The organism is Deinococcus koreensis (genome assembly GCF_002901445.1).
In the GTDB taxonomy this organism is placed as follows: Bacteria; Deinococcota; Deinococci; order Deinococcales; family Deinococcaceae; genus Deinococcus; species Deinococcus koreensis.
This window is the reverse complement of record NZ_PPPD01000002.1, coordinates 229,706-453,153: the sequence shown is the minus strand read 5'-3', so window position 1 is coordinate 453,153 and position 223,448 is coordinate 229,706. Positions and strand designations below refer to the sequence as shown.

The 223,448-nt window shown below is 67.8% G+C and carries 183 protein-coding genes and 1 riboswitch (1 of these 184 cut by a window edge); of the genes, 96 read left to right on the top strand and 87 right to left on the bottom strand.

Translation table 11 applies throughout. From position 1 onward, the window contains the following. Positions 1–418: 418 nt before the first annotated feature. A complete protein-coding gene (locus CVO96_RS21715) occupies positions 419–658 on the bottom strand; it encodes a helix-turn-helix domain-containing protein (RefSeq protein WP_103313897.1) in 240 nt (79 codons plus the stop codon). 149 nt (positions 659–807) lie between these two features. On the opposite strand from CVO96_RS21715, the gene CVO96_RS18425 reads away from it, so the two are divergent. The 3 genes from CVO96_RS18425 to CVO96_RS18415 all read left to right on the top strand — a co-directional run bounded on the left by CVO96_RS18425 (position 808) and on the right by CVO96_RS18415 (position 3,686). Continuing rightward, positions 808–1,398 carry a hypothetical protein gene (locus tag CVO96_RS18425; protein WP_103313896.1) on the top strand — a complete coding sequence of 197 codons (591 nt, stop codon included), beginning with the start codon at positions 808–810 and terminating at the stop codon, positions 1,396–1,398. A gap of 145 nt (positions 1,399–1,543) precedes the next feature. Beyond that, on the top strand, positions 1,544–2,071 hold the full coding sequence (locus tag CVO96_RS18420) for a CIA30 family protein (RefSeq protein ID WP_103313895.1): 528 nt from the start codon (positions 1,544–1,546) through the stop codon (positions 2,069–2,071). Positions 2,072–2,516: 445 nt separating this feature from the next. Continuing rightward, positions 2,517–3,686 carry a GGDEF domain-containing protein gene (locus CVO96_RS18415; protein ID WP_133161854.1) on the top strand — a complete coding sequence of 390 codons (1,170 nt, stop codon included), beginning with the start codon at positions 2,517–2,519 and terminating at the stop codon, positions 3,684–3,686. A gap of 91 nt (positions 3,687–3,777) precedes the next feature. On the opposite strand, the gene CVO96_RS18410 is transcribed toward CVO96_RS18415, so the two are convergent. The 5 genes from CVO96_RS18410 to CVO96_RS18390 all read right to left on the bottom strand — a co-directional run bounded on the left by CVO96_RS18410 (position 3,778) and on the right by CVO96_RS18390 (position 11,422). Further along, positions 3,778–4,509 carry an ABC transporter ATP-binding protein gene (locus tag CVO96_RS18410; RefSeq protein WP_103313893.1) on the bottom strand — a complete coding sequence of 244 codons (732 nt, stop codon included), beginning with the start codon at positions 4,507–4,509 and terminating at the stop codon, positions 3,778–3,780. Next, a complete protein-coding gene (locus CVO96_RS18405) occupies positions 4,506–6,317 on the bottom strand; it encodes a branched-chain amino acid ABC transporter ATP-binding protein/permease (protein WP_103313892.1) in 1,812 nt (603 codons plus the stop codon). Before CVO96_RS18405 ends, CVO96_RS18410 begins: the two co-directional genes overlap by 4 nt. After that, positions 6,314–7,363 carry a branched-chain amino acid ABC transporter permease gene (locus tag CVO96_RS18400; protein WP_103313891.1) on the bottom strand — a complete coding sequence of 350 codons (1,050 nt, stop codon included), beginning with the start codon at positions 7,361–7,363 and terminating at the stop codon, positions 6,314–6,316. Before CVO96_RS18400 ends, CVO96_RS18405 begins: the two co-directional genes overlap by 4 nt. Before the next feature lie 179 nt (positions 7,364–7,542). Continuing rightward, positions 7,543–8,961 carry a S8 family serine peptidase gene (locus tag CVO96_RS18395; RefSeq protein ID WP_103313890.1) on the bottom strand — a complete coding sequence of 473 codons (1,419 nt, stop codon included), beginning with the start codon at positions 8,959–8,961 and terminating at the stop codon, positions 7,543–7,545. Between the two features lie 55 nt (positions 8,962–9,016). Next, a complete protein-coding gene (locus CVO96_RS18390; RefSeq protein ID WP_103313889.1) occupies positions 9,017–11,422 on the bottom strand; it encodes a tetratricopeptide repeat protein in 2,406 nt (801 codons plus the stop codon). Between the two features lie 162 nt (positions 11,423–11,584). Here CVO96_RS18390 and CVO96_RS18385 point away from each other — a divergent pair, with 162 nt between their 5' ends. The 4 genes from CVO96_RS18385 to CVO96_RS18370 all read left to right on the top strand — a co-directional run bounded on the left by CVO96_RS18385 (position 11,585) and on the right by CVO96_RS18370 (position 15,183). After that, positions 11,585–13,126, top strand: a complete 1,542-nt coding sequence (locus CVO96_RS18385; protein WP_133161853.1) for a cysteine peptidase family C39 domain-containing protein — start codon at positions 11,585–11,587, stop codon at positions 13,124–13,126. 95 nt (positions 13,127–13,221) lie between these two features. Then, entirely contained in the window at positions 13,222–14,178 is a 957-nt protein-coding gene (locus CVO96_RS18380; RefSeq protein ID WP_103313887.1) for an Ig-like domain-containing domain, read from the top strand. A gap of 289 nt (positions 14,179–14,467) precedes the next feature. Next, positions 14,468–14,767: a type II toxin-antitoxin system HigB family toxin gene (locus CVO96_RS18375; RefSeq protein WP_103313886.1), complete on the top strand. Its 300-nt coding sequence runs from the start codon at positions 14,468–14,470 to the stop codon at positions 14,765–14,767. Next, positions 14,764–15,183: a helix-turn-helix domain-containing protein gene (locus CVO96_RS18370; RefSeq protein WP_103313885.1), complete on the top strand. Its 420-nt coding sequence runs from the start codon at positions 14,764–14,766 to the stop codon at positions 15,181–15,183. Before CVO96_RS18375 ends, CVO96_RS18370 begins: the two co-directional genes overlap by 4 nt. A gap of 141 nt (positions 15,184–15,324) precedes the next feature. On the opposite strand, the gene CVO96_RS18365 is transcribed toward CVO96_RS18370, so the two are convergent. Continuing rightward, positions 15,325–16,986, bottom strand: a complete 1,662-nt coding sequence (locus CVO96_RS18365) for a long-chain-fatty-acid--CoA ligase (protein ID WP_103313884.1) — start codon at positions 16,984–16,986, stop codon at positions 15,325–15,327. A gap of 248 nt (positions 16,987–17,234) precedes the next feature. Between CVO96_RS18365 and CVO96_RS18360 the strand changes: the two genes are divergently transcribed. The 16 genes from CVO96_RS18360 to CVO96_RS18295 all read left to right on the top strand — a co-directional run bounded on the left by CVO96_RS18360 (position 17,235) and on the right by CVO96_RS18295 (position 34,911). Then, on the top strand, positions 17,235–17,621 hold the full coding sequence (locus CVO96_RS18360) for an HU family DNA-binding protein (RefSeq protein ID WP_103313883.1): 387 nt from the start codon (positions 17,235–17,237) through the stop codon (positions 17,619–17,621). A 166-nt stretch (positions 17,622–17,787) separates the two neighbouring features. Then, complete coding sequence (locus tag CVO96_RS18355) at positions 17,788–19,446, top strand: polysaccharide biosynthesis tyrosine autokinase (RefSeq protein ID WP_103313882.1); 1,659 nt, start codon at positions 17,788–17,790, stop codon at positions 19,444–19,446. Continuing rightward, the gene (rfbB, locus tag CVO96_RS18350; RefSeq protein WP_103313881.1) at positions 19,443–20,468 is read left to right on the top strand and encodes a dTDP-glucose 4,6-dehydratase; all 1,026 of its coding nucleotides are present in this window, start codon (positions 19,443–19,445) and stop codon (positions 20,466–20,468) included. The genes CVO96_RS18355 and rfbB overlap by 4 nt, the downstream gene beginning before the upstream one ends. Then, a complete protein-coding gene (gene rfbA / locus CVO96_RS18345) occupies positions 20,465–21,367 on the top strand; it encodes a glucose-1-phosphate thymidylyltransferase RfbA (RefSeq protein ID WP_103313880.1) in 903 nt (300 codons plus the stop codon). Before rfbB ends, rfbA begins: the two co-directional genes overlap by 4 nt. Continuing rightward, positions 21,364–21,915 (top strand): dTDP-4-dehydrorhamnose 3,5-epimerase family protein, encoded by a 552-nt coding sequence (locus tag CVO96_RS18340; RefSeq protein ID WP_103313879.1) that lies wholly within the window; start codon positions 21,364–21,366, stop codon positions 21,913–21,915. The genes rfbA and CVO96_RS18340 overlap by 4 nt, the downstream gene beginning before the upstream one ends. Before the next feature lie 81 nt (positions 21,916–21,996). Continuing rightward, positions 21,997–23,118, top strand: a complete 1,122-nt coding sequence (locus tag CVO96_RS20830) for a hypothetical protein (protein WP_133161852.1) — start codon at positions 21,997–21,999, stop codon at positions 23,116–23,118. 346 nt (positions 23,119–23,464) lie between these two features. After that, complete coding sequence (locus CVO96_RS18335) at positions 23,465–24,361, top strand: O-antigen ligase family protein (protein ID WP_165795428.1); 897 nt, start codon at positions 23,465–23,467, stop codon at positions 24,359–24,361. Further along, entirely contained in the window at positions 24,339–25,271 is a 933-nt protein-coding gene (locus CVO96_RS20660; RefSeq protein WP_112778692.1) for a glycosyltransferase family protein, read from the top strand. Before CVO96_RS18335 ends, CVO96_RS20660 begins: the two co-directional genes overlap by 23 nt. Positions 25,272–25,274: 3 nt before the next feature. Continuing rightward, the gene (locus CVO96_RS18330; protein ID WP_103313934.1) at positions 25,275–26,291 is read left to right on the top strand and encodes a glycosyltransferase; all 1,017 of its coding nucleotides are present in this window, start codon (positions 25,275–25,277) and stop codon (positions 26,289–26,291) included. Continuing rightward, positions 26,284–27,303, top strand: coding sequence for a polysaccharide biosynthesis protein (locus CVO96_RS18325; RefSeq protein ID WP_279327021.1), 1,020 nt, complete (start codon positions 26,284–26,286; stop codon positions 27,301–27,303). Before CVO96_RS18330 ends, CVO96_RS18325 begins: the two co-directional genes overlap by 8 nt. Next, positions 27,288–28,403 carry a polysaccharide biosynthesis C-terminal domain-containing protein gene (locus tag CVO96_RS18320; RefSeq protein WP_243398501.1) on the top strand — a complete coding sequence of 372 codons (1,116 nt, stop codon included), beginning with the start codon at positions 27,288–27,290 and terminating at the stop codon, positions 28,401–28,403. Before CVO96_RS18325 ends, CVO96_RS18320 begins: the two co-directional genes overlap by 16 nt. Further along, positions 28,400–29,551, top strand: a complete 1,152-nt coding sequence (wecB, locus tag CVO96_RS18315; protein WP_103313875.1) for a non-hydrolyzing UDP-N-acetylglucosamine 2-epimerase — start codon at positions 28,400–28,402, stop codon at positions 29,549–29,551. Before CVO96_RS18320 ends, wecB begins: the two co-directional genes overlap by 4 nt. Then, the gene (locus tag CVO96_RS18310; RefSeq protein WP_103313874.1) at positions 29,551–30,771 is read left to right on the top strand and encodes a glycosyltransferase family 4 protein; all 1,221 of its coding nucleotides are present in this window, start codon (positions 29,551–29,553) and stop codon (positions 30,769–30,771) included. The genes wecB and CVO96_RS18310 overlap by 1 nt, the downstream gene beginning before the upstream one ends. Further along, entirely contained in the window at positions 30,768–32,342 is a 1,575-nt protein-coding gene (locus CVO96_RS18305) for a hybrid nucleoside-diphosphate sugar epimerase/sugar transferase (protein ID WP_103313873.1), read from the top strand. The genes CVO96_RS18310 and CVO96_RS18305 overlap by 4 nt, the downstream gene beginning before the upstream one ends. Continuing rightward, positions 32,339–34,177: a polysaccharide biosynthesis protein gene (locus tag CVO96_RS18300; RefSeq protein ID WP_103313872.1), complete on the top strand. Its 1,839-nt coding sequence runs from the start codon at positions 32,339–32,341 to the stop codon at positions 34,175–34,177. The genes CVO96_RS18305 and CVO96_RS18300 overlap by 4 nt, the downstream gene beginning before the upstream one ends. Further along, the gene (locus tag CVO96_RS18295) at positions 34,174–34,911 is read left to right on the top strand and encodes an SDR family oxidoreductase (protein ID WP_103313871.1); all 738 of its coding nucleotides are present in this window, start codon (positions 34,174–34,176) and stop codon (positions 34,909–34,911) included. Before CVO96_RS18300 ends, CVO96_RS18295 begins: the two co-directional genes overlap by 4 nt. Here CVO96_RS18295 and CVO96_RS20825 read toward each other — a convergent pair. The 11 genes from CVO96_RS20825 to CVO96_RS18245 form a co-directional block, all read right to left on the bottom strand. Continuing rightward, positions 34,883–35,737 (bottom strand): hypothetical protein, encoded by an 855-nt coding sequence (locus CVO96_RS20825; protein ID WP_133161851.1) that lies wholly within the window; start codon positions 35,735–35,737, stop codon positions 34,883–34,885. The two genes, CVO96_RS18295 and CVO96_RS20825, sit on opposite strands and share 29 nt — an antisense overlap. After that, positions 35,734–37,254 carry an O-antigen ligase family protein gene (locus tag CVO96_RS18290; RefSeq protein ID WP_133161850.1) on the bottom strand — a complete coding sequence of 507 codons (1,521 nt, stop codon included), beginning with the start codon at positions 37,252–37,254 and terminating at the stop codon, positions 35,734–35,736. Before CVO96_RS18290 ends, CVO96_RS20825 begins: the two co-directional genes overlap by 4 nt. A 46-nt stretch (positions 37,255–37,300) precedes the next feature. Next, positions 37,301–40,732: an efflux RND transporter permease subunit gene (locus CVO96_RS18285; protein WP_103313870.1), complete on the bottom strand. Its 3,432-nt coding sequence runs from the start codon at positions 40,730–40,732 to the stop codon at positions 37,301–37,303. After that, the gene (locus tag CVO96_RS18280; RefSeq protein ID WP_103313869.1) at positions 40,729–42,042 is read right to left on the bottom strand and encodes an efflux RND transporter periplasmic adaptor subunit; all 1,314 of its coding nucleotides are present in this window, start codon (positions 42,040–42,042) and stop codon (positions 40,729–40,731) included. Before CVO96_RS18280 ends, CVO96_RS18285 begins: the two co-directional genes overlap by 4 nt. Beyond that, entirely contained in the window at positions 42,039–43,103 is a 1,065-nt protein-coding gene (locus CVO96_RS18275) for a TolC family protein (protein ID WP_341476189.1), read from the bottom strand. The genes CVO96_RS18280 and CVO96_RS18275 overlap by 4 nt, the downstream gene beginning before the upstream one ends. Beyond that, positions 43,100–44,593, bottom strand: a complete 1,494-nt coding sequence (locus CVO96_RS18270) for a TolC family protein (protein WP_103313868.1) — start codon at positions 44,591–44,593, stop codon at positions 43,100–43,102. The genes CVO96_RS18275 and CVO96_RS18270 overlap by 4 nt, the downstream gene beginning before the upstream one ends. A gap of 110 nt (positions 44,594–44,703) precedes the next feature. Beyond that, positions 44,704–45,297, bottom strand: coding sequence for a TetR/AcrR family transcriptional regulator (locus CVO96_RS18265; RefSeq protein ID WP_103313867.1), 594 nt, complete (start codon positions 45,295–45,297; stop codon positions 44,704–44,706). 300 nt (positions 45,298–45,597) lie between these two features. Next, a protein-coding gene (locus CVO96_RS18260; RefSeq protein WP_243398507.1) for an IS630 family transposase occupies positions 45,598–46,621 on the bottom strand; the annotation gives its coding sequence in 2 pieces (ribosomal slippage) (positions 45,598–46,146 and positions 46,148–46,621; 1,023 coding nt in all). Between the two features lie 144 nt (positions 46,622–46,765). After that, complete coding sequence (locus CVO96_RS18255) at positions 46,766–47,587, bottom strand: glycosyltransferase family 2 protein (RefSeq protein WP_165795427.1); 822 nt, start codon at positions 47,585–47,587, stop codon at positions 46,766–46,768. 180 nt (positions 47,588–47,767) lie between these two features. Then, the gene (locus CVO96_RS18250; protein WP_133161849.1) at positions 47,768–48,022 is read right to left on the bottom strand and encodes a hypothetical protein; all 255 of its coding nucleotides are present in this window, start codon (positions 48,020–48,022) and stop codon (positions 47,768–47,770) included. A gap of 67 nt (positions 48,023–48,089) precedes the next feature. Next, positions 48,090–48,980 carry a bacteriorhodopsin-like gene (locus CVO96_RS18245; protein ID WP_243398500.1) on the bottom strand — a complete coding sequence of 297 codons (891 nt, stop codon included), beginning with the start codon at positions 48,978–48,980 and terminating at the stop codon, positions 48,090–48,092. 394 nt (positions 48,981–49,374) lie between these two features. Between CVO96_RS18245 and CVO96_RS18240 the strand changes: the two genes are divergently transcribed. Further along, positions 49,375–50,505, top strand: a complete 1,131-nt coding sequence (locus CVO96_RS18240; protein WP_103313863.1) for a PQQ-dependent sugar dehydrogenase — start codon at positions 49,375–49,377, stop codon at positions 50,503–50,505. Positions 50,506–50,515: 10 nt separating this feature from the next. Here CVO96_RS18240 and CVO96_RS18235 read toward each other — a convergent pair whose 3' ends face one another. Continuing rightward, the gene (locus tag CVO96_RS18235; RefSeq protein WP_133161848.1) at positions 50,516–53,716 is read right to left on the bottom strand and encodes an alpha-mannosidase; all 3,201 of its coding nucleotides are present in this window, start codon (positions 53,714–53,716) and stop codon (positions 50,516–50,518) included. A gap of 635 nt (positions 53,717–54,351) precedes the next feature. Here CVO96_RS18235 and CVO96_RS18230 point away from each other — a divergent pair. Beyond that, positions 54,352–57,810 (top strand): EAL domain-containing protein, encoded by a 3,459-nt coding sequence (locus tag CVO96_RS18230; RefSeq protein ID WP_103313861.1) that lies wholly within the window; start codon positions 54,352–54,354, stop codon positions 57,808–57,810. 252 nt (positions 57,811–58,062) lie between these two features. After that, complete coding sequence (locus tag CVO96_RS18225) at positions 58,063–58,368, top strand: hypothetical protein (protein ID WP_103313860.1); 306 nt, start codon at positions 58,063–58,065, stop codon at positions 58,366–58,368. 146 nt (positions 58,369–58,514) lie between these two features. On the opposite strand, the gene CVO96_RS18220 is transcribed toward CVO96_RS18225, so the two are convergent. From CVO96_RS18220 to CVO96_RS18175, 11 genes are all read right to left on the bottom strand, one after another. Next, positions 58,515–60,020, bottom strand: coding sequence for a DHA2 family efflux MFS transporter permease subunit (locus CVO96_RS18220; RefSeq protein ID WP_103313859.1), 1,506 nt, complete (start codon positions 60,018–60,020; stop codon positions 58,515–58,517). A gap of 39 nt (positions 60,021–60,059) precedes the next feature. After that, complete coding sequence (locus CVO96_RS18215; RefSeq protein ID WP_103313858.1) at positions 60,060–61,229, bottom strand: haloalkane dehalogenase; 1,170 nt, start codon at positions 61,227–61,229, stop codon at positions 60,060–60,062. A gap of 139 nt (positions 61,230–61,368) precedes the next feature. Continuing rightward, positions 61,369–62,034, bottom strand: a complete 666-nt coding sequence (locus CVO96_RS18210; RefSeq protein WP_103313857.1) for an SNARE-associated domain-containing protein — start codon at positions 62,032–62,034, stop codon at positions 61,369–61,371. Continuing rightward, on the bottom strand, positions 62,031–63,302 hold the full coding sequence (locus CVO96_RS18205; RefSeq protein ID WP_103313856.1) for a cytochrome P450 family protein: 1,272 nt from the start codon (positions 63,300–63,302) through the stop codon (positions 62,031–62,033). The genes CVO96_RS18210 and CVO96_RS18205 overlap by 4 nt, the downstream gene beginning before the upstream one ends. Beyond that, positions 63,299–63,913 carry a TetR/AcrR family transcriptional regulator gene (locus CVO96_RS18200; RefSeq protein ID WP_103313855.1) on the bottom strand — a complete coding sequence of 205 codons (615 nt, stop codon included), beginning with the start codon at positions 63,911–63,913 and terminating at the stop codon, positions 63,299–63,301. Before CVO96_RS18200 ends, CVO96_RS18205 begins: the two co-directional genes overlap by 4 nt. 437 nt (positions 63,914–64,350) lie before the next feature. Beyond that, positions 64,351–65,154, bottom strand: coding sequence for a copper resistance D family protein (locus tag CVO96_RS18195; protein WP_243398499.1), 804 nt, complete (start codon positions 65,152–65,154; stop codon positions 64,351–64,353). Positions 65,155–65,208: 54 nt separating this feature from the next. Further along, positions 65,209–65,607: a copper resistance CopC family protein gene (locus CVO96_RS18190; protein WP_103313854.1), complete on the bottom strand. Its 399-nt coding sequence runs from the start codon at positions 65,605–65,607 to the stop codon at positions 65,209–65,211. Positions 65,608–65,666: 59 nt separating this feature from the next. Further along, entirely contained in the window at positions 65,667–66,119 is a 453-nt protein-coding gene (locus CVO96_RS18185) for a DUF1775 domain-containing protein (RefSeq protein ID WP_103313853.1), read from the bottom strand. A gap of 117 nt (positions 66,120–66,236) precedes the next feature. Then, positions 66,237–66,635 (bottom strand): hypothetical protein, encoded by a 399-nt coding sequence (locus CVO96_RS20820; protein WP_133161847.1) that lies wholly within the window; start codon positions 66,633–66,635, stop codon positions 66,237–66,239. Positions 66,636–66,699: 64 nt separating this feature from the next. Beyond that, positions 66,700–67,362 (bottom strand): nucleoside/nucleotide kinase family protein, encoded by a 663-nt coding sequence (locus tag CVO96_RS18180; RefSeq protein ID WP_103313852.1) that lies wholly within the window; start codon positions 67,360–67,362, stop codon positions 66,700–66,702. Between the two features lie 64 nt (positions 67,363–67,426). Continuing rightward, complete coding sequence (locus tag CVO96_RS18175; protein WP_103313851.1) at positions 67,427–68,584, bottom strand: ABC transporter permease; 1,158 nt, start codon at positions 68,582–68,584, stop codon at positions 67,427–67,429. A gap of 70 nt (positions 68,585–68,654) precedes the next feature. On the opposite strand from CVO96_RS18175, the gene CVO96_RS18170 reads away from it, so the two are divergent. Next, positions 68,655–69,194, top strand: a complete 540-nt coding sequence (locus CVO96_RS18170) for a glycosyl-4,4'-diaponeurosporenoate acyltransferase CrtO family protein (RefSeq protein ID WP_103313850.1) — start codon at positions 68,655–68,657, stop codon at positions 69,192–69,194. Here the strand turns inward: CVO96_RS18170 and CVO96_RS18165 are convergent. The 7 genes from CVO96_RS18165 to CVO96_RS18135 all read right to left on the bottom strand — a co-directional run bounded on the left by CVO96_RS18165 (position 69,191) and on the right by CVO96_RS18135 (position 77,332). Then, positions 69,191–70,489, bottom strand: coding sequence for a glycosyltransferase (locus tag CVO96_RS18165; protein ID WP_103313849.1), 1,299 nt, complete (start codon positions 70,487–70,489; stop codon positions 69,191–69,193). The two genes, CVO96_RS18170 and CVO96_RS18165, sit on opposite strands and share 4 nt — an antisense overlap. Positions 70,490–70,620: 131 nt before the next feature. Next, entirely contained in the window at positions 70,621–71,754 is a 1,134-nt protein-coding gene (locus CVO96_RS18160) for an FAD-dependent oxidoreductase (RefSeq protein ID WP_103313848.1), read from the bottom strand. 4 nt (positions 71,755–71,758) lie between these two features. Beyond that, positions 71,759–72,508 carry a class I SAM-dependent methyltransferase gene (locus tag CVO96_RS18155; protein ID WP_103313847.1) on the bottom strand — a complete coding sequence of 250 codons (750 nt, stop codon included), beginning with the start codon at positions 72,506–72,508 and terminating at the stop codon, positions 71,759–71,761. A 13-nt stretch (positions 72,509–72,521) separates the two neighbouring features. After that, positions 72,522–73,658, bottom strand: coding sequence for a type III polyketide synthase (locus tag CVO96_RS18150; RefSeq protein WP_103313846.1), 1,137 nt, complete (start codon positions 73,656–73,658; stop codon positions 72,522–72,524). 110 nt (positions 73,659–73,768) lie between these two features. After that, the gene (locus tag CVO96_RS18145; protein ID WP_103313845.1) at positions 73,769–74,926 is read right to left on the bottom strand and encodes an acyl-CoA dehydrogenase family protein; all 1,158 of its coding nucleotides are present in this window, start codon (positions 74,924–74,926) and stop codon (positions 73,769–73,771) included. A gap of 19 nt (positions 74,927–74,945) precedes the next feature. Further along, positions 74,946–76,205, bottom strand: coding sequence for an MFS transporter (locus CVO96_RS18140; protein ID WP_103313844.1), 1,260 nt, complete (start codon positions 76,203–76,205; stop codon positions 74,946–74,948). Between the two features lie 95 nt (positions 76,206–76,300). Continuing rightward, the gene (locus tag CVO96_RS18135) at positions 76,301–77,332 is read right to left on the bottom strand and encodes a LacI family DNA-binding transcriptional regulator (protein WP_103313843.1); all 1,032 of its coding nucleotides are present in this window, start codon (positions 77,330–77,332) and stop codon (positions 76,301–76,303) included. Between the two features lie 252 nt (positions 77,333–77,584). Here CVO96_RS18135 and CVO96_RS18130 point away from each other — a divergent pair, with 252 nt between their 5' ends. The 10 genes from CVO96_RS18130 (at position 77,585) to CVO96_RS18085 (ending at position 87,806) form a co-directional block, all read left to right on the top strand. After that, complete coding sequence (locus CVO96_RS18130) at positions 77,585–78,925, top strand: ABC transporter substrate-binding protein (protein ID WP_103313842.1); 1,341 nt, start codon at positions 77,585–77,587, stop codon at positions 78,923–78,925. 93 nt (positions 78,926–79,018) lie between these two features. Then, positions 79,019–79,945: a carbohydrate ABC transporter permease gene (locus tag CVO96_RS18125; RefSeq protein WP_103313930.1), complete on the top strand. Its 927-nt coding sequence runs from the start codon at positions 79,019–79,021 to the stop codon at positions 79,943–79,945. 1 nt (position 79,946) lies between these two features. Then, complete coding sequence (locus CVO96_RS18120; protein ID WP_103313841.1) at positions 79,947–80,822, top strand: carbohydrate ABC transporter permease; 876 nt, start codon at positions 79,947–79,949, stop codon at positions 80,820–80,822. 74 nt (positions 80,823–80,896) lie between these two features. Further along, positions 80,897–82,429 (top strand): mannitol dehydrogenase family protein, encoded by a 1,533-nt coding sequence (locus CVO96_RS18115; protein WP_103313840.1) that lies wholly within the window; start codon positions 80,897–80,899, stop codon positions 82,427–82,429. 95 nt (positions 82,430–82,524) lie between these two features. Then, positions 82,525–83,292: an SDR family NAD(P)-dependent oxidoreductase gene (locus CVO96_RS18110; RefSeq protein WP_103313839.1), complete on the top strand. Its 768-nt coding sequence runs from the start codon at positions 82,525–82,527 to the stop codon at positions 83,290–83,292. Positions 83,293–83,326: 34 nt separating this feature from the next. Continuing rightward, on the top strand, positions 83,327–84,400 hold the full coding sequence (locus CVO96_RS18105) for an NAD(P)-dependent alcohol dehydrogenase (RefSeq protein WP_103313838.1): 1,074 nt from the start codon (positions 83,327–83,329) through the stop codon (positions 84,398–84,400). After that, complete coding sequence (locus tag CVO96_RS18100; protein WP_103313837.1) at positions 84,390–85,916, top strand: FGGY-family carbohydrate kinase; 1,527 nt, start codon at positions 84,390–84,392, stop codon at positions 85,914–85,916. Before CVO96_RS18105 ends, CVO96_RS18100 begins: the two co-directional genes overlap by 11 nt. 46 nt (positions 85,917–85,962) lie before the next feature. Further along, complete coding sequence (locus CVO96_RS18095) at positions 85,963–86,757, top strand: thymidylate synthase (protein WP_103313836.1); 795 nt, start codon at positions 85,963–85,965, stop codon at positions 86,755–86,757. Continuing rightward, entirely contained in the window at positions 86,754–87,242 is a 489-nt protein-coding gene (locus CVO96_RS18090; RefSeq protein ID WP_103313835.1) for a dihydrofolate reductase, read from the top strand. The genes CVO96_RS18095 and CVO96_RS18090 overlap by 4 nt, the downstream gene beginning before the upstream one ends. Positions 87,243–87,575: 333 nt before the next feature. Then, entirely contained in the window at positions 87,576–87,806 is a 231-nt protein-coding gene (locus tag CVO96_RS18085; protein WP_133161846.1) for a hypothetical protein, read from the top strand. 533 nt (positions 87,807–88,339) lie between these two features. Here CVO96_RS18085 and CVO96_RS18080 read toward each other — a convergent pair. Together CVO96_RS18080 and CVO96_RS18075 are read right to left on the bottom strand one after the other, a co-directional pair. Further along, complete coding sequence (locus CVO96_RS18080; RefSeq protein ID WP_103313833.1) at positions 88,340–89,287, bottom strand: hypothetical protein; 948 nt, start codon at positions 89,285–89,287, stop codon at positions 88,340–88,342. A 294-nt stretch (positions 89,288–89,581) separates the two neighbouring features. Continuing rightward, the gene (locus CVO96_RS18075) at positions 89,582–91,114 is read right to left on the bottom strand and encodes an HD-GYP domain-containing protein (protein WP_165795426.1); all 1,533 of its coding nucleotides are present in this window, start codon (positions 91,112–91,114) and stop codon (positions 89,582–89,584) included. A gap of 642 nt (positions 91,115–91,756) precedes the next feature. Between CVO96_RS18075 and CVO96_RS21160 the strand changes: the two genes are divergently transcribed. The 12 genes from CVO96_RS21160 to CVO96_RS18020 all read left to right on the top strand — a co-directional run bounded on the left by CVO96_RS21160 (position 91,757) and on the right by CVO96_RS18020 (position 99,775). Then, positions 91,757–91,933, top strand: coding sequence for a hypothetical protein (locus tag CVO96_RS21160; protein ID WP_165795425.1), 177 nt, complete (start codon positions 91,757–91,759; stop codon positions 91,931–91,933). Between the two features lie 407 nt (positions 91,934–92,340). Beyond that, positions 92,341–93,027 (top strand): urease subunit beta, encoded by a 687-nt coding sequence (locus tag CVO96_RS18070; protein ID WP_103313831.1) that lies wholly within the window; start codon positions 92,341–92,343, stop codon positions 93,025–93,027. 49 nt (positions 93,028–93,076) lie between these two features. Further along, positions 93,077–94,798 carry an urease subunit alpha gene (ureC, locus tag CVO96_RS18065; RefSeq protein ID WP_103313830.1) on the top strand — a complete coding sequence of 574 codons (1,722 nt, stop codon included), beginning with the start codon at positions 93,077–93,079 and terminating at the stop codon, positions 94,796–94,798. Positions 94,799–94,857: 59 nt separating this feature from the next. Next, positions 94,858–95,304, top strand: coding sequence for a hypothetical protein (locus CVO96_RS18060; protein WP_103313829.1), 447 nt, complete (start codon positions 94,858–94,860; stop codon positions 95,302–95,304). Next, complete coding sequence (locus CVO96_RS18055) at positions 95,301–95,504, top strand: hypothetical protein (RefSeq protein ID WP_103313828.1); 204 nt, start codon at positions 95,301–95,303, stop codon at positions 95,502–95,504. Before CVO96_RS18060 ends, CVO96_RS18055 begins: the two co-directional genes overlap by 4 nt. 6 nt (positions 95,505–95,510) lie before the next feature. Then, positions 95,511–96,008, top strand: coding sequence for a hydrogenase maturation nickel metallochaperone HypA/HybF (locus CVO96_RS18050; protein ID WP_103313827.1), 498 nt, complete (start codon positions 95,511–95,513; stop codon positions 96,006–96,008). Positions 96,009–96,026: 18 nt separating this feature from the next. Next, positions 96,027–96,692 carry a hydrogenase nickel incorporation protein HypB gene (hypB, locus tag CVO96_RS18045; RefSeq protein ID WP_103313826.1) on the top strand — a complete coding sequence of 222 codons (666 nt, stop codon included), beginning with the start codon at positions 96,027–96,029 and terminating at the stop codon, positions 96,690–96,692. Beyond that, positions 96,693–96,896 (top strand): DUF433 domain-containing protein, encoded by a 204-nt coding sequence (locus CVO96_RS18040; RefSeq protein WP_103313825.1) that lies wholly within the window; start codon positions 96,693–96,695, stop codon positions 96,894–96,896. It abuts the gene before it with no gap. A gap of 154 nt (positions 96,897–97,050) precedes the next feature. Then, the gene (gene ureE / locus CVO96_RS18035; protein WP_103313824.1) at positions 97,051–97,509 is read left to right on the top strand and encodes an urease accessory protein UreE; all 459 of its coding nucleotides are present in this window, start codon (positions 97,051–97,053) and stop codon (positions 97,507–97,509) included. Further along, positions 97,506–98,189, top strand: coding sequence for an urease accessory protein UreF (locus CVO96_RS18030; protein WP_103313823.1), 684 nt, complete (start codon positions 97,506–97,508; stop codon positions 98,187–98,189). The genes ureE and CVO96_RS18030 overlap by 4 nt, the downstream gene beginning before the upstream one ends. 120 nt (positions 98,190–98,309) lie before the next feature. Beyond that, positions 98,310–98,978: an urease accessory protein UreG gene (gene ureG / locus CVO96_RS18025; protein ID WP_165795424.1), complete on the top strand. Its 669-nt coding sequence runs from the start codon at positions 98,310–98,312 to the stop codon at positions 98,976–98,978. A gap of 47 nt (positions 98,979–99,025) precedes the next feature. Then, positions 99,026–99,775 (top strand): urease accessory protein UreD, encoded by a 750-nt coding sequence (locus tag CVO96_RS18020; RefSeq protein WP_243398498.1) that lies wholly within the window; start codon positions 99,026–99,028, stop codon positions 99,773–99,775. On the opposite strand, the gene CVO96_RS18015 is transcribed toward CVO96_RS18020, so the two are convergent. The 8 genes from CVO96_RS18015 to CVO96_RS17980 all read right to left on the bottom strand — a co-directional run bounded on the left by CVO96_RS18015 (position 99,734) and on the right by CVO96_RS17980 (position 105,709). Beyond that, positions 99,734–100,450: an alpha/beta hydrolase gene (locus CVO96_RS18015; RefSeq protein ID WP_103313821.1), complete on the bottom strand. Its 717-nt coding sequence runs from the start codon at positions 100,448–100,450 to the stop codon at positions 99,734–99,736. The genes CVO96_RS18020 and CVO96_RS18015 overlap by 42 nt on opposite strands. Continuing rightward, a complete protein-coding gene (locus CVO96_RS18010) occupies positions 100,447–101,319 on the bottom strand; it encodes a VOC family protein (RefSeq protein ID WP_103313820.1) in 873 nt (290 codons plus the stop codon). Before CVO96_RS18010 ends, CVO96_RS18015 begins: the two co-directional genes overlap by 4 nt. A 21-nt stretch (positions 101,320–101,340) precedes the next feature. Beyond that, entirely contained in the window at positions 101,341–101,781 is a 441-nt protein-coding gene (locus CVO96_RS18005; protein WP_103313819.1) for a DoxX family protein, read from the bottom strand. Between the two features lie 61 nt (positions 101,782–101,842). Then, complete coding sequence (locus tag CVO96_RS18000; RefSeq protein WP_103313818.1) at positions 101,843–102,295, bottom strand: MarR family winged helix-turn-helix transcriptional regulator; 453 nt, start codon at positions 102,293–102,295, stop codon at positions 101,843–101,845. Positions 102,296–102,436: 141 nt separating this feature from the next. Next, the gene (locus tag CVO96_RS17995; RefSeq protein ID WP_165795423.1) at positions 102,437–103,063 is read right to left on the bottom strand and encodes a TetR/AcrR family transcriptional regulator; all 627 of its coding nucleotides are present in this window, start codon (positions 103,061–103,063) and stop codon (positions 102,437–102,439) included. Then, positions 103,056–103,547 carry an SRPBCC family protein gene (locus CVO96_RS17990; RefSeq protein ID WP_103313816.1) on the bottom strand — a complete coding sequence of 164 codons (492 nt, stop codon included), beginning with the start codon at positions 103,545–103,547 and terminating at the stop codon, positions 103,056–103,058. The genes CVO96_RS17995 and CVO96_RS17990 overlap by 8 nt, the downstream gene beginning before the upstream one ends. A gap of 7 nt (positions 103,548–103,554) precedes the next feature. Next, complete coding sequence (locus tag CVO96_RS17985; RefSeq protein WP_207795373.1) at positions 103,555–104,361, bottom strand: N-acyl homoserine lactonase family protein; 807 nt, start codon at positions 104,359–104,361, stop codon at positions 103,555–103,557. A 334-nt stretch (positions 104,362–104,695) separates the two neighbouring features. Beyond that, on the bottom strand, positions 104,696–105,709 hold the full coding sequence (locus tag CVO96_RS17980; RefSeq protein ID WP_103313814.1) for an NADP-dependent oxidoreductase: 1,014 nt from the start codon (positions 105,707–105,709) through the stop codon (positions 104,696–104,698). A gap of 93 nt (positions 105,710–105,802) precedes the next feature. On the opposite strand from CVO96_RS17980, the gene CVO96_RS17975 reads away from it, so the two are divergent. Together CVO96_RS17975 and CVO96_RS17970 are read left to right on the top strand one after the other, a co-directional pair. Then, complete coding sequence (locus CVO96_RS17975) at positions 105,803–107,959, top strand: molybdopterin-dependent oxidoreductase (RefSeq protein ID WP_103313813.1); 2,157 nt, start codon at positions 105,803–105,805, stop codon at positions 107,957–107,959. A gap of 176 nt (positions 107,960–108,135) precedes the next feature. Next, the gene (locus tag CVO96_RS17970; protein WP_103313812.1) at positions 108,136–108,546 is read left to right on the top strand and encodes a plastocyanin/azurin family copper-binding protein; all 411 of its coding nucleotides are present in this window, start codon (positions 108,136–108,138) and stop codon (positions 108,544–108,546) included. Positions 108,547–108,725: 179 nt separating this feature from the next. Here the strand turns inward: CVO96_RS17970 and guaD are convergent, their stop codons facing one another. Genes guaD through CVO96_RS17950 form a run of 4 tightly spaced genes read right to left on the bottom strand, consistent with a single transcriptional unit; the run spans position 108,726 to position 114,687 of the window. Continuing rightward, on the bottom strand, positions 108,726–110,042 hold the full coding sequence (guaD, locus tag CVO96_RS17965) for a guanine deaminase (protein WP_243398497.1): 1,317 nt from the start codon (positions 110,040–110,042) through the stop codon (positions 108,726–108,728). Then, positions 110,039–110,887: a xanthine dehydrogenase accessory protein XdhC gene (xdhC, locus tag CVO96_RS17960; RefSeq protein WP_103313811.1), complete on the bottom strand. Its 849-nt coding sequence runs from the start codon at positions 110,885–110,887 to the stop codon at positions 110,039–110,041. Before xdhC ends, guaD begins: the two co-directional genes overlap by 4 nt. 9 nt (positions 110,888–110,896) lie before the next feature. Next, the gene (gene xdhB / locus CVO96_RS17955) at positions 110,897–113,251 is read right to left on the bottom strand and encodes a xanthine dehydrogenase molybdopterin binding subunit (protein WP_103313810.1); all 2,355 of its coding nucleotides are present in this window, start codon (positions 113,249–113,251) and stop codon (positions 110,897–110,899) included. Beyond that, entirely contained in the window at positions 113,248–114,687 is a 1,440-nt protein-coding gene (locus tag CVO96_RS17950) for a xanthine dehydrogenase small subunit (protein WP_103313809.1), read from the bottom strand. Before CVO96_RS17950 ends, xdhB begins: the two co-directional genes overlap by 4 nt. A 268-nt stretch (positions 114,688–114,955) precedes the next feature. On the opposite strand from CVO96_RS17950, the gene CVO96_RS17945 reads away from it, so the two are divergent. From CVO96_RS17945 to CVO96_RS17920, 6 genes are all read left to right on the top strand, one after another. Further along, positions 114,956–116,611, top strand: coding sequence for an FAD-binding dehydrogenase (locus CVO96_RS17945; protein WP_103313808.1), 1,656 nt, complete (start codon positions 114,956–114,958; stop codon positions 116,609–116,611). A 33-nt stretch (positions 116,612–116,644) separates the two neighbouring features. Next, positions 116,645–117,382 carry a CHAD domain-containing protein gene (locus tag CVO96_RS17940; protein WP_133161844.1) on the top strand — a complete coding sequence of 246 codons (738 nt, stop codon included), beginning with the start codon at positions 116,645–116,647 and terminating at the stop codon, positions 117,380–117,382. Between the two features lie 208 nt (positions 117,383–117,590). Continuing rightward, the gene (locus CVO96_RS17935; RefSeq protein ID WP_243398496.1) at positions 117,591–118,559 is read left to right on the top strand and encodes a metal ABC transporter solute-binding protein, Zn/Mn family; all 969 of its coding nucleotides are present in this window, start codon (positions 117,591–117,593) and stop codon (positions 118,557–118,559) included. After that, a complete protein-coding gene (locus CVO96_RS17930) occupies positions 118,556–119,320 on the top strand; it encodes a metal ABC transporter ATP-binding protein (RefSeq protein ID WP_103313805.1) in 765 nt (254 codons plus the stop codon). The genes CVO96_RS17935 and CVO96_RS17930 overlap by 4 nt, the downstream gene beginning before the upstream one ends. Continuing rightward, positions 119,317–120,276, top strand: coding sequence for a metal ABC transporter permease (locus tag CVO96_RS17925; RefSeq protein ID WP_103313804.1), 960 nt, complete (start codon positions 119,317–119,319; stop codon positions 120,274–120,276). Before CVO96_RS17930 ends, CVO96_RS17925 begins: the two co-directional genes overlap by 4 nt. After that, a complete protein-coding gene (locus CVO96_RS17920; protein ID WP_103313803.1) occupies positions 120,273–121,364 on the top strand; it encodes a metal ABC transporter permease in 1,092 nt (363 codons plus the stop codon). The genes CVO96_RS17925 and CVO96_RS17920 overlap by 4 nt, the downstream gene beginning before the upstream one ends. Before the next feature lie 19 nt (positions 121,365–121,383). On the opposite strand, the gene CVO96_RS17915 is transcribed toward CVO96_RS17920, so the two are convergent. After that, positions 121,384–122,289: a tryptophan 2,3-dioxygenase gene (locus CVO96_RS17915; RefSeq protein ID WP_103313802.1), complete on the bottom strand. Its 906-nt coding sequence runs from the start codon at positions 122,287–122,289 to the stop codon at positions 121,384–121,386. Further along, entirely contained in the window at positions 122,286–123,536 is a 1,251-nt protein-coding gene (kynU, locus tag CVO96_RS17910; protein WP_103313801.1) for a kynureninase, read from the bottom strand. Before kynU ends, CVO96_RS17915 begins: the two co-directional genes overlap by 4 nt. Positions 123,537–123,740: 204 nt before the next feature. Between kynU and CVO96_RS17905 the strand changes: the two genes are divergently transcribed. Further along, the gene (locus CVO96_RS17905; RefSeq protein WP_103313927.1) at positions 123,741–125,021 is read left to right on the top strand and encodes an AMP-binding protein; all 1,281 of its coding nucleotides are present in this window, start codon (positions 123,741–123,743) and stop codon (positions 125,019–125,021) included. A gap of 64 nt (positions 125,022–125,085) precedes the next feature. Here CVO96_RS17905 and CVO96_RS20655 read toward each other — a convergent pair whose 3' ends face one another. From CVO96_RS20655 to CVO96_RS17880, 5 genes are all read right to left on the bottom strand, one after another. Then, positions 125,086–126,891 (bottom strand): NPCBM/NEW2 domain-containing protein, encoded by a 1,806-nt coding sequence (locus CVO96_RS20655; protein WP_133161843.1) that lies wholly within the window; start codon positions 126,889–126,891, stop codon positions 125,086–125,088. 418 nt (positions 126,892–127,309) lie between these two features. Then, the gene (locus tag CVO96_RS17895) at positions 127,310–128,788 is read right to left on the bottom strand and encodes a rhamnulokinase (protein ID WP_103313800.1); all 1,479 of its coding nucleotides are present in this window, start codon (positions 128,786–128,788) and stop codon (positions 127,310–127,312) included. Further along, a complete protein-coding gene (locus CVO96_RS17890; RefSeq protein WP_103313799.1) occupies positions 128,778–130,874 on the bottom strand; it encodes a bifunctional aldolase/short-chain dehydrogenase in 2,097 nt (698 codons plus the stop codon). The genes CVO96_RS17895 and CVO96_RS17890 overlap by 11 nt, the downstream gene beginning before the upstream one ends. Positions 130,875–130,929: 55 nt before the next feature. After that, a complete protein-coding gene (rhaI, locus tag CVO96_RS17885; RefSeq protein WP_103313798.1) occupies positions 130,930–132,132 on the bottom strand; it encodes an L-rhamnose isomerase in 1,203 nt (400 codons plus the stop codon). 35 nt (positions 132,133–132,167) lie between these two features. After that, entirely contained in the window at positions 132,168–132,944 is a 777-nt protein-coding gene (locus CVO96_RS17880; RefSeq protein ID WP_103313797.1) for a DeoR/GlpR family DNA-binding transcription regulator, read from the bottom strand. A gap of 130 nt (positions 132,945–133,074) precedes the next feature. Between CVO96_RS17880 and CVO96_RS17875 the strand changes: the two genes are divergently transcribed. From CVO96_RS17875 to CVO96_RS17825, 10 genes are all read left to right on the top strand, one after another. After that, positions 133,075–133,404 (top strand): L-rhamnose mutarotase, encoded by a 330-nt coding sequence (locus CVO96_RS17875; protein WP_103313796.1) that lies wholly within the window; start codon positions 133,075–133,077, stop codon positions 133,402–133,404. 19 nt (positions 133,405–133,423) lie between these two features. Continuing rightward, a complete protein-coding gene (locus CVO96_RS17870; protein ID WP_243398495.1) occupies positions 133,424–134,962 on the top strand; it encodes a sugar ABC transporter ATP-binding protein in 1,539 nt (512 codons plus the stop codon). Next, positions 134,962–135,984 carry an ABC transporter permease gene (locus tag CVO96_RS17865; protein ID WP_103313794.1) on the top strand — a complete coding sequence of 341 codons (1,023 nt, stop codon included), beginning with the start codon at positions 134,962–134,964 and terminating at the stop codon, positions 135,982–135,984. The genes CVO96_RS17870 and CVO96_RS17865 overlap by 1 nt, the downstream gene beginning before the upstream one ends. After that, on the top strand, positions 135,981–136,970 hold the full coding sequence (locus CVO96_RS17860) for an ABC transporter permease (RefSeq protein WP_103313793.1): 990 nt from the start codon (positions 135,981–135,983) through the stop codon (positions 136,968–136,970). The genes CVO96_RS17865 and CVO96_RS17860 overlap by 4 nt, the downstream gene beginning before the upstream one ends. Before the next feature lie 44 nt (positions 136,971–137,014). Further along, positions 137,015–138,016, top strand: coding sequence for a rhamnose ABC transporter substrate-binding protein (rhaS, locus tag CVO96_RS17855; RefSeq protein ID WP_103313792.1), 1,002 nt, complete (start codon positions 137,015–137,017; stop codon positions 138,014–138,016). Positions 138,017–138,203: 187 nt separating this feature from the next. Beyond that, entirely contained in the window at positions 138,204–139,634 is a 1,431-nt protein-coding gene (locus CVO96_RS17850; RefSeq protein WP_103313791.1) for an arabinose isomerase, read from the top strand. A gap of 141 nt (positions 139,635–139,775) precedes the next feature. Further along, entirely contained in the window at positions 139,776–140,399 is a 624-nt protein-coding gene (locus CVO96_RS17845; protein ID WP_165795422.1) for a TetR/AcrR family transcriptional regulator, read from the top strand. A 323-nt stretch (positions 140,400–140,722) separates the two neighbouring features. Next, positions 140,723–141,445: a DUF4386 family protein gene (locus tag CVO96_RS17835; protein ID WP_103313789.1), complete on the top strand. Its 723-nt coding sequence runs from the start codon at positions 140,723–140,725 to the stop codon at positions 141,443–141,445. 93 nt (positions 141,446–141,538) lie between these two features. After that, positions 141,539–142,534 carry an NAD-dependent epimerase/dehydratase family protein gene (locus tag CVO96_RS17830; protein WP_103313788.1) on the top strand — a complete coding sequence of 332 codons (996 nt, stop codon included), beginning with the start codon at positions 141,539–141,541 and terminating at the stop codon, positions 142,532–142,534. Between the two features lie 47 nt (positions 142,535–142,581). After that, entirely contained in the window at positions 142,582–143,562 is a 981-nt protein-coding gene (locus CVO96_RS17825; RefSeq protein ID WP_103313787.1) for a hypothetical protein, read from the top strand. Positions 143,563–143,654: 92 nt separating this feature from the next. On the opposite strand, the gene CVO96_RS17820 is transcribed toward CVO96_RS17825, so the two are convergent. The 3 genes from CVO96_RS17820 to CVO96_RS17810 all read right to left on the bottom strand — a co-directional run bounded on the left by CVO96_RS17820 (position 143,655) and on the right by CVO96_RS17810 (position 145,214). Further along, the gene (locus tag CVO96_RS17820) at positions 143,655–144,518 is read right to left on the bottom strand and encodes a site-specific integrase (protein ID WP_133161842.1); all 864 of its coding nucleotides are present in this window, start codon (positions 144,516–144,518) and stop codon (positions 143,655–143,657) included. 64 nt (positions 144,519–144,582) lie between these two features. Further along, complete coding sequence (locus tag CVO96_RS17815; protein ID WP_103313785.1) at positions 144,583–144,801, bottom strand: helix-turn-helix transcriptional regulator; 219 nt, start codon at positions 144,799–144,801, stop codon at positions 144,583–144,585. Beyond that, the gene (locus tag CVO96_RS17810) at positions 144,801–145,214 is read right to left on the bottom strand and encodes a hypothetical protein (protein WP_103313784.1); all 414 of its coding nucleotides are present in this window, start codon (positions 145,212–145,214) and stop codon (positions 144,801–144,803) included. The genes CVO96_RS17815 and CVO96_RS17810 overlap by 1 nt, the downstream gene beginning before the upstream one ends. A 202-nt stretch (positions 145,215–145,416) precedes the next feature. Here CVO96_RS17810 and CVO96_RS17805 point away from each other — a divergent pair, with 202 nt between their 5' ends. Next, on the top strand, positions 145,417–147,285 hold the full coding sequence (locus tag CVO96_RS17805) for an ABC transporter ATP-binding protein (RefSeq protein WP_103313783.1): 1,869 nt from the start codon (positions 145,417–145,419) through the stop codon (positions 147,283–147,285). A gap of 297 nt (positions 147,286–147,582) precedes the next feature. On the opposite strand, the gene CVO96_RS17800 is transcribed toward CVO96_RS17805, so the two are convergent. Together CVO96_RS17800 and CVO96_RS17795 are read right to left on the bottom strand one after the other, a co-directional pair. After that, a complete protein-coding gene (locus CVO96_RS17800; protein ID WP_165795421.1) occupies positions 147,583–149,412 on the bottom strand; it encodes an NPCBM/NEW2 domain-containing protein in 1,830 nt (609 codons plus the stop codon). Between the two features lie 747 nt (positions 149,413–150,159). Beyond that, the gene (locus tag CVO96_RS17795; protein WP_103313781.1) at positions 150,160–150,726 is read right to left on the bottom strand and encodes a beta-class carbonic anhydrase; all 567 of its coding nucleotides are present in this window, start codon (positions 150,724–150,726) and stop codon (positions 150,160–150,162) included. Between the two features lie 353 nt (positions 150,727–151,079). Here CVO96_RS17795 and CVO96_RS17790 point away from each other — a divergent pair, with 353 nt between their 5' ends. The 4 genes from CVO96_RS17790 to CVO96_RS17775 all read left to right on the top strand — a co-directional run bounded on the left by CVO96_RS17790 (position 151,080) and on the right by CVO96_RS17775 (position 155,557). Continuing rightward, positions 151,080–153,428 carry a heavy metal translocating P-type ATPase gene (locus CVO96_RS17790; protein WP_243398494.1) on the top strand — a complete coding sequence of 783 codons (2,349 nt, stop codon included), beginning with the start codon at positions 151,080–151,082 and terminating at the stop codon, positions 153,426–153,428. Between the two features lie 11 nt (positions 153,429–153,439). Beyond that, positions 153,440–153,856 (top strand): ArsR/SmtB family transcription factor, encoded by a 417-nt coding sequence (locus CVO96_RS17785; protein WP_103313780.1) that lies wholly within the window; start codon positions 153,440–153,442, stop codon positions 153,854–153,856. Positions 153,857–154,102: 246 nt separating this feature from the next. Then, positions 154,103–154,366, top strand: coding sequence for a cold-shock protein (locus CVO96_RS17780; RefSeq protein WP_103313925.1), 264 nt, complete (start codon positions 154,103–154,105; stop codon positions 154,364–154,366). 195 nt (positions 154,367–154,561) lie between these two features. Continuing rightward, a complete protein-coding gene (locus tag CVO96_RS17775; protein ID WP_103313779.1) occupies positions 154,562–155,557 on the top strand; it encodes a tyrosine-type recombinase/integrase in 996 nt (331 codons plus the stop codon). A gap of 239 nt (positions 155,558–155,796) precedes the next feature. Here CVO96_RS17775 and CVO96_RS17770 read toward each other — a convergent pair whose 3' ends face one another. From CVO96_RS17770 to CVO96_RS17755, 4 genes are all read right to left on the bottom strand, one after another. Further along, positions 155,797–156,744, bottom strand: a complete 948-nt coding sequence (locus CVO96_RS17770) for a GDP-L-fucose synthase family protein (RefSeq protein WP_103313924.1) — start codon at positions 156,742–156,744, stop codon at positions 155,797–155,799. A gap of 8 nt (positions 156,745–156,752) precedes the next feature. Then, positions 156,753–157,799 (bottom strand): GDP-mannose 4,6-dehydratase, encoded by a 1,047-nt coding sequence (gmd, locus tag CVO96_RS17765; protein WP_103313778.1) that lies wholly within the window; start codon positions 157,797–157,799, stop codon positions 156,753–156,755. A 192-nt stretch (positions 157,800–157,991) separates the two neighbouring features. Continuing rightward, the gene (gene galE / locus CVO96_RS17760; RefSeq protein WP_103313777.1) at positions 157,992–159,053 is read right to left on the bottom strand and encodes a UDP-glucose 4-epimerase GalE; all 1,062 of its coding nucleotides are present in this window, start codon (positions 159,051–159,053) and stop codon (positions 157,992–157,994) included. A 45-nt stretch (positions 159,054–159,098) separates the two neighbouring features. Then, positions 159,099–160,199 (bottom strand): mannose-1-phosphate guanylyltransferase, encoded by a 1,101-nt coding sequence (locus tag CVO96_RS17755; RefSeq protein WP_103313776.1) that lies wholly within the window; start codon positions 160,197–160,199, stop codon positions 159,099–159,101. A gap of 168 nt (positions 160,200–160,367) precedes the next feature. Between CVO96_RS17755 and CVO96_RS17750 the strand changes: the two genes are divergently transcribed. The 4 genes from CVO96_RS17750 to CVO96_RS17735 all read left to right on the top strand — a co-directional run bounded on the left by CVO96_RS17750 (position 160,368) and on the right by CVO96_RS17735 (position 167,232). Beyond that, positions 160,368–161,774 carry a phosphohexomutase domain-containing protein gene (locus tag CVO96_RS17750; RefSeq protein WP_103313775.1) on the top strand — a complete coding sequence of 469 codons (1,407 nt, stop codon included), beginning with the start codon at positions 160,368–160,370 and terminating at the stop codon, positions 161,772–161,774. Positions 161,775–161,955: 181 nt separating this feature from the next. After that, positions 161,956–164,289, top strand: coding sequence for an Ig-like domain-containing protein (locus CVO96_RS17745; protein ID WP_243398493.1), 2,334 nt, complete (start codon positions 161,956–161,958; stop codon positions 164,287–164,289). A gap of 157 nt (positions 164,290–164,446) precedes the next feature. Further along, positions 164,447–165,451, top strand: coding sequence for a WD40 repeat domain-containing protein (locus tag CVO96_RS17740; protein ID WP_103313773.1), 1,005 nt, complete (start codon positions 164,447–164,449; stop codon positions 165,449–165,451). 788 nt (positions 165,452–166,239) lie between these two features. After that, positions 166,240–167,232, top strand: a complete 993-nt coding sequence (locus tag CVO96_RS17735) for a glycosyltransferase family 2 protein (protein ID WP_165795420.1) — start codon at positions 166,240–166,242, stop codon at positions 167,230–167,232. 250 nt (positions 167,233–167,482) lie between these two features. Here CVO96_RS17735 and CVO96_RS17730 read toward each other — a convergent pair whose 3' ends face one another. The 7 genes from CVO96_RS17730 to wbaP all read right to left on the bottom strand — a co-directional run bounded on the left by CVO96_RS17730 (position 167,483) and on the right by wbaP (position 176,268). Beyond that, positions 167,483–168,283 carry a GumC domain-containing protein gene (locus tag CVO96_RS17730; protein ID WP_103313771.1) on the bottom strand — a complete coding sequence of 267 codons (801 nt, stop codon included), beginning with the start codon at positions 168,281–168,283 and terminating at the stop codon, positions 167,483–167,485. A gap of 197 nt (positions 168,284–168,480) precedes the next feature. After that, the gene (locus CVO96_RS17725; RefSeq protein WP_243398492.1) at positions 168,481–169,182 is read right to left on the bottom strand and encodes a WecB/TagA/CpsF family glycosyltransferase; all 702 of its coding nucleotides are present in this window, start codon (positions 169,180–169,182) and stop codon (positions 168,481–168,483) included. Positions 169,183–169,283: 101 nt separating this feature from the next. Then, positions 169,284–170,792 (bottom strand): O-antigen ligase family protein, encoded by a 1,509-nt coding sequence (locus CVO96_RS17720; protein WP_165795419.1) that lies wholly within the window; start codon positions 170,790–170,792, stop codon positions 169,284–169,286. A 403-nt stretch (positions 170,793–171,195) separates the two neighbouring features. After that, positions 171,196–172,455: a hypothetical protein gene (locus CVO96_RS17715; RefSeq protein WP_243398491.1), complete on the bottom strand. Its 1,260-nt coding sequence runs from the start codon at positions 172,453–172,455 to the stop codon at positions 171,196–171,198. 6 nt (positions 172,456–172,461) lie between these two features. Next, complete coding sequence (locus tag CVO96_RS17710) at positions 172,462–173,625, bottom strand: glycosyltransferase family 4 protein (protein ID WP_103313769.1); 1,164 nt, start codon at positions 173,623–173,625, stop codon at positions 172,462–172,464. Then, entirely contained in the window at positions 173,622–174,812 is a 1,191-nt protein-coding gene (locus CVO96_RS17705; protein WP_103313768.1) for a glycosyltransferase, read from the bottom strand. The genes CVO96_RS17710 and CVO96_RS17705 overlap by 4 nt, the downstream gene beginning before the upstream one ends. A 4-nt stretch (positions 174,813–174,816) precedes the next feature. Then, positions 174,817–176,268, bottom strand: a complete 1,452-nt coding sequence (gene wbaP / locus CVO96_RS17700; protein WP_243398490.1) for an undecaprenyl-phosphate galactose phosphotransferase WbaP — start codon at positions 176,266–176,268, stop codon at positions 174,817–174,819. Positions 176,269–177,034: 766 nt separating this feature from the next. On the opposite strand from wbaP, the gene CVO96_RS17695 reads away from it, so the two are divergent. After that, a complete protein-coding gene (locus CVO96_RS17695; RefSeq protein WP_103313767.1) occupies positions 177,035–178,843 on the top strand; it encodes an NPCBM/NEW2 domain-containing protein in 1,809 nt (602 codons plus the stop codon). 103 nt (positions 178,844–178,946) lie between these two features. On the opposite strand, the gene CVO96_RS17690 is transcribed toward CVO96_RS17695, so the two are convergent. Together CVO96_RS17690 and CVO96_RS17685 are read right to left on the bottom strand one after the other, a co-directional pair. Next, entirely contained in the window at positions 178,947–181,142 is a 2,196-nt protein-coding gene (locus tag CVO96_RS17690; RefSeq protein WP_103313766.1) for a glycosyltransferase, read from the bottom strand. A gap of 138 nt (positions 181,143–181,280) precedes the next feature. Continuing rightward, entirely contained in the window at positions 181,281–182,009 is a 729-nt protein-coding gene (locus tag CVO96_RS17685) for an NAD-dependent epimerase/dehydratase family protein (RefSeq protein WP_165795418.1), read from the bottom strand. Between the two features lie 240 nt (positions 182,010–182,249). Between CVO96_RS17685 and CVO96_RS17680 the strand changes: the two genes are divergently transcribed. Together CVO96_RS17680 and CVO96_RS17675 are read left to right on the top strand one after the other, a co-directional pair. Beyond that, the gene (locus tag CVO96_RS17680) at positions 182,250–183,539 is read left to right on the top strand and encodes a glycosyltransferase (protein ID WP_103313764.1); all 1,290 of its coding nucleotides are present in this window, start codon (positions 182,250–182,252) and stop codon (positions 183,537–183,539) included. Further along, a complete protein-coding gene (locus tag CVO96_RS17675) occupies positions 183,532–185,010 on the top strand; it encodes a lipopolysaccharide biosynthesis protein (RefSeq protein WP_103313763.1) in 1,479 nt (492 codons plus the stop codon). Before CVO96_RS17680 ends, CVO96_RS17675 begins: the two co-directional genes overlap by 8 nt. 721 nt (positions 185,011–185,731) lie before the next feature. Here the strand turns inward: CVO96_RS17675 and CVO96_RS17670 are convergent. Then, complete coding sequence (locus CVO96_RS17670) at positions 185,732–186,664, bottom strand: glycosyltransferase family 2 protein (protein ID WP_165795417.1); 933 nt, start codon at positions 186,662–186,664, stop codon at positions 185,732–185,734. Positions 186,665–187,400: 736 nt separating this feature from the next. After that, positions 187,401–187,477: riboswitch (cyclic di-GMP riboswitch) on the top strand. Between the two features lie 12 nt (positions 187,478–187,489). Here CVO96_RS17670 and CVO96_RS21315 point away from each other — a divergent pair. The 8 genes from CVO96_RS21315 to CVO96_RS17630 all read left to right on the top strand — a co-directional run bounded on the left by CVO96_RS21315 (position 187,490) and on the right by CVO96_RS17630 (position 200,200). Further along, a complete protein-coding gene (locus CVO96_RS21315) occupies positions 187,490–189,601 on the top strand; it encodes an NPCBM/NEW2 domain-containing protein (RefSeq protein WP_243398489.1) in 2,112 nt (703 codons plus the stop codon). A gap of 324 nt (positions 189,602–189,925) precedes the next feature. Next, positions 189,926–191,980, top strand: a complete 2,055-nt coding sequence (locus CVO96_RS17655; protein WP_103313761.1) for a malectin domain-containing carbohydrate-binding protein — start codon at positions 189,926–189,928, stop codon at positions 191,978–191,980. 194 nt (positions 191,981–192,174) lie between these two features. Continuing rightward, positions 192,175–193,572: a UDP-glucose dehydrogenase family protein gene (locus tag CVO96_RS17650; protein WP_103313760.1), complete on the top strand. Its 1,398-nt coding sequence runs from the start codon at positions 192,175–192,177 to the stop codon at positions 193,570–193,572. After that, a complete protein-coding gene (locus CVO96_RS17645; protein WP_103313759.1) occupies positions 193,572–194,543 on the top strand; it encodes a UDP-glucuronic acid decarboxylase family protein in 972 nt (323 codons plus the stop codon). The genes CVO96_RS17650 and CVO96_RS17645 overlap by 1 nt, the downstream gene beginning before the upstream one ends. Continuing rightward, a complete protein-coding gene (locus CVO96_RS17640) occupies positions 194,435–195,793 on the top strand; it encodes an oligosaccharide flippase family protein (RefSeq protein WP_341476191.1) in 1,359 nt (452 codons plus the stop codon). Before CVO96_RS17645 ends, CVO96_RS17640 begins: the two co-directional genes overlap by 109 nt. 214 nt (positions 195,794–196,007) lie before the next feature. Further along, positions 196,008–196,193, top strand: a complete 186-nt coding sequence (locus CVO96_RS20815; protein ID WP_133161840.1) for a hypothetical protein — start codon at positions 196,008–196,010, stop codon at positions 196,191–196,193. Then, entirely contained in the window at positions 196,190–197,362 is a 1,173-nt protein-coding gene (locus tag CVO96_RS17635) for a glycosyltransferase (protein WP_103313757.1), read from the top strand. The genes CVO96_RS20815 and CVO96_RS17635 overlap by 4 nt, the downstream gene beginning before the upstream one ends. Positions 197,363–197,740: 378 nt before the next feature. After that, positions 197,741–200,200 carry an AAA family ATPase gene (locus CVO96_RS17630; RefSeq protein ID WP_103313756.1) on the top strand — a complete coding sequence of 820 codons (2,460 nt, stop codon included), beginning with the start codon at positions 197,741–197,743 and terminating at the stop codon, positions 200,198–200,200. A 6-nt stretch (positions 200,201–200,206) separates the two neighbouring features. Here the strand turns inward: CVO96_RS17630 and CVO96_RS17625 are convergent, their stop codons facing one another. Both CVO96_RS17625 and CVO96_RS17620 read right to left on the bottom strand, forming a co-directional pair. Then, positions 200,207–201,925, bottom strand: a complete 1,719-nt coding sequence (locus CVO96_RS17625) for an asparagine synthase-related protein (RefSeq protein WP_103313755.1) — start codon at positions 201,923–201,925, stop codon at positions 200,207–200,209. Between the two features lie 87 nt (positions 201,926–202,012). Further along, complete coding sequence (locus tag CVO96_RS17620; protein ID WP_103313754.1) at positions 202,013–203,173, bottom strand: acyl-CoA dehydrogenase family protein; 1,161 nt, start codon at positions 203,171–203,173, stop codon at positions 202,013–202,015. A 269-nt stretch (positions 203,174–203,442) separates the two neighbouring features. Here CVO96_RS17620 and CVO96_RS17615 point away from each other — a divergent pair, with 269 nt between their 5' ends. The 4 genes from CVO96_RS17615 (at position 203,443) to CVO96_RS17600 (ending at position 207,866) form a co-directional block, all read left to right on the top strand. Continuing rightward, positions 203,443–204,303, top strand: coding sequence for an ABC transporter permease (locus CVO96_RS17615; RefSeq protein ID WP_103313753.1), 861 nt, complete (start codon positions 203,443–203,445; stop codon positions 204,301–204,303). A gap of 1 nt (position 204,304) precedes the next feature. Continuing rightward, the gene (locus CVO96_RS17610; protein ID WP_103313752.1) at positions 204,305–205,225 is read left to right on the top strand and encodes an ABC transporter permease; all 921 of its coding nucleotides are present in this window, start codon (positions 204,305–204,307) and stop codon (positions 205,223–205,225) included. 61 nt (positions 205,226–205,286) lie between these two features. Then, complete coding sequence (locus tag CVO96_RS17605) at positions 205,287–206,915, top strand: ABC transporter substrate-binding protein (RefSeq protein WP_165795414.1); 1,629 nt, start codon at positions 205,287–205,289, stop codon at positions 206,913–206,915. A 24-nt stretch (positions 206,916–206,939) separates the two neighbouring features. Next, the gene (locus tag CVO96_RS17600; RefSeq protein WP_103313751.1) at positions 206,940–207,866 is read left to right on the top strand and encodes an acetamidase/formamidase family protein; all 927 of its coding nucleotides are present in this window, start codon (positions 206,940–206,942) and stop codon (positions 207,864–207,866) included. Positions 207,867–207,933: 67 nt separating this feature from the next. On the opposite strand, the gene CVO96_RS17595 is transcribed toward CVO96_RS17600, so the two are convergent. The 8 genes from CVO96_RS17595 to CVO96_RS17560 all read right to left on the bottom strand — a co-directional run bounded on the left by CVO96_RS17595 (position 207,934) and on the right by CVO96_RS17560 (position 218,143). Beyond that, entirely contained in the window at positions 207,934–208,935 is a 1,002-nt protein-coding gene (locus CVO96_RS17595; protein WP_103313750.1) for a glycoside hydrolase family 130 protein, read from the bottom strand. A 391-nt stretch (positions 208,936–209,326) separates the two neighbouring features. Beyond that, positions 209,327–210,133 (bottom strand): hypothetical protein, encoded by an 807-nt coding sequence (locus CVO96_RS17590; RefSeq protein WP_133161839.1) that lies wholly within the window; start codon positions 210,131–210,133, stop codon positions 209,327–209,329. A gap of 596 nt (positions 210,134–210,729) precedes the next feature. Further along, entirely contained in the window at positions 210,730–211,797 is a 1,068-nt protein-coding gene (locus CVO96_RS17585; protein WP_207795369.1) for a glycosyltransferase family 4 protein, read from the bottom strand. A 4-nt stretch (positions 211,798–211,801) separates the two neighbouring features. Beyond that, entirely contained in the window at positions 211,802–214,012 is a 2,211-nt protein-coding gene (locus CVO96_RS17580; protein WP_103313748.1) for a glycosyltransferase family 4 protein, read from the bottom strand. Positions 214,013–214,249: 237 nt separating this feature from the next. Next, positions 214,250–215,266, bottom strand: coding sequence for a serine hydrolase domain-containing protein (locus CVO96_RS17575; protein ID WP_243398487.1), 1,017 nt, complete (start codon positions 215,264–215,266; stop codon positions 214,250–214,252). Beyond that, complete coding sequence (murQ, locus tag CVO96_RS17570) at positions 215,263–216,174, bottom strand: N-acetylmuramic acid 6-phosphate etherase (RefSeq protein WP_103313747.1); 912 nt, start codon at positions 216,172–216,174, stop codon at positions 215,263–215,265. Before murQ ends, CVO96_RS17575 begins: the two co-directional genes overlap by 4 nt. Continuing rightward, positions 216,171–217,370 carry an anhydro-N-acetylmuramic acid kinase gene (locus CVO96_RS17565; protein ID WP_103313746.1) on the bottom strand — a complete coding sequence of 400 codons (1,200 nt, stop codon included), beginning with the start codon at positions 217,368–217,370 and terminating at the stop codon, positions 216,171–216,173. Before CVO96_RS17565 ends, murQ begins: the two co-directional genes overlap by 4 nt. Further along, entirely contained in the window at positions 217,367–218,143 is a 777-nt protein-coding gene (locus CVO96_RS17560) for a GntR family transcriptional regulator (RefSeq protein ID WP_243398486.1), read from the bottom strand. The genes CVO96_RS17565 and CVO96_RS17560 overlap by 4 nt, the downstream gene beginning before the upstream one ends. A 132-nt stretch (positions 218,144–218,275) precedes the next feature. Between CVO96_RS17560 and CVO96_RS17555 the strand changes: the two genes are divergently transcribed. The 4 genes from CVO96_RS17555 to CVO96_RS17540 all read left to right on the top strand — a co-directional run. Further along, positions 218,276–220,030, top strand: coding sequence for an ABC transporter substrate-binding protein (locus tag CVO96_RS17555; RefSeq protein WP_103313744.1), 1,755 nt, complete (start codon positions 218,276–218,278; stop codon positions 220,028–220,030). Between the two features lie 152 nt (positions 220,031–220,182). Continuing rightward, a complete protein-coding gene (locus CVO96_RS17550) occupies positions 220,183–221,154 on the top strand; it encodes an ABC transporter permease (protein WP_103313743.1) in 972 nt (323 codons plus the stop codon). Positions 221,155–221,305: 151 nt separating this feature from the next. Continuing rightward, a complete protein-coding gene (locus CVO96_RS17545; protein ID WP_103313742.1) occupies positions 221,306–222,427 on the top strand; it encodes an ABC transporter permease in 1,122 nt (373 codons plus the stop codon). Between the two features lie 162 nt (positions 222,428–222,589). Then, on the top strand, positions 222,590–223,448 hold the 5' portion of the coding sequence (locus CVO96_RS17540) for a family 10 glycosylhydrolase (protein WP_103313741.1). 668 nt of this gene lie beyond the right edge of the window; the window shows 859 of its 1,527 coding nt (coding positions 1–859); it begins with the start codon at positions 222,590–222,592; its stop codon lies beyond the right edge, outside the window.

Sequence of the window (223,448 nt, the reverse complement as noted above, 5' to 3'; positions counted from 1 at the left end):
AACGCGCTGTCCTGGGTTCCCCCGATCCCACAAAGTGCCATCGGCGGGATCACCTCGATTCCACAAAGTGCCACCGGTAACTCGGGCTGTCTTGTTCGGGCGCGCGGGCCGGGCGGTGGGTCGGGCGCTCTCGCTCAGGCTGCGCCCGGTCACTGCCACTGCCATAGAGCACTGACGGGGAGAGCATATAGGCGCTCCCCCAAGGGCGTGGCCCGCTCCCCGAGGTGGAGCTCCACCTCACGGTGGAAGCGCTCCGGAAAATCGGCCTGTCGACAAGCCTCAGCAGTCGTGCACTCCTGCTGGTGTGTTGGGTCTTCGACGACCGCGCTCACCCCACGTGTTTCGGGTTTTTACTGAACGTGGCTGGACGACTCTGACATAAGCAACTTGCAACGGAGAAGGCATCCAGGAGCGGGGGTCAGCTATCCGGAACGTACTCGAGGATGTCAGAGATCTGAACGTCCTCGCCGGTGAGTTTGCGCAGGCCGTCGATGACCATGGTGAGGGTAGGAAGATCTACTCGGGTTGGTGTGTGATCTGGTCGTGCCAGTCGGTAAATCGTGGTTGGACGTGCTGTTCCGGTCGATTTCGCGAGCGCGTAAGCACTTATTCCCCGCTGTTTTAAGTACTCCGCTAAACGCCACCTCGTGACCGACATATATCGCACATTCTGACTCATTGATTGGATAGAGCAAACCGGCGCAAGTAGTTCAATATAGCGAGGCTGCGGAATATGGTAGTATGCAACCTGAAGGGGCCGATGTTTGGAAGCCTCTGCCCCTTCAGAACCCAACTTGAGGTGGATCTATGGAAGAGTACTCCGTGCCTGCCCGGCCCGTCACCCCCGAGCCCCGTCCCCAGCGTCTCACCCGTGCTCAGCAGCGCTTCCTCGGCGTCGTCGGCCTCGGGCACCGCCCCGACGCAGACGCCCAGCCCCCCGAGCGCGTGCGGCTCAGCCCCGGCGCCGCCGAGATCCTGCGCGGCTACTACTACGCCCCCGGGGCCTACCGCAGCGGCCCGCTGTTCGGCACCCGGCACCTCGGGCAGGTCGAGGTTACCCACGTGGCCCGGGGCGGCTATCCCCGCCTGAATAGTGCCATCGGCGAGCAGCCCTTCGCGCTCGACCCGCAGTACGTGCTGGCCTGGAGCGACTGCGCGTCGCAGTACGGGACATCGGAGGTCGAGTGGGTGGGACAGTGGCTGATGCAGCCCGACAACCGGCGGGGCAGCGCGTTCGAGCAGGATTCCTGGGTGCGCCAGGCCCACCGGCTGGCGCTGGTGGATGGAGAACACTTTCTCCTGATGATCGGTGAGGAGGCGGGCACGCTGCACTACCACGCGGCGCTCTGTGGCGAAGGCGAGGCCTGGCCTGTGGCGGTCGACCCGCTGGAGGGCTGACCCCGCCGCGACCCAACCAGTGCCGACCAACAAGCAGTTATTCCCTTTCCGTCGTCCTGAACGACCAATCCGGAACGTCCAGTCCCTCGTGCCGGATGTCCGACCGCCTACGGTGAGGAGGAGGAAACTTCAGTACGCTCGGCCCATGAAACTCCCCGCTCTGGCTGTGGCGCTCCTCTCGGGTGTGGCTTCTTCGAGCACGCTGCTGGATTTCACCCCCGGTGAGCCGACCTGGTACGCCCGCAACGACACGGTGATGGGCGGCGTCTCCAGCAGCCAGGTGCGCGTGGGTGGGGGCGTGCTGCTGTTCACGGGTCAGGTGCGGCTGGAGAACAACGGCGGGTTCTCAGGCATCCGTTCCAATCCAGGCCGCTTCGACCTGAGTGGATTTTCGAGCCTGAAACTGCGGGTCAAGGGCGATGGGAAGCGCTACGCCCTTCAACTGGGCACGAGCACCCGCAACGGCGTGACCTACCGCAACGAGTTCGGCACCGTGGCCGGGCAGTGGATCGAGGTGACAATTCCGCTGAACTCCCTGCGCGCGACCCGCTCGGGCGAACGGGTCGCTGGGCCTCCGCTCGACCCCAGCAGGGTCATTTTTTTTGGCCTCACCATCGGCAACAACCGTGCCGAGCGGTTCGCCCTGGAGGTGGACTGGATCAAGGGGCAGTGACCTGAGGTGCCGCGGCCAAGAGTGCGCGGCGCCCAGCTTCAGCCACCCGTGCCGACCGCCTCGCGGCCCTGCTGAACGCGCACGGCAGTGCTTTACCCTGGGCACGCCGCACCTGGGCGCCGCGAGGTGACGAAGCTGCGGGGCGAACGCGGGCCCGAGGCGGTCATGGAACGGCCGCCCGGTGGCCCATGGCGCGGTCAGCGATCATGAGCCAGCTGGTCAGGCACGACCCGGCGGGGTCAGGCGAAGGGGCGCTGATGGTGCGCGTCCCGTGACCTGCAGCCCATCACCCCCTCTGGAACCAGCCGGCCCCTTCGTCCCGGTGCCCGTTTCGCCGGCGGGCGGCGCTGGCAGAGACCTGTCAGACCCACTGCGCTACCCTGACCGAACCGAGCATCCACGCCCCAGGCCCAGTCACCCAGGCCGCGGCCACCGAGGGAGAGTGTTGACGAGACCAGAGCGCCGCCGGGCCCGTGCCCTTTCCCTTCCACTGACCGGCCTGGCCGGCGACGACGACCTGGACAGGGTGCGCCGCCGCCTGTATATCGGCATCAGCGTGCTGGGCATCGGCATCCAGATGGGCATCTGGGTGCTGAATTTTTACCGGGCCGTGCCCGATCCGGTCACCACCGTGACCAACCCGATGTTTACCGGACTCTCGAGCTGGGTGATCTGGTGGATGGCCTGCCGCCGGCCCGTTGAGACCGTCAACTGGGTGGGCCTGACCGCCTGCGGCCTGGTGATCGTGCTGCGCGCCGTGGCCACGCCGCTGCTGGGGGGCGCCGAGCTGCTCACGGCGCTTCAGGATCTGTACTGGCTCCTGGTCGTCGTGTCCGTCATCGCCTTCCTGACGGTGGACTACCGCCGCGCCATCGGGGTGACGGCCACCTTCTACCTCGCCGGTACCCTGCTGCCCTGGGCCGTGCTGGCGGCGGGCGGGGCGGCGCTGTCGTCCCCGGCGCGGCTGGGCCAGCTGCAACTGCTGTGCGGCATCGCCCTGATCACGCTGTGCAGCCTGGCGTGGTACCGCGAGCATTTTCAGCGGGGGCGGGATGAACTGCGCCTCACCCAGAAGCTGGCCGCCACCGACGCACTGACCGGTCTGAACAACCGCCACGCCCTCTATCCCCGGCTCGGCGAGCTTCTGGGGGGCCTCACTCTACGGCTCCAACCACCAGCGGCCGCCACCGCGCCCTTCTGCCTCCTGCTGATCGACGTCGACCACTTCAAGCGGATCAACGATCAGCTGGGGCACGGTGTCGGCGACGAGGTCTTGAGGCAGGTCGCCCGCACGCTGCAGGGGCAGCTGCGCCCGGACGACCTGCTGGGCCGCTGGGGCGGGGAGGAGTTCCTGGTGGCGCTGCCGGGAGCACAGGAGGATCAGGCGCTGGAGGTGGCCGAGCGCCTGCGCCGGGCCGTCGCGCAGGCCGACTTCGGCACGGCCAGTCTCGTGACGGTCAGCGTGGGCCTCAGCGAGGCGCGCCCAGGGGACGTCCTTGAGGCTGTGGTGGCCCGCGCCGACGCGGCGCTGTATGAGGCCAAGCGGTCGGGGCGCGACCGCGTGGCCTGTGGGCCGGGGAATGATCAGGCGCCGGCGCTGGTGTCAGCCGATTGAGCAGGGTCGGGATAGAACAGAGTCGGGCCGCGACGCTTCGGGGGCGTGTCCTGCCTGTGGGCCTCCAGCACGCTGATCCCCTGGCCGCCGCTCAGCCCCCCAGGTAGCTCGCCGTCAGCTCCGGATTGACGGCCAGCTCCGCCGCCGGGCCGCTGAGGCCCACCTGGCCGGTCTCCAGCACGTAGCCCCAGTCGCTGATGGCCAGCGAGGCGCGGGCGTTCTGCTCGACGAGCAGGATGGTCACGCCCTCACTCCGCAGCTGCCGCACGATCTGCAGGATGTCCCGCACGATCAGGGGCGCCAGCCCCAGCGAGGGCTCGTCCAGCAGGAGCAGCTTCGGCTTTCCCATCAGCGCCCGGCCGATCGCCAGCATCTGCTGTTCGCCGCCCGACAGGGTACCCGCGAGTTGCGTGCGGCGTTCCAGCAGCCGGGGGAAGCGCCCATACACCCCGTCCAGATCCCCCTTCCAGGGCTGTCGCCGGCGGGCGTATGCGCCCAGCGTCAGGTTGTCGTGCACGGTCATGGAGCCGAACAGGTCGCGCCGCTCGGGCACCAGGCAGATGCCGCGCGCCACCCGCGCCTCCAGCGGCAGGGGCTGCAGCGCCTCGCCCGCGTACTGCACGCTCCCCCGGCTGGGCAGCACGCCCATCAGCGAATTCATCAGGGTGGTCTTGCCTGCCCCGTTCGCCCCGATCACGCTGACGATGTGCCCCTGCGGCACCTGAAGGCTGACGCCGGAGAGCGCCTCCACCCGCCCGTAGCGGGTGTGCAGGTCGCGCACGTCGAGCAGCAGGGGAGGGGACGCCGGACTCTGGGCGCTCACGCCGCCCCCTCCCCGGTCATGTCCACGCCCAGGTAGGCCTCGCGCACCGCCGGACTCGCGCGCACCTCGGGCGGTGAACCCTCGGCCAGCTTCTCGCCGGAATTCATCACGACCAGCCGGTCGACCAGGTTCATCACGAGTTCCATGTCGTGCTCGACGATCAGGACGGTGATCCCCTCGTCCCGCAGGCGCCGCAGCAGCCCCACCAGCTCCATCTTCTCCCCGTAGCGCAGCCCGGCCGCCGGCTCGTCGAGCAGCAGCAGGCTGGGGTCGCCCACCAGGGCGCGCGCCACCTCCAGGATGCGCTGCTGGCCCAGCGGCAGGTTGCCCGCCAGGGCGTACGCCTGGGCGCCCAGGCCGACCCGCTGGAGCTGAGAGAGGGCCTCGTGCTGCAGGGCGGCCTCCTCGCGGCGCTCGAGCCTCAGCAGGCTCGCGAGCATCCCGGCCTTTCCGCGCGCGTAGCCGCCCATCATGGCGTTCTCCAGCAGCGTCAGCTCGGGCAGCACCTTGACGTGCTGGAAGGTGCGGCTGATGCCCAGCCGGTGGATCTGCCCGGCCGTGGCCCGCGTGACGTCCTGCCCGGCGAAGCGGATCACGCCGCTGCTCGCCGGGTTCACGCCGGTGATCAGGTTGAACATGGTGCTCTTGCCCGCGCCGTTGGGGCCGATCAGGCCCAGGATCTCGCCGGCCCTGAGCTCGAAGGACACGTCGCTCACCGCCCTGAGCCCGCCGAAGGTCTTGACCGCGCGCTCGACCTGCAGCAGGGGCCCTCCCGGCGTGGGCTGCGGGCGGCGGGGCAACGTGGCGCCGGCGGGCAGCAGCTTCAATCCGTCCTGCGGCAGCGCCCGCTCGACCAGCGGCCACAGGCCCCGGCGCGCGAACTGCAGCACCAGGATCACCAGCAGGCCGAACACCACCGTCTCGAAGTTGCCCTGTTGCCCCAGCAGCCCCGGCAGCACGTCGCGCAGGGTCTCGCGCAGCTGGGTGACCAGCCCGGCGCCCAGCACCCCTCCCCAGACCTGCCCGGAGCCGCCCACCACCGCCATGAACAGGTACTCGATGCCGCTGTTCAGGCCGAACGGCGTGGGGTTGAGGAAGCGCTGGTTGTGGGCGTAGAGCCAGCCCGCCAGCGAGGCCATCAGCGCCGAGAGCACGAACACCTGCACCCGCAGCGCGAAGAGGTTGACCCCGAAGGCCTCGGCGACCAGCGGCCCGCCCCTGAGCGCCCGCATGGCCCGCCCGGTGCGGCTCGACAGCAGGAACTGCGCGCCCAGCGCCACCAGCCCCAGGCTCAGCAGCGCGAGGTACGCGAACTGGCGGGAACCGGTCAGCCGCAGCCCGAAGAGAGAGAGTGCGGGAATGTCGGTCAGGCCGGTGTTGCCGCCCAGCGCGGGCGTGTTGCCGAAGACGTAGTACAGGCTGATGCCCCAGGCGATGGTCGCCAGCGGCAGGTAGTGCCCCTGCATCCGCAGCGTGATCAGGCCCAGGAAGGCCGCCACCGCGCCGGTCACGGCGAAGCCCGCGAGCAGCCCCAGCCAGGGCGAGAGCCCCAGCCGCGTGCTGAGGATCGCCGTGGTGTACGCGCCCACCCCCATGAACGCCGCGTGCCCGAAGGAGGTCAGGCCCACCACGCCGGTCAGCAGCACCAGCCCGGTCACCACGATGGAAAAGATCAGGATGTTGGTGAGCAGCGTGACCTGGAAGACCGGCAGGATCAGCGGCAGGATCAGGGCGACGACCACGGCCGCTATGGTCAGCAGGCCGCGGGGCGAGGGGCCGGAGCGGGCAGGGGCCGCCGGCGCGCTCATTCCTCGTCCTCGGGAATGTGGCGGGTGGTCAGCGACCGCCACAGCAGCACCGGCAGGATCAGCGTGAAGACGATGACCTCCTTCCAGGCCGACAGGCTGAAGGAGGCGAAAGATTCGATCAGCCCGACCAGAATCGCGCCCGCCGCCGCCAGCGGGTAGCTCACCAGCCCGCCGATGATCGCCCCGACGAAGCCCTTGAGGCCGATCAGGAAGCCCGAGTCGTAGGTCACGGCCACCGAGGGGCCGATCAGCATGCCGCCCAGCGCGCCGATCAGGGCCGCCAGCGTGAAGGTCAGCGTGCCCGCCGCCGCCGGGCTGATGCCCACCAGCCGCGCGCCCAGGCGGTTGACCGCCGTGGCCCGCAGCGCCTTGCCGGCCATCGTGCGCTCGAAGAAGGTGAAGAGCCCCAGCATCAGCAGCGCGGAGGCCAGGATCACCAGCAGGCTCTGCCAGGGCAGCGTGACCTGCCCGAGCCGGAGGCTGCCCTCCACGAAGGCGGGTGTGCGCGAGCCCTCGGGCCCGAAGAAGACCAGCGCCAGCCCGGTCAGCACGAGGTGCAGCGCCACCGAGGCGATCAGCAGCACCAGCACCGTGGCGTTCTGCAGCGGCTGGTACACCGTGCGGTAGAGCAGCGGCCCCAGCGGCGTGACCAGCGCCAGGGTGAGCAGCACCTGGATCAGCAGCGGCAGCTTCAGCGGCGCGAGCCAGCCCACCAGCGCCCAGGCCAGCGCCCCCAAGGCCACCGCCCCGAGCACGACCCGCCCGGCCCGGCCCGCCTGCCCCCGCCGGGCCAGCGTGACGGCCTCCATGGCGGCCGCGACGGCCAGCAGGCACAGCAGCAGCCACAGCGTGCCCGGCGTGCGGCCCAGCTGCAGCGAGGCCAGCGTGAGCGTGCCGAACACCACGAATTCGCCCTGCGGGATGAAGATCACGCGGGTCACGGCGAAGACCAGCACCAGCGCCAGCGAGAGCAGCGCGTACACCGCGCCGTTGGTCAGGCCGTCGGCGGCGAGGATCGGAAAGATGGACGGGTCGAAGATGTCCATGACCTACCCGACTCCATGACCTGAGGCGGGCCGGGCACCGCGACCTAACGCTCGTTCGATTGTCATGGGCTGCACGATAGAGCATGGCTGCGCGACGTGGGAGGGGGCGCCCAGGCGGGGTGGCAGGGCGGGACTCGGGGAAGTCCTGAGCGCGGCCCTCGCCCCTCGCCCTCCCCCACTCAGGGGGCCGTCGTCAGGTTCAACATGCCGCTGCCCACGGCCGGTCGCTCGGCGCCGGGCAGGGGCTGGGCACCCGAGGTCAGGAGCTGTTCGAGTTCGGCCGGGGTCGCGTCCGGCGCGGCGCCCCGCCACAGGGCGAGCGCGCCGGCGACGAGGGGGGCGGCGAAGGAGGTGCCGTCGTACAGGCTGAACGAGCCCAGCGGGTTGCCGCTGCTCAGGCCCTGGCCCGGCGCCGCGATGTCCACGTAAGAGCCCCGGGTGCTGAAGGCCGCAGGCCCCCAGCCGGCCCCCACCGGCGCGAGGGCACCGACCGCGATCAGTCCGGGCAGCTCCAGGGCGGCCGGGTAGTGGCGCGGGCCGCCCACACCCTGGTTTCCGGCGGCCGCCACCATCAGCACCCGGCGCTGCAGGGCGTACGCCAGCACGGTCTTCAGCCCCTCGGTGGGCGTGTCCCCCCCGAAGCTGAGGTTGAGCACGAGCCGGGTGGAGTCGGCCGACTGCAGCGCGTAGCACACGCCGCGGATGGCGGCGCTGGCCCGCACCTGACCGCCGCTGTCCCCGATGCGGATCGGCAGGATCTTCGCGCCGGGAGCCACCCCCAGGGCCGTGCCGGCGGCCAGGATGGCGACGGGCGTGCCGTGCCCGTCGGGCGAGAGGGGGGTGCCGGGGTCGTCGAAGGTGTCGGTCGGCTGCCCGTCCTCGTCCACGAAGTCAAAGCCCGGGAGCAGGTCAGCGCCGAGCTGGGGGTGGGGGGTCACGCCCGTGTCCAGCACGGCGATGGTGACCCCCACCCCGGTCTGGCCCCGGGCGTGGGCCGCCGGGGCGCCGACCGCGCCCAGGTGGTCGGCGTCCAGATCCCACAGGCTCTGGGGATCGGCGTGCAGCACCACGTCCACCTGATCAGGCTGGCTCAGTCGGTCGAGCACCGCCCCGGTGGGCTGCGCGGCGGGCACGCTCACCCGGGCGATCGAGCCCGCGCAGGGGCCCGGGCCGCCCAGGGGCCGGAAGTCCAGCAGGCCCAGCCCCAGCCCCAGGCTGCTCAACCGGGCCAGGAAGGTGGCCTCGGAGACGCCGGCCCGCACCATCACGATCACCTCGGTGCGGGCCACGTCGCCCAGCACCTTCAGGTCGGCGCCGGCACTCCGGGCGCCGGCCACGACCTGCACCGGCTGCGGGCCGCCGCGGGCGGTCGAGGGCACCGTGAAGACGACCGTGCCGTCGGCGGCGCTGGTCACCGGGGCCCGCAGCCCCCCGACCAGCACCTGCGCCCCGCTGGCCGGCAGGCCCGAGAGCCGGGCCGTCACCGTCTCGCCCCGCGCGGCCTGGCTCGGGTTCAGGGTCAGCTCCGGTGCGGGCTGGGGCAGGGCGCAGCTGCTCAGCAGGATCAGGCCGGTGATGTACGTCCACGCTGCTTTCATCAGTGTCCTCCAGAAAGGTGACCCCATCGACCTCTACGAATCTCCAGGGCATGGCCTAAGCCTGCCCGGCCCCCCGTGAACGCTCGATGAACGCCTGATAGTCGGCCTGGGAGCGCGCCAGCTGGTCGTGGTTCCCGCTCTCCCCGATGACCCGCAGGGCCTCCTCGAAGGCGTCCCCATCTCCGGTGAGTTCCGCCAGGTTCGCCAGCACCGTGCCCAGCAGCAGGGGCTCGCCGGCCCGCTGGGCGAGGGCCAGCGCCGTGTCGTAGGCGGCCCGGGCCTCCGCCGGCCGCCCGGCGCGGTGGTGCAGGGCGCCCAGGTTGTTCCAGGCGCGCGCGGAGGTGTTCAGGGAGCCGGCCTGCTCGGCCAGCAGCGCGGCGTCCCGGTAGGCGGCCGCGGCCCCGGCGGCGTCGTGCCGGCGCTCGCGCACCTGACCCAGGTTGAGGGTGGTGCGCGCCCGCATGACGAGGTGCTCCCCGGCCGCGTCGAGGGCCGCCTGAAACGCCGCCTCGGCGTCCTCGCCGGCGGCGCTCAGGGCGGCGGCGCGGTTGTTCAGGGCGCCGGCCCAGCGGGCGGTGTCGCCCAGCGTGAGCCAGAGGGTGGCGGCCCGGCGGTATTGCCGCTCGGCGGCGCGGTGGTGGCCGCGCTGGAAGTCCAGGTGGGCCAGGGTGTTGAGCGCCTCGGCCCGGGCCTCCCCGCCGCTGTCCAGGGCGGCCTCGGCGTGGCGGCGCGCCTGTTCGGGGTGGCCCAGGCGCCAGGCCAGCGCGCCCCGCAGGGCGGACACCAGGGGGAGCTCCGGCAACTCGTCCAGCGCCGACAGCGCCTCGCGGAACTGCCCGGCGCGCTCCAGGGCCCGGGCGCGCAGCACGCCCAGTTCCGGGCCGGGCGCCGGGTGGGGGGGCGCGTCCGCCAGGGCCCCGGCCGCCTGCAGGGGAAAGCCGCGCCTCAGGGCCTCGGCTGCCCAGTCGAGCGTGACGGCCTGCACGGCGGACAGGTCGGCCTCGTCCCAGAGGGCCCGGGCGCTCTGATACAGCCCGTAGGCCGCGCGCCCCCGCAGCGTGCGGGCGAGGCGCAGCGCCAGGGCCGCGTGCCGGGTGGGCTGGGCCTGCAGGGCGCGCCGCGCGGTCGCCCGGGCCCGCACCTGCCCGGAGACGTCGATCAGGCCCGCTCCCAGCAGGGTCTCCACGGCGCGCGAGAAGGTGGGCGCGTCCAGGGCCAGCGCCTGCCGGACGCGCGGGAGCTCGGGCAAGTCGAGCAGGGTCAGCGCCCCGTGAACCTGCCGGGCGGTGTCCGGCAGGGCGGCCAGCCCGGCCTGCAGCACGGGCTCGATGGGCTCGCCGCGCAGCCAGGCGCCCAGCAGGCCGGGCAGGCCGCCGGTGGCCTCGAAGGCCCCGGCGTGGGCGGCCAGTTCGGCCTCATCCAGGGCCCCGAGGTCGAGCTGCGCGTCCACCGCGAACGGGGGGGCCTCGGCCGCCGCCACGATCACCCGGGCCTGGGTGCCGAGCCCGCGCAGCGTGCCGAGCAGGGTGCGGCTCTCGGGATCCAGTTCGGCCCAGCCGTCGATCAGCCAGGTGCCGGGCAGGGCCGCCAGCCGGCGCAGCCGGGCGTGCTCGTCGCCCGGCACCTCGGGGCCGAGCAGCGGTTCCAGGGTGGCGTAGGGCAGGCCGGCGCGCGCCCCCAGGAACACGCCGTCCAGCCGCCGCAGCAGGGTGGTCTTGCCCATGCCGGGGTCTCCCCGCACCCACGCCCAGGCGCCGGCGGGCAGGCGGCCCAGCTGCCGCACCTCGCGTTCCCGGCCGATGACCGCCGGGCGCAGGCGGCGGCGGGCCTCGTCGGGGGAGAGATCGAGCCGCAGCGCCCACTCCTGCGCGCGCCGCCGCACCTCCTCGGCCTGCGGGCTGTGCCCGGCCACGAGCAGGGGATAGGCCCGCGCCCAGAATTCCGGGGGAGGTTCCGGCGCCCCCGCGAGGTGCAGCGCGCGCTCGGCCCAGCCGGCGGCTCCCCCGAAGTCCCCCTGCGCCGCCGCCTGCTGGGCGAGTTCCAGCGCGGCGCCCTGCACCTGGGCGGCCAGGAGTTCGCGCCGGGTGTAGACCCACTCCTCCAGCTCCGTGCTTCCGCCGGGCAGCCCGGCGCCGTCCAGGAAGGCGCCGGCATACAGTTCGAGGGCCCGCCCGGGCTGGCGGCCGCGCAGGGCGCGTTCGATCTCCAGCGCGTCGCAGGGCAGGTCGGCCCACAGCCGCACGTCGTCGCCCTGCAGGGCGCCCGGGGCCGCCTGACGGATCTGCCGCACCGCCACGGCGATGGAGTTGGTGGGACTGACCGCGTCGCGCCAGAACAGCTCGCCCAGGTACCGGCGGGGCCGGGGGCCCTCCAGGGTCAGGTAGGTGAGCAGCAGCAGCGGTTTCGGGCGGCCCAGCCCGGCGCCGTCCAGTGCCAGCCCCCCCAGGGTGCGCAGCCGCATGCCCCAGTGTACGCCCGGTCAGGTGCGCCAGTCTGGAAACGCGCGTCTGGACAAGGTTTCGGGGCCGCCCCGGCGCCCTGTTCATCGGATGTTCACCGGCGCTTGTCTACTGTTTCCCCAGGCCCGGACAGATGCCCGGCGCCGTCTCTCAGGGGGGGGAATATGAAGATTGACTCAAGAAGTTCGGTGCTGGCCCTGGGCCTGCTGCTCGCCGCCTGCTCCGGCACGGGAACCGGCCCGTCGCCGGCGCCCCCGGCACCCGCCCCGGCGACCACGCCGGGCCCTGGTGAGGTTCGGCAGACGCTGCGCGCGTTGGCGGGCGGCACGGTGGTGCACCCGGCCGGCGCGCGGCTGGTCGTTCCGGCCGGCGCTCTGGCAAAGGACGCCGCCGTATCGCTCAGGGAGGCGCCGAGCGACCTGCCGGGCGAGGGCTTCCAGGCCGCCGGCCGGCGCTTCGTGGTGGACGTGCAGGGAGGGGAATTGAAGCCGGGGGCGCTGCTGGAGCTGGACGCCCGGGGCCAGGATCTGGTGCTGCTCACCACGGCCCCCGACGGCACCCGCCGCCTGCGCCGGGCGGACGTCCGGCAGGGGGTGGCCCGCATCCCGCTACAGGAGGAGGCTTCGCTCCGCGCTCCGGGCGCACAGTCCTACGAACTGGTGCGGGTGCCCGCCCAGGACGTCGCGGCGCCGACCACGATCCTGAACGTCCCGTACTACTGGCAGGACAACCTGCCGTGGTGCGTGCCCACCTCGCTGGCGATGGTCATGAACCAGTACGAGAACCTGCAGGGCACCGTGGCGAACTGGCAGCTGGCCGGAGCGGATCACCAGGCATCGGACGAGGGCAACAGATACCTCGAAATCCTGGACTCGCTGGGCGTAAACAAGGCGCTGTACGACTACCTGTCGTGGGACGCCGACCTGATTCCGTCCGCGCCCTTCACCAACTACCTGAAGTTCATGATCAACACGACCGGCCGCGCCCCGGGGCTCTCCTCGACCACCACGAGTCACGCCTTCGTGGGCGTGGGGGCCAGCAACACGCATGTCTGGCTGCACGATCCCTCCGGCGCCTTCAGCGGAACGGCCAGCGTCGCGCAGAAGCTCAGCTGGGAGGAGTTCCGCGCCGTGGCCATCGACGCCACGCGGTCGAACGAGCTGCGCACCCTGATCTTCCACAAGAACCCCAAGCCTCCGGCGCTGCGCCGGGGCTCGGTCGTGCTGGAGGAGGGCGCCGGCGGCAGCCTGAGCTACCACCGGGGCGGCCAGGTCAGGGCCAACTGGCAGTGGGACGGCTCGTTCTGGACGAACGGGTACATCTGGGACGATCCGACCGGCACGCTGCCGCAGGACGGCACGTACGGCAACCGCTTCCCGCGCACGGGCGGTACGGGCGCCGTCAAGAAGCTGGACGGGCACTTCTCGTACAAGGCCAGGGTCGCCAACGTGACCGGGCAGGCCCGCAACTACCAGCTCTTCGTGTTCCTGGAAAGTCCCCTGGGCCCGTTGCAGTCCCGTATGTACGCGCTGAACCTCCCGGCCTACAGCTGGAAGAACAACGTGGTCAATGACGTGCTGGACAACTTCAACATCACCCAGGACGGCACCTATTCCATCCGCTTCGAGCTGCTGGAAGGCGGCGACTTCGTGGATGTCAAGACCGTCAAGTTCGCGGTCGGAGACGGCCCGCTCGCCATCCCCTGAGTCCGCTTCAGTCCGGGGCAGGAAGAACGGGACAGGTTCCGGGCGGTTCGCCGCCGCCCGGAGCCCGGTCGAGGCCCGCCCCAGAGGAGTACCCCATGCATACTGCGCTCTCCACCACCCTGACCGTGTCCGCCCTGCTGCTCGCCTCCTGCGGGGGCGGCGGGGTACCGTCCGACACCACGCCACCCGACACCACGCCGCCCAGCGTCCTGGGCCTGACCCCCGGCGACCAGGCCACCGGGGTCGCCCAGGACGCCACCATCGTCATCACCTTCAGCGAGCCCATGAACCGGGCCGCCACCCAGGCCGCCTACCAGTCGGCCGAACTGCCCGCCGGCGACCTGGCCTTCAGCTGGAACGATCCGGGCACCGAACTGACGCTGACCCCGAAGGCGAACCTGCAGTACACGGCCGCCGGGAAGGTCTACGCCCTGAGCCTGGACGGCAGCGCCACGGATCTGGCCGGCAACGCCCTGCCCGCCTTCGGCAGCTCCTTCCGGACGCTGCGCCAGCTCAGCACCACCCTGAGCAGCGCGCCCGCGCTGGACGGCTGGGTGCGGTCGGACGGCGCCGTGAACACGGACGGTGTGGCCCTGCTGGCGGGCGACAGCGGCACCGTGGACAACGCCACCTACCGCAGCTACCTGAGCTTCGACCTGGCTGCCCTGACGGGCGCGACCGTCGTGTCCGCCACGCTGGGCGTCCACCAGTCCAGTGTCACGGGAACGCCGTACACCAGCCTGGACGTGGGGAGCAGCGACCTGAGGCTCGACCACGTGAATTACGGCGTGAGCCTGACGTCCACCGACTTCGATCCCACGGTGTATGCCACGCTGGGCGACATCAGCAGTTCCAGCGCGCTGGGCGCCAAGAGCCTCGCGGTGCTGGGTGCCCTGAACGCTGACCTGGCGGCCGGCCGCAGCCGCTCGCAGTACCGCCTGCGCTTCGCGGCGCTGACCGACGGCGACGGCCAGGCCGATTTCGCCTGGCTGCATTCCGGTGACCACGGCGCACACGCCCCCACCCTGGAGGTCACCTACCTGACGCCCTGAGCGCAGCCGGGGGGCGCAGAGCCCCACTCCTTCGACGCCCCGCATCTCGCCCGCAGACTGGTTCTGCGGGCGAGATGCAGGGCGTTCGGGTAGAGGGCGACGCCGATCTCCCCGGAAGTCTGAGTGTCTGCAAGCGGGTCATTTTCTGACCGCCTGGGAAAGTCGGTGCGGCCGAGACCAGGGCACTTTGGATGGTCAGCCGGGGCCATGGCCGCCCCATCACGTTCTGGAATGACACATCCTCTTCATGTCACCTTGACATATTTATGTCACTATGATATAACTAGCCATGAACGTCATCTCGCCTCGCACACTCGCCGCCGTCTGGGCGGAGGAACCGGAGGCCGAGGAACCTCTGCGCGAGTGGCTGGCTCACGTTCAGGGCGCCACCTACCACACCTTTGCGGATGTGCGGGCCGACTACGGCAGCGCCGACTGGGTGGCCGGGTACATCGTCTTCAACATTGGCGGGAACAAGTACCGCCTGATCGTGTCCCCCAATTTCGCCGGACGCTTCCGCACTTTTTTCGTCAAGTTCATCGGCACCCACAAGGACTATGACCGCCTGGATCTGGAGCGTGATCTATGACCCTGAATATCGCTGACCTGACGGCCACCTGGCAGCACCTCCACGCCCTGGCGCACGACGCCATCGCGCCCATCACCGACGAGAGCGGGTACGACCGCGCCCTGATCATCCTGGACGCGCTCCTGAAGGAAGTGGGAGAAAACGACTCCCACCCGCTGGCCGATCTGGTCGAGGGGCTGATCGGCCGCGTCACCGCCTACCAGGACGCCGCGCAGCACGTGCCGCCGGCGCCCCCCGAAATGGCCCTGCGGCTGCTGATCAAGGAGCGGGGCCTGACCCAGCAGCAGGTAGCCGAGGGCACCGGCATTCCCCAGGGCAACCTGAGCAAGCTGGCCAGCGGCAAGCGGGCGTTCACCGCCGACCACGCCCGCCGGCTCGCTGCGTTCTTCAAGGTGAGTGCTGGCCTCTTTCTCTAGGCTCCGTTCGCTGCACTGGTCGTGCTCAACGTTTGACTGTCTCACCGCGCTGGTCACAAGCCATGCACTTCGGTGCAAGCGTCTGTGAGGGCAGATCCTTCGAGGGCAGACACTTCGGCGAAATCAGCGAACACTCCCCCCCTACCCCTGAGTCATCTTCGCCCGCGCGGCCTCCTGCAGTTGCCGCCAGGCGACCTTGCCGGTGGGGCTGCGCGGCAGGGAGTCCACGAACTCGTAGTCGCGCGGCACCTTGTAGCTCGCCATCTGCTCCCGCGCCCAGGCCTCGACGTCGCCGGGCTCAACCTGCTGTCCGGGCCTCAGGACGATCAGCGCCCGCGCGCGCTCGCCGCTGCGCTCGTCGGGCACGCCGATCACGCAGGCTTCCTGCACCGCCGGGTGCCCATGCAGCAGGTTCTCGACCTCGGCCGGCCAGACCTTCATGCCCGAGACGTTCACCATGCGCTTGAGCCGGTCCGAGAAGAAGAAGTACCCCTCCTCGTCCATGTACCCCAGGTCGCCCGAGCGGAAGAAGCGCTGATCGCCGATCTCGATGAAGGCGCTGGCGGTGTCGAGCGGCCGGTTCCAGTAGCCCTGCATGACCTGCGGGCCGCTGATCACGATCTCGCCGACCTGGCCGGGGGGCAGTTCCTCGTGAGACTCGAGGTCGATGACCCGCGCGTCCACGTTGAACAGCGGCACGCCCAGGCACTGCAGCTTGGGCCGCCCCCTGGGGTTGGAATGCGACTGCGCCATGGTCTCCGAGAGCCCGTAGCCCTCCAGGAACATGATGCCGGTGGCGTCCAGCAGCTTCTGGCCCACCGCCTGGGGCAGGCTGGCGCCGCCGCCCGTGATGTTCCGGACCGTGCCCAGGTCGGCCGGGCTGAACTGCGGCGAGGCCATCAGGTCGATCAGCATGGTGGGCGTGTTCGTCCACAGGGTCACGCACTGCCCACGCATCAGCACGCGCGCCGCCTCCCGATCCCAGCGCGACATGATCACGATGCGCCCGCCCACCGCCAGCCCGGCCAGCAGGCTGTTGATGAAGCCGGTCACGTGGAAGAAGGGCAGCGCGGCCAGGAACACGTCCTCCACGGAGCCCTCGACCCACACGCCGGCCCCGAAGACGTTGGCGTGCACCGAGCGGTGCGTGTGCATACAGCCCTTGGGAAGGCCGGTGGTGCCGGAGGTGTAGGGCATGATGCACAGATCCTCGGCGCTCACCTCGGCGGCGGGCGCCGGGTCGGCCCTCAGGGCGTCCTCCAGCGCCACGTCGCCGGGCCGCAGACCGGTCACCGGCACGTCCAGGCCGTCGGGCAGCGGCACGCCCGCCCGCTGGGCGTCGGTGCCGTGCATGACGTTGGCCACCACGGCATGCTCCAGGCCCGCCTGGGTGGCCCGCTCGTACAGCTCGGCGCCGACCACGCCCACGCGGATGCCGGCGTCCTGCAGGAAGAAGCCGAATTCGCGCGCCTGCAGCATGGGCGCGAGCGGCACCACCACGCCGCCCAGCTGCCAGACCGCGAACGCGGAGATCACCCAGGCCGGGCTGTTCTGCAGCCACAGCGCCACCCGGTCGCCCTTGCCGATGCCCTGCGCCGCCAGGTGGCCGGCGAGCCGCTCCGCGTGCTCCAGCAGCTCACGGTAGGTCAGCGCGCGGCCGTAGTGCCACAGCGCGACCTTGTCCGGATAGCGCTCGGCACTGACCCGCAGGGTGTGCATCAGGCCGGTCTGCGGCAGCGTCAGCGAGCGGGGTTTGTGGGGGGGCCAGTAGCGGGTGGGCGGGGTGCTCGGTTCCTGGGTCATGGGGGCCTCCGGGGTCAGGGGTCAGACGAGGGTGCAGTGGGGGGTGCAGCGGACTGGGTTGTGGATGTCCGGAGTCTAGCGCGGCCCCAGCCTGCGCGGCGGAAACCCCGCCGGGGGGCTGGACGGGCCGGCTGGCCTGCCGGAATTTGCCGTGCTGGACGCCAGGGGATTTTTAACCATCCCTGTATCTCTGTGCTGGAGGGCGTTCCTGGGCACAGACCCCCTTCCCAAGCGCGCCTGGATATGTCATGCTGCTCACCATGACCAAAAAGTCAACGAAGGCCCCCGCCAAGAAGCCCGCCGCCAAAGCTGCTGCCAAGCCCGCCGCCAAGAGTGCGGCCAAGGCTCCGGCCGCCAGCTCCAAGGTGGCCAAGACCCAGCTCGTGGAAATGGTCGCCGACAAGACCGGCCTGACCAAGAAGCAGAGCGAGGAAGCTGTCAGCGCCATGCTGGACGCCGTGGTCGGCGCCGTGCGTGGTGGCCAGAGCGTCGGCCTGCCCGGCCTGGGCACCCTGAGCGTCAAGGCCACCGCCGCCCGCACCGGCGTGCGCCCCGGCACCAGCGAGAAGATCCAGATTCCCGCCGGCAAGAAGGTGGCCTTCAAGGTCGCCAGCACCCTGAAGGGCACGCTCTAAGCGAGGTCTCTTGGTGAAGGGGCACAGGTGAGAGCCTGTGCCCCTTTTCTTTGCCGGGGTTGGGGGCCACGCGTTCAGGTCGCCGGCTTCCCCACGGAAAATCCCGCGTGAGGGGCGCCATTCATGAAATCTACGTTATGATCCCCAGGATGATGAACCTCGGCCCATGCAGCGCACCTTTCCAGACCCGGGCGACCCCGTTGTGAACGAGCAGGAAATCGATCTGAGCCTGTTGTGGCGCGGCATCCAGCGGCGGCTGCCCTGGATCCTCGGCACTGCCCTTCTGCTGGCCCTGGGCACCTTCCTGTGGTCGCGGGCACAGCCGACCGTCTACGAGTCCAGTGCCAGCCTGATCGCCTCGAACAACCAGAGCCAGGACGCCGCGCTGGGCACGGCCCTGATCAAGGCGCCCCCGCTGCCCGAGGGAGCCGTGCCTCAGGCGCTTCTCAGCACCCAGGTGATCACGCCGCTGATCGCCTCGATCGGGCGTTCGCCGGATATCGAGCCGGCGGAGAAGGCGCGCCTCTCAGCGCGGATCACGCAGGAACTGCGGGAGCAGCGCCTCCGCACCGTCACGCTGACCTCCCGGCTCGATGGGGGAGGGAACGGCATCTATTCCATCCGGGCGCGGGCCCGCACCGCGAAGGCCGCACAGGCTCTTGCTGACCTGGGCAGCGCCGCGCTGCTCAATTGGGATCGCAGCCGGGCGCTGGAGAATGTCCGCCGCGCGCAGGCCGGCTTCCGGGCCCAGCTGGCCCAGGTCGATTCCCAGCTGAGCGCGGCCACTGCCCAGGGCACGAACGTCGAGCGCCAGACCCTGATCGCCCGTCGGGCCAACATCCAGGGCAACCTGACCCAGGTGACGCTGCTGGAGGACTCAGTGGCCGGCATCCTCAGCCCGCTGTCCAGCGCCGTCGAGCCGCTGCGCCCGGTGGCTCCCAAGCCCCTGCGGAACAGCGTGCTGGCCGGGTTGCTGGGCCTGCTGCTGGCGACCGGGGTGGCCTCACTGCTCACCCTGCTCGACCGCACCATCCGCAGCGAGGACGATCTGCTCGCCCAGAACGCCCCGACCCTGGCCGTGATTCCGCGCCTGCGTCAGCGCGACATCGTGCTGTCGGGCATCGTGCGGGCTGCCCGGCAGGCGGGGCTCTACGAGGCCATCGGCTTCCTGCGGGTCAACCTGATGTCCAGTCTGGCCGGCAAGCCGCATGCGGTGGTCATGATCTCCAGCACGGCGCCCGGCGAGGGCAAGAGCAGCCTGACCGCCACGCTGGCCGACGGCTTCGCCTCCAGCGGCCAGCGGGTGCTGATCATCGACGCCGATCTGAGGCGCGGCACCCAGGCCGCCGTCTGGAAGAAGTACGACGAGGGGGGCCAGTGGCACCAGCTCAGCGGCATCGGCGGCGTACGAACCACCCGCGAGGCGTTGCTGAGCCCGGAGAATGTTCAGGTGCTGCAGGTTGAGGAGAACGTGGACATGCTGCCGGCGGGCCTGAGCGTGCACGACAGTCTGGCCGTGTTCAATCAGGCCGACGTGTCCCGTGCGCTGAAGCTCTGGAGTGAGAGATACGATATCGTGCTGCTCGACAGTGCGCCGCTCCTGGCGCTGGCCGACGGTCTGGTGCTGGGCGCGCACGCCGACGCCGTGCTGATGGTGACCGAGTATGGTCGCACGAACGCACAGGCGGTGCGGAGCGCGATGCGCCGGGCCGAGCGCGCGGGCCTGAATGTGTTGGGCTTCGTCATCAATAAATCGGACGCCCGCGAGGGCAAGGGGTACGGGTATTCCTACACGTACTCCCCAAGGGAAGGGGTAGGCGCATGAACATACTGGTCACCGGAGGCTGCGGCTTCATCGGCAGCAACTTCGTTCGGTACTGGCTGGAGCAGCATCCGGAAGACCGGGTCGTCGTGTACGACAAGCTGACTTACGCCGGCCGCAGGGAAAACCTGCAGGATCTCTGGGACTCGCCCAGGCTCTCGCTGGTCGTCGGCGATATCGGCGATCAGGATCTGGTGCGCCGCACCTGCCAGGAGCAGGGCACCCAGCTGATCGTCAACTTCGCGGCCGAGACCCACGTGGATCAGAGCATCCTGGGGCCACTGGTGTTCACGGACACCAACGTGCGCGGCACCCACGTGCTGCTGGAGGTGGCCCGCGAACTGGGCATCCGCCTGCATCACATCAGCACCGATGAAGTCTACGGGCACATCCGCGACGGGCACCAGAGCGTGGAGACCGACGAACTGTCTCCCCGCAGCCCGTATGCCGCCAGCAAGGCCGCGGCCGATCAGCTCGTGCAGGCCTATGCCATCACCTACGGCCTGCCCGTGACCATCACGCGCGGGGCCAACAATGTCGGGCCGTACCAGTACCCGGAAAAGGCCGTGCCGCTGTTCAGCACCAACGCGATCCTGAACGAGCCCATTCCGGTGTACGGCGACGGCCTGCAGATGCGCGACTATGCCCACGTGTACGACCACTGCACCGGCATCGAGACCGTCCTCCTGAAAGGGGAGATCGGGCAGGTCTACAACGTGGGCACCGGACGCGAGATGACCAACCTGGAGATGGTGGACATCGTGCTGGAGACGCTGGGCAAGGATCACAGTCTGGTTCGTCACGTCACCGACCGCCCCGGCCACGACCGGCGGTACTCCATGAACGTGGACAAGCTGCGCGCCCTGGGCTGGGAGCCGAAGTACGACCCCCGGCAGGCGGTCGCCGAGGCGGCCCGCTGGTACGCGGCGAATCAGGCGTGGTGGGAGCCCATCCGTTCGGGCGAATTCCGCGAGTATTACGAGCGGCAGTATGCCGAGCGGCTCGCCGGCTCTGGCCAGCCATGACCGTTGCCCCTACCTCACGCCGCGGCATCATCCTGGCCGGGGGCTCAGGGACGCGGCTGTACCCGGCGACCCTGGCCGTGAGCAAGCAGCTCCTGCCGGTCTACGACAAGCCGATGATCTACTACCCGCTGACCACCCTGATGTTGGGCGGAATGCAGGACATCCTGGTGATCTCCACCCCCGAGGACACCCCCCGGTTCCGGCAGCTCCTGGGCGACGGCTCGCAGTGGGGTATCCGGCTGGAGTACGCCGTGCAGCCCCGCCCCGAAGGGCTGGCGCAGGCCTTTCTGATCGGCGAGGAGTTCCTGGCGGGCCATCCCAGCGCCCTGGTACTGGGCGACAATATCTTCTACGGCAACGATCTGTCGGATCTGATGGGCGCGGCAGGCCAGAAAGCGCACGGAGCCACAGTCTTCGCCTATCAGGTCAGCGACCCCGAGCGCTACGGCGTGGTGGACTTCGATGAGCAGGGCCGCGCCCTCTCGATCGAGGAAAAGCCGAAAGCTCCGAAGTCGGACTTCGCGGTCACGGGCCTGTATTTCTACGATGAGCGCGTGGTCGAGATCGCCCGCAGCATCCGGCCCTCGGCGCGGGGCGAGCTGGAGATCACCGACGTGAACACCACTTACCTGCAGGACGGCTTGCTGGACGTTCAGCTCATGCGCCGGGGCACCGCCTGGCTGGACACCGGCACCCACGAGAGCCTGCTAGAAGCCAGCCTGTTCATCCAGGCCATCGAGCACCGCCAGGGCCTCAAGATCGCCTCGCCCGAGGAGATCGCCTGGCGCCAGGGGTGGATCAGCACCGACACGTTGCTGGAGCACGCGCAGAAACTGGCCAAGAACCAGTACGGCAAGTACCTGATGAAGATTGCACACGAGAGGCGGCACCCCGTATGACCACAGACCACACCATCCAGCTGGCACCTGAGTACGCCAGCGAACTGAAGTTCGAGAGTTACCCCGCCGCGCCCCAGATCGAAGGGGTGTGGGTACATGCCCTGAAGAAGAACCGTTCCGAGAACGGCGCGTTTATGGAGTATCTGCGTCTGGATGAGCGGGGCGTCCAGGGCCTCCCCGGAGCGTTGGTGCCCCGTCAGATCAGCGTGTCCTGGGCGGCGCCGGGGCGCATCAATGCCTTCCACATCCACGTTAAGCAGGAACAGAACGAGATCTGGTGTGTGCTGCAGGGCCAGCTCATGATCTGGCTGGCCGACTGCCGCCAGGGCAGCCCGACGCTGGGCGTGAAGCGCAAACTGGTGTTCAGTGGAGAGCAGCCCATGCTGGTGCATATTCCCAGTGGCGTGGCCCACGGATATCAGGCCGGGGAGCAGGGGGCGACCCTGTTGTATTCCATGGATGCCCAGTTCGATATCAGCGACCCGAATGAAGGGCGGCTGGGGTGGGATTACTTTGGGGCGAGTATCTGGGACAAGGATATGGGATAATACTTGTCTTGGCGCTCAAAAATCGCTATTGAGTCTCTTTTTTTCCCTTCTGCCATGTTTAACATCGCTACAATAAGTGTGATGTCTAACATTATTTTACCAAATGTTATTGGGCAAGCAGAGTTTAGTAAATGGAGACAGATCCTGACCATGTTGGCATTTGCAGGCCTTGCACACATAGGCTTGGCGGATGGTCTACAAATAATTTGGTTGAAGACTAAGGGAATGATTGGTTTAGGTTCAGCAATTAGTCTGGGTTTTGTAATGGCAATCACTGCTCCTTTACTAATTTGTTTTTCCTATTTTATTCTAGGTGGCCTCCATTATACCACCATTGGGTTATTCGTCCTTACATCTCTAAATGCATTTTTTATTAATTATTTGCTCTCTCACGGTTCTGCTAGAATATTGACGTTTTATTACTTTCTACAATCTTTGGTGTATATCGTTTTTATTATTTTAGAAGGATACTTTCATTTAGTAGGTAGATCAAATGCTGCAGTAATTGGACAGGTACTTTTAATATTAACTACTTTGCTATATGCGTTTATTGTATTTTATTATGATAAGCGAAAGTTAAATTACAATCCGTCGATACGCGATATTTTAATCCAAAGTGACGGTTTAGCCTATTTCACTACTAATGTAGTGTTGATTTTATTGTTTTCATTTGATAGGATTTTAGCTATACGAGTGCTAGATGAAAGCCAGAGGAGTCAATATTTTTTCTGCTCGTTGTTTATTACTGTTAGTAGTACACTCTTGCTATATATTTCCAATGTAATTTTTTCTAGAGGCGTTATTCTCAATTATAAAATGAGGTTGGCATGTTTTTTTATTGGAGTACTGTTATGTTTATCTACAGCTGTTTTATCCGAAGACTGGATAGCTACAAGCCTCAACAGCGTTTTCCCAGATTTTAGTATTAATAATGTCAAGCCTTTTATATACTGCTCTATATTAGTGGCCTATTTTCTAATATCGCCATTCACAATTATGAAACGTTTTTATGTACGTTTGCTAATTCTGCTCACTATCGCAAATATTAGTGTATTTAGTTTAATTATTTTACAATTTGCTGTTAATCAGTATAGACTTATCGCCTTATACACGCTGTGCATTGCCTCGATTACACTTATGTGCGAATTATTGATTGTCTTTATGCAGATGATAGATAAAAGGGAGGGACGGTATGCTGATTAGGCTTGGTAATATATTTTTTTATATATCTATGTTCTTAATTATCTGCTATCCTTTACAATTCCAATTGGAGAAGCTGATTCTCATCTGTGTTTGCCTCGCTTCTGGGTTTCTGGGCGGAAGAAGGATAAGAATAGTGCCGTCTAATTACATATTCTTGATAGTATCGTTAATATTTAGTTTCACAAACTTGATGTTATCATCATTCGCTGGAATGAATTCATCGGCATATTATAGTTTGTATTTATTCTCCCCAATTATCTATATAGTTATCTTTTCTATTCACTGCGACCTTCTAATGGATAGAAATTTTATCAAATTTCTCATTTTTACATCTATATATATATCCGTGGTTAACATTAATAGCGTTGCTTCTTCGGCTGGAATTCTACATTTCGGGCCTATGCTTACGCTTTTTACTGGAAGAATAGGTGTACACGAAGGGTATGTTCAGATAGTGGATTATAATGTTTATTCTCTCTTCTTCCTGGCACCTTTCGTCTTAATTATGCTATTCAACCAAGATTTAACTAGACTCTTGAGATACTCATCTTCAATTCTAATTGTCTCATCCGTACTTTTAACCGGAAGAAGAGCTTTATGGATCGCAATATCTGTGGCATGCTTATTCACTTTTTTTATGTGGATTGCATATAATTATAAGGTCAAAATTAAACAGATTAGATATGTAATAATAATTTCTACAAGCACAGTTTTTGTTGTAGTACTTGCTATTATTTTTATGTATAATTACCAAAGTATATTCGGGGTATTTTCTGGTCTCAGCACCAGATTAACAGATGCCTTCACAAATGATGGTGGTTTAGGTATCCGGCAATTGCAGCAAAGCATATTAATTGCTGAGTGGCTTGAGGCCCCTATATTCGGTCACGGCATACCATCATCTGCTTCATTTGTAAGATCTATAGATTTTTCGGCAGCATATGAGGCTTCATATCATGCACTATTATTTCAAACCGGAATAATAGGATTTGTTATATATTCAATGCCAGTCGTATTCGTGTTTATAAGATTGTGTCTTATATATTTAAAACGTTTGATTAGAACGGCAGGGTTATATATTCTTGCGGTTATTTCTGGCTTCCTTTGTATACTTATTGGAGTTTACACTAATCCTTATTTTGGCAGTTTTGATGGATTATGGATGCTATTTCTGCCAATAATGCTGTATAATTCTATAATTCTGTCCATTAAGGAGAAAAATGGCTCAAATATTGTTAGATGAGAGTAATTTAGGTGCCGTTGTAGTCTGTTTTGATACTGGCTCCGGGTTTACAAATAGATTGAGGAGATTGTTAAATGTATCGCATAATATTGTAGTGGTAATAAATAGATTTTCAGATGTATCAAATCAATCGTCATTTGTGCGTCAAATTAAAAGTGATTTTATATTTGAAATTACTGTGTTAAAACTCATTATTATTGAATTAGACGATAATTACGGTATAGGCCATGCACTCAATAGGGGTGTACAATATCTCCCTAATAGAGTTGAATGGATAATATTCTTCGACGATGATACTGAACTAATGTTTGAAAGTTCTTTATCTATATATCATGAGGTCAGGAAAACCATTGAAATTTATGGGGACGAAAAATTTGGCATACTCGGATTAGGCTACAGAGATTCACTGGAGGATTCGGATAAAACAGCTGAGGATAGTTTTAAATTAAAATATTCAGTAATTACGAGTGGGTCTGTAATTAAGAAGAGCACGCTGCAATTGATCGGGGCTTTCAGAGAGGATTATTTCATCGATTCTGTCGATATTGAATATTGCATCAGATTGAAATCTAAAGGTTTATACGTAGCTCAGTCAGGTAAGATTGCTATGATTCATCCAATTGGGGAGAAGTACACTAGAAACGTGCTTGGTAGGAAAATAGTGTTTACAAAACATAATTCATTGCGATGTTATTATATAACTAGGAATAGAATCTTACTTGGAAAACAATACTTTCGTCTCTATCCCGAGTTGATATTATCTAGTACACTGCAAACTATAAAGCATTCTATAGAAATTGTATTATATGAGGATCAAAAGATGTTAAAACTTAAATCAATGTGCATCGGTTGCTGGCATGGAATATGTGGAATATCAGGGAAATTAGTCAAGTCAATAGTGAGGGAGTAAACCATGATTTCTGTGAGCCTAATTTCATATAATAGTCCCGAAGTTACGATACGGGCTATCAAATCTATCCTAATACACTTGATTAAGGAGGTTAATGAATTTGAATTCATCGTAGTCGATAATGCTTCTACAGAAGATAACGTTAATTTGATTAGAGAGCAGTTTAGTGATGTAAAGTTAATTGTTTTAAACGAAAATATAGGGTTTGCAAGAGCACATAATTTAGCAATCAAATCCTCTCAAGGAGAGGTTATTGTAATTGCAAATAGCGATGTTATAATCTGCGAGGAAGGAGTATTTAATAGTATCGAATCTAAATTTCAATCCCATCCAGAAATTGGTGCGATTGCCCCATTGATTGTTGATGCTCGCGGTTTACCTAGTCCATCAAGCAGGGATATTATGATTTACTCACTTAAATCAACGATGCTCTCAGTTTTAAACTCTATATTTCCTATGGTAAACAGAGATAAAGCTTCGAAAATGCCCAAAGTAATAAAAAACATCGTTTTTAGTGGCCATGAAAGCGCCCATCCTAACTTCCAGAGTAGATATGTAAGGTGGGTGGATGGAATGTTTGTAGCGTTTAGAAGAGACGCATTGATAGAAAATGGACTCTTTGACGAGTTCTACTTTTTCGATCATGAAATAGGCGATCTACTATTAAGAATAGCTAGAAAATACAAAATATATTACGATGCTTCATGTAAAATAATGCATCTTGGTGGCTATTCACGCAGCAAAAATCCAAAAATAATCAAATCATCAATTTTAGGATACATTCATTTTATATATAACAATAAGCGTGAATATTACCGTGTCATATCATACGAAATAATTATTCTATCTAAGATGAAATCTGCAATGTCTAAGATACGACAAAGAGATGAAGAGTCTAAAATATGGGAGGAAATTCTACAAGCTAGCTCACAGTATATGAAAAATCCAGTCATGGCAGCAAGTAATACCCCTTCCCTAGAAAAAATCAGTTCGACGCAACGCGGAAGTAATTATGAATAAAAAAGTTGTTTTGATCACAGGGGGCACTGGCTCCTTTGGAAATGAGCTCCTGCACCTGCTGAAGGACACGGATGTCCGGGAGATCCGCGTTTTCAGCCGGGACGAGCTCAAGCAGGAACACATGCGGATCAAGCTGAACAACCCGAGGGTCAAGTTCTATATCGGGGACATCCGCGAGCGCAGCAGCGTGGATCAGGCCATGGAAGGCGTCGATCTGGTCTTTCACGCCGCGGCCCTCAAGCAGGTGCCTTCGTGCGAGTTTTTCCCTATGCAGGCTGTACTGACGAACATCGTGGGGAGCCACAACATCGTGGAGTCCGCCATTGCCCACAAGGTCGCCTCACTGGTCTGCCTGAGCACAGACAAAGCTGTTTTTCCTGTGAACGCCATGGGCATGAGCAAGGGCATGATGGAGAAGGTCGCCACTGCGGCGGCGCGGCGCCTGGGGCCGGAGGACACCATGATCTCCAGCGTGCGCTACGGCAACGTGATGTATTCGCGCGGCTCGGTCATTCCATTGTTCATCGACCAGATCAAACAGGGCAAGCCGCTGACTGTGACCGATCCCAACATGACCCGCTTCCTGCTGTCGCTGCGCAGCGCCATCGATCTGGTGCTGTTCGCTTTCGAACATGCCCAGCAGGGCGATATTTTCGTGCGAAAAGCGCCAGCCTCCACCGTCGCCGACCTAGCGCAGGCCCTCAAGAACCTCTTTCGCAGCGACGTGCCCATCAAGGTCATCGGCACCCGGCACGCCGAAAAGCTGTTCGAGACCCTGGCGACCGCGGGTGAAATCGCGCAGTCCGAGGACATGGGGGACTATCTGCGGGTGAGCATGGACGACCGCGATCTGAACTACGCCAAATACTTCACCGAGGGCAGTACGGAGGAGTCCAGTCTCGACGACTACACCTCGCACAATACCCAGCGCCTGGGCGTCGAGGAGATCGAAGAACTCCTGCTCTCATTGCCGGATGTGCAGAGGGAACTGGCGGCATGGCAGAACCGATGATCGTCGGCGTGACGGGGGCAGATGGACTGCTCGGCACGCACGTCCAGGCCTACCTGCGCGGAGTGGAGGGTCTGCAGGTTCGGGCCGCCGGACGCAGAACCTTCGAGGAAGGCGGGCTCACGTCCTTCGTCCAGGACTGTGGTGCGATCATCCATCTGGCCGGCATGAACAGGGGCGAGGAGGCAGTCGTGGCCGCCACCAACGTGGGGCTGACCCGGCAGCTGATCGAGGCGCTGGACGCCACTGGCAGCCGCCCCCACGTCCTGTTTTCGTCCTCCACGCACATCGAGCGCGATACGCCCTACGGCGCGTCCAAGCGCGAGGTCGCCTCACTGCTCGCGGCCTGGGCCGGGCGATCTGGCGGAACCTTCACCAACGTCATCCTGCCGGGCGTCTTCGGGGAGGGTGGCAAACCCTTCTACAACTCGGTGGTGTCCACCTTCTGCCACCAGCTGGCACGTGGAGAGACGCCGACCCCCCACAATGATGGGCCGATCGAACAGATTCACGCCCAGGAGGTGGCCCGCCGCCTGGAGGCGATGATCGACACCGGGGTCACCGGCGACGTGCGCGTGGAGGGCCAGCGCCTGACCGTGTACGGCCTGCTGGAAACCCTTCAGGAAATGACGGGATTGTACAGCCAGCACATCATTCCCGACCTTCGTGACGATTTCCGGCGGGATCTGTTCAACACCTACCGCTCCTACCTGTATCCACAGCACTATCCCGTTCGCCTGACCCTGCACACCGATCCGCGTGGCAGTCTGTTCGAGGCGGTCAAGAGCCCCAACGGTGGGCAGAGCTTCATGTCGTCCACCCATCCCGGCATCACGCGCGGAAACCACTTTCATACCCGCAAGGTCGAGCGTTTCCTGGTCACGGGCGGCGAGGCCGAGATCAAACTGCGGCATGTGACCGGTACCCAGGTGCTGAGCTTCCGGGTCTCCGGCGAGGCCCCGAGCTACATCGACATCCCGACGCTGCACACGCACAGCATCACCAACGTGGGCTCCGGAACCCTGATGACGCTCTTCTGGACGCACGAACTCTTCGACCCGGCCCGTCCAGACACGGTCGCTGAACTGGTGGAGCCCGCATGAGCAATTCTGTGCCTTCCGTCCGCAAGCTCAAGGTCATGACCATCGTGGGCACCCGCCCGGAAATCATCCGCCTTTCACGCGTCCTGGCACGGCTCGATGAACATGCCGACCATCTCATCGTGCACACCGGTCAGAACTACGATTACGAGCTGAACGAGATCTTCTTTCATGACCTGGGCGTTCGCAAACCCGACTATTTTCTCGACGCGGCCATTGGTAGCGCTGCCGAAACCATCGGGAACATCCTGATCAAGGTCGACGGCGTCATGGCAAGGGAGCAGCCAGACGCCGTGCTGATCCTGGGCGATACCAACAGCTGCCTCTCGGCGATCCCTGCCAAGCGCCGCAAGATCCCGATTTTCCACATGGAGGCCGGGAACCGCTGCTTCGACCAGCGGGTTCCAGAGGAGACCAACCGGCGGATCGTGGATCACACCAGCGATGTCAATCTGACCTACAGCGACATCGCCCGCGAATACCTGCTGCGGGAGGGCCTGCCGCCCGACCGCATCATCAAGACCGGCAGCCCGATGTTCGAGGTGCTCACCCATTACCTGCCCCAGATCCAGGCCTCGGACGTGCTGAGCCGCCTGGGCCTGAGTGCCGGTGACTACTTCGTGGTCAGCGCCCACCGCGAGGAGAACATCGACTCCGACCTGAACCTCGCGAACCTCGCCCTGTCGCTGAACACCATCGCCGAGGTGTACGACCAGCGCGTCATCGTCTCGACGCACCCGCGCACCCAGAAGCGCATCGACGCCCAGGGCGTCACCTTCCACCGCAACGTGGAGCTGCTTAAGCCCCTGGGGTTCCACGACTACGTGCATCTCCAGATGCATGCCCGCGCCGTGCTGTCCGACAGCGGCACCATCACCGAAGAGTCGAGCATCCTGAACTTTCCGGCCCTGAATATCCGCGAGGCCCACGAGCGCCCGGAAGGGATGGAGGAGGCCAGCGTGATGATGGTGGGGCTCTCCCCGGAGCGCATCATGCAGGGGTTGAGCATCCTGGCTGACCAGCCGCGCGGCGAGCAGCGCCTGCTGCGCCCGGTGGCGGACTACAGCATGCCGAACGTATCCGACAAGGTCGTGAGGATCATTCACAGCTATACCGACTATGTCAACCGAGTCGTCTGGCGGCGGGGCTGATGCATGTTCTCGTCGTCACCCAGTACTTCTGGCCCGAAAACTTCCGGATCAATGACATCGTCTCGGGCCTGCACGAACGCGGGCACCGGGTCACGGTGTTGACCGGCCATCCCAACTACCCCTCGGGGGAGTTCACGTCCGGGTACTCGGGGCGCACGGTGGTCGAGGAGCAGTACCAGGGCATCCGGATCGTCCGGGTGCCGATGCTGGCACGGGGGCAGGGCAGCGGGGTGCGGCTGGGCCTGAATTACCTCTCCTTCGCATTGTCAGGCAGTGTCCTGGGGCCGGCACGCCTGCGCGATGCCTACGACGTGATCTTCGTCTATGAACCCTCGCCCATGACGGTGGGTTATCCCGCGATGGCCCTCAAGGCCCGTACGCGGCGGCCCATCGCCTTCTATGTCCAGGATCTCTGGCCCGAGAGTCTGGCTGCCACCGGCTTCGTGACCCATCCACTGCTCCTGAAGCTGGTCGAACAGATGGTGCGCGTGATCTACCGCGCCTGCGACCTGATCCTGGTCACCTCCCGCGCCTTCATCCCCAGGGTAGAGCGCCTGGGCGTGGCCGCGGGCCAGATCCGCTACTACCCCCAGTACGCCGAAGCCTACTATCAGCCACAGGCGCCCGAGCCGCAGTGGGCCGCGGCTCGCGGGCTGCCCGGCGGCTTCACGGTGATGTTCGCCGGCAACATGGGCACGGCGCAGGATCTGTTCACCGTGCTGGAGGCGGCCGAACTGACCAGGGGCGATGAGATTCAGTGGGTCTTTCTGGGTGACGGCAGCGTCCGTGCCGAACTGGAGTCCCGGGCCGCCGCCGCTGGCCTGAGCAATGTCCATTTTCTGGGCGCGCATCCTCCGGCTGAGATGCCGCGCTACTTCGCGCAGGCACAGGCCCTGCTGGTGTCCCTGAGCGCCGACAACCTGTTCGCCCTGACCGTGCCGGCCAAGGTGCAGTCCTACCTGGCCTGCGGCCGGCCCCTGCTGGCCAGCCTCGATGGAGAGGGCGCAGCCATCGTCCGCGAGTCGGAGGCGGGTCTGGTCGTTGCCCCACAGCAGCCCCAGGCGCTGGCTGACGCTGCCCGGCATCTTCAGGCCATGACTGCCCAGGAACGGGACGCACTGGGCCAGCGAGGGCGCGAGTACTTCGAACGTCATTTCGAGCGTGAGGCCAGTCTGACGGAACTCGAAGCCCTCTTCTCGGCACTGGCGGTCAGGCCATGAGTGGTCGGGTGCTGGTGGTCGGGGCCAGCGGTTTCGTGGGACAGGTGGTCGTGCTTGAACTGTTGAGCCGGGGAAAGCTCGTGCTGGCTGCAGCGAGGCAGCGCAGCGCCGTGCCGCCGGGGGCGGCTTACGTGACCCTGCCCGATCTCACCCAGACGGTCGAGGACTGGAGCGAGATGTTGCTCGACGTTGATCAGATCGTGTATCTGGCGGCCCGCGTCCACGTCATGAACGACACCCATCCCGATCCGTTGGCGGCCTACCGGGCGGTCAATCGCGACGCGGCCCTTTCGCTGGCCGCGGCCGCGGCCCGGCAGGGAGTCAGGCGCTTCGTCTACCTGAGTTCCGTGAAGGTGAACGGCGAGTCCAGCGACCGTCCGCTGACGGAAGACGACCTGCCCCGGCCCAGCGATCCCTACGGCCAGAGCAAGTGGGAAGCCGAGCAGGCCCTGCTGCGCCTGGGTCAGGATACCGGCCTGGGAGTCGTGATCCTCCGCCCCCCGCTGGTCTATGGCCCAGGTGTCAAGGCCAACTTCATGGCCCTGGCACGCGCCGCTGGTCGCGGTTTTCCCTTACCTATCGGCGCCATCAAAAACCGGCGAAGTATGGTCTATGTGGGCAACCTGGCAGATCTGATCGCGGTGGCGCTGGAGCATCCGGCGGCGCCCGGTGAGATGTTTTTCGCCTCGGATGGGCAGGATCTCTCGACCCCCGAGCTGACACGCTTCCTCGCCGAGACCCAGGGCCGTCATGCCAGGCTGCCGGCCATCCCAGTTCCCCTATTGCTCTGGGTGGGCCGAATCACCGGACGAGGCGCCGTAATCCGGCGTCTCACCGGCTCGCTCCAGGTCAGCAGCGCCAAAGCCCAGCGTCTCCTGAGCTGGACGCCACCTTACCCAGTCTGGCAGGCGATGGCCCGTACGGGTCAGAGTCTGGATCGTGACCGCCCTTCTCAGAGAACGGAGCCATCCCGCTATACCCTCAGCGCGTCACAGCGACGATATCTGCTGGTGAGGTCACTGCTGGAACGTATTCTGGCCCTGCTTGCCTTGATCGTTCTGGCCCCACTCCTGCTGGGGCTAGCGGCATTGATCCGCCTGGATTCGCCGGGACATCCGCTCTTTATTCAGGAGCGCGCAGGCCAGGGGCACCGTCCTTTCAGGATCTTCAAGTTCCGAACCATGCAGGTTGGTACTCCTCACCTCTCCACGGAGGACATGCAGCGCACGGGGGTCAGTCCGGTGACCCGACTTGGAGCCGTGTTGCGCCGCACCAGTCTGGATGAGTTGCCACAGCTGCTGAATGTGCTGCGGGGCGAAATGAGTCTGGTGGGCCCACGCCCCGCCCTGATGACGCAGACGCCAGTGCTCAGGCTACGGGAACAGACAGGCGTTGATGCGCTCTTGCCGGGCGTGACAGGATATGCCCAGGCCACCGGCCGTGATGATCTCGACGATGTCGAGAAGGTTCGGCGAGACGCCCAGTATATGCGTACGCTAGGGTTCAGAAGGGATTTCGAGATTATCCAGCTCACACTGCTGTCGGTCTTCAAGGGGACAGGAAATAAATGAAGCCAATTCTTTTCACGCCCACCCATTCCAAATACCTGATTGATTCAGCGTTATGGGGGGCCGCTACCTTGCTTGCCTACGGCTTTCGAAAACCTGAACTTATTTCCTTAGGTGTCCCCGCCAATGTCTGGAGCTACATGTTCCTGAGTCTGGTGGTTATGGGCAGCGTTGCCAATGTCTACCAGCTTCATCGCCAGAACTGGCAACGGGCGGGCATCTCGGATCTGATCCTGCTCGCCCGTGCAGTGAGCCTGGCGACACTCATTATGTTTGCGGCCGGATTTATACTTCAGACCTGGCTGCAATTACCCCGAAGTGTGCCTTTGCTCGTCGGCATCCTGGGTTTTCTCTTCATGGGTGGGGCACGCCTCGGCACACGGATGCTCAGCGAGCAGGTGCGCCGGCAGAGAGCGGATGATGCGCGGCGCGTGTTGATCGTCGGTGCCGGCGAAGCTGGCAGCCTTATCGCACGCGAGATGCAGCGGCATCCGGAGTCTGGCCTGGTGCCCATTGGCTTCATTGACGATGAGCTCAGCAAGGTGGGGCAGCGGGTTCTGGGGTTACCTGTATTTGGACAGGTCGCTGCACTTCAGTCGGTGGCACAACGTGAGGGCGCACAGGAAATTCTCATCGCTGTGCCTTCGGCATCTGGCGATTTTATCAGGCGGGTGGTCGACGAGGCGCGTGAATCTCATTTAAGATATAGGATCATTCCCGGGGTCTTCGAGATCCTCAACGGATCTGTGAACATCAGCCAGATTCGGGACGTGAATCTGGAAGATCTGCTCCGGCGGCCTCCAGTGCAACTGAATACGCAGGAAATAGCCAGTTATCTTAGGGGACGGGTTGTTCTCGTGACAGGAGCTGGCGGTAGTATCGGCTCCGAGATCGTCCGGCAGATCGTGACTTTCAGCCCGTCTACGGTGTTGCTTTTCGGGCGAGGTGAGAACAGCATTTTCAGCATCCAGCAGGAGTTGGTGCGGAACTGGCCTGAAGTCAAACAGATGGGTCTGATTGGAGACGTGCGTGACGCGGCCCGGCTGGAGGCCGTCTTCAAGGAGTTTCGCCCGGATGTTGTATTCCATGCGGCGGCGCACAAACATGTTCCGTTGATGGAACAGACGCCCTCCGAGGCGATTCTCAACAACGTCATAGGCACAGATAATGTCGTCACACTGTGCCTGAAATTCGGGGTGAGCCGCCTAGTGAACGTTTCCACGGATAAGGCGGTTAATCCAACCAGCGTGATGGGGGCTTCGAAGCGTATCGCTGAAATGGTGGTTTCTGCCGGGGCGGCCCAGGCCCGTGAGACCCAGGCCTTCGTGTCCGTCCGATTCGGCAATGTGCTGGGCAGTCGGGGGAGCGTAGTCCCCACGTTTATGTCCCAGATCCGTGCGGGTGGCCCTATCACCGTGACTCACCCCGAAATGGTTCGCTACTTTATGACCATACCAGAAGCAGCCAAGCTGGTTGTTCAGGCCGGAGGGCTTGCGGAAAATGGCAAGGTGTACGTGCTGAACATGGGCGAGCCCGTGAAAATCTCTGACCTGGCGCATGACGTTATACGTCTGAGCGGTGCACAGAATGTTGATGTGGTTTACAGCGGCATTCGGCCGGGCGAGAAACTCTATGAAGAATTACTCATGAGTAGTGAAGACATCAATTCCACTTCCCACAGTGAGATTTTCAGTGCCAAGCTTGGTAAGGTTGACCCCCACATTATGCATGAGCAACTGAAGCTCCTCCGCCGCCATGCGGAGGCAAATGATTTTGAGTCCGTTCGTCAAGATCTGGTCAGGCTCATTCCAGAGAATAAGTTTGGGAGTATCAGATGACTTCTCCTAAAATCCTGCTTACAGGAGGCGGTGGACGGCTTGGAACGGAGTTGCGTGCAATTCTACCGCAGATCATCGCACCATCCAGCAAGGAGCTCGACGTCACCGACGCCCAGCAGGTTCACACGATATTGCAGAGGGAGAATCCTCAAATAGTTGTCCATGCCGCAGCTTATACAAATGTAGGTCTTGCTGAGACAGAGCGTGATAGGTGCTGGCGAATAAACGTAGAGGGTACCCGTAATGTGGCCCGTGCAGCCAACGCTATTGGCGCGAAGCTGGTTCACATCTCGACGGACTATGTTTTCAGTGGCGAGAAAGGAAATTACCGTGAGACGGATACGCCAGGGCCGGTTGTCAACTATTATGCGTTGACCAAATTGGTTGCCGAGGAGGCTGCTCGATGTGCAGGGCGGTTTTTGATCGTGCGTACCAGTTTTCGCCCAAGGGAATTCCAGTACCCGGTCGCCTTCAGCGACGTATTCACAAGTCAAGACTATGTAGATATTATCGCTCCATTGGTTACAGAAGTAATCTGCCATAGTGAGCAGATTGAATATGAAGTGCTCCATGTTGCAACGGAGCGAAAAAGTGTATTTGAATTGGCGCGTCGACGTAGCCAGACAGTAAAAATGGGTCTGCGTTCGGAATCAACAGTGGTGCTGCCCGCTGATGTTTCTTTAAATGTTGAGCGGTGGAAAAGGATTATGGGTCTGGAGTTGGATCCGGTTTAAATATTATACTACTAATGCTCAAATTCCGATCCTGTAAAGTAATGCCATACGGATTAGCAATGCGTGCTACGACCGCACCGGCGTTAACTTTAAAGCTGAATTTTTGTGGTTTTTGAGATGTGATTATTGTATGAAGTATCTTGTTATCCTGCAGAATATTCACTGTGGGGTATATTCCACCTCCTTTGATGCCATCTAAGCTCATGTTAAGAATTCCAAGTCCACATGGATATATCTCGAGTGGACTAGACCTTACCAAACTTGCCGTCATTGAGTCTGGGAACCAGCCGCCACCATTATCAATAGGCACTTTAGCTTTAAAAGTGTTCCCGCAATTTGACTTTGTCAATTTTAAGCCTCTAAGATAAGCTACTCTCACATCGGCTAGATAATAGTCATTAAAATATCCAATAATGAGCTTTCCCCCTGTTAATAAATGTATTCTTGTATTTTTCGTTCTGGATATACTTTTATTGAATACAATCGTGTCGTTAAGCATGATAGTCAATAAAGGATATTCGCCTAAGGCCGGCTCGCCCATTGCGCTGAATATTAGCAAGCCGCCTTTGCATAGTGTAGTTTCAATCCAAGCATTCCCAGAAAAATAGAAGCCGGTTCCTACTCTTCTTACGCTACTGTCCTCCTTTTGGTAGCCAAATTCAAAATCAAGTTCTTTCGAACACTCGGATTGCTGCATAACACTCTTGGTTTCAAGAAACGCCTTTTGTGACTTTAGAGATAATTGTATACATATCGACGTCAATACAAGACACAACATCAGATTTGCTAACAAAAGTGCTAATTTGCTAAATCTTCCTTTACTCATTCCACATCAACCTTCCAAATCTTTTCAGCTACGGGATTAATATCCCAAGACGATTTAAGATTATATAGTCTTAGTCTAATTAATTGACTTTTCTCATTCAAAATATTTCCAGAGACAAATATCATATCAGAATTGTTTGAAAGTGCTGTGAAGTTTGTCACTCCTGCATTAATGCAATAAGTTGAGCAAGAAAACAATACTACTCTATATTGTCCAGGCATAAGGTAAAATTTGGACACCACTGTGTATTTGTTTCCAATCCTTACGTGTTTAGGTGCATTAATGTACATTAGCTTTACAACACTATATCTACTACTCGTGGATAAATTATATAAAATTGGTGTAGACAAAATTATTACTGAGATAAAGCCTATTAATAAATCAGCAAAGGCGAACACCTCGCCGTTTTTGATGGCGATACCGACTGCTATCCAGAATAATTCTGCAAAAAACGGACTAGGTACAATCAAAGTATTATCGTTAATTGATGCAAAAATGATTCCAATGAGGATGCTAAGAATAAGTCTATCACCACGCAAAGCGGCATTAAATAATGCATAACCCAGTAAAGCCGTGAGCCCCATCAATCCTACGAATCCTGTTTCAGCAAGTTGATGCAAAACTCCATTGTGAGCAATTTGCCAAGGGTTTCCTAAGCGGGTTACAATGTTAGAACATTCGGCTGATCGACCGTCAAATCCTACGAAAGTTGTGCAATCATTGATTGAAGGGGACAAATATTTGCCGAGTCTGTAACTACCAACACCCGCCCAGGGCTGACTCTGAATTACAGTCAACGTGTTATACCAAACAATATCACGCCCAGTCGTATCTACACTATTCAATCGATCTATAGCAATAAAGTTCACACGATTTCCGATATAAATTGTCCCAGCCAATATACCTAACCCTACAATAATAACAAGATTCATCCTCCTATTACGGTAGACAAAAGACCCAACTATGCAACCAAGAACAGCTGCAATAAATGAACCGCGGCTTCCAGACAGTAGTACGATTATCATGCCTAAAATCCCAAACGGAATTTTCCAAAGAAGTTTTCCGGTTGTGAAAAGCGCAATCCAAATACCGAAAGCCCCAGCTATTCCGAGTGTAGTTGATGTCATGTACGGATGGCCCAGTCGACTTGTGAATATATCAGCCCCAACAGAAAGGCTATATGCAACGGCTGTAACAAATACAACTGCGAGGCCGAATGTAATCTGCTTAAATTGCTCGCTGCTACCCAACGCTACCCCAACTCCCATCAATCCGAACATCAAGAGTGTGCGCGCTAACGCGAGCACACTAGCCAGCAGAGGCTCCGGCGTAAACAGAGCAGGAATCTGCTGGCTGAGCGCGTAGAACCCCAGCACCCAGAGAACTGCTTTGGGCAGGCGCTTAAGGTGTGGCAAGCCCAGGAGCGCCAGGGGTGAGATCACATAGAGCGGAGCCAGCAGGGCCAGCCAGGGGGCAATCCAGCGTGGAGGTGGGGCTTCAACGGGAACGCCGGTCACAGGGGAGACTATAGAACGTCTATGGTGAGTTGAGCGCGCCCTCCCCTCAGTCTCCCGGTGTCAGCGCTCCCGTCGGCAGGCCTTCCCCTTCGGGCTTGCGCGTCTGCCGCCGGCGCTCGAACTGCCAGAACACCGTGGGCACGACGAAGAAGGTGAGCAGCGTGCTCGTGATCACCCCGCCCAGGATCACGATGCCCAGGCCCCGGCGGAACTCGGCGCCGTCGCCCTGACCCAGGATCAGCGGCACGGAGATCACCAGCACCGTCAGGGTGGTCATCAGGATCGGGCGGAAACGCAGTTCGGCCGCCTCCAGCAGCGCCTCGCGCAGGGGCAGCACGCGGGCGCGCTCGGTCACGAATTCCAGGTACAGGATCGAGTTCTTGGTCGAGAGCCCGAGCAGGATCACCATGCCCAGCACCGTGATCACGTCGAGGTTCACCCCGAACAGGTTGAGCGTCCACAGCGCCCCCACGATCGCCAGCGGCACCGGCAGCAGCAGGTAGATGGGGTAGCGGAAGGAGTTGAACTGGCTGCCCAGCACGAGGTAGGTCAGCAGGATCGCCACGACCATCAGCACCGGGCCGTAGAAGACCAGGTCGCCCGTCAGTCCGGCAGAGCCGAAGGCGCTGGAGTTCCCCAGGGTCACGCCGCCCGCGAGCAGCCCGGCCTTCTCGACGCGCGACACGATCTCGCGCTGGTACGCGAAGGGGTTCGGGCCGCCGTCGATCAGGTTGATGTCCAGGGTCGAGGTGTACGCCTTGTTCAGGCGGCTCAGGGTCGCGGGCGCCTGGGCGACCTGGAAGGCCCCGAGCTGCGAGAGGCTCAGGTTGGCGCCCAGCGTCTGCGAGTACACCGTCTGCGACAGCAGGCTCTGCTCGCCGCTGATGAGCGAGGGGTCGAGCCTGACCACGATGTCCACCGAGCGGTCGCCGTCGCGCACGGAGCCGGCCACCGAGCCGTCGTTGTAGGTGCGCAGCGCCTGGGCGATGTCGGAGGCGCTCAGGCCGGTGCCCGCGAGCTTGGTGGTGTCGGGCACGAAGGTGCGTTCCTGGCGGGTGGCGCTCAGGGAGCTCTCCAGCGTGCGGATGTTGGGATCCTGCCGCAGCAGGGCCACGACCTGCCGGTTGCGCTCGATCAGCAGCGCCTGGTTGGGCGCGGTCAGGGCCAGCGAGAGGTCGGCGCTGCCGCCGGGGCCGCCCTGCTCGGAGGCGACCAGCAGCTCGGTGCCGGGGATCTGGCGGGCCACCGGCTGGAGGTCTTTCAGGTAGCGGGCGACCAGGGTGTCGATGGGCGGCCGCTCCTCCTTGCCCAGCAGGGTCACGGTCAGGCTGGCGGTGTTCGAGGTCGTGCCTCCCAGCGCGCCGCCCGAGCCCACCGAGGTCTGCACCAGGCGCACCTCCGGCCGGGCCAGCAGGTTTTCCTCGATCTGCCGGGTCAGGCGGTTGGTGGTCGCCAGGTCGGTACCCACCGGCAGCTCCAGATCGACGTTCAGCGAGCCGGAGTCGGTCTGCGGCGTGAACGCGAAGCCCACGCCGCGCACGGCCAGACCGGCGCTGAGCAGGAACGCGGCGGCGACCAGCATGACGATCCAGGGCCGGTTCAGCGCGCGGTTCAGGCCCCGGGCGTACGAGCGCGCCACGCCCTGCACCGCGCGGTTGGTGTAGCCGTGCAGGGTGCCGGTCAGGGCCTCCAGGACTGCGTACAGCACGGTCAGGAGGTAACGCACGACCGACAGCACCAGCGGCGCGAGCAGCACCGCCAGGCCCAGCGCGACCGGCAGGGCCAGCCCCGCCCCGCGCGCGAGGCCCACGGTCACGGCGGCGCCCGCGAGCGCCAGGCCGATCACGCCCAGCGGCGTCCTGACGCCGGTCAGGGCGCGGCGCAGCAGCTCGGGGTAGCGGCCGAACACCGCCGGCACCTGCGCCCACGAGATCGGCTCGGGGTCGCGGGTGTACGCCATGCGGACCGTGAGGAAGAGCAGGCTCTCGAGCCACGACAGCATGATCGCCGCCGCGATGCCCAGGCCGAACTGGCTGAAGAACTGGCCCAGGATGCCCGGCATGAAGCTCAGGGGCAGCAGCACGGCGAGCAGCGAGAAGCTGGCGGCGGTCACGGCTGAGAAGACCTCGGAGCCGCCGAGCAGGACGCTGCGCACCTGGCCGTAGCCCAGGTCGCGGTAGCGCTGGACGTTCTCGGCCACCACGATCGAGTCGTCCACCACGATGCCGATGGCCACGATGATGGCGAGCAGCGAGATGATGTTGAAGGTGAAGCCTAGCACGCCGAACAGCAGCGGCGCCGCCGAGATCGAGATGGGGATGGCCAGTACCACCGCGAAGACCGTGTTCAGGCGGCCCAGGAACAGCAGGCAGATCACGCCCACCGCCGCGATGGCGATCAGGAATTCCTTGAAGGTGTCGCTCACCGTCGCGCGGGTCTCGCGGGTGGTGTCGCTGGCGAGCGAGAGGGAGTAGCCGGCGGGCAGGCGCTGCGCTTCCATGGCGGCGCGCACGTTGTCGGTCACGGCCACCGAGTTGGTGCCGGAGCCCTTGCGCACCGAGAGCAGCACCGCCGGCTGGCCGTTCACGCGCGCCAGGGAGCTGGCACTGGCCGCCCCGTCGCGCACGCTCGCCACGTCCGAGACCTGCAGGCCGGTGCCGGCGTCCACGGTGATGCGCGCGACGTCGGCCGCCGAGCGCGGGGTGTTGCGGGTCGAGAACTGCGTCTGCGTGCCGGCGCCCTCGACCGTGCCGGCGGGCAGGTCGAGGGCGCTGGCGCCGATGGCCCCCGTCACGCGGGCGGGGGTCAGGTTGTAGGCCTGCAGCCGGGCCGGATCGAGCAGCACCTGCACCTGACGCTCGGGGCCGCCGGTCAGCGAGACGTCGGCCACGCCCTCGACGCGCTCGAGCCGGGGCACCAGGACATCCTCGGCGAAGGTGGTCACGTCGCTCGGCGGGGCGCTGCCGCCCAGCAGGGCCAGGGTCAGGATCGGGGTGGCGTTGGGGTCGAACTTCTGCACGACCGGCGCCTCGGAGCCGTCCGGCAGGGCGCCCCGGATGGCCGCCACCGCCTGCGAGACCGAGTTGGCGGCCGAGTCGATGTTGGTGTCGTCGGAGAAGGTGATCACCACCGCCGACTGGTTGCTCACCGACGTGGTGTTGATGTCCACCACGCCCGCCAGCGTGCTGACCGAGTCCTCGATGCGGCGGCTGACCTCGCGGTCGACCTGATCGGGGTTGGCGCCGGGGTAGGCCGTACTGACCGCCAGGATCGGCACCTCGAAGTTGGGCAGCAGCTCCACGCCCAGCCGGAAGGTCGAGACCAGCCCGACGAGTACCAGCATCACGAAGATGCCGATGGAGAACACGTAGTTCTTCACCGAGAAGCGCACGATGGGGTGGACGGGCGGCTCGGGCGTGCCGTCGGGCAGGGTCGCGCCGGGCTGGGTCTTGAAGTCTTCCGGGTCGTGGGTGCTCATGGGGAACTTCCTGCGGCGCGGTCACGGGCCGCGCTGCCCGTAGGAGAAGGGTCAATGCGGATGCGCGTGCCGTCTTGCAGGCTGGCAGGCACCGGCGTGATGACCTGCTGCCCGGCGCTCAGGCCGCGCACGGCCACCTGACCGCCGCTCTCGGCCACGACGGTCACGGGGGTGCGCTGGGCCACGCCGCCCGCGGCCACGTAGACCGAGTTCTCGCCGCCGTCGGTCTGCACGGCCGGGCTGGGAATGAGCAGCCCCGAGCCCAGCGTGTTGCGGTAGCGGGCCTGCGCGGCGCCGCCCACCGGCAGGGTCTCGCCGCCCTGCACGCGCGCGGTGATGGGCACCAGACGGTTCTCGCCCGCGATGCCGGGGCTGCCGACCACCGTGGCCACGTAGTTCCGGCCGCCGTAGCCCAGGTTCAGCGTGCTGCCCTCATTCAGCGCCCCGGCGTCGGCCGAGGGCACGCTGAACTTCACGCGGATGGAGCCCGGATCGACCAGCCGGAAGACGGGCGAGCCCTGGGCGGCGAACTCCCCGACCTCGACGTCGATGCTCGCCACGGTGCCGGCGAAGGGCGCGCGCACCGCCGTGCGGGCCAGGTTTTCCTCGGCCTGCCGCACGCTGGCCTGGGCGCTCTGCAGCTGCGAGAGCTGCAGGGGCACGGAACTCTGGGCGCTGCGGCCGTTCTGCTCCAGCGAGTTGCGCGCCTGCGCCAGCGCGCTCTGGGCCTGGGCCAGCGTGGCGCGCGCTGCCTGCAGGTCGGACAGGCTGATGCCGCCCAGGCGGTACAGCGACTCGGCACTCTGCGCGCCCTGCTGCGCCTGCGACAGGCTGGCCTGCGCGGACGTGACCGACGCCTGCAGCGCGCCCGTGGCCTGCGAGGTCGTGGAGCGCGTCTGATCCAGCGTGATCTGCGCCTGCTGGAGCTGCAGCCGGGCGTTCTCCAGGGCCTGACGCTGCTGGGTGTCGTCGAGCTGCACGACCACCGCCCCCTGGCCGACCCGCTCGCCCTCGTCCGCCAGCACGGCCTGGACGTTGCCGCCGCTCTGGGCCGCCACATGACTGTCGCGCTGGGCCTGGATGATGGCGCTGGCGCTGCGCTGCACGTTCAGGGTGCCCTGGCGCGCGGTGACCACCCCCACGTCCAGCGTGGTGGACTTGGCGGGCGCGGCGTCGAGGTCGTTGCCTGCGGGCGCGCTGCGGGCGGCCGGCGTTTCCCCGGGCTGCTGGGCGCTCCCGCCGGGCCGGGTGCAGCCGGAAAGCCCCAGCCCCAGGGCGGCACTCAGCAGAACGGCGTGTCCCGGTCTCATCTCGCCAGCCCCGTCACGTCCACCCCGGAGGCCGCGCCCAGCCCCGAGAGCGCGCGCCACACGCCGTTCACGGCCTGCGTCACGCTGAAGGCCGCCTGCTGGGCCTGCACCTGGGCCTGCTGCACGTCCACGGCGGCGGCGGTGCCGGCCCTCAGGCGGGCCTGCGCCTGGGTCAGGCTGGTCTGGGCGTTGGCCTGGCTCTCGCGGGCCAGGGCCACCCGCTCCTGGGCGTCCTGGGCGGTGCGGTAGGCGTCGCGCACGGTGGTCAGGGCGGCGCGCGAGGCGTCGTCCAGGCTGCGCTGGGCGTTCTGGGCGGCCACCCGGGCGTCCTGCAGGGTGCGCGCCGGGGTGTAGTCGTTGTCGGCCAGCCGCACCTGCAGGGCCGCGAGGCCGGCGCCGTTGGCCGCCTGCACCAGCGTGGGCAGGCGGGTGTTCAGCCCGGACTGCAGGGTCGCCAGGGAGGCGCCGAGTCTGGGCGGGGCGGGGGGCGCAGCCAGGGTCAGGTTGGTGCCGGCGGGCAGGTTCAGCAGCCGGGCCAGCCCCGCCTCCTGCACCGGGAGCCCGTCGCGGGCGCTCTGCAGCTCCTGGCGGTTGGTGTTCAGCGAGTTCTGGGCGCGGCTGACGTCGAGCGCCGTGGCGACCCGCGCGGCCAGCCGGGCCCGGGCGATGGTCAGGCTGCGCTCGTCCAGCGCGACCTGCGCCGCGTTCAGCGTGACGCGCTCGGCGGTCTCGTAGGCCGTGAGGTACTGGGTCACGACCGCCTGCACCACGTTCAGGCGGGTGCCCTCCAGGGTGGCAGTCTGCAGGGCCACGTCCTGCTCGGCCGGGGTCAGGGTAGTGATCACGCTGGTGGGGTCGGCGCGCACGGACTTCAGGTTCGCCTGGGCCTTCTGCAGGTTCGCGCGGGCGGTGGTGACGTCCACGCCGCTGGTCAGGGCGCGGCTCACGGCCTCCGCGAGCGTCAGGCGGGTCGCGCCTTGGGCAGCAGACTGGGCAGCGGCGCCGGAGACGGTCAAGGCGAGGAGCAGGGTCAGGGTGGTGCGGGTCAGCATGGAATTCATGGTCGGCCTCCGGCGGGCGCGGGACTGGTGGGCAGGGGGGCAGGGGTGGTGAGCAGCGCGTCGAGGTCGGCGGTGGCGGCGGCGAGTTTCAGGGCGGCGAGCGCGGCGCCGCGCTGCTGGGCGCCCAGGGCCTGGGTGGCCTGCAGCAGCCCCACCTCGGCCTGCAGGGCGTCCAGCGCGGTGCCCAGCCCCGCCTCCAGGCGGGCGCGCGCGCTGTCCAGGGCGGTCTGGGCGCCCGTCACGGCGGTCTGGGCCGCCGGCAGCGCTCCCTGCTCGTCCTGCAGGGCGCCCAGACGGGTGCGGACGTCCAGCTCCACGCTCTGCCGCGCGCTGTCCAGCCCGAGCTGCGCCTGGGTCACGCCGAGCTGCGCCTGGGCCAGCGCCGTGCCCTTGCCGCCCCCCAGAATCGGGATGGAGGCGCTGAGCGACAGCGAAACGCCGCTGGGCACCGCGCTGGTGTCGCGCAGGGGTACGCTGAGCTGCGCGCCCAGCACGCCGGTCTTGACGTTCAGGCTGCCGCTCAGGATCCGGCCGCTGCCGCCCTGGCCGTCGCTGAGCTGCCCGGCGCGCACGCTGGCGCTGAGATCCGGCAGCCGGGCGTCGAGCGTGGTGGCCGAGAGGTTCGCCTGGGCGTCGGCCAGCGAGGCGCGGGCGCGGGCGACCTCGGGGCGGCGCCCGTCGGCACGCGCCAGCAGGGCGGCCAGATCCTGCCCCGGCTGGGTGTCGGGCAGCGGCGCGAACTCGGCGGCGCGCGCCGGCAGCGTGACCGGCGTGCCCAGCACGCGGGCGACCGCCTGAGCGGCCAGGGCCACGCCGCGCGCCGCGCGGGCCTGCCCCGCCTGGGCACCCTCCAGCGCGCCCTGACGCTCCAGCAGGGCCTCCTGGGTGAGCAGACCCTGGGCGCGCTGGGCGCGGGCCACCTCCAGCAGCCGGGCACTCAGCGAGAGCTGGGCGTCGGCCAGGGCCAGCGCGTCGGCAGCCGACCGGGCGTTGGCGTAGGCCTCCAGCAGCTGCGTGGTCAGCGTGGCGCGCGAGTTCCGCAGCTCCACCGCCGCCGCGTCGAGCGCGCGCTGAGCACTCCGCACCCCTTCCAGGGCGGGCGCCCAGGGCAGCACGCTGAGGGTGGCGCCCAGCGTGACGCTGGCGTTGCCCTGCCACTGCCCGGTGTCCCAGGGCAGCCGGGTCAGGCCCCCGTCGGCGCCGGCGGTGAGCGAGAGTCCGGCGCGGGTGCGCGCGCTGTCCAGGGCCAGCTGCGCCGCCCGGTAGCTCAGGTCGGCCGACCGCCAGCCGGGCGAGCGCCGCAGCGCTTCGAGCAGGGGGGTCAGGGAGGCGGGCTCGGCGGCGGGCTGAGCTGGGCTGGCCGGGGCTGGGGTGGGCTGAGCCGGGCTGGTGACCGGGGCCGGGGGGGCGGTCTGCGCGGCGGCGGGCCCGAGAAGCAGGGCCAGGCTCAGCAGGGTGGAGACGGGGCGGGACAGACGGGCTCGGGGCATGGCAGGCGACCTCGGTGGGGTGGGGATAACGAGTGGGCACTTACTTACGAAGGGGGAATACGCGCCGGGGACTGGGTCGGTTCCGCGGCGGGCCGGGAGGGGCGCGCCGCTCAGGGGGCCAGGCCGGGCCACAGGACGTCGAGCAGCCCGCGTACCATCCGGCCGTCGTCCAGCACCTCGCGGCCCTGGGGCGGCAGCATGTGCTCGCGGTGGATGTAGTGGGTCAGCGCGCCCATCAGCGTCAGGGCGGTCACGTCCACGTCGTGCGGGCGCAGGCGGCCCAGCCGGGTCTCGGCGCGCAGGTACTCGGCCAGCACGTCGGCGTCGCGGCGCACGGGGTCGTCCAGGCGATCCAGCATCGGGTTGTGGCTGGGGTCGTAGCCGCGCGAGAACATGGCGACCAGATTGGGCATCAGCTGCCCGGACTCGTTGAGGATCGCCAGGGCGGTGGTTTCCAGATTGCGGCGCACCTCGCCCTGACCGACCAGGCCGAGCAGGGCCGCGCGCCACTGCCCGTAGTCGCGCAGGCCGACCGCGACCTCGAACAGTTCCTCCTTGCTGGTAAATCTCTTGAAGAGGGTGCCCTCCGACACCCCGGCCCGGCGGGCGATCTCGGCGGTGGTGGCCCCGAACCCCTGTTCCAGAAAGGCGCTCCTCGCAGCGTCCACAATCTGTTCGTCGGTGATCTGCCGGGGGCGGGCCATAAGTGAGTATGCGCTCACTAACCCTCCCCGTGACTGTAAGAGAGGTTACACGGGGCCGTGAGCAGAACAGGACGGAGGGCAGACACACTCTTTAGCCCAGCGGAGTGCCGACTGGACAGAGAACTTCAGCCCAGCGGCTCGACAGGACAGAAGAAAGGAAGGGGAGCAGGCTCCTGCCGGCGAAGACGAGAGCCTGAGAGGGCCTCCGGTTCAGCCCGTGACCTGGAACGGGGTGAACCCGACTGGAGGGAGAGAAAGGACGGATCCCCTGGAATTGGAGGAACATCTACTGATCCGTGCTTAAGTCAGTAGCGAGGCAGAAAAGGGCGTTCCACGAATGAACGCAAGGGGCAGGGCCTTGCGCCGGATGCGCTGCCAGCCTACCGCCAGCCGCTTCTTCAATTCGCCCACCGACATCGCGCAGAAATTCCCCACCACATTCCGTTTGAGATCGGCCCAGATCAATTCGATGGGGTTCAATTCCGGCGCATACGGCGGCAGGTAGAGCAACGACAGGCGTTCGTGCACCTGCACGAACGCCTGCACCGCCTTCGACCGGTGGATCATGGCGCGATCGAGCACCACGATCACCTCGCCGTCGACATGGCGCAGCACATGTTCCAGGAACGTCACGACGCCGGGTGAACGCACCGCGCCGCGGTGCGTGTGGTGCAGGAACTGTCCCCCTGTCGTGATGGCCCCGATCACGGAGAGATGTTCCCAGCGGAGCTTGGTGGGGATGATGGGTGTCTGCCCACACCGGCCCCAGGTGCGAACCTTCGTCGTTTTCAGACTGAAGCCGCTTTCGTCCAGAAACACCACGGTCGCGCCCTCAGCGATTTTTTTTCCCCAAGGCCTCCCGCTGGACACGAACCCACGTAGCGATGTCGTCTTCGTGGCGTTCCACGGCCCGCAGGGCGGGCCGCTGATACGTGAATCCCCAGCGTCGGAGGATCCGGGAGAGGTGCGCCCGATCGAGCCACACGCCGTAGGTCACGCCGATCACATGGCGAATCTTCGGAATTGTCCAGCCGCTGGTTTCAAAGCCGTGCGACCGGGGGTCACCGTCGATCATGGCTCCGATCTCGTCCTGTTGCGCGGCGGTCAGATGCTGTGGTCGACCGGTGGCGCGGGACGCGCGCAGCGCGTCCGCGCCATCGCGCCGCAGCCGAGCACGCCACGCTCGGATGGTGACCTCGGCCACGCCGAACTGCTGGGCCAGGTCGCGGGTTGTGCGGTTGGGGTCGGTGAGGGCGGACTGGGCGGCCAGACGCCGTTCTTCCTGTTGGGCACGCGTGAGATGGCTAGGCCGCCAAAAGGAAATCGTCACTCCCTATGCTACTCATTTACGCATGGATCAGTAGCACCTTCCCGGATGGTACGGAGATCAACGGAATCTGTATGGCGGCAGAGGCTCGACTTGGCCGGTCTCGGCCACCAGACTACGCGGCGAGGCCGGAAGACGTCCTCAGCCCCGCAACATCCCCTCCCCGCGCGCGCGGAAGATCTCGACCTTGAGCCCCCGGCCCACGAGCCGGGCGACGGGCAGGGCCAGGGTACCGGCGACGATGCGGAACAGGCCGTTGATCCGGCGGCGCAGCAGAGACGCGCCTAGTTCGCGCTCGACCCGGGCGATGATCTCGCCGGCCAGCCGGGAGCGGCCGATCAGCCACTCGGGGTTGGCGCGGCTGGCGTCGGTGGGTTCAGAGACCAGCGCCTCGTCGCACCAGACCATCCGCAGTCCGGCGCGGGCACAGCGCGCACTGAGATGGGTGTCCTCGCCGCCCGACGAATAGGCGGGCGAGAACTCTCCGACCCTCTCCAGGGCGTCCAGCCGCAGCAGCACGTTGCCCGCGCCCCAGTAGGACACGGGCGTGCCCGACGGGTAACGGCGCCGGGTCAGGTAGGGCCGCGCCCATTCGAGTTCAGGACTCAGCTGCGCGACCACCGGGCCCGCCACCACGTCTGCCGGATGCTCGCGCTGCGTTCCCAGCAGGGCGTCCAGCCAGCCTTCTGTGGGCAGTTCATCGTCGTCGAGGAAGGCCAGCCACGCGGCGCCCAGGCGGCGGGCCTCGGCCAGCGCGCGGTTGCGGGCGTGGGCGACGCCGGGCCGGGGTTCGTGGGCGAAGGTCAGCTCGCGGCCATGCACAGCCTCCCGGGCCGAGGCGGCCGGGTCGTTGTCCACCACCAGCACCCGGGCGCGGCCCTCCAGCACGGGGGCGGTGGTGTTCAGGTGATCCAGCAGCCGGCTCAGGGCCTCGGGCCGCCGGAAGGTACAGATGGCAATCACGATCAAGGATGACCCCGCAGGGGCCACCGTCTGGCCCCCAGGCCGGTGGCGCAGGAGACTGGAGTCTCCACCCTTCTCTCCCCGAGTGTAGCCGGGTCGCGCGGGCCCCGGCCACCGTCTGGCGGCCACAGCAGCACACAGGCGTCTGGCAGGGAGCCGGACGCCTGCGGAGTCGTCGGGCTAGTTCCGAGGCGCTGTGCTCACCTGCACCGTGCCGACCGGCGCCGTGCTGAGCAGCCACAGGTATCCGACGATCAAGACGGCCAGCCCGGCGTAGATCAGCCGCAGGCCGATCAGGTGGGGCCCCAGCAGGTCGCTGCGGAAGAAGTCCAGCGCCAGGGCGGCCCCGACCAGGGCCATCAGCAGCGCGCCGACAAGCCCGGGCCAGCGCCGGACGGCGACAGACACGGAGGAGAGGAGGGGTGAGGTCGTCATGGGGTCTCCCGGAAGCGGCGCAGAGGGGGATGAGGCGACCCGGGCGGGCCGGCCCAGGTGGGTCTGGTCAGTCGGTGCCCAGGGCGGGGGTGCCCAGCGCCGGGTCGGCGGTCGCCCGGTCGTGCGCGGTCTTCTCCAGCGCGATGAAGTAGATCAGCACGCCAAAGCCGACCTTGGCGAGGATGTCCGCGAGGCTGTAGCCGACCTGCACGGCCACGATCCCGCTGGCGTTCAGGCCGCCGCCCAGCAGCAGCGGCAGCAGGTAGGCGATGGGGTAGAAGCCCCAGGACGCGAACAGCAGCAGGCGCAGGTTGCGGGTGAGCACCTGCACGCGCGCCGGCTGGCGCTCCAACGAGCGGCCCAGCTCCACGAACAGCGTGTAGACGATGTAGATGAAGGGAATGGTGCTGATGGTGCCCCACAACAGCCGGGTGCCGGTGTCGCTGGAGATCTCGCCCGGATAGCCCGTGGCGATCATCACGAAGGCCGCCAGGGCCAGGCGCCAGATCATCCCGGAAGCGATGTTGCTCGCCAGCGCCAGCACGGCGACGGCCTCCACCAGCAGCAGCGGCACGGTCAGGATCCAGTCGGCGTAGCGGTAGGCGTCGTTGAACGGCACGCCGGTCGCCTGATAAACCTCACCGACCAGCCGGTACGACTCGTTCCACGAGTTGAAGATGCGGAAGTAGTGGTAGCAGGCGACCGCAACCACGATGGCCGAGACGACCATCGCCGGACGATACCGGGGCGCCAGGTTCTGCTGGGCCAGCACGAAGAAGAGGAAGCCCGCGCCCATCGTGGCGATGGTGATGGAGAACATCTGATAGACCAGCCCGAACTGACCGTAGCTGAGCGTCAGGCGCGGGGCTTCGTTGCCGGCGCTCTGGGCCAGGGCGGTGCCGAGCACGAGACACAACGCCGCCATGATCCAGGCTCCACCGGAGAATCGACTACGCATGGGGACTCCTTAGGTTGTTCCGCGTGAGGGCACGCGGCGAGGCAGGCACGTGGGGAAACGTGGCGCGGGATAGCTGTTGGTCTGTGACTGACCGGAGCTTAATCCCGAAGACGAATGAGCAATGCATGAAGTTGTACGGTTTCCGGCATTCGGGGTGGAGGGTTCCCCTCAATCACGGGGCGGAGGGCCGCCAGCGGGGACGTGGCGGGGGGAATCCAGCGGCCCGGACGGAGCGGAGGGCGTAGCCCCGCCGCCGACCGTGGCCTGGAACCACGGGCGCCCAGACCCCCCTGATCCCTGCCGGGTTCCGGCCCCCCGAAGTGCCGGAACGTTTTCCCAGACAGCCTTAAGGCGTTCGCCCGTCCTGCCTCATCTGCCTCGGGTCTCCTGAGCCATGACCTCACCCCGTGGCCCTCGCTTGATCCTGCTGGGCGGCCTGCTCGCCGGCGCCCTCGCCTCGTGCGCCATCGTCCAGCGGCCCGCGACCGACCAGCCGAACGCGGGCCTGACGCTGCCCGCCGGCTTCCGCGCCGAGATCTACGCCAGCGGCTTCAAGAAACCCCGCCTGATGGCCCTGGCGCCCAACGGCGACCTCTTCGTGTCCGATACGCAGTCGGGCGAGGTCAGCGTGCTGCCCGACCGTGACCGCAGCGGCCAGCCGGACAGCCGGCAGGTCTACGCGGCCGGCCTGTACAAGCCGCACGGGCTGGCCTTCCACGGGGGCTACCTGTACGTGGCGAACACCGACGGGGTGGTGCGCTTTCCCTACAGGGACGGCGACCTGAAGGCCACGGCCGCCCCGGAGAAGGTGGTCGATCTGCCGCCGGAGGGGCAGCACTACTCGCGCACGCTGGTCTTCGGGCCGGACGACCGGATGTACGTGGCGGCGGGCAGCACCTGCAACGTCTGCGAGGAGAGCGACCCGAAGCGCGCCGCCGTGTGGGTCTACGACGCCGACGGCAAGAACGGCCGCCCCTACGCCACCGGACTGCGCAACGCCGTGGGCCTGGAATGGTTCGGCGGCGCCCTGTACGCCACCGCGAACGGCCGCGACCTGGCCGGCGGCAATATCCCGCCCGAATCCTTCTACGTGCTCAGGGACGGAGCGAACTACGGCTGGCCCTACTGCTACCCGCTGCAGAAGGGCGCCAAGCAGGTCTGGGACAAGGACTTTGGCCGGAAAGATCAGGCCGCCTGCGACGCGGCCCAGCCGGCCTTCGCCACCACCACCGCGCACGCCGCGCCGCTGGGGATGGCCTTCTACACCGCCACGGCCTTCCCGGGGGCGTACCGCAACCAGATGTTCGTCGCGCTGCACGGTTCGTGGAACCGCGAGCCGAAGTCGGGCTACAAGGTGATCACGGTCGATCCGCAGACCGGCGAGACCCGCGACTTCCTGACCGGCTTCCTGAACGGCGCTGCCACCTCCGGCCGCCCGGTCGACCTGCAGGTGGCCCCCGACGGCGCACTGTTCCTGACCGAGGACGGCAACGGCCTGATCTACCGCCTCTCGTACGCGCCCTGAGCGGGCCGGGTCAGCCGGACGTCTCGCTCCGCAGCCGGAAGCTGAGCACCTCGAAGGGGCGCACCGGCACTGTCCAGCGGCCGTCCCGGGGGAGAAGGGGCGCCCCCTCCAGCTCGTCTTCCAGCAGGTTCGTGCGGCTGACCTGAACTCCCTCGCCCGTCTCCAGGTGCAGGTCGCCGCGCGCGCCGTACGGCTCGTAGACGCGCAGGATCAGCCCCTGCCCGTCCTCGGCAGGCTTCAGGGTGCCCAGCGCGACCGTCACGCCCTCCAGAGAAAGGGGGGGCGGCGGCGTCCGGCCCGCTCCCGCCCTCACCACCAGGGGGCTGTTCAGGTCGGTGGCCTCGGCCAGCACCCCGCCCTGCGTCCAGTCGCCGCCGTGGGGCAGCAGGCTGTAGGTGAACTCATGCTCGCCCACGTCGGCCAGGGGGTCGGGGTAGAGGGAGCCGCGCAGCAGGGTCAGCGCCAGCTGACTGCCGTAGGCGGAGTGGCCGTATTTGCCGTCGTTCAGCAGCGCCAGGCCGAAGCCGGGTTCGCTCAGATCCGCGAAGCGGTGGCCGGGCACCTCGAACTGCGCCGCGTCGGCGGGCTGGTTGCGGTGGGTGGGGCGGCGCTGGGCCCCGAAGGCGGTCTCGAAGGTGGCCGTCTCGCTGCGGGCGTTCACGTCCACGAAGGCCTTGACCAGCGTGCGCCGCTCCTGCCAGCGGGCGTGGGTGTGGATGTCCACCCGCGGGCTGCCGGCGGTCACGCGGATCGTCTGGGTCAGCGTGGAGTCGCGCCAGGTCGTGCTCACCTGCACCGAGGCCCGCAGCGGCCCGCGCTCCAGCACCGTGACCTCGCCCGCGCCCAGCGCCTCGCCCAGCGCGGCGTCCTGGGTGTCCGGGTTCACGTCCCAGGCTTCCCAGGCGCGCGGCAGGTCGCGGAAGGCGACGAGCCGGTGCCCCTGCGCCCCCAGCGCCTCGCGCCCGCCCGCCGTGACCAGCCGGGAGAGCTGGCCGTCCGGCGTGACGAGCACGCGCAGCAGGGCGTTGCCCAGCCAGACCCCCTCCGGCGTCTCCTCCAGGGTGACCCCCGGCTCCGCTGGGGCGCGGCTCCGCCCAGCCTCCAATGTCACGCTTCCCAGCGGCGGCACCATGACCTCGGGGGCGACCACCAGCGTGCCGTCCTCCACGTCCTGGGTGGCGACGGGCTGCCCTGTGAGCTCCAGGCCTCCCAGTTCCAGGCCAGCCAGTCCCGCCGGCAGCAGCGCCCGCAGGGGGCGGGGAAAGAGCGAGGCGTTCCAGACCGTGAAGCCGTCTCCAGGGCCAGTCTGGCCGCCGTTCCGCACGCAGGTCGCGCCCCGCAGCGCCGCCTGCAGGGTCGGCTCGGCCTCGGCGTAGACCTCGCGGATCGAGCTGCCGGGCAGGATGTCGTGGAACTCGTGCAGCAGGTGGGTCTTCCAGTGCCGCTCCAGCTCGGCGTGGGCGCGCGACACGTCCTGCCCGTCCCAGCGGGCGAGCGCCAGCGCGGCGTCGGCCTCGACCAGCCGCGCCTCGAGCTGGCGGTGCACCCTCTTGACCCGGCCCTGGGTGCTCAGGGTGCCGCGGTGCAGCTGGAAGTACAGCTCACCCACCCAGACTGGCAGCCCCGAGCGCGGCAGCGTGCCGAAGAAGTCGTCCACCCGGCTGTGGCGCAGGGCCGGCATCCCGGGAAAGGCCCGCAGCCGCTCGTAGCGCCGCAGCATGGGCGCGCTGGGGCCGCCTGCGCCGTCGCCCAGGCCGAAGGTGAACAGGGTTTCCGGCGCGCGGCCGGCCCAGCCGGGGGCCGACGCCGCGCGGTCGTGGCCGCTCACGCGCAGCAGGTGGGCGGGGGCGATGTCGCCGTTGTAGCTGCCCAGCGCCTCGGCGCCGTACACGTCGTTCTTGAAGGTGTGGGCCAGCACCCGCGAGCCGTCCTGGCCCTCCCACCACCACAGGTCGTGCGGGAAGGCGGTGGTCTCGTTCCACGACAGCTTGGTGGTGAAAAAGCCGTCGACACCGCCCTGCAGCAGCAGCTGCGGCAGCGCGCCCGTGAAGCCGAAGGTGTCCGGCAGCCACGCGACCGCGCTGCGCCGGCCGAACTTCTCCTGGAAGTAGCGCTGGCCGTACAGCAACTGCCGGGCCAGCGACTCGCCGCCGGACATGGTGCAGTCGGGCTCCACCCACATCCCCCCCACGGCCTCCCAGCGGCCCTCTCGCACGCGCTCCCGGATGCGGGCGAACAGCTCGGGGCGCTCCTCCTCGATCCAGGCGTAGAGCTGCGCCGAGGACTGGTTGAAGGTGAAGTCCGGGAAGTCGTCCATCAGGCCCAGGACGGTCTCGAAGGTGCGCTCGGCCTTGCGCCGGGTCTCGGCGATGGGCCACAGCCAGGCCAGGTCGAGGTGGGCGTGCCCGCTCAGCGCCAGCGCCCCGGCGGGCGGGAAGGTGGCGCGCAGGGCGTCCAGGCGGGCGTGCAGGGCGGCCCGCGCGGCGCGCACCCCGGCCAGGATCTCCGCGGCCAGCGGCAGCGCGTCCGTCGGCGGCGGCGAGTTCCAGAGCCCGCCCATATCCGCGCCCACGGCGGCCTCCGGGCGGCCCAGGTAGGCGCCCGGCGCCGATGTCCACGGCAGTCCCGCCAGCGCGTCCTCGGCGGCGCTCAGCAGGTGCGGCGCCACGCGCTCCTCCTCCAGCCCGGCGGCCACCCCCAGCAGCGCCTCCAGATCGTCGGCCAGCGCGGTCACGTCGGGCTCGGGCAGGGCCAGCCGCGCCACGCGCAGCCCGGCGCCGGCGTGGTGGGTACCGAACAGGCCCTTGGGCACCGCCTCGACGGTCACCGTGACCGGATCACCGGCCCGCGCGTCCACCGCGAAGCGCCGGTGGTGCGGGTTCAGGCCGCCCGCCCCGCCCGTGGACAGGCGCACCAGCCCCTCGCCGCCCACGTCCAGCTCCAATTCGGCGTCCCCGAAGCCCGCCGGCACGGTGAAGGTCGTCTCCAGCCGCACCGGGCCGCCCGCCACCGCCGGGTCGATGCGCGGCCACGCCTCGCCCAGCCGCAGGGGCCGCGGGGCGTCGCCGGGGAAGGTGAACGTCCACCCACTCAGGTCGTGGGAGGCACGGTCTTTCCAGGCGCGCAGCTCCGAGAGCCGCCGGCCCAGCACGGTGCGCCGCTGCTCGGGGGTGAGGTGCCAGGTGGAGGGCGTGCGGTCGGGTCTGGGCATGGCGGTCTCCTTGCGTGGCCTCTGTGATAGCAGACGGTGACCGGGCAGCGCCTCATACGGCCTGCCGCTCCATTCCAGAACCCCCACTTCCTTCCTGGATGTTCCTCGCCTGCGGAGCTCACTGCATTCAGACCACGGAATGGGTGGCATTCGGAATGGGTATGACTGGATCACCTGCGCTCTGGACGCTGTCGAACGCTGCTGTGAGACGCGCCGCCTGGGCCCACCGGAGGCGGCGAGGCCGTCACCAGGCGCTGCAGATCGGAGAGGTGGACTCAGCTTGACCGCCCTTTGCGCCCGCGCCGATCGCACCCGGCCTGCAGGCCAGCCGCCTGACACGGGTGCCCGATGAAGCCCGGCTCATGTCGCAGGTGCTGAAAGGCCGCTAGCATGGTCGGAAGACATTCCACTTCAAGGCCACGTCTGTCTGAACAAGCCTCAAGCAAGGAGTCGCCAGCATGTCTGAACTGAGATCGGGCCCCGCCGGCCGTAAGTGGCGGCGCCTGCCGTCAGCTGCGGCACAGTGAGGGCTGCTGCGCACGCGACAGGCCCCACCATCCAACTGCACCCCACCACCCCGTTGCCTGCGGGCGGCTGTCGGCTCACAGCGAATCTGAGGGGCGCCTCTGGCCGCCGTGGCTGACCGGTCGTCACCTCGTCAGGAGTATGTCCCCGGAGCAGGGCTGCCCGCTATCCAGCTGCTGCGTCAGCTGCAGGACATCACCGAAACCCTGGCCGGTACCACCCAGGCCACCCAGGTCTTCGAGGTCATCCTGTCGCCGGCCCTGCAGGCGCTGGGGGCCGCGGCCGGCACGGTGCTGCTGTTGACCGAAGGCCGGCTTCAGGCCACTGCGGCCCTCGGGCAGGGGGAAGTCGCCTCCCTATGGCAGGACGGGCCACTGCGAGACCGAACCCCCACCTCGGATGTGCTGCGCAGCCACACCCCGCTGTTCTTCGAGCACAGTGACGACCTGAAGCGGGCCTACCCGGATCTGGAGCGGCGCACCGGCGGCCGGGCCACGGTGGCCAACGCCGTGCTCCCGATGGTGCTGGACGGTCGGGCGCTGGGCGTGATCGTGCTGGACTTCCTGCAGGCGCACGATTTCGTGGAGGTCGAGCGCACCTTCCTGCGGGTCTTGAGCGCCCAGTGCGCGCTGGCGCTGGGCCGGATCGAGCACAGCGGGCGTCAGGAACGCCGGGTGGAGGAGAGCACCCGGGCGCTGCAGGCCTTCGCCGCCCTGACCGAGGCGGTGGGCACTGAGACCGACCTGTCCCGGCTGGCACGCCGGGCGATCGAGGTGGTGCGCACGGCCCTGCCCGAGCTGAGCGTGGCCTATCACGAACTGGACGGCGGGAGGTGGAAGGCGCGCGAGCTGTCGGCCGACATCCCCGCCGAGGCGGCCGAGATCTCCCGGGCGGGACACGCCGCCAGCACCCCGAGCTTTCTGGCCGCGGTGCAGGCCCGGGCGCCTGTCTTTGTCGAGGGCTACGACGCCGGGCGCGAGGGTGTGGTCGGGGCCGAGTCCTACGGTGCGGCGGCGTTCTATCCCTACTTCGTGAAAGGCCGGCCGACGGGCATGCTGGTGGTCGGAACCCGGCGGAGCCAGCAGTGGACGGCCGCCGACCGCGCCCTGGTGGGCGCGGTCGGCCGCAGCCTGGGTCTGGCCTTCGAGCGGACCCACGTCGCCCGGCAGCTGTACGAGCGCAGCCATGAGCTCGCCGCGCGCACCCGGGCCCTGGAAGGATTCTCGGTCATCACCCGGACGCTGAGCCCCGGCAGCGACCCGTACGTGCTGATTCGCCAGGCCCAGGCGCTGGTGCTGTCGATGCTGCCCGAGGGCTACGCGATTTACTACGAACTGGCCGATGGCCGCTGGGTCAGCCGGGTGCAGACCGGCGCCGTGCGCGATTCCGGGCTGCAGGCGCTGATGGACGCGGGCTTCGACTTCGAGGCGCCCCAGAGTCTGGTCATCCCCTGGACGAGCCGGCGGCCGTTGTACCAGGACGAATACCTGCAGGGCCGGGACACCCCGCCTGAGCGGGTCGCCCACATCAGTACCATCGCCACCCTGCCGGTGCTGCAGGCGGGCGAACCGGTGGGCGTCATGGCCTTCGTGTTGTTCGCGCCGCGCCGCTGGTCGGGCACCGATCAGGCGGTGATGGAGACCACGGTGCGCAGCCTGGGTCTGACGCTCGAGCGCGCCCAGCAGGCCCGCCGGCTCGAGGAGGAGCGCGCGGCCCTGGACGCTTTCGTCGCCTTCACGGAAGCCTCGGCGACCGCCACCGATATCCTGGCCCTCGCCCGTCAGGCGGTGAACGTGCTGCGCACCACCCTGGCCGATATCAGTGCCGTCTACTACGAGCTGGAGGGAGAGCTGTGGAAAGCCCGGGTGTGGTCGGACGACTTCGCGCCCGAGGTCACGGCCGTGCTCTCGGCCGGGATTCCGGTGGATGCGCCAAGCTATGCGGAAGTCATGCGGACGCGTGAACTGGTGCTGGTGCCGGGCTGGGAAGCGGCGCGGGAGGGGGTCTCGAATTCAGAGTCGTTTGGCGCCGGCGCCTTCTATCCGTGTTTCGTGGGCGACGGGCCGCACGGGCTGCTGGGGATGGGCATCCAGCGCGCACAGGACTGGACGGTGCGCGAGCGCGAGGTGTTCCGGGCGGTGGGGCGCAGTCTGACCCTCGCCCTGGAACGGGCGGAAATCGTCCGGCAACACGAGGCGCAGGAGCTCGCCACCCTGCTGGCCCGCACACAGGCCGAGCAGGCGCAGCGGGAAGCGGAGCGGCAGCGGCAGGCGGCCGAGCGCATGGCGCATCTGGCCCACCATGACGCCCTGACCGGTCTTCCCAACCGGGCCGGTCTGAGCGCGAGGCTGGCCCAGGCCATCTCCGACGGCACCCCGCTGGCGCTGCTGTATCTGGATCTGGACGGCTTCAAGGCGGTCAACGACACCCTCGGACATGACGCCGGGGACGCGCTGCTGATGCAGATCGCGGACGCCCTGCGCGGCGAGCTGCGGAGCGCGGCCGAACACGACCCCCTGCTGGCCCGCATCGGTGGGGACGAGTTCACGGTCATGCTGACCGGGGTCATGGACGAAGCGCAGCCCGGCGCCATCGCGCAGCGCCTGAACCGCGCCCTGCAGCGGCCCTTCCCGGTGGCCGGGCAGGATCTCTTCGTGACGGGCTCGACGGGCATCAGCCTCTTCCCGGAGGACGGACAGACTCCTGACGACCTGCTCAAAAACGCGGATCTGGCCATGTATCAGGTCAAGCGGGAACTGAAGAACGGTTGGCGGCGGTATCGGCCCAGCATGACCCAGGAGGCGCAGACCCGCCTGTTGGTCACGAGTGGCCTGAGGGACGCGCTGGAGCGCAGTGAATTTCAGCTCCACTACCAGCCGCAGATCGACCTGAAGAGTGGTGAGGTCATGTGCCTGGAAGCGCTGCTGCGCTGGTTTCCAGAAGGAGGCGTTCCCGTGCCCCCAGACCTCTTCATTCCGGCGGCCGAAGCGTCTGGCCTGATCATCGAACTCGGGCAGTGGGTGCTGGGCGCGGCCTGTGCCCAGCTGGCCGCCTGGCACCGGAGCGGCTTCCCCAGGCTGCGGGTCGCCATCAACGTCTCTCCGCTGCAGTTCGCCCGGCCAGACTTTGCCCAGTCGGTGGAGCGCGCGCTGGAGCAGGCCGGCCTGGAGGCCAGCGCGCTGGAACTCGAACTGACCGAGCGGGGCGAACTGAGTGACCTGCCGGCCGTGCTGGGGCAGTTCCGGGCCCTGCAGCATATGGGCGTCCACCTGGCGCTGGATGACTTCGGTGCGGGCGAATCCAACCTGGGGCGCCTGCTCCACCTGCCCTTCGACGTCCTGAAACTCGATCACCACCTGATTGCCAGCCTGGGTACGCAGCCCGAGGCGCAGATGTTCCTGCCTGCCCTCCAGACCTTCGCGTCGAGCCTGAATCTCGAACTGGTGGCCGAGGGCATCGAGACCGAGGCCCAGCTGGAGGCGGTGCGGGCCCTGGGTTGTCAGCGGGCCCAGGGCTACCTGCTGGGCCGCCCGGCCGCGGTCTGGCCCCCCGAGCCCGCCCCCCGTTGAGTCCAGCTCGGGCCCCGGGCCGAGCTGGCAGCACCCCGCCCCCCGCTTGCCGGCTTTGGGGCGTTGCTGCGAACAGCCCGGACGTGCCCCTCCACCTCCATCCTGCCCCGTCCTGTCCCGCTCCGCTCATGGCCCGATCACGGCCCCAGGCGCACGCTGCTCCCAGGGACGCCGGGGAGTGGGGGCGTCCTGGCCGGCGAGCGGCCGCCATCACGCGCCATGCGGGCGCGGATCCTCGGGGGAGGGACACACATGATCAGGACGAAACGGGTACAGAGCGGCGACTGGCGGACGGTGGAATGGTTCTGGAACGCCTCTGGTACGGCCTTCTTCCAGGCCCCGGCCGGCGCGCAGATCAAGGTGCGCTACGGGGTGGGCTGGTTCGGCTTCGACCGCCAGAAGCAGACCCTGGACGGCGTCCGCTTCAAGAAGCTGACGATCGGCACGGCCTCGATCGCCCGGGCCCGGATGCAGGTGAGGGTGGCCCAGACGGTCGATGTAACCTACGACGTCTATCCCGGCAACGTATCGATCACGACGCCGGAAATCCCCGTTTAGCGACGGGGCCGTGAGGCCGGCGTCCTGAAGACCCTGCGGAGCGAGGATCCTGGGTGCGGATCTGGCCGGCTGCTCTGGCCCGATCCGTGCCCGCTCTGCCCTCCAGCCACCGCGTCGGGCGCCTCGCCACCCCCGCCTGGGAGGCGTCAGGGCACCGGCGCCTGGGGAAGCGCCGCGCCGGCACGCAACGGACGCCCGGGCAAGAAGACCGTCACCGCTGCGCCCAGCACCACGATCAGGGCGCCGAGGCGGAACACGGTGGAGACGGCAGACGTGTACGCCTCGCGCACAGCAGCGCCGTCCGTGGGAAGGTCAGGCAGGTTCGCGCTCAGGCTGGCCGCGAAGACCGCGCCGAGCACCGCCAGCCCGGCGCTGCCGCCCAGCTGCTGAAAAAAGCCCACGCTGGAGGTCGCCACTCCGGTCTGCGCGGGTGGCAGGGCGTTCTGTACCGCGAGCGTGTACAGCGAGACCACCGGCCCGAAGCCGATGCCGACGACGATCATCTTCAGGGAGACCTCCAGGGCGCTCGACTGTGGGCTCAGGGTGAAGCCGAGCAGCACGAAGCCCACGAACAACACGGCGAGCCCGCCCAGCATCACGGATTTGTAACGGCCCAGGCGTGTGGTGAGCAGGCCCGAAAGAATCGAGCTGGCGATCAGGGCGAACATCAGCGGCGTGGTGGACAGCCCCGCGGCCGTGGCGGACACGCCGACCACGTTGATCAGGAACAGCGGCAGAAACACCCCGGTGGTGAGCAGGCTGGCACCCAGCACGAACACGGCGCTCACCCCGAGCGCGAAGGTACGGTCGCGGAACAGTCGCAGGTCGAGCAGCGGGTCGGCGGCGCGGCGCTCGACGTGCAGGAAGGCGACCAGCGCCGCTGCGAAGGTCGTGAGCAGCGTCAGGATCGGCCACGACGTCCAGGCGAAGGCCAGTTCGCCCGGCGCGGGGGCAGTCTTCCCCAGGCTCAGCGCCAGCAGCAGCGAAACCACGGCCAGCGTGAGCAGCAGCGCACCGGGAACATCGACCGGCCCGCGCCAGGGCGCGGTGGCCCGTCCCGGCAGCCGCGCCCAGATCACCCACAGCGCCAGCAGCCCCAGCGGCACGTTCACGAAAAAGACCCAGGGCCACGACAGGGCGTCGGTCAGGGCGCCGCCGACCAGCGGCCCCAGGATGCTCGACACCCCGATCACGGCGCCCAGCAGCCCCTGCACGCGGGCGCGTTCGAGCGGCGGGTACAGATCCGCCACCGTGGCCCCCGTGCCCGCCAGCAGCGCGCCGGCCCCCAGGCCCTGCAGGGCGCGGAAGAGGATCAGTGCCCCCGCGTTCCAGGCGAGGCCGCACAGCAGTGATCCCAGGACGAACACGGCGATCCCGCCCAGCATCACCGGCCGCCGCCCGTACAGGTCGCCCAGTTTGCCCGCCACGGGCAGGGTGACGGTGCTGGTCACCAGATACGCGATAGTCAGCCAGGCGTACAGTGCCGGCGTGACCGACAGCGCCTGCTGGATGCGGGGCCCGGCGGCGGCCACGATGGTCTGGTCGAGCGAGGCGAGCAGCACCGCCAGCACCACCCCCACCATGATCCGGGCGCGGGCCTGGGGGGACAGGATGGCCGGGAGAGCCTCGGGGGCGGATGGAGTGGTGGTCATGGACGGTCTCCTCGCGCCTGAGTTGCCTCAGATGAGGTCTCAGAAGGCATTGGCGGCGATGAAGCGGTTGATCCGCGCGGCGATGTCGGCGCCCTGGTCGTCCTGCAGGAAGTGGCTGGCATCCGGGTAGCGGTGGTGGGCCTGCCCCCTGGCCCCGGGAACGTTGTCGATGAACCACGTCAGGGGCGGGGCGGGCTCGTTGGCGCCGAAAATCGTCAGGAAGGGTTTGTCGTAGCGCTTCAGTCCTGCCATGACGGCCTCGTTCCGACCGGCCGTCTGGTTGACCAGGCTCGGGAAGGTGCGGGGGGCCGCCATCAGGACGCGGCTGGGGAAGGGGGCGGCGTAGGCGGCCAGCACCCCGGGCGTGAGCGGCCGGTAGGTCAGGGCCTCGATAAAGCTGGCGGGCTGGAAGTCCTCGGCATACATGGCGTAGGCGATCCAGTCCCCAAAGGGATCACCTTCGTCACGGTTGCCGATAGGAATGGTGGAGTTCCCCTTCTCGTCGACCAGGGCGGGCTGTTGCGGTGGCACCATGCTGATCGTCCGCCGGAACCCGGCCACAGCGGCGCCGATATCCTTGGGCACCGCGTAGGGTTCCTTGACATCCGGAAACCCACCGTTGCCCAGGATGATGCGGTCAAAGGTGTCGGGCTTCGTGCTCGCCAGATCCAGGCCGAGGACACTGCCCCAGTCCTGCATAAACACCGTGAGGTTCTTCAGCTCCAGTCTCTGGATGAACGTGTCCAGGCGGCCAAGGTGGTTCTGATAGCTGTGGTATTCCAGCGCGGTGGGCTTGTCCGAGCGCCCCATGCCGACATGATCCATGGCGATGACGCGGTGGCCCCCTTTGACCAGCACGGGAATCATGTACCGGTACAGGTATGACCACGACGGCTGGCCGTGCAGGAGCAGGATGGGGGCGGCGTCGCGCGGCCCCTCGTCGATGTAGGCCTGCCGCAGCCCGTCAATCTCCAGATATTTGGGCGCGTAGGGCCAGTCGGGCAGGTTGGCAAAGCAGGCATCGGGCGTGCGGACAAATTTGACGCCCTGGTTGGTGGTCTGCACTTCGGGCGGGGCCAGGCAGGCGGCGCTGGCCGGCGTGGGGGCGGCGGCCCGGGGCATGCAGCCCGTGAGCAGCAGGCTGCCCAGAAGCAGGGTGCCGAGGGCCAGGGAACGGAGGGGGCTGCCGGAGGTGACTGTGCTGGACATGGGTGGTCTCCTTTCAGCCGTGGGGGCTGGCGTTCTTCCGGCGGCGCGGATCTGCGCCGGGGGTGCGGTAGCGTCACGCCGGGTACCATCGGGGTGGCCTACAGGACGCTGCCAGGGATCAGGAGCAGCGCGTCGGCGCTCAGCGCTTTCGCAGGCGCCGGACAGCCACCGCGCCGCCCACCAGCAGCAGCGGGGCGAGGGCGACCAGCCCGGCCAGGCCCGGGGCGGTCTGGAGCAGGGCCCGCAGCAGGGTGACGCCCAGCAGCGCCTGCAGGGTCCAGAGCGCCACTCCGGGAATGGTGGCGGCCAGGTATTGCCGCCGGGTGTACCCGCTCAGCAGATAGAAGGCTTCCAGCGCCAGGCCGGAGCCGAGCCCCAGCCGCACCAGGATCCCGATCAGGAAGGGGTGCCGGGCCACCCGCGCGGTCAGGTTCTCCAGCCAGCGCGGCCAGCCCGCCCGCTGCCGCAGGGCGGCGCCGCCCGCCCTGGACAGCAGGTAGGCGGTGAGCACGCACCCGATCAGGCTGCCGACAAACGACAGCGCCAGCGCGGTGGGCAGCGGCCAGATCAGCAGCGACAGGGCCGCCACCACGCTGTTGAGGTGCAGCGGCGCGGTCACGATGCACAGCAGCACGAACACCACCGGCGCGGCCGAGCCGGCGCTGGCAACGGCGGCCTGGAGCGCTCCGGTCAGCCACTCGGGCCGTGTCACCGCCAGGATGATGCCGCCCACCGTCAGCAGCGTGACCAGCAGCGTCCACAAGCCCTGCCGCAATTGCCCGGCCCGCGAGGTGTTGAGCGTCACAGCGTGACCGGCAGGCGTTCCAGTCCGCGCACGACGAAGCTGCGGCGCCACGTCAGGTCGGCGGCAGGCACGGCCAGCTTCAGCTTTGGGGCGCGCTGCACCAGCGTGTTCAGGGCGATCTGCGCCTCCAGGCGGGCCAGCGGCGCCCCCAGGCAGTAGTGCATCCCCAGGCCGAAGCCCAGGTGCCGGTTGCCCGTGCGCCCGATGTCCAGCGTGTCCGGGGCCTCGAACTGAGAGGCGTCGCGGTTGGCCGAGGCCAGGATGCCGATCACCAGTTCGCCCTTGGGGATGCGGACGCCCGCGAACTCGGTGTCGTGGGCGGCGTAGCGCTCGGTGCCCTGCTCGACCGGCGCGGCGTAGCGCACCAGTTCCTCCACGGCCGGCTTGATCAGCGCCGGGTCGGCGCGCAGCCGCTCCAGCTGCTCCGGGTGCTGCAGCAGGGCCAGGGCGCCGCTGCCGATCAGGTTCACGGTGGTCTCGTGCCCGGCCGAGAGCAGCAGGAAGATCATCGAGAGGATTTCGTCGTCGCTCAGGGCGTCGTTCTGATCCTGCGCCAGCACCAGCGCCGAGATCAGGTCGTCCGCGGGCACCGCGCGGCGCTGCGCGATGAGGCGGCGGGTGTAGCGCATGAAGCTCAGGAGGGTGGGGATCACGAACAGCGGGTTGCGGTCGCCCAGCGAGACCACCGCCTTCGTCCAGGTGACAAATTTGCCCCGGTCGCGCTCGGGCACGCCCAGAATGTGCCCGATGACCGTCAGGGGCACCGGCAGCGCGAGGTCGCCCATCAGGTCGGCCGAGCCGCGGCGCCGGGCCGCGTCCAGCGCCTCGTCGGCCACCGCCTGGGCGGAGCTTCGCATCGCCTCCACCGTGCGCGGGGTGAAGGCCTTGTGCACCAGCACCTTGAGCCGGTCGTGGTCGGCCCCGTCCAGGCTCAGCAGGCTCCGCTGCAGCGCCTTGAAGGGGCCGGGCAGGTTGGCGGTCGGGGACTGGCGCAGCTGCTCGGGCGTCATGGCGTTCCGGGGGTTCTTGACGAAGGTGTCGTCGTCTTTGAGCAGGGCGCCCACGTCGGCGTAGCGCGTCACCAGCCAGGCCCGCTGCAGGCGACCCAGTTTGAGCTGAACCGGGAACACCGGGGCGTCCTGGCGCAGCCGCGCGTAGAAACCGAAGGGGTTGGCCTTGAAGGCGGGGGCGGTGATGTCGGTGCTCTCCAGGGTGTGCAGGGGCGCGGTCAGGTAGTCGGCGGTGGACAGGGTCTTGGGGTGGGTCATGTCTGTTCTCCAGTCAGGCCGCTCAGGAGAACGTCGGTCAGCAGGTCGGGAAAGTCGTCCCAGTGCGCTTCCAGCACGTCGTCGTACAGCACGCGCTGCACGATGGCCCCCAGCATCAGGCTGGTCACGGCCCGCACGCGCAGTGCCATGTCCGGCGGGGGCAGCGCGCCCGCGAACACGGTGCGCTCCAGGATGCCGGCGGCGGCGAGCACCATGGGATCGAGGAGCTGCGTCCGCACCCGCTCGGCAAACGCCCGGTTGACCAGGGCCTCGGAGATGACGATGCGGAACAGCTCGGCCCGCCCTCCCGTGAGGGCGGCCAGCGGGTGATACACGGCGGCGCGCAGGAAAGCGCGCGGGTCGGACTCGGCCTGCAGAAGCGGCATGACCTCTGCCTGAGTGCGGGTGGTCATCAGGTCGAAGAGGCCCAGCAGCAGGGCCTCCTTGTTCTCGAAGTAGGTATAGATCGAGCCGTGGGCGACCCCGGCGGCGGCGGCCACGTCCTTGATGCTCGCGGCGTGGAAGCCCTTCTCGGCAAAAACCCGCGCGGCGGCGTCGAGGATGTGCTGCTGTTTGGTGGCGGTCAGTTGCGCCTGCAGGTTCTCGTTCATCGATCCTCCTTGTGACTGATCAATCAATCAAATGAATGACTGATCAGTCATAATTCAGCATAGTCGGCCGGTCGGCCGCTGTCAACGCCGCCGGTGGGGCAGGTGGGGTCTCCAGGCACCTGACCGCCGTGTCGTCGCCAGTCACGTCGCGGGCCGGACATGAGGTAGAGGGCACAGTCCGGGCCCCGCGATCTCCAGACTGTGGAAGCCATCCAGGATCGTGTGGACAGGGGTTCCCACGGCCCGGCGGTCACCACGAGGTTTTCCGACCGCCGGGCCACCTCGACACCGTTCAGCGCAGGCGAGGCGTGATGGGGGCTCCGGTGGCCCTCCAGTCTGAGTCCGGGATCAGTCCTTCTGGAGGGAGCGGGAACAGGCCCGGAATGAAGTGGGCCGTTCCTCTCCTCGGTGCCCATTGACCGCGATGCCTGGCCCTCTCAGTGCCCGTCCATCTCCATCGGCATCTGGCCCTCGGCCGGGGGCGGCGTGCCGGCCAGGGTAGCGGTGGCGCCCAGCACCGCGATCAGCAGGGCGACTTCCAGCGCCAGCACCCGGCGAACCGGCGCGGCCCGCGCGAAGGCCCGGCGGGTGAGCAGCGCCGAGACCAGGGCCAGCGCCACCAGCGCAAGCTTGACCATCAGCACCCGGCCGTATCCGCTGTCCCACACGCCCCACAGCCGGCCGGCGTGCTCCAGGGTGGCGACCATGCCGGTGAAGCCCAGGGTCAGGACGCAGGCCGTGGCGATGGGCGTGAAGCGCGCCGCGTGGCGGGCGTCCGCGCTGGGCAGGGTCGCGAGGGCCAGCACCCCGCCCAGCCAGACGGTCATGGCGCCCGCGTGGACGGCGTGCAGCAGGCGGACGCCCGGCCCATGGGCGCTGCCGTGGCCCGCGCCCGCCAGTCCCCAGAGCGTGATTCCGGCGGCCACCAGCAGCACCGCCGCGGACGAGGCCGTGAGTTCGGCCGAGAGCATCAGCGCGGCGCCGATCAGCACGACGACCAGGGCCCAACCGGAGGTGGTCTGGGTGAGGTACTCCAGCGCGTCGGCGGGCGCCGTGAAGCCCAGGGCAGACAGGGTGCTCCACACGCTCAGCCCCACGCCCAGGCCCAGCAGCGCCAGCCCCCCGGCCAGCACCCGCCCGCCCGGATGGGCCGGGGTGAGCCGGCGGCGGGCGAAGACCCCGCCCAGAAGCAGCACCAGCCCCAGGTAGAGCAGGGCTCGGGCGAGCATCAGGGTGGTCACGTCGCCGCGCTCACGTCGCCCTGCTCATCTGAACCCGCCCATCTGGCCCCCGCCTCATCTGACCTGGAAGACCTGATGGCCGACCACCGGATGGCCGTCGTCCGAGAGCACGGACCAGGCGATCAGATACGCGCCCGGTGCCAGCCGGGGCTTGACGGGGAGGCGGAGCTGCGCCGCCATGCCCCTGGGGACGGTTCCAAGGGTCAGGAGCTGCGGGGCACCGGCCTTCAGGGCCAGCGCTGCCTTCGCGGCGGCCTCGGGGGTCTGGCCGGCGGGTAGTTTCATCACCCGGAACATGGAAAAGCGCAGGTTGACCGGTTCGCTGAAGCGCAGGCTCACGGCGGCGGGGGCAGCCACGGCCGCGCCGGCCAGGGGCGCGAGCACCGTGACCTCGGTGTGGGCGAGCGCGCCGGACAGGGCGCCGAGCAGCAGCAGAACGATCAGGTGTTTCATGGGCAAACCTCCGGAGACAAGAGGGGTGGCTCAGGGCGGCAGCCCACCGCCGACAGGCTTTATTTCACGGTCGTCTTGCTGGCCGGCCCCTTGGCAGGGTCAGTGTCGTCCCAGGCCACCACGGAGCCATCGCTGTAGGTCTGATAGATCTTCCAGACCAGCTCGCCGGCCACCTCCGGGTTCCTCGCCTGGAAGAAGAATCGGGCGTATTCCATCGGGGCGACGGTGCCCGTCCAGATGACCTCGGTGACCAGGCCAGCCGTGTTCCTGGTGACGGTGCGGGTAAAGCCGGGGGTGACCTGAAAGCGGCTGAGCGTCACGCCGGCCGGAACCATCAGGCGGATCTGGGTGGTCGCGACTTCCTTCTCGGTGGGTACGTTCAGGCGGTAGGTCTCGCTCGCGCCGACCTTGCTCTCGGTCAGGCCCGCCTCCGTGCGGACAGTGGCGTGGGCGGCGGCGACGGGCAGCAGGGCGGCCAGGGACAAGGACAGCAGGGCACGAAAGACGTTCATGTCGACCTCGAAGGCTGGAGGAAGGGTGGGCCAGGCAACCCGCGGGCACCACTGCGCGGGGACGCCGCTCCCCCTCACGGAAGTGGTCTCGGCAGTGGGACGGCGGAGGGTCTGGCGCTACGACAGCGGCCAGGCACGGGTGGGCGGTGCCCGGGCATCGGCCGGCCCCGGCAGCGTGCGGCTGACCTGAGCACGGGGCCGCTGGGGACTGGTCGTGGCGTCCAGGCGACTGGGCAGATGTGGTGTGCCCGGCGGCGCGAGCGCGAAGGCCGCCGTGGAGCAGAACGGGCAGTGGGCCGCGTGGTGCCCCGCCGGCTCCGGCCGGTCGCCCTGAACGGCCGGGGGCTGACCGGGCGCGTGGTGGGCTGCGGGGTGGTCAACTTCTACCCTCTGGGACATCCACGGCCCCACGGCACCGACGGGCCGGGCCGTCCGGAGCGTGAACGCGAGGGACGCGAGCAGGCACAGCGCCGCCAGCAGCCAGCGCTGCGGGGTGGCCCGGGTCGTCCGCTTCACGGTCTTGAGTGTAGGTGACTTGACCGGATGACGGGATCGAAAGGCGGCCCGCGCCCCCCGTGGGCTACGACCCCACCTGCACGATCAGGTCGGCGCGGTTCCGGGTTCCGGCGATCAGCTCGGCGTTGCGCTGGTCGACCTGCTGCGCCCACGCCACGGCCTCGTCCCGGGATCGGCCGTGAGATTCGTGCCGGCGCACGAGCCGGGCGACGCGCACCTCGTCCGGAAGGTCGAGGTACCACACCACGTCGATGGCGGCCCGCGCCCGGCGCCACGCCTCGCCGTCCAGCAGCAGGTAGTTGCCCTCCGTGATGATCAGCGGCGTGTGGGCGAAGACCGGAACCGCGCTGCCGATGGACTCCTCCAGCGAGCGGTCGAACAGCGGCGCGTAGACGGTGCTCTCGCGCTCCTGGCGCACCCTGTCCAGCAGGGCGGCGTACCCGCCCGCGTCGAAGGTGTCCGGCGCGCCCTTGCGATCCCGGCGGCCCAGGCGCACGAGTTCCCCGTTGGCCAGGTGGAAGCCGTCCATCGGCACTACCGCGGCGTCCTCGCCCAGCGCGGCGGCCAGCGCGGCGCAGACGGTCGATTTTCCGGCGGCCGGCGCGCCCGTGATGCCCAGGATCCGCCGCTGGCCGGGCACGATCAGGGCCCTCGCGCGGGCCACCAGATCATCCAGGTTGAGGGACAGGGCGGGCGGGGGGTCGGGGATGTCGCCGGGAGTCGTCATGGCTTCATTGTCACCGGAGCCGGGGGCGATGTCCTGTCCAGACCCTGACCACCACCCGCGGGGGCTACAGGCGCCCCAGCGCTTCCGTGATGGGCAGCCGGCCTGCCAGCCGCGCGGGGATCAGGGCGGCGAGCAGGCCCATGACCACGCCCACGCCCAGCGCCAGCAGCGCCAGTCGGCCGGTCAGCGCGGCGGCGTCGATGCCCGCCAGGCCGCGCGTGTAGACGTTGATCCCTGCAATCCCGGCCCACCCCGCGAGCAGGCCGACGACGCCGGCCAGCCCCGAGAGCAGCAGGCTTTCCACGAGCACCAGGGAGCTCACGAACGCCGGCCGGGCCCCGATGGCCCGCAGCGTGCCGAATTCGCGCACCCGCTCGAAGACGCCCATGGCGACCGTGTTCGCCACCGCCAGCCCGCCCACGATCAGCGCCACCAGCGAGAGCCCGAAGCGCGCGACGTCCGTGATCCGCAGCACCCGCCCCACCAGGGCCAGCACGTCGCCGCGCGTCTGGGCGTCCAGCCGGAGCTGGGCCCCGAGGCGGGCCGCGACCGCCGGCGCCTGGGCCGGGTCGCGCAGGGTCAGGGCCACCAGCGAGACCCGGCCGGGCACGTGCCCGGCCCGCTGCAGGGTGCCCAGCGGCAGGAAGGTGAAGGTGTCGGTCAGGCCCTGGCCGGCCGCCAGCACCCCCACCACCCGCACGGGCGTGCCCAGGACGTCCACCCGGCCGCCGACCCCCACGCCCGCGTTCCGCGCGGCCCGCGCGCCCAGCACCGCCACCGCCCGGCCCTCGTCGGCGGCCGCGAGCAGGCGCCCCTGTCCGGCCTGCACGCCGGTGAACAGCGCCCCGATGCCCTGAACCGCCGGCACCCCGTAGAACACCGCGCTCTGCGCCGGATCGAGCGACTGACGGATCAGGGTGACCACGGGCGTGACCTGCGTGGCGCCCAGCTTTAGCGCCAGAGCCCGGACGGCCTGCACGCTGGCCTCGTCCAGCGTCGGGGGCGGCAGTAGCCCGCGCGAGGTGCCGTCCAGCGACACCTGCACGTCCGGCCCGACCGAGCGGAACTGCTGCGTGAAGACCTGCCGCAGCCCCTCGCCCAGCGACAGGAAAACCACCATGCCCCCCAGCGCGACCGCCAGCCCCAGCGCGGTGAGTAGCGAGCGGGCCGGCCGGCGGCTCAGCCCTCGCCAGGCCAGCCGCAGGAGGTCGGGGGCGGTCAAAGCCGTGCCTTCATCCCCGCAGGGTAGAGCCTCAAGCTGAGTCCGACCGTGCGGGCTATGCTCGGAGCCGATGAAGCGGCCGTCCCCACAGGTGAGCCGGCGGCTGGCCGCGGGCCTAGCCGGCGCGCTGGGCGTGGCGGGCCTGACTGGACGGCTCACGGCGTTCCGGGGGCCGCTGTTCGCGGTGGCCCTGCACGCCCCGCTGATGCGCTGGGCGGTGGACGCCCTGCCGGCGCTGGAGCCGGAGCTGCGTGGGCGCTGGTTCCGGGTCAGGCCCTGGGAGGCGCCCCTGTACCAGCGGCTGGGCGTGTACCCCTACCGCCGCCTGCTGCGCGCGGTCGGCTGGGAGCGCTTCCGGCAGGGCGCCCTGGGCTTCGACGGTACCCGCGCCTCACTGCTCCGCTACGAGCGCGCCACCCGCGAGGCGGAGACGAACCATCTGCTGCTGGGCGCCCTGGGGCTGGGGGTGGCGGCCGGGGCGGTGGCGAGGCGGGCCTGGGGCACGGCCGGCTGGCACCTGGCCGTGACCGCGCTGCTGCACGCCTATCCGGTCATGCTGCAGCGCACGCTGCGGGCGCGGCTGGGGCGGCTCAGGCGACCCACCAGTTAGCCCGCCCCCCCCGGTGAAGTCAGCACCGGCCCCCCCGTGCGGAGCAGCACCTCCAGCAGGTCGGCGGCCTCGCGCGGCGCATTGTGGGCGCGCAGGGCCGCGCCCAGGCGGGCGGCGTTCAGGCGGGGCGCGGGGTCGTTCAGCAGCCTGAGCACGGCCGCGCGCACCTGCTCCGGGCGCGGCGAGCGGGTGCCCAGGCGCAGGCCCACCCCAGCCACCTCGACCCGGCGCGCCACCTCCGACTTGTCCTCGGTGGTGCCCGCCACGGCCACCGGCAGGTCGTGCAGCAGCGCCTGCTGAACCCCGCCGTACCCCCCGTTGCTGACATACACGCGGGCGTGCGGCAGCAGGGCGGAGAAGGGTACGAAGGGCGCCGTGCGGGCGTCGGCGGGCAGGGCGCCCAGCAGGGCCGGGTCGCGCACCCCGGCCGCCACGACCAGCACCTCCTCGCCCGCCAGGCCGCGGATGGCCGGCAGGATCAGGTCACGCGGATCGGTGGCGAGCGTGCCCTGCGTGACCACGACCACCGGGCGGTGGGCGCCGGTCACGTCGCCCCACCAGTCCGGCAGGATCAGGCCCGGCGGCGTGGGCGGGATCAGCGGCCCGATGAAATGCAGCTGCGGCGGATGGTCGCTCAGCGGGTACTCGAAGGCGCGGGCGGTGGCCTGCAGCATCAGGCTGGGGGCGGTGGGCGGCTCGAAGGGCCGGGCGGGCAGCCCCAGGCGGCGGTAGAGGGCGCCGACCTCGCGGCTGGAGTCGCCGAACACGACCGCCTGGGTGGCCCAGCGCAGCGCCCGGTTACGGGCCCGGCCCAGCCGCCCGCCGCGCGGCGCCAGCCCCAGCCCGAAGGGGGCCGCGTCCCGGCTGTGGATGCCCAGCGGCAGCACCCCCAGCAGCGCGCAGGGCGGCCCGCCCAGCTCCTCCAGGAGCAGCGCCGCGTTCAGCGTCTGATCGGCCAGGGTCACGTCCCAGGGCCACTCGCGCGCCAGCGCCTGCAGATCGCGCAGACCGTCCTCGATGCCGCCCACGAAGATGTGGCGGATGTCGAACTGCACCTGCCGGAGTCCCGACCGGGCGTCCCGGCCGGGAAAGGCGGCCCCGAAGGCCGCATCGTCGAAGTCGCGGGCCAGCGTGAAGGGCTCGAAACGGGCGCCGGTGTCCCGCACCCGCGCGGCGTACTTGCGGCCCGTGTACCAGCGCACCTCGTGGCCGCGCCGGACGAGTTCCCCGGCAATCGGCAGCAGCGGGTACAGGTGCCCGGCGATGGGCTGCGAGGCGATCAGGAGACGGGCCATTACGGCAGCCCACCCGGGCGGGGCTGGAGCGCCTTGGACTTCGGGAGCCGGAACTTCACAGCACATCATGGCAAGTCCGGCGTCCGCGGGGGCCTGGCCGAGAAACTGAAGTTCCCCGCGTGCCCCTGGGCTTACAGCCCGCGCATGGTGAACGCCTGGGCCAGCGCCGCGCGGGCGGAGCCGGCCAGCAGGGCGCGCAGCAGGGTCGCGCGCAGGGTTCCCTCAATCCCCGCCAGCGGGCGGCCCAGCCACATGTTCAGCTCGGCCTGCCGCGCCGCCTGCCACGCCGAGTGGCGCCGGGCGGGGCCGTACTCCGCGAGGGGGGCCGAGTCGCCGGCCAGCGCCCTGACCAGACGCGGCGCCAGGTCGCGGGCGTCCAGCCAGCCCAGGTTCATGCCCTGCCCGCCGATCGGGCTGACCTCGTGCGCGGCGTCGCCGGCCAGCAGCACGCGGCCTGATCTGAAGCGCGGCGCGAGGTGGCGCCTGACCTCGAAAGCGCTGAGCATGGTGCAGTCCCCGGCCGGGACATGCAGGCCGGTGCGGGCCGCGAGCAGGGCCGTCAGCTCGTGGGGCGCGGCGCCTTTCCTGAGGGCCGGCGTCTGGGCCACCCAGCGGCGCCGGCCGCCCGGCAGCGGGAAGGACTCGACCACGCCGCCCGCGCTGAGGGTAATCGCGGCGCTCGCCCCGTAGGCGGTCGTGTCGGGAAAGTCGCCCATCAGGTAGGTCATGGGGTAGGGGCCGCCCGGGAAAGAGAGCCCGGCCGCCTCGCGGATCAGGCTGCGCCGCCCGTCGGTGCCCACGACAAAGCGGGCGCGGAGCTCCCGCGGGGCCGCCTCCCCGTCCTGTACCTGCAGGCAGACGTGGGGGCCGCCGTCCCGCACCTCTAGCACGCGCACGCCGCGGCGCAGCGCGTCCCCGTGGGCGGCGTTCAGGTGGGCCTCCAGGATCGTCTCGGTCTCGCGCTGCGGCAGGGCCAGCACGTAGGGATGCCGCGCCGAGACGCCCTCGAAGCTCAATTCGCCCAGCAGCCCGGAGGGGCCGCGCACCACGCCCCGGCGGATCGGCACCCCGGCCGCGACCATCTCGCTCCCCAGCCCGAGCTCGTCGAAGGCCTCCAGCGCGGGCGGATGCAGCCCGACGGCGCGCGAGTGCGGGCTGATCGCCGGGCGCTGTTCGAGCACCTGCGCGCGCAGGCCCGCGCGGGTCAGCAGCAGCCCCAGGTACAGCCCGACCGGCCCGCCGCCCACCACAGCCACGTCCAGCATGTCCCTACGTCCCATTCGGCGCGCGCCAGGTCAGCAGGTTGCGGAAGGGGAACTGCCGCCGCGCTTCCCAGCCGGGCGGGGCCACCTCCGCCAGCTCCGCGTGCGTGTACGACCGGCGGATCGAGCGCAGGCCGTCCACGTGGATGAACGAGCCGCCAAACCCCCGCGCCGTGCCCACCCGGAAGGCCGCGTAGGCCAGGGGATGCCGCTCGATGTCGCTGTGGATCGCCAGACCGCTACACAGCGCCTCGGTGTCGGCCAGCAGCGCACGGAATTCCTCGGGCTGCAGGTGGTGGAGCAGGTGGTTGGAGACCACCACATCGAAGCGCTCGCCCCCCGCGCGCAGCTCCCCGCTCATGGCCGTCCGGAACGTCAGCCCCGGCGGGGTGGGCTGCGCCCGCGCGAAGGCGATGGCGCGGGGGTCGGCGTCCAGGCCGACGATCCGCAGCTGCAGCCCGTCGCGGGCGGCCCAGGCCATCAGCCGCCGCGAGATGTCGCCCCCCCCGCAGCCGATGTCCAGCAGCCGGGCGCCGCCGGGGCGGATCAGCCGGGGCCGCAGGTCACGCGTGTACACCCGCCGCCAGCCCGACACCACCAGGTTCACGCGGTCGAAGTTGGCGTAGGTGCGGCTCAGCGCCGCCGGGTCGGCGTGCGGATCGTCCATCAGCTCGCGCAGCCCGGCGGCGCGCTCTCCCCAGCCGGCCCAGCCGGAGCCCTCACGGGTCACCCGGCGGTCTGTGCCCACCTGTTCCATCAGTTCAGCCCCATCAGTCCAGGCCGGTGCAGGCGGTGAACAGCCCCGACTCCACGGTCAGGCCCGGCCCGAAGGCCAGCGCGCAGACCCGCTCGCCGTCGCTGGCCGCCTCCAGCACGTCCTGCAGGATAAACAGCACGGTCGCCGAACTCATGTTGCCGTGGCGGCGCAGCACCTCCCGCGAGGGGGCGAGCTGCTCGTCGCTGAGGTTCAGGCTGCCCTGCACCTTGTCGAGGATCGAGCGGCCGCCCGGATGGATGGCCCAGCGTTCCACCTGCGCGGTGGGTGCGCCCGCCAGCACGCGGTCGCGCTCGAGCAGGGAGAGCAGCACCGGCTGGATGTTCGCCTCGATGATCTCGGGCACGTAGGTGCTGAGCACCATGTCGTAGCCCTGGTCGCCGATCGTCCAGGCCATGTCCTTCTCGCCCACGCCCTCGGGCGTCAGGGTGGTGCCCAGGGCGTCGATGCGCAGGGCGGGCGTGCCGGAGGCGGGCGGCCGGGCCGAGACCAGCGCGGCCGCCGCGCCGTCGGCGAAGACCGAGCTGGCGATCAGGGTGTCGGCGTCGTTGGCGGAGTGCATGTGGATGGTGCACAGCTCCGCGCACACCACCAGCACGACCGCGTCCGGATCGGCCTCGCAGAAGGCCTGGGCCATCCGCAGCGCCGGGAAGGCGGCGTAGCAGCCCATGAAGCCCACGTGGAAGCGCTGCGTCTGCGGACTCAGCCCCAGCGCGCGCACAATGGCGTAGTCCGGCCCCGGCGCGAAGAAGCCCGTGCACGACACGGTGACCACGTGCGTGATGTCGCGGGCCTGCAGGTGCGGGCTGGCCTCCAGCGCGGCGCGGGCCGCTCCCACGAACAGCGGCGTGGCGTGCTCGATATAAAAGGCGTTGCGCTCCCCGGTCGAGGGGGTCAGCATGCGCCCGGTCGCCGGATCGAGGAACAGGCCCGGCGCCTCGTCCGGCGCGAGGGCGAAATCGGGCACCACCGAGTACCGCTGGTCGATGCCGGAGTGGTTGTAGATGGAGGTGGTGAGCCGCTGGCCCAGCCGGTCGAGTTCGGGCTGGGCTTTGATCATGTCCCGGATGCGCGCCTGCGGATAGGCGTGGGGGGGAAGCGCCGTGCGCAGCGCGTGCAGGAAGACAGACATATCGCCAGTCTAGGGGCCGAATCTGACGCCTATTTTCCGGTTTCTTAAGCCGGGTGCAGGAATGGGGGAAGCCTAAAGTAGGCGTTCCAGCTATTGCCCTGTGGCCTCCGCTACACAGGTGGCCCTGCGGCTCCGCTCAGCAGGCTCCGGCCATAGGACGTGAGCGCCGGCTCGTCGCCGGGCGGGTGGGTGAGCCCGGCGCGGGCGTCGCGCAGCAGGCGCTCCAGGGGCAGCGCGCCGGTCAGGGCGCCGCCGCCCGCCGTCCGCACCGCCTGATCGGTGGCGCTCACCGCCGCGTTCGTGGCGACCACCTTCGCCGCGCCGAGCAGCGGCAGGGCGTCCTCGCCCGGGGCTCCGTCCCAGGCCGCCGCCGCGTGGAGCAGCAGCGACCGCGCCGCCAGCAGCTCCGCCCCGATGCGCCCGACGCTCTCCTGCACGCGTCCCAGCGTGGCGATCGGCTCGCCCAGGGCGGTCGGCACCCGGTTCCGGGCGTAGGCGATCAGGGCGTCGCGGGCGGCCTCGCCCACGCCAAGGTAGGTCGCGGCGACGGCCGCCTGGAACCACGCGCCGCTGGCCGGGTGGGCCGGGCCCGGTGGGGCGTACAGCGCCCCCGGCGCCTGCTCGAAGATCAGGTCGTGGCTGCCGCTGCCGCGCAGGGCCAGGGCGCCCTGCCAGGTGGGCTCCACGCGCACGCCCGCGCCCTGCAGGTCGATCCAGAAGCGGCCGGTCTGACCGTCCGGGGTGGCGGCGCTCACCAGCCCCCAGCTCAGCGCCCGCGCGCCGGTCGACCACGTCTTGCGGCCGGTGATCCACCACTGTCCGTCCTGCCACGTGGCGGCGGTGCGCGGCCGCCCCCCGCGCGAGGGGCTGCCCAGTTCCGGCTCGCTCGCCAGGGCGTTCAGCAGTTCGCCCCGCCGGCCGGCCCCCGCCAGCCCCTCCAGCAGCGGCTCTGGCAGGGTGCGTCCCTGGAAGGCCGCGCCCGTCACGTGCCCGTGCATCGCCAGCACCAGCGCGAGGCTGGCGCCCCGGCGCCCCAGCTCCAGCTGGGCCCGGGCGAAGGTGCTCAGGGTCGCGCCCAGGCCGCCATACGCCGTGGGCAGGGTCAGGCGGGTGTAGCCGCTCTCCCGCAGCGCCCGGGCCGCCGCCGGGGTCACGTCCTGCGCCGCCTCGCAGGCGTCCACGTGCTCACCGATGGCCTGGGCGGCGTGGGCCACGACCTCCGCCTGCTCGGGCGTGAAGGGGGCGGGTGCCGGGAGGGTCGCCGTCATGGCTGCACGCTAGCGCGCCTCAGGCGGGACGCGCGGCCCGCCGCGCCGGCGCCCGGATGCCCAGCGCCAGCACGCCCGCCGCCACCGCCAGCGCGGCCGCCGCCAGGAAGGCCAGCGTGTAGGTGCCCGAGGCATCCCGCACCACGCCGCCCAGCCAGGAGGCCAGCGCCGCGCCGACCTGATGCGCGCAGAAGATCCAGCCGTAGACCGTGCCCACGTTCGCCCGCCCGAAGGTGTCGGCGGTGAGCGCGGTGGTCGGCGGCACGGTGGCGATGTAGTCCAGGCCGAACAGCACCGCGAAGGCCGTAAAGGCCAATCCCGGGGAGAGCAGGGGCAGCAGCGCCAGGCTCAGCCCGCGCACCACGTAATACAGCGCCAGCAGGGCGCGCGGATCGACCCGGTCCGTGAAGTATCCGCTCGCCAGGGTGCCCACGAAATTGAACGCCCCCATCAGCGCCAGCATCCCGGCCGCGAAGCCCGCGCTCAGGCCCACGTCGCTGCAGAACGCGATGAAGTGCGTGCCGATGATCCCGTTGGAGGTGAAGCCGCACACGAAGAAGGTCGCCGAGAGCAGCCAGAAGTCGCGGCTGCGGAGCGCCCGGCGCATCACGCCGGGATCGGGGGTCGGGGGGGGCGCCGGGAGGGCGTGCGTGTCGCCGTCGGGCTGCAGGCCCACCCCCTGGGGCGTGTCGCGCAGCAGCGCCCAGACCAGCGGCGCGAGCGCCAGTGCCAGCCCCGCGATCACCAGCGTGCCGCCCGCCCAGCCCACCCTCCCCGCCGAGGCGGTCAGCAGCGGGATGAACAGCAGTTGTCCGGCGCTGGTGGCCGCGCCGAAGAGGCCCACCACCAGCCCGCGCCGGCGCACGAACCAGCGGGTCGCCACCACGCCGCCCAGCACCGAGCCCACCAGCCCGGTGCCCAGGCCGCTCATGAGGCCCCAGCTCAGGTGCAGCGCCAGCGCCGAGCGCGCCAGGGTGCTCAGGCCGAAGCTCAGGGCCACCAGCCCCAGCCCGGCGGTGGCCACCCGGCGCGGCCCGAACACGTCCATCAGGCGGCCGGCCAGCGGCGCGGCCAGCCCGAAGACCAGCAGGCCCAGCGCCACCGAGAACGAGAGCGTGGCGCGGCTCAGTCCCAGACCCTCTTCCATGGGCAGCAGGAACACGCCGGGCGCCGAGCGGGCGCCGGCCGCGAGCAGCAGCGCCAGCACCGTGACGCCCACGATCACCCAGCCGTAATAGAGGCGGGGCGCGGGCGTCCTGAAGGGCTCAGGCGGGGTCATGGGCCTGGGTCACAGGCTCAGTCTAGAGGGCCCGCGGGCGCGCCGCCGCCGGATCTGGACAGGCGTCTGGACAGCCGCCGCGAAGTCCCGGCCGCTCACCGGCTGGAGACCAGCCCCAGCGAGGGCGCGGCGCAGCTGCCCCGCACGATCAGCCGGGCCGGGAAGGTCTCGTGTGCCCCCGCCGGCGCGGGGCGGCCCTCCAGCTGCGCGAGCAGCCGGCGCACGCTGGCGGTCGCCATGTCGGCGGCCGGCTGCTCCAGCACCGTGATGGGCGGCTCGACCAGGGCCGTCCAGGGGTAGTTGTCGAAGGTGATCAGGCTGAGGTCCGCCGGGATGCTCAGGCCCCGCTCGCGGATGGCGCGGTAGGCCCCGACCGCCTGCGTGCCGGTCAGCGCGATCAGGGCCGTGGGCGGGGCGGGCAGGGCCAGCAGTTCGTGGGTCAGGGCGTAGGCGGTGTCCTCGGTCAGCAGCGTGACCCGCTGGTACTCGGGGGGCACGCTCAGGCCCAGGGCGTTCATGGCCTCGGGGAAGGTGCGGCTGCGCTCCTCGGGGTGGATGACCGGGTGGTAGGTGCCCAGCGCGGCGATCGCGCGGTGGCCCAGGCCATGCAGGTAGCCCACCGCCTCGGACATCGCGCGGGGGTTGTCCAGGGTCACGCTGGGGTAGGGGCTGTGGGGCGGCCGGTAGTCGTACTGCACGACGCAGGTGCCGCGCGCCGAGAGCCGCGCCAGGTAGTCGCCGCTGTCCATCCCGTAGCCGGGGCGCAGCATGATGCCGCCCACCCGCTGCCCGTACAGCCGCCGCAGTTCCTCCAGCTCCCGCGCGGCGGAGTACTCGTTCTCGGAGATGATCAGGGTGTAGCCGGCGCCGGCCAGCGCGTGGGCGGCGGTGCGCGCGAACTGGGCGAAGAACGGCTCCAGGATCGAGGCCACGATGAGGCCAATGGTGGTGCTCTGCCCCCCGCGCAGGCTGCCGGCGCGCTGATCGGGCTCGTAGTGGAGCTGCTCGATGGCCTGCTGCACCCGGCCCAGGGTCTCGGGCGTGAGCTTGTCGGGCTCGCGCAGGGCGCGCTTGGCGGTGGTGGGGGAGACGCCCGCCAGTCGCGCGACGTCCTGGATGGTGGGCATGGCGCCAGTGTAGGCTATGGAGGCGCGCAAACCACGTGAAGGTGGTCACGAGCTCATTGAACCGGGTTCAGTGTTTTCACCGTTTCACTAGACAACGCCGGCCCGGTGTGGTTCACTGATGGCCACGAGACCATTTCAAGAGTGTTCAGGTGGAGCGGCCACCTGGCCCGCCCGGCACGGCTGTGTGCCCGGAGCGACTGCCCCGCGCCGTGCTCACGCCGTCAGCCCCTGGGCGGCCCCGGAGGAACACCCATGAAACGTCCCCTGCTGCTCAGCCTTGCCCTGACCGCCGCCGCCGTCGCCACGACGGGCCTGGCCGCCTCCACCATCACCATCGCCACCGTGAACAACCCCGACATGGTGACCATGCAGGGGCTCACCCCCGAGTTCAACAAGAAGTACCCGGACATCACGGTCAAGTGGGTCGTGCTGCCCGAGAACGAACTGCGCCAGAAGATCACCCTGGACGTGGCCTCCGGCGCGGGATCGTTCGACGTCGCCACGGTGGGCGCCTACGAGGTGCCGATCTGGGCCAAGAACGGCTGGCTCGATCCGCTGACCCCCATGTTCGCCAAGAACGCCGAGATCGCCAGGAGCTACAACGTCAACGACATCATCCCCGGCGTCCGCACGGCGCTCACGGTGAACGGCAACCTGTACGCCGTGCCCTTCTACGCCGAAAGCTCGATGACCTTCTACAACAAGGATCTCTTCAAGGCCGCCGGCCTCACCATGCCGCAGAACCCCACCTGGCAGCAGGTGCAGGGCTTCGCCGCCAAGATCCACAAGCCCGCCAGCGGCGTGTACGGCATCTGCCTGCGCGGCCTGCCCGGCTGGGGCGAGAACATGGCCTTCTTCACCACCATGGTCAACACCTTCGGCGGGCGCTGGTTCGACAACAACTGGCAGGCCCAGCTGAACACGCCGGCCTGGAAGTCGGCCATGACCTTCTACGTCGACACCCTCAAGAAGTACGGCCCCCCCGGCGCCACCTCCAACGGCTTTACCGAGAACCTGACGCTGATGAGCCAGGGCAAGTGCGGGATGTGGGTCGACGCCACCGTGGCCGCCGGCTTCCTGAGCGACCCCGGCTCCTCCAAGATCGTCAAGAGCGTGGGCTTCGCCAACGCCCCGGTCGGCACCACGCCGCGCGGCAACGCGTGGTACTGGAGCTGGAACCTCGCCATTCCCAAGTCCACCAAGCAGGAGGACGCGGCCTTCAAGTTCATCACCTGGGCCACCAGCCCCGAGTACATCGCGCTGGTCGCCAAGACCAAGGGCACCTGGGCCTCGGTGCCCCCCGGCACCCGCACCAGTACCTACAACAACGCCAACTACAAGAAGGCGGCCGGGGCCTTCAGCTCGCTGGTGCTCAGCTCCATCACCAAGGCCGACGTCACCAAGGCGACCAAGGATCCCGTGCCTTACACCGGCATCCAGTACGTCGCCATCCCCGAATTCCAGGCGCTGGGCACTCAGGTCGGCCAGTACCTCGCCGGCGCCCTGAGCGGCCAGGCCACCATCGACCAGACCCTCAAGCTGGCGCAGGACGCCGCCAATAAGACCGCCAAGGAAGGCGGCTACCAGAAGTAAGCCCGGAGCCGTACGCGGGCGGGAGGAGGGAGGCGTGCCTTGGCCCCCTCCTCCCGCCCGCCTTCTTCCCGCTCCCCGCCGGAGGTGAAGTTCATGACCGTCGCTGCCACACCCACCACGGTGACCACCACGGCGCCCACGCCCAAACGCGGGCTGCGCCTGACCCCCGCCGCGCTGATCTGGCCGGCCCTGCTGTACCTGATCACGACCACCCAGGTGCCGTTTTTCATGACGGTCTACTACTCGTTCTTCCGCTACAACCTGGTCGAGCCGGACAACCGGCCCTTCGTGGGACTGGCGAACTACGCCAACCTGCTCACCAATCCCGAGAACTTCCGCATCGTGGTCAACACCCTGGTGCTGGCGCTGGGCACGCTGCTGCTGACCCTGATCATCGGCGGCGCCATGGCCCTGCTGCTCAACCGCGACTTTCCCGGCCGGGCGCTGCTCCGCACCGTCATGATCAGCTCCTTCCTGGTCATGCCCATCGTCACGGCCGTGATCTGGAAGAACATGCTGCTCAACCCGGTCTCGGGCTTCTTTTCCTGGGTCACGCTACGGCTCGGGCTGCAGCCGGTGGATTTCCTGGCGCAGTATCCGATGGGCAGCGTGATCGCCATGATCACCTGGGAATGGATGCCGTTCGCCATGCTGATCCTGCTCACCGGCCTGCAGAGCCTGCCCGACGACCAGCTCGAGGCCGCGCGGCTCGACGGCGCCTCGCCGCTGCAGGAGTTCCAGCACATCGTCCTGCCGCACTGGTCGCAGGCCATCCAGGTGGTCGTGCTGATGGAGACCATCGCGCTGCTTCAGGTGTACGGCGAGATCTACGGCTCGACCTCCGGGGGGCCGGGGCTGGCGACCACAAATTTGCCCTACTTCATCTACCAGAAGGCCTTTGCCGAGTACAACATCGGGCTGGCCAGCGCCGCCGGGGTGCTGACCGTGGTGCTGACCAACATCCTGGCGGTGTACCTGCTGCGCTTCATGAGCCGCAGCAAGTCGAGCCTGGGAGGCTGACATGACGACCCTGCCGACCGTCCGCCCCGCCGCTCCGAAACCGGCCGCTCCCCGCCCCACCAGCCAGCGCCACGCGCTGCGCAACGGCCTGCTCACCGCGCTGACCTACCTGATCGCGCTGGCCTTCCTGTTTCCGCTCGTCTGGATGATCCTGGCCGCCTTCAAGACCGAGGCCCAGGCCTTCGCCACCCCGCCGGTGTTCGTCTTCACGCCCACCCTGGAGAACTTCGAGAAGGCCCTGGGCGGCTACTTCCCGGCGCTGAGAAACAGCCTGATCGCGGCGCTGGGCTCCACCCTGGCGGCGTTCGCGCTGGGCCTGCCGGCCGCCTTCGCGCTGGCGGTCTACCCGACCCGGCGAGCCCAGGGCGTGCTCACCTGGATGCTGAGCACCAAGTTCATGCCGGCGGTGGGCGTGATCGTCCCGCTCTTCTTGATCTACCGCAACCTGGGGCTGCTCGACACCCTGCCGGGCCTGATCCTGATGTACACCACCATGAACCTGCCGCTGGTGGTCTGGATGATGCACTCCTACATGACCGAGATCCCGCAGGCCATCTACGAGGCGGCCAAGGTCGACGGCGCCTCGGTGAGCCGGGAGTTCTTCAACATCGCGCTGCCGCTCTCGCTGCCCGGCATCTTCGCCACCGCGCTGCTGTGCCTGATCTTCGCCTGGAACGAGGTCTTCTTCGCCCTGAACCTGACCAACTCGGACGCCGCGCCGCTGAGCGTGTTCATCGGCTCCTTCAAGACCAGCCAGGGGCTCTTCTGGGCGCAGCTCTCGGCCGCCGCCACCCTGACCGTGCTGCCCGTGCTGATCTTCGGCTGGATCGCCCAGCGCCAGCTCGTGCGCGGTCTGAGCTTCGGGGCCGTGAAATAGGCGGCTCCGGGAGCCCGCCCCGCACACCCTTCCCGGGCCCAGCCCGTTCCACGTTCCCGGAGTCCGGAGTCCCCATGACCGTCAAACTCAACCGTGCGGCCCTGTCCACCCTGGATCAGCGCGTTGCTGTGCCCCAGTACGATCCCAGCGCGCTCACCTCCGGCATCGTCCACTTCGGGGTCGGCGGCTTCCACCGCTCGCACGAGGCGATGTACCTCGACCGGCTGCTGGGTGCGGACGCCGCTGGATCGGCACAGTGGGGCATCTGCGGCGTGGGCGTCATGCCCGGCGACGCCCGCATGCGGGACGTGCTGGCCGCGCAGGATCACCTCTACACCCTGGTCTCCCGCGCGCCCGACGGCCACGCCGAGGCCCGCGTGATCGGCGCCCTGCACGAGTTCCTGTTCGCGCCCGACGATCCCGAGGCGGTGCTGGAGAAACTGGCGAGCCCTGAGACGCGGATCGTCTCGCTCACCGTCACCGAGGGCGGCTACGGCACCGACAACGCCACCGGCGAGTTCGATCCCTCGGGGGCCGACTTCCAGCATGACCTGACGCCCGGGGCCGTGCCCCGCACGGTCTTCGGCTACGTCACCGAGGGGCTGCGGCGCCGGCGGGAGCGCGGCCTGCGGCCCTTCACCGTCCTGTCCTGCGACAACATGCAGGGCAACGGCCACGTGGCGGGGCAGGCCTTCGCCACCTTCGCCCGCCTGAAAGACCCCGAACTGGGCGAGTGGGTGGCCCGCGAGGTCGCCTTCCCCAGCTCGATGGTCGACCGCATCACGCCCGTGACCACCGAGCAGACCCGCCAGGAGGTCGCCCGCGAATTCGGCGTGGACGACGCCTGGCCGGTGGTGGCCGAGGCCTTTACCCAGTGGGTACTGGAAGACCGCTTCACCCTGGGCCGGCCCGCGCTGGAGACGGTCGGCGTGCAGCTGGTGCCGGACGTCGAGCCCTACGAGCTGATGAAACTGCGGCTGCTCAACGCCTCGCATCAGGCGATGGGCTGCCTGGGCCTGCTGGCCGGTTCCACCTATGTCCACGAGGTCTGCGGGCAGCCGGACTTCGTGGACTTCCTGCTGGGCTACATGGCGCGGGAGGCCACGCCCACCCTGCGCCCGGTGCCGGGCATCGACCTGGCCGCCTACCGCGCAGAGCTCATCGAGCGCTTCGCCAGCCCGGCCATCCGGGACACCCTGGCCCGCCTGATCGTGGACGCCTCCGAGCGCATCCCCCGCTTCCTGCTGCCGGTGGTGCGCGCGCAGCTGGACGCCGGCGGCGAGATCGCCCGCTGCGCGCTGGTGGTCGCCTCCTGGGCGGCCTACATCGAGGCGGTGGACGGGGGGCGCTTCCCGGCGCTGAGCGACCCGCGCGCCGCCGAGCTGCAGGGCGCGGTGCGCCGTGAGGCCCGGCAGCCGGGCGCGTTCCTGGAGCTGCGGGCCGTGTTCGGCGAGCTGGGGCAGAGCGCCCGGTTCCGGGCTGCCTACCTCGCGGCGCGCGCGAGCCTGCAGAGCGACGGCCCGCTGGGCGCGCTGCAGCGCCTCGCCCGCGACGTCCCCACGGCGTCTGCGGTGCGGGCGTCCGGCGGCGTGAAGACCCCGTCCTGAGGGCTCCATCGAACCCATCTGATCCGCCCGCCTGAGTCCGCTCCGCCCCTCTCCCCGGCCGGCCCAGCTTCCGGCCCCACCACAAGGACTCGCCCATGACCCAGCTCCCCACTCCCCCCCAGATCCTCGACCTGTTCCGCCTCGACGGCCGCCACGCGGTGGTGACCGGCGCTGCCCAGGGCATCGGCTTCGAGATCGCCCGAGGGCTGGCCCAGGCCGGCGCCCGCGTGACCATCGCCGACCTGAACCCCGACGTGGGCACCGAGGCGGCCCAGGGCATCGGCGCCGCGTTCGAGGTGCTCGACGTCACCGACGCGGCCGCGGTGGCCGCGCTCGCCGCCCGGCTGCCTGACGTGGAGATCCTGGTGAACAACGCCGGGATCGTGCGCAACACGCCCGCCGAGTCCACCCCCGACGAGGACTGGACGGCCGTGATGCGGGTCAACCTCGACGGCGTGTTCTGGTGCTGCCGCGAATTCGGGCGCCCCATGCTCGCGCGCGGTAAGGGCGCCATCGTCTCCACCGCCTCCATGAGCGGGATGATCTCGAACCACCCGCAGCCGCAGGCGGGCTACAACGCGAGCAAGGCGGGCGTGATCCACCTGACCCGCTCGCTGGCGGGCGAGTGGGGGGGCCGGGGCGTGCGCGTGAACGCGGTGGCGCCCGGTTACACCGCCACGCCCCTGACCCGGCGCGGCCTGGAGACGCCCGAGTGGCGCGACACCTGGCTGAAGGAAACCCCGATGGGCCGCCTCGCGGAGCCCGCCGAAATCGCCCCGGCCGTGCTGTACCTCGCCTCCGACGCGTCGAGCTTCGTGACCGGGCACACCCTGGTCGTGGACGGGGGGTACACGTGCTGGTGAGTCCAATGCCGGTGAGCAGAGGAGAGAATAGACCATGACCTCCGTCTCCTCGAAAACGGCCGTCCTGACCGTCCACCGCACGCTGGCCTGGGAGACCCGCGAGGTCGCCGCCCCCGGCCCCCGCGAGGTGCGCGTGCGGGTCGGGCGCATCGGCGTGTGCGGCTCCGACGTGCACTACTACACCCACGGGCGCATCGGCCGCTTCGTGGTCGAGGGGCCGCTCGTGCTGGGCCACGAGGTCAGCGGCGTGGTAGACGCGGTCGGGGCGGGCGTGACCCGCGTGAGGCCCGGCGACCGGGTGGCGCTGGAGCCCGGCTACCCCTGCCGGCGCTGCGCCTACTGCAAGTCCGGTGCCTACAACCTCTGCCCCGAGATGACCTTCATGGCCACGCCGCCCGTGGACGGGGCGCTCAGCGAGTACGTGCTGTGGCCCGACGACTTCGTGTTCCCGGTGCCCGACTCGGTCTCGGACGACGCGGCGGCGCTGCTCGAGCCGCTGGCGGTGGGCGTCTGGGCCGCGCGCAAGGGCGAGGTGCGCCCCGGGTACTCGGTCGCGGTGCTGGGCGCCGGCCCCATCGGCTGCACCACGATCATGGCGGCGCGGGCGGCGGGCGCCACGACCATCATCGCGGTCGATCTGGAAGACTTCCGCCTGGAGCTCGCCCGCCGGGTCGGCGCGACCCACACCTTCAACGCCCGCAGCGGCGACGCGCTGGCCTTCATCCGCGAGCTGGGCGCGGCGCAAGGCGGCCTGCCGCTCTCGCACGGCGGGGTGGACGTGGCCTTCGAGACGGCGGGTTCGCTGCCCACCACCCGCCTGAGCATGAGCGCGCCCAAGCCGGGCGGCGTCGCCGTGCTGGTGGGCCTGCCCCCCGATCCCGAGGTGAGTCTGGACATCGTGGGCGCCGCCAGCCGCGAGGTGACCCTCAGGGGCGTGTTCCGCTACGCCAACTGCTACCCGGCCGCGATCGGGCTCGTCGCCAGCGGCGCCGTGAACCTGGACGCGCTGGTCACGCAGCGCTACGCCTTCGGCCAGACGCCCGAGGCCTTCGAGTTCGCCGACCGCGAGAAGCGGGCGTCCATGAAAGTGATGATCGATGTCGGCTGAGACGGGCCGAGACCTGCTGATCGGCGTGGACGTCGGCACCTATTCCAGCAAGGGGGTGCTGGTCGATCTGTCGGGCGCCATTCGGCGGCAGCACACGGTGCCCCACGGCATCGACATGCCGCACCACGGGCACGTCGAGCAGGACGCCGACCTCGTGTGGTGGGCCGACGTGCAGGCCATCCTGCGGGAGCTGCTGTCCGAACCGGGCACGGCCGGGCGGGTGGCAGGGGTCGCCTGCAGCGCCATCGGCCCGACACTGCTGCCGCTGGATGGGGCCGGAACCCCCCTGCGGCCCGGCATCCTGTACGGCATCGATACCCGCGCCCAGGCGCAGATCGAGGCGCTGGAGGCCGAGATCGGCGCCGACGCGATCTTCGCGCACAGCCACATGGCGCTGACCAGCCAGGCGATTGGCCCCAAGATGCGCTGGCTGCGCGAACACGAGCCGGAGGTCTGGACCCGAACCGCGATGCTCACCACCGCGAGCAGTTACCTGACCTTCCGGCTGACCGGCGAGCACGTCATCGACCACCACACCGGCGCCCACACCATGCCGCTGTACGACCCGCGCACGCGCTCCTGGACCGACCGCTACGCGGCGGCCGTGCTGGGCGACCGGCGCCTGGACGTCCTGCCCCGCCTCGCCTGGAGCGACGAGGTCGCCGGCCACGTCACCGCGCAGGCGGCGGCCGAGACCGGGCTGCGCGAGGGCACGCCGGTCGCCGTGGGCACGGTGGACGCGCTCGCCGAGGGCCTCAGCGTGGGCGCCTTGCAGCCCGGCGACCTGATGGTCATGTACGGCTCCTCGACCTTCTTCATCCTCGTGCAGGACGCCCCCACGCCCGACCCGCGCGTGTGGTCGGTCGGCGGCGCGTTCCCGGGGCAGGTCAACCTGGCCGCCGGCATGGGCACCACCGGCTCGCTGACCCGCTGGTTCGTGGATGAGTTCGCCCAGGAGCACGAGACCGCCGCCGCCTACGACACCCTGTTCGCCGGGGCGGCGGCCCTCGCCCCCGGCGCGGACGGCCTGCTCCTGCTGCCCTACTTCAGTGGCGAGCGCACGCCCATCAACGATCCGCGCGCCCGCGGCGTGATCGCCGGGCTGACCCTCTCTCACACCCGTGAACACCTCTTCCGAGCCGCGCTGGAGGGGGTCGGCTACGGCGTCCGCCACAACCTCGAGGCCTTCCGCGACCTGGGGGCCGACATCCGGCGGGTCGTGGCGGTGGGGGGCGGTACCCGGGGCCACACCTGGCTGCAGATCGTCTCGGACATCTGCGGGCTGGCGCAGGAGGTGCCGCAGGTCACGGTGGGCGCCTCCTACGGCGACGCCTTCCTGGCCGGGCTCGCGGCCGGCGTGCTGGAGCGGGATGACCTGAACACCTGGGTCAGGCCCGGCGAACGGGTGGAGCCCAATGGAGCCCTGAAGCCCGAGTATGACCGCCTGTACTCGCTGTACCGGGAGCTCTACACCCAGACCCGGGACACGGTGCACGCACTGGGCGGGGTGGGCTGAGCAGGCCGAGTCCGACTTGCTCGCCGTCTCCTACACTGGTCTCCATATGCAGTCCTACCTCGACCTGATGCGCCAGGTGCTCGAACACGGCGCCGTCAAGACCGACCGCACCGGCACCGGCACGCGCTCGGTCTTCGGCGCCCAGCTCAGATTCGACCTTCAGGCGGGCTTTCCGCTGGTGACCACCAAGAAGGTTCACCTCAAGTCCATCATCCACGAGCTGCTGTGGTTCCTGAAGGGGAGCAGCAACGTCGCCTACCTGAAGGACAACGGCGTGAGCATCTGGGACGAGTGGGCGGGGGCGGACGGCGAACTCGGCCCGGTCTACGGGGTGCAGTGGCGCAGCTGGCCCACGCCGGACGGCCAACACATCGACCAGATCGCGCAGGTCATCGAGCAGATCAAGTCCAATCCAGATTCCCGCCGCCTGATTGTCTCGGCATGGAACGTGGGCGAGATCGAGCAGATGGCCCTTCCCGCCTGCCATGTCCTGTTTCAGTTCTACGTGGCGGATGGGCGGCTGTCGTGCCAGTTATATCAGCGCTCCGCCGATCTGTTCCTGGGCGTACCCTTCAACATCGCCTCCTACGCCCTGCTCACCCTGATGGTCGCGCAGGTCTGCGGCCTGGAACCCGGCGAGTTCATCTGGACGGGCGGCGATTGCCACCTGTACAGCAACCACTTTGAGCAGGCCCGCGAGCAGCTGGGGCGTGAGCCCCGTCCCCTCCCGACCATGCACCTGAATCCGGACGTGAAGGATATCGACGCCTTCATATACAGCGATTTCAGCCTCACCGGCTACGATCCGCACCCGCGGATCAAGGCCCCGGTTGCCGTGTGAGCCCACGCCTCACCTTCGTCGTGGCGATGGCCGAAAACCGCGTGATCGGGAAGGATGGAGACCTGCCCTGGCGCCTGCCCGCCGACCTCTTCCACTTCAAACGGCTGACCTTGGGCAAGCCGGTGGTCATGGGCCGCAAGGTCTACGACTCGCTTCAGCGTCCCCTGCCGGAGCGGCACAACATCGTCCTGAGCCGCAACCCTGGGTACCATGCGCCGGGCTGCACCGTCGTGACGTCTCCCGATGCTGCCCTGGACGCCGCCGGAGACGTGCCCGAGGTCATGATCATCGGCGGCGAGGAGATCTACCGGCTGTACCTGCCTCAGACTGACCGCGTGGAGCTGACGCTCGTTCACGCGCAGATCGTGGGCGACACCTGGTTTCCCGAGCTGCCTGGCGAATGGAGAGAAGTCGCCCGCCGCGAGCGCCCCGCCGATGAGCGCAACCGGTATGACCTGAGCTTCCTGACGCTTGAACCGGCCTGAAGGCTGAGTGGGCACCGGGGACAGCACTGATTGGTGCGAAGGAACCCGATGAGTCTGGTGCTCCAGGATGACTGTTCCGTCCTGCGTGAAGCTGGCATGACGCCGTTTCCTGGCCATCGAAGAGGAAGCCATGACCTTTACAACGTGTTGGGCCAAGTGGTTGGAGAGAGGTGCCGACCACTGGCTTGTCAGAAGAGGTATAGACATAACGGGGCTTACAGATCACCTCAGCACACCCGGTCTGTATGTTTCCTTACTACTTCCTCTTGCTCCTCAATTCATTAATAGTAAATGATATCTCGGTCATTTCCAGCGTCCCGGATCCTCGACATGATGGGAGATCGCCGGGGGACGGTGGTGGTGAGCCTGAACACCGACGAGATGATCCTGATCGGCGAGAGCGTGAACCTGACGCCCTACGGGTGCTGGCAGGTGCTCGAGCGTCTGGACGAAATCTCCCCTGGGGTGGTGACCCTCCGCTGCTCACTCTGCAGTGACCTCAAGTGCACCCAGAGGGTTGAGAACCGGCCGGGAGCCGCGAGTACAACGCCGACATCGCCCTGAAGCCTGGCACTGGCCTCTACGGGTGCGCGGCGGGCCTGAACTGAAACTGATCCCAGCCCACCCGGCTGTGGCACCCATGTGCCTCACTCCTGCTGATGCGCTGGACTTCGCTGAAATCGTGAGGGGTTCATGGATGGTGATCCACAGCCCCTTCCACTTCATGGGGAAGCCGATGACGCAGCACCGGCAGACACTCATCCCGATCCGGGTGAGGGCACCTCGCACAGGACGGAGGTGGTGCGGGCGCAACGGGCCATTCCGAACGACCCCGCCGGTCATGGGTCGTGCCGGATCAGATGGACGCGGCGATGCGCTGGCTCGAGGTGCAGTTCAGCCCCTCCAGCCTTCAGACGGGCGGCACGATCCCTGGTTCGTGGGTGGGCGATGCCTGATGATGCCGTGCCTGACGAGCAGGAGCAGACCTCCAGCCAATGCCGCGTGCCCCTCCTTGAGGCCGTGGTTTGTCTTTCCTCCTCCTGGGCGCCGCCGCTGCCCGGCTCGGCCCGGCTTCTTGAACCCGGCCCTGTTGAAGTTCAGTACTGTTCCAGCAGGCGCTGGAATTCCTGACGGCCGTGCACGATGTCCAGCACATCGTCGCGGTACATGGATGTGAGCAGCGAGACGGCTTCCTCCTGGGGGAAGTTGAGCTTCTGGATCACAGTCCATACGTCCTGCACACCGTCCAGATGCCGGAGAAAGAGGTTGCCCCGGATGCCGGCCGGCGGCTGGCGCACATTGGAGGCGGGTTTGATCCGGGGCACGATGAACTTCAGGCCACTGATGGCGCCCTGTTCGATCAGCTCCTGCTCGATCAACTGCCGCACGGCGACCTGCGCCGCTTCCGCCTCCAGCCCGCTGAGGTGCACCACCCGCTGCAGGGAACGCCGACCATTAACCCAGCGCAGCAGCGCCCAGGCCTCCGAGGTGACGGTCACCGGCTGAACAACGCCTGCCAGCTGAAAGACACTGTCCAGAGGCAACGTTCCCTGAGCGGTGAGCGCCTCGGCCAGTACGTCCCCTCCGGGGATGGCGGCGCTGGGTACCGGCAGCGGCAGGCCGGGTGCGAAGTCATAGCGTTCAGGTCGGCTGCCCAGGACGCGCGGCAGGGCCGCTCTCGCCTGAAGGCGCAGGGCCGTTCTCAACTGCAAAGCGGTCAGGACGCGCATCCGAAGAAGCGTCTGTCCCAGCAGCCCGCCTGCCGTGAGCGCGGTTCTGAGCGCCTCTTCGTGCACCAGACCCTGCTCGAGCAGAACGGCGCCCAGGGCCCGGTCGCCCTGCACCGCGTCCAGCTTGCCGCCGTTCAGGTGCAGCGTGACCCCGGACGGGTGCAGCGTCAGGCGCCCTGTGAGCTGCTGGGTGATCAGGTAGCACAGGCACTCCTGAAAAGGCCAGCGGTCGTGGGTTTCCGAGAACGCTCCACGCGGCGCCTGCAGAGGGGGGAGGTGTGAAGCAGCCGGAACCGTCAGAACGGCAGAAGTCATACCTGAAGATCGGCACAGTGCGTCATGGGCAGGTCTTTGAAGAAGCTCACACCGAATCCCCTACAGCGCTCTGCCGCCCCGCTTCAGCACAGAGGCAACTCCGGGCACCATCACCTGGTCGCGGGCGCACAGCCCAGTGGGGCCCGGCCAGCACGTCGTCAGCACGGTGGCATCGGCCGTGCGGGTCAGGGAGGAGGGCCGCGTCAATCCCACGCGACGCGTTCAGCGGAAAGCTCCCCGGGGGGGGTGTGGCCCCCACCGGGTCAAGGCGCCGCGCCGACCACCCCCTGCCGATCACTCTGCGTCCAGATCCAGGGTCAGGAAGGCGGCCACGGCCTGCGGATCAAACTGACGTCCACTCTGGCTGCGCAGCTCCTCCCGGGCCTGCTGCGGGCTCCACGCGGCTTTGTAGGGCCGCACGCTGGTCAGGGCGTCATAGGTGTCGACCACGCTGAACAGCCGGGCCAGATACCCGATCCGGTCATGCGCCAGCCCATGAGGGTAGCCGGAGCCGTCCCAGCGTTCGTGGTGATGGAGGATCACGTCCAGCGCCTCGGCCGGCAGGCTGGGCAGCCGGGCGGCCAGATCGTACCCGAGTTGAGGATGGCGGCGGATCCAGGTCCACTCGGCCTCGTTCAGGGCGCCGGATTTAAGAAGCACCTGATCCGGCAGGGCGATCTTGCCCAGGTCGTGCAGCAGCGCCCCCAGGTGCAGCGCTTCGAGCAGATCCGGCGGAAGTCTGAGCGCCTCGCCGAGCCGGCCCGCCAGTCCCGCCACCCGCTGGGTATGGCCGCGGGTCTCCAGATCCCGCGCCTCCAGCACGACGCCCACCATCTCCAGCGCGTGATTGCGCGCCGCACGGAGCCGCACTTCTTCAGTGGCGCGGATGGTGGCATAGTGAACCCGCTCAGCCACGCCCCGCAGCGCGGTCGAGGCCAGCGGTTGAGGGCGCGGCGGGCCCGTCCAGATCAGCCCGATCAGCCGTGGCCCGCAGACCTCGGAAATTGTGCTGGGCGAGGCGAAGCCCAGGGTGCCCAGCACCTCCGCTAAGCCCTGCTCGTCGGCGGGAGCGGGCACCCGCAGGCGGCGGCCCAGCACGTCCAGATGGAGGCCGTCGCTGATGAAGGCGTCGGCCGCCCCGAAGCCGCTGACCGTCTCGTGCAGCCCGGTGGTGAGCAGCAGTTCAGGATCCTGTATGGGCCGGAGGGTCTCGCCCAGGTGAGCGATCACCCGCAGGGCATGGTGCTCCTCGAGCAGTCCCGGTGCCTGTGCCTGAGCTTCCTCCAGCAGGCTGCCCAGCCAGGTGCCCAGGGCGGGTGGCAGGGACGGCGGGCGGCCGTGTGGGGTGAAGCCGTCGAGGTTGAGGTGGGCCCGAACCTGACCGTCCAGGGCGATGGGCAGCAGCACATTCCAGCGCAGCTCGGCGAGGCTGGCCTGTGCCCGCAGCGTCTCGAAGTGGGCCAGGGGCGGGAACATCCGTTCGATGGCGGCCAGGTGGGCGTGCAGCGCCTCACCCTCGAGGCTGCGCGGCACCCCCCGCCGCCACAGGTCGTCGCCCTGACCGTACCAGGCGCGCTCGGTGTAGGTGGGCAGCGCCAGTCCGCGCAGGTGAACCGGATAGCCGGCGACCGCCCGCACGCTGAAGTGCGAGCCGCTCCGGATCGCCAGGGACGCGCGCTGCACGCCTGGAAGCACGGTGCACAGCGCCTGCAGCACCTCGTCCCAGCAGCGGTCAAGGTGCGCCGGGTCGCCGGCGTGCAGGGCGGTTCGGACGTCCTGGAAGGCGCTGGCGAGGTCGGGGGGTGCGGGCAGGGCGGTGGACGTCATAGAGAGGAAGGTGCCGGGCAGATCACGAGGTGGCCGCGGCATGGCGGGCCTGGCACGCGGAACACTGTGCCTTGGCCGGGTCAGGCCACGGTCTGCCAGGTGTCCCAGGCGGTTCGCCGCGCCGCCTGGAGAGCGCAGACCGGAGCCGGTATTCCGGTGGCCCTGGAGCACAAACGCGCCCACCGATCCGGACAGCAGGCCGCCCAGCGTCGGCTGCGCGCCCCCCTCACGTCACTGCCGACCCAGCGCTCCGGCCAACCACATGAAGGGGGACACGGACTGGCGGCGTGGCGGAGCGTCGCCACAGGAGCCTGTCCAGGGTGGCGAACGAATCCGAGACCGCATCAGCCGGACAGGATCGAGCAGGACTACCGGCGCCCCATCAGGGCAGGCGATGCGGCCGGCCGCGAGGGTCAGGCGCACGGGGGCGCCGCAGCTCCCCGAGCAGCTCCCCGACCACACCTCTCGTCGGCACTCCCCCTCATTCTTGACCTGACGCGTGCTCGGTTCTCCGCCGCGGAGATCGAGGGAAACCGTGTGCTCGAGTGATGAGGCTGGCCGGCTGGCAGGGCATTCCCAGCCTGGAGTACTTCACCGCAGCCGAAGTTACAGAAAATGTAATCCTGAGCAGTATTGTGTCTCATGAAGAAAAATAAAGATGAGGTGGCCGCGCCCAAGTCCAAGTCTCAACCCAGGCCCAAGACGCAGGAGCGCATCGCCGCCGCGTTGGAGCGGATTGCCGACGCCCTCGATTCTCCAGCGTCCGCGACCACAGCCCCAGCCCCCGAGCGGGTGAAGGCGGCGTCCAGCACCCCCTGAGGCGCAGGGAGTCCGCTCTGTCCGGTCAGATTCGGCGCGGCAGGCAGCGCCGGAGTGTTCACCAGAGGCATACAGCCGAACCTTCGCAGTACCAGAAAGCACCAGACCAACTGGTGTTTGCGCCTCCCTCGCTGATGCCGACCGGTGTCGTGGCTCCGCGCTATGGACCTATGGAAACTCTGCAAGAGGACGCGCTCTATTGCCGGGCTGACCGGAGCGTGGACGGAGACCGCCCGCTGCGACCGGGCCGCAGATGAGCGCACGCCCTACGGCCTGAGCGTCCTGACATTGCAGCGCACCGGGGGCTGACGCTCCGTTGGGGTAGAGAAGGTTCCAGTCTGCCCTCACAATGGGGAATCGTCCCTGGGGCTGCGCGGCCTTCCAGGCGGCGGTGAGGAGGCCCAGCCATGCAACTCACCGAACGCGAACGCGACAAACTCCTGATCTTCACGGCCGCTCAGGTCGCCCGCGCCCGCCGCGAGCGGGGCCTGAAGCTCAACCACCCCGAGGCCGTGGCGCTCATCACCGCCGAGGTGCTGGAGGGCATCAGAGATGGCCGGGGCGTGGCCGACCTGATGGGCTGGGGCGCCACGATCCTGAGCGCCGACGACGTGATGGACGGCGTGCCCGAGCTTATCCACGACATCCAGGTCGAGGGCACCTTCCCGGACGGCACCAAGCTGGTGACCATCCACGACCCCATCCGGGGCGGGCGCAGCGAGGTCGTGCCCGGCGAGTACCTGCTGCAGGACGGCGAGATCGAGCTGAACGCCGGGCGCCCCGTGACGCCGCTGAGGGTCGCCAACACCGCCGACCGGCCCATCCAGGTGGGCAGCCATTTCCACTTCTTCGAGGTCAACGCGGGCCTGCACTTCGACCGCGACAGCGCTTACGGGCAGCGCCTGGACATCCCCGCCGGCACGGCCGTGCGCTTTGAGCCCGGCGAGGAGCGCGACGTGACACTCGTGCCGCTGGGCGGCACCCGGACGGTCTACGGCATGAACGCCCTGGTGAGCGGCGAACTGGACGCCGAGGGAATGAAGGCGGCGGCGCTACAGCGGGCACGGGAGCAGGGATTCGAAGGGGCGGAGTGAGACCCCGCACCGGTCTGTTGGCCCTCTGCCCCCCCGCAGGAGGCTGCCCATGCGCGTGACCCGCCGCCAGTACGCCGACCTGTACGGCCCGACCACCGGCGACCGCGTGCGGCTGGGCGACACGGGCCTGCTGATCGAGGTCGAGCGCGACCACACCACCTACGGCGAGGAGGTCAAGTTCGGCGGCGGCAAGGTCATCCGCGACGGGCTGGGGCAGAGCAGCGCCGCGACCCGCGCCGATCCGGACGTGCCCGATCTGGTCATCACCAATGCGCTGATCCTCGACCACTGGGGTGTCGTGAAGGCCGACGTGGGCGTGAAAGACGGGCGAATCACGGCCATAGGCAAGGCGGGGAATCCGGGCACCCAGGACGGGGTGAGCCGGGGGCTGACCATCGGGGCCAGCACCGAGATCATCGCGGGCGAGGGGCACATCCTGACCGCCGGCGGGGTGGACACCCACATCCACTTCATCGCGCCGCAGCAGTGCTGGGCGGCGCTGGAGTCGGGCGTGACCACCATGATCGGTGGCGGCACCGGCCCCACGGCGGGCACCAGCGCGACCACCTGCACGCCGGGCGAGTGGCATATCTGGCGGATGCTCGAAAGCCTCGCCGGTCTGCCGCTGAACTTCGGGCTGCTGGGCAAGGGCAACGCCAGCACCGAGCCTCCGCTGGCCGAGCAGATCCGCGCCGGGGCGCTGGGCCTCAAGCTGCACGAGGACTGGGGCACCACGCCCGCCGCCATCCACGCCGCCCTCAGTGTGGCCGAACGGTACGACGTGCAGGTCGCCATCCACACCGATACGCTGAACGAGTCGGGCTTCGTCGAGGACTCCATCCGGGCCTTTGCCGGGCGCACCATCCACACCTTCCACACCGAGGGGGCGGGCGGCGGGCACGCGCCGGACATCATCCGGGTGGCGGGGCTGCCGAACGTGCTCCCCAGTTCGACCAACCCGACCATGCCGTTCACGGTGAACACGCTTCACGAGCACCTCGACATGCTGATGGTGTGCCACCACCTCTCGCCGCGGATTCCCGAGGACGTCTCTTTTGCCGAGAGCCGCATCCGCCCCGAGACGATCGCCGCCGAGGACGTGCTGCACGACCTGGGCGTGTTCTCCATGATGAGCAGCGACTCGCAGGCGATGGGCCGGGTGGGCGAGGTCATCACGCGCACGTGGCAGACGGCCCACAAGATGAAGCGGCAGCGCGGCCCGCTGGAGATTCCCGGCCTGGGCAGCGACTCCCGCGCCGACAACCTGCGGGCGCGGCGCTACGTCGCCAAGTACACCATCAATCCGGCCATCGCCCACGGCATCGCACACGAGGTCGGCTCGGTGGAGGTCGGCAAGCTGGCCGATCTGGTGCTCTGGAAACCGGCGTTTTTCGGGGCCAAGACCGCGCTTGTTCTCAAGGGCGGCCTGGTGGTCGCCGCGCAGATGGGCGACGCGAACGCCTCCATTCCCACGCCGCAACCCGTCTACCCGCGCCCCATGTTCGCCGCCCACGGGGGCGGGATGGACGCGACCTGCCTGCATTTCGTCTCGGCGGTCAGTCTGGAGGAGGGAGGGTTGCCCGAGCTGGGCCGCCGCTACAGCGCGGTGAAGGGCACCCGCACCATCGGCAAGGCGGACATGATCCTGAACGCCGGAACGCCCGACATCCACGTCAACCCCGAGACCTATGAGGTGCGCGTGGACGGCGAACTGGTGACCTGCGAGCCGCTGGACGACTTGCCGCTTGCGCAGAAGTATTTCCTGTTCTGAGAGGAAAGTGCGACCAGCACAGCAAGGCGCACAAAAACCACCCCTGCTAGACTGTCCGCATGACCCACTTTCCCGATGACTTCCGCGATTTTCTGGAAGCGCTGAGGGAGCGAGAGGTGCGGTTCATCGTGGCCGGAGCTTTCGCGCTGGCGGCGCACGGCCACCCGCGATACACCAGGGATCTGGACGTGTGGGTCGAGGTCGAACCCGGGAACGCCGAGAGGATCGTGGCCGCCCTGCAGGATTTTGGGATGGGCAGCTTGGGCCTGACGCAAGCAGATTTTCTTTCGGAGAACATGGTCATCCAGTTGGGCTATGAGCCCAATCGCATTGATCTGCTGACCACACTCGACGGGGTGTCGTTTGGAGAGGCTTACCCACGGCGGGTCATGCTCAAACTCGCGGATTGCACCGCTCCCGTTCTCGATCTGGACACCCTGAGAACCAACAAACGAGCGACTGGCCGTGTGCGAGATCTGGCCGATCTGGAGGAGTTGGGCGAATGACGAAACGCGTCATGACCGTTCACAAGTACCGCCTCGGTGAGGAACCGCCCGAGCGCGACTACTGGCTGACCCGCACGATGGAAGAGCGCGTGATGGAAGTCTTCCGGCTGCGGGCCATGTGGGGCGCGGACAGGGAGCCCATGGTGCGCGAGGTGACCAGCATCCACCGGCTGGGGGAGAAGGGGCGCAGGGCGCCGTGAGCCCCCGTGCATGAAGCCTCCATCGCCCTCGCGCTGATTGACGTGGCGAACGACGTGCTGCGCGAACACGGCGCGGCGCGGGCCCAGGGGTTGACCGTGAGGATCGGCCAGTGGTCGAGCGTGGTGCCGGAAGCTCTACAGGCAGCCTTTCCCGCCTGCGCCCTGGGTACCGGGTTGGAGGGCGCCCGCCTGAGCATCGTGACTGTGCCCGGCGTGGGCGAGTGCAGGGCCCACGGCGCCGTCGAGCTGGAGCTGACACGCGGCCTGCGCTGCCCCCTCTGCGGTCTGCCCACGCCGATGCTGCTCCAGGGAGACGAACTGGAGCTGGATGAGGTGGAGTTGGTTCCTGGGCTGACGGGCTCTGAACTGATCCGAGCAGCGCCCGAACTGCCAGCACCCGAACTGCCAGCACCCGGACTGACGGACGAGGAGTTCGCCGAGGTTGAGAAGTTGATTGAGCGTGACAGAAGCCCGCAACCAGACCGAGATATTGATTTCGACTGAAGCCGGAAAGGAGCTCACATGACGACACCTGAATCGGCTGCCCCCCGCATCGTCACCGTGCGCCAGCACATCCTCAAAGCCAACGACCAGACGGCCGCGCTGAACCGGCAGACCTTCCAGGCGGCGGGCGTGCGGGCCATCAACCTGGTCTCCAGCCCCGGCGCGGGCAAGACGGCGCTGCTGGAACGCACGCTGCGAGACCTCTGCGGTTCACTTCGGATGGGCGTGGCGGTGGGCGACCTCGCCACCGACAACGACGCGGCCCGCCTGCGACAGTGGGGCGTGCAGGCGGAGCAGATCGTCACCGGCACGGTCTGCCACCTCGACGCCGCGATGGTGCGGGGCGTGCTGGAACGCTTCGACCTCGGCTCCCTGGACGTGCTGTTCCTGGAGAACGTCGGGAATCTGGTGTGCCCCTCCTCCTACGACCTGGGCGAGGCCGCCCGCGCCGTGCTGATCTCCACCACCGAGGGCGAGGACAAGCCGCTGAAGTACCCCACCATGTTCAACACCGCCGACGTGGTGGTGGTCACGAAGATGGATCTGGCCCAGGCCGTGGACTTCGACCTGGCCCTATGCCGTGAGAACATCGACCGGGCGCGGCCGGGGGTGCCGGTCATCGAGCTGAGCAGCAAGCGGGGGACGGGGCTGACGGCGTGGTTTGACTTTGTGCGGGGGGCGTAGATGCTGCATGGACGTATCGTGACTGTCCCGGACGTGTGCAGCGGCCGCCCCACCGTGCGCGGCACGAGAATCACGGTGCGAACCGTACTGGATTTTCTGGCTGCCGGGGACATGGTGGAGGACGTTCTGGAGGGCTATCCGAATCTGACCCGTGAGGACGTGCTGGCCTGTCTGGCGTACGCGCCCGCGGACGAAACGCCGTGACTCGCCAAATTGGCACTGCCGCGCGTTCACGCCCGTGTGGACGGCGACGGCCAGAACCCTTCCCGCACCTCCACCCGGCTGTCATCCTGATTGACCTGTTCAGAGTTCATTGCGACGCCTCTTCACTCTGCCCAGCGTACAGGCCATCCCTCCCATGACCCGCCTCTCCCACCTGCGCCGCCCGCTGCTCGGCGTGTCCACCACGCCAGAAGGAGTGTCCGGCGCCGTCGTCCCCGTGCCCATGACCGCCACCGACCGCCGCCGGGTGCGCCGCCGCCTGAGCGCGCCCGACGGAGCGGAACTGCTGCTCGCCCTGCCGACCGGAACGGTGCTCACTCCCGGCACCGTGCTGGAGGTGCGTGGGGACGTGTCGTACGTCGTTGCTGCAGCTCCCGAGGACGTGGCGGTCGTCCGGCCACGCACCATGCTGGAAGCGGCGGCAGTAGCGCACGCCGTCGGCAACCTGCACCGCGATTTCGTGACGGCCGGGGACGGTGTGTTTCTGGCCCTCTGGGACGCGCCGCTGAACCTGCTGCTGACGCGCCTGGGCGTGCCGTTCACCCGCGAGACCCGCCCCTTCCACGGCCGCCCCGCCTGGGATCACGAAGGATGAGCACCCTGCCTTCTGCCATCGGCCTTCCGCCACCCGCCTCCCTGCTGAGGCTGCTCCAGCTCTCGGACTCCGCGTTTCCCACGGGCGCGTACGCCTTCAGCGACGGCCTCGAAACCCTGACCACGCGCGGCGAGGTGCGCTCGGCCGCCGACCTCACCGCTTTCCTGCAGGGGCAGCTCGCCCACGGCTGGGGCCCCCAGGACGCCCCCGCCTGCGCGCTGGCCTGGGGAGCGGACGTGGGCACGCTGGCCGAGCTGGACGCGCTGCTGGACGACCTCAAGCTGGTACAGGGGCCACGCGAGGCGAGCACCCGGATCGGCGCCAGCCTGCGCCGCGCCGCCCTGCACCTGTGGCCGGAGGTCGGAGCGACCCTCCCGCCGACCCGCCACCACGCGGTCACGTTCGGGGCGCTGGCGGGCGCGCTGGGCGTCTCCAGGCCGGACGCCGTCACCGCCTACGTCAGCTCGTGGCTGCTGGGCCGCGCGACCTCCGCCACGCGCCTGATGCGGCTGGGCGGGCTGGACGCGCAGCGCTGTGCCTCGCAGTGCGCCGTGGCCGCACAGACCTGCATCGACGCCGCCCTGAGCGCCACCCCGGGCGACCTCGCCGGCTTCACGCCGCTGCTCGACCTCGCGGCGAGTGAGCAGCCGGGGCTGGACTCGCGGCTGTTCCAGACCTGAGGCTCTGAGCGATGAGTCATGAGTCATGAGCTATGAAAAAGTTAGGTTGTTCATAGCTCACAGCCCATAGCTCACAGCTCAGAGCCCCGAATCCGTCCCCCGACCCCTGGAGGAGACCCCATGACCCCACCCCTGGCCCCCCTGAAGATCGGCGTCGGCGGCCCGGTCGGCTCCGGCAAGACGGCGCTGCTCGAAGCGCTGTGCCGCGAGCTGCGCGACCGCTACGAGCTGGCGGTGATCACCAACGACATCTACACCTTCGAGGATCAGCGCATTCTCACCGAGGCCGCCGCCCTGAGCCCAGGGCGCATCCGGGGCGTGCAGACCGGCGGCTGTCCGCACACCGCCATCCGTGAGGACGCCTCGCTCAATCAGGAGGCCGTGCGGGCGCTGCAGACCGAGTATCCGGGCCTCGAACTGCTGTTCATCGAGTCGGGGGGCGACAACCTGGCCAGCAGTTTCTCGCCCGAACTGGTGGACGCCTGGATCTTCGTGCTGGACGTGTCGGGCGGTGAGAAGGTGCCGCGCAAGGGGGGCCCCGGCGTCCGCCACAGCGACCTGCTGGTCATCAACAAGACCGATCTGGCGCCGCACGTGGGCGCCGACCTGGGCGTGATGGACGCCGACGCGCGGGCCGGGCGAACCGTTGGGGGCGAGCTTCGCCCCTATGTGTTCACCAACCTGAAGACGGGCGACGGGCTGTCCGACGTGATCGCCTGGATCGAGCACGACCTGCTGTTTCTGGACGTGCCGCCGCCCAGAACCGGGCTTCAGGGGGCGGCCGTCTGAGCCTGCTGGCCCGCACGCGCACCGGCCTCCTGCACCTGCACTTCGGCGTGCGGCGCGGCCAGACCGCGCTGCTGACGGAACTTCAGAAGGCGCCGCTGATGATCGTGCGGCCCTTCACGCTGCCCTGCGGCACGCTGATGGTCTTCATCGTCAACCCCACGGGCGGCGTGCTGGGCGGCGACCACAGCGAGATCCGGGTGCGGGTGGATTCCGGGGCGCGGGCGCTGCTGCTCACGCAGTCGGCCACGCGGGTGCAGCCCTCCCCGGACGGGCGCGCGTCCACCCAGGACATCCACTTCGCGGTGGCCCAGGGCGGCCGGCTGGAGTTCTACCCGGAACGCACCCTCCCCTTTGCGGGCAGCGCTTTCCGACAGACCCTGAGGGCCGAACTGGAGGCGGGCGCCGAGCTGGGGGTCACCGAGACCCTGGCCAGTGGGCGGGTGCGGAGCGGCGAGCGGCTGGCCTTCGCGTCCTTCGAGAGCCGCACGCAGGTCGAGGTGGCGGGTCGGCGCGTCTTCCTCGACCGCCAGACCCTCAGACCCGCCGAGCACACCCGCGCGCCGGGCATCTGGGGCGAGCAGGATTACGCGGCGTCGGGCGTCTTCGTGGGTGGGGGAGAGGTCGGATCCTTTCCGGCCGTCCTGGGCCGGCTGGCGACCGGTCGCACCGCCGGCGGGGCCGTGTGGCTGCGCGGGGCGGCCCCCCGTGGCCCGGAGCTGGACGCTGCGCTGCACGCGGCCAGGGAGGCGCTGCGCTCAGCGCTGTTCGGGGCGCCCCCCCTCCAGGTTCGGCGCTGAGACCGGTTGGGGGACGGCGCCGGTTCCCTCGGCCAGCCGCGCCGCGAGCCAGGCGTTCAGGTCGGCGATCTCCGCCGCGCTGACCTCGTGGCCCATCTCGTACTCGTGGTAGCTCAGCCTCACGCCCAGTTCCGACAGCAGCGTGCGGCTGGCGCGGCCGTGGTGGATCCCCAGCTTGGCGTCGTGGACGCCGTGGCCGACGAAGACCGGCAGGCGGGCGAGGTCGGCGCCGGCGGCGAAGGTGGGCCGCGCCTCGGGCAGGATCCGCCCCGAGAGCATGACCAGACCCGCGACCAGCTCTGGGCGCGAGAGGGCCAGACTGGCGCCCATGATCGCGCCCTGCGAGAAGCCCAGCACGTAGATCCGTGCCGGGTCGAGGCCGTACTCAGCTGCCAGCGCCGGGATCAGCTCCGCCAGCGCCTGCCGGCTGGCCTCCGCCTCCTCGGCCACGATCACGGGTTCAGGGGTGAACTGGACGTGGAAAAAGCCGTATCCGCCGGGATGCAGCTCCAGCGGGGCGCGCACGGAGATGATCTGGAAGCGTGGGTCGAGCTGCGCCGCGAGGCCCAGCAGGCTGGTCTCGTTCGCCCCGACCCCGTGCAGCAGGATCAGGGTGGGTGCCCGACCGGGTGCGGGCGTGCGCGGCGGCCGCGTCAGGTGGAACGGCGCGTTCATGCCGCTCCGGCCGTGAAGGTCAGGCGGTTTCCGGCGGGGTCGTCCACGTCCAGCCGCCCAGCGTTCTGAGTGAAGGCCAGGCCCGCCGCCTGCAGCCGCCCGGCCAGAGCGTCCACGTCAGCCGCTGCCGGCAGGATCAGATGGACGCCCTCCAGGCGGGCGCTGCCCTCCGGGGCCGGGGGGCCGCCCGCGCTCTGCCAGGTGTTCAGGCCCAGGTGGTGGTGGTAGCCGCCCACCGAGACGAACAGCGCTCCCGGCCAGCGGGCGACCACGTCGAAGCCCAGCACGGTGCGGTAGAAGCGCTCGCTGGCGGCCACGTCGCCCACCCGCAGATGCACGTGACCCATGACCGTGCCGTCCGGCAGGCCCGTGAAGGGCTGGTCGGCGCCGGGCTCGGCGAGCAGGCCGGGAATGTCGATGGGCTCGCTCGCCATCTGCACCTGATCCAGGTTCCAGCGCCACTCGCCGCGCGGCCGGTCGCGGTAGACCTCGATGCCGTGGCCGTCGGGGTCGTTCAGGTAGAAGGCCTCGCTGACCAGATGGTCGCTCTGGCCGACCCGGATCCCCAGCGCCGCGACGTGCCGCACCCAGCGCCCCAGGTCGGCGCGGCTGGGCAGCAGCACGGCGAAATGGTAGAGGCCGGTCGCGCTGGCCGGGGCGGGGCGGGCGCCGGGATGCCCGCGCAGGCGCAGCAGGGGAGTGGTTCCCTGGCCGAGCGTGGCGCGGTTCCCGGACTGTTCCAGCACCGTCATCCCCAGCGCCTGCCCGTAGAAGGCCACGCTGCGCTGCAGGTCGCTCACGCTGAGTTCGACCGGGCCGATGGAGAGGGTCTTGGGCAGGCGGGCGGGTGGAGTCTGGAACTGGGTCATGGCGGTGCCTCCCTGGGGTGCTCAGCGGCGTGAGAAGCGGAGGGCGTCGAGGCTGAAGCGGCCAGGCCCGGTCAGGGCGAGGGCGACGCTGGCAGCCAGCAGGGCGAGCGGAAATTCCAGCCCGTTCGGCCCGAAGAACCCGGCCTTCAGGTGGACCAGCAGGATCGCTCCCAGCATATTCAGTGCGAGCAGCCCCGCCGCCACACGGGTGAACAGCCCGGCGACCAGCGCGGCGCCGCCGAGCAGTTCGATCAGGGCGATGGCCGGGGCGGCGAGCGCGGGCAGCGGCACCCCCATCCCGGCGAAGGCGCCGGTGGTGCCGGGCAGCGTGAAGATGAACAGCTTCTGGAACCCGTGCGCGATGAAGATGAGGCCGATGACGACGCGCAGGACGGTCAGCGCGAGGTCGAGGCGCTGGACGGAGGAGGCGGGGTGGGGGCGGGCGACGGTCTGGGTGGTCATGGTGGGCCTCCTGGGTGTGAGAACGATAGACGTGGGAACGAATAAATGGCGGGAGGGGCCTTCATGCCGTCGGCGCCCCCTGCAGCAGCGCGAGCAGCGCCTGGAGCTGCTCCGGCTCAAGGTGGGCGAACTGTCGCCCATGCAGTTCGCTCAGCGGCCCGTCGAAGTGGCCGACCAGATCGCGGCCCCGGCCGGACAGGCGGGTCAGCACCACCCGGCGATCCTGCTCGCTGCGGGCACGTTCGACCAGGCCATGCTTCTCCATGCGGTCGAGCAGGCGGGTCACGTCGGGATCCTTGTTGATCAGCCGCGCGCCGATCTCGCCGCAGGTCAGGCCCTGGTCGCCGGCGCCCCGCAGGATCCGCAGCACGTTGAACTGGGTGCTGCTCAGGCCCTGCGCCTTGAAGACCTCCTCGGTCTCGTCACGCAGGCGCAGCGAGAGCCGCTGGAGGGCCAGATAGACGTCGTGTTCCAGGGTGGAGCCTGCGGCGGGTATGTCGGTGGAGCGGGTCATGCGGCGTGGCCTCCGGCCTCAGCGGGCCAGCCGGAATATAGTCGTCATCACGACTGGTGTCAAGACGAGGAAAAAACCTCCTCACGCGTCCATCGCCCTGTCCCCCTGACTGAAGGCCTGAGCACCTCCCGGACGAGCGGTTCACCGCCCTGTGTCTGCCGCCTCCGGCCCCAGCAGCTCCTGAATGAGTCGGTCATGCATCGCCTGCGCTTCCAGACGTTCTGGAAAGTAGCCTGCGAGTTCGAGACTGACCACGCCGTGCGTCGCCACCCAGAGCTTCATCGCCAGATCCTCGCACGGGTGATGGAGCAGCGCCCCGCTCGCCTGCGCTTCCCTGATGCGCTGAATCAGTGGCTGGAGACTCTGCCAGGCACGGAGCTGGGCGGCCGCTGTGGGCTGGAAACCGGGAATGCCCCGTTCGAACATCACCGCGTAGTCCTGCGGATGCTGCAGGGCGAAGGCGCGGTACTGGCGGTTGAGTGCCACGATCCGCTGCAGGGGAGGGTCGGTTCCGCCTGTGGGCACTGCCCGCAGCGCCGCCTCCAGCCGGTCGAAGCCGTCCAGATACAACGCCTCCATCAGGCCGTCTTTTCCTCCGAACAGAGAATAGATGGCGGTGGTCGACGTCCCGGCCTGCTGCGCGATCCGCCGGGTGGATAGCCGGCCCAGGCCCTCCGTGTTCAGCAGGTCACGGGCGATCCCCACGAGGGCAAGCCGCATGGCCTGCTTGCCATGCTGGCGAAGACCAGCGGTCGTGGGATCAGACATGACCTCCATTAGACACCGGCTCTCCGGTCTCGACGAGGCGAACCAGATTGTCCATCACCTCGGGCAGCACCTGACGGAAGGAACGTCCCAGCGCCCGGGCCCACAGCCGGCCCAGCGGTCCGGTGAATCGCACATGGTGCCGGAAACTCAGGGACAGGGGCGTGGTGGACGTGGAGGTGATGGCCCGGCGCACCTGCAGGGCCCCGCCCGGAAGCCGAACCGTATAGGCGTAGGACGTCTGGGGCACGCACTCGGTGAGGGTGAACCGGGACGTTCGCCGGCTGCGGTCGAGCAGTTCGCCGACGGCCCCCTGAACGAACGCGCCGCTGAGCCGGGCTTCCAGCAGAGGCGTGTCCCACGCCGGCCAGCGGGCCACGTCCGTCCAGACCGCCCACAGGCTCGCCGGGGCACAGCCAATCGTCCGGGTACAGGAGAAATCGGCGTCGGTATCGCGGAGTTCGGACATGTCGCGGAGGTCAGGCATGGTGCTCCTAGAGGGAGGTGACCCGCCGCTCGGCCAGCCTGCCCAGAGAGTCGGGGTCGTGGCTGGGCAGCAGCACGGTGGGGTGGGCGGCGACGAAGCGCCGGATCAAGTCCAGGCTGAGCCGGCTGGCCGGGATGTCCTGCACGATCCCCGCCACCTCACGGCGCTGCAGTTGGCCTTCGTCGAACATCGCGTCGCCGACCAGGGCGTAAGTGACGTCGTGGTCGAGGATCAATACCGATTGATGTCCGTAGCTGTGTCCTGGGGTCGGCACCAAGAGAACGTCGTTTGCGCGTGTCAGGGCATGATGCCCTGGGAAGACGCTGTACGGCCCGGAGGCATACTCGATCAGGGACGGGCGCCATCCCGGCGGCCAGAGGGAGGAGACTGCGCCCTGCGGCATGCCCCGGTGCCCGTCAAATTCCCGCCGCGACACCACGGTCTCCGCATCCGGAAAGAAGTTCAGCCCACCGGTATGGTCGAAATGAAGGTGCGTCAGCACCACCCAGCGGACGTCGCGGGCCGACAGGCCAAGCGCCGGCAGCTGCGCGCCCAGCTCGGCACAGGGGTCGATCTGCATCCTGAAATTCTGGCGAATGAACAGGCGGGTCAGGGGGTCGGCAGCCGCGAGATGTCGGCCCAGATCCTGCGCCGCGTGCCGCTCTCCGGTATCGACCACCATGAGCCCTTCCGGATGCTCGATGACCCACGACAGGATGGGCCGGGGCCTCAGCCAGCGGGGATCGGCCATGATCGCGGCCAAGCGCAGTGCGCCCGGTTCACGCAGCCGGTAGTGCGCGGCCTTCAGCGTCACCCAGCCGGTCTGGACGCCGTGAATCTGCAGGCCACTGGCGGTCGTTCTGCTCACCACTGGGGAGGGGCGATCCCTCTCCACGAAGATGTCAGACATGACGACAGAATAACGACGATGCAAATCTGTAACAGTGTTATTCACTGCAACTTGGGCTGGATCGTTGGACGGTTCCCCAGAGGATGGGTGTCTCTCCGGGGTTCACCCCTTTAATCCGGTGCCCCTCGCCACAGGGGTGCAGGTGGTTCGGGTCACCCTTGACGCACGCGGGGATTGGCGCTGCCAGTGGCTGCTGTCCGTCCACACCACTCCGGACAAGACTCAAACCTGCACCCGTTCACAGCCGGACGATCATCTTGCCCGTGTTGCGGCCCTCCAGCAGGCCCATAAATGCCTGGGGGGCCTGCTCGATGCCGTCCACCACGGTCTCCTCGTACTTCAGCTCGCCGCTGGCGATCCAGCCGCCGACCTCGCGCACGAAGTCCGGGTAGTGCCGCGTGTACGACCCGACGATGAAGCCCCTGAGGGTCAGCTGCCGGCCGATGGCGAGCCCCAGGTTGCGCGGGCCGGTCGGCACTTCCGTGGCGTTGTACACGCTGATCGCCCCGCACAGCGCGGCCCGGCCGAAGGGTTTCATGGCCCCGATGGCGGCCTCCAGGTGCTCGCCGCCCACGTTGTCGAAATAGACGTCGATGCCGTCCGGGGCGGCCGAGCGGAGCTTCGGGGCGACCGGGCCGCCCTTGTAGTTGAAGGCGGTGTCGAAGCCCAGCTCGCCGGTCAGCCAGGCGACCTTCTCGTCCGAGCCCGCGCTGCCGACCACGCGCGAGGCCCCCTTCAGGCGGGCGATCTGGCCCACCGCGCTGCCCACGGCCCCCGCCGCGCCCGACACGAACACCGCGTCGCCTTCCTTGAAGGCCGCCACGTCCAGCAGCCCCGCGTAGGCGGTCAGGCCGGGCATCCCCAGCACGCCCAGGTAGGCGCTGGGCGAGACGCCGGGCAGCGGCTCGACCCGGCGGGCCTGCCGCTCGTCCAGCAGGGCGTGCGTGCGCCAGCCCAGGTCGTGCTGCACGAGGTCGCCCGGCTTCAGGGCGTCCACCCCGGAGGCCAGCACCTCGCCCAGCGCGCCGCCGGTCATGGTCTCGCCCAGCGCGAAGGGCGGGGTGTAGGACTTCACGTCGTTCATGCGCCCGCGCATGTAGGGGTCGACCGTCAGGAAGAGGTTGCGCACCAGCACCTGCCCCGCGCCGGGGGCGGCCAGCTCGCGCTCGACCAGCGCGAAATCGCTGTCCTTCGGGGCGCCCTGCGGGCGGGCGACGAGCTGGATTTCACGGGACAGGGAGGCTGAGGTCATGGCCCCACCCTGCACGCCAGCCCCGCTCTCAATTGTGAGTCACCCGACCGGGCAGGCTCCGGCGCATACTGGAGGCAGTCCCGGAGGTATCCCATGACCCACAGCACCAGCCCCGCCGACGGCGTGTACTACCGCGCCTGCAACCTCTGCGAGGCCATCTGCGGCCTGCAGCTCACCGTCCAGGGCGGCCGCGTGACCGACGTGCGCGGCGACCCCGACGACGTCCTCAGCCGCGGCCACATCTGCCCCAAGGGTACGGCGCTGCCCGACCTGCACGCCGACCCGGATCGCCTCAGGCGCCCGCTGCGCCGGGTGGGGCCGCCCGGAGAACAGGCCTGGGAGGAGCTGGAATGGGACGAGGCGCTGGATTACGTCTCGGCCCGATTGCAGGACATCCGGGAGCGTCACGGCCCCGACGCGGTGGCGACCTTCCAGGGCAACCCCTCCGTGCACAACTCGGGCACGCTGCTCTCGGCCGGCGCCTTCCTGAAGGCGATCGGCAGCCGCAACCGCTTCACCGCGACCAGCACGGACCAGCTCCCGCACCACTTCGCGGCCGCCGAGATGTTCGGCCACCCGCTGCTGCTGCCCATCCCCGACATCGACCGCACCGACTTCTTCCTGATGCTGGGCGCCAACCCGCTGGCGAGCAACGGCTCGATCATGACCGCGCCCGGGATGCGGGAGCGCCTGAAGGGGGTGAGGGAGCGCGGCGGGCGGGTGGTGCTGCTCGATCCCCGCCGCACCGAGAGCGCCGCGCACGCCACCGACTTCCATTTCATCCGCCCCGGCACCGACGCGCTGCTGCTGCTGGCGCTGCTGCAGGTGATCTTCGCGGAGGGCCTGGAGAGGCCCGGACACCTGGCGGAGTTCACGGACGGCCTGGACGCTGTTCGGCAGGCCGCCGCGCCCTTCGCGCCCGAGCGGGTCAGCGGGCGAACCGGCGTGCCGGCCGAGGTGATCCGCACCCTGGCGCGCGACTTCGCCGGGGCCGGGCGCGCGGTGGCCTACGGCCGCATCGGCCTGAGCGTGCAGGAGTTCGGCGGCCTGTGCCAGTGGCTCGTGAACGTGCTCAACGTCGTCACCGGGCACTTCGACACGCCCGGCGGCGCGATGTTCCCGGCGCCCGCCTTCGACCTGCTGATGCGCGCGAAGCGGGGCGAGGTGCACCACGGCCGCTTCGCCTCGCGGGTGCGCGGCCTGCCGGAATTCGACGGCGAGCTGCCCAACGTCACGATGGCCGAGGAAATGACCACGCCGGGCGAGGGTCAGGTGCGGGCGCTGGTCACGGTGGCGGGCAACCCGGTGCTGTCCACGCCGGACGGCGCGGGGCTCGACCGGGCGCTGGCCGGGCTGGAGTTCATGGTCAGCATCGACCCCTACCTGAACGAGACGACCCGCCACGCCCACGTGATCCTGCCGCCCGCGACCGGGCTGGAGGTCGCGCACTACGACGTGATCTTCCACCACTTCGCGGTGCGCAACACGGCCCGCTACTCCGAGCCGCTCTTTCCCATCGGGGCCGACCAGCGTTTTGACTTCCAGATCTTCGGCGGCCTGGTTCAGCGCCTGAGCGGCAAGGCGGGCAGTACCCCGGAGCAGCGCCTGGAGCTGGGCCTGAAGCACGGCCCCTACCAGACCAGCCTGGAGGAGCTGCGCGCCCACCCACACGGCATCGACTACGGCCCGCTGCAGCCCTGCCTGCCGGAGCGCCTGCTGAGCGCGGAGGGCCGCCTGAACCTCGCGCCCGCGCCCATGCTGGCCGACCTGGGGCGTCTGGAGGCGTCGCTGGCCGAGTCCACCCCGCCCCTGGTGCTGATCGGCCGCCGGCAGCTGCGCTCCAACAATTCCTGGATGCACAACACGCCCCGCCTGATGCGTGGCCCGCAGCGCTGCACCCTGCTGCTCAACCCCGCCGACGCCGCCGGGCTCGAGGACGGCCAGGAGGTGGTCGTGGAGTCCCGCGTGGGTCAGGTCACGGTGCCCCTCGAACTGACGCCCGACGTGATGCCCGGGGTGGCCTGCCTGCCGCACGGCTTCGGGCACGGGCGCGCCGGCGTGAGGCTGGGGGTGGCCCAGGATCATGCCGGGGTCAGCGTGAACGACCTGACCGACCCGGCGCGCGTGGACAGTCTGACCGGCAACGCGGCGCTCAATGGGGTGCCGGTGAGCGTGCGGGCGGCGGCCGTGCTGGAACCGGCGCCTCTTCAGCAGAGTGTCCAACAGAGTGCCGCCCTGTCGGCCGACTGAGGGCGTCCCTCTGCACCGGCGTCCGGCGTATTCCGACCAAAGTCCATAGCGGGTGAGCGGGCCGGGGCGTGTAATAGAGGGGTCGGACAGTGGCTCAGCTTCTTCTTCCTGCAGGTTCAGTCCTGCTTCGAGGGAACGTCTGGGCGCCCGTCAGTCCCGAGCCCGGAAGGAGCATCATGGATAAGCGGTTGATCATCGGTACCCTCACTGGTCTGGGCCTGCTGGCGGCGTGCATGCCCTCGATGGCGCAGACGACGACCCCCGCCGCCGCGCCGGCCGCCCAGGCGGTCGCCAAGCCCACAGAGATCACCATGAAGCTCAACGAATGGACGATGGGCATGGACATGCCGGACATGAAGGTCAAGGGCGCCGTGACCTTCAATCTGGAAAACGTCGGGAAATTCCCCCACACCCTGGCGATCCGCGGCAAGATCGGCGACAAGGACATCATGATCTCCTCGGCCGTCCTGAAAGCGGGCGAGAAGACCAGCCTGACCGTCACCCTCCCGGCCGGCACCTACACGACCTATTGCCCGGTCGGCAAGCATGAAGCTCAGGGCATGAAGGCTGATCTGGTCGTCGAGTAGGCGCATCCTCCCCTGGAGCGGCCGGCCTGCGGGTCGGCCGTTTGCTGTGACCGGGTTCCGGGAAGTGCGGCCCCAGGGGACCCATCGAGGGTTCGGAGAGTGTCATGACGCCGTCGGACGACTCCTTCACTGCTGTCTGGGACGTCATCTGCGGCACCCCCGCGGGTTCGCCCACTTGATCACCCCCGGCGGTGCACCTCGTCGCCGCCGATCCACACGCGGGCCACGTCGGCGGGGGTGCCGGTGGCGAAGGCGGCGGCCAGGGCGCGCTCGGGACTGTCCGCGTGTCGGAACACAGTGTCCAGCGTCGTGCCGGGGGCCGGCTGCAGGTGCACGGCGTCGAACTGCCGGCCCACGCTGAAATCGCCGGTGAGATCCTGCAGATCCAGGGCCTGCGCCCCCGCGCGGGTGGCGAGGTACAGCAGGTGGGCGGGGGAGAGCGCCACGCCTTCCGCGCCCATCAGGTTTTGCATGAAGTGGGCCTGCAGCCCCTCCTTGAGCAGCGAGAAGCCGGTGCCCCCGCCGACATCGGAGCCCAGCGAGACGGGCACGCCCGCGTCCAGATGCCGCCGCAGCGGGAAGAAGCCGCTGCCCAGCGCCGAGTTGCTGCAGGGACAGTGGGCGGCCGTGCAGCGGTGGTCGGCCATCACGCCCAGCTCCCGGTCAGATGGATGGACGTTGTGCGCCAGCACCGAGCGCCGCCCCACCAGCCCGGCCCGCTCGTAGGTGTCGAGATAGTCGCGGGCGGAGGGAAACAGCTCCCGCACGACCTCGATCTCGCGCCCGTTCTCGTTGATGTGGCTGGTGAAGCGCACGTCCGGGAACTCGCGCATCAGCGCGCCGCAGGCGTCCAGAATGCCCTCTGAGGCCGAGAGGCTGAAGCGCGGCGTCACCGCGTACAGAGCGCGCCCGACCCCGTGCCAGCGCTCGATCAGGGCCTTGCCCTCGTCGTAGGCGCGCTGGGGCGTGGTGTGCAGTTCGTCTCTCAGCAGGCGGTCGCTCACCACCAGCCCCGACACGGCGCGCAGGCCCCGGCGGGCGGCCTCTTCAAAGAAGGCGTGCATGGCGCCCTGGAAGTGCGCGCCGAACACCAGCGCGGTGGTCGTGCCGGCCGAGATCAGGCCGCCCAGGAAGTCGCGGGCCACGCCGCGGGCGTAACTGTCGCCCGAGAGGCGCACCTCCTCGGGCAGCGCGCACTGACCCAGCCAGTCGAGCAGCGGCAGGCCCAGCCCGCCGATCACGCGCACCTGCGGGTAATGCACGTGCGTGTCGATAAAGCCCGGCAGCAGCAGTCCGCCGCGCAGGTCGGTCACGGTGGCGTCCGGCCAGGCCGCCCTCACGTCGCCGTAGGAGCCGGAGGCACGGATGACGCCGCTCTCGACCAGCAGCCCGCCGTCGGACTGAACCTGCAGGGCGTCGGCCTTGAGAAAGGGGCTGTCGGGCGTGTGCAGGACGGTGGCGCGGTAGAGGGTGGCGGTGGGGGAGGGCAGGGTCAAGGTGTCCTTTCAGAGATCGGGGATAAAACGTGCTGTGCGCGCCCCAGCAGCGACATCAGCTGCGCCGCCACCGCGAGCGCGATCAGGGCCGGCTGCTTGCGCCCGGGCCCCCCGAACAGCTCGGGGAGGCCGATGGGCGTGGTGATGCGGGCCAGCGCCTCCGGCGGGTGGCCCTCCGCCCGCAGCTGCGTCTGGAAGCGCGCCCACTTGGCGGCCGAGCCGATCAGGCCGATGAAGCCCAGCTCCGGCCGTCTGAGCGCGGCGTCGCACAGGGCGGCGTCCTCGGCATGGTCGTGGGTCAGGATCACGACCGAGGCGCCAGCCGGCAGGTCGTGCAGCGTCATCTCCGGGATGGGCGAGTGGTGGACGTGGACGGTCGCCACCGCGTCTGCCAGGGGAGAGAGCCGCTCCGGCGTGAGGGGCGCGGTGCGCGAGTCGATCAGGTGCAGGTGCAGGGGCTGCCGCGCCAGCACCCGCGCCAGTTCCAGCCCGACATGACCGACCCCGAAGACCGCGACGTGCGGGCGCGTGGTCGCCAGGGGCTCCAGCAGCAGCGTGACCTCGCCGCCGCAGCACTGGCGGCCGTGGTCATTGGCGGCGCGGTCGGTCAGGCGCAGGGTGAGCAGCTCGGGCGCGGCGGCCCCGGTGGCGAGCAGGGCGCGGGCCCGCTCCACGGCGGTCGCCTCCAGATTGCCCCCGCCCACCGAGTCCCAGGTCTCCGAGGCCGACACGACCATCTTCGATCCGGCCTCGCGCGGCGCGTGCCCGCGCACGGCGGCGAGCGTGACCAGCACGCCCGGCGTCCCGGAGGCGTAGAGCGCGTTGAGAGCATGTCGCCAGGTCATGGGCTTTCCCTAGTCATCCGCCGCCACTGCCTCGCCGCGTGCCTGCCGGGCGGCGTCGAGCGCCCAGTACACGGCCTCGGGGGTGGCCGGGCTGCCCAGCAGGGTGCTGCGGCCCGCCGGCCCGAAGGACGCGCAGGCGTCCCGCAGCGCCTCGCGCACCGAGATGGCGAGCATCAGCGGCGGCTCGCCCACCGCTTTGGAGCCGTAGACCACGCCGGTCTCGGTGGCGCGCTCCAGCAGGGCCACGTTGAATTCGTCCGGCAGCTCGCTGAAGCTCGGCAGCTTGTAGGTGCTGGCCGACTGGGTCAGCAGTCGGCCCCGCTGGGGGCCCTGGGACTCGTCCCAGCGCAGTTCCTCCAGGGTCAGCCAGCCCACGCCCTGAAGGTAGCCGCCCTCGACCTGCCCGAGGTCGATCAGCGGCGAGAGGCTGTCGCCCACGTCGTGCATCAGGTCGGCGCGGCGCACGCGGTAGGCGCCCGTGAAGCCGTCCACCTCGACCTCGGAGACCGAGGCGCCGTAGGAGAAGTACTTGAAGGGCTCGCCCTGCATGGCGCTTCTGTCCCAGTGCAGCCCTGGCGTGCGGAAATAGCCGGCGGCCCACAGCTGCGTGCGGCGGTGGTAGGCGTCGTGGACGAGTTCCGGGAAGCTCATTCCACGCTCCGGGTGCCCGAGCGGGAAGACCCGACCGCCCGCGAAGCGCACGTCGTCCGGGTGGACGCCCAGCGTGCCGGCCGCGACCTCGGCCAGCCGCGCCCGGATCTGGTCGCAGGCGTCCTTGACCGCGCCGCCGTTCAGGTCGGCCCCGGAACTCGCGGCGGTGGCGGACGTGTTGGGCACCTTGTCGGTGCGGGTCGGGGCCAGCCGCACCGAGGAGAGCGGCACGCCCAGCGCCGTGGCCGCCACCTGCAGCATCTTGGTGTGCAGCCCCTGGCCCATCTCGGTGCCGCCGTGGTTGATCAGCACCGAGCCGTCCTTGTAGACGTGCACCAGCGCGCCCGCCTGGTTGTAGGCGGTGAAGTTGAACGAGATCCCGAACTTGACCGGCGTCACGGCCAGGCCGCGCCTGGTGTGCGGATGAGCGCGGTTGAAGGCGGCCACCTCCGCCCGCCGGGCCTCGAAGCCGCTACGCTCCAGCAGCCCGGCCCAGAGGTCGTGCAGGCGCTCGGCGTGGCGCACCGGCTGGCCGTAGGGGGTGGCCTCGCCGGGCTGGTAGAAGTTGCGCCGACGCAGCTCGTGGGCCTCCACGCCCAGCAGCGGCGCCACGCGGCCCAGGATGTCCTCCACGACCAGCATTCCCTGCGGGCCGCCGAAGCCCCGGAAGGCCGTCTGCGAGGTCTTGTTCGTCTGCGCGATGCGCCCGTGCGCCTCCACATGCGGGATGAAATACGCGTTGTCGATGTGGCACAGCGCCCGCGCCATCACGGGCTCGGAGAGGTCGAGGCTCCAGCCGCCGTCGGAGGTCAGCGTGACCTGCAGGGCGCGGAAGAGGCCGTCCTCGTCGAAGCCCGCCTTCCAGACCGCGTGGAAGGGGTGGCGCTTGCCGGTCATCGTGAGATCCTGGGTGCGGTTGAGTCTCAGCCGCACCGGGCGCCCGGTCAGCACCGCGCCCAGCGCCGCGACCGCCGCGTAGCCGTGGGGCTGCATCTCCTTGCCGCCAAAACCCCCGCCCATCCGCAGGCACTGCACGGTGACGTGTGAACTGGGCACCCCCAGCACGTGCGCCGTGATCTCCTGGGTCTCGGTCGGGTGCTGCGTGCTGGACTGGATGAAGACCTGCCCGGCCTCATCCACGTGCGCCAGCGCGGCGTTCGTCTCCAGGTAGAAGTGCTCCTGGCCGCCGATCTCGAACTCGCCCTCGAAGACGCGGGCCGCCCCCGCGAAGCCGACCGCCACGTCGCCGCGCCGCAGGGTGGACCGGGCGCCCTGGAACGCCCCCGCCGCGATGGCCTCCTGCACGGTGATGACAGACGGCAGCGGCCCGTACTCCACCTCCACCGCCGCCGCGCCCAGCCGCGCCGCCTCCTCCGACTCGCCCAGCACCCAGCCCACCGCGTGGCCGTGGTACCTGACCGTCTCTGGAAAGAGCGGTTCGTCGCCCTTGACGCCCGCGTCATTCACGCCGGGCACGTCGGCGGCGCTCAGCACCCGGACGACGCCGGGAACCCTCATGGCGGGGGCCGGGTCGAGGCGCAGGATCCTCGCGTGGGCGTGCGGCGCCTGCACCGGCCAGGCGTGCAGGAGGTTCTGTAAGCGTACCCCCAGGTCGTCGGTGTACAGCGCCGTGCCGGTGACGTGCCCGGCCGCGCTCTCGTGCGGGATCGCCTCGCCCACGGCGGCCCCATCCGGGCGCTCGTGCAGGCTCATGCGCCCACCTCCAGGCCCTGCGCCTCGTGCCAGAACTTCAGCAGGCTCTGCTCCAGCATGGCGGCGCGGTAGGTGGCGCTGGCGCGGAGGTCGGAGAGCGGGGTGCCTGCCCTCCCCAGCACCCGGGCGGCGGCGCGGACGGTCGCCTCCGTCCACGGCTGACCCTCCAGCGCGGCCTCGGCCTCGTGCGCGCGCAGGGGCGTGGCCGCCACGCCGCCCAGCCCGATCCGCGCCCGCCGCACCACCCCACCGTGCACGTCCAGCGCGTAGCCGACCGCCACCGAGGAGATGTCGTCGAAGCGGCGTTTGGCGACCTTGTGAAAGGCGGTGAGGGGCGAGAGCGGCAGCGGAATCCTCACTGCCCGGATCAGCTCGCCCGGCTGGCGGACGGTCTGCCGGTAGCCGGCGAAGTAGTTCGCCAGGGGCAGCTCGCGTTCGCCGTCCAGGCTTACCAAGACCACGCTCGCGTCGAGCGCCAGCAGCGCGGGCGGGCTGTCCCCGATGGGCGAGGCGGTGCCCAGGTTGCCGCCCAGCGTGGCCGAGTTGCGGATCAGGCGGCTGGAGAACTGTGGGAACCACTGCTCCAGCAGGGGCACCCGTCCGGCGAGCCGCCGCTCCAGGTCGCTCAGGTTCAGCCCGGCGCCAATCAAAAGGGACTCGTCCGTCCAGATCAGTTCACGCAGCTCGGGCAGGGCGTCCACCGCGACTGTCACGGGCGCGCGGGCGTGGCGCAGGTTGACCTCCACGCCCCAGTCGGTGCCGCCCGCGAGCACCCGGGCGTCCGGATGTTCGGCGAGCAGGGTCAGGGTCGCCTGCAGCGTGGTGGGCCGGTAGAAGGCGCCATCGGCGGCATGGAGGACGGTCGGGCGAGGAAACGGGGCGGGCTGCCTGGATCGGAGGGCCAGCGGGTCGCCCGCCCCGGGCCTGTCCAGCGCATAGGCCGCGTCCTGAATGGGGCGGTAGCCGGTGCAGCGGCACAGGTTCCCGCTCAGGGCGTGGAGGTCGAAGCCGTTGGGGACGCCGTGCTGTCCGCCAACGCGATCCGGGCGGTAATACTCGGCCGCCATGCTGACCACGAAACCCGGCGTGCAGTAGCCGCACTGCGACCCGCCCCGCACGGCCAGCTCGCGCTGCGCCGGGTGGAGCTGCCCGGGCGTGCCCAGCCCCTCGGCGGTGACGACCTCGCCGCCGTCCAGGGCGGCCAGCGCCACCAGACACGCGTTCACGGAGTCCAGGCGGGTGCCGCCCGAGTCGTCCGGGCGGGCGACCAGCACCGCGCAGGCGCCGCACTCCCCCTCGGCGCAGCCTTCCTTGCAGCCGGTCAGGCCCTGGGCGCGCAGCCAGTGCAGCAGGGTCGTGTGGACTCCCGCGTCCCGCACCTCGCGGGGCTGACCGTTCACGGTGATCGTGGGGGTGGGCGTCGTCACGCTCTGCATGGGCCATTCTCCTCTGCACGTTCCGCCCCGGCAAGGTCGGCGGGAACACTCGTGCGCCGGCATCCTCCCCCTGCCGGGCAGAGGGGGATGCATGGTTCACGCCGGACGTGCGGGGGGTGGCGGGCCGCTGGTTATCCATGCAGAACAGCGGCCTGGTGGGGTGGAGGCCAGGATAGAGCAGGAGAGGGCCTCCTGCACAGCGGCCCTGGCCCCGGCGCGGCGGGTGCGGCATAGTGGCAGGACACGATTCGGAAGGAGCAGGAGGGACATGGACGCGGACATCATCGTGGTAGGTGCCGGACTGGCCGGCCTGGTCGCGGCGGCCGAGGCGGCCGATGCCGGACGCCGGGTGCTGCTGCTCGATCAGGAAGGCGAGCAGAACCTGGGCGGGCAGGCGTTCTGGTCGTTCGGGGGCCTGTTCCTGGTGGACAGCCCCGAACAGCGCCGCCTGGGCATCCACGACTCGCGCGAACTGGCGGGCCGCGACTGGGACACCACCGCCGGCTTCGACCGCCCCGAGGATCACTGGCCCCGGCTCTGGGCGCAGGCCTACCTGGATTTCGCGGCCGGCGAGAAGCGCGCGTGGCTCACGGCCCAGGGCCTGCGCTTCTTCCCCATGGTCGGCTGGGCCGAGCGCGGCGGGCAGGGGGCCGGCGGGCCGGGCAACTCGGTGCCGCGCTTCCACATCACCTGGGGCACCGGCCCCGGTGTGGTGGAGCCCTTCGTGCGGCGGGTGCGCGCCCACATGGCGGCCGGCCGGATCCGGCTGCATGGCCGCCACCGCGTCCGGGGCCTGACCTTCACGCGCGGCGCGGTCAGCGGGGTGCACGGCGAGGTGCTGGAGGCGTCGCGGCTGGCGCGCGGGCAGGCCAGCTCGCGCATTCCCACCGGCGAGTTCAGTTTTGCGGCCGGGGCGGTGGTCGTGACCTCCGGCGGCATCGGCGGCAACCATAAGCTGGTGCGGCAGAACTGGCCCACCGAGCGCCTGGGCCCCGCCCCGGACGTCATGGTCTCCGGCGTGCCCCGGCACGTCGACGGCGAGCTGCAGCAGACGGTTCACGCGGCGGGCGCGCGGCTGATCAACCCCGACCGCATGTGGCACTACACCGAAGGCATCCGCAACTGGAACCCGGTCTGGCCCGCTCACGGCATCCGCATCCTGCCGGGGCCGAGTTCGCTGTGGCTCTCGCCCGGTGGCCGGCGCCTGCCCCCGCCCCACTACCCGGGCTTCGACACCCTGGGCACGCTGACCCACATCACCCGCAGCGGCTACCCGTATACGTGGTTGGTGCTCAACCGGAGGGTCATCAAGAAGGAGTTCACGCTCAGCGGCAGCGAGCAGAACCCGGATCTGACGGGGCGCGACCTGCGCAAGGTCGCCGGACGGATGGGCAAGCGAGTGTCACCCCCCGTGCAGGCCTTCCTGGACAAGGGCGCCGATTTCGTGGTGCGAAAGACGCTGGACGACCTCGTGCGCGGCATGAACGAGCTGGCCGGCAACGAGGCGCTGGACGTCGAGGTGGTGCGCCGCGAGGTGCGCGACCGCGACCTCCAGGCCGGGCTGCCCTTCGGCAAGGACATGCAGATGGCGACCATCCGGGGCGCGCGGGCCTACCTCAGCGAGCGGCTGATCCGCGTCGCCAGGCCCGCGCCGATCCTCGACCCGGCGGCCGGGCCCCTCATCGCCGTGAGGCTGAATGTCCTGACCCGCAAGACCCTGGGCGGCCTGGAGACCGACCTGCACTCGCGCGTCCTGGGCGAGGGCGGCAAGCCGATTCCGGGCCTCTACGCGGCGGGCGAGGTCGCGGGCTTCGGCGGCGGCGGGATGCACGGCTACCGCTCGCTGGAGGGCACCTTCCTGGGCGGCTGCCTGTTCTCCGGGCGGATCGCCGGGCGCGAGGCGGCGCGGGCGACCGGGGGCTGAGTGGAAGACGGTGGGGTGGAGGACGGTGGCGTGATGAGCAGCTTCAAGAAGACGGCAAAGACCCTGGGGACGATCTGGCCCGCGCTGGAAACGGGAGACCCGGAAGCGGTTCACCAGGCCCGCAAGCTGACCCGCAAGGCGCAGGCGGAACTCCGGATCGCCAGCGCCCCGAAACGTGTTCGCCGGGCCTGGCGGGAGCTGCGCCGCGCCGTGGCCCCTGTGCGTGACCGCGATGCGGCCGGAGAGCATCTGGTAGCGGCCCTGACCCGGCTCGGCGTGCCCAGGAAGGAGGTGACAGCCTTCCAGACCGCGTGGGCGGCTGGCCGGGAGCGCCAGTTCTCGGCCATCACCCTGCCAGCGCAGCCCGGGTCGGTGAAACGTCCGAAGCGCTGGAGGGCGCGGGCGCGCAGGGTTCTGGCCAGGGACGCGCGAGCTCTGCAACAAGAAGCGCTCCGGGTGCTGGCGACAGGCGACCCGGAGCCATGGCACGACTGGCGCAAGCACCTCAAACGGTACCGCTACACGCTGGGGTTGATCGGCGCCGCCCCGAAGGCGTTGCTGGAGGTGCTGGAGCACCTGGGCCGGATGCAGGATGCCCAGGTGGTCGCAGAACTCCTGACCAGGGAGACCTGGCTGCCGCAGTACCGGGAGGCCCTGCTGAACGCGGAGGCCGGGGCCAGTCGCCAGGCCCAGGCCCACATCCGGGCAGGATGGCCCGCCCTGGCCGAGCATCTGCAGGCCCAGACGACTCCGGCCGATGATCTGAAGTAGCCGGGCACCTGGTGTCAGGCCCCGTGAGACTCGCTCGCCGGGGTCAATGGGGCCCTGCAGCGCTGCCCTGGGGGCCGGGTCGGTGTCGTCGCAGAGCCGAGGGTGTCCCGAGGGTCGGATTCGTGAGGGGCAGATGCAGACTATCCGGCCCATCCGCATCTTCCAAATCCCTCATTCATAAGTTAGGCTAGCCTAACTTATGAACCATATGCAGCCTAAACTCCTCGCTCTCCTCGCCTTCACCGCCCTCGCCTCCGCCGCCGGGGCCAGCGAGCGGGCCAAGGTCGATGCCCTCTCCCCGGCGCGGCTGGACGGTGGGAAAGTCAGGGTCACCACGACCGTCAACATGATCAGTGATCTGGTGCGGCAGATCGGCGGCGCGCGCGTGCAGGTCACCGGCCTGATGGGGCCTGGCGTCGACCCCCACCTGTACAAGGCCAGCGCCCGGGACGTCCGCGCCCTGCAGGAGGCCCACCTGATCGTCTACGGCGGCCTCCACCTGGAGGGCAAGATGGTCGATCTGCTGGAGCGCCACCCCCGGGCCGTCGCGGTCACGGACGCCATGCCCCGGGCCCAGCTCCTCACCCCGCCCGGCGGCTTTGCCGGCGTGGCCGGCCTGCAGGATCCGCACGTGTGGTTCGACGTGCCGCTCTGGAAGCACACCACCACCCTCGTGCGCGACGCCCTCACCCGCGTCGATCCGGCCGGCCGACAGGTCTACGCGAACAATGCCGCGGCCTACGGAAAGCAGCTCGATGCCCTGCACGGCCGCGTCACCGCGCTGATGAACCGCGTCCCGAAAGACAAACGCGTGCTCGTGACGGCGCACGACGCCTTCAGCTACTTCGGACGGCGCTACGGGGTGGAGGTGCGCGGTATCCAGGGCATCTCCACGGTGGCGGAGGCCGGCACCCGGGACATCCAGGATCTGTCCGAGTTCCTCGCCACCCGCAGGATTCCGGCCGTGTTCATCGAGAGCAGCGTTCCCAAACGCACCGTGGAGGCCGTGGTGCAGGCCACCCGGGCGCGTGGCTGGAACCTGAAGATCGGCGGCGAGCTGTACTCCGACGCCGCCGGCGAGCCGGGCACCCGGGCCGGCACCTATATCGGCATGATCGAGCACAACGCAAGGACCATCAGCGACGCGCTGCTCGGCCGCCCGGCGGGGAACCGATGACCACGGCGGACACCGCGCGCTCTGGGGCGCCCCTGGCCGTGCGCGACCTCACCGTCGCGTACCGGGAGACCCCGGTGCTGTGGAACATCGACCTCGACCTGCCCGCCGGGCAACTCTGTGCCATCGTCGGCCCGAACGGCGCCGGCAAGAGCACGCTCCTGAAGGCCGTCCTGGGCCTCGTGCCCAAGGCGGCGGGCACCGTCCGCTTCTTCGGCGAGCCGCTGCGTGCCGCTCGGCGCCGGATCGGCTACGTGCCGCAGCGCAGCAGCGTCGACTGGGACTTCCCCACGGACGCGCTGGACGTGGTCACCATGGGGCTGTACGGCCGCCTCGGCTGGATCCGCCGCCCCGGGAAGCGCGAACGGGCGCTGGCCCTGGGGGCCCTCGAGCGCGTCCGCATGACCGAGTTCGCCGGGCGGCAGATCTCGCAGCTCTCCGGCGGTCAGCAGCAGCGCGTGTTCCTGGCCCGCGCGCTCGCCCAGGACGCGGACGTGTACTTCATGGACGAGCCCTTCGCGGGGGTGGACGCGACCACCGAGCGCGCCATCCTGGACGTGATGCGTGACCTGCAGGAGCAGGGCAAGACGGTCGTCGTGGTGCACCACGACCTGGACACCGTGCGCGAGTATTTCGATCACGTGACCCTGCTGAACGTCAGCGTCGTGGCGAGTGGCCCGACGGGGACGGCGTTCAGTCCGGAACTGCTGCGCACCACCTACGGCGGCAAGGTGTCCTTTCTCCGGGAGGCGGCGCCGGTATGAGCCTGGAGTTCTTCCTGAGCGCCTTCACGGACTACACCCTGCGCAACGTCGCGCTCGGCAGCGCGCTGCTGGGGATCACCGGCGGCGTGATCGGGGCGTTTGCCGTGCTGCGCCGCCAGAGCCTGCTGGGAGACGCCCTGGCGCACGCGGCCCTGCCGGGCATCGGCCTGGCGTTCCTGGTCAGCGGGGGCAAGGCGCCCCTGTGGCTGCTGCTGGGCGGGGGCCTGAGCGCCTGGCTGGCGGCGCTCGCCATGCTGGGCGTACTGCGCTACACGCGCCTGAGCGAGGACGCCGCGCTGGGCACCATGCTCGCCAGCTTCTTCGGCTTCGGCATCGCGCTGCTGACCTTCATCCAGAACGGCAGCAACGCCAGCCAGTCGGGGCTCGACAAGTTCCTGTTCGGCCAGGCCGCCACCATCGTCGCGGCGGACGTGCGGCTGATGGCGGTGCTGGCCGCGCTGGCGCTGGGCACGGTGACGCTGCTGTTCAAGGAGTTCAAGCTGGTGTCCTTCGACCCCGCCTACGCCGCGACCCTGGGCTTCAGAAGCCCGCTGGTCGGGGCACTACTCACCTCGCTCGCCGTGGTGGCGGTCATGATCGGCCTGCAGAGCGTGGGCGTGGTGCTGATGGCCGCCATGCTCGTCGCGCCCGCCGTGGCCGCCCGGCAGTGGACGGACCACCTCGGGAAGCTGCTGCTGCTCAGCGCGGCCTTCGGCGCGGCGAGCGGCGTGACCGGCGCGCTGGTCTCGGCCGCCGCCGCCAACCTGCCGACCGGCCCCGTGGTGATCGTCGTCATCAGCGTCATCATGATCCTGTCGCTGCTCTTCGCCCCCCTGCGCGGCCTGCTGTGGGAGCGGGTGGCGTCCGCGCGGCGAGACCGGGGCCTGCGTGACGGGCGTCTGCGTGACGGGCCTCCGCAGACCCAGACTCCCGACCGGGCCCGGGGAGCCCCATGAGCGCCGACCTGGTGATCGTCCTGACCGCCTGCCTGGTCGCGGTGGCCGGGAGCCTGCTGGGGGTCTTCCTGGTGCTGCGGCGCCTGAGTATGATCAGCGACGCCATCAGCCACTCCGTGCTGCCCGGCATCGTGGCGGCCTTCTGGTTTTCCGGGGGCGAGACGGCCACCCTGCCCGCCCTGATCGGGGCGGCCGCGATGGGCCTGCTGACGGTCGCCCTGGTGGACGCCCTGACCCGCAGCGGGCGCGTGAAGAACGACGCCGCCATCGGCGTGGTGTTTCCGCTGCTGTTCTCCATCGGCGTGATCCTGATCTCGGTGTACTTCCGCAATGCCCACCTCGATCTGGACGCGGTGCTCTACGGCGAGATCGCCTACGCGCCCTTTAACCTCGTCTCCGTCTGGGGGCGCGAGGTGCCGGAGTCCCTGGTGCTGATGGGCACGCTGGCGCTGCTCAACGCCGTGTTCGTGGGGGTGTTCTTCAAGGAGCTGAGGCTGTCCACCTTCGACGCGGGCCTCGCCGGGTTCCTGGGCTTCGCGCCGGGGGGGCTGCACTATGCCCTGATGACCCTCCTGTCGTTCACCACGGTCGGGGCCTTCGAGGCGGTGGGGGCCGTGCTGATCGTCGCGTTCGTGATCGTGCCTCCGGCGTGCGCGTACCTGCTCACCCGCCGGCTGCCGGTGATGCTGGGCCTGAGCCTGCTCATCGGGGTGCTCTCCAGCGTGGCGGGCTATGTCCTGGCCCTGGCGGTGGACGCCAGCATCGCCGGGATGATCGCCAGCGTGCTGGGCGCCGTGTTCTTCCTGTGCGTGCTGTTTTCGCCCCTCGACGGCGTCCTGGCGACCCTGGCCCGGCGCGGAACGCAGCGTGACCAGGTCGCGGCCCGCCAGCTGCTGGCGTACACGGCGGCGCACGGCGCGGCCCTCACACTTCCCGACGCCGTCCGCCGCTTCGAGTGGAGCGCCCGGCAGGCGAGGCGCGCCCTGCGGCATGCCCGGCGCCGGGGCTGGCTGACGGGAACCGGGGACAGCCTCGTGGTGACGCCGAATGGCACCCGCGTCTCCGGTGAGGGGTTCGCTGCAGACTGAGGAGAGCGAGGCCCGGCCCCTACAGGTTCGTCCGCACCTCCCAGAGTTCGGGAAACAGCACCACCCCAAGCGCCCGTGCGAGGTAACCCGCGCCGCTGGTACCGCCCGAGCCCCGCCTCAGGCCGATGGTGCGCTCCACCGTGGTCAGGTGGTTGAAGCGCCAGCGGCGGAAGTTGTCCTCGACGTCGAGCAGTTTCTCGGCCAGTTCGTACAGATCCCAGTAGGTGTCCGGGTCGCGGTAGACCGTGAGCCAGGCGTCCAGCACCGCCGGGTGGGGCGTGGGCGGCAGGCAGGGGTCGCGCGCCAGCACCTCCGGCGGGAGGGGCAGGCCGCGCGCCGCGAGCAGGCGCAGGGTCAGGTCGTAGACGCTGGGGGCGTGCAGGGCCGCGCTCAGGCGTGCGTGAACCTCAGGCCGGTGCTCGTGTGGGCCCAGCAGCGTGGCGTGGCGGTTGCCCAGCAGGAACTCCACGAGCCGGTAGGCCGCCGACTGGAAGCCCGACGCCTGCCCGAAGGCTTCCCGGAACTGCAGGTAGTCGGCCGGCGTCATGGTCTTGAGGACTTCCCAGGCGTTCGTGAGCTGCTCCTGGGCGCGCACCACGCGGGTCAGCCCCTTGAGCGGGGCGTCCGTGATGCCCCCGGCGAGCTGGGCCATCGCTGCTTCCAGCTCGCGCACGATGAGTTCCAGCCACAGCTCGGAGACGTGGTGCACCGCAATGAACAGGTGCTCGTCGTGGGCGGCCGTGACCGGGCGGTGCGCGGCCTTCAGGGTGTCGAGCTGAAGGTAGTCGCCGTAGCTGAGCGAGCGGGTGAAGTCCCGGTGGGCTCGCTCGGCGCTGTGTTGATCAGCACTGTGCTGATCGGCGCTGTAATCGTCAGCACTGTGTGAATCGGCGTGATCGCCGGCCCCGCGCTCGCTCCCGGTCATGGCGTCTGCCCCTCCAGCACGGCCCGGATGCCCTGCACCGCCCTCCAGACGTCCGCGTGCGAGTGGTACAGCGGCGTGAAGCCGAAGCGCAGGATGTCCGGCGTGCGGAAGTCCCCGATGACGCCGCGCTCCACGAGCCGCCGCATGACCGCCTGGGCGTCCGGGGCGCGGTAGCTGACCTGGGAGCCGCGCTGGGCGTGGGCGCGGGGCGTGACCAGCATCAGACCGTGGGCCGCGCACAGCGGCTCCATCAGGCCGATGAAGGTGTCGGTCAGCGACAGCGACTTGGCGCGCAGCTCGGCCATCTCCACCCCCTCGAAGGCGTCCAGGGCAGCGTCCAGCGCGCTCAGGCTGAGCACCTGCGGGGTGCCGGGCACGAACCGGCGGGCGCCGGGCGCCGGCACGAAGTCGCGGGCCATCTCGAACGGGTCGGCGTGCCCCATCCAGCCGCTGAGCGCCACCGGCGCGCCGGCGTGGTGCCGCTCGGCCACGAACAGGAAGGCCGGGGCGCCGGGGCCGCCGTTCAGGTACTTGTAGCCGCAGCCCACCGCGAAGTCGGCCCCCGCACCGTTCAGGTCGACCTCGAAGGCCCCGGCCGAGTGCGCCAGATCCCACACGGTCAAGGCGCCGTGTTCACGGGCCTGCGCGCTCAGGCCCGCCAGGTCGAGCCGCCGGCCCGTGCGGTAGTCCACCTCGGTCAGCAGGGTCACGGCGATCTCGAGGCTCAGGTGCGCGGCGATCTCGGTGTTCGGCACCCGGCGCAGCTCGTACCTTCCGCCCAGCAGCGCGTTCAGGCCCTGCGCCACGTACAGGTCCGTGGGGAAGTTGTCGGCGTCTGTGAGGATCACCCGGCGATCCGGCACCAGCGCCAGCGCCGCCGCGAGCGCCTTGAAGAGGTTGACGGAGGTGGAATCGCCCACCGCGACCTCGTGCGGCCGGGCCCCGATCAGGCGGGCGATCTTCGCGGCCACCCGGTCGGGCAGGGCCATCCAGTCAAGGGCCGCCTCGGCATTCGCCGTCCATGAGCGGATCAGCCCCTCGCCCCACTCGCCGCGCAGCACGCGCTCGATCCTCTCCGGCACCGAACGGTGCAGCGGCCCCAGCGAATTGCCGTCGAGGTACACCACGCCCGCCGGCAGCAGGAACTCGGCGCGTTTGTGGGCCAGCGGGTCGCGGGCGTCGAGATCCAGCAGGTCGGCGGGCAGGTCGGCCGGAACAGGGGTGGTCTGGGTGTCGGTCAGGGTCATGGGCACCTCGGGAGTGGGGGAGAGCGCCGGCCCGCGCCGGGCGCCTGGGATGGGCGGAGTATAGGTCGGTCTCTGCGGGCGCTTCTCCCGGAGCCGCGCCCCGCTTCGCTACACTGCCGGCATCACTGCCCCGCTGCCGCTCCTGTCCGGCCGCTCTCCATCCGTGTCCCCGCCCCGGAGGCTCTCCCCATGTTCCAGCCCACCATGTTCCAGCCAGAGCGTGAAGCCCTGCCCGTCCCCGAACTCCGCGCCCTGCAGCTCTCGCAGCTCCAGCGCATGGTCGAGCGCCAGCACGAGCGCGTGCCCGCCTACCGCGACAAGTTCCGCGCGGCGGGGGTGGCGCCCGGCGACCTGCGGGCGCTGGACGACCTGGCGCGCTTTCCCTTCACCTACAAGGCGGATCTGCGTGACGGCTATCCGCTCGGCCTGTCCTGCGTGCCGCGCGGGGAACTGCGCCGCATCCACGCCAGTTCAGGCACCTCCGGCAAGCCGACCGTGGTCGCCTACGACGAGCACGACCTGGAGGTCTTCGGGGAGGTCGTGGCCCGCTCGCTGTACGCGGCGGGGGCGCGGCCCGGCATGGTCTTTCACAACGCCTACGGCTACGGCCTGTTCACGGGCGGGCTGGGCACCCACGGCGGCGCGGCGCGGCTGGGCCTGTGCACCGTGCCGGTCTCGGGCGGCGGCACCGAGCGGCAGGTGCAGCTCATCGAGGACCTGCAGCCCGAGGTGATCGCCTGCACCCCCAGCTACGCCCTGGTGCTGGCCGAGGCCCTGGCGCGCCGGGGGCTGGGCCCGGATGACCTCAGCCTGCGCTACGCCGTGCTGGGCGCCGAGCCCTGGGCCGAGAAGACCCGCGCGGAGGTCGAGGCCGCGCTGGGCGTGAAGGCCACCAACATCTACGGCCTCTCCGAGATCATCGGCCCCGGCGTGAGCAACGAGGATCACGCCGAGCAGCGCGGCTCGTACCTCTGGGAAGACCACTTCTATCCCGAGATCGTGCATCCGCAGACCGGCGAGGTGCTGCCGGAGGGCGAACTGGGCGTGCTCGTGCTCAGTTCCATGACCCGCACCGCCCTGCCGATCCTGCGCTACTGGACGGGCGACATCACGCGGCTGCTGCCCGGCGGAAACGCCACGGGCCGCACCATGCGCCGCATGGACGGTATCCAGGGGAGATCGGACGACCTGATCATCCTGCGCGGCGTGAACGTCTACCCGACCCAGCTCGAGGCCGTGCTGGTCACGCTGGGGCAGGTGAGCCCGCACTACCAGGTGGTGCTTACCCGCACCGGCCTGATGGACGACCTGACCCTGCGGATCGAGGCCGACGGCGATCACCCGGCGCTGCGCCTGGAGATCGAGCGTCAGATCAAGGTGCTGGTCGGCGTGAGCGTGCGCTGCGAGCTGTGCGAGGCGGGAAGCCTGCCCCGCTCCGAGGGCGGCAAGCTGCGGCGCGTGACCGACCTGCGCGGCGAGCGCTGAGGCGCGCCACGCGAAGGCAGCGACCCGGCGTCTGGACGGGTCGCTGCCTCGAGATTCAAGCGCGTTACTTGATCTGCACGCCGTTCAGGAACACGTTGGCGACGGTGGTGGGCTTGTAGGTGCCCAGCACGGTCTTGGTCGCCACGTTGTCGGCGCGCAGGCCGTTGAGCGACACCGTGCCGGGGTAGTTCTGGAAGAAGGTCGGCTTGCTGTCGGTGGTGTTGCTCACCCGCAGGTTGCTCAGCTTCACGGTGGCGCCCGGCGCGTCCGAGGGCACGATGGCGATCACGCCGGCCTTGGTGAGCGTGCCGTAGGAGCTGGCCTGGAAACCGTCCACGGTGATCGGCCCCGAGGGGCTCAGGAACAGCGCCGTGCCGTTGCGGTGCGAGGCGTGGTTGCGGATCACGATGTTGCGGTTGTCGAGCTGCGCCACATCAATGCCCGAGCCCTGGTTGTCGCTGGTCTCGGCGCCCTCGATCAGCACGCCGTCGTTGCCCTGCAGGTCGCTGCCCCGGTTGGGCTCGATGTCGATGCCGGCCCAGGGGCCACCGGGCACGCCGCCCGCCCCGTTGAACTTCCCGCCGATCACGGACACGCTCCGCGAGGCCACGATCGAGAGGTTGTTGCGCCCGGAGTTCATCATCTCCACGCCTTCCAGCCGGATGTCGGTGGGCGTGTTGGCGGTGCCGCTGACAGGCCCGGGACTGACCAGATCACGGATGTACAGGCCGTCCGTCGGGGCGTTCAGGCCGCGGATCTGGCGCAGGGTGACCGAGCGGCTGCCGCCATCGACAAACCAGGCGGTCTGGTTCTGCACGCCGCTCATGGCGGGGCGCCCCGCCCGGTTGGCGTCGATGGTCAGGTTCTGGATGGTGATGCGGGGGCCGGCCACCCGCAGGGTGTACCAGGAGTTGTCGGTGGGCTCGCCGTCGCGGGCCTTGAGGGTCGCGCCGTTGCCGTAGATCGTCGCGCCGTCGCGCATGACCTCGAACTGTACCGGGCCGGTGCGGCGGTAGCGGTAGACCTTGTTCGCGCCGAAGGAGGCGGCCTTCGTGCCGCTGTTCAGCGCCGAGAACAGCGAGCGCAGGGCCGTGGTGTCGTCGGTCACGCCGTCGCCGCGCGCGCCGAACTGCTCGGGGGTCAGCGCGTCGGCCGGGGCCGGGCTGCCGGTGCTGGCCGGGGCGGCGCAGCCCAGCAGCGTGGGTACGGCCCAGTCGGCGTGGTCGTAGGCGTTGCCGTTCCCGGCGTCGGTCACGACCAGCGTGACGGTGCTGCGGCCGGTCACGTCGACCCTGATGGATTTGGTGGCGGTGGCCCCGGTCATGGTGCCGGAGTCGTAGAGTTTGACCCCGTCTCCCAGGATCTGGAAGACCACGCTGCCGTTGCCCCCCACCTCGTCGTCGACGCCGATGTCGGCGGCCAGGGCGCTGCAACGGCCGCCGATGGAGAAGCTGAGCTGGGAACCGGCGTGCACGCCGTAGCCCCGCGTGTAGGTCTTGCCGCCCAGGCTCAGGGTGCGGCCGTCGTTCGCGCCCGCCTCGCCGTTGCTCCTGTTGAGCTCCACCGGGCCGTAGCCGTTGGTGGCCCGGCTCCAGGTGGCGCCGCTGAGGGCGTTGTCTCCCGCCACGATCGACAGCACGAGATTGGTCAGCGGCGCGTCGGTCGTGATGTCGGCGTCGGTGGGCCGGCCGCCAGCCCGGGGCGCGGGCGTCTGGGTACCGGGGGTCTGGGCCCCGGGGGTCTGGACTTCCGGAGTCCGGGGGGACGAGCAGGCCGCCAGCGACAGGGCCAGGGTGCAGGCCAACAGGGGCAGGGTCAGGACGGATCGGAACGGAGAGGGGTTCGCGGGAGACAGAAAGGGTGAATTCACAGAAGACCTACTTTGAGACGCCCGCCTGACCCCCAAGGAGACCTCGGAAGCCAGGGCACGTCGTCTTTGCCCTGGGGTGGAGTCGTCCATATAGTTAAGGGCTCTTAATTTAAGGAACCCCCCTTATAATTAAAAACTTCTTATAGCGCAGCACATATTTTTCTCATAGTAAAGCGGGATTTCGCTTGCCAGACAGGGTTTCATGGTGACATTCAGCCATTGAACATGCGGCCTTCTCGAGCGACCCACCCGGACTCGCGAACCTGATCCAGCAGGAAAGACGGCGGGCCAGTCCCTGTGGCCGGAGAACGGCATCTGGAACGGCCGAACGGGAATTCGGCTGATCCGCCCGCCTGTGACCGGGTAGCCCGCTGATCCCAGTGGTTGTGCCCTGGGCCAGCGCCGGACAGACCGCCGTTCAAGGCGAGCTTTCGGTGCGGCCCTGCACGACCGTCAGCCTCCGGAAGCGCTCACGGCTGTCACCTTTGTCGCCCCCAGCCGGCGTGAAGGTCTGGGACTCGCTGGACGCCCGCACGACCTCCCGGATCGAGCTGTCCTTCAGCCCCCCGCAGGCGCGGGCCTGCACCAGCAGGTTGCCGATCAGGGTCGCCTCGACCGGGCCGGCGACGACCATGCGGCCACTCAGATCGGCGGTCAGCCGGTTCAGGAATTCGCCCTGAGCGCCGCCCCCTACCACGTGAACCGTGCGGAGGCTCCGGCCGGTGACCGTTTCCAGAGCGTCCAGTACCTCCGCAATCCGGTGGGCCAGGCTGTCGAGCACGCAGCGCACGATCTCCGGCGGGGTCTGGGGCACGCTCTGGCCGGTCTGGGCGCAGAAGGCCTGCACGCGCTGCGGCATGTCCAGTCCCGGCGGCAGAAATTGCGGATCGTCGGGGTCGATCAGGGGGCCGCCCGCGGGCAGCGCCGCCGCGCCCGCATCGAGCCCGGCAAAATCCGCGTCCCACGCGCGGCGGCACTCCTGCACGATCCACAGGCCCATGACGTTCTTCAGCAGGCGGGTCGTGCCGTCCAGCCCGGCCTCGTTGGTCAGGTTCAGGGCGCGGGCCTGGGCGCTCAGCACCGGCTGCGCCACCTCCACGCCGACCAGACTCCAGGTGCCGCTGGACACGTAGGCCCAGCCGTCGCCACGGGCGGGAACGGCGGCCACCGCCGAGGCCGTGTCGTGCGTGGCGGGCGTGACCACCCGCACCCCGCGCAGGCCCGTCTCGCGCTCCACTTCCGGGCTCAGCGGGCCGAGGTCAGTGCCGGGATCGACCAGTCGCGGCAGGAAGTGCGTGGGCAGTCCGGCCCGTGCCAGCAGCTCCCGGTGCCAGGCTCCGGTCAGCGGATCGTAGAACTGCGTGGTGCTGGCGTTCGTGCGCTCACACGCCTGGGCTCCGCACAGCCAGAAGTGCAGCAGGTCGGGCACCATCAGCAGGGTATGGGCCTGGGCCAGGCGCTCCGGGGGCTCGGCCGCGAGCTGATACAGCGTGTTGAACCCCAGGAACTGGATGCCGGTCGCGGCATAGATCGCCTCGTCGGAGAGTTGCTCCCGCACCCGCTCCATCACCCCGCCCAGCCGGGCGCTGCGGTAGTGGTTCACCTGCCCCAGCAGTTCGCCCCGCGCGTCCAGCAGGCCGTAGTCCACCGCCCAGGAATTCACGCCCACACTGGCGATGTCGCCGTGAGTGCTCGCCAGCCTCAGGCCGTGCACCACCTCGCGCCACAGCCCCAGGATGTCCCAGTACAGCTCGCCGTGCACCGGAACGCCCCCGTTGGGAAAGCGGTGCAGGATCTCCACCTCCAGCCGCCCGGCGCGCAGCGTGCCCAGCGCCACCCGGCCGCCCGAGGCCCCCAGATCGACGGCGATGTGCCGGGACACCCCGTCAGCGGACATAAGCGGTCGGTACCCCGCCGTCCACCGTGATCACGCCGCCCGTGGTCTTGGCCGCCCCGGGCGAGGCCAGCCAGCAGGCCGCCTCGGCGACGTCCTCGGGCAGCACGTTGACCTTCAGGGTCGTGCGGTTCCGGTAGAACGCCTCCAGCTCCTGCGGCTCGATGCCGTAGGTCGCGGCCCGCTCGGCGCGCCACCGGCCGTCCCAGATGGAGCTGCCCGCCAGGATGCCGTCCGGAAGCACCGAGTTCACGCGGATGCCGGCCGCCCCGCCCTCCTCCGCCAGACAGCGGGCGAGGTGCAGTTCGGCCGCCTTGGCCGCGCTGTACGCCGCCGCGTTCTTGCCCGCCGCCACCGAATTCTTGGAGCCGATGAACACCAGATTCCCGCCCGTGCCCTGCGCCCGCATCAGCCGGAAGGCCTCGCGCGCCACCAGGAAATAGCCGGTCGAGAGGATGCTCTGGTTGCGGTTCCACATCTCCAGACTGGTGTCCTCGATGGGGGCGCTGGACGCGATGCCGGCATTGTTCACGGCGATGTCCACGCCCCCGTAGCACAGCACCGCGTGGGCGTAAGCGCCCTGCACCTGCGCCTCCTCGGTCACGTTCATGGGGACGCCCGTCGCCCGCCGGAAACCCCGAGCCCGGCGCAGATCGTCGGCCACGGTTTGCCCGCCGTCCGCGTTCAGGTCGGCGATGACGATGTGCGCGCCGTCCTGGGCCAGCCGCGCGGCGATGGCCCGGCCGATGCCGCTGGCCGCGCCAGTCACCAGCGCCACGTGGCCGTCCAGCGCCTTCGGGGCGGGCTTGAGGCTCAGCTTGTACAGCTCCAGCGGCCAGTATTCGATGGCGTAGCTCTCGGCCGCACTCAGGCTCATGAAGCCGCCCAGGCTGCTCGCGGCCTTCATCACCTGGATGGCGCGCAGGTAGAGCTGGCGCGAGACCTCGGCGCCCATCGCGTCCGGGCCGGAGCTGACCATGCCCAGCCCCGGAATGAGCACCACGCGCGGGGCGGGCGTGAACATCACGTCGCCCTCGCCCCGGTGCTCCTCGAAATAGGCCGCGTACTCGGCCTTGAAGCGCTCGACCCCGGATTTCACGGCCGCGATCAGCGCGCCCTGGCCCTGATCCGGCGTCCAGTCGAGGTACAGCGGCACCCGCTTGGTGTGCACGAGATGATCCGGGCAGGCCGCCCCCACCTGCGAGAGGTCAGCGGCCGCGTGCGAGTTGACGAATTCCATGACCTCGGGCGAGCTGTCCACGCTCAGGATGACCGGCCGCTGGCCTTTCATGGCGCCGCGCAGGATCGGCAGCAGGGCCACCAGCAGGGCGTCCCGCCGGGCCGCTTCCACCGTCTCCACCCTCACCCCCCCGAAGGGCTGGGCCTCGGCGTGCGCGTCCAGATACGCCTGCGCCTCGCCGATGATCCGCAGCGTCCGCTCGTAACTCTCTCTGGAAGTGTCGCCCCAGGTCACCAGCCCGTGCTTGCCCATCACCACCGCTTCCAGCCCCGGGTTCTCGCGCACCGCCGCGCCGATCTGCTGCGACAGCGTGAAGCCGGGGCGGATGTAGTCCACCCAGGCCGCGCGCTCGCCGTAAATCTCGCGCATGATCTCCGGCCCGCGCGGCGTACACGCGATGGCGATGATGGCGTCCGGGTGCGTGTGATCCACGTGCCTGGCGGGCACAAAGGCGTGCAGCAGAGTCTCGATACTCTGGCGCGGGCGCCCCGGCTCGAAGGTGGTGCGGTCGAGGTACGCCGTCATCTCCTCGTCGCTCATGGCCGCGCGGTCGAACAGCGGCAGCACCTCGTCCAGCTTCAGCCCCGCGAAGCCCTGATGGGTGATGCTGGCGATGTCGCTTCCACTGCCCTTGACCCACAGCACGGTCACGTCGCGGCCCAGGTGGTCTTTCTCCACGCTCTTGGTCGAGGTGTTCCCGCCATAGATGTTGACCAGCGTGCGGTCGGCGCCCAGCAGGTTCGAGCGGTAGGTCAGCGCGGCGAGACCGTCGCTCTGGGGCGCATCGGCATCGTCCCAGCGGCTGATAGGAAGGGTCTGGGAGGTGGCTCGGGGATCAGCGGTGGTCATGGGGTGCTCCTGGTGGGAGAGGGACGTGGACGGGGCTCGCCGGCGAACCGGGTCGTCACGTCCCCATCACCCTGTCCTTGACCGGGTAGCCGCCGCCGCTGTCCACGGTGCCGCGTTCGCGGGCGACCCTGTCCTGATAGCCGCTCTGACGGTGCGCGGCGATGGGATCTGCCGGCCGCCCGGTCTCGCCGCGCCACTCGCGCAGCAGGGGCCGCACGTCGGTCTTGAAGGCGTCTGTCAGCACCCGGTGGGCCCCCAGCACGTCGCCGCGCTCCTGCGCTTCCCGGAGGTGGTCGTGGTCGATCAGCAGCGCCTGGGCGTAGGCTTCCTGGCAGTTCAGCACCGACTGCAGCATGGCCTCCACCTTGGGTTCGATGTTGTGGCTCTGGTCGATCATGTAGGCCACCTGCTGCGCCGTGGTGCGGGTCGCCGCGTCCTCACTGCGCGCGGCCGCCACGAGTTCGGCGTAGATGCAGAAGAGCTCGAAGGGGTTGGCCGTGCCCACGATCAGGTCGTCGTCGGCGTAGCGCCGGGCGTTGAAGTGGAAGCCGCCCAGGCGCCCCTCGTCCAGCAGGAAGGCCACGATGCCCTCGATGTTCACGCCCTGCGCGTGGTGTCCCAGGTCGACCAGCACCTGCGCCCGCTCGCCCACCGCGAGGCAGTGCGCGTAGGCTGCGCCCCAGTCGAACAGGTCGGTCGCGTAGAAGGCGGGCTCGAACAGCTTGTACTCCACCAGCATCCGCGCGCCGTCGGGCAGGGCGTCGTGGACGCGCCCCAGGGCCGCGCGCAGGTGCCGTTTGCGCCGCCGCAGGTCGTCCTGCCCGGCGTAGTTGGTGCCGTCGGCGAACCATAGGCTGAGGTCTGTGCTGCCAGTCTGTTTCATCACCTCCACGCAGTCAAGCAGATGGGAGAGGGCCTGCTCGCGCACACGTTCATCCGGATTCGTGACGCTGCCCAACTTATACACGTCGTCCTGGAACACGTTCGGGTTGATCGCCCCCAGGGTGAGCTGCCGCTCCTGGGCGTAGTCCCTGAGCGCGCCATAGTCGTCCACCTCGTCCCAGGGGATGTGCAGCGCCACGGACGGGGCGATGCCGGTCAGGCGGTGCACCTCGGCGGCGTCGTCCAGCTTCTCCCAGATGTCGCGGGCGGCGCCCGGCGCCGCGAAGGTCTTGAAGCGCGTGCCCGAGTTGCCGTACCCCCAGCTGGGCGTTTCGATGCGCTGGGCGGACAGGGCGGTGAGCAGGTCGGCGTTCATGCGTCCTCCGGGGATGGGGTGCCCAGGCGCCCGGTTCAGGGCGCCAGGATGAGCTGGATGTCGTCGGTGTCCAGGCGGGCGCGCACGGCCTCGGCGGGCTCGGCGTCGGTGATCACGGTGTTCACGTCGGCGTGGGTGGCGATGGTCGCCAGCGCGCGGCGCCCGAACTTGGAGTGGTCGAGCAGCGCCACCACCGAGCTGCCCGAGCGGATCAGCGCCTGTTTGCTGCCCACCTCGGGCAGGTGGGGGTCGGTGAAGCCCGTCTCCGGGGCGTAGCCCTTGGCGGAAAAAAACACCAGATCGGGGTGCAGCCGCGCCAGCGTGTCGAGGAAGAACGCTCCGACAAACGAGCGCGCCGGGGCGTGGAAGTTGCCGCCCACCATCAGGAAGGGCACGCCGCCGGCAGCCAGGACGTTCGCGGCGTCCAGCGAGCAGGCGATGGCCTGCACCCGGCGGCTGGGCAGCAGCCGGGCCAGCGCGAGGCTGGTGGTGCTGGCGTCCAGCGCCACCGTGTCGCCGTCCTGGATCAGCCCGAGCGCGGCGCGGGCGATGCGTTCCTTGGCCTCCACGTTCTGGGCAGCCCGGAGCTGCTGGGACAGCTCCTCGCTGGTGCGTTCGAGCAGCTGCGCGCCGCCGTGCACCCGCAGCAGCCGGCCCTGCTCACACAGCGCGTCGATGTCGCGCCGCACGGTCATCTCATGCACCCCCAGCTCGGTGGCGAGTTCCTTGATCCGCACGACCCCCAGCGCCAGCGCGCGGCGCAGGATGTCCTGCTGGCGGCCAGGCAGCGGGCCCATGAGGTCACTGGACATGGCGAGATCGTAACACAAAAAGCACAAAACATGACAGCCTCTTGCAATCTTCTGTGCGATGCGCTTCAATGGGAGCAGTCCGACCAGACCACAATCCGCCCCCACCCGCCCCAGGCTGCCCCGGAGGCCCATGACCGCGCCCCCCCACCGAGTGTGCTTTCTGCTTCAGGTGCGCCCCGAACGGCTCGCCGAGTACCGGGAACGCCACCGCGCGGTGTGGCCGGACATGCTCGCCGCGCTGCGCGAGACCGGCTGGCACAACTACTCGCTGTTCCTGCGAGGCGACGGCCTGCTGGTGGGCTATTTCGAGACCCCCGATCTGCAGGCCGCCCGTGAGGGCATGGCCCGCAGCGGGGTCAACGCCCGCTGGCAGGCCGAGATGGCGCCGTTTTTCATCGAGTTGGAGGGCACGCCGGATGAGAGCTTCCGGCCGCTGGAGGAGGTGTTCCACCTTGACTAGCGGCGCGGAGATGGGCGGTGTGGCCATCCCAGTCCCTCCTCCCACGACGCCCCTCCTGAGCCTGGCCCACGCCAGCAGGGCCTTCGGGCCGGTGCAGGCGCTGCGGGGCGTGGGCATCGAGCTGTATCCCGGTGAGTCTCACGCGCTGGTGGGGGAGAACGGCGCGGGCAAGAGCACCCTGGTCAAGATCCTGGCCGGGGTCTACCGCCCCGACGCGGGCGAACTGCAGGTCGCCGGCCAGCCCCGGCACTTCCACTCGCCGGCCGAGGCCCAGGCGGCGGGTATCGCCGTTATCTATCAGGAGCCCACCCTCTTTCCGGATCTGAGCGTGGCCGAGAACGTCCTGATGGGCCGGCAGCCGCTCGCCCGCGGAGGACGCATCGACACCCGGGCCCTGCACGCGCGGGTCGCTGGCATCCTGCGCGAGCTGGGGGTGGCGCTCGATCCGGCGCGGCCCGTGCTGGGCCTGAGCATCGCCGATCAGCAGCTCGTCGAGATCGCCAAGGCGCTGTCGCTCAGCGCGCGCATCCTGATCATGGACGAGCCCACCGCCGCGCTGACCCTGCAGGAGACCGAGCGGCTCTTCCGGGTGGTGCGCTCGCTGCGGGCGCGGGGCGCCGCGGTGCTGTTCATCACCCACCGGCTGGAGGAGGTCTTCGCGGAGTGCCAGCGCGTCACGGTCATGCGCGACGGCGCCTGGGTGTCGTGCGGCCCCACCGCCCAGTACGACACCGGCCGCGTGGTGCGCCAGATGGTCGGCCGCGACCTGGGCGAGCTGTATCCGCGCGGCGCGGGCGTGCCCGGCGAGGTGGCCCTGGCGGTGCGCGGCCTGGGTCAGCCCGGCGTCTTCCGCGACATCAGCTTCGAGGTGCGGCGCGGCGAGATCGTCGCCCTGGCGGGGCTGGTCGGGGCGGGGCGCAGCGAGGTGGCCCGCGCCGTGTTCGGGATCGACCCGCGCGCCGCGGGCGAGGTGCGCCTCGGCGGTCAGCCCATTCCCCCCGGTCAACCCCAGACCGCGATGCACCTGGGCCTGGGCCTGGTGCCCGAAGACCGCCGCGCGCAGGGGCTGGTCATGGACATGAGCATCGAGCGCAACGCCACCCTGGCGATCCTGAACCGCCTGGCGCGCGGCGGCCTGATGAACCGGGCCTCGGAAGCCGCCACCGCCCAGCACTGGACATCGAAGCTGCAGCTCAGGGCGCACAGTCTGCGTGACCCCGTCAGCTCGCTCTCGGGCGGGAACCAGCAGAAGGTCGTGCTGGCCAAGTGGCTGGCGACCCGTCCCAGCGTCCTGATCGTGGACGAGCCCACGCGCGGCATCGACGTGGGCGCCAAGGCCGAGGTGCACCGCACGCTGGCCGAACTGGCCGCCTCCGGCCTGGCCGTCCTGATGATCTCCAGCGACCTGCCCGAGGTGCTGGGCATGGCCGACCGCATCCTGGTCATGCGCGAGGGCGCCCTGGTGGGCGAACTGAGCCGCGCGCAGGCCAGCGAGGAGGCCGTGATGTTCCTGGCGACCGGACAGCGTCCCTCACACGTCAGCGGGGGCGCGGCGTGATGAGCCCCTCCACCCCGCTGCCCACCCCGGCGGCCCCGCCCAACGTGCTGACCCGCCTGCTGCGGGCGCGCGAGTTCGGGCTGGTGGCGCTGCTGGCGCTGGTGCTGTTCGGCACGGCGGCCCTCAACCCGCTGTTCCTGAGCCCCGGCAGCGTGCGCGACCTGCTCCTCAACGTCTCGATCATCGCCCTGCTGGTGGTGGGCCAGACGGTCGTCCTGCTGATGAAGCACGTCGACCTGAGCGTGAGCAGCGTCGTGGGCCTCAGCGCCTTCCTGACCGGCTCGCTGTTCGTGGCCAACCCTGGGCTGCCGATTCCGGTGGCGCTGCTCTTCGGGCTGGGGCTGGGCGCGCTGCTCGGCGCGGTCAACGGCCTGCTGGTCGCCTCCGGACAGGTGCCGGCGCTGGTGGCCACGCTGGGCACGCTGTACGTCTTCCGGGGCGTGACCTACGCCGTGGTGGACGGCCGGCAGATCAACGCCTCGAACCTGCCGCCCGGCTTCCTGAATTTCGGCACCGGCAGCCTGCTGGGCGTGCCCAATCTGGTGCTGCTGGTGCTGGCCGTGATGCTGGTCTTCGGCGTGTACCTCGGCACCTACCGGGGCGGGCGCGAGTACTACGCGCTGGGCTCGAACCGCGAGGCTGCCGTGCTGGCCGGCATCGACGTGACGCGGCGCACCTTGAGCGGCTTCGTGCTCAGCGGCGCCATCGCCGGGGTCGCGGGGGTGCTGTACCTGGCCCGCTTCGGCACGGTGGACGCCACGGCGGGCACCGGGCTGGAACTGCAGGTGATCGCGGCGGCGGTGGTGGGCGGCGTGAGCATCGGTGGCGGGGTCGGCACGCTGTTCGGCGCGGGCGTGGGCGCCCTGCTGCTGGGCGTGATGGGCAGCGCCCTGGTCACCCTGCGCGCTCCCGGCTTCTACCAGCAGGCCATCCAGGGCGCGCTGCTGCTCGCGGCCATCAGCATCGACATCCTGGTCGCGCGGCGCACGGCCCGGCGGCTCCAGATGGGGCGGAAACGGTGAAAGGCGTTCGTGGTCTGCTCGGCTGGGAGGCCACCCTGCTGGCGCTGGTCGCGCTGGCCCTGCTGGGCGGCGGCCTGCTCTCGCCGGACTTCCTGACCGGCCAGAACCTCTCGTTCCTGACCGCCAACTTCTCCGAGGTCGCGCTGATGGTGCTCAGCATGACCCTGCTGGTAGTCGTGGCCGAGATCGACCTGTCGGTGGCGTCCATGCTGGGGCTGTGCTCGGCGGTGCTGGGGGTGCTGTTCGCGGCGGGCGTGCCCATGCCCCTGGCGATCCTGGCCGCCTTCGTGACCGGCGCCCTGGCGGGGCTGTTCAACGGGCTGCTCGTCACCCGGCTGGGGTTGCCATCGCTGGCGGTGACCATCGGGACGCTGGCGCTCTACCGGGGGCTGGCCTACGTGCTGCTGGGCGACCGCGCCATCGCGGAGTTCCCCGCCGCCTACACCAACTTCGGCTTCGGCACCCTGCCCGGCACGCTGATCCCCATTCCCATCGCGCTGTTCGCCGTACTGGCGGCCCTCTTCGCGGTGGTGCTGCACGCCACGCCCTTCGGCCGCAGCCTCTACGCCATCGGCGCCAACGCGGTCGCCGCGCGCTTCGCGGGCCTGCAGGTCGAGCGGGTCAAGCTGCGGCTGTTCGTGCTGTCCGGCCTGATGTCGGCGCTGGCGGGCGTGGTGTATACCTTCCGCTTCGCCTCGGCGCGCGGCGACAACGCCACCGGCTTCGAGCTGAGCGTGATCGCGGCGGTGCTGCTGGGCGGCGTGAGCATTTTCGGCGGCCGGGGCAGCGTGGTCGGCGCGGTGCTGGCGGTCTTCCTGATCGGCCTGATCAACGGCGCGCTGACCATCGTGGACGTGTCCAACGAAATCCTGACCATCGTCACGGGCCTGCTCTTGATCGGCTCCGTGCTCGTGCCCAACCTGCTCGGCCGCTTCCAGTCCTTCCGTCAGCGCCGGCGCCGCAGGGGGGACGCCGCCGTTCCGTAGGCCAGCCGCCCATCCGCCCTCTCTCACGCTCCTGGAGGAACCCCATGAAGACCCGCTCCCTGCTGCTGTCCGCCCTGACCCTGAGCGCCCTGGCCACCCTGGCTTATGCCCAGACCCCCGCGTTGAAAAAGGGCCTGAAGATCACGCTGCTGCCCAAGAACATCAACAACCCCTACAACGTCATCGAGACCAGCGGCGGCCTGGAGGCCGGCAAGGAGATCGGCGCGCTGGTGAAGGTCGTGGGCCCGTCGGACGCCGGGGCGAGCTCGCAGGTCAGCTACATCAACACCGCCATCGCCCAGAAGCAGGACGCGCTGGTGCTGGCCGCCAACGACGCCAACGCCCTGCTGCCCTACCTGGCGCGCGCCAAGGCCTCGGGAATGAAGATCGTCACCATGGACTCCGACACCGCCGTCTCGGGCCGCACGCTCTTCATCAACCAGGCGAACAGTGAGGGCATCGGCCGCGCACAGGTGCAGCTGGTCGGTAAACTCATCGGCTACAAGGGCGAGATCGCGGTGCTCTCCGCCACGCCGAATGCCACCAACCAGAACACCTGGATCAAGTGGATGCAGGAGGAACTCAAGCTGCCCCGGTACAAGGACATGAAGCTCGTCAAGATCGCCTACGGCAACGACGACGACCAGAAGTCCTTCACCGAGATGCAGGGGCTGATCCAGGCCTACCCGAACCTGAAGGGGGTCATCTCGCCGACCACCGTGGGCATCTCCGCCGGCGCGCGCTACCTCTCCACCAGCCCCAGCAAGGGCAAGGTCGCCCTGACCGGCCTGGGCACCCCCAACCAGATGCGGGCCTTCGTGAAGGACGGCACCGTGACCGCTTTCCAGCTCTGGAACCCCGCCGACGTGGGCTATCTCGCCACCTACGCCGCCGCCGCGCTCGTCAGCGGCCAGATCACCGGTAAGCCGGGCGAGAAGTTCAAGGCCGGGCGTCTCGGCGAATACACCATCGGCAAGGACGGCGAGATCATCGTCGGGCCGCCCTACACCTTCGACAAGGCGAACATCGACAAGTTCGATTTCTGAGGACTGAGCACTGAGCTCCGGGCTGTGAGCGGGAGGGTGGCTCACGGCCCAGGTGCGTTCGGGCCGGGGCGAACCCCTCTCGTACCGGCCTGTCCCGGTGCAGCGACTCGCGGAGCCCGCCGCAAGAGGCGCTGGCCTCTAGCGGCCGGAAGGGTGGACGCCGCGTCTTCGCATCTCAAGGAGCCCCATGAGCAATCCCTACCCCCTGAGAGTCGGCCTCTTCGGCATCGGCCTCGACGCCTACTGGCCGCAGTTCGATGGGCTGGAGGCGCGGCTGACCGGCTACGTCGCGCAGGTGGCCGCCCGGCTGGAACGGCCCGGCGTGGAGGTCGTCAACCTGGGCCTGATCGACTCGCCGCCGGCCGCCCTGGCGGCGGGACACGCGCTGCGGCGGGCCGACGTGGACATCGTGTTCCTGTACGTCACGACCTACGCGCTGTCCAGCACGGTGCTGCCGGTGGTGCAGCGGGCCGGGGTGCCGGTGGTGATCCTGAACCTGCAACCTGAAGCCGCTCTCGACTACGCGCGCCTGAACGCGCTGGGGAGCCGCACGGCCATGACCGGCGAGTGGCTGGCCTTCTGCTCGGCCTGCCCGGTGCCCGAACTCGCCAACGTCTTCACGCGGGCCGGCGTCGCCTTCCATCAGGTCACGGGCGTGCTGCAGGGCGATCCGCAGGTCTGGCACGAGGTGGACGGCTGGGTCGAGGCGGCGCGCGTGGCCCACGTGATGGCGCACACCCGCCTGGGCCTGATGGGGCGCCCGTACACCGGGATGCTGGACATCTACACCGACCCGACCCTCCAGGCGATCACCTTCGGCACCCACATCCAGCATGTGGAAGTCGACGAACTGGCGGCAATCCGCCGGGACGTCACCGAGGCCGAGGCGGCAGGGCGGGTCGACCTCTTCCGTGACACCTTCGACGTGCAGCCCGACTGCGACGGGGCCGAGCTGAGCCGCGCCGCCCGCACCAGCGTGGCCCTCGACCGCCTCGTGGAGCGGCACGACCTGGGCGCGCTGGCCTACTTCGCCGAGTCCACGCCCGGCCACGAGAACGAGGACGTGATCAGCTCGGTGATCCTGGGCTGCTCGCTGCTCACGGGGCGCGGGGTGCCGGTGGCCGGCGAATACGAGATCAAGAACGTCCATGCCATGAAGATCATGGACAGCTTCGGGGCGGGCGGGTCGTTCACCGAGTTCTACGCCCTGGACTTCACCGATGACGTGGTGCTGATGGGCCACGATGGCCCCGGCCACCCGCGTATCGCGCAGGGCAAGACCAAGGTCAGGCCGCTGGCGGTCTATCACGGCAAGGTGGGCCGGGGGCTCAGCGTGGAGATGTCGGTGCAGCACGGCCCGGTCACGCTGCTGTCCGTCGTCGAAGACGGGGGAAAGCTCAAGCTCCTCGTCGCTGAAGGCGAGTCGGTAGCCGGCCCCATCCTGGAGATCGGCAACACCAACAGCCGCTACCGTTTTTCCGTGGGCGCGCGCGCCTTCGTGGATGCCTGGAGCGCCCAGGGGCCGGCGCACCACTGCGCCGTGGGCGTGGGGCACCTCGCCGACCGGATTCGCCAACTGGGTGCCCTGAAAGGGCTGAGGGTCGTGCAGGTGGGGTGAAATCCTGCGAGAACCATGCTTCTGGAATCAGTGGCGGGCTCCTGCCCTGAAGCACTGAAATACGTTACCGTATCTGGATACATTTCCCAATTTGAATATTGGCCTACTTTCAGATACGTCTCTGTATCCCATAGTGGGGCCATGTCACCCGTCACCTCCCGCAAACGGATCAGCCGCGAGGAGAGCCGCGCCCAGACGCGTCAGGAGCTGCTCATGGCGGCGCGTGAACTGTTCGCCCGCCAGGGCTTCGAGGGCGCTTCCATCGACCAGATCACCGACGCGGCCGGATATACCCGGGGGGCGTTCTACTCGAACTTCGACACCAGGGAAAGCCTGATGATCGCCCTGATCGAGCACTGTTTCGCCGAGGATCTCGCGCAGTTGAGCCGGCTGGGCGAGCGGCCGGAGGCGGGCTTCTCCGGTGAGGGCTTCCAGGCATTCTCCGCCAGCCCCGACACCGACCAGACCGCCCACCTGATCAAGATGGAGTTCTGGATGTGCGCGATGCGCTACCCCCGCATCCGGGCCGCCTACGTTCAGCAGCAGGGCCAACTCAGGGCCGCCATCGCCCGGCAGGTCGAGGCGCAGGCCCAGGCGCTCGGGCTGACGCTGCCCGTGGCCGCCGAGGACGCGGCGGCGGTGCTCATCGCGCTGAAAAACGGGCTGGACACCCAGAAACTCATCCAACCACAGGCCTTCGCTGACGGCCTGTACGCCACCATGTTCCGCCAGCTCCTGAGGCCCGACCCCCCCCTGACCCCCTGACGTCCGCCCCCACTCCATCTTTGCCCCCGCCTCGGGAACACGCCGTGTTCCTGGCCGGCGCCCTGTGCCGTGAAGGAGGTTCCGCCCGGTACAACCCTGAAGAGATTGTCCCTGCGTCCAGTACGGCGTCCAGGCCCAGTCATACGGACTTGCTCTGATTCCCGAACATCCGGGAAAGAGCCGGATGCTCGTCCATCGCCGCCAGCCCGTACTTTTTGCCACTCGCTCTGCTCGGATGATGCTCGCGCATCATCGCAATGTCGTATCAACCACCGAGCCGTGGCTGACGGTCTCCCCCTGTTGCCCTTCAAAGGAGTTCCACCATGACCACCCTCACCTCCACCCGCCCCGACGCCCCCGCCGTGCGTCCCGCCCCGCGCCTGGCCCTCTTCGCGACCGCGGCCGCGCAGTTCGTCCTGATGTTGGGTGCCTTCGGCGTGCTGTCGAGCGCCATCGGCTGGCCCCAGAGCCTCGATCTGCCGGCCGCCGAGGCCCTGCCCCTGATCCGCGAGCGGGGCGGGGCGGTGGCCCTGGGCTACTCCATGTACTTCGTCTCGGCCTTCCTGCTCGTGCCCCTGTCCGTGCTGATCCACCGCATGCTGGGGGAACAGGACGGCGACAGCACTGTTCTGAACATCACGGCCGCGCTGGGTGTCACGGCAGGCGTTCTCAAGCTCCTCGGGATCGTGCGCTGGCTGGTCGCCATGCCTGCCCTGGCCGCGACTTACGCAGGCGGTGACGGTGCGACCCAGGCGGCCGCCTCAGTCATGTACGAGACCCTCAACACCTACGCAGGGGGCGTCGGAGAAGCCCTGGGCGTACAACTCTTCGCGGGGCTGTGGACGGTGATGGTGTCGGCCGCCTTGTGGAGGCGTCCGGGGGCGCGTGCGCTCGCCCTCGGGGGCTTCGCGTCCGGCGGGCTTCTGCTCGCTGGGCTCGCCGGGGTCTTCGGCGCCGATCTCGGGCCCGTCCTCACCGTCTCAGGTATTGCCTGGCAGGTCTGGCTGCTCAGCCTGGGCCTGAACTTCCTGCGTGCCCGCCGCTGAGCTTGCTGACCCTGAGACCTGCTGACACTGAACCTGCTGACACTGAGCCTGCCGACTCTTCACCCTCTCGAACACCCCAACCAGGAGAACACCATGAATTCCACGGCCACGAACACCACCCTGCACGTCGTTCTCGGAGCGTCCGGCGCGGTCGGATCTGCCCTGATGGGCGAACTGGCGCGGCAGGGGCTCCCGGCCCGGGCCGTGTCCCGCACCCGCCCCACCGCGCTGCCCGCGGGCACCGACTGGCTGGCTGCCGACCTCAGTTCCGCGCCCTCCGTCGAGCGCGCCGTCCAGGGGGCCGGGGTGGTCTACCTGGCGGCTCAGCCCGCCTATACCCGCTGGGCCCTGGACTTTCCACCCATACTGGACGCGGTCATCGGGGGCGTGGGCCGGGTGGGCGCCCGGCTGGTCTTCGCCGACAACCTCTACAGCTACGGCCCGGTCACCACGCCCCTGCGCGAGGACTCGCCCGAACGCCCGCAGAGCCGCAAGGGCCAGGTGCGCCTGGCGCTGGCCCGCACCCTGCTGGACGCCCACCGGGCCGGGGTGCTGCCGGTCACGATCGGCCGCGCCAGCGACTTCTACGGCCCCGGTGTCCACGGTTCGCTGGTCGGGGCGCCCTTTTTCCGCGCCATCGTGGCCGGCAAGCGCCCGCCGTGGATCGAGCGGAGCGACCAGCTCCACAGTTTCAGTTTCATCGACGACGTGGCGCGCGGGCTGGTCACGCTGGCCCAGCATGGGCCCGCCTTCGGCGAGGTGTGGCACCTTCCAGCTGCCGAGGCCCTGACCGCGACCGGCTTCGCGGCCCTGATCGCCCAGGAGGCCCAGACCGCGCCCCCCCGGCCCCGTGCCCTGTCCGGCCTGCCCCTTCGGGCCTTGGCGCTGTTCAGTCCCCTGATCCGCGAGCTGGCGGACGTCCAGTACCAGGTGGCCGCCCCCTTCACGGTCGACGGCACGCGCTTCACGTCCACCTTCGGCGGTCAGCCCACCCCGCACCGCTCGGCGATCCGGCAGACGCTGGCCTGGCTGCGGGCCGGGTCGCTGGAGCCTTCGCCCGCCGAAGAGGTGGCGGGTTCCCCCCTCTGATCCGCTGGCACGCCGCTGTCCCCCTTCCCGACCCCCAGGAGCAGACCATGTTGACTTCACCCCCCCAGCCCACGCCGCCCCTGCCCCTCCGCTGGCTCCGGACGCTCTGGCAGACCCACCCGCCCCTGCTGATCTCGGGGCTGCTGTTCGCCGCGATGGTGGTCTTTTTCGGGGCCGGCATCTTGCTGGACGGGCGCACGGTTCTGGGCGCGCCCGCCTGGCTCAAGCCCACCAAATTCGCGGTGTCGTTCGTGATCTACAACCTCACGCTGCTGTGGATGCTCGGTTTCGTGGAGGGGCGTCCCCGGCTGGTGAGCGCCCTGGCGTGGCTGATCGTCGCGACCAGCCTGATCGAGACCCTGGCCATCGCGGGTCAGGCGGCGCGCGGCACCACCAGCCACTACAACACCGCCACCGCGCTGGACGCCGCCGTCTGGAGCGTCATGGGCGCCACGATCATCGTGCTGTGGCTGACCCACCTCGGCATCACGCTGCTGATCGTGTTCCAGCGCTTCGGGCACCCGGCCTTCGCGTTGTCGCTGCGTCTGGGCCTGGGCATCACCCTGCTCGGGCTGCTCGAAGCCTTCCTGATGGCCTCCCCGCTGGGCCAGGCGCTGGCGAGCGCGGGCGGCGTCAGCTCGCCGGTGGCGCTCGCCGGCATCGCCGGGGCCCACAGCGTGGGCGTCGCCGACGGCGGGGCGGGGCTGCCCGTGCTGGGCTGGAGCACGGAGGGGGGAGACCTGCGCGCCGGCCACTTCAACGGCATCCACGCGCTGCAGGTGCTGCCGCTCTGCGCCTGGCTGCTGACCCGGCTGCGCCTGAGCGTGCCCCAGCAGGTCGCACTGGTTCGGACGGCGGGGGCGAGCTACCTGGCCGTCATGGTGCTGGTGGTGTGGCAGGCCCTGCGGGGTCAGCCCATCACGGCGCCCGACGCTCTCACCGCCGCAGTGTTCGCCGCCATCGTGCTGAGTGCGGGCGCGTCCGCCGTCCTGATCTGGCGCCGCCCTTCACCTGCACGGGCGGCCTGAAGGTGGGGTCGGCGTCCAGGGGCCGGGTTCCGCCATGGGGAGGCGCATCTGGCGGCTCGACGGGCCGGGCTCACAGAGTGAGGGGGCCCACGCTAGTCCTTGCTGTCCAGCGTCCCCGCCACCCCCTGCGCCAGCCTGACCGCCGCCTGGAAGCCGTCGCCCCCGTCCGCGAAGCCCGCCGACCGCGCGGTGTGCGGGAAGTCGCGCAGCGAGGCGCGCCGCAGCTCGCTCGGGGGCATCATGGGCACGTTGGCCCGGCGCGAGAGCTGGAAGATCTTCGTCCGCAGCTTGAACACGTCTCCGTAACTGAAGATCCGCCGGTGGCCGGCCGCCAGATTGCCGCCCTGGGTCGCGCGCCAGAGTTCCAGGGCGTGCAGGGCGTCGTCGTCCAGGCGGGTCAGGGTGTGCTTGCGCAGCAGCTCCCCGGTGCCGGGGTCGAGCGTGTCCCAGGTCAGGCGCAGCAGCTCGTCCACCTGCATGGCGTGGTGGTAGATCAGCTGCAGCGCGGCGTGCAGCTCGCGGTCATCCCGCGCGTGGATCAGCAGGCGCGCGATGTCGCCCTGGGCCGGCGGGGGAGAGTCCTTGCGCTCCTCCGGGGGCCGTTCGACCCCGCGCAGGGGGTTGGTCTGCAGCAGCCCCTCCTCGATCAGGTGGTCGTAGAGCCGGTGCAGGGCGCTGATCCGGGCGCGCACCGTGTTGGCCTTGACGGTGCCCCCGTGGCGGCCCTCCTGGGCGCGGCGCTGCACCCAGTCCATGAACTCGGCGTCCGGCGTCTGCAGGTTCACCGCGTCGGCGGGCGCGTGGTCGAAGAAGGGGCGCAGCCGGGTGAACAGCTGTTTGGGGTCGTTGTAGGCCCAGACCGGCCCCAGCATCCCCATCAGCCGGTCGAGATCGGCGTCGCGCAGGGCCGCGAGCAGCTTCATGGCCCGTTCGTCTGCAGGATGGACAGCGCTCATGGGTGCAGTCTAACAGATATATTCTTTGATATTTGAGTGGAAGCTGGAAGCTCTGACCCCTGGTTCACCCCTCGTCGTAGCTGAACACCTCTTCCACCCCCGCCCCCAGGGCCCGCGCGATCCGGAAGGCCACCTCCAGGGACGGCGAATACCTGTTTCCCTCGATGGCGTTGACCGTCTGGCGCGTTACGCCGATCTGATCGGCCAGCTGCTGCTGCGTGACGTTCTGCCGCAGGCGGAGCGCGCGAAGATCGTTGCCGATCAGGCCGCCGCGCTTGCCCACTAGCCTCCCCGCCCATAGGAGACGAGCTGCGACCCGATCTCGACCAGCTGCGCCAGCACCCAGGCGGCCAGCAGCACGTGCGTGAAGAGGAAATTGCCCTCGGTCAGCAGCGCGGTGCACAGGGCGGCGAAGACGCCGGTGGCCAGCACGTAGGAGGCGTTGCGGGCGCCCCGCAGGGCATAGAGCCGGTCGCGCTCGTCGGTGTCCGGCCGCCGATCCAGCAGGGCGATCCCGAGGTGGCCCACGACCTGAACGATCACCAGCGCGATGACGGCCCCCACGAACCGCGCCACGTGCTCGGGCCGCACGTCGGGCGTGGTCATCGGCAGCACGGCCTGGAAATAGAGGCCGAACCCCAGCAGCAGACTCAGGAACATCAGCCACAGGCTTTTGTGTTGAAACGACAGCGGCATCAGCGATTCTCCTCCTCGGTGTGGTGGACTCGTCGTGCGGACTGGCGTCCACGAGTCAGGCCGCGATGTCAAACTTATCCGACATTCAGAGTCTACCCGTCGACCCCTCGGATGTCAATTCTTTTTGACATCCTGCAGACCAGAGGCGCCCCCCGCCCCCCGTCACCATCCCTGCCCGTCCGGTGCGGCAGACTCAGCCCAGATGACGGCCGCCGTGCGCCCCCCTCCCGAAGCCAGAGACGAGGCGCTGTCGTGGCGCTCGCGGCTGCAGGATCTGTGGCAGACGCTGGGCCTGGTGTGGCGCGCCAGCCCCCGACACAGCCTGATCTACGCCCTGACCACCCTGCTGGGCAGCGCCCTGCCGGCGGCCAACCTGTACGTGGGCAAGCTGCTGCTCGACGAGATCGCCCAGGCCGCCCAGGGCCGCGTGACCTACCAGGCCCTGCTGGCGCTGCTGGGGGTGCAGGTGGCCCTGGGCGTGCTGGGCAGCCTGCTGAGCACGGTGGGCACCGCCTCGCAGCAGCTGCTGGGCGACTCGCTGCAGCACTCCGTCAGCCGCCGCATCCTCGACAAGTCCTCCGAGCTGAGCGTCGAGGCCTTCGAGAATGCCGAGACCTACGACCGGCTGCAGCAGGCCTACCGCGAGGTCGGATCGCGCCCGCTGGGGGTGGCCACGCAGCTCGTGGGGCTGGCGGGCGCGGCCGTGACGCTCGCGTCGGTGGGCGCCCTGATGGCGCGCCTGGGCTTCTGGGTGCTGCCACTGGTGATCCTGGCCTCGGTGCCCGGCGTGATCGTCTCCAACCGCTTCGGGGTCGAGGGCTACCGCATGCTGCGGCGCCAGACCCACGACGCCCGCGTGCAGAACTACCTGGGGAGCCTGCTCACCTCCGACACGCTGGTCAAGGAGGTGCGGCTCTTCGGCTTCGAGCCCTACCTGCTGCGCCGCTGGCGCGAGTACTACCTGGGCTTCCGGGTGCAGCTCGAGGCGCTGGTGCGCCGCCGCGCGGGCTGGGGCTTCCTGGCGGCCCTCAGTTCGGCCCTGCTGATCGCGCTCGCCAGCGCCCTGATCCTGCGCCGCGCCGCCGCCGGAGAGATCAGCGTGGGCGACTTCAGCGTGTTCGTGCTGGGGATCGCGCAGGTGCAGAACACGGTGTCGGGGCTGCTCAACGGCGTGAGCGGCATCTACCAGAACCTGCTGTACATGCGCAACCTCTTCTCGTTCCTGGAGCTGCCCACCCGCGATCTGGACGCCGGCGAGCCCTGGAGCGGCCCGATCGAGACCATCGAGTTCCGGGCGGTGGGCTTCCGCTACCCGCTGACCGACCGCGACGTGCTGCGCGGCGTGAGCTTCACCGTGCGCCGGGGCGAGGCGCTGGCGCTGGTGGGGGAGAACGGGGCGGGCAAGACCACCCTGGTCAAGCTGCTCACCATGCTCTTCGAGCCCAGCAGCGGCACCATCCTGCTCAACGGCCAGGACGCCGCGCGCTTCAGTCCGCGCTCGGTGCAGCGCGAGATGAGCATCATCTTTCAGGACTTCGGGCAGTACCAGATGAGTGCGCGCGAGAACGTGGCGCTCGCCGAGGTCACCCGCCTGGACGACCGCCCCGGCGTGCAGGGCGCCGTCGACCGGGCGGGCGCGGCCTTCGTGGACGACCTGCCCGGCGGCCTGGAGGCCCCGCTGGGCCGGCTGTTCACCGGCGGGCGCCAGCTGTCGGGCGGGCAATGGCAGCGCCTCGCCCTGGCCCGGCTCTACTTTCGCCGCGCCTCGGTGCTCGTCTTCGACGAGCCGACGGCCGCCCTCGATGCCCGCGCCGAATCCGAGACCATCCAGGCGCTCAGGGAGGAGACCCGCGACCGCATCACCCTGCTGATCTCGCACCGCTTTTCCACCGTGCGTCTGGCCGACACCATCGTGGTGCTGGAGGGGGGCGTGATCGTCGAATCGGGCAGCCACGCCGAGCTGATCGCGCAGCGCGGCAAATACGCCGCACTCTACGACCTGCAGGCCAAAGGTTATCTGGCCGAGCCGCCAGCACCCGTCAGCCGCCCTCGTGTTCAGGACGAGCCGTGACAGGGAACTGGGACGGGAATCTGACTATATATCCCGATATCTGATGCTGATCTACTCACCACTGGTCTCTCTGGATCGAATTCGATCGCCAGGATCCGTTACCGTCCCGGCCCGTCGTTCCACGCTCAAGCCCCAGCAGGGGCAGCGTTGGAGGGGCCGACGCCTTCCTGCACAGGGCGGCGATCGCGTCCCGCCGCCTTGCCACGGATGGAGGGTTTTGCCTCGTGCAGGACGCTGCCTCAGCCTAGCAGTGAGGGTCAACCGACGCGTCTGCTCCGTGATGGAGTCTCTCCTCGTTCAGGGCAATATACGGAAGGTCACGCCACTGGCCGCCGCTCCCCGCACGTCAGCTGGGCCCGTCGTCACCACGACCTTCCCGTCGCTCTGCGCCAGCAGGGACGATACGGTCATGCCATCCGTCGCCGGGATCCTCGCCATGCCGCTCGCGCCGAACGACGCATCGAACGAAAGATTGGGCTTGAACCTGGCCAGCACTGCCGACGAGGTGTTCCGTCCGTCGCCATAGGTTCCACCCGCGACCATCCGGCCGTCGGACATGAGGGCCAGGCTGGTCACGGTGCTGTAACTCTCGTTGACATCGTTCAGGCGGCCAAAGACGATGCACGTTTCCGCCGCCGTCGTTCCACTCGCGTTGATCCGGCTCACGAACGCCGTGAACTCACCCCCGCCCACCAGGATGTCCCCGGTGGGGGACAGGGCCAGCGCGTTTGCATTGGATTTACCACACGAGGCCAGGTTCCACACGCGGCCTGCCGTTCCAAACGTCTGGTCGGGCCGCCCATCCGCCAGGAAACGCGCCACGCCGCCGCGCTCTCCGAAAACCCGTCCCGCTACCACCACGCGCCCATCCGGCAGGACGGCCACGGCATTCCCAAACGCGTGGGCGTTGAATTGGTTGTATGAACCTGCAGTATTGAAAGTGCGGAGGGCCACCCCATCCGTGCCGAAGCCCCTGTCCCGTGATCCATCCGGAAGGAGGCGCAGCACCGTAAACGCGGACGTCTTGAGGTCGCTCCTGACCTCGTTGGTCTGCCGGGACGCGCCCGCGACCACGATCTTGCCATCGGGCGCGATGGCCACGTCGTTCGCGCTCTCCGGGTGGAAGGAGGGGTCGTCCACACCCGAGAGGTTGGTGATCACCTGTCCACCCTGGCCAAAGGTGGTGTCGACGCTCAGGTCAGCATTGAAGCGGGCGATGAAAAAGTCCGTATTGCCGTCGACCAGGGTGCGTTTCCCGACGGCGACGATCTTCCCGTCGGGCTGCAGGGTCAGGGCCTTTGCTGTGTCCTGGGCGCTGAACGGCGCGGCAGCGCGCCTGAGCACGGTGCCGCTCGCCGCCAGACGTGTGAGCCCGAACGCCTGGCCGAGCACCACGACGCTGCCATCGGGCGCCGCCACGGAGTCCACGCCTCCGACGTTCACCCGACCTGCCTCTCCAAAGGCGGCGTCGACGGAGCCGCTGACGGTGGGCGGCATCACCGCGCAGTGCACAGCGGGATCCAGCCAGTCGGCATGATCGAAGTAGGTGTTGTCCCCACCGTCGCTGACCTGAAGCTCGAGGAACTTGTACCCGGTGATGTCGACCTTGAACCCTTTGGCGGGCATGGCGCCGGTCATCACGCCGCTGCGCCACAGGAGCTGACCGTCGGCGGAGATGAAGAATTCCACGCTGCCCCGGTCGCCTACCTCGTCGTCCACGCCGACGAATCCGTCAAGGCTCGTACAGTACACGTCCTTGAGGGTCGACTCCAGGCTGTACGACAGGTAACTCCTGGGGTGGACACCGTAGCCTTTGGCCCAGGTGCGGCCCTGTACAGTGAGCGTGCGGCCGTCGCTGGCCAGCTGTTCACCGTTGCTCATGTTCGTCTCAATGGGGCCCCAACCGTTTATGCCATCCAGTATCCGCTCGTACATGAGGGTGTTCCGTTCGGGGTCGAGCCGCTGAGGGTTCAACCGTCCGGCAGGCGCGGTGAATGTCCAGGGGTGCTGTGCACCGTTGGCGTAGGGGCCGAGGTCGTCTTGACGGGTGGTCGGGTGCTGGCTGCAGGCGAGGAGCAGCAGGGGCAGGGTGAGGGGCATGAGGGTGCGGGACGTGAGGCGCGGCATGGAACCTCCTGCGCCCGGAGCGTGTGGGGTGAGGTCTCGCGAAGGGCGTACGGCCAGCATGGCAGCCACAGTGTGACCTCATGTGCGGGCCGTGTGAAGCTGTCGCTCATGGATAGAGCGTGAGGTACTCCCCACTCAACCAGATGGAGGAAAGGGACGAGGCTGACATCCCAAATCTCCGGAAAACACGCCATTTTGAGCCGAATTCCCTTTGGACGATCCTGTCAGGCTCGAGACCCGTCTCCCCGCTTCAGCCCTTTGGGGAAGGGGAGACCGCGGGGATGGGTGACGGGTCAAAGCATCGCCGGTTTGCCTCCCCCCCTCGCCCCCGCTCTGGCCCCGCCTTGGGCTCGCGGTTTCCGGCATTGGGATTCCTCGCTCTTTCCTGTGTTCTCTGCTGAGCTTGGGCGGTGGCTGGAGTGGAGTGTTGCTCGGATGACGTTAGGTCGGGGATGACCTGGTGCAGAGGGGGAAATAGTTCAGTCCTATACACATATCGTTAGATATATTTGAAGGATGGGGTAATCACCCTCCGCTCCTGATCCCTGCGCTGACGCAGCAGCCGCTTCAGAGACGGGAGAAATAATGCTTGCCCCTGTGCAGCAGCCCTTTAAGGTTCATTCGCTCGTAGTCAAAGAGATAGACGCTCAGCGTGCTGCTCATCCATTAGGTGTATTCCGGCCATTTTAGGTCAATGAGTTAATAGGTTAAGCCCTACCACTAAAGTGCAGCCCGAGGTGGCCGGTCTTACCCTTCGGGCACCATCACCTCCTGGAGGCCGCCCGTCGTGACGTCATAGATAAAGCCGCGCACTGGCAGGGTCGGGGGAAGCAGGGGGCTCTGGCGGATACGGCGCACGTCCTCACGTACGCTCTCCTCCAGATCACGGAAGGTCAGCCAGTCGATGCTGCGCCCGGCGCTGGAGCCTGGGCCCGTGCCTATGTCGCGCCAGCGGTCGCCGTCGAGCACCGCCGTGTCCAGGCTCTGGGCCAGCAGGTCGCCCATGACCTCATCGGTGAAGAGCTGCATTCCGCAGTTGGTGTGGTGAACCACGAGGCATTCCTGGGTGCCCAGCAGCTTGTGGGAAATGACGAGGGAGCGGATGGCGTCGTCGCTGGCGCGGCCGCCGGCGTTGCGGATCACGTGGGCGTCTCCCTCTTTCAGGCCTGCGAAATGTGCGGGATCAAGTCGGGCGTCCATGCAGGTCAGGATCGCCACCTGCCGCGCCGGCGGTAACGGCAGAGACCGCCGATCGCCAAATTCACTGACGTATTGGGCGTTGGCTGCCAGAATCTCGTCTACGACGGTGCTCATGCTTTCACCTCGGGAAAGAGGGTCAGGAAAGCCTCCTGAGGGCTCCGCGTGGGCGCCGGGGCGGATCAGGCGACTCCAGACGCCCAGACAGAATGATGTCCGAGTCTATTCCGCGTGGATGGTGGTGTGGGGAGCCGGTGCCTGGGCGGAGGCCAGGGGATGACCGTGGAGGAGTGGAGCAGAGGGGGAAACACTCCCTCTACGTAAACAGGAGGGCTAGTCTAACTAATCAAATATCGTCAGATATATCTATCGCAAGCGGATTGAATTGAGTTCGCCGGCACGTACAGCTTCACCCTCAGCTCTTGCCTCTCGCTCACATATCTGAGCACTTGCTCAGATATTATCTGGCCATGACCCGGCCGCCATCCGCCACGACTCCGGACATCCGGCCGCCGACGCTCCGCTATCTCGTGGACGGCATGGACTGTGCGAGCTGCGTGCAGAAGGTGGAGCGGATGGTCGAGCGGCTGCCAGGCACGGCGGCGGTGAAGACCAGCTTCACCCGGCAGACCCTGCACCTGGAGCTTGATGAAGCCCAGACCCCTCGCCAGACGCTGGAGCGTCATCTGCGCTCCCTTGGCTATGTGCCGACCCTGCAGGCGGGCACGGCAGCGCCGTTCCCCCAGGCTCCAGCGCAGCAGGATCACGCCCAGCCCAGTCACGCCGGACATGATCACGCGGGCCACGACCACCCAGCCCCTTCCGCCGACCCCCAGGGCGATCATGCCGGACACGTCCACGCCGCCCTGCCGGCGGGCCAGCCCTGGTACGCCAGCGGTCAGGGTCGCCTCGTGATCACGTCCGGGGTGCTGCTGGCGATGGCGTGGCTCTTCGGCCGGGTCGAGCCCACGCTGTCGGGGCCCGCGTACGTGGCGGCCACCGCGCTGGGCGTCTGGCCGCTGATGCGGCGGGCGGTGGCCAGCGCCCGGCTGGGCGACCCCTTTTCCATCAACATGCTGGTCTCGCTGGCAGCGCTGGGCGCCCTGATGATCGGACAGGCGGCCGAGGGCGCGGTGGTCGTGTTCCTCTTCGCCGTGGGTGAACTGCTGGAGGGCGTGGCGGCGGGCCGGGCGCGGGCCGGGGTGCAGGCGCTCTCGGCGCTGACCCCCAAGACCGCGCTGCTGCTCGAGGACGGCACCACGCGCGAGGTGCCGGCGGGCGAGCTGCGCGTGGGCCAGACCGTGCAGGTGCGCCCCGGGGCCCGGGTGCCGGCCGACGGCACCATCACCGCCGGCACCTCCAGCCTGGACGACAGCCCGGTGACCGGAGAGAGCGTGCCGGTGGTGAAGCCGCCCGGAGCGCGCGTCTACGCCGGCAGCATCAACCTCGACGGCGTGCTGAGCGTCCAGGTCGACCGCTCGGCCAGCGACAACACCATCGCGCGGATCATCCAGCTGGTCGAGGAGGCCGAGGGCAGCCGGGCCGCCACCGCCCGCTTCATCGACCGCTTCAGCCGCGTCTACACCCCGGGCGTGGTCGCCGTCTCGGCCCTGGTGGCGCTGCTGCCCCCGCTGCTGACGGGCGCCGAGTGGCATCCCTGGCTCTACCGGGGCCTGACCCTGCTGCTGATCGGCTGCCCCTGCGCGCTGGTGCTGAGCGTGCCGGCCGCCGTCACCAGCGCCATCAGCGCGGGCGCCCGGCGCGGCCTGCTGATCAAGGGCGGCGCCGCGCTGGAGGCCATCGGCTCGGTCAAGACCGTGGCCTTCGACAAGACCGGGACGCTGACCACCGGCCGGCCCCGCCTCACGGATCTGAGCGGGCTGGGCCTCGACCGGCTGGACGCGCTGCGCCTGGCGGCGGGAGTGGAAGCGGGCAGCGACCACCCGCTGGCCCGCGCAGTCACGCGGGCGGCCAGCGACGCCGGGCTGAGGATCCCGGCCGCCGAGGGCGCCCTCGCCCTGCCCGGGCAGGGCGTCCGGGCCACGGTCGAGGGCCGCGCCCTGTGGGTCAGCTCGCCTCAGCACGCGGCCACGATGGTGGCCCTGCCAGAGGGGCTGCTCGCCACGCTCACCAGCCTGGAAGGGCAGGGCAAGACGGCCGTGATCCTGCACGGCGACGGCCAGGCGCTGGGCCTGCTCGCCATGCGCGACGAGCCCCGGCCGGACGCGGCCCAGACCCTCGCCCGGCTCGGTCGCCTCGGCATCCGCACGGTCATGCTGACCGGCGACAACGCCCGCACCGCTCAGGCCGTCGCCGCAGAGCTGAGCCCGTCCGATTCCAGTCGCCCGGCGCCGGGCCTGGACGTCCACGCCGGCCTGCTGCCCGAGGACAAACTGCGCGCCATCACCGCGCTGCGGGCCGGGGGCGGCGTCGCCATGGTCGGGGACGGCATCAACGACGCGCCCGCCCTGGCCGCCGCCACCGTGGGCGTCGCCATGGGGGGCGGCACCGACGTGGCCCTGGAGACCGCCGACGCCGCCCTGCTGCGCGGCCGCATGGGCGACGTCGCCGATCTGGTGCAGCTCTCCCGCGACACCATGACGAACATCCGCTGGAACATCGCCCTCGCGCTGGGCCTCAAGGCCGTCTTCCTGATCACCACGCTGCTGGGCACCACCACCCTGTGGATGGCGATCCTGGCCGATACCGGCGCCACGGCCCTCGTCACGGCCAATGCCCTGCGGCTGCTGGGCTGGCGGGGCCACGACCGCGCTCCCCTGGCCCGCCGAAACCGCCGGCCCGAGGCGGTGTCCCGGTGAGCACGGCGAGAATGACCTTGCCAGCCCCTGGAGCCCGGACGGCCGCCGGGGTCAAGGCGGGCGGGGCGAAGCCGGGCGCGGCCGCCGAGGGGGAGGCACCCCGCGTCCTCCATCCGGCGGCCGTCCGGGTGGCCCGGGGAGCGGTACCGGGGGGGACGGCGGCCGAACAGGCGGCGGGCCTGCTCAAGCTCGTGGCCGACCCCACCCGCCTCAAGCTCCTGAGTGCCCTGAACGCCCATGAGCTGTGCGTCGGCGACCTCGCGGCGGTGGTGGGGATCAGCGAGAGTGCCGTCAGCCATCAACTGCGGCTCCTCAAAGACGGCCGGGTGGTCAGCGCCCGCAAGGCGGGCCGGGCCGTGTACTACCGGCTGCTGGATCACCACGTCACCACCCTGATCCAGAGCGCCCTCGACCACGTTCAGGAGTAGGGTCTGAATTCCCGATCCCCGACGTTCCAGACGGCCTCGCCGCCCCGTCTCCATCGCCTGCCGCCGCGACCCGCCCCGGCTCCGGCACCCCCCGCCGGTCGAGGGCCGGCCGTTTGTGAGCCCATTCCGAACAGGGTGGCCGGGCGTGGTGTATACTCGCCCTGAAGTTTTCCTTCACGACGCGAAGTCAGGCGGCGCAAGGCTTATCGAGCGCCGCTTTGTGTTGAGAAAACTGGGGAGTTGATGATGGCTGTAGGTAAAGTTAAGTGGTTCAACGCAGAAAAGGGTTTCGGGTTCATCCAGACGGAAGGGAGCCCCGACGTGTTCGCGCACTTCAGTGCGATCCAGAGCACCGGCTTCAAGAAGCTCAACGAGGGCGATGAAGTCGAGTTCGAGATCGAAGACGGCCAGCGCGGCAAAGGCCCCCAGGCCCGCAACATCGTGGTCACCAAGGCCGCTCCGGTGAGCGATCAGGGTGCCCGCCCCCAGCGCCGCGACGACCGCTGGTAATTCTCAGCCTATCCAGGGAGAACCCGTCGTGGTTCTCCCTTTTTGCATGGCGAGGCCGGACGTGACACGGAGCGGGAGCCGACTTTCATCTCAGCACCCTTTCCAGCAATACTTTTTCACCTAAGACTGCTTAGGTGAAAATCTGCTAGCATCTGCCCAGATGCCCCGCCCATTTCCCTTGTCCGGTCTCGTCGCATGACCCTCGCCCTGTACCGCGCCACCACCCTGGCCCAGGCCGACGAGTGGCTGAACCTCCACGACGACGAGATGCGCCGCCGGGCGGTGCAGGCCGCCGGGGACAAGGACGTCGGCGTGCTGGTCTCGCTGACCCGGGCCTACCTGACCCAGCAGAGCCGCAGCGGCGTGCTCACGAGTGGGCGCACCGTCGAGGCCTACTCGCTGGGCGTGCGCCAGTTCGTGGAGTACGCTGCGGGGCGCGCGCTGAACCTGCTGCGTCCGGGCCGGCACGACGCGGCGCGCTACGTACAGGCCATGCTCGCTGCCGGGCGCCAGCCGGCCGGCGTGCAGCTCAAGGTCGCGGCGGCGGGCTGCCTGTACCGCGCCCTGCGCTGGGCCGGGGCCACCGAGGCCGATCCCTTCCGGGACGTGAAGGTGCCCAGAGACCCCACCTCGGGGCTGGACAAACGCCCGCCCTACTCGGAGGACGACCTGATCGACGTGCTCGAACACGCCGATCCCCACGAGCGGTTCCTGCTGTTCCTGATCGCCCACGCCGGGCTCCGCATCAGCGAGGCGCTGGCGCTGACCTGGGCGGATCTGGACGAGCAGACCCGGCGCATCCACGTCCGCAGCGGCAAGGGGCGCAAGGCCCGGCGGGTGGCCATGAGCGCCCGGCTGGCCCGCGCGTCGCGGCAGTTCCGGCTCCTCGCGGGGCCGGGCGGCCCGGAACACGCGCGCTACCGCCCGAAAAGCCGCGCCCCGGAGTTCGTCTTCCGCTACGCCACGCAGCAGGCCGCCCGTTACCACCTGCAGCGGCTGTTCGCGCGTGCCGGCGTGGAGTTCCGGGGCTTCCATCCGGGGCGCAAATACGCCGGCACCCGGCTGCTGCAGCAGGTGAAGGACTTCGGACGGGTGGCCGCGCACCTGGGCCACGCCAGCGTCGACACCACCCGCAGCGGCTACGCCCGACTGGCCGCCGACGACCTGAAGGACGAGCTGGCCGGCTGGTAGGGGCGCCCGGCCCAGGTCTTTCTCCCCTCAGCGCCGCGCGCAGGCCCCTTCCTGGCCCTCCTGTGAGCTCGCGTAATTTTCGAGCGCTGGGCGGGCGTTTTCGAGTGGCCGGCTGGGGGAACGGTGCCGGGCACCCGAGAAACGGCGTCCTCACAGCTCCAGTTGCCGTGATGAACAGCGGCGCGTCCCGCTCGATGGAACGGGACGCGCGTGGGGTGGAGGCAGGGCTCAGGCCCGGGTCAGTGGGCGGCCAGCGCCTCGGCCCGGTGCGCGAGGTACCACGCCAGCGTCCGGGCCACCCCGTCGTGCAGGCTGGTGCTCGCCTCCCAGCCCAGGGCGCGCAGGCGCGAGACGTCCATCAGCTTGCGGGGCGTGCCGTCGGGCTTGCTGGCGTCGAAGACCAGGGCACCCGTATAGCCCACCGCGTCGGCGATGACCTGGGCCAGGTCGCGGATGCTCAGATCCTGCCCGGTGCCCACGTTGATCGGGCCGGCCTCCGAGACCCGCTCCATCAGGAACAGCGAGGCGTCGGCCAGGTCGTCGACATACAGGAACTCGCGCAGGGGCGTGCCCGAGCCCCAGACCTCGACCTGGGGGGCGTGCGCCTCCTTGGCCTCGATCATCTTGCGCAGCAGCGCCGGCAGGACGTGCGAGCCCTGGAGGTCGAAGTTGTCGCCGGGGCCATACAGGTTCGTCGGCATGGCGCTGATGAAGTCCGAGCCGTACTGCGCGCGGTAGTGGTCGCACAGCTCGATGGCGGCGATCTTGGCCACGGCGTAGGCGCGGTTGGTCTCCTCCAGCGGCCCGGTCAGCAGGTACTCCTCCCTCAGGGGCTGCGGCGCCAGGCGGGGGTAGATGCAGCTCGACCCCAGGTTGAGCAGCTTGCGGACGCCATGTTCGTGCGAGGCGTGGATGACGTTGGCGGCGATCATCAGGTTGTCGTACAGAAACTGCGCCGGGTAGGTCGAGTTCGCCAGGATGCCGCCGACCTTGGCGGCCGCCAGGAACACGAACTCCGGGCGCTCCTGGGCGAAGAAGGCCCGCACCGCCGCCTGATCGCGCAGATCCAGCTCGCGGCTGGTGCGGGTGATCAGGCCCGTGTAGCCCTCGGCCTGCAGGCGGCGCAGGATGGCGCCCCCCACCAGACCCCGGTGCCCGGCCACGTAGATGCGGGAGGTCTTCTCCATGGTGCCCATCAGGTGTTGCCCACCCCCTTGAGGGCGATCTGGTGCCCGGCGTCGATCAGGGTCTTTTCCTGGCCCGCCAGCTCCAGGTCGTGCTCGACCATCTCGCGCACCAGCTGCTCGAAGGAGGTCTTGGGCGTCCAGCCCAGCGCCTCGCGGGTCTCGCTGGCGTCGCCGAGGAGGTAGTCCACCTCGGCCGGGCGGAAGTAGCGCGGGTCGATCTCGATGTAGTCCTCGGCGTCCAGGCCGACCAGCGCGAAGGCCCGCTGGGCGAACTCGCGCACCGAGTAGGCCTCGCCGGTGGCGATGCAGTAGTCGCGCGGCGTCTCCTGCTGCAGCATCAGCCACATGGCCTCCACGTAGTCGCGGGCGTGGCCCCAGTCGCGCTTGGCCTCCAGGTTGCCCAGGTACAGCTTGGGCTGCAGGCCCATCTTGATGCGCCCGACCGCGCGGGTGATCTTGCGGGTCACGAAGGTCTCGCCCCGGCGTGGGGACTCGTGGTTGAACAGGATGCCGTTGCAGGCGTAGAGGTCGTAGGCCTCGCGGTGGTTCACGGTCTGCCAGTAGGAATACACCTTGGCAACCGCGTAGGGGCTGCGCGGGTGGAAGGGCGTGTGCAGGCCCTGGGGGGGCGCGGCGGCGCCAAACATCTCCGAGGAGCTGGCCTGGTAGAAGCGCACCTGCTTGCCCGTCCGGTCCTGATAGTCGCGGATGGCCTCCAGCAGCCGCAGGGTGCCCAGGCCGGTCACGTCGGCGGTGTACTCGGCCTGGTCATAGCTGACCTTCACGTGGCTCTGGGCGCCCAGGTTGTAGACCTCGTCGGGCTGCACGCGCTCGATCAGCATCCGCAGGCCCGAGGCGTCGGAGAGGTCGCCGTAGTGCAGCAGCATCCTCGCGCCGGTCTCGTGGGGATCCTGGTACAGGTGGTCGATGCGGTCCGTGTTGAACGTGGACGAGCGGCGGATCACGCCATGCACCTCGTAGCCCTTGGAGAGCAGCAGTTCGGTCAGGTACGATCCGTCCTGGCCCGTGATTCCCGTCAATAACGCTCGTTTCATGTTCTCACTCCTGTGCTGGGGCGGCTCTCGCCAGAGGGGTCGCGCCCGGCGCTGGCCGTCTGCCGGGCCTCTCACTGGTCAGGCCAGACGTCCATCCGGACGGCCCGGCTCCCCGCTGCCGGCAGCCTACCTCACGCCATCTGGCCCCACAAGCCGTTTCAGCGGCGCTAATTCAGGATCTGCACCGGCTGCTCAGCCGCCCCGGAGCCGTGCTGGACGCACTTCGTTCCAGCGCAGGGCGTCGCGGATGGCCTCTTCGGTGCTCAGCCGGGCCGACCAGTCCAGCAGGGCGTGGGCGCGGCCGGTCTCGGCGCACGCCCCGGCGCTGTCGCCGGGCCGGCGCGGCGCGCCCCGGTGGGGCAGGGCCTGGCCGGAGGCCCGCTCGAAGGCCTGCACGAGTTCGCGGACGGTCACGCCCTGACCCGTACCCAGGTTGACGGGAAGGAAGGAGTCGTCCAGGCCGGCCGCCGCCGCCCGGTCGAAGGCCTCGTCGAAGCCCTCGACCGCCCGGACGTGGGCCTGGGCCAGATCCCAGACGTGGATGTAGTCGCGCAGGCCGGTGCCGTCGCGGGTGGGGTAGTCCGTGCCGGTGATCTGGAATTCGGGCGCGCGGCCCGCCGCCACCTCCAGGATGCGGCCCAGCACGTGAGAGGGCTGATCGAGGTACGGCCCGCTGCGCATCGCCGGGTCGGCGCCCACCGGGTTGAAGTAGCGCAGCGCCAGGCCGCGCGCGCCGCCGGCGCGGCACAGGTCTTCCATGATCTGTTCGGTCATGGCCTTGGTGCGGGCGTAGGGGCTCAGCGGGCGCAGCGGGCTCTCCTCGGAGACGCTCAGGACGCCGGTGGAGTCGTAGACGGAGGCGCTGGAGCTGAAGATCAGCCGCCGGACGCCGTGGTCGATCAGGCGACTGAACAGGGCCAGCGCGCCCGTGACGTTCGAGGCGTAGTACCGCCCGGGCTGGGCCACGGATTCGGGCACCACGATCAGCGCCGCGAGGTGGATCACCGTGTCGATGGCCGGGTGCTGGGCCAGGACGCGCTCCAGCAGGGGGCCGTCGGCGATGTCGCCCCGGTAGAAGGGCCGCCCGCGCGTGAACTCCTCGCGGCCCTGCACCAGCGAGTCGAGGATGACCGGCGTGTGCCCCCGGTCTTCCAGCGCCGAGCAGACCGTGCTGCCGATGTATCCGGCCCCGCCGGTGACCAGCACGGTGCGGGGCGGGGATACGGCGGAAGCCAGCTCACTGGGGGCGGTCATGGGCCGAGCATAGCAAGCGGGCGCGGATCGCCCGGGAAGCGCGCCTCAGGCGAAACGCTCGAGCTCCGGCGACTTCTTGAGCTGCTGCACGACCGTCTTGATGTCCTGGGTGCGGTCTTTGCGCACCACCAGCGTCACGTCGCCGGCGCGTACCACCACCACGTCCTCCAGCCCGATGGTGGCGATCAGGTCGTCGCCGCCCGTGGTGTAGAGGATCGCGCCGCCGGTATCCAGGCTGACCGTGCGGCCCACCGCCACGTTGCTGCCGTCCCCGCTGGCGTCGCCCTTGAGCAGCCGCTCCAGCGCGTTCCAGTCGCCCAGGTCGTCCCAGCCGAAGGAGGCGGGGATCACGACGACGTTCCGGGCGCGCTCCAGGATGGCGTAGTCCACGCTGATCTTGGGCAGGCCCGGGTACGCCGCCCGCAGGCCGCCGCGGATGCGGGCCGCCTCGGCCATCGGGCCGTAGAGTTCGGGGGCCAGCGTCTCGAAGGCGCGCAGGATGCTCTGCACGCGCCACACGAACATGCCCGAATTCCACAGGTAGCGGCCGGTGGCCAGGAACTGCCGGGCGGTCTCGGCGTCGGGCTTCTCGGCGAAGCGCTGCACCCGGTAGACGCCCGAGGCCGGCTGCCCGGCGTCCAGCTGCCCGGCGTCCAGTTGCTCTGGCCCCTGCTCGATGTAGCCGTAGCCGGTGGCCGGATACTGGGGCGTCATGCCGATGGTGACCAGGTCGTCGTGGGCCTGGGCGTAGGCGATGGCCCGGCGCAGCACCTCCGAGAAGGCCTCCGGGTCGTCCACCCGGTGATCCGCCGGAAACACGCCCATGATGGCGTCCGGCTCGTCGCGGGCGATGGTCAGGGCGCCGTAGAGGATCGCCGCGGCCGTGTCGCGCGCCACCGGCTCGACCAGCAGGTTCTCCAGCGGCAGCTCGGGCAGGTGCTCCAGCACGTTCGAGCGCTGGTCGTTGGCGGTCACGACCAGCAGCTGATCCATGCCCTCACTCAGGGCGCTCAGGCGGTCGGCGGTGACCTGGATCAGGCTGCGGCCGCCGGCCTCCAGGGTCAGGAACTGTTTGGGCTTGTGTTTGCGCGAGAGGGGCCAGAAGCGTTCGCCGCTGCCGCCTGCCAGGATGACCGGGTAGAACATGGAAACTCCTTGAGCACGTGAGAAAGCACCTGAGAACGGGGGCCAGCCGGGATGCGGCGGGCCGGCGCCGGCCTTCATGATGACATCCGGCGCCCGCCCGCTTCAGGAGCACAGCCTTCAGGAAGCTGGAGTTGGCGATCCTCCGGGGGCACGCTAGCCTGCGCCTTGATGAAGCTGACTTTCGGAACCGACGGCTGGCGCGGCGTGATCGCCGACGAATTCACAGTGGCGAACACGCGCCGGGTGGCGCTGGCGCACGCCCAGGCCCTGCGGGCGGCCGGGGGACGCGCGGCGGCGGTCGCCCACGACACGCGCTTTCTCGGCGAGCGCTTCGCGGCGGTGGCGGCCGGCACGCTGCAGGAGGCCGGCCTGGACGTGACGCTGCTGCGCGGCGCGACCCCCACCCCGGCGCTCTCGTTCGCGGTGAAAGCCGCCGGACTCGCCGGCGGGGTGATGATCACCGCCAGCCACAACCCGGCCATCTACCAGGGCTACAAACTCAAGGGAGCCTACGGCGGCAGCGCCACCCCCGATCTGGTGGCCGAGGTCGAGGCGCGCCTGGACGCCCCGCCCATCCCGGCCCCGGCCGGGACGCTCGCGGAGACCTCGGTTCAGGACAGCTATCTGGAGGCCGTCAGCGGGCGCATCGACCTGGGCGCCATCGACCGCGCGGGCGTCCCCATCTACCACGACGCCATGCACGGCGCCGCGAGCGGCTGGCTGGAGACCTTCGCCGGGCGCTTCCTGAAGGTGCCGTTCCACGGCCTGCGGAACACCCCCAGCCCGCTGTTCGGGGGGGTCAACCCGGAGCCCACCCCGCCCAACCTGGCCTTCACCCTGGAGGCCATGCGCGCCGTGTCCGGCCCGGCCTTCGCAGTCGTGACCGACGGCGACGCCGACCGGGTGGGCGCGGTGCTCTCCGGCGGGCGCTATTTCAACAGCCACCAGATCTTCGCGGTGCTGCTGCACCACCTCGCCCGCCAGGGGGGGCGGGGGCGGGTGATCCGCACCGTCTCGACCAGCGCCATCATCCAGCGCCTCGCCGAGCACCACGGCCTGGAGGTCGTGCAGACCCCGGTGGGGTTCAAGTACGTCACCGAGGCCTTCCTGGAGGGCGACGCCGACCCGGCGCGGGCCGTGCTGATCGGCGGCGAGGAGTCCGGCGGCATCGGAGTCCAGGGCTGGCTGCCTGAGCGCGACGGACTCTTCAATGGCCTGCTGCTGCAGGAGACCATCGCCGCGAGCGGCCTGGGCCTGGACGAGCAGTTCGCCGCGATCGAGCGCCTGACCGGCATGAGCCACCACTACGACCGCCGCGACCTGCACCTGTCGGGCGACCTCGACCGAGGCGGGCTGAGGCAGGCCACCGCGGAGACCACCAGCCTGCAGGGGCACCGGGTTGAGGAGGTCGTGACCCTCGACGGCGTGAAGCTGGTGTTCGACGGCGGCTTCGGGATGGTGAGGGCGTCGGGCACCGAGCCGGTCGTGCGGCTGTACGTGGAGGCGCCCAGCGACGCCGAGGTGCAGGCGATCCTGAAGCAGCTGGAGGGGCTGGCGCGGCGTTTCGTGCGCTGAGGCCGGCCGCGCCCTCCCCCGCTCATCAGGAAATCATCATGATCGGGGGAGAATCTTAATCCTGAGAAAAGCAGCCTGGAGAAACGTTTGGGTAGCGATCGTGCCGCTAGATTTCCCACGAAGTCCAGCCCGTGCCCTGACACGAGTGAACACATCCCGAGCACCGATGAGGAGCCCACCTATGTCGATCCCTACCATCCGCTTGACGGCCGCGTCCCTGGTGCTGACGGCCCTGCTGGCTGCCTGCACCCCGCCCAACCCCCCTGACCAGGGGCCGGGGCCGGGGCCCGAACCCACCGACAGCGCCATCGTCTCCATCAACTTCCAGCCGGCGGCCAGTCCGGTGCCCACGGGCTACCTCGCCGATACGGGCGCGGCCTACACCGACGCGCGCAAATTCGGCTGGGTGCGGCAGGACAGCCTGGGCCAGCCCTCGGCCAGCCACGTGCCCCTGGACATCACGGCCAACACCCGCGACCGCGACGCCGCCGGGGTGGACGCCCGCCTCAAGACGCTGATCCACATGCAGTACACGGCGGGCAGCAGCTCCCAGGGCGGCGTGAGCACCCCGGCCGCCTGGGAGTACGCCCTCGCCAACGGCTCGTACACCGTGACCGTGGCGGTGGGCGACCCGCTGAACACGGACTCCTCGCACGCCATCAATCTCGAGGGGCAGCCGGCCATCACGGCCTTCGCGCCGTCCAACACCCAGCGCTTCACCACCCTGACCCGCCGGGTCACCGTGTCCGACGGCCGCCTCACGGTCGAGGCCAAGGGCAGCAACACCAAGCTCGACTACGTGATCATCGCGCCGGGCGAGCGGCCCAGCGTCAGCAAGTTCTCGCCCCAGGACGGGCAGACGCTGGTCGACCCGGCCGCCGGTCTGGCCGGGGATCTCAACCTGCTGAACAGTTCCAGCGCCAAGGGCAACGGGGTCGATCCGGCCACGCTGACCAGCAGCACCATCAAGCTGACCGAGGTGTCCACGAACGCGGCCGTGCCCTTCGCGCCGAACACCTCGGGCGGCGGCGACGTGCTGGTGGTCAAGCCCTCGGGATCGCTCAAGCCCAACACCAAGTACCGCCTGGAGGTGACCAGCGGCGTCAAGGACGTCAACGGCGTGGGCTTCCTGCCGGTCACGACCACCTTCGTCACCGGCTCGGGCAGCACCACGGGCGGCACGCTGGCCTTCGATCAGGTCGCGCTGCCCACGGTGCCCTCCGAGAACGCCTACACCTCGGTGGAGATCGGCAAGGACGGCAAGCTGTACGCCTCCACGCTGGACGGCAAGATCCTGCGCTTCCCGATCAACGCGGACGGGACGCTCGGGGCGGCCGAGACCCTGACCTCGCTGCGCGACCGCCAGGGCCCGCGCACCATCATCGGCCTGAAGTTCGATCCGGCGTCCACGGCCGACAACCTCATCCTGTGGATCAGCAACAACGAGTACTACGACGTCGTGAACAAGAAGACGCCCGCCGACTGGAGCGGGAAGATCACGCGCCTGAGCGGGCCGAATCTGGAGAACGTGCAGGATTACGTGGTGGGCCTGCCGCGCTCGGTGAAGGATCACATGACCAACTCGGTCAACTTCAAGACCGACAACGCTGGCCGGGCCAGCGAGCCCAACGTGCTGTACATCCTGCAGGGCAGCCAGTCGGCGATGGGCGCCGCCGACCCGACCTGGGGCAACCGGCCCGAGCGGCTGCTGAGCGCGTCCCTGCTGCGCCTGGATCTGAACAAGCTGCCCGCCGGATCGCTGCCGCTGGACGCCAAGACGGGGGACGGGGGCACCTACAACCCGTACGCCCCGGGGGCCCCGCTGACCCTCTACGCCACCGGTATCCGCAACGCCTACGACATGGTGTGGCACACCAACGGCCAGCTGTACGTGCCGACCAACGGCTCGGCGGCGGGCGGCAACACGCCCGGCACGCCGGCCGGCACGATTCCCTGCGCGGACGGCACCACCTACACGGGTGAGAGCGTTCCGGCGCTGGCCGGCGCGAGCACCCAGAACGACTACCTGTTCCGGGTCGTGCCGGGCGGCTATTACGGTCACCCCAACCCGCTGCGCTGCCAGTTTGTGATGAACGGCGGCAACCCCACGAACATGACCGATCCCGCCGAGGTCGTGCCCGTCGACGCCCGCGCCGGGTATCCGGTGGGCACGAAGCCGGACGCCAACTACCGGGGCTTCGCCTTCAACTTCGGCGAGCACGCCTCGGCCAACGGGGCCATCGAGGAGTACACGACCAGCGGCACCTCGGCGCTCCGGAACAAGCTGCTCGTGGTGCGCTACAGCAAGCAGAAGGACATCGTCGTGCTGTCCCCCGGCGCCGACCTCAACATCGCCAGCGCGCAGGAAGGGGTGGCCGGGCTGGCCTTCGCCACCGGCACCTCGACCCTCTCGCCGCTCGATCTGACCGAGAACCGCACGAACGGCTACCTGTACGTGGCGCTGCTGGACGAGTCCACCGGCAAGGGCTCGATCCGGCTCGCCCGGCCCAAGTAGGCCCTGCTCCACCGCACACCCGTCCGTCTTCCCCGCGCCCGCCAGCTCCGTCTGGCGGGCGCCCTGTCTGCAGCCGCCGCCTGCATCAGCCGGACGTCATTTGCCGCCTCTAGACTTCACCCGACGTGCCCGCCCTCCTTCCCGACAGGTGACCTCCATGAACGCACCCCGACTGCTGTGTCTCGCCGCTCTGCTCCTGGCCGCCGTGCCGGCCGGGGCGACCATCCTCTCCCCCGCCCCGCCCGCCCTCGCGGCGCCGATGCGGGTCAGCGCCCAGCTCACCCTGAACGGCGGCGCGGCGCAGGCGGTCACGTTCAGCCCCCGGGGAGATCTGCTGGCCACGGGCGACGGCTCGGGGGCGCTGGGCCTGTGGACCCGCGGTGGGCGGCCCGTGGCGACCATGCAGCAGCCCGGCGGGATCTCCGCGCTGGCCTTCTCGCCGGACGGCCGCTGGCTGGCCACCGCCGGCACCGATGGCCGCGTCCGGGTGTGGAACGTGCTCACGCGCAGCCTGCGCTGGACGCTGAATCCCGAGACCTTCTTCGTGACCTCGGTGGCCTTCAGCCCCGACGGCCGGACGCTGGCGAGTGCCGGCGGCGACACCGTGCCGGGCTCGGGCGACAGCATCAAGCTGTGGAACCTCGCGTCCGGGCGCCTGCAGAGCAGCCTGCCCGGGCACGGCGACGTGGTGACCTCGGTGGCCTTCGACCCGGGCGGCACGCGGCTGGCGAGCGGCAGCCGCGACCGTACGGTGCGGCTGTGGAACCTGAGGTCGCTGACCCAGGAGCGGGTGCTGACCGGCCACGGTGACTATGTCAGCGCGGTCGCCTTCTCGCCAGACGGGCAGACGCTCGCGAGTGCCAGCTGGGACGCCAGCGTTCGGTTGTGGGACACCGCCAGCGGTCGGCTCCGCGCTGCCCTGCAGGGCCACACGGCGCCGGTCACCAGCCTCGCCTTTTCGCGCAGCGGCGCGCAGCTCGCCAGCGGCGGCCAAGACCGCACGGTGCGCCTGTGGAATCCCGTCCAGGCCACGGCCGCGGGCGTGCTCGACCTGCACCGGGACACGGTGACGGCTCTGGCCTTCGGCAGCCAGGGACTGCTTGCCAGCAGTGGCGGCGGCGACCGGCTGGTGGCGCTGTGGGGAGCAGTCCCGCGACCTTAGGCGGTGCGCCGATACACACAGCTCGTGCAAACTGCCTCAAGACGCCCCGCGATCATGCCCGACGCAAACTGCCGGGGAACGGGGCGAGTCTGGTTTGGGGCTGGTCGGCTACTCAGTGAATGCCAGAGCGTCCGTGCTGAACGCAAGAGGCGACGGAGGTCTATGTCGAGGCAGACGACACCGACCCCCATTGAACCCACCCATCTGACCCGTCTGCGCTGAGCGGGGCCCGGGACGCATGGGTTCACTGTGATCAGCCGTGGCTGCCAGTTTGGCTTGTGAGGTGGTGGTGCCCGCTCCGATGGGCGGGCATGACGGTGTCCGATCCTTCGTCAGGGTGACGAATGCTTGACCAGTCGTGGACGGCGGTAGGGCTCTGGACGCCGCCGTACCCTGAAGCCGAGGCATAGGGAAAGATCACGAGGAAGCGGTCAGCACGGGTCTGATAGTGAAGACTCGGTTTTGGCTCGCTAATCTCAATGAGTATATTTGAGTTGGATGTGATCCAGCATAATCTGTTCTGAATGCACGTCTTATCAATAACCGTAGTCATGAAACCCAGATTGACTATTAAAAACTGATGAAGATCCGATTTTTCCTCACAGCGCCGAGTTATGCCTGTCCGCTTGGGAAGGATGAAGAAGCAGAGGGCAGATGTGCGCCTCCAGCACTGGACGGTTGTGTACAGTCAAGGTTCTAAGGCTGGTGCCGAGCACGAGATCAATGTGTCGGTTCAGCGTGGAGCCAGGACAGTATTCGCAACAGCCTTGAGGAAGAGGTCGACTCTGATGAACCAGGTATCTTCTAATAACAATGTGCCGATGTTCGCCGTCATTGTACCGTTGTACAATGCAGCCGCCTACCTCGATGAGACGTTACGTGCCATCCAGGCGCAAACTTTCCGTGACTTCGAGGTCGTGATGGTCGATGACGGCTCGACGGACACGACCGCCGAACTGGCCCTCGGCTACGTCCGGCGCGATGAGCGATTTCATTTGATCCGCACCTCCAACAGGGGTATCTCGCCAAGTCGTAACACCGCGGTGACGCATTCGTCGGCTCCCTGGCTCGCGGTATGCGACGGCGACGACGTCTGGCTCCCGGAAAAACTGTCTTTACAGGCTGAATTCATCCGGGCCTGGGAGGTCAGTGGGAACCGGCCACTCGCTGCTGTGGGAACGGCCGGGCACTTCATCAATGCCGCAGGAGAGCGGTTCAGCGAAATCGATCCTCCACAGGAACCGTGGCCAGCCGACGCAGATCAAATCGACAGTTCACCGGAGTTGAAAATCATCAATTCCTCCGTTGTGTTTCGACGCGATTTCTTCCTCAAGGCAGGGCAGTATGGTTCCGACTATAAGGCCACTGAGGATCTTGACCTCTGGTTGAGGCTCCTCGAATACGGTTCCGTGGTCAATCTGCCAGAGCATCTGACGCTCTACCGAATGCACGGACTGAATCTATCGCACCAGTCATATATCCCCATGCTTCTTCACGCTCAGCGCTGTTATATCAATGCAGAAAGGCGGAAGTCGAGGCTCCCCCTGTATACGCATGAAGAGTATATCCACTCTCTCCGTCGTGATCCCACCAGCTATGAACTCATGGTGCGTTCCATGCGGCAGATGATGTTCTACAATATGGGAAAGGTGAACCTTCATAACCGGCGGTATTTTTTGGCCGCACGGGCACTCTTTATGGCGGCCGCCGCTGCTCCGAAAGACACTTTAAGACTCACCTCAAAGAGCAAAGTGGTAAGACGCCTTGCGGGCGCGCCCTAGCTTGTCGAGTCCAAAGGCTCATTTGAAGGTTGTTCAGGGCACCGAATACTTTCCACCAAAATAGAACTGGATCAAATGTTAGCGCCGCCGCACTTTGAGCGAAAGTGCGGCGGCATAGATCTTGGAATTGAGCCCTTGAATTGGGACGGGTCTACAGAGACTTATCTAGATTGGGAAGATGAAAGCTAAGAAGGTCAATATTTAGATCGATCAGGCGACCTGCTTCCACTTGGCGTGACTGATGTACCGACTAGTAGGGAGGAGATTGAGAGGCTACGGCTGGACGGAGATTGGCCAGGAGGAGGGTTAGGGCGATCGCCGTGACGAGGGTCAGGAGGGCGGAGAGCAGGGCACTCCGGACAGGCCGGGGGGCCACTGCACCCGTCGGCGTGATCGCTGCCGACACGATGTCGAGCGTCCCCGCCGCGCTGGCGGCCCGCGCCGATGTCAGCGCAAGGTTCTGGAGCAGGCGGTTGCGCGTATCCTGGTAGGCCGCCGCGTTGACGTTGTTGTCGGGCGTTTCGGTGTTCAGCGCTTCAAGCTGTTCCCGGATGCTGAGCAGGGCGCGCTCCATGCGCAGCTGTGCCCGTTTCACATCCCAGGCCACCAACGCCTTCACGCCGGCGTCCGTCAGCACGCGGGCAGCGACGGGCGTATTGGCCCGTCCGTTCACGGTGTACACGCCCCCAGAGTTGGACTCGTCGACGACCGTCAGCTGCAGGCTCCTCACATTGCCATTGGCGACCTCCGCGCCCAGTTTCGAGACCAGCAGGGTCTTTTCGGCTGCAGGCAGGTCGGACGACGACTGGATCCGTCCCATGACTGCTTTGACGACGGCCGGAGACGTCAGCGCTTCCCGGATGGCCCCGCGGGGCAGAGGTGGGGGCGTGAAGACGGTGTCGCTCAGCGGCGTATTGGTGTTGGCCGAGGAGAACACTGAGCTGCTGGCCTGATACACCTGAGGTTGGGCGGACGTGATGATGTACGCCACCACGCCAGCCAACAGGGTCGCACCCAGGATGGGCAGGGCAGAGCGCACCAGGGTACTCATGACCGGAAGGGTGTCGACATCAAGGCTACGTGGGCGCTGAACCGAGTCAATCATAGGGGAGTCCTTTCGACCTGTCAGGCAGGTCTGCTTTCGAGCGCAGATGGGAAACGGGAGGAGGAACAGGCGTTCAACCCTTCCACCTTATCGTGGAGAAGAATGCTGTGGCCGACGTAAACGATTCGTTGAATCCTGACGCTTCAGGACGATCGTGATTGACCGAGTCCCTTCGATGTGAGCCACTGCCGGAAGAACAGGGCCACAAAGCGCGGATTATGCTTCGCGTAGCGTTTCCACAGTCGCTTTGGCTCCATGATCAGCCTGAACAGCCACTCGAGACCCAGCCGCTGCACCACCGCAGGGGCCTGACGCACCCGCCCGGAGTGAAAGTCGAAGGCCGCCCCGATGCCCAGCATCACCGCCGGAATCCGTCCGGCGTGGGCCGCCATCCAGCGCTCCTGCTTCGGGCAGCCGATTCCGACGAAGACGATCCGCGCCCCAGAATCGACGATCTGACGGGTGTACGCATCGTCCTCAGCCGCCGTGAGGGGACGGAAGGGAGGGGCGATCAGGCACGGCAGCTGGATGCCGGGATACTTCTGACGCAGCACCTCGGCAAACGCCTCCAGGCTCTCCGGGGTTCCTCCGTACAGGGCGACCGGAAGTCCTTCCCGGGCCGCCCATTCGCTGACATGCAGGGTCAGGGTGGGCCCATACACTCGACTGGCGTCAGGGACTCCCAGCATCTTCAGCGCCCAGACCAGGGGCACGCCGTCCGAGGTGACCAGACTGGCCCCATTGACCACCGTCTTGAACTCTGCGCTGTCGTGGCTTTCCATCACCATGTGGACGTTCGAAGCGCAGACATAGCGAGATTCCCCAGCCTGGGCCCAGTGGATCACCCTGGATGTGGCGTCGGCGTAGTTGGTGGCGTCTACACGCATCCCCAGAATGGAGCGGGATGTGAGGCCGGAGTGGCCAGACGCAGTGGAACGCTCAGGAATCATACTTTCTCCCCACGCCTGTAGAGTTCCAGGGCGGCGATGCCGAACCCCAGCAGGCTCCAGTACCAGATGCCGCCTTGCGGGCCCTCGATGAAGACGTCGAAGGAGGCGTTGGTCATCAACGCCACCCAGTAGGCCAGGATCCAGAGGTGAACGTTCGCCCACACCAGGTGACCGGCTGTACGCGCCCTGAAGAAGGCCATCAGCAGGCTCCACGCGAACACCAGGTTGAGGGCGATCCAGCTGACCAGCCCGGGGACGCCGGAGCGGGCCAGGATCGAATAGTGGATGCTGTGAGGATTGCGGAGGGTCTGCTCCGAGTCGACCTGGAATCCGTCCGAATTGGCGAGATTGATTCCATACCCTTTGCCCGTCCAGAATTTGTCACCGTAGACCGTGTAGCGGGTTATCGTTCTCCACCAGTCCAGCCGCCAGGTGCGGGTTCCATCCACCACCGACACGCCGGTATCCCCAGTGATGCTCTGGACGTTCAGCAGGAGACCATCGAGCGACAGCTCACGGCCTGAGCTCATCTTGATCCGGGGGTCGACGACCACCAGGAGCAGCAGCATGCTGGCCGCCAGAAACAGGGGGCGGCCCCAGCGGCTGATGGGACGGAGCAGCAGCACACAGGCCAGGGCGGCCCCGACGGTCACGAGCGAGGCCCGTCCAGTGAGCAGGCTGGCGAAAGAAATCATCCAGAGACCCCACCACCACCATTCGGTACGCCGCCTCAGCGGGCGGGCTGACTGGGCGTGCTCCGGCGCAGCCAGGCGGTGAAGGCCCAGCATCAGGAACGCCATCACGCCAGCCAGATGAACCGCGAGATCCCCCCCCTTCACGAGCAGGATGGCCTGGGCGCTGATCGGCCAGGTGGGGATAGAAGGTTCGAACAGCCGGGTGATCCAGAACCCGAACGGTGCGGCCAGCAGAAAGTAGGGCAGTACACGCCCGTACCTCAGGATGACCTGCCTGAACCTGCCCAGATGCACCACGAGGGTCGCGACGATCAGAGTAAAGAGAGCGTAGTACCACGCCGCAGCGTCGCGGATGGCGTTGAGGCCGTATTTGCCTACGTAGGGCAAGGTGCTGCCCAGTCCGATCAAGATAAAGAGGGCGATGAGCAGCACCAGTCCCCTGGTATGCACCAGACGTGCCCCCCGCGCCCACGCCATCACCAGCCCGATGAGCCCCAGCCCGAGGGCCACTTCACCGATAAAGAGTGGCGGCACGCCCAGATAGGCATACCCCTTTCCCAAAAAGGCGTAGCCGGCCAGAGACACACCCAGAAGCCCGAGCGCGTAGGCTGGAAGCCGCGCCCCCATCTGAAAGAGGAGGGCCGCGAAGAGGGCCGCGGCGCTGGCAGCACCCGCCAGGAGTGGCTGCCGGAGGGCCAGGAGACCGATCAGCAGGGCAGGCAGGCCAATCAGTCCGGCCTGCAAGGTGGCCTGCAGGACGGCTGAGCGATCGAGTCGGTGGATGGGCGGCGGCTGTTCGGGCACAGTCATTGATTCTCCATGAGCGGGGGGGGTTCCAGGGGGAGCAGGGGCCAGCAGAATGACCATGTTGTCGGAGGAGTGCAGGGCTCCCGGCTCCGCTTCATTGAAGAGCCTAAACGATGAGGTGCCGAGCCGGGCGACTGCCACCCGCATGGTGAAGGAACGAGGCAGATCTTCCCGCCTTCCACGGTGATCCGGTCGCTCAACCGCCCCATCCACCACGGCCGGCGTTCAGCGCAGCCAGAGCCGGGGAGCTGAAGAGGACGCAGGCACTGCCCTGGCGGTCAGGAGTGTGAGCGCAGCGCTCCCCTCCTGAACCGTTCTTTGCAGCACACCACGGTCACCGTTAACAGATGGTTTACCAGGGTTCGCGCGACCACAACCCTAGGGCCCGGACTCTCCAGACGGCCTGCTAGCGGCCTGGCGGAAGAACGCCAATCCGGACCTTCGATGCCCGGAGCTTGGCCTGCCAGCGAACGTATTCCTGCCGCTCCCTTCCCAACGTGATGGGGCCGGGCAGGCTGACGTTTCCCTGACAGAGGCTGCGGCCGTTCCGATCCCTCGAACAATCCGGAAACCAGAAAGGATTGACCGACGCACGCCCTTTCAGAGGGGTCGACCAGCCGACAATATTGTCTCTGGCGACAACATTGTAAAAAGTCTTGAAGCGCTTGTCGTTATGGATGTCCCACACATAGATACCCACATTCTGACCAGCGATGGCTCGGCCATCGGGCAGATATCCGCTGGAAATCAACCGATTCTCGTATGCCAGCAGATTATGTCCGGCAGACATGGCAATACCAGAATTCGTGCCCACAATCTGGTTATGAAAGGCGCGGATATAGGCAGCGGCGCCGGCCACAGTGCGTGAGCTGCCGTCACCCAGATTCATTCCCGACCCACCGTAGGATAACTTGGTCGGCTGAACATTAAAAGCGCCCTGAAGATAATTGTTGTGAATTTTAATGGAGCTGGACGGCACTCCGCTGGAGAGGTACATACTGATAATCTCTTCGACTCTGCTCTTCCCAGGCTCATTGATGACCTGATTCCAGGCAATTTCAGCACCACTAACATTCTTTATCTGGTTAAATTGCACGAATTGAACCAGATGATATCCGGTTTTAGAGTATTGCTCCTTGCCAATACTGTAACGACCATCGATGTTTAGCGCTTTGTTGCGTAAAATCTTTATCGTCTGTCCAAGTTTAAATTTACCAGTAAATTCCCTCAAATAAATACCAGAAGTGCCAGAAAGTTCATTGTTCTCAATTTTCACATTACGGAATTGCTCCAGATGCACAAATCTTCCTGGCGTCTTATAGTCTTTTAGCGGGGTGTTGGGATTTAGAGCTTGTCCACGACTGTTACGTACAGTCAAATTTGCATTATGGAATGCACTGTAGATCAAACGCCCACGACTCTTAATATTGGAATATTCGATTGTGACTGGCTCAGGAGTACTGATAGTGACTGCGGCCACTTTAGGATCGAGGCTTTGCCAATTACCGCGATAAACGCCGCCCTTAAAAATAACGATCGGCTTCGAGTAACGTATCGTCTGCGCAGAGGAGGAACTGGTTCCCAACAGAAAAAGAGATCCCACAGCCATTACGGCGTATCTGAAGACGGTGCGGGCCCGCTCAGTGCTCAGAATAGTCACGGTCATGCTTCTTCAATGGCCTTTTCGCTGGAGGGCTGTGTGGTAAATGGACATGAGTTCAAGGATATTCTGTGGGCGGGTATACCGGTGCTCAAATTCGGCACGCGCTCCAGCAGACCAGAGGGCACGCTTCTCCGTGGTCATGCTCCCCACAGCCGCCTTGAGCGACTCCGCATCCCCAGGCGCGAAGTGCAGACCCGTTCGTCCCGACTCCACGATCTCCGGTAACGCTCCGACCCGGCTCGCGATGACGGGCAGTCCGACGGCGAAAGCTTCCACGATGGTCATGGGAAAGCCTTCGTACCACTCCGAGGGGAACACGAGGCATTCGGCCTCTCCCGCCAGGCGCATCACTTCCGAACGTGGTCGCTGCCCCAGCCATTCGATGCCTGGGGAAAGACGTGCCGCAGCTTCGACTTCTGGGGCCAGCGGCCCGTGGCCGAGAATTTTCAGGGGCAGGGCGTGTCCAGGGTTCTCCCAGGCCTTCAGCAGCGTGCGTATCCCCTTTTCCGGAGTCAGGCGACCGATGAACAAGGCGTAGCCGCCGCCACCAGAGCCCACTCCCGGATCTTCGTCCAGGAAGTTTGGTTTGACGTGGAGCAGTTCCGGTGGCAGGCCGCCCTCGATGAATTTGTGCCGGGCGAACGAGGTCAACGCGATGTAGGCGTCAATCTCGCGCTGGTAGGTGCGGAAGACGCGGTGGAGCACCTGGGTGCCCGCCACAGTGGCGGAGGCGGCCAGACTCTCGCGGTAGCACCGGTGCTTGATGGCAGGCCAGGGCAGGACACCCAGGCAGTCCTCACATGGTCTGTCGTCGCGGTACAGAAGGGCATTGGCACACACCAGACGGTAATTGTGGAGGGTCTGCACGGCCGCCGCCCCGGCTGCCCTGACCGCCTGGTAAACCGCTGGGGACAGCATGGGAAACGTGTTGTGGAAATGCACGACATCAATGTTCTGCCGCCGCACCAGCTCGGCCAGGGTCCGGGCAGCTTCAGCGTTCCAGACAGTACGGATGGCCATCTTGAGCGCTGGGACATGCTTCAAATCATCGTTACTGACGGTGTAGGTCTCGACCGTATGCCCAGCGGCCACCAGCATCGACCGTTCCGCTTCGAAAACCACATCCTCTCCCCCAGCCTGCTGGTAAAAGTTATGAACAAGCAGGATCTTCATGGGGAAGCCGCTGGCGCGAGGGTTCGGCTGTAGAGTTCCAGATACTTCTCGGCCATGCTTCTGTGACTGAAACGCTCGTGCAGAAGTGGAATACTCCTCCAGGTCAGATCCTGGTAGTCAGGAAGCCGATTGATGGCCTGGGCCAGGAGCCGCCCAATGGCTCGGCTGTCTTCGCTCGGTGCCAGCAACGGGTAGTCGGGCGTGAATACTTCTGCCAGGCCGGGCACCCTGGTGGCGACCACCGGAACTCCCGCCAGCAGCGCCTCGATCGCCACCAGGGCCAGACCCTCGAAGCGCGAGGGCATGAGGACGATATCGAAATGGCCATCCTGCAGGCGACGGGCAAGCGCGGGGACGGGCTCGTGAATGCCGACCTCCCATTTCAGATCAGGCCGGCTTGCCCACTGCTGGAGTTCGCGGGCCTTGCTTCCACTGCCCGCCACATGCAGGTACACGGCCTGGGTGGTGTCGCGGCCTGCATACTCCACGATTTCAGGCAGGAGATCCACGCCCTTTTGAACCTCGAAGCGCCCCGCGAACAAGACCTGCACAGGCTGTCCCAGTGGTCTGGTCGCACGGCCCGGCCCAGAGTCCTCGCTGGGGGGCACTCCCCGGGCCACCCCGTTGTAGATCACCTCGGTATCGTCTGCCGGACTGAGCGGGCGGCCCTGCTCGGTCTGGAATCTCCAGAGGCCGTCCAGACCTGCCTGCGACACAGCAGCCGCTTTCGCACCGGCCATCCGGCCCTCGGCCCAGCGCCCGATGCGGGCCCAGGCCGGCCAGAGCGAGCTGTTGTGGATGGTTCGGATCAACCGTACCTTCGCGGAGAGTCCGAAGAGCGTCGCGCAGGCATACGTCATCTCTGGAATCTCTGTATGCACATGGATGAGGTCGGGGCGAAGCCGCCTGGCCAGGCGGCTGAGCTGCCAGCCAGCATGCAGGGCGCCCCCATATTTCATGCCGATGGTGGTGCCCGAATACACCGGGATGCCCAGACGGGTCAACCGCTGGAGAAAATCTCGACCGATCTGGTTGTCGGCAATACCAAGCACGGCAAAAAAGACGAAATCAACATCCTGATACAGGGCTTCGGCCAGGGAGATCGCCACTTCCTCGGCACCTCCCAGATCAAGGTGAGTGATCACCTGTATGACCTTCAACTTGTGCGTCGAATCTCCAACATCCATTTAATTAGTATGCACCAGAGCCTTTGACGACCACCTGGGCGGTTCTAATTAGAATATAAAGATCAAGCCAGATAGACCAGTTGCGAGCGTAATACGGATCCCAGCGTTCCATCCCCAGGTTTCCCGCTTCCGAACGCCCAGAAACCTGCCAGAGACCGGTCATCCCAGGCTTGACCCTGGTTCGGAGCAGCTGAGTCTGGGACGACAGCTGTTCATGGTGGTATTGCGGCAGGGGGCGAGGCCCGACCAGAGACATCTCACCCAGGACAACGTTGATGAGCTGCGGCAGCTCGTCGAGACTGGTGCGGCGGAGAATCCGGCCTACCCGGGTGATCCGCGGATCATGACGAAGCTTGTAGTTCTTTTCCCACTCCGCACGCAGCGCCGGATCAGCCGCCAACTGCTGCTTCAGGACGGCTTCGGCGTTGGGAACCATGGTGCGGAATTTCCACGCCGTGAAGGGCTGATCCTGAAAACCGACGCGCTTCTGGAAAAACACCGGGGTCGTCCGGTCTTCCAACCAGATCAATGCAGCCACCAGGGCGCAAAGAGGAATCCACAGGGGCGCGCTGCCTATGATCAGCAGCAGATCCAGTCCCCGTTTCGTCCACTGGGCTGGAGCGCTGAGCAGATTCCGGGACACCTCCAGACCCATCACGCCACCGAAATCCCGGGTTTGACTCCACATGGATTCGATCTCAAACAGATCGGGAATCAGAACCACCTTGGGGTAGGGCGCCAGAGGCCCGTCCAGCATTTCCACAAGCTGCTGCCGCTGCAATCCCGGCATGGCCAGGATCGCCACGGGGGCGTCGATGGAGCCCGCACAGGATCCGATGACAGGGACATCGTGAATCGCCAGGCCATGGATACCTTCATCATCGTCGAAGATGGCCACCGGCCGGTAACCGTAGCCCGGATTGGTTCGCAGCGCCTGCACCACCATGGAGCCTGTGGTCGCGCCGCCGTAGACCGCCACAGGCACACCCCAGACGTTGAGTCGGATCAGGGCCGATTTCAGGACGGCCCGGGTCGCCACGATCATGACCAGAGCCAGCGGGAACGACAGCAGCATGAACATGGGTACGTGGGGACGCGACCAGTCGCTGAGCAGCATGCTGGCCAGAGCCGTGACCACGACGATCACCATGAGTTTGGACAGGCGTTCAAGCTGAGTCGGGGGCGCCATCCCCCAGTCGGGCAACAGGTGTGAAATCGCTGCGCCAAGGAGCCACACGACCCCGACGAGAATCAACCAGGGGAGCATATGCGGAGCCGTCAAGTCCTGGCCTCCCAGCGACGCCACCACGGCGACAGCCACAACCAGGGCCGCTATATCTCCGGCACCGACAGCGCAGGCGTTGAGAAATCGCCAGAGGCGCCACATTCCAATGTCGCGCTGGCTGCGGCTGTGTAGCTTGTGCCGGAGGAGAACTGAATTTCTGGTGGCCTGCATCACTGTACTCCCGGATATGTTCAGAGTTGGAAACCGCTTTGAGAGCGAGGTTTTCCCGCTATTCCCAGGTACAGCCTGCGGGCGCGCTCGCTAAGGAATCGTAAAACGCAATCCTCAGCTCGCCGAGCCGCCTCCTGGCACACCCGGGCTCCGTTCATGAGGGTCGCGCTCCGATTGACCTACAGCACAGGGAAATCACAGAGGGCACAGAGTGACGCATTAATGTTGACAAGGCTGTTCAGTCCACATCGGAACTCTGAGCCCTGCACCCCGACCCTGAGACTCAGCTTGCTCCCCATCTCCGGTCAGATACTTGAAATCTGTCTAGACAGGTACGACAGGGCCATCTCCTCCTTTTTGCCGATGACAACAGTGAAAGAGAGTCTTTCTGTCCGGAAACTGACTCTACATTAAGACACTCTATGAGAGGCCGATCGCTCACAACTTGGTGAGGAAGTGTAAGTGGGGAACTCTTCGACGTTGGGTACTACGGCGAGTTTCACTGCCATCTTCATCTCATCTTAAAATAAGCGTAATAAATCTCACACCGAGGTTTACACAAAGCTTTCATAACGCTTCGTTAAGGTACGTCTTGAGCCCGCCGAACGGCCGGTGAACTGCAAAGTAGGCAACGCAAGCATATGTCTGCTCGGTATTCGATCCACTCTGGCCCTAAAGAAAGGGTACCCACACCACAACTGCGGAACGCCTAATAGAGAGTTCCACAGCTATCAACGGTGCTGCCCAACTCGAGAGGAAACCATACATGACCCATTTTCCATCTGCCCGCCTTCGCCCCACCGCCCTGCTCCTGGTATCTCTGTCGCTGGCTGCCTGCGCGCAGCCGCCGAGCGTACCCCAGACAGGTGGGCAAGCGGAAGGGGCGTCGCCCTACGACGGCGTCGACCGCTCCTGGACTGCGACGGACAACGGGCTGGGAGGGAAGCTTCAGGCCCAGGCGATCGATCCCGGCAACAACACACTTTCCAATGAAGGCTGGACGGCCGCTTCCAATGGCTGGGGGCCGATCGAACGCAATAAGAGCAATGGTGAAACAGCGGCTGGAGACGGCAAGACCCTCACGCTGAACGGCAAGACCTATTCCAACGGATTCGGTGTCCACGGCAACTCGTCGATGACTTTTGCCGTCAACGGTCAATGCTCAACCTTCACCAGCGACATCGGGATTGACGATGAGGTGGGCAGCAAGGGCGCCGCGGTCTTCCAGGTCTACGCTGACGGCACCAAGCTGTACGACAGCGGCGTGATGACTGGTTCAAGCGCCACCAAAACAGTCAATGTCAGCATCTCCGGTCGCCGGGAGCTGAAGCTGGTCGTGCAGGATGCCGGCAACAGCAATGCTTACGACCACGCCGACTGGGCGGATGCCAAGTTGCTCTCCTGCACGGTCGCGGCGTCTGGTGGAGGCGTCAGCCCGGCCCCGGCCCCGGCTCCTTCGCCCAACGTGACCTACCAGGGCCCTCTGGTGATCACCAAGGGCGGAACGTACTCCGGAAGTTATCAGAGCACCAATCCAGACGTTCCCGCGATCTCCATCAGAACCACTGAGCCGGTCATCATCCAGAACGCGAATGTGCGCGGCCCGAGTCACCTCATCGCGGGTTTCAACATGAACCTGACCGTCCGCAACACCCGGGCCTACGGAGTGAACCCCAACGTCGCCGGCCGGAACACCGGGCGGTTCATCCTCTCGGAAGACACTTACAATCTGGTCGTTGAAAACAACTACATGGAAGGCACATCCGGTATCTATGTCCGCAACTTCAAGGGCAACCGTGCCGGCGGTCAGACCATCAAGATCCTTCGGAACAAAGTGAAGAACATCGACGGGCGCAAGAGTAACGGAGCAGGCGGATACCAGACCGCGTTTGAACGGGTGCAGTTCACTCAGTTCAACGATGTCCGTGACGTTCCCAACGTCGAAATCGCCTGGAACGAGATCATCAACGAGCCGGGCAAGAGTGGCCTCGAAGAAAACATCAACTTCTACGGGTCAACGGGAACCGCCAGCAGCCGCCTCAAGATCCACAACAACTTCATCAAGGGCGCTTACAACGCCAATCCGGCGACCGATAGTGGTTTTGGTGGCGGCGGCATCATGTTGGGCGACGGGAACCCCGCCTCACTGAGCACGGCTGGCGGCTACATGGACGTGTACAACAACCAGATCGTCAGTACCAGCAATCAGGGTATCGGCATCGCCGGTGGGCACGACCACAACGTGTACAACAACCGGGTCGTCTCCAGCGGTCTCCTGCCGGATGGACGCAAGATTCTGGCTCAGAATGTTGGGGTCTACGTCTGGGATCAGGCGGGCTCGGCCAAGAGCGGCACCTGGTTCAACAACTCCGTGCATGACAACCAGATCGTCTGGATGCGCTACCGCTCTGATGGTTCGAGCTACACCAACAACACCTGGTTTGCCAGCTGCACCTCCAGCTGCTACAACAACTCCAGCCTGCCGGCCCCGGCAACCCTGGCGACCGAACAGGTCGAGTACAACCTGTGGCTGTCGAAGCTGTCCAGCGCAGGCATCAAGATCGGCGTCAACTAAACAGAGTCTGCTCGCTCCGAGGCCCGGCACTGGATGTGATCCAGTGCCGGCCTCCTTTCGCCGGGTTGGAATAACCCGAGAACGCTTTCAGGTCAATCCGGCCTCATGCCTCGGCGTCGTAACTTGCCAGGGTGGCCTGCGTGAAACGGGCCGGAGAGTGATCCTGCATAAAACGCCCGGTCGCCGGCGAGAGCGAGACTGAAGGTAGACGTTCAATGGTGGATGCCAGCGCCACGACGTCTTCAGGAGCGCACAGCAACCCCAGGCAGTATTCGCTGACGGTTTCGGCCAGAACGCCAATGTCTGATGCGACCACCGGAATGCCCAGTGCCGCAGCGATCAGCAGCGGCCCACTCTGTCCGGCGAACACGCGGCGGTACGGCAGGATCACGCAGTCGGCAGCGATGAAATAGCTCTCCACGTCTTCGTCCGGGACATGCTCCAGCAGAAAGTGTGTCCGCCGACTCACCCCACAGTCTTCGGCCATGTCGATCAACGACTGGGCATCGAAAGCGCGCGCAGCGCCGACGACCATCAGATGATACTGGTCGGGAAGCAGGGCCAGGGCCCGGATCGCCAGATCTATACCCTTGTCCTGGCGGGTTCCCCCAAACGCGAGCAGGGCCGAGGCGCCTTCTGGGATGCTGAAGCGGTGGCGGACGCTGTCGCGCAGAGTCACTCGCGCCGCGGCGGAATAGGTACCCGACTCGGCAAAATAGGGAACAGTGTCGACTCGCAGGTGCGGGGCTTTGTCCGTCAACTGTCCGGCGAGGCCCCTGGAGTGGACGAGAATACGGACGCGGAGCATCCCGAGCGCGCGCACGATCAGCAGATGCGCCGCCTCGCTCTGGGGCGATCCACCTTCAGCCTTGTACCGCCTCAGGAAATAGAGCCAGTGCAGGGTGGCACGCACCCTGACTGAACTCAACATGTGCTGGGACAGCAGGAGTGCCAGGAGCCACGACTGGGTGAAGCTGTCCAGATAGAGGAGGTGTATGACATCGGCCCTCTCGGCCTTCGCCAGCCGCAGGGCCTCACGGAAGAACCGGATGTTGGCTGTCTCACGGCCAAGCCGCGAAAGCTGATAATACTGGGCCATTCCTTCAGGGAAGAGCGGCAGGACGCTGCCACGCACTTTGGGCACGCGTGCACACACGGTCGTGACCAGGGCCTCGGAGCCGATCAGGTGCACGGAGTGCCCGGCCCCCACCAGCCCCTGAGCCAGCATCAGCGCATAGCTGCCATGATGCCCCGTGTCGAGTGGATCGATCAGGGCGATCCTGTACGAAGTCCTCTCGGGACGCTGCTCCGCATTCTTCTGAGGGTGTCTCTCAGGACGGCCGGGCCTGAACCGCCGCAGGAGCGAACTGAGCGTGCGGCGGGTCTCCAGTGGAATCAACCAGCCCAGGACGAACCGGATCACTTCGAACCGTCGTGGCCTGGCCCGGAAGAATGCCGCCGAGAGAGGAACGACGGCTCCTAGGTTGTGGGTCAGCTGGGCCGCCGCCGACACGTGAGAATTGAGGAAGCCCACGAAGGCTCGGGGCGACATCGTCCCACGCTGCAGGTGTCCCAGAGCCCAGTCGAAGGAGAAGCGCCAGTTCAGCTGACGGCTGACAGAAGGCCGGGGTTCCTCGTAGTACCAGACTGCCGCCACCGTAGGGCTGAAGGCGAGGTGAACCCCCTGGCGGCCCGCGGCCCGCAGAAGCCAGTCCCAATCCTGATGCTTGAGGAGCCCGGGCACAAACGGCACGTCGAGCAGCAGGTCGCGGGGAACCATCAGCAAGCTGCTGACGAGGCCGCAGGGCTTTTCGCCAGGAGTCCGGCGGGCCAGCAGGTAATCACCGAGCGCTTCCCCCTGCTCCTGAGGCCGGACAGGGTTGAGTTCGTCGCCCCGTGGAGTCCGTTCGATCCAGGGGCAGGCGACGATCGGCCGACCAGGGGCGCGGCGGGCGACCTCCAGCTGCTCCGACAGCTTGTGGGGGAGCCATTCGTCGTCGTCGTCGAGCAGCGCTATCCACTCGGCACGCGCAGCCCTGACACCGATGTTCCTGGCCTCTCCCCCACCGACCCGCTCCGCCAGTTCGATGAGACGTACCCGGATATCCCCGACACTCTGCACTGCAGCGTATGTGGCCGGGTCTGGGCCATCGACCACGATGATGATCTCGATCTCCCGGAGCGTCTGGTGAAGGGCACTCTTCAGGGCACGCTGGAGCAACAGCTCGGCCCGACCACGGGTCGGAATGATCACAGAAACCTGTGGAGGATCAGAACGTTCGGGCATGGACTTCGTCACGGCCTGTTCAGCGTAATGGATAAGCCACCGGCGAGCATCCGCACCTGGCCACTGGTGGCCGACGAGGGGTCACCCTGGACGGCCATTGAGGGGAGAGCCAAACACAGGACTGTCACCACATCCCTGCAGTCCATGACCTCAGGGAGAGGCATACTCGTCCGCCCTGGATCTGATCGAGATAGCGCCGGCGGAGGAGAAATGTTCCATCAAGAACAGGCAGGCGTCGGTGGGGTTGAGCGAGTACAGCTGGTCGCCAGATTCGGCGAAAGCGCGGTAAACCCCACCTCCAGACGACGAGTCTGTGGACTGAATCATGATCCCGGGCGCTGCCGGTTCGCGTGCCACAGCGACATCTCCCGATTCCAGAAAAAACTGCGCCGAGATGAAATCGCAGCTGTACTGCTGACGGTATCGGTCACACAGCCCCAGGGCCACGAGTTGCAGCAGGGCGCCTGCAGGCAGACTTTCTCCGCTGGAGAGTGACTCGGCAGTGAGGTTCCACGCGCCGTCGGCTCCCTGGTCGCCCGAAAAGCAGGCGATGTTCAGCAGTTTCCTCACTTCATAGACGTAAGAAGCGTGAATGACATTGGAGAGTCCCAGCAGCCGGCTGTACAGGTGCTCAGCCGGATGGGTCAGTTGGTCGACCTGCTCCGCCGTCTCTTCGGTAACCACAAAAACGTAGTCAGGGAGCTCCTGCTCGAAGAACAGATTCACGTCCAATTGACTGCGTAAATTGAGCTCCTGCCCTGTTCGGGTGATGACCTGCTGGTAGCCGGAAGTGTGCAGCTTGCGACAGAGCATCTGGCCCAGAGGGCAGTCGTGCCCGGCCACATAAATTTTGGCGTCCAGAGGAAGTCGCATGCTCATTCGTGTGCAGTGTGGGCCTGTGGGCGTTACCTCGCCGTTAAAGTGGAAAGCGGTCCGGGCGTGAACAGGCTTCATAGGTCACCGCATCTGGAGAAGCAGGCCACTGCCGAAAGTCAGGAGCTTCTTCGTCGGCAGGGGGTTTGCATTCCGGTTACGGCGCCCATTCTAGAATTCAGGCATGACTGAGCGCCGCGTCGCTGTTCGTCCGGGGGCGGCCCTGTGTTGCCGAAACCTCCGGTGATGCACATCCTTCACCTCAACACGTCCGACAGTGCTGGCGGGGCGGCGCGTGGGGCCTACTGGCTTCACCGGGCTCTGGCGACACGCGCCAATTCTCAGATGCTGGTTCAACATAAATCGACACAGGACGACAGCGTGAGGGTTCACCGTTCGAGTCGTCTTGATGGCGTCGCCAGACGAACAGACCGCGCGCTGCTGAGACCGTATCCTGCGGCCCCAACCGATTTCTCGTTGGCCGCCCTTCCCCGCACCGTACACCGCGAGGTCAATCAACTGAACCCCGATATCGTCAACCTGCACTGGATCAATGGGGGCTTCATGACTCCGGAGAATATTCGGCAGATTCGCGCCCCGGTCGTCTGGACACTGCGCGACCTCTGGCCCATGACAGGCGGCTGCCACTACGCCCGGGGATGTGAGGGTTTCACCGTGGAGTGTGGCCATTGCCCGCAGCTCCGCTCGACCCGAGAGCACGATCCTTCGCGCTGGCTCTGGACACGGAAACGGCGGGCCTGGCGCGACACGGAACTGACCCTGGTGGCCCTCAGCGGATGGCTGGCCCGTGAGGCGAAGAGGAGCTCCCTGCTGGGTGGCTACGAAACCCTGGTCATCCCCAACGCTCTGGACACGGACACGTTTCAGCCGCAGCAGCGCGCCCAGGTACAGGCCACGCTGGGCTTACCCCAAGACCGGAGATACATCCTGTTCAGCGCCATGAATCCGCTGGAGGACAAGCGGAAAGGCTTCGCTCAGTTAAAAGCAGCGCTCGGCCTCCTGGCGGCCCGGCCTGACGCCGAGCACATCGAACTCCTGGTGGCCGGGGCCTTATATTCTGAACTCCCTTCGCTGCCCATCAAGGCCAGGTTTCTGGGCCTCATCAGTGATGACCTGACGATGAGCCGACTCTATTCGGCAGCGACCGTGACGGTGATGCCTTCCATCGAGGAGGCGTTCGGCAAGGTGGCCATGGAGTCACTGGCCTGCGGCACCCCAGTGGTCTGCCTACGGGACACAGGAACAGCTGAGATCGTCCAACATCTGCAGCACGGCTATCATGCAGCACCGCTCGATATCGCGGATCTGGCAGCTGGGCTGGAGTATGTGCTCGATCATTCCCATCCAGAGGCGATGGCGACAGCTGTGAGGGAACACGTCATGAACACGTATACGTATGGTCATCAGGCCGACTCATATCTGAAGCTGTATGAGCACCTGATAGATCGTCGACGATCTCGCACCCATGACCACGCACGTCGTTCAGCTGTGGAAACCCAGGATATTCGTGAGTGATCTCAAATCCCGAACCGTAACCGCTATTAAGTGGAGCTATTTCTCCATGTTCAGCGGATTAGCATTGCAATTGCTCTTCGCTGCTATCCTCTCGCGCCTTCTGACCAAAGAACAGTTCGGCGTCTGGTATACAGCAACACTGCTTCAAAGTTTTGGACAGTTCATCGCCAATCTTGGGGTTGGTCAGGCCATCGTACAGAAAGCAAAATTGACGGACGATGACGTTCGAGCCGGTTTCACTTCGTCCATCTTATTGGGTGTACTGGCTACCGCACTGGCGTGGATCAGCGCCCCCTACGCGGGCACCTATTTCAACAACCCAGATCTCGTCCCTATTTTTCGGGCATATTCATGGGTGTTTGTCATCAATAGTGGCATCGTCGTGTCTCATAGTCTGCTGCGGCGTGCCCTGAAGTTCCGACCATTGGTGATCTCAGAGTTGAGCATGTATATTCTCGGCCATGGAATTCTGGGACTCGGGTCGGCCTATCTTGGGTATGGGACCTACAGTCTGGTCATCAGTGCGTTATCGCAGGGTCTTATACAACTTATAATCCTGTACGCTGCCACACGGCACACATTGCGACCCGTATTCAGATGGTCTGCCTATAAGGATCTTTACCTGTTTGGCACGCGTGCGACCGTCGTTACCTTCCTCGAGTTCATCAGTGGCAGCCTGGACACCTTTTTGATTGCCAAGCTCTACAATCCCGCAGCGCTGGGGCTTTATTCCAGAACATTCAGTACCATTGCCCAACCTGCAATGGGGTTTGCCATGAGCCTCTCACGTGTCCTCGCGCCGTCATTTAGTGCGGTTCAGGGCGAGCCAGAACGGCTTAAACGCGCGTATCTCTCAGGACTCCGGGCATTGTCGCTGATCATCTTCACGGCGGCCGGATGTATCGTAGTCGATGCTCCGGAAATCGTCCGTGTCATGCTTGGGCCAACATTCCTCGACTCCATCGTGCTGATGCAGATCTTCGCCTTCTTTATCCCCTTCTCGGTTCTCACCAATCTCTCGGGTGTTCTGGCTGAGGCCACGGCACATCTGAAGAGCAAAATAGTGATACAGTCAACCTATTTTATTACGCTTCTGATTGCGTTCTGGTCGACCCATCAACTGGGTATGGGAGTTGAGGCGTTCGCAGTCGTACTCGTCATCTGGTCAGTGTTCAGAAGCGCGGCCTTCGCTATTCTGGCACGCCGCATCATTCAGGGAGGCGGGCGCGACATAGCCTTCTCTTACCTCCTGGGTGGAGCCTGCGGGTTAGGAGCGGCCCTTCTGACTGCAGCTATAGTGATCCCATTGCGGGCCATCCTCCCATTGCCTGCACTCTTCATCACCGAGGTGATTCTTGGTGGTCTGATGCTCGGCGGTGTTGTGATCCTGGGCCCCCCCAATGAGCTTCAGCGGATGGCTAAAGCGAGTCTGTCCCGCCTGACACGTCGCTCAGCGAACTCGGCCGGCTAGTGCTCGCCCCGCAGCCTCTGCAGACGCCAATTGCGATCGGCACGGAACCGAGCGCAGGTGGTAGGAACGCGGCATCCGAACACACTGGAGAGCAGTCGTCACAAATCTCGTTCCAGATGACGACTCCTTGACGACCACGCGAAGGGTTGCTGCAATGTCTAACGTCTGGGCGCAACGATGAAGCCTGGATTCACCTCCGCTCAGTAAACCACGACCAGCGCGATGCCGGCCCCCGCCGCGTCCCGTGCTGTTCGCTGGCCGGCGCCGCCGTGACTCGCACCGGCACCGTCCACGCTGGCGCCCATAGGTGACTCGTTTCCAGGCACTGACCAGTCCTCGATCTCATTTTCTGAGGCGGCCGGGGCCGCCAGGAGAGGAATCTGCGTGTTTCTCTCCAGGCACGCCTTCATATCCTTACGGCGTCTGGAATGCTGAGGGCCGGCTGAGTTTCTCTCATCATATATGCTCTGGAGAGTGTCGCTGTTGATGGTTGTGGGCTCACCAATTCTGGATCCTTCGCGAGGTTGGTCAAAGGTCACGCGCGGCATTTAAGAAACATGCTACCTAAAACTGTCGGTATATCCGTTAACACAGTGTTTCAGCGCAGTGGGAGATAGGCGCCGGCCCGAAGCTTCGGACAACAGTGAACGCCGATCTGAAGCAATGTCAGCAGATCAAAACAGGGTCGGATACGGCCATACTTTCCCAGTTCTAGGAGAATTTAGGTTTCCCGTAGAAAGATCCAGCCTAAATTTCTAGCCAGGCCAATTTTGTAAAATCCGTGTCTGAAGATGGTTAATATCCGTTGCGGGTATTGCATCATAGGCATCTTAGAAAAAATTAAGGCCTTCTCGGACTGATTCGTCCCCTTGTAAACCTCACTGAATGCCCGTGCTTGTCGGGCTGCATCTAATTTACGACGAGCCATCTGCTCTCTCTCGCGCCTTACTTTTTGCAGAATAAGACGCCTATTGAATTTGACAGCTCCCAGTTGGTTAGATGTATGCTGACGATACATTATAGTCGGTTCGTGGATGGGTATTAATTTGCCAAAAGCGCATGCCACAATAGCCAGCCACCAATCATGAATGAGGGCTTTTTCAGGCATTGGGTTCGCCATTTTAATAAGGGTTTTGTTGGCAAGCATTGTGCAGCCTGTCACAATATTCTGGGTGAGTATTCTCCCGAACTGCTCGCCAGACTCAGGGACAATGTACTGATATTTCCACATGGATGGATCAATCAACCCGTCAGAATCATTGATCAGGCAGGCATCCGAGTGGAGAAGAATTGGGCAATCAGAGCCATAAGACTTTTCAGCCTCATACATAGTATCGAGCAGTCTTTTGAGTTTATCAGGCAGCCAGATATCGTCCTGATCGGCGAAAAATACATAATCGCCCGTGCACTTCGTCATAAGGAAAGCGAAATTGTTTCTGGCACTTCCACATTTTACACTGTATATCTCAATACTATCAAACTTCGTGCGATATTCTTCGAGAATTTCAGGTGTACTATCTTGAGAATGATCGTCATTAATTAGTAACTTAAACTCACTGATAGTCTGCGACAACAGACTATCCAACTGCTTTCGCAGAAAATTTTCACCATTATACGTGGCCATCACTACTTCGACACTCTTTACTGTAGACACAACTCTCCTATCATATGACGACTGGCAGAAAATCATTCTCCAACTAGATGCATCAATGTAAAGTTTTACATTGAGCAAAACATGGTGACCCTCACACCCCCGCCAGTCGGGAACCTGTTGCACTATCCCATTCAGGTCTTGGGGCGATCTTAATATTTCCATAATGTGACTGCCTGGGTATGCCGTTCGCGGTGACATTTATCCTCACCCAGCCACCGCACGTGCTAAAGGAGCTTCGAGCCCTGGCCCACAGTGAGTGAGGCTGAGAAGCCAGGAGAAGTGCCAGTAGCGCGCACTGGCGATCTCGGTTGAACAACGTCGCCAGGGCCCCGACGGCTTCATTGAGCCGTCCCTCCGACATGGAGTTAAAAAATCTGCGAGCAGGGCGCACTTTGCTGTTCCGCCAGCCCAGGCCGATCCCTCCATAAGTCTGTGCAGCCGCCCATTGGATCCCGAGGTCGCCGGCGGCTCTGACCCATACACCAGGCCACTGGTGGGGCCACCCCTGCGCCCTTACAGAACTCTGACGACGCGGAGCAGGACGGATCCGGAAGTTCATTTAAGGGTGACGCAAGGCAGACGCCGTGTGGGACGCACCCCAACCCTGGGACAGAGGGCCAGGCAGGGATTTATGAAGGGTCAATGTGCCTGACCTTTATGTAACGGAAATGTGCAGCGCCCTCCGGCAAGATGAACGACGTCAGCAAGACCCGCCGCTAGCGACTGACGAAACCTAAACCGACACAGGCAAAACCTCCGCGAGGAGGCGACGCAAAGCCACGGAACTCCTCTGGAGTCAGCCGGGTTGCCGAAAGTAGGGACACTATGAATCTGACCAACCGGCACCACCGCTCAGCCCCCGCCCGCACCCTGTTCGCCTGCACCCTGGCTCTCGCCCTGGCCGCCTGTTCAACGTCGACTCCCCCAACCCCCGGCGGAAATGCGGATGCTGGCGGTACGCCTGGCCTGGGCATGCCCACGGCGGCGGACATCACGACCGACTTTCCACTGAAGGAGCTGGCCCTGGCGATCGCCACCGGCGATAACGCGCTGACCGGCAAAATCTGGTCGTCTGCAGTCAATGGGTACGGCCCCGTGGAGATCAACAAGAGCAACGGCGAGGCGGGCACCAGTGACGGCCGCGTGATCACCCTGAATACCAAGACCTACAGCCGCGGCTACGGGGTTCATGCCGGCTCGCAGATGACGTTTGCTGTGGGCGGTAAATGCCGTTACCTGACTTCCGATATTGGGCTGGACGACGAAGTCGGTTCACGCGGCAGCGTGGTGTTCCAGGTTTTCGGAGACGGAGTCAAGCTGTACGACAGCGGCATCATGACCGGAGCCACGGCCACCAAAACGATCAAGATCGATATTGCGGGTCGCAAAGACCTGCGTCTGGCCGTCACCGACGCCGGAGACAACAATGGGTACGACCACGCCGACTGGGCGAACCCCTACCTGCTGGGGTGTGAAACGACCGCCCCGCCCGTGACCTCAGGGGTCGTGCCGGCTCCCACAGGGACGTACACTTTCCTGGCGAACGAGTCCAAGTCCTTTACTGTGTCGGGAACGCAGACCGTGCGCTACGGCGGTGGCGCCAGCTGGATCGCCAAGTCTGTCACGAACGCTGGCGAGTGCACGAACGGTTTTTTCGGTGCTGATCCCCTGGTCGGCGTCGCCAAGGTGTGCGAACTGCTTGTTACTCCTCCTGCCCCTGCCCCTGCCCCTGCCCCTGCCCCTGCCCCTGCCCCTGCCCCTGCCCCTGCCCCTGCCCCTGCCCCTGCCCCTGCCCCTGCCCCTGCCCCTGCCCCTGCCCCTGCTCCTGTGGTCAGCACCTCACCGTACGCTGCTCCTCTGACGATCACCAAGGGTGGGACGTACACCGGCGCCTGGGAGAGCCTCGATCCAGCAGTCGCAGCGGTCAAGATCATGACCTCCGAGCCGGTCATCATCGAAAACTGCCTGCTGCGGAGTAAGGGAACCCTGATCCTGGCTCCGTGGAGCCGCGCCAATCTGACCGTGCGTGGCTGTAAGGGCATCGGGCTGAACCCGAACGATACGACCCGGATCCCCGGACGCTTCGTTCATGCAGAGGGTTTCGAGTCCATGGTGATTGAGCGCAATACCTTCGAGGGCACCAGCGGGATCTACCTGAACAAGTGGGTCGGTGACGCTACCCTTCCGACGACGATCACCGTACGCCAAAACCTGGGCAGAAACATCGAAGGGCGTTTTAGCGACGGGAACGACGGCTTCCAGTCCACCTTCTACCGCGTGCAGTTCACTCAGCTCAACGGCATGAGCAACATCCCCCGCGTCGAAATCGCCTGGAACCGGGTCGAGAACGTGGCGCGTAAGAGTCACGTGGAAGATGTGATCAATATCTACGGCTCGACCGGCACTCCTGCCAGCCCGATCCGGGTTTCCAACAACCTGATTGCTGGGGCGTACGCAGGAATCCCCAACAGCAGTTACTCCGGTGGCGGCATCATGTTGGGTGACGGTGGAGGCGCTTACCAGGAAGCTTCGAACAACACCGTACTGGAAACCAGCAACTACGGTATCGCCGCGGCCAGTGGCAACTACATCAACATCAAGAACAATCTGGTGCTGGGAACGGGCAAACTCGCAGACGGCACCATTCTGGACGCCGACCCCGACGCCGGTATCTACCTGAGGGACTACTCGAACGACCCGGCCCATATCATCTCCAGCGTCGTGGCTTCAGGCAACCTTGTCGGCTGGGGACGCCCCAAGCCCACGAATGCCAACTCCCGCTGGGACTACTCGATCAGCTCGACGGGCGGCGTCGGCCTCTCGAACACGAATGTCCAGAAGGCCAATGCGGCTGTTGATCCCGCCCTGCTGACCAACGCCGTAGCAGCCTGGGAAACCAGCGTGGCGACGAACGGCCTGGAAATTGGAGCCCGTTGATCGGGGAACACGCCCACACACCAGGCCGGCACTGAACGAAGGCGCTCCATAAGCACACCACCATAAGAGGTCGGCGGCCCCAGCACAGGGCCGCCGACCTCTTGGTGTCCCGTCGCATAGCTCTCGCTGAGATGGGCCTGAAGGCTGGGTCGGTTACATGAGCACTACGTGGACAGACCTTCAGGCGCCGTGCAACGAAGTTGTTACGCTGCGCGGCCGATGCTCCCCTAAAGTGAATATCTGGTCTGCACAGACGAAAAGCGCCGACGTCCTCAGGGCGCGCGGAACCGGTGCGATAAGCAATGTTCAGCAAGGGAGTATGTCATGCAATCAACTGGAAGAATACTGAGAAATAGTGCGATGGCGACGGTGACGGCTCTGAGTCTGCTGGCATGTGACCGGAGCAGTGTGCCGGCGGCTGTAACGAAGATTACCGTCACGCCTCCAACAGTTACTTTGTTACCAAATGGCACACAGAAACTAGAAGCTAAAGTCGAGGGGGCTGGAAGCTTCGACCAGAGTGTAGTCTGGAGTACCAACGACCCACAGACTGCTACCGTGACACCGGATGGAATAGTCAAAGCTCTGAAAGTAGGAGCGGCAACCATCACGGCAAAATCAGTCAGTGATCCGAGTAAGACGGACTCCAGCAAGATCAGCGTGGTGGTCGGTGCAACCGTCTCCAAAATCGAGGTAACACCCACCACAGCTGCGATCAATGTGGGGAAAACTCAGCTCTTCACAGCCAAGGTGACCGGCACCGGGGAGTTTGGCGGAGTGGCGTGGAAGTCTAGTAATCCAGGGATTGCCAGCGTGGCCGAGGACGGCACGGTGACAGGTGTCGCAGCAGGACAGGCGACCATCACAGCGACGTCTACCCTGGACTCCACCAAGTCAGATTCTTCCCAGGTCACGGTCAGCCCTGTCGTGGTGGCTCAGCCGAACATCGTCCTCACGAACCTCGACGGTGGCCCGTTCCAGAACTGGCTCTCCTTCAGCAAGGTCGGCACCGGTGTGCCCGCTACTCCCTCGACCACGGAACACAATGTCTCGACCCTGCGGATCAGCAACACGGGGGTCGACCCGCTGAACGTGAACCTGCAGATTACGGGCACCTTCACACTCCTGTCTGGCCCCCCGGCGTTCACGGTTGCGCCCGGCGCCAGCAGCGATGTGAAGGTTCGGTTCGTCGGCGATAACCTGCCCGTCCAGCGAGGAACGTTGGTGGTGCAGAGCAACGATCCACAGACTCCCTCGACCACCATCCAGCTGGCCGGTGCCTGGCAGCCGGTCTACGAAAACAATCAGGAACCCAACCTGGATCAGCTGGTTCGCGAAACGCTGGGCTTCACCACAGCGTTCTCCACGGGCGGCCAGAGCATCAACCAGAAGGGCAGCGTCATGGCTCAGGGGGACGAGATGCTCTCGCCCTTCTGGCAGCGTGCCAATACGTCGCAGCCCGTGAATGTCTGGCAACTGGCCGCTTACCACACGCAGAATTCCACTGCCACCCTGTATTGGCACTCCAAGGCGGATTCGGCTGCCCTGCAAGTGCTGAAGCACGCACCGACCAGCGCCCAGTCGATTCTGCCCCGCAAGGACGACGGCTCGGTTCTGGCACAGGCCAACTTCACACCTACGGCGGCGACTTTCGGCTTCCGTATCGACAACAGCGAATGGAGCGACGACACGCGCAACAGTCAGACGGCCGACCGGAGAAACGGCTGCGTCGATCCCTGCGGTCATCATCTGAGGTTCTACAAGGCCAAGAATCCTGCTGGCCAGGTGATGCCGAACACCTATCTGCTGATCATGGATTACTCGGGGATCAACTACGACTACAACGACAACGTCTACCTGATCAGCAATGTCCAGCCGGCGCCCTTTCTGATCGACACCGGGGTCGGGGCGGGGGCCAGCTACACCGATCCAGCCGGCAACGTGTGGACATCCGACCGCGACAGGAACAACGTGGCGTCCTTTACGCCGAATACTGCAGTGAATGAGCCTGCCACGGCGACCAGCGTGGAGATCCTGGGCACCGACAACGACCAGCTGTACCGCACCTACCGTGGCAATGTCGGCGGCGTGACCCCGCGCACCCTGACCTACAACATCCCACTGGAAAACGGCACCTACCAGCTCAAACTGCACTTTGCCGAGCTGAACTGGACGACGGCCGGCAAGCGGGTCTTCGATGTCCTGGTAAACGGCCAGGTGAAAATCAGCAATCTCGACATCGTGGCCCAGGCCGGTGGCGCCAACACCGCCCTGGTGCTCCCAGTGCCGAGCGTCCAGGTGACCAACGGGAAGCTCAATCTGGCCTTCGCCGCCAGCGTGGATTATCCGTCGATCTCGGGCATCGAGATCTCCCGCTAGCACAGCCACCGATCATCTCCAGGCAGGGTCACCGCTCCTTTACATGGAGTGAAGGTTAAAGCGGACCGACCATGTCATGAGATGATCGTGGTGAAGACGAGGCGGTACAGGTGACTTCGACGTCAGACCCCGCAGCGTCAGCGTCGTCATCAGGGGCCTTCCCTGCTCACCCCCGCAAGGAAACGGAGATCTACATGCACTTGAATCATCCAGCGAATGTCGCCGTCATCGGCAGAGGCTACGTCGGGCTCGGCACGGCCGGTCTGCTGGCCCACATCGGGCACACGGTGACCGGAATCGATATCGACGAGGAAAAAATTGCGATGTTGCGCCAGGGCCACGTCCCTATCCATGAACCGGGCCTGGACGATCTGCTGGCGAGCCAGGTCGAGCGCCTGACCTGGACGACCGACTACAGCGCCGTGCGCGACGCCGACGTCATCTTCATCTGCGTGGGAACGCCGCCGGGCCTGGACGGCACCCCTGATCTGCAATACGTCGTCAGTGCGGCCGCCAGCATCGCGCGTCACCTCAACAGCCACTCGCAGATCATCGTGAACAAGAGCACCGTTCCCATCGGCACGGGCGACTACGTTCAGCGGCTGCTGGAGGATCACACGCCGTCCTTCGACCCCAGCCGGCATTTCGTGGTCAGCAATCCCGAGTTCCTGCGCGAGGGCACCGCGCTGGGCGACAGCCTCTATCCCGACCGGATCGTCCTGGGTGGACAGCCGCAGGCCCTGGATCTGATGACGCAGCTGTACGCCCCCCTGATAGACCAGTCTTTCACGGCGCCGACCGTCGCGCCGCGCCCCGAGTGGTTCACCCGTCCGGCCGTGGTCAAGACTTCGCTGCAGAGCGCCGAGATGATCAAATACGCCGCCAACGCTTTCCTGGCCCTGAAGATCAGCTTCGCCAACGAGATTTCCGGACTGTGCGAGCGGGTCGGCGCCGACATTGAAGAGGTCGCGGCCGGGATCGGCATGGATCAGCGGATCGGGCAGCGCTTCCTGCAGGCCGGCCTGGGCTGGGGCGGGAGCTGCTTCGGCAAGGACACCCAGGGGCTGATCAGCGCCGGGCGGGAGCACCAGTACGACATGCCGATCCTGCAGGCGGCCATCGACGTCAACTACCGCCAGCGCCGGGTGGTCATCGACAAGTTGCTGAGACACCTCAAGACCGTCAAGGGCAAACGCGTCTCGATCCTGGGGATGGCTTTCAAGCCCAACACCGACGACCTGCGCGACGCACCCACCCACGACCTGATCGTCCAGCTGAACCGCCTGGGTGCCAGCGTGACCGCCCACGACCCGATTGCCATGAACCGCGCGGCCCGTGAGTGGAGCCATCTCAGCTACACTCCGGCGGCCACGGTCGAGGAAGCCTTCGAGCGCGCGGACGCGATCATCCTGGCGACCGAGTGGGACGAATACATCAACCTCGACTGGAACACCCTGCTGGCCACCACCCGCCGGCCGCTGGTCATCGACGCCCGCAATATCATCCGCCGGCCCATCAATGCTCAGGTGGAGCAGGTCGGACGGGATGCGCCACGCGGCGAGCGGCGCCGGGCGGATGTGGAGCGCTCCTGATGAGGATCCTGCTCACCGGCAGCGCCGGATTCGTCGGTTCCCACCTCGTCGAGCGCTTCCTGCACGAGGGGCATTCGGTGATCGGGGTCGACAACTACCTCAGCGGTCAGCCCGCCAACACCGCCCTCTTCGAGCATCATCCCCGCTTCCGCTTCGTGCAGGCCGACGTCAGCCTGGGCATTCCCGCCCAGCAGGAGCCGCTGGACTGGGTGATGCATTTCGCCAGCCCCGCCAGCCCCCCGCACTACCAGCAGCACCCCATCGCCACGCTGATGGTCGGGGCCCAGGGCACCCAGCACAGCCTGGAGCTGGCCCGCGCGCACGGCGCCCGCTTCTTCCTGGCGAGCACCAGCGAGGTCTACGGTGATCCCCTGGTGCATCCCCAGCCCGAAAGCTACTGGGGCCATGTCAACCCCAACGGCCTGAGAAGCTGCTACGACGAGGCCAAGCGCTACGCCGAGGCGATCACCATGGCCTACCACCGCCACCACGGGGTCGATACCCGGATCATCCGGATCTTCAACACCTATGGCCCCCGGATGCGGGCCGACGACGGCCGGGTCATCACGAATTTCCTGCATCAGGCGTTGCGCGGCGAGGCCCTCACGGTCTACGGCGACGGCAGCCAGACCCGCAGCTTCCAGTACATCGACGACCTCGTGGAGGGCATCGTGAGACTGATGGGCACCCCGTACCACGAACCCGTGAATCTGGGGAATCCGGACGAATTCACCATGCTCGAACTGGTGCGGGTCGTGCAGGAGGTGCTCGGACGGCCGCTGCAGATCATCCACGAGGCGATGCCGCAGGATGACCCCCGGCAGCGCCAGCCCGACATCAGCCGGGCCCTGGAACTGCTGGGCTGGCGTCCGGCAGTCGCCCTGCGGGACGGGCTGCGGCTCACGCTCGAGCAGGTGAGGGGCGCCCAGGTGATCAGTCAGGAGCGGCGGCCATCGCCCCACCCGGCCTGAGTCTCCGGGCCAACACCCTCTGGATGGCCGGGGGGCAGGCCCTCAGGGCCGGTGTGCAGTTCCTCTATTTCGCCCTGATCGCCCGCGCCCTGGGCAGTGAGCAGTACGGGGCCTTCATCGCGGTGACCGCGCTGATCGGTATCCTGGCGCCCTTCGCCTCCTGGGGCAGTGGCAACCTGCTCATCAAGCACGTGGCCAGGACGCCGGCCCTGTTTCCCACCTACTGGGGCTCGGCCCTGCTGGTCACGGGTCTGTCGTCGCTGCTGCTGACCGCCCTGGTGCTGGGCGCCGCGCAGTTTGCCCTGCCGGTCGGCCTGCCGGCCCTGCTGATCGTGCTGATCGCGGTCTCGGATCTGGGCTTCGCGCGGCTGCTCGACCTGTCGGGCCAGGCCTTCCAGGCGTATGACCTGCTGAGCCGCACCTCGGCGCTGCAACTGCTGCTGGCCGTGCTGCGGCTGGTCGCGGCCGCCGCCCTGGGGCTGTCTGGCCTGCCGCCCAGCGCCCTGAGCTGGGCGGGGCTGTATCTGGCGGCCTCGGCCCTGTCGGCCGGGATCGGCCTGTGGTGGGTACGCCGGGAACTGGGCTGGGGGCCGCTGCAGGTGTCGCCGGTGCTACGGGAATTCCGCGAAGGCGGGGCGTTCGCCCTGAGCCTGAGCGCCCAGAGCATCTACAACGATGTCGACAAGACCATGCTGGCGCGGCTGGTGAGCACCGAGGCCGCCGGCGTCTACGCGGCCGGCTACCGGGTGATCGACGCCATGTTCACTCCCGTCCGTTCCCTGATCTATGCCGCCTACGCGCGCTTTTTTCGGGTGGGTCAGGAGGGGATCGCCCGCGCGCTGGCCTTCGCGCTGCGGCTGATCCCCAGGGCGCTGGGCTTCGGGATCCTGGCGGCCGGCGCCGTGGTGGTCGCGGCGCCGGCCATCCCGCTGGTCTTCGGGGAGGACTTCCGGCCCTCGGTGGCGGTGGCCCAGTGGCTGGCGCCGCTGCTGATCCTGCGGCCCCTGCACTACTTCTTCTCTGACACCCTGACGAGCTCGGGCTATCAGACGGAGCGCTCGGCGCTGCAGTTCGGGGTCGCCGGGCTGAACGTGCTGAGCAATCTGTACCTGATTCCCCGCTTCGGCGTCCAGGGCGCGGTGTGGTCCAGCCTGCTGTGTGACTTGACGCTGCTGGTGCTGGCGGCGGCGCTGGTGGGCTGGAAACGGCGACTGGAGCGGCAGCGTCCGGCCCTGGCGGGGGACTCGTGAGGCTCGGCGGCCGCCGCTCCCCCCCCTGGCCCAGGGTGAGACCGCGCGCAGTCGCCCCGCCGCTCAGAGTGTTCATCACCCTGGGAACCCCCTGCACTAGAGTGGACGCCTTCAGCCCTTTGCGACCTGTCAGAGGCCAGATCGATCACCCGACCCGTGTGGGCTTCCCGGGAGAGGTATGCCAGGTGAGTCGGCGGAACCGGAGGGCCATGTCGTGACCGGAGGAAACAACGGAGTGCTGCTGTCCTGCTCTGCCTGCGAGCCGGGCACCGGCACCGAGCCGGGCAGAGACGGCCCCGACGCGGCTCACGTGCCGGACTGGCTCAGCGAGTTCGGGCTGAAGGGGCGTGTGCGGGCGGCGCGCTCCAGCCGGCTCTACCGGCAGCTGAGCGCCCCGTGAAGGTGGTCATGGCCCACACCTTCTACAAGCAGAAAGGCGGCGAGGACGAGAGCTACCGCGCCGAGTCCCGGCTGCTGGAAGACCACGGCCACCGGGTCGAGCGGTTCGAGCGGCACAACCGGGATCTGGACGGCGTGGCCCCGGCCCGCATGGCCCAGATGACCATCTGGAATCAGGCGTGCGCCCGGGAGCTGGCCGAGGTCGTGGCGCGTGAACGCGCGGACGTGGTGCATTTCCAGAACACCTTCCCGGTGATCTCGCCGGCCGCCTATTCGGCGGCGCGCCGGGCAGGGGCAGCCGTGGTTCAGTCGCTGAGGAATTACCGCCACTCCTGTGTCAACGGCCTGCTCTTCCGAAATGGCCAGATCTGCGAGGCCTGCACCGGGAAGTCCCTGGCGTGGCCGGGCGTGCGCCACCGCTGCTACCGCCAGAGCACGGTCGCGTCCGCCGTGGTGGCGTCCATGCAGTCGGCGCACAAACTGATCGGCACCTACGACCACCAGGTCGACCTGTACATCGCGGTGTCGGAGTTCGTCCGGAGAAAATACATCGAGTTCGGCCTCCCACCTGAAAAGATCGTGGTCAAGCCCAATTTCGTGTATCCCGATCCCGGCCCCCGCTTCGACAAACGGCCCTACGCCGTCTATGCGGGGCGCCTGAGCGAGGAGAAGGGGGTGGCGCGGCTGGTGGAGACCTGGCTGCGCGAGGCCCCGGGACTGGAGCTGTGCGTGGTCGGTGAGGGGCCGCAGCGCGCCCGGCTCGAAGCGCTGGCGGGCGGCGGGCCGCAGATCCGCTTCCTGGGGGCCCGCCCGCTGCAGGAGACCTACGACCTGATCGGCGAGGCCTCGTTCGTGGTGGTGCCCTCCGAGTGGTACGAACCCTTCGGACGCACGGCGGTGGAGGGGCTGGCCAAGGGCACCCCGGTCATCTGCGCGGACATCGGCGGCCTCTCGGAGATCATCCAGGACGGGGTGACCGGCTTCAAGTTCAGGGCCGGGGACAGCCGCTCGTTGGCTCACGTCCTGCACCAGGCCGCCGCGCGGTGGGACGACGGGGAGCTGCGCCGCCGCGCCCGCCGCGAATTCGAGAGGCGGTATTCCGCTTCGGCCAATCTGGACATCCTGATGCGCGCCTACCGGACGGCCTGGGAGCGTCGGCAGGGTTCCTGAGGGTGGGCGGGACGGCTGAACCTGGGCATACCCTCTACACCCGAGTCAATTGACCCTCAAGCGGTCATCAAGAATCCAACAAGATTCTCTGAGCGTTCCGCTCACCGGGAACTTCCGCAGGTGGAGGCCCGCGAACCTGACGTCCACCTGATGTTAAATATATGAGAGTTCATTCAACTGCCAGCAAAGGGCTCTCGCCGACCGGTAGATTTTCTGCAGTTCGCCTCACAGTCGCGGGCCTGTGGGGACATGCTGACAGGGCGCGTCCTGTTGCCAGCGACCGTCCGCCCCTCGGCCCCAGGGTCACACTTCACGTATCACTGCTGGATTCAGGGCACGCAAGAGTTCCACTGCCCGCTCGGGGTCGGAGACCCACCTATGCTGACGGTCAACATTCTCGGTCACACCCACATCACCCATAAGGGCACGCTGGTGCCCCTGTCGGCCAAGGCGGTGGCCCTGATCACCTACCTGACGCTGGAGCGCCTGCCCCAGCACCGGGAACGGCTGGCCGATCTGCTGTGGTACACCGCCGAGGCGCGCAAGAACCTGCGGGTCGAGCTGGCCCGCATCCGCTCGGCGGGCCTGGACATCTTCCCGCGCAGCCGTCAGCTGCTGTATCTGGAGCACGTCATTACCGATCTGGACGTCTGGAGATCGCGCCTGAGCAGCGGGATGGATCAGCCGGAGCTGGCACACTGGCTCTCGATGCTGCGCGGGCTGCCGCTGAGCGGGATGGAGGATCTGGGCAGCACCGCCCTGCAGGAGTGGGTGGATCAGCAGCGCTGCACCGCCGAGGAGCAGGTCGAACAGATCCTCTCCCAGGCCCACCAGCGTTTCGAGGCGGACAACAAACCCTGGGCCACCCGGATCATCCTGGCCCGCGCCGCCGCGCTGGGCTACCACCTGGATGTGGAGCCGGCGGAAGTTCAGCCGCGCCGCACGCCTCCCCCCGTGACCGTCGCGGGAGCAGAGTCTTCCCTCTCTGGCCTGATGCCGGCCACAGCGCAGATGACCCGGCCGCTGCAGGCCAGTCTGGAACAGGCTCCGGACACCGGGGAGACGATGTCCGACGAGGACGAGCGGCTGCTGGAGGTGCTGGAGCGCGCCCAGAGGCAGCCACAGCTGGTGGTGATCCACGGGCCGCTGGGCAGCGGGAAGTCGCACCTGGCCGAGCGCGTGCTACGGCGCCAGGACTGGACGACCGTGCGCGTCCGCAGCACCCGCCTGAGCCGGCTGGTGATCGCCTCGGTCGCGCAGGAACTCTCGCGCGTGGCCGACGCCGCCGATTCCGAGACCCTCCGCCGGCTGCTGCTGCATCCGGGCACCCTGGAGGAGGACGCGGTGAAGCTGGCGACCCTGATGGCCCGGCTGCCGACGCCGGTGGCGCTGGTGCTCGACCACACGCAGAGCGCGCCGGTCGAGCTGGCCTCGCTGCTGGAATTCATCCTGCAGTCGCCGGCGGCGGCCCCCAGGACGGCCATCCTGCTGAGCCGCACCCCGCCGGGCAAGTCGCCCCTGTGCCGCTCGCTGCTGCGGAGATTCGACCACGCGCAGTGCACCCAGATCGAGATGAACCCCCTGACCGTACGGGGCGTCGAGCGCATCCTGCGCGGGCGCGAGCCCCGGGGCGTGAACCTGGAGGTGCGGGCGGCGGAGCTGCTGCAGCGCAGCGAGGGCAACGTGCTGCATCTGCTAAGTCTGCTGGAGCAGCCCTCGGCTCACCCCGGCGCGCTCGCCCAGCGCCTGCCCACCTTCGTCCGGGAACAGTATGCCGGCGAGATCGATGGCTGGCCCGAGACCCTGCGCGAGGCCCTGGGCCACCTGAGCGTGATCAACGGGGATTTCGACCTGCGGGTCATGCGGGCCGCCCTGGACTCCCCGAGCCCGGCGCACACCCAGGCCATTCTCAAGGAGGCGCTGGAGCGCACCGTGCTGATCGAACGCGAAGCTGACCGGGCGCTGGACTTTCCATCGCTGGAGCCGCTGGAAGACCTTCCGGGATCGCCCGAACTGTACGCCTTCCGCTCGGAGGGCCTGCGGGTCTCGCTGGCAGGCAGCCTGCCCCACGATCAGCGGCAGGCCGTGCGCCGCCGGCTGGCCGCCGCGCTGGAGGACTACGAGCCGGGGCTGGCGCTGTACTACGCCGAGCGCGTGGGCCAGGAGCAGAACACCGAGCGGCTGCGGCGCGCCTACCAGTCACGCCTGGCCCCAGACAGCCCGCTGCTGGGTTTTCCAGGGGGCGAGTTCCGGGATCACGAGCGGCGGCCCCGGCCGGTGCCCGCGCCCCCACGCATCCCCGAGGGCTCGCCGGACGCCCAGACCTCGCTCACCTGGCAGGGCTATACGCTCTCGCGCGGGGGGAGCGGCTGGCTCAGCATCGTCAGCCAGGGGCGCTCCGGTCACCCGCGAACCCTGCGGCTGCGCCTGAATCTCCCCCCGGCCACCGACACCCACTCGCCGCGCCTCATCCAGCTGGTCTGGCGGCTGGACATGTTTCAGGGCGGCAACGACCTCGGGCCGCTGCGGGCGCCCTTCGCCCTGCGCCTGCACCGGCTGGGCGACCCGGAGGCCCACGTCTTCGCCCCGGAACTGCACCGTGACTATCTGGAAGACGGCCTGCGGCACGTCGCCCATCCCGACCTCGGTACGGGGCAGTGGATGGTGCATCGCCTGACCCTTCCCCCGGCCCGGGAGCCCCACGAGGTGCTGGAGCTGAATGTCCGCGGCCTGGACGTCGCCCTGAGCCTGGGACGACTGGAGATCGACGGCACCGAACTGCTGGGGCACGGCGCGGCTGCGCCGGTCATGGTGGGCCAGGTCTCCTCGTTCGACTGAGTCCAGTTACGACAGCACCTCGCGCAGGGTCAGGAGGCTCAGCAGCAGCCCGGGCAGGCTCGGGGTCTTGGCGCGGTACAGGGGAGCCCCGAACAGACGCCGCGCCAGCGGCGTGCGGCGCGCGCGGCCCAGCACCCGGCGGGCCGAGACGTACGCCGACTGCTGGACGGAAGGCGCGCCCAGTGCCGCGATCAGGTGCCGGATCACCTCTGGATTGATCAGCTCGTCGAGGCGGCTGGGGGCAGCCCACAGCGGCTCCCACTGCTCGGGGGTCACCCGCATCAATTCCGCGCGCCAGTCGGCCTCGTAGCCCTGGGTGCGGGCCAGGGGCACCTGCAGAAGGGCGGGGTCGAGCTGCCGCAGGGTCTGCTTGAGGATCGCCTTGTCGGCGAGCAGCCGCGCGGGCAGGCGCCCCAGGAACTCCAGGACGTCGGTGTCGAGGTACGGCGTGTGGATCTGGGCTGAGCGCCCGCCGAAGTGTTCCCGCCACGGCAGCAGGAAGTACGGCTCGTACTGGCTGAGCAGCAGGCCCAGTTCTCGGGGATAGCCCGGGGGCCACTGTTCGCCCTGAGCCAGCACCCCTTCGTACTCCTGCGTCCAGGCCGCGTTCAGGGCCTGTGAGACCGGAGGGGGCAGCCGATCCGTCAGCAGATGCAGGCCCCCGGCGGGAGACACGCGCACGCGGTTCAGCGTCTCGACACTGCTTCGCAGCGGGCTCGGCTGAACCTCGAAGACCTGCTCGCCCGTGAACAGATCGGTGGGCGCCTGAGCCTCCAGTTCCGCCCAGGCGTCCGCCTCCTCGCAGTATGCGGAGGCGCCCTGACCCCACCGGGCATTGAGCCGCAGCGCGGAGAGCAGATCGCCGCGGTAGGCGACCAGGGTCTGATGCTGCGCTCCATACTGCGCGGCCAGCCGGGTCGCCACTCCCGAGTCGCTGCCGGGCGCCGCCGTATTCAGGGTGTAGGAGAAGGTCTGCACCTGCGTTCCAGTCCGGGTCAGCAGACTCAGCAGGCCGCGCGAGTCGTAGCCGCCGCTCAGCGAGAGGTGGACGCGGCTCCCGGCGGCCCGCACCCTGCGCTGCACGGCACGCTGCAGGAGCCCGGCCAGTTCCGCCCTCGCGTCGGCGTCTCGGATCGCCCGCGTGGGCCCCTCCAGGGGGGGGCGCCAGTACGGACGGCTGTCGAGGCCTTCGGGCCGCACCTCGTGGAGGGCCCTGGGACTCAGGGAACGGACACCCTCGTAGGGCGTCAGGCCGTTGGCCATATAGCCGTTGACGAGGTAGCTCCCCACGCCCGCCAGGCTGACCGGGCGCTGCCTGAACGCCTGGGTGGCGGGCGACGTGGAGAGCCAGGCCCGGCCACCCTCATGCAGGGCGTAGAGCTTGTGCGAGCCGAGCCGATCCGTCAGGCCCAGCACCCGGCCCGAGCGCAGATCGAGCAGCAGCAGCGCGAAGGAGCCCTCAAGCTGGCGGGCGAAGTCGTCACCCGAGTGCCTGTACAGCTCCAGCACCCCGTCCAGGTCGCGGTCGTAGAGGGTGCCCCGCAGCAGGGCCACCAGATCCGGAGCGATCCGGCGGTGTTCCTGTGGGCCCTGCGCGTCCAGCTGCACCTGCCAGGGCCCGAGTGGGAACGGGGTGCCCGTGAAGTTGGCCGGCTGACCCGTCAGCGCCTCCGCCGGCCCCAGAGGAGCGGACGGCGTCAGGCTCACCGTGAAGTGCGTCTTCAAATGGAATCACTCGTCATTCGTCCCAATGCTAGCGGGGATCGGGGTCTGGCGCTGCACACCCTCCACACGCTGAAGCCGGGATCAGCCTCACTCCAGCGCGCCCTGCCCGGTCAGGTGCCGGCCGATGATCAGGGTGTGGATGTCGTGGGTGCCCTCGTAGGTGTCCACGGTTTCCAGGTTGAGCATGTGGCGGATCACCGGATACTCGGTCGTGATGCCGTTGCCGCCGTGCAGCTCGCGGGCCAGCCGGGCGCCCTGTAGCGCGACCCGCACGTTGTTGCGCTTGGCGTAGCTGACCTGCGCGAAATTCATGCGGCCCGCGTCCTTGAGTTGCCCCAGCCGCCACGCCAGCAACAGCCCCAGGCTGTGGTCGGTGGCCATCCTCACCAGCTTGTCCTGCACGAGCTGCCGGGCGGCGATGGGTTTACCGAAGGTGGTGCGGCTGCCCGCGTAGTCCAGGCTGGACTGCAGCACGGCTTCCAGCGCGCCCATCGCGCCCCAGGCGATGCCGAAGCGTGCCGAGGTCAGGCAGGACAGCGGGCTTTTCAGGCCCTGGCTGCCGGGCAGCAGGTTGGCAGCGGGAATGCGGCAATCCTCCAGCACGATCTCGCCCGTGACCGAGGCCCGCAGGCTCATCTTGCGGTGGATTTTCGGGGCGCTGAAGCCCGGCGTGTCGGTGGGCACGATAAAGCCGCGCACCACGGCGTCGTCGTCCTTGGCCCAGACCACGGCCACGTCCGCTTCCGGGCTGTTGGTGATCCACATCTTGTTGCCATTCAGGACATAGGAGTCGCCGTCCACGCGGGCGCGCGTCCGCATGGCGCCGGGGTCGGAGCCGCCATCGGGCTCGGTCAGGCCGAAGCAGCCGATCAGCTCGCCGCTGGCCAGGCCGGGCAGCCAGCGCCGCTTCTGCTCCTCGCTGCCGTACGTGAAGATCGGGTACATGACCAGGCTGCCCTGCACGCTGGCGGCGCTGCGCAGGCCGCTGTCCACACGTTCGAGCTCGTACATCATGGCGCCGTAGGCTGAATACGATGCGCCCGCGCCCCCGTACTCCTCGGGCGTGGTTGGGCCGAGCAGTCCCATGGTGCCAAACTCCTTCATCAGCGCCCGCACCGGCAGGTCGCCGCTGTCCCACCAGCCGGCCACCCGGGGCAGCAGTTCGGCGTCGCAATAGGCGCGCACGCTCTCGCGGATCAGGCGTTCATCGGGAGCCAGCAGCTCGTGGACAGCGAATTCATCGATCATGGACACTCCTGGGGAAGCAGGGCTCCAGAATACGGGGAAGAGGGCCGGTCGAACGGTTAGATTGACCCCTGATGGGTTCCCTAATGTTCTCCGGGGTCTCGTTCACTGCCCGCCACCCCCGCCGGAGTCTAAAACTGTCCGCTGCCGGGGCGCTTCCGTGAGGCAGAATGCGCCATGCCCCCCAATCCGCTGCTTTCCTGTGAGCTGTGCAGCCCGAGGCTTCTGGCGTCTCCCCTCTCCAGCGCGGCCAGCCATTGACGGCGCTCCCCGTGACCGCCGCCGCCCCCACCAGCCGGGCGGCCCGGCGCTTCCGGCGCAACCGCGCGGCGTGGCTGGGGCTGGGCATCTGCCTGCTGGCCATCCTGGCCGCCCTGCTCGCTCCCTGGGTGGCGCCGCACGACCCGAACACGCAGTTCCCCGATGGCCTGTCGCTGGAGGGCGCTCCCCGTGCGCCGGACGGGACGTACCTGCTGGGCACCGACCTGCTGGGCCGCGACCTGCTCTCGCGGATCGTCTGGGGAGCGCGGGCCTCGCTCACGGTGGGCTTCGTGGCGAACGGCGTCGCGGTCGTCCTGGGGGTGCTGATCGGGGCGCTGGGGGCCACCCTGCGCGGCTGGGCGGGCACGCTGGTGATGCGCTTCACGGACGTGATGCTGGCCTTCCCGGTGCTGCTGCTGGCGATCGCGCTGACGGCCATCCTGACGCCCAGCCTGTGGATCGTGGCGCTGGTGATCGCGCTGCTGAACTGGGTGCCCATCGCGCGGGTGGTGTACGGGCAGGTGCTGGCCCTGCGCGAGCGCGAGTTCGTGGAAGCGGCGCACGCGCTGGGCGCGACCCCCGGCTGGGTCATGTGGCGCCACCTGCTGCCCCACCTGATCCCCACCGCGCTGGTGTGGGGCTCCCTGGGCGTGGGCACGACCGTGCTGCTGGAGGCCAGCCTGAGCTTCCTGGGGGTGGGCGTGCAGCCACCGACGCCCAGCTGGGGCGGGATCATCAACGAGTCGCAGAGCTACCTGACGGTGGCGCCCTGGCTGGTGCTGGCGCCCGGCGCGGCCATCCTGCTCACCTCGCTGGGCTTCAACCTGCTGGGCGAGGGCCTGCGCGACGCCCTCGACCCCCGGGGGACGTGAGGTGCTGGGCTTCGCGCTGGGCCGCCTTCTCCAGGCGCTGGGCGTGCTGCTGGTGGCCTCCTTCCTGACCTTCACCCTGGTGTTCCTGCTGCCCGCCGACCCGGCCCGCATGGTGGCGGGGCCCAGCGCCAGTGTGCAGACGGTGAACTCGATCCGCCGCGAGCTGGGGCTGGATCGGCCCTTCCTGGCGCAGTACGCGGGCTACCTGGGCCGCCTGACCGGGCTCGACCTGGGGCGCAGCTACAAGCAGAACTCGCCGGTGCGCGACCTGATCGCCTCGCGGATCGGGCCGACCTTCCAGCTCATGCTGGGGGCGATCGCGCTGGAACTGCTGATCGGCCTTCCCCTCGGTATTTGGGCCGCCCTGAAACGCGGACGCTGGCCCGACACGCTGGTCATGGGGCTGGCCTTCATCGGCGCCGCCACGCCGCAGTTCTGGCTGGCGCTGAGCCTGGTGTACCTGCTGGCCTACCGCTTCGCCCTCTTTCCGCTGGGCGGCTACGGGGGGCTCTCGCACCTGATCCTGCCCGCGCTGACGCTGGGCATCGGGGGAGCCGGCTGGTACGCCCGGATGCTGCGCGCCAGCCTGCTGGACGTCCTCGATCAGGACTACATCCGCACCGCCCGCGCCAAGGGGCAGCGCCCGGCCGGGGTGCTGGTGGGCCACGCCCTGCGCAACGCCACGCTGCCGGTGATCACCATGATCGGGCTGGACATCGGCACCTTCATGGGCGGCGTGGTGGTCGTGGAAAGCGTGTTCGGCTGGCCGGGGCTCGGGCGGCTGGTCTGGGACGCCATCCGGGTGGTCGATATCCCGGTGATCGTGGGCGTGGTGATCTTCAGCGCCGCCGTGATCACGCTCGCCAACCTGCTCGCCGACCTCGTGCACCCCTTCGTCGATCCGCGCATCCGCTACCGCTGAAGGCATTCCTTCGTCCACTTGAGTTAACGTTGAAGGGTTCCCACTGTTCCCGGAGGTTGTCATGAGACGAACCATTCCCCGCGCCGTTCCCGCCGCCCTGCTGATGAGCCTTTCCCTGGCCGCCACGCAGACCGCCTCTGCCCAGACCCCGGCCCGTGGCGGCTCCATCGTGGTGTCCTACAAGGACGACGTGACCACGCTCGACCCGGCCATCGGCTACGACTACCAGAACTGGCCCATCGAGAAGATGGTCTTCGACGGCCTGCTGGACTACGCGCCGGGCGGCACCACGCTGCAGCCGCGTCTGGCGGCGAAGATGCCCACGGTGAGCAAAGATGGCCTGACCTACACCTTCACCCTGCGCCCCGGCGTGAAGTTCCACAACGGCCGCGAACTCGTCGCCGACGACGTGGTGTACACGCTGACCCGCGTCCTCGACCCCAAGACCAAGAGCCCGGGGCAGAGCTTCTACACCGGCATCAAGGGCGCGCAGGCCTTCGTGGACGGCAAGGCGAAGACGGTCAGCGGCCTCAAGGCCAGCGGCAAATACGGCCTGAGCATCACCCTGGAGGCGCCCAACGCCGCGTTCCTTAACATCATGGCGATGAACTTCGCCTACGTGGTGCCCAAGGAGGAGGTGGCGAAAGCCGGGGGCGATTTCGGGCACAAGCCCGTGGGCAGCGGGCCGTTTACGCTCAGCAAGTGGGTCAGCGGACAGTCGCTGGAGTTCAAGCGCAACCCCGCGTACTTCTACAACTCGCTCCCCTACCTCGACGGGGTGACCATCAAGGTCGGCCTCGACCCCTCCGTGGCCTTCCTGAGCCTCACGCGCGGCGAGGTCGATCTGCTGGGCGACGGCATTCCGCCCGCGCAGTTCCTGCAGGTCGTGAAAGACCCGCGCTACAGGGCCAATATTCTCAACAAGACGAGCGTGAACACCTCGTACCTGTCCCTGAACACCCAGGTGAAGCCGCTAAGCGACGTGCGGGTGCGTCAGGCCATCAACATGGCCATCGACAAGACCAAGCTGGTGCGGATCATCAACGGCCGCGCGCAGGTCGCCAAGACCTACCTGCCGCCGCTGATGCCGGGTTACGACGCGGGGGCCAAGGGGTACGCCTTCGACCCGGCCGGGGCGCGCAAGCTGCTGGCGGCCGCAGGTCTGTCGAAGGGCTTCGACACCGTGCTGTACACCAACTCCACCGACCCGAACCCGCGCCTCGCGCAGAGCATCCAGCAGGATCTGGCGGCGGTGGGCATCCGCGCCTCCATCAAGAGCCAGGCGCAGAGCACCGTGATCGAGGCGGCAGGTACCAAGGGGGCGGCGCCGATGGTCTGGTCCGGCGGCATGGCCTGGACGCAGGACTACCCCGATCCCAGCGACTTCTACTGGCCCATCCTGAGCTGCCGGAGCGCGGTGAGCGGCGGCTGGAACTGGCCCTGGTACTGCGACAAGGCGCTGGACGCCCGCGCCGACAAGGCCGACCGCATGGTGGCGCCGGGGCAGCAGGCCGCCCGCCTGAACGAGTACAAAGCCATCTTCGCCGCGCTGGACAAGCAGGCGGTCTGGGTGCCGATCTACCACGAGGTGCGCCACGTGATGCATTCGGACAAGCTGGTGGGCACGGCGGCCGATCTGCTCGACCCGATCCACTTCATCTCCTACGAGCGGCTCTCGGTCAAGAAGTGAGAGTGCCGTGTTGAAGGTAAAGCTGTGACCCCGCGCATTTCCACCATCCACCACCACCACTTCGGCTGGAACAATGCCCTGCCCCCGCAGCACACCGCCCAGCCGGGCGAGGCGCTGGAGTTCGTGATCCAGGACGCCAGCGGCGGGCAGATCGGGCCCGGCAGCACCGCCGCCGACGTGGCCGCCTTCGACTTCGCGCGCACCAACCCGGTGACCGGCCCGGTCTACATCGACGGCGCCCAGCCCGGCGACGTGCTCGTGGTGGACATCCTCGACTTCCAGGAGGGCGACTGGGGCTGGACGAGCCTGATCCCGGGCTTCGGCCTGCTCGCGGCCGACTTCACCGACCCGTGGCTGCACCTGAGCCGCTACGACCGAGCACACGTGCAGTTCACGCCGGAGATCCGGATCCCCACCCGGCCCTTTCCCGGCACCATCGGCGTGGCGCTGGCGGAACGCGGGCTGCATTCGGTCGTGCCGCCCCGCCGGGTGGGCGGCAACCTCGACATCCGCGACCTGACGCGGGGCGCAAGGCTCTACCTGCCGGTGGAAGTCGAGGGCGCGCTGTTCAGCGTGGGCGACACGCACGCCTGCCAGGGCGACGGCGAGGTCTGTGGCACGGCGGTGGAAACCAGCATGACGGTGCAGCTGCGCTTCGATCTGCGCAAGGGAATGTCTCTTCCGGGGCCGCAGTTCGAGCTGCCTGCCAGCGTCCAGCCTGAAGCGGCGGGCGGCCACTACGCCACCACCGGCATCGGCCCCGACCTCTTCCTGGCCGCGCAGGACGCCATCCGCGCCATGATCGACCACCTGGGGCGGGAGTACGCTCTGAGCCCCGAGCTGGCCTACGCCCTGTGCAGCGTGGCCGTGAACCTGAAAGTCAGCGAACTGGTGGATCAGCCCAACTGGGTGGTGAGCGCCTACCTGCCGACGGGCATCTTCGGGCGCTGAGGAACGGCGAGTCCCCATCCTCGGTACGCCCAAGGATGGGGACTCGCTTTGCTGAAGATTCGCCAGATCAGTCGGCGGGCACGGCGTCCGACGTGGGGGCCGGCGCGGCTTCCGGCACCGACGAGTTCTCGCGCAGCCAGGCCAGCAGCTGCCGGATGCTGGCGTGCGCCAGACCGATGCTGGTGTCCGCCTGACCGTAGTACACGTTCAGGGTGTCGCCGTCGTCCTGCAGGGTGGTGCCGCAGGGGAAGACCACGTTGTTCACGTCGCCCACCCGCTCGGCCAGGTCGCGCGGCCCGAAGCACCAGGGATCGGAGCGGCGGATCAGCTGGTCGGGCCGCTCCAGATCGAACAGTGCCAGACCGTTGCGGTAGAGCACGCCGCTGCCGGTGCGCTTGACGCCGTGGTAGATCACCAGCCAGCCTTCGGGCGTCTCGATGGGAGGGGCGGACATGCCGACCTTGTTGGCGTCCCACCACGCGCCCTGGCGGGCCTCGAGGATGGTGCGGGTGTCGCCGAAGTGCCGCAGGTTCTCGCTGTACGAGAGGTTCATGTTGGCGCTGACATGGGTCACGGGCCGGTGGATGGCGGCCCACTGGCCGTCAAAGCGGCGCGGGAAGAGCGCGGCGTCCTTGTCCTCGGGGGGGAAGATCAGGCCGCGGCGTTCGAACGTCCGGAAGTCCTCGGTCAGCGCCAGGGCCACGCCGGGGCCGTTGCGGCAGTAGGCGGTGTACAGCACGCCGTAGCGGCCCTCCTCGGGCAGCCAGGTGATGCGCGGGTCTTCGATGCCCCACTCTTCCTCAGGGTGGTCGGGGTGGGGCGACAGGGTGGGCTCGGGATCGATCTGCCACGCACTCACCCCGTCGCGCGAGCGGGCGGCCGTGAGGTGCGAGAGGCCCCGGAAGTCCTCCACGCGGCACAACAGCAGGGTGGTGCCGTCCTGCAGGCGGGTGGCGCCGGCATTGAAGACCGAGTTGGCCGGGTAGGGCCAGTGGGCGGCCGAGAGGATGGGATTGTCGTCCGTCCGGTGGAACAGTACCGGGGAGCGTTTACGACCGGGAAGCGTCATGCCTCACGGTACCCCACCGGGCATGGGGATTCCTTGAGAACACCTCGGCTCAGGCGGTGAGATCAGGGCCGCCCCCCTAGGCTGATGTTCGCGGAGGAGGACGCGGGCTACGACACCTGTCTCATTCAGACGGTATCGCCCTCCGGAACAGCCAGCACAGCGCCGGACATGCCTTTCCTGCCGCACTCGCCGAGTCCAGACCACTACAGGCCGTCGGTATTCCTGCCCTTCTTCGCCGCCCGGTGAGTCCCTCTGTCTCGGATTGCTTCCGGACACAGCACGGACGGCATCCAGACTCGGGTCAGGTTGAACCAGTCACGACCGTCCGTCAGCATGAGTCGTTTGGTCATGAGCCGGCAGGCCCCAACAGCTCTCCTCGTGTCGTCTGGAATCAGGGTCTGCCGTTCTGCAGACCGAAGTCAAACCTGACGCCGGCCAAATGCGTGCGCATGTACTCCAGCAAGGCTGAGATGAGGAGGATGACCCCAGTCACCTCCAGGATTTCCTCCACCACGATCATGGTTCGGATCACATTGTTCTCCACGCCATACTTCGCAGCTATGGGCCCTTCCAGCATCTCAAAGCCAAGTGCCCCGCCCACGTAAAGGGCTCCAGCCAGCAGAATTAGTAAACGCGTCCTAGATGGAAGATGCAGGAGGAACCGTGCTGTGGAAGAGAACACGACCACGCAAAACACGGCGTAGGGAAGCACCCAGGCATGGTGGAGAATGCCTTGCGTGGCCTCTGCGCCGAGGGCGTCCCGAATGAACACCACGGTGCGTTCATGGAGCATCGCAAATTCATCCACTGCCAGGTAGGCGAAGACCCAGGCCAGACCTCGCCAGACCCGTGCGTATACATCCTGGCGTTTGGCGGAGGCGATTAGGGCGAACAGACCGGCAGCACTGACCAGGAGGCCGGCAGAGAATGCGGCCGCAAGGTTGGATTCGCCGCCGGGATCGGTCAATCCTGCCAGCAGGTCGCGCCCAGGGAAATCAGGTCGACTCAGAGACCATTGACCAACGATGCCCAGGAGGATCAGAACCAGGGCGGTAAGACTCAAACCACGAACAATTCTCCTGGCATTCAGCAACGTCATGACGTGTGATGCGACCAGCTGGGAATCCGGGCCCTCTGAGATCGGATCCGAACCTGGTTGATCGGAGGCTATAGCGCTGGTGACCATTTGAGTCGTCATGGTTCTCCTCACGCACGCTCCAGGTAGCACTCGGAGGATCAACACGCTGTAAGCGCCATCAGGTCAGGCCATTGTGAGCGGACTGTCAGGTGTTTTCATCATTAGCTCAAAGCAGCAGGAACATGTCAAGCAAACCTGACCCAACCTGACAGGGGCATCCCCTGACGATGAGCAATGCCTAAAGGGCATGCCATTGAGCTGACAGGTGAATGGGCTGCCTCCGAACCACCGCTGAGAGCACTTGTCCGAACGACACCATCAGATAAGGTGCGTCCGCTACTTCCAAGCGCCCCGATGATCGGTGAAAGTCACCTGTTCCACTCGGTCACCACGCCTATGACAAGTGCCTGACCTTCACGGTGCCGGAACAGGCAGTCAGCCGGGTTGGGCGACGCCCAGGGTCACGGCTTCACAGGCAGAGATAGATGGCGCTGATCGTCGCCTGTTGGATACGGGAACACGCCACTGCTCTCCGGCCGATCGCCAGGAGCAGGTGTCCGTCGTCAGAAGGTGGCCAGAGCCTATCCGTCGTGCGGTAGCGATGAATCTACCAGCTCAGATGGGGAAGGCCCTGTGGCAACGGCTGCGGCAGATCGTCAGGTCAACAGCCTTTGATAGACCTGCAGGTAGCCCTCCACCATGCGCGGCACGCTGAAGGTCTCGGCGTGGGCGCGCACGGCGGCGCGGTTCAAACGACCAACGCTGCGAACCGCCTGCACTGCCCCCGCCTCGTCCGGCACGATCTCGCCGCTGACGCCGGGCACGATCAGTTCCCCCATGCTGCCCCTTCCATACGCGATCACGGGGGTACCGCAGGCCATCGCCTCCAGCACCGACAGGCCGAAGGGTTCGTCGAAGTGGATCAGGTGGAGCAGGGCCACGGCGCCGCCCAGCAGCGAATCCCGCTGTTCGGGCCCCACCGAGCCCAGATAGGTCACGTCCGGCCCCAGGTGCGGAGCGACCTCGCGGTCGAAGTACCCCTGATCCTGGATGATGCCCGCCAGGCGCAGCGGCAGGCCCGCCGCCCGCGCCACCCGGATGGCGTCGGCCGCGCCCTTGTCGCGGTGCATCCGGCCCAGGAAGACGAGGTAGGGGGGCTCATCCGGCTGGGAGCGGAAGGTGAACTCGGAAAAGTCGATGCCGTGGTAGACGGTCGCCCGGTAGGGCAGCGCCGGGTGCCGGTCGGCCTCGGAGATGGCGACGAAGTGCAGCCGGTCTTTGTAGGCCGTGTAGGCGGGGAGGATGGCCTCGCCCGAAAAGCCGTGGATGGTCGTGACCGTGGGGGTCTCCACCAGCGAGGCGAACATCAGCGGCAGGAAGTCCGCGTGGTTGTGCATGACGTCCACGAACCCCGCCTCACCGAAGGCGTGCGCGAGGTGCAGCCCTTCCCAGACCTTGACGTCCATGCCCGGCGTCTCCTCGTACGGCGTGGGCACCACCGCGCTGAGGCGGCCCCCGGTGCGGGAATCCTGGGTCGCGAAGAGGGTCACCTCCACGCCCGCAGCCACCAGGCCCTCGGCCAGCAGCGAGACCACCCGCTCCCAGGGGCCGTAATGCCGGGGGGGCACCCGCCAGGCGATGGGCGCCAGCAGCCCGACCCTCAGCGGGCGGTCTTCACGGGGATGGCGGGACAGCGGGTGGATGGTGACGGCGCGCTCAGGCACCGGACTAGTCACCGGTCAGCGTCCGGGCGCTCGGGGCACTCTGGGCGGCGTTCAGGTCGGCCACGCTCTGCCACAGCGCCAGGGTGCTCTCCGCCCCCTCGTTCATGTTCAGTCGCTCACGGTGCAGCCCGTCGCGGCAGCCGCCGCTGGCCGCGTCGTACAGGGGCTGCCGCAGAGGATTCGAGCCCAGCAGCCAGTCCACCGCGCGGCGGGCCAGCTCCAGCCAGTGCTCGTTTCCCGTAGCGTAGAAGGCCTCCAGATCGGCGGCGACCGTGGCGTGTACCTCGATGGGCTGGCCGTCCCACAGAGGCCGGGCCTCGCCAGCGCGGTAGACGCGCTCGCTGCCCACCGGCCAGAAGGTGCCGTGGGGGCCCGTCTGCACCGTCTCCAGCCAGCTCAGCGCCTCCAGGCCCAGGGCCACGTCGGCAGGCCGGCCATAGGCGCGGCCGTAGGCGATCAGGCCGTGCGGCAGTTTGGCGTTCGAATAGCTCAGGTAGGGCTCGAACCAGGGCCACTCGGGGGAGGCGTGGGCCGCGTGCAGCCGCCGCAGGTTGGCGGCGTAGGCGTGGGCCAGGGCGTCAAGGTCGGCGTGGGGGCCGCCGTGCTCGCGGTGGGCGGCCAGGGCGATCAGGGCGATGGCCTGGGCGCGGGGGCTCTCCAGGCCGTGCAGAGCGGGCCAGGCGTGCCCCAGCAGCTCACGCGCGGCGCCGCGCAGGCCGGCGTCCGTCAGTCCCTCCGCCGCGATCACCAGCGCCCGCACGGCGCGGGCCTGGGCGTTCTCGGAGCCGCGGGCCTCCAGCCAGCGCCGGTCGTAGGACATGAAATTACGGAAGAAGCCGTCGGCGTCCAGCGCGTGGTGCAGGAAGGTCAGCGCCCGGCGTGCCAGCAGCGGGGCGTGGGGCTCGTCGGGGCAGGCCGCCGCCAGCATCAGCGCGCGGGCGTTGTCGTCGGTCGTGTAGCCCTCATGCGGATTGGGCAGGGTGAAGGTCGCGTGCTGGAACACGCCGGTATCGTCGGAGAGGGCCGCCACGTGCCGCAGGGTCACGCTGGGCAGGGCGGGGGCAGGCAGGGTCAGGGTCACGGCGCGGGCGGTCTCGCCGAACACGTCCAGATACTGCGCGCCGATGCTGGGCCAGCTCATGTGGCGGCCGTACTCCAGGGCGCGGGCCTCGAGCGCCGCGCGCCCGGCCGGGTCGCCCAGCAGCCGGCAGAGCACGGCTCCCAGCGCCGCCTCGTCCCGGAAGGGCACGAGTTCGCCGCGGCCCTGGGCGAGCAGTTCCTCGGCGTGCCAGTACGGCGTGCTGACCACGGCCTTGCCGTTGCCCAGCGCGTAGGCCAGCGTTCCGGAGGTGATCTGCTCGCGGTTGAGGTACGGCGTGAGGTAGATGTCGGCGGCAGCGATGAAGCGCCCGAGTTCCTCCAGGCTGGCGAAGCGGTTCTCGAAGCGCACGTTGCCGCTGACCCCGAGCGACTCGGCCAGCGCCATCAGCCCCTCGCGGTAGGCCTCGCCCTCGCGGGCGCGCAGATGCGGGTGGGTGGCGCCCAGGATCAGGTAGGTGAGATCCGGGTGATCCCGCACCACGGCCGGCAGCGCCCGGATGGCCGTCTCCAGCCCTTTATTGGGCGAGAGCAGCCCGAAGGTGAGGATGACCTGACGGCCCTGGAGGCCCAGCCTGGCCTTCTCCTCGTCGCGGTCGTGGATCAGCAGCGGCACGCCGTGGTGGATGAACTCGATCTTGCCGGCCGGCACACCCTGGGCGGTCAGGAAGGACACGGCCCGCTCGCTCATCACGACCAGGCGCTCGCTGAGCACCGTGAGTTCCTCGACCACCGCGCGCTGCTCGGGCGAATACTCCTCCAGCACGGTATGGAGGGTGGTCACCACCGGCGCCTCCAGGGCCCGCAGCAGGCCCAGCAGGTAGCTGCCCGCCGGCCCGCCGAAGATCCCGAACTCGTGCTGCACGCACACGACGTCCACGTTCATGGCGTTGATGGCCGCGGCGGCGCGCAGATAATCCGGGTGGTCGTGCTGATCGATGCTCAGCACCACGCGCCCAGGGTACTCGTAGGCCTGGCCGTCGTTCATGGCCGCGACCCGCACGTCCAGAGCGGGCTGGGCGGCCAGCAGGGCGTCGGCGAGGTCGGCGGTGAAGGTGGCGATACCGCATTGACGCGGCGTGTGGTTCCCCAGGATCAGGACACGTCGGATGGTCATGGTTGTCCCCCAAAGTCCAGTTCAACTCTGCACATCAGCTCTTGAACTGAAGCGATAGGGGCATTGTGCTCTTCTTCACGCCCCGGCGGCTGAACCCTGGGTCAAGAAAGCTGACCACAGGGACAGGAAGCCTTGGGCCAGCCTTCACAAAGCAGTCGCCCTTTCAATGTGGGGGTCAACGGTGTCTAGGGGTCGCGCTGCGTCCGGGTGCCTGGAGCGGCTGCCTGTCGCTGGGCGTCATCCTTGGGCGGCCAGCAGGGTGTTGCCCACCGCCCGCCGCAGGCCCTGGATATCGAAAGTGCCGTGCCGGCTCGGATGCACCCGGTTGGTGAGCAGCACCCAGGCCAGCCCACGGCGGGGATCGACCCACAGGCCCGTGCCGGTGAAGCCGGTGTGCCCCAGCGTTTCCGGACTGCACAGGCTGCCCCCGCTCCAGCCGGGCTGGGCCTGCACGAAGGCCAGGGTGCGTCCCGGGGCGGCGGGGCGCACGGCCGCCTCCTGTGCGGCGGCCGACAGCCAGCCGCCGCGCAGGATCCGTTCCGCCTGATTCATCACGCCGTCCAGGGTGCCGAAGAGGCCCGCGTGCCCGGCCACGCCGCCCAGCGCCGCCGCGTTCTCGTCGTGGGTCTCGCCGCGCAGCGTCCGCTCCCGCCAGAGACAGCGTTCGGTCGCCACGCTGGCCTCCGGGGGCGGGGTGAAGCTCAGGCCGTCCTCCAGCGCGAACTCCCGCAGCGCCCGGCCATGCACCCGCTCCAGCACGCGGCCCAGCAGCAGATACCCGAGATCCGAATACGTGACCTCGCCGGGCGGCTGCAGGTCCCACGCTTCCTGCAGCAGCCTCGAGCGGATGGTGGCGGCGTCGCCCCAGGTGTAGAGCGGGGCCCAGGCGGGCAGGCCCGCCGTGTGGGTCAGCAGCTGGCGCAGGGTGCGCGCCCTCAGGGCGGAATCCTGCATCCAGGCCAGCTCGGGCAGGTGCGTCTCCAGAGGATCGTCCAGGTCGAGCTGCCCCGCCTCGGCGGCGCGCAGGATCGAGCGCGCCGTGAACAGCGGCTTGGTCAGGCTCGCCAGATCCCACCAGTGGCCGCCTTCCAGGGGCACCACGTCGGGCTCGCGCTGCGCGAGGCCCAGGGTCAGGGTCTGCCGCTGGCCCGCGGCGTCCACGACGCCCAGCGCGGCGCCGGGCAGCCCCCCGGAGGCGACCGCGCCCTCCAGGAGGGCGTGGGTGCGGCGCGGGATCAGCGCCCCTTCCCTCACCGCTCCTCCTGTCCCGCCCGGATCAGGGCGGCGCGGGCGTGTCCCCCCTCGGCCTCCAGGCACCGGCTGGCCTGCCCGGCATCCACGTGCAGCAGCAGCATGACGATGGCAGTCTTGACGTGCCCGCCGGCCGCCGAGAGCGCCGTCCCGGCCGCCTGGTCGTCGGCGCCGGTGGCGTGCTGCACCAGCCGCAGGGCGCGGCCCTGGAGTTTCTCGTTGCTGGCCCGCATGTCCACCATCAGGTTGCCGTAGACCTTGCCCAGCCGCACCATCAGCGCGCTGGACAGGGTGTTCAGGGCGATCTTCTGGGCGGTGCCGGCCTTCAGCCGGGTGCTGCCGGAGATGACCTCCGGGCCGGTGTCCAGCAGCACGCCGATGTCGGCCAGCGTGAGCAGCGGCGTGTCCGGGTTGTTGGACAGGCCGACCGTCAGGGCGCCCTGCGCCCGCGCACAGCGCACGGCGCCCAGCACATACGGGGTGGTGCCGCTGGCCGCGACCGCCAGCAGCACGTCGTTTCCGCCCACCCCGGCGCTCAGCACATCGGCCTCCCCGGCCGGCGCGTCGTCCTCGGCGCCCTCGATGGCCTGGCGGATGGCGCGCTCGCCGCCGGCGATGAGGGGCACCGCCCGCTCGGGGGGCCAGGAGAAGGTGGGGGTCAGCTCGGTGGCGTCCAGCACGCCCAGGCGCCCGCTGGTGCCGGCGCCCGCGTAGACCAGCCGGCCGCCGCGCTGCAGGCCGGGCAGGGCGCGCTCGACCGCCAGCGAGAGCGCCGGAGCGGCCTGCTGCACCGCCCGGACGGCCTCCAGCTGATCGCCGGCCAGCACCGCCACCAGGTCGGGCACGCTCAGGCTGTCCAGATCGGCGTGATCCGGGTGAACCGCCTCGGTGCGGCGGGGATCGGCTTTCACGGGCGCCCCGCGCTGTCCACACCCAGGGGCGCGGGGGTCAGCTTGCCGGCGCTGACCGCGTGGCGGGCGCCGGTCGTGTGCGGCAGGGTGTTCGCCCAGCCCTGCGCGTGCGCGTAGCCCAGAAATGCGAAGGCGGCGGCCTCGCGGGTGGCGGGCGTGAAGCCCCGGGTGTCCCAGCCGAGGTCGGAGAAGCTGCGGATGCAAATGGGCCGCAGGCCGCGGGCCAGCTCGGCCATCAGCGCAGGGTTCAGGGCGCCGCCGCCCGCCACCACGAGTTCATCGGGCTGGGCCGGCAGGAAGGCGTGCAACGCCAGCGCCACGCTGCGGGCGGTGAAGGCGGTGGCGGTGGCGGCCAGATCGGGGAGAGACAGCGCGGCCGGGGGCTCCAGCCGCTGCAGGTTCCAGACCTCGCGGCCGGTGGCCTTGGGGGGCGGCTGACGGAATTCGGGATGCGCTAGCCAGCGCTCCAGCGTCGCCTCGTCCACCCGCCCGGCGGCGGCGAGCCGGCCGCCCTCGTCGCGCTCCAGTCCGGCGCGGGCGGCCACCTCGTCGATCAGGCAGTTGGCGGGGCCGGTGTCGAAGGCCTGCACGCCGGCCGGGTCGAGGCCCGGCAGCACGGTCAGGTTGGCGATGCCGCCCAGGTTCAGCAGGGCGCGCGTCACGCCCCCTTGCGCGAACAACGCCCAGTCCGCGAAGGGCACCAGGGGAGCGCCCACCCCGCCAGCGGCGATATCCGCCGGCCGAAAATCCGCCACCACCGCCCTGCCGGTCACTTCGGCGATCACCGCCGCCTCGCCCAGCTGCAGGGTGGCGGGCCGCGCCCAGCCACGCCCCGGGGTCACCGTAGGGTGGTGCTGCACGGTCTGACCGTGGGAGGCGATCAGGTCGGCGCGGGGGGCCAGGGGCCGGGCGGCCTGCGCCAGTTCCTCGCCCAGCCGCCAGTGGAGCTGGGTGAGGGCGGCGCTGTCCAGCTCGCCGCGCATGGCCGCCAGCACGCTCGCCCGCAGGTCGGCGGGGTAGGGCCGGAACGATCTCTCCACCACCCGGCCACGCGGGGGGCCGGGGGGCAGCTCGGGGAAGGGCGCACCCGAACCCAGCGCCGGCCAGCCCGGCAGCTCCAGCAGCGCGGCGTCGATGCCGTCGGCGCTGGTGCCGCTCATCAGGCCCAGGATGCGGGGGGCACGCCCGGGCGTCATGCGTCCTGGTCTCCCTGCAGCTCCATCACGAAGTCGAAGCGGTCGCCCCGGTAGTGCGCGCGGGCGTACTCGATGGGCTGCGCCCCGGCCGTCCACGACACCCGCTCGGTGGTCAGCAGGGCGGCCCCCACCGCCACGCCCAGCAGCCCGGCCAGCCCCAGGTCGGCGTTCACGGCCCGCAGGTGGCGGATGGCGCGCTGGGGCTCCACCCGGCGCGAGCGCAGCAGGGCGTACAGGCTGGAGTCGGTCACGTCCCCGATCTCCAGCGGCCCGACCAGGGCGGCGGGCAGGGTGCTCTCCTCGATGGCCAGCGGCTCGCCGTCGGCGGTTCGCAGGCGCCGCACCCGGTAGACGGTCTCGGCGGGCGAGAGGGCCAGGCTCAGGGCCTCGTGCGCGCTGGGGCGCCCGCGCTCGAAGGAGAGCACGCGGGCGCCGGGCGTCTGACCGCGCGAGCGCACGTCGTCGGAGAAAGACGACAGCAGGCCCAGCGGGCGGCTGGGCATCTCGCCGGGCAGCGCGGGCGGCGTGACGAAGGTGCCGCTGCCGTGCTTGCGCTGCAGCAGGCCCTGTTTTTCCAGCAGCGCCAGCGCCTGGCGCACCGTGACCCGCGAGATGTGCAGGTGCGTGGCCAGATCGCGCTCGGCCGGCAGGGCGCTGCCCCGGCGCAGCTCGCCGTTCTCGATGCGGCGCTGCAGCTCCTGGGCGACCTGAACATAGACGGGCGTGGCGCTCCCCGAGTCGATGGGGATGGCCCAGGCAGGCGTGGAGGACATTGCCCCGACCATACCACTTCCAGTCCTGTGGGGGAAAGACTTGCCAGTGGCTCTCAAGTGGTATTACTCTGGAAGGGTACGTTACAATCTGCTCTCCTTGCTTCCCTCTCTGTCTGGCCCTGGAGGTCACCCATGCTCAAGCGCACCACGCTGGCTCTCGTTTCCCTCACGCTCCTGGGGGGCGCGCTCGCGGCTCCGAAGAAGGTCACCGGCTACGGCCCGCTGGGAGTCGTGAACGGCAAGGCCGGCGGCACCTACACCCTGGCCCTGGGCGACAGCCCGCAGAGCCTGTTCTACTACGGCGTGATCGACAACAACCTGGGCCTGCTCTCGCAGCAGATGTTCGACGGCCTGGTCGAATTCAACTTCGCCAACTACAAGATCGAGCCCGCGCTGGCCGAGAGCTGGACGATCAGCCCGGACGGCAAGGTCTACACCTTCAAGCTCCGCCAGGGCGTGAAGTGGAGCGACGGCGAGACCTTCAACGCCGACGACGTGATCTTCACCTACAAGAACCTGATCTCGAACCCCGAGGCCCGCGCCGGCGACGCCGGGAACTTCAAGCTGGGCGGCCAGCCGGTCGAGTTCAGCAAGGTCGACGACTACACCGTGCGCTTCACCCTGCCGCGCCCGGCGCCCGCCTTCTTGCTGCAGCAGCGCTACTTCATCATGCCGCAGCACAAGCTGGCCAAGCTGAGCATCGACGGCGGCGCCAAGCCCGCCGACATCAACGGCGCGTGGCCCACCAACGTGGCGCCCACTGAAGTCGTCGGCACCGGCCCCTTCAAGCTGCAGAGCTACACGGCCGGGCAGAAGGTCACGCTGGTGAGGAACCCGAACTACTGGAAGGTCGACGCGGCCGGCACCAAGCTGCCCTACCTGAACCAGCTCGACTTCCTGATCATCCGTGATCCGCAGGCGCAGGTGGCGCAGTTTCTGGCCGGCAACATCGACCAGCTCAACATCTCGGGCGCGCAGTTCCCGGATCTGAAGCAGAAGGAGGTCGCGGGCGGGGCCTTCAAGGTCAACCGCTTCACGGCGCTGTTCGGTTCGCCGCCCTTCGTCGCCTACAACTTCGACGCCAAAGACCCGGCGCTGGCCAAAGTGTTCAGCGACGTGCGCTTCCGCCGCGCCATGCAGTCGGCCGTGAACCGCGAGCGGATCATCGACACCGTGTACAACGGGCTGGCCAGCCTGCCCGGCCACGGCGTCGCGCCGGCCAACAAGGCCTTTTACACGAACACCACCCGCCAGCTCGGCTCCTTCGATCTGGCCGCTGCCGGCGCCGCCCTGGACGCCCTGGGGCTGAACAGGAAGAACGCCGCCGGCACGCGCCTGCTGCCGGGCGGCAAGCCCCTGGAGTTCGACCTGACCTACGGCACCGACTCGGCCGTCTACCCGCCCATCGCCACCATCCTGCAGAGCGACTTCGGCAAGATCGGCGTGAAGGTGAACCTGAAGGGCATCCTGAGCTCCAAGTTGCTCTCGACCGGCCAGAGCGGCGACTGGGAGATGATCCTGCACGCCTTCGGCGACCAGCCCGATCCCGAGCTGCGCCGCCCGATCTGGCAGCCCGGCGGCGCGCTGTACTACTGGCACCGCGCTCCTCAGCCCACCAAGGACGGCGAGAGCGCCAACACCGCCAAGATGCAGCCGTGGGAAAAGGAGATCTACACCATCTTCGACACGGCGGCCATCACGCCCAGCGCCTCGGCCCGCAAGGCCCTGTACACCCGCTGGCAGCTGCTGTTCGCCCAGAACCTGCCGGTCACGCCCATCGCCAAGCCGGAGAACATCGGCGTGATCAGCAACAAGTTCGGCAACTACGTGTACAACCTGGGCGTGATTCCGGGTTACAACCCCGTCCCGCTCATCTTCCAGAAGTGAAGTAGCGAGGGGCGAGTGATGAGTGATGAGGATGGCCCCCGCGCCTCCCCTCGTCACTCATTGCCCATTCCCTCTTCCCTCATTCCCAAGGCGACCAGCATGACCTTTCAACTGCGGCCTCATCCCTCCTCCCTCATGACTCATCCCTCCCCATGCTGACCTACGCCCTGCGCCGCATCCTGGGCATGATTCCCACGCTGCTGCTGATCAGCGCCGTGTGCTTTCTGGTCATCAACCTGCAGCCCGGCTCCTTTCTCGACCAGTACCTCGAAGACCCGCGCGTGACCAAGGAGACGGTCACGGCCATCACGAGGCAGCTGGGCCTCGATCAGCCCGCCTGGGTGCAGTACCTGACCTGGGTCAAGGGCATCGTGCTGCACGGTGACTTCGGCTTTTCCTTCGCCAACGGGCGCCCGGTCTCCAGCCTGATCTGGGAACGCCTGGGCTGGACGGTGTTCCTGGCCCTGCTCACCCTCATCGTGAGCTGGGTCATCGCCATTCCGCTGGGCATCTACACGGCCATCAACCGCTACGGCCCGGCGGCCACCGTGGCGAACTTCCTGGGCTACGTGAGCCTCGCCACGCCGGACTTCCTGGTGGCGCTGCTCCTGATCGCGCTGGTGCTGAACACGGGCGGCAGCAACGTAGGCGGCCTGTTCAGCCCGGACTTCATCGGCGCGCCCTGGAGCGGGGCGAAGGTGCTCGACCTGCTCAACCACCTGTGGATTCCCATGATCGCCATCGGGCTGGAGGGCGTGGCGGGCTTGATGCGCCAGATGCGCGCCTCCACGCTGGACGTGATCAACCAGGATTACATCCGTACGGCGCGTTCCAAGGGCCTGAGCGAACGCCGGGTGCTGTGGCGGCACGCCGTGCGCAACGCCGTGAACCCGCTCATCAGCCTGGCGGGGCTGAGCCTGCCCAGCCTGATCTCGGGCACCATCATCGCCTCCATCGTGCTCAACCTGCCGACCATCGGCCCCTTTCTGTACGACAGCCTGCTGAACAAGGATCAGTACGTGGCGATGACGCTGCTGCTGTTCTCGGCGCTGCTGCTGCTGGTGGGCAACCTGCTGGCCGACCTCGCGCTGGCGTGGGCCGACCCGCGCGTGAGGTTCGAATGATTCCGGCGGCAGGATTCAGGATGAATCCTCACGCCCGAGCGGAGCGAGTGGGAATCACCGCCGTGCCCGGCATGGATCTGGTGCCGCTGTGCCTTTCGGCGGCACCAGCTCAATGGAAGGCACGGCGGCGCAAGCAGTGGAGCGCCCGGCCATGACCGCCACCCTCTCCCCCACCGCCGCGTCCGGTGAAGTCCGGCAGACGCCGCTCGCGATGGCCCTGCGGCGCTTCCGGCGCAACCGGGTGGGCGTGCTGAGCTTCTGGGTGATCGTGGCCCTGTACCTGATCGCCGCCTTCGCGGGTTTCCTCGCGCCCTATTCCATCACCGCCCAGCACGAGGAGTTTCCGTACCAGCGCCCGCAGGCCGTCCATCTGGTTCACGACGGCAAGCTCACGCGGCCCTTCGTCTACGGCTTCAAGAAATCGCGCGATCCCGTGACCTTCAAGTCCACCTTCGCGGAGGACAAATCGAGGCCCCTGCCCATCCTCTTCCTCGTGCGCGGCGATGACCCGGCCGAGTCGCGCTACAACCTGCTGGGCGTCTTTAAAAGCCAGTGGCACCTCTTCGGGGTGAAAGGCGGCTTTTATTTTCCGCTGGGCACCGACAAGTTCGGCCGCGACCTGCTCTCGCGGATGCTGGTGGGCTCGCAGGTCAGCCTGACGGTCGGCGTGATCGGGGTGCTGATCTCCTTTGCCATCGGCATCGTGCTGGGCGGAGTCAGCGGGTATTTCGGCGGCTGGGTGGACAACCTCCTGCAGCGGCTGATCGAGGTACTGCTGTCGTTCCCCCGGCTGCCCATCCTGCTGGCGCTGTCCACCATCATCCCGGCGCGCTGGCCGTCCACGCTGGTGTACCTGGGCATCATCGCGGTGCTGTCCCTGATCGGCTGGGCGGGGCTGGCGCGGGTGGTGCGCGGGCAGGTGATCTCGGCGCGCAGCATGGATTACGTGCAGGCGGCGCGCGGCCTGGGCGCCAGCGACCTGCGGGTGATCCTGCGCCACATCATGCCCAACCTGAGTTCCATCCTGATCGTGACCGCCACGCTGGCGCTGCCCGGCTACATCCTGGGCGAGAGCGCGCTGAGCTTCCTGGGGCTGGGCATCAAGGAGCCCATGACGAGTTGGGGCCTGCTGCTCAAGGACGCGCAGAACTTCGAGACCCTGAACCTCTATCCGTGGCTGCTGCTGCCCGGCGTGCTGATCGTGATCTCCGTACTGGCTTTCAACTTCATGGGCGACGCCCTGCGCGACGCCGCCGATACCCAGAGCCGCTGAGCCCGGGCCGCTGAGTCCCGGCCGCTCAGCCAGAGCCGGTATGCTGGGGCTCTCCCACAGCTTTCAAGTCAGACTTCACCTCCCCGCCCTTCACTTCCCCGTCACTGTCACCGCCCGTCGTCTTTCCGCCCTGCTCCACCGCGCCCCGACAGGAGAAGTCCCATGTCCACAGACGGTTCGACCAGCCTGCTTCCCCGCCGCCTCGCCCTGCTCGCCGCGCTCCTGCTCGCAGGCTGCGGCCCACAGACGCCGGTGCCCGCGCCCGCCCCCCTCGAGCTGCGCGGCCTGTGGGTGGACGCGTTCGGCCCCGGCCTCAAGACGCCCGCCGAGATCGATACGCTGGTGGGCGAGGCGAAGGCCATGAACGTGAACGTCCTGTTCGCGCAGGTGGGGCGCCGGGGCGACTGCTACTGCACCCTGGCCGCCATGCCGCGCACGGACGACCCCGCCGTGCCCGCCGGCTTCGACCCGCTGGCCGACCTGATCACCAAGGCGCACGCCCAGGGCATTCAGGTTCACGCCTGGATCATCACGACCGCCATCTGGAACAACGTGGTGCCGCCGACCGACCCCACGCACGCCTTCAACGCGCATGGCCCCACGACCACCGGCCGCGCCAACTGGCTGATGGTGAAGAACGACGGCACGCTGAAGGCCGGGGCCGACTGGCTGCTCGACCCGGGTCATCCGGACGCCGCCGAGTACATCCGCAATATGTACGTGTCGGTGGCGAAGAACTACGACGTGGACGGCGTGCAGTTCGACCGCGTGCGCTACCCGGACTTCAACCCGGTGGGCGGGCCGAACAACTGGGGTTACAACGAGGTCGCGCTGGAGCGTTTCCGCGCCGAGACGGGCACGGCCGGCACGCCGCTGCCCGGCGACCCGGTCTGGAGCGCGTGGCGCACCCAGCAGATCACCAATCTGGTGCGCGAGACCGCGCTGGCCGTGAAGGCCGTCAAGCCCGACGTGAGCGTGAACGCCGCGACCATCACCTACGGCGCCGGCCCGGCCGACGAGG

Excerpts from the sequence above, each read along its gene's own strand:
- CVO96_RS18130 (WP_103313842.1), top strand. The coding sequence starts at position 77,585 with ATGAAACGTCCCCTGCTGCTCAGCCTTGCCCTGACCGCCGCCGCCGTC.
- CVO96_RS18280 (WP_103313869.1), bottom strand. The coding sequence starts at position 42,042 with ATGAGACCGGGACACGCCGTTCTGCTGAGTGCCGCCCTGGGGCTGGGG.
- CVO96_RS17580 (WP_103313748.1), bottom strand. The coding sequence starts at position 214,012 with ATGACCATCCGACGTGTCCTGATCCTGGGGAACCACACGCCGCGTCAA.
- CVO96_RS18135 (WP_103313843.1), bottom strand. The coding sequence starts at position 77,332 with ATGCCCACCATCCAGGACGTCGCGCGACTGGCGGGCGTCTCCCCCACC.
- CVO96_RS17935 (WP_243398496.1), top strand. The coding sequence starts at position 117,591 with ATGCAGCCTAAACTCCTCGCTCTCCTCGCCTTCACCGCCCTCGCCTCC.
- CVO96_RS18165 (WP_103313849.1), bottom strand. The coding sequence starts at position 70,489 with ATGGCCCGTCTCCTGATCGCCTCGCAGCCCATCGCCGGGCACCTGTAC.
- CVO96_RS18015 (WP_103313821.1), bottom strand. The coding sequence starts at position 100,450 with ATGAACGCGCCGTTCCACCTGACGCGGCCGCCGCGCACGCCCGCACCC.
- CVO96_RS17970 (WP_103313812.1), top strand. The coding sequence starts at position 108,136 with ATGGATAAGCGGTTGATCATCGGTACCCTCACTGGTCTGGGCCTGCTG.
- CVO96_RS18360 (WP_103313883.1), top strand. The coding sequence starts at position 17,235 with ATGCTGCTCACCATGACCAAAAAGTCAACGAAGGCCCCCGCCAAGAAG.
- CVO96_RS17825 (WP_103313787.1), top strand. The coding sequence starts at position 142,582 with ATGTTGACTTCACCCCCCCAGCCCACGCCGCCCCTGCCCCTCCGCTGG.
- CVO96_RS20825 (WP_133161851.1), bottom strand. The coding sequence starts at position 35,737 with ATGAGTAAAGGAAGATTTAGCAAATTAGCACTTTTGTTAGCAAATCTG.
- CVO96_RS18140 (WP_103313844.1), bottom strand. The coding sequence starts at position 76,205 with ATGACCCCGCCTGAGCCCTTCAGGACGCCCGCGCCCCGCCTCTATTAC.
- CVO96_RS17730 (WP_103313771.1), bottom strand. The coding sequence starts at position 168,283 with ATGAGTACCCTGGTGCGCTCTGCCCTGCCCATCCTGGGTGCGACCCTG.
- xdhB (WP_103313810.1), bottom strand. The coding sequence starts at position 113,251 with ATGAGCCTGCACGAGCGCCCGGATGGGGCCGCCGTGGGCGAGGCGATC.
- CVO96_RS18425 (WP_103313896.1), top strand. The coding sequence starts at position 808 with ATGGAAGAGTACTCCGTGCCTGCCCGGCCCGTCACCCCCGAGCCCCGT.
- CVO96_RS18385 (WP_133161853.1), top strand. The coding sequence starts at position 11,585 with ATGAAGATTGACTCAAGAAGTTCGGTGCTGGCCCTGGGCCTGCTGCTC.
- CVO96_RS18275 (WP_341476189.1), bottom strand. The coding sequence starts at position 43,103 with ATGAATTCCATGCTGACCCGCACCACCCTGACCCTGCTCCTCGCCTTG.
- CVO96_RS18120 (WP_103313841.1), top strand. The coding sequence starts at position 79,947 with ATGACGACCCTGCCGACCGTCCGCCCCGCCGCTCCGAAACCGGCCGCT.
- CVO96_RS17980 (WP_103313814.1), bottom strand. The coding sequence starts at position 105,709 with ATGACCTCAGCCTCCCTGTCCCGTGAAATCCAGCTCGTCGCCCGCCCG.
- CVO96_RS18190 (WP_103313854.1), bottom strand. The coding sequence starts at position 65,607 with ATGAAACACCTGATCGTTCTGCTGCTGCTCGGCGCCCTGTCCGGCGCG.
- CVO96_RS17740 (WP_103313773.1), top strand. The coding sequence starts at position 164,447 with ATGAACGCACCCCGACTGCTGTGTCTCGCCGCTCTGCTCCTGGCCGCC.
- CVO96_RS17755 (WP_103313776.1), bottom strand. The coding sequence starts at position 160,199 with ATGTTCTACCCGGTCATCCTGGCAGGCGGCAGCGGCGAACGCTTCTGG.
- CVO96_RS17630 (WP_103313756.1), top strand. The coding sequence starts at position 197,741 with ATGCTGACGGTCAACATTCTCGGTCACACCCACATCACCCATAAGGGC.
- CVO96_RS17845 (WP_165795422.1), top strand. The coding sequence starts at position 139,776 with ATGTCACCCGTCACCTCCCGCAAACGGATCAGCCGCGAGGAGAGCCGC.
- rfbB (WP_103313881.1), top strand. The coding sequence starts at position 19,443 with ATGAACATACTGGTCACCGGAGGCTGCGGCTTCATCGGCAGCAACTTC.
- CVO96_RS18095 (WP_103313836.1), top strand. The coding sequence starts at position 85,963 with ATGCAGTCCTACCTCGACCTGATGCGCCAGGTGCTCGAACACGGCGCC.
- kynU (WP_103313801.1), bottom strand. The coding sequence starts at position 123,536 with ATGACCCTGACCGACACCCAGACCACCCCTGTTCCGGCCGACCTGCCC.
- CVO96_RS18220 (WP_103313859.1), bottom strand. The coding sequence starts at position 60,020 with ATGACCACCACTCCATCCGCCCCCGAGGCTCTCCCGGCCATCCTGTCC.
- CVO96_RS17695 (WP_103313767.1), top strand. The coding sequence starts at position 177,035 with ATGACCCATTTTCCATCTGCCCGCCTTCGCCCCACCGCCCTGCTCCTG.
- CVO96_RS17945 (WP_103313808.1), top strand. The coding sequence starts at position 114,956 with ATGGACGCGGACATCATCGTGGTAGGTGCCGGACTGGCCGGCCTGGTC.
- CVO96_RS17620 (WP_103313754.1), bottom strand. The coding sequence starts at position 203,173 with ATGATCGATGAATTCGCTGTCCACGAGCTGCTGGCTCCCGATGAACGC.
- CVO96_RS18370 (WP_103313885.1), top strand. The coding sequence starts at position 14,764 with ATGACCCTGAATATCGCTGACCTGACGGCCACCTGGCAGCACCTCCAC.
- CVO96_RS18060 (WP_103313829.1), top strand. The coding sequence starts at position 94,858 with ATGACCCACTTTCCCGATGACTTCCGCGATTTTCTGGAAGCGCTGAGG.
- CVO96_RS17645 (WP_103313759.1), top strand. The coding sequence starts at position 193,572 with ATGAGGATCCTGCTCACCGGCAGCGCCGGATTCGTCGGTTCCCACCTC.
- CVO96_RS18030 (WP_103313823.1), top strand. The coding sequence starts at position 97,506 with ATGAGCACCCTGCCTTCTGCCATCGGCCTTCCGCCACCCGCCTCCCTG.
- CVO96_RS21715 (WP_103313897.1), bottom strand. The coding sequence starts at position 658 with ATGTCGGTCACGAGGTGGCGTTTAGCGGAGTACTTAAAACAGCGGGGA.
- CVO96_RS18100 (WP_103313837.1), top strand. The coding sequence starts at position 84,390 with ATGTCGGCTGAGACGGGCCGAGACCTGCTGATCGGCGTGGACGTCGGC.
- CVO96_RS17995 (WP_165795423.1), bottom strand. The coding sequence starts at position 103,063 with ATGTCTGATCCCACGACCGCTGGTCTTCGCCAGCATGGCAAGCAGGCC.
- CVO96_RS17780 (WP_103313925.1), top strand. The coding sequence starts at position 154,103 with ATGGCTGTAGGTAAAGTTAAGTGGTTCAACGCAGAAAAGGGTTTCGGG.
- CVO96_RS18205 (WP_103313856.1), bottom strand. The coding sequence starts at position 63,302 with ATGACCCACCCCAAGACCCTGTCCACCGCCGACTACCTGACCGCGCCC.
- CVO96_RS17930 (WP_103313805.1), top strand. The coding sequence starts at position 118,556 with ATGACCACGGCGGACACCGCGCGCTCTGGGGCGCCCCTGGCCGTGCGC.
- CVO96_RS18375 (WP_103313886.1), top strand. The coding sequence starts at position 14,468 with ATGAACGTCATCTCGCCTCGCACACTCGCCGCCGTCTGGGCGGAGGAA.
- rhaI (WP_103313798.1), bottom strand. The coding sequence starts at position 132,132 with ATGAACGCCGACCTGCTCACCGCCCTGTCCGCCCAGCGCATCGAAACG.
- CVO96_RS18125 (WP_103313930.1), top strand. The coding sequence starts at position 79,019 with ATGACCGTCGCTGCCACACCCACCACGGTGACCACCACGGCGCCCACG.
- CVO96_RS20660 (WP_112778692.1), top strand. The coding sequence starts at position 24,339 with ATGGCTCAAATATTGTTAGATGAGAGTAATTTAGGTGCCGTTGTAGTC.
- CVO96_RS17880 (WP_103313797.1), bottom strand. The coding sequence starts at position 132,944 with ATGTCCAGTGACCTCATGGGCCCGCTGCCTGGCCGCCAGCAGGACATC.
- CVO96_RS17605 (WP_165795414.1), top strand. The coding sequence starts at position 205,287 with ATGAGACGAACCATTCCCCGCGCCGTTCCCGCCGCCCTGCTGATGAGC.
- CVO96_RS17920 (WP_103313803.1), top strand. The coding sequence starts at position 120,273 with ATGAGCGCCGACCTGGTGATCGTCCTGACCGCCTGCCTGGTCGCGGTG.
- CVO96_RS17595 (WP_103313750.1), bottom strand. The coding sequence starts at position 208,935 with ATGACGCTTCCCGGTCGTAAACGCTCCCCGGTACTGTTCCACCGGACG.
- CVO96_RS18240 (WP_103313863.1), top strand. The coding sequence starts at position 49,375 with ATGACCTCACCCCGTGGCCCTCGCTTGATCCTGCTGGGCGGCCTGCTC.
- CVO96_RS18250 (WP_133161849.1), bottom strand. The coding sequence starts at position 48,022 with ATGACGACCTCACCCCTCCTCTCCTCCGTGTCTGTCGCCGTCCGGCGC.
- CVO96_RS18330 (WP_103313934.1), top strand. The coding sequence starts at position 25,275 with ATGATTTCTGTGAGCCTAATTTCATATAATAGTCCCGAAGTTACGATA.
- CVO96_RS17565 (WP_103313746.1), bottom strand. The coding sequence starts at position 217,370 with ATGACGCCCGGGCGTGCCCCCCGCATCCTGGGCCTGATGAGCGGCACC.
- CVO96_RS18235 (WP_133161848.1), bottom strand. The coding sequence starts at position 53,716 with ATGCCCAGACCCGACCGCACGCCCTCCACCTGGCACCTCACCCCCGAG.
- CVO96_RS18075 (WP_165795426.1), bottom strand. The coding sequence starts at position 91,114 with ATGACGTCCACCGCCCTGCCCGCACCCCCCGACCTCGCCAGCGCCTTC.
- CVO96_RS17820 (WP_133161842.1), bottom strand. The coding sequence starts at position 144,518 with ATGAGCGCTGTCCATCCTGCAGACGAACGGGCCATGAAGCTGCTCGCG.
- CVO96_RS18005 (WP_103313819.1), bottom strand. The coding sequence starts at position 101,781 with ATGACCACCCAGACCGTCGCCCGCCCCCACCCCGCCTCCTCCGTCCAG.
- CVO96_RS17810 (WP_103313784.1), bottom strand. The coding sequence starts at position 145,214 with ATGCCGCTGTCGTTTCAACACAAAAGCCTGTGGCTGATGTTCCTGAGT.
- CVO96_RS21315 (WP_243398489.1), top strand. The coding sequence starts at position 187,490 with ATGAATCTGACCAACCGGCACCACCGCTCAGCCCCCGCCCGCACCCTG.
- xdhC (WP_103313811.1), bottom strand. The coding sequence starts at position 110,887 with ATGACCTGGCGACATGCTCTCAACGCGCTCTACGCCTCCGGGACGCCG.
- wecB (WP_103313875.1), top strand. The coding sequence starts at position 28,400 with ATGAGCAATTCTGTGCCTTCCGTCCGCAAGCTCAAGGTCATGACCATC.
- CVO96_RS18055 (WP_103313828.1), top strand. The coding sequence starts at position 95,301 with ATGACGAAACGCGTCATGACCGTTCACAAGTACCGCCTCGGTGAGGAA.
- CVO96_RS18420 (WP_103313895.1), top strand. The coding sequence starts at position 1,544 with ATGAAACTCCCCGCTCTGGCTGTGGCGCTCCTCTCGGGTGTGGCTTCT.
- CVO96_RS17705 (WP_103313768.1), bottom strand. The coding sequence starts at position 174,812 with ATGGATGTTGGAGATTCGACGCACAAGTTGAAGGTCATACAGGTGATC.
- CVO96_RS17745 (WP_243398493.1), top strand. The coding sequence starts at position 161,956 with ATGTCGATCCCTACCATCCGCTTGACGGCCGCGTCCCTGGTGCTGACG.
- CVO96_RS18405 (WP_103313892.1), bottom strand. The coding sequence starts at position 6,317 with ATGAGCGCGCCGGCGGCCCCTGCCCGCTCCGGCCCCTCGCCCCGCGGC.
- CVO96_RS18170 (WP_103313850.1), top strand. The coding sequence starts at position 68,655 with ATGAAGCGGCCGTCCCCACAGGTGAGCCGGCGGCTGGCCGCGGGCCTA.
- CVO96_RS18145 (WP_103313845.1), bottom strand. The coding sequence starts at position 74,926 with ATGACGGCGACCCTCCCGGCACCCGCCCCCTTCACGCCCGAGCAGGCG.
- CVO96_RS21160 (WP_165795425.1), top strand. The coding sequence starts at position 91,757 with ATGAAGAAAAATAAAGATGAGGTGGCCGCGCCCAAGTCCAAGTCTCAA.
- CVO96_RS17560 (WP_243398486.1), bottom strand. The coding sequence starts at position 218,143 with ATGTCCTCCACGCCTGCCTGGGCCATCCCCATCGACTCGGGGAGCGCC.
- CVO96_RS17925 (WP_103313804.1), top strand. The coding sequence starts at position 119,317 with ATGAGCCTGGAGTTCTTCCTGAGCGCCTTCACGGACTACACCCTGCGC.
- CVO96_RS17775 (WP_103313779.1), top strand. The coding sequence starts at position 154,562 with ATGACCCTCGCCCTGTACCGCGCCACCACCCTGGCCCAGGCCGACGAG.
- CVO96_RS18365 (WP_103313884.1), bottom strand. The coding sequence starts at position 16,986 with ATGACCCAGGAACCGAGCACCCCGCCCACCCGCTACTGGCCCCCCCAC.
- CVO96_RS17940 (WP_133161844.1), top strand. The coding sequence starts at position 116,645 with ATGAGCAGCTTCAAGAAGACGGCAAAGACCCTGGGGACGATCTGGCCC.
- CVO96_RS17720 (WP_165795419.1), bottom strand. The coding sequence starts at position 170,792 with ATGACTGTGCCCGAACAGCCGCCGCCCATCCACCGACTCGATCGCTCA.
- CVO96_RS18160 (WP_103313848.1), bottom strand. The coding sequence starts at position 71,754 with ATGCTGGACGTGGCTGTGGTGGGCGGCGGGCCGGTCGGGCTGTACCTG.
- CVO96_RS18340 (WP_103313879.1), top strand. The coding sequence starts at position 21,364 with ATGACCACAGACCACACCATCCAGCTGGCACCTGAGTACGCCAGCGAA.
- CVO96_RS17555 (WP_103313744.1), top strand. The coding sequence starts at position 218,276 with ATGCTCAAGCGCACCACGCTGGCTCTCGTTTCCCTCACGCTCCTGGGG.
- CVO96_RS17830 (WP_103313788.1), top strand. The coding sequence starts at position 141,539 with ATGAATTCCACGGCCACGAACACCACCCTGCACGTCGTTCTCGGAGCG.
- CVO96_RS18105 (WP_103313838.1), top strand. The coding sequence starts at position 83,327 with ATGACCTCCGTCTCCTCGAAAACGGCCGTCCTGACCGTCCACCGCACG.
- CVO96_RS17915 (WP_103313802.1), bottom strand. The coding sequence starts at position 122,289 with ATGACCGGGAGCGAGCGCGGGGCCGGCGATCACGCCGATTCACACAGT.
- CVO96_RS18295 (WP_103313871.1), top strand. The coding sequence starts at position 34,174 with ATGACTTCTCCTAAAATCCTGCTTACAGGAGGCGGTGGACGGCTTGGA.
- CVO96_RS17680 (WP_103313764.1), top strand. The coding sequence starts at position 182,250 with ATGCACATCCTTCACCTCAACACGTCCGACAGTGCTGGCGGGGCGGCG.
- CVO96_RS18180 (WP_103313852.1), bottom strand. The coding sequence starts at position 67,362 with ATGACGACTCCCGGCGACATCCCCGACCCCCCGCCCGCCCTGTCCCTC.
- wbaP (WP_243398490.1), bottom strand. The coding sequence starts at position 176,268 with ATGCAGGCCACCAGAAATTCAGTTCTCCTCCGGCACAAGCTACACAGC.
- CVO96_RS17650 (WP_103313760.1), top strand. The coding sequence starts at position 192,175 with ATGCACTTGAATCATCCAGCGAATGTCGCCGTCATCGGCAGAGGCTAC.
- CVO96_RS18355 (WP_103313882.1), top strand. The coding sequence starts at position 17,788 with ATGCAGCGCACCTTTCCAGACCCGGGCGACCCCGTTGTGAACGAGCAG.
- ureE (WP_103313824.1), top strand. The coding sequence starts at position 97,051 with ATGACCCGCCTCTCCCACCTGCGCCGCCCGCTGCTCGGCGTGTCCACC.
- CVO96_RS17905 (WP_103313927.1), top strand. The coding sequence starts at position 123,741 with ATGTTCCAGCCAGAGCGTGAAGCCCTGCCCGTCCCCGAACTCCGCGCC.
- CVO96_RS17770 (WP_103313924.1), bottom strand. The coding sequence starts at position 156,744 with ATGGAGAAGACCTCCCGCATCTACGTGGCCGGGCACCGGGGTCTGGTG.
- CVO96_RS18320 (WP_243398501.1), top strand. The coding sequence starts at position 27,288 with ATGGCAGAACCGATGATCGTCGGCGTGACGGGGGCAGATGGACTGCTC.
- CVO96_RS18150 (WP_103313846.1), bottom strand. The coding sequence starts at position 73,658 with ATGTCTGTCTTCCTGCACGCGCTGCGCACGGCGCTTCCCCCCCACGCC.
- CVO96_RS18300 (WP_103313872.1), top strand. The coding sequence starts at position 32,339 with ATGAAGCCAATTCTTTTCACGCCCACCCATTCCAAATACCTGATTGAT.
- CVO96_RS17950 (WP_103313809.1), bottom strand. The coding sequence starts at position 114,687 with ATGCAGAGCGTGACGACGCCCACCCCCACGATCACCGTGAACGGTCAG.
- CVO96_RS18325 (WP_279327021.1), top strand. The coding sequence starts at position 26,284 with ATGAATAAAAAAGTTGTTTTGATCACAGGGGGCACTGGCTCCTTTGGA.
- CVO96_RS18040 (WP_103313825.1), top strand. The coding sequence starts at position 96,693 with ATGCTGCATGGACGTATCGTGACTGTCCCGGACGTGTGCAGCGGCCGC.
- rfbA (WP_103313880.1), top strand. The coding sequence starts at position 20,465 with ATGACCGTTGCCCCTACCTCACGCCGCGGCATCATCCTGGCCGGGGGC.
- CVO96_RS17895 (WP_103313800.1), bottom strand. The coding sequence starts at position 128,788 with ATGTCCGCTGACGGGGTGTCCCGGCACATCGCCGTCGATCTGGGGGCC.
- CVO96_RS18215 (WP_103313858.1), bottom strand. The coding sequence starts at position 61,229 with ATGTCCAGCACAGTCACCTCCGGCAGCCCCCTCCGTTCCCTGGCCCTC.
- CVO96_RS20830 (WP_133161852.1), top strand. The coding sequence starts at position 21,997 with ATGTCTAACATTATTTTACCAAATGTTATTGGGCAAGCAGAGTTTAGT.
- hypB (WP_103313826.1), top strand. The coding sequence starts at position 96,027 with ATGACGACACCTGAATCGGCTGCCCCCCGCATCGTCACCGTGCGCCAG.
- CVO96_RS17790 (WP_243398494.1), top strand. The coding sequence starts at position 151,080 with ATGACCCGGCCGCCATCCGCCACGACTCCGGACATCCGGCCGCCGACG.
- rhaS (WP_103313792.1), top strand. The coding sequence starts at position 137,015 with ATGAAGACCCGCTCCCTGCTGCTGTCCGCCCTGACCCTGAGCGCCCTG.
- CVO96_RS18155 (WP_103313847.1), bottom strand. The coding sequence starts at position 72,508 with ATGGAACAGGTGGGCACAGACCGCCGGGTGACCCGTGAGGGCTCCGGC.
- CVO96_RS18390 (WP_103313889.1), bottom strand. The coding sequence starts at position 11,422 with ATGCGGCTGCGCACCCTGGGGGGGCTGGCACTGGACGGCGCCGGGCTG.
- CVO96_RS17835 (WP_103313789.1), top strand. The coding sequence starts at position 140,723 with ATGACCACCCTCACCTCCACCCGCCCCGACGCCCCCGCCGTGCGTCCC.
- CVO96_RS18085 (WP_133161846.1), top strand. The coding sequence starts at position 87,576 with ATGGGAGATCGCCGGGGGACGGTGGTGGTGAGCCTGAACACCGACGAG.
- CVO96_RS17590 (WP_133161839.1), bottom strand. The coding sequence starts at position 210,133 with ATGACGACTCAAATGGTCACCAGCGCTATAGCCTCCGATCAACCAGGT.
- CVO96_RS18380 (WP_103313887.1), top strand. The coding sequence starts at position 13,222 with ATGCATACTGCGCTCTCCACCACCCTGACCGTGTCCGCCCTGCTGCTC.
- CVO96_RS18400 (WP_103313891.1), bottom strand. The coding sequence starts at position 7,363 with ATGGACATCTTCGACCCGTCCATCTTTCCGATCCTCGCCGCCGACGGC.
- CVO96_RS18245 (WP_243398500.1), bottom strand. The coding sequence starts at position 48,980 with ATGCGTAGTCGATTCTCCGGTGGAGCCTGGATCATGGCGGCGTTGTGT.
- CVO96_RS17865 (WP_103313794.1), top strand. The coding sequence starts at position 134,962 with ATGAGCCCCTCCACCCCGCTGCCCACCCCGGCGGCCCCGCCCAACGTG.
- CVO96_RS17805 (WP_103313783.1), top strand. The coding sequence starts at position 145,417 with ATGACGGCCGCCGTGCGCCCCCCTCCCGAAGCCAGAGACGAGGCGCTG.
- CVO96_RS18270 (WP_103313868.1), bottom strand. The coding sequence starts at position 44,593 with ATGCCCCGAGCCCGTCTGTCCCGCCCCGTCTCCACCCTGCTGAGCCTG.
- CVO96_RS18225 (WP_103313860.1), top strand. The coding sequence starts at position 58,063 with ATGATCAGGACGAAACGGGTACAGAGCGGCGACTGGCGGACGGTGGAA.
- CVO96_RS18310 (WP_103313874.1), top strand. The coding sequence starts at position 29,551 with ATGCATGTTCTCGTCGTCACCCAGTACTTCTGGCCCGAAAACTTCCGG.
- CVO96_RS18265 (WP_103313867.1), bottom strand. The coding sequence starts at position 45,297 with ATGGCCCGCCCCCGGCAGATCACCGACGAACAGATTGTGGACGCTGCG.
- CVO96_RS18305 (WP_103313873.1), top strand. The coding sequence starts at position 30,768 with ATGAGTGGTCGGGTGCTGGTGGTCGGGGCCAGCGGTTTCGTGGGACAG.
- CVO96_RS18010 (WP_103313820.1), bottom strand. The coding sequence starts at position 101,319 with ATGACCCAGTTCCAGACTCCACCCGCCCGCCTGCCCAAGACCCTCTCC.
- CVO96_RS17715 (WP_243398491.1), bottom strand. The coding sequence starts at position 172,455 with ATGACCGTGACTATTCTGAGCACTGAGCGGGCCCGCACCGTCTTCAGA.
- CVO96_RS17800 (WP_165795421.1), bottom strand. The coding sequence starts at position 149,412 with ATGCCGCGCCTCACGTCCCGCACCCTCATGCCCCTCACCCTGCCCCTG.
- CVO96_RS18285 (WP_103313870.1), bottom strand. The coding sequence starts at position 40,732 with ATGAGCACCCACGACCCGGAAGACTTCAAGACCCAGCCCGGCGCGACC.
- CVO96_RS17850 (WP_103313791.1), top strand. The coding sequence starts at position 138,204 with ATGAGCAATCCCTACCCCCTGAGAGTCGGCCTCTTCGGCATCGGCCTC.
- CVO96_RS18110 (WP_103313839.1), top strand. The coding sequence starts at position 82,525 with ATGACCCAGCTCCCCACTCCCCCCCAGATCCTCGACCTGTTCCGCCTC.
- CVO96_RS18080 (WP_103313833.1), bottom strand. The coding sequence starts at position 89,287 with ATGACTTCTGCCGTTCTGACGGTTCCGGCTGCTTCACACCTCCCCCCT.
- CVO96_RS17975 (WP_103313813.1), top strand. The coding sequence starts at position 105,803 with ATGACCCACAGCACCAGCCCCGCCGACGGCGTGTACTACCGCGCCTGC.
- CVO96_RS18000 (WP_103313818.1), bottom strand. The coding sequence starts at position 102,295 with ATGACCCGCTCCACCGACATACCCGCCGCAGGCTCCACCCTGGAACAC.
- CVO96_RS17890 (WP_103313799.1), bottom strand. The coding sequence starts at position 130,874 with ATGACCACCGCTGATCCCCGAGCCACCTCCCAGACCCTTCCTATCAGC.
- CVO96_RS18395 (WP_103313890.1), bottom strand. The coding sequence starts at position 8,961 with ATGAAAGCAGCGTGGACGTACATCACCGGCCTGATCCTGCTGAGCAGC.
- CVO96_RS17685 (WP_165795418.1), bottom strand. The coding sequence starts at position 182,009 with ATGAGCATGCGACTTCCTCTGGACGCCAAAATTTATGTGGCCGGGCAC.
- CVO96_RS17655 (WP_103313761.1), top strand. The coding sequence starts at position 189,926 with ATGCAATCAACTGGAAGAATACTGAGAAATAGTGCGATGGCGACGGTG.
- CVO96_RS17545 (WP_103313742.1), top strand. The coding sequence starts at position 221,306 with ATGACCGCCACCCTCTCCCCCACCGCCGCGTCCGGTGAAGTCCGGCAG.
- CVO96_RS17710 (WP_103313769.1), bottom strand. The coding sequence starts at position 173,625 with ATGAAGATCCTGCTTGTTCATAACTTTTACCAGCAGGCTGGGGGAGAG.
- ureG (WP_165795424.1), top strand. The coding sequence starts at position 98,310 with ATGACCCCACCCCTGGCCCCCCTGAAGATCGGCGTCGGCGGCCCGGTC.
- CVO96_RS18070 (WP_103313831.1), top strand. The coding sequence starts at position 92,341 with ATGCAACTCACCGAACGCGAACGCGACAAACTCCTGATCTTCACGGCC.
- ureC (WP_103313830.1), top strand. The coding sequence starts at position 93,077 with ATGCGCGTGACCCGCCGCCAGTACGCCGACCTGTACGGCCCGACCACC.
- CVO96_RS17550 (WP_103313743.1), top strand. The coding sequence starts at position 220,183 with ATGCTGACCTACGCCCTGCGCCGCATCCTGGGCATGATTCCCACGCTG.
- CVO96_RS17875 (WP_103313796.1), top strand. The coding sequence starts at position 133,075 with ATGACCGCGCCCCCCCACCGAGTGTGCTTTCTGCTTCAGGTGCGCCCC.
- galE (WP_103313777.1), bottom strand. The coding sequence starts at position 159,053 with ATGACCGCCCCCAGTGAGCTGGCTTCCGCCGTATCCCCGCCCCGCACC.
- CVO96_RS18185 (WP_103313853.1), bottom strand. The coding sequence starts at position 66,119 with ATGAACGTCTTTCGTGCCCTGCTGTCCTTGTCCCTGGCCGCCCTGCTG.
- CVO96_RS17795 (WP_103313781.1), bottom strand. The coding sequence starts at position 150,726 with ATGAGCACCGTCGTAGACGAGATTCTGGCAGCCAACGCCCAATACGTC.
- CVO96_RS18115 (WP_103313840.1), top strand. The coding sequence starts at position 80,897 with ATGACCGTCAAACTCAACCGTGCGGCCCTGTCCACCCTGGATCAGCGC.
- CVO96_RS17785 (WP_103313780.1), top strand. The coding sequence starts at position 153,440 with ATGACCTTGCCAGCCCCTGGAGCCCGGACGGCCGCCGGGGTCAAGGCG.
- CVO96_RS18200 (WP_103313855.1), bottom strand. The coding sequence starts at position 63,913 with ATGAACGAGAACCTGCAGGCGCAACTGACCGCCACCAAACAGCAGCAC.
- gmd (WP_103313778.1), bottom strand. The coding sequence starts at position 157,799 with ATGAAACGAGCGTTATTGACGGGAATCACGGGCCAGGACGGATCGTAC.
- CVO96_RS17735 (WP_165795420.1), top strand. The coding sequence starts at position 166,240 with ATGAACCAGGTATCTTCTAATAACAATGTGCCGATGTTCGCCGTCATT.
- CVO96_RS17990 (WP_103313816.1), bottom strand. The coding sequence starts at position 103,547 with ATGCCTGACCTCCGCGACATGTCCGAACTCCGCGATACCGACGCCGAT.
- CVO96_RS17750 (WP_103313775.1), top strand. The coding sequence starts at position 160,368 with ATGAAGCTGACTTTCGGAACCGACGGCTGGCGCGGCGTGATCGCCGAC.